The following is a 228,879-nucleotide window of genomic DNA, read 5'->3' on the forward strand; positions in this document are numbered from 1 at the left end:
CATTTGTTGCGGTCGATGACCAGTTGACTAATCATTCCCGAGCGGTGAATTGGTCGCGCAGCGCATCAGATTTGGCCCGGCGTCGCCCCGGGCATATAGGTATTCCTCAGGAGAAACGTATGTCCGTGACGCCCATGAAGGCTGGAGAAAATCTTCTCGCCGCCGGTCCCGTCAAGCTTATTGAGCGGAGCGGCGAAGCCGTGGCGTCTGCGGACAAGATCCTGCAGGCCGCCAAAGCCGGTGTCAGGATAAAAATTCAGGAAGAGGGCGGCGTTGATCAGGCGCAACATGCCGCGCACGGTCTGGCGTGGCTGGCGACGACGGTCGAAGGTCTGCGCCAGATGCACGACTGGGCGGCCCGCCTCCAGGACGAGGGCCGGTTCGGCGAGTTCGAGCAACTGTTGCTGATCGCGGCTTTCGGCGAATACGCGGCGCAGATCGCAAACGGCATCCCGATGAGCCAGCTCGAAATCGCCCGCGCTGACGCGCTGGGCGTGCCGAAGGCAGAGCTTCGCCGTTATGAGGATTCGGTTGAGGATCTCGTCGCGGAAGGTGGCGCAGAAAGCGTGAAAGCTCGCCTTGCCGAGCTGATCGCGGCGCAGCCCGAAGCGATGACCTTCGGCGATACGGGTCTCGATGAGACGCACGCGCAGATCCAAGATCTGATGCGCAAGTTCAGTCTTGAGGAAGTCATTCCGCACGCACACGAGTGGCACCTCAAGAACGAATACATTCCGCTCGAAGTGATCGCGAAGCTGGCGGAGCTTGGCGTTTTCGGTCTGGCGCTGCCGGAAGAATTTGGCGGCATGGCACTCGGCAAGGAATCGATGTGCGTTGCCTCGGAAGAGCTGTCGCGCGGCTACATCGGCGTCGGTTCACTCGGTACGCGCGCAGAAATCGCCGGCGAGCTTATCCTGCACAACGGAACGCCGGAGCAGAAAGAGAAGTATCTGCCGAAGATCGCGTCCGGCGAAATGCTGCCGACGGCCGTTTTCACCGAACCGAACACCGGCTCGGACCTCGCGTCGCTCAAGACGCGCGCGGTGAAGGACGGCGACGTCTACAAGATTACAGGCCAGAAGACGTGGATCACGCATCCGGTCCGCGCCGACATCATGACCGTGTTGACGCGCACCAATCCGAACGAGCCGGGCTACAAGGGCCTTTCGATGTTCCTCGCCGAGAAGCCGCGCGGCTCGGATGACGAGCCGTTCCCGGCCAAGGGCATGACGGGTGGCGAGATCGAAGTCCTCGGCTATCGCGGCATGAAGGAATATGACATCTCCTTCGACAGCTTCGAAGTTCCGGCGGAAAATCTGCTTGGTGGCGTCGAGGGGCAGGGTTTCAAGCAGCTCATGAACACGTTCGAGGGTGCGCGTATCCAGACGGCGGCGCGTGCGGTCGGCGTGGCGCAGTGCGCGATGGATCTCGGCCTCAAGTATGCGCTCGAACGCGTGCAGTTCGGCAAACCGATCTATTCGTTTCCGCGCGTGCGCAACAAGGTCGTGATGATGGCGGTCGAGACGATGATCGCGCGGCAGCTCACCTATTTCTCGGCGCGCCAGAAAGATGCCGGCCGGCGCTGCGATCTTGAAGCGGGCATGGCGAAACTGCTCGGCGCTCGTGTCGCCTGGGCTAACGCCGACAACGCGCTGCAGATTCACGGCGGCAACGGTTTCGCGCTCGAATATCCGATCAGCCGCGTGCTTTGTGATGCGCGCATCCTGAACATCTTCGAAGGTGCGGCCGAAATTCAGGCGCAGGTCATCGCACGGCGTCTGCTCGAAGGCGCGAACTGAGCGGGGCAACGAGGGAAGACGTCGGGATGCGGTACGTCATAACGATCCTCGCTGGTGTGCTGTCTCTCGCGGTGGCCGCAGCGGCCATCGCGCAAGAGGACGGTGATGGACCGCTTACCGCGAGCTGGGTTGCGACTGAACTCAACGGCAAACCAGTCGATGGCCCGACGCTTGCCTATACGACGGACCGGGTGTCGGGCACGGGCGGCTGCAATCGCTTCAATGGTCCGATCAGCATCGAGGACGACGCCATTCAGATCGGACCACTGGCCGCGACGAAGATGATGTGCGAAGGCAAATCGGAAATCGAGGCGCAGTATTTTTCGGCGCTCGAAGCCGCTCGATCGTTCACCGTGCACGGCGACACCCTCACGCTCAAATCGGATGATGGCCGCGACCTCGTGAAGTTCAAGAGGTGATTCGCGGTTCCGGAGCTCTCGCGTTCTGGCAACCCTCAAAACATATGCGGCATAACTCGCGTCTCGGGGAAAGACGCGGCGCTTCGGCTCGTGCTAAGGCAAACCTCCAGATGGCCGCAATCACTGGAGCCCAATGACACGGTCTATTCTCATCACCGGATGCTCTTCGGGCATCGGCCTTGATGCGGCCAGAACCATGCGCGAGCGCGGATGGCGCGTTATAGCGACGGCGCGAAAGCCTGACGATCTTGCGCGCTTGAAAAACTTCCTGAACGTCGAAGTGCTGCCGCTCGAACTTGCCGACTCGCAGTCGATCGCGACGTGCGCCATTCGTGCATTGGAGATGACGCGCGGCAAGATCGATGCGCTGTTCAACAATGCCGCCTTCGGTCAGCCCGGTGCGGTGGAGGATCTGACGCCGAAGCTTCTACGTGAGCAGTTCGAGGTGAACGTCGTCGGTACGCATGATTTGACGCGGCGTCTCATTCCGGCGATGCGCAAGAACGGCGCGGGGCGCATCGTCAATTGCTCGTCGGTGCTCGGCATGATCGTCGCGCCTTATCGTGGCGCCTATTGCGCGTCGAAGTTTGCGCTCGAAGCGCTGACGACGTCCTTGCGGCTTGAACTCGAGGGTTCAGGCATTCATGTGTCGCTGATCGAGCCGGGGCCGATCCGGACGCGCTTTGTCGAGCATTCGGTGGACCGATTGCTGGCGACGGTTGATATCGACAATTCTCCCCATCGCGACGTTTATCGTGCGCGGCTCGAAGCCATGCAGGCAGGCGGACAGCAAACGTTCAAGCTCGAACCGGAAGCAGTGACGAAGAAGCTGATTCATGCGGTCGAAAGTTCCAGGCCGCGGCGGCATTACTATGTGACTACACCAACTTACTTGGCGGCGGCGATGCGCCGGTTTCTACCGCAGTTTGCGATTGATTATTTCGCGCGGCGGTTTTGATTTTGGGCCGGTAGGAAAGCTTCGAGCCTAGCCTGCCAGAGCTTCAGCTTTTCTTCGAAGGGAATGGTGTAGAGCGGGCTCGATGACGGCAATTCGATTGCGGTGAAGCGGTCTTGCCGAACGAGGCCCGGCTTTACGACGTAGCGACGAAAAAGATCGCGGGCTTTCTGGCCGTTGAACGCAACCGTGGTTATTGCTGGATACACGGCAAAGAAATCGCCGAAGGCATTCACCGTCGGGTTGCGAATGGCCGCATCCGAGCTGCCGATGCGTTCAGCGCCTTCGAGCACATCCCAGAGCGCCCATTTATTAACGTGAAGCAGCGCCGTTTTTTCAGGATAAGTCGTGGGCAGCGGTTGACCTGAGAGCGCTGCGATCAGCGCCCAGAAATGGTTGCGCGAGAAGCCGTAGTATTGCTGCAGGCGAAGGGATTCTTCGCCAGGCAGCGTGCCGAGGATGAGAAGGCGTGCGCCGTCGGGGACGATGGGTGGAAAGCTGTATTTGGTCGGGGACGGCGTTGCGTCGGCCATTGTCGTCATGCGCGATGATAAGGATGACCCGCGAGGATCGTGGCGGCACGATAAAGCTGCTCAGCCAATACAACACGCGCAAGGCCGTGGGGAAGCGTCAACGCGCCGAGGGAGAGTTTCAGGGTGGCTGCACTTAAGACAGCTTCGCCGTGGCCGTCGGGACCGCCAATGAGGTAGACGCAGGACTTCGCACCGCCGTCGCGCGTCTCACGCAGGAAGGCAGCGAAGGCTTCGCTGGTAAGCGATTTGCCGATCGGCTCAAGGGCGACCGCAATATCGCCCGGTCCGACGTCACGCAACAATCTCGCAGCCTCGTCACGCTTGCGCTCGGCGACGTCGGCGGCGCGGCTTTCGGGATATTCGCGAATGTCGATTGGGCCGAGGCCAAGCGGCTTACCGGCGCCGTTCAGCCGTTTGGCATAGCGCTCGACGATGGCGCGCTCTTCGGCGTCTTTCAATTTGCCGACCGCGGAAATGGCGATGCGCATCAAGGGAGGCTCCGCGGCCGAAGGGTTCAGCCGCGTTTCAACAAAATGCTTCTCGGGTCTCGCGCCTAGTGCTGCGAGCTATCGCCACGCGATGCGTCCGGCGGGATCTCCGCCTGCCACATCTTTTCGAGGTTGTAGAATTCGCGGACCTCGGGGCGGAAGACGTGGACGATGATATCGCCCGTGTCGATCAGCACCCAATCGCAGGCGTTCAGGCCTTCGACGCGAACCCGGGCTTCGCCGCGCGCCTTCAGCTTCTCGCGCAGCTGCTCGGCAATGGCGCCGACGTGCCGGTCGTTACGGCCGGACGCGACGACCATGAAGTCGCCGAGCGCTGACTTGCCTTCGAGGGGGATGGAAACGATTTCTTCTGCCTTAGCCTCGTCAAGCCAATTGACGATGTCATCAAGCAGGGCTGCCGTGTCCGGCGCCTTGGCGGCGGACGGGGCAATTGAGGAGCTCTTGCGAGCGGCCTCGGTTGTGGGTCGGATCAAGCGGCGAGCGTCCTTTGCTGGTTGGTCCCGCATGTCACTACGGCCCGGACAATCCGGACAGCACCGATATTAAAGGGCGTCGGCCTGAGCCGCAATTGGAAATGCGCTCTAGGCCGTCTTAAAAGTGTCATAAAAGTCATAGGCTTAGGCGTTCTCACGCGCAGAGTGGGGCGCTGCTCTGCGCAGGGCGGTGGAGGAAAGCCCGGAAAGCCGGATGGTCAGCAGCATCCAGGCGGGGGGCTGGCGGTCGGCCAGAGAGGCGGCTTCGGACTCCGGAAGCCGGTAGCGTTTCAGCCACTGGGCGGCGGGGGAGGCGAGGCCGGCGTGTCGCCATCCGGGCCGGTCGACGACGGCAATCGGCATGGTCTGGGCGATCTCGCGCCAATGCTGCCATCGGTGGAACGAGGCGAGGTTATCGGCGCCCATGACCCAGACGAAGCGAACGGCCGGGAAGCGGTGACGGAGGAACGACAGGGTGCCCGCCGTGTAGCGGGTGCCGAGTTCGCGCTCGAAACCGGTGATCTTCATGCGCGGGCCCTGAGCGAAGACCTCGACGAGTTCCATGCGGCTGTCGAGTCCCGACAGGCCGTCGTCGGATTTGAGCGGATTGCCGGGTGTGATCAGCCACCACAACTGGTCGAGGCCAAGCCGTTTCACGGCGGCCTCCGCAGCGATGCGGTGACCGTCGTGGGGAGGATTGAACGTCCCTCCCATGATCCCGATGCGCTGCCCGGGAAGGCAGAGAGGGGTGTGGACGCGAAGGGAGCCAAAGCTTTGCGGCGGAATCTTTCGCGTCAACTCAGACGTGCCTCATTCCACATACGTCACTTCGGCCGGATCTGGCCGGTGCCGCGCACCTTGTACTTGAAGCTCGTCAGCTGTTCGACGCCGACCGGGCCGCGCGCGTGCATCTTGCCGGTCGCGATGCCGATCTCGCCGCCAAAGCCGAACTCGCCGCCATCAGCGAACTGGGTCGAGGCATTGACCAGAACTATTGCTGAGTCGACCTCGTTGAGGAACCGTTCGGCGGCGGCAGCATCTTCGGTGATGATGGCGTCGGTATGCTGCGAGCTATAGCGTGCGATATGGTCGATGGCGCCTTCGACCCCGTCGACCAGCTTCACGGCGATGATCGCATCCAGAAACTCTTTGCCGAAGTCGTCAGGCGCAACGGGCTTTACGCGCGCGTCGGTTTTCTGGATTGCAGCGTCGCCGCGGACTTCGCAGCCCGCTTCCAGCAACGCCTTCACCAGCGGCGTGACGATATCGGACGTCGCGTTCTTGTCGATCAGCAGACACTCGGTCGCGCCGCAGACGCCGGTGCGGCGCATCTTGGCGTTGACGACGAGCGGCACCGCAATGTCCATGTTCGCGGCCTTGTCGACGTAGGTGTGGCAGATGCCTTCGAGATGCGCGAAGACCGGTACCCGCGCTTCCGTCTGCACGCGCTCGACGAGGCTTTTGCCGCCGCGGGGTACGATGACGTCAACGGCGCCGTCGAGGCCGCGCAGCATCATGCCGACGGCTTCGCGGTCGGTCGTCGGCACGAGCTGAATCGCAGCTTCGGGCAGTCCGGCCGCGCGCAGGCCTTCGACGAGGCACGCGTGAATGGCGATACTCGAATGGTGGCTGTCTGAACCGCCGCGCAGAATAGACGCATTGCCCGCCTTGAGCGAAAGCGCACCGGCGTCAGCCGTTACATTGGGGCGGCTCTCGTAAATGATGCCGATGGTGCCCAGCGGCACACGCACGCGCTGGAACTTGAGGCCATTCGGCCGGGTCCATTCCGCCAGAACGGTGCCGACGGGATCGGGCAACTCCGCGATCTCTTCCATACCCTTGGCGACGCCTTCGATGCGCTTCTCGTTGAGTTCGAGGCGGTCGATGTAGGATGCGAGGCGGTTGGCGGCTTTCGCGGCTTCGACATCCTTGGCATTGGCCTCAAGGATTTTCGGAACGGCAGCGCGCAGCGCCTTGGCTGCGGCCTTCAGCGCCGTGTTCTTTTCTTCTGGCGTGGCGATGGCGAGGCGGCGGCTCGCAGCTTTCGCAGCTTCGCCGATGCCGCGCATGATCGTCGCGGTTTCGTTCTCGATGCGCTCCGGTTTGTTCATCGCTCAAGTCCTCGTCAGCGCCATGTCATCCCGATGGATGAGAGTGGTGCGCCCTTCGTAACCCAGGATCGTGGCAATCTCGCTCGAATGCTTGCCCATGATACGCCGGGCATCGGCCGCCGCATAGGCGATCAGGCCGCGCCCAAGCTCACGGCCATCGGCAGACCGTATAATAACGGCATCGCCTCTGTCGAACGAGCCGTCGATGCGCGTTACGCCAGCAGGTAAGAGGCTTTTGCCTGTCAGCAAGGCTTTCTCGGCGCCGAGATCCAGGAAAATCTGGCCGTTGGGCACGAGCTGGCCGGAAATCCAGCGCTTGCGGGCGGTTACGGGATCGGATTTGGCGATGAACCACGTCACGCGCGCGCCTTCGGAAATGGCGCGCAGCGGATGGTGAATCTTGCCTGTCGTGATGACCATATTGGTGCCGGCGGCGAGCGCGATCTTGCCGGCCGTGATCTTGGTCTTCATGCCGCCTTTCGACAGCTCGGTCCCGGCGTCGCCCGCCATCGCTTCGATCTCGGGCGTAATCTCGGTGACGAGCGGAATGTGCTTGGCGTCTGAATCTTCATTCGGCGGCGCGGTGTAGAGGCCGTCGATATCCGACAGCAGCACCAAGCAATCAGCGGACACCATCGATGCGACGCGGGCCGACAGACGGTCATTGTCGCCGTAGCGGATTTCCGTGGTGGCGACGGTGTCGTTCTCGTTGACGACGGGAATGGCCTTGAGGTTCAGCAGGACTTCAATGGTGTTGCGGGCATTCAAATAGCGTCGGCGCTCTTCGGTGTCGCCGAGCGTCAGCAGCACTTGCGCGGCGGTCAGGCCGCGGGCTCCGGCAAGCTCGCGATAGGCGTGGGCGAGGCTGATCTGGCCGACGGCGGCAGCCGCCTGGCTCTGTTCGAGCGCCAACGGGCCTTTCGGCAGACCCAATGCATGGCGGCCGAGTGCGATCGAGCCCGACGAGACTAGGATGACTTCCTTGCCTGCGCGCGAAAGGGCGGCGACGTCATCCATCAACGAATTGAGCCATTCGGCTTTCAGGCCGCCGGTTGTCCGGTCCGTCAACAGCGCCGAGCCGATCTTGACGACAATGCGCTGCGCCTCGGCCCATTCGGGCCGTGCGGTCGGCGTCGTAGCGTTGGAAGCGGTCATGCCGGCCATTGTCATCTCGGAAGCGGTGTCAAAGTAGGTAAGCTTGGGCGTGCCTTATCTGCAAATGTCGTCATTCCGGCAAGGGGAAGGGCTCGCATATCGGCAATGCCGGGCGGAATTTTACCAAATATGCCGCGAAAACGTCGCTAAACGCCTCTTTACGGCACGAAGGAGAGAAACAGGAACGTCCCAAAGATCACAAGGTGAAGAAAACCGAACAGGACGTTGGTGCGGCCGGTTCCAAACGTCAGGATGCTGGCCGCCAGCGTCATGACGATGAGCGCCAAATCCCCCGGTTCGAGACCGAGGACCAGGGGCGTGTGCAGAAAGAGGTTGGCGGCCGCAATAGCCGGTATGGTCAGGCCGATGGTCGCCAGCGACGAACCGAGCGCCAGGTTCAGGCTTTTCTGAAGCTGATTATTTCGGGCGGACTTCACAGCTGCAATCGATTCCGGCATGAGCACAATCAGTGCGATGATGACGCCGCTGATGCTCGATGGTGCGTCGAGCTTCGAGACGCCGACGTTGATGATGATCGCTACGAGCTTTGCCAAGAGAACGACGGCTGCCAATGCAACACAGAGAAAGAACGCCGAGAGCGCGAGCTTGCCCTCCGCCGGCCCCGGCGACTCCGTTGCGGTATGGGGGTGCTCGCCGACGAAATAGCCACGATGCAGAACGGTCTGCGTATATAGGAACACCAGATAGAGCGCGATCGTCACGATGCTGATGTAGCTAAGTTGGCTTTCCGAATAGAGCCCTCCTGGAACCGTCGTCGTGTAGTTCGGCAGGATGAGCGTGAGCGTCGCCAGAACGATCAGCATGGCGAGGTAGATCTTCGCCGACGTCACGTCGAAGGTCTGTTCTCGGAAGCGAAGACCTCCAACGACGATGCAAAGCCCGACGAGACCGGTCGTGACGATCATGATGACGGCGAAGACGGTTTCTCGCACGAGCGTCGGCGTCGCCTTGCCGGTGAGCATCAAGGAGATGATCAGCGCCAGCTCGATGATCGTGACGGCGACGGTCAGGACGAGTGTGCCGACTGGCTCACCCATAATGTGGGCGACTTCCTCCGCGTGGTAGACGGCCGCAAACACAACGCCGATGAGCATCGGGACGAGGAGGATTGTGTTGACGATACCGAGAGTGTGCGTCGAGAAATCCTCGCCATAGCTCGTAGCAGTGGCTTCGATGAAAAGTAGAAGCCCAAGCACGGGCACGACCCATGTCCAGACCGGTGTGCGCGCGGAGTGGGTCATTTCGAGACTTCCTGATGTTGGGAATTGCTGGGTGCGAGGCAGCTATTGTGAGCGAGTTGGCAGCGGGCGGCAAGGCGATCGTTTTGTCTCAAGGGCTGCGTTGTAGCCTCTGCGATGCCTGAGAACGCCGCAGAATGTCATTCTCCGAACAGTCTGAGGATCTACTCATCAGCGAGTGATCTGCGCGATGGATCCTCGGCCTGAAGCCGAGGATGACAACATGGCGACTAGGGTTGCCAGGGACCGGCCTCGTCGCCGTCAGCTTCATCGTCTGTCTCATTTGCGCGCGTGATCTCGCGGACGAGCGCATAGAGAGCATCTTTGACACCTTGGCCGGAGACCGCCGACAGCATCAACGGCGTCTTGCGGGCGGCCTTCTTCAAAATCTCGCGGCGTTCTGCGAGTGTGGCTTCGTCAAGCGCATCGCACTTCGACAGCGCGACGATCTCTTTCTTTTTCTCGATGCCCTCGCCGTAGGCCTTAAGCTCGCGGCGGACGGTTTTGTAGTCGGCCGCAACGTCTTCGGAGGTCGCATCGACCAAATGGAGAAGCACGCGGCAACGCTCGATGTGTCCAAGGAAGCGATCGCCCAATCCGGCGCCATCGTGGGCGCCTTCGATCAAGCCTGGAATGTCGGCGAGCACGAAATCGGTATCGCCCGCACGGACGACGCCGAGGTTGGGATGCAGCGTCGTGAACGGATAGTCGGCGATCTTCGGCTTGGCCGCCGAGACGGCCGCGAGAAATGTCGATTTGCCAGCATTCGGCAGGCCCACGAGACCGGCGTCGGCGATGAGCTTCAGCTTGAGCCAGATCGTCAGCTCTTCGCCCGGCTGGCCGGGATTGGCGTGGCGCGGCGCCTGGTTCGTCGCGCTTTTGAAGTGCGCGTTCCCGAAGCCGCCGTTGCCACCCTTCGCCAGGCGTACGCGCTCGCCCGGATGGGTGAGATCGGCAAGGAGCGTTTCGCCGTCCTCAGCGAAAACCTGCGTGCCGGGGGGCACCTTGACGATCATGTCCTTGCCGTTTGGTCCGGCGCGGTTCTGACCCATGCCGGGCGTGCCGTTCTGGGCGAAAAAATGCTGCTGATAGCGGTAGTCGATCAGCGTGTTGAGGTTCTGCACGCATTCGACCCAGACGTCGCCGCCCTTGCCGCCGTCACCGCCGTTCGGCCCACCGAACTCGATGAATTTCTCGCGACGGAAGGCGATGCAGCCGTTTCCGCCTGCGCCCGATCGAATGTAGATTTTTGCCTGATCCAGAAATTTCATGATGCGCGCGCTCGAATGGCCATGGTCCACGGACGACGGCGTTCATACGTCAGCGCCGGAAGTTCACATTGGCGCGCCTCGCACCAGCCCGTGGAGGTACCGGTGTGGCGGAAGCCGAGTTTGCGAATGACGCGCGCCGACGCATCGTTGCCCGTCAGATGTTTGCAGATGAAGCGGCGAACGCCGGATTTCGCGAAGCCATGCGCCATCACGGCGCGTGCAGCTTCGGTGGCGTATCCTTGGCCCCAGTAGGGCTTGCCGATCCAGTAGCCGAGCTCAGCGTCGCCGTTGTCGTCGAGCGTGAAGCCGCAGATGCCGATCAGCTCACCGTTGAGGTCGATGCCGAACACTTCTTCATGCTCGGCGACGCCATCGACCCAGTGATTGGCGGCTTCCTCGGAATAGGGAAACGGAATGCGCCCTGTCATGCTTGCGACGTCCCAGTCACCGGCCAGCACGGCGATGCGGGCGGCATCACCATGGACAACAGTCCGGAGAGTGAGACGGGCGGTTTTCATGACGTCCGATCAAAGGCAAAGGGGCCTTGGGCTTGTGGGCAATCCGTCGACGATATGAGGGGAGCTCTGAAAAGGCAAAAGGGGATGGCAGAGCCATCCCCGTAGTCCGTACAACCGAGCTTTTCGATCGAAAGCGGATTACTCCGCGGCGATCGCTTTGACCGGCTTCACCGAAATATAGGTGCGGCCGTTGCGCTTGGTGGCGAATTCGACGGTGCCTTCCTCGACGGCAAAGATCGTGTGATCGGTGCCCATGCCGACACCCGAACCCGGATGCCACTGCGTGCCACGCTGGCGGCAGAGGATGTTACCCGGAATCACGTATTCGCCGCCGTAGCGTTTGATGCCAAGGCGTTTGCTTTCTGAATCGCGGCCGTTACGTGTCGAACCGCCTGCTTTCTTTTGTGCCATTTCAAAATCCTCGAATGGAGCGGCGGTTCGTTACGCGCCTGCGATGTCGGTGATGCGCACGACAGAAAGGTCCTGACGGTGGCCCTTCTTGCGGCGAGAGTTCTTGCGGCGGCGCTTCTTGAAGGCGATCAGCTTTGGCCCGCGCGACTGCTTCACGAGTTCGGCGACCACTTTGGCGCCCGATACGAACGGCGCGCCGATGGTGACATCGGCACCCGAGCCGACCATCAAAACTTCACCGAATTCAACGGTAGCGCCGGCATCGCCAGCTACACGCTCGATCGTGACGACGTCGTCTTTGGAAACGCGGTATTGCTTGCCGCCTGTCTTGATGACAGCGTACATGGCTCTTGTCCTTTCGGCCTTTCAGGCCTGTTGCCGCGCCCTATGGCGTCACCGAAAACGGTGAACTTTCAACATGTTGCTAGCTAGAGCCAGCAAGGAGCCTCGGGCAGCGCGTTCAACGCGGGCAGTTTTCCTGGCCCACGGGTGGCGGGCTTTATTGTCGATGTGAGGGCTATTGTCAACGGCCGTGCGGCGTTTCAGCCGGCCAATTTCTTTTTGATAACGCATCGTAAATGCCGCTGGGGTCGCCCATTTTAGGGAGCTCCTGGGATTGTCACCAGAGGCGAATGATGGCCGTTCCTGCTTCCTCGGCGCACCCGCGATCGCAGAGCGATATCCTGCCGGCGATACCTGTGATCGAAACCGGGCCGGATTTTCCGCTGGTAACGCTGCGTGCCTCTGTAGAAAAGACGCATGCGCTGCTCGATGTGGCGACGCGGCGTTATCCGAAGCGATTATTGGCGGGCCTTGACGGTGTGTCGCGGGCGTGGCTCGTTCGCACGAACAATGTGCATTTGTCCGAGATCGACGCCATTGCCGAAGCGCTGGGCCGACCAGGCGCCTATTTCTTTTCGATCAACTATGAGTGGGGCTGCACCTGCCGAGCGGCGTCGTCGGCGGATGGCCATTCGGCGCGTTTGATCCGGGTGCTCGATTGGCAGACGCCGGGGCTTGGCGCGAACCTCGTTTGCGCAAAAGTCGTGGGTTCGTCCGCTGGGCCGTTCGCCGTTCTCACCTGGCCGGGATACACGGGCGTGCTGCAGGTGATGGCGCCGGGCCGGTTCTCGGCGGCGCTGAACCAGGCGCCGATGCATGATCCGACGGGGCTTTTTTACGTCGATTGGGCCGTCAATCGACGTCGCGTGTGGAAAATGCCCTTTCCAACGCCTGCGCACCTGCTGCGCCGGGTTGCGGAAGAGGCACGAGATTTCGCCGAGGCGCGCCGGATGCTGACGGATGCGCTGATTTCTACGCCCGGCATCTTCACGCTTGCGGGGCTGGCGCCCGACGAGACCGTCGTCATCGAACGGACGGAGCATGAGGCGCGTGTGCGTAAAGGTGTCGATGCGGTCGCTGCCAACCATTGGAGCGAGGCGGGCTGGAGGGGACGGCCGCGCGGGGACAGCAGCTTTGAGCGGTGCCGGGCCATTAGGAGCGTTCCGCCGACATTCGATGACGGCTTCGCGTGGCTTGCCTCGCCGGTGCTCAACGCTAAGACGCGGTTGGCGATGGTTGCTGATGCCAAGACCGGCCGCCTCCTGGCGCGTGGCTACGAGGCGGATGGCCCTGCGACGCAATCCCTCGACCTTGAATGGCATGCGGCGGTCTGAGCCGCTTGCGTCCGGAAGCGAGCGCCGCTAAAAGCCCCACTTCGCCGTCAGGCGCCACGGCTTCCGGAGAGGTGGCAGAGTGGTCGATCGCGCCGCACTCGAAATGCGGAGTACTCGCAAGGGTACCGGGGGTTCGAATCCCTCCCTCTCCGCCATAAGTTATTGATTTTGCAGAGAAAATTCGTTTTCCGAGGCGAGTTTGAACTTCGTCCGTAGTTCCGCGGGGTTATGTGCGGGGCTGCAAGCGTCTCGTGTCAGAGACCGCTTTGGTGCGGGCTCTTTGGTCCTTCATTGCCGGAAGTCTCTAACGGCACTTTGGGTGGTCCGAAAGTCCGCGGAGCATTCGCGTGTGTATGGCAGCGACGTGAGAGAAGAAGTGCGCCACTTGCTGGAGCATCGGTCGCGACGATGACGTTGGGCTCAGCCCTTGGGAGAGACCCAGCGACGTTTCTGATCGTCCCACGATGTAGGCGGAGGTTCCTGTGTCACCAGCATCTTGGCTGTCAGCTCCGGAGGCTGACGTCCCTGCAGGATCATTTTTGTGATCTCTGGTGCGAGGAAGCTCAGGCGCACGACGCGCGTGAAGTAGGTCGCGCCGACACCTACTTCTGCAGCAAGCACGATCATAGTCTGATCATGGCTGGCGCGATCCAGTATCCGGCGACAGCGGTGTGCCTGCGCTATGAGCCGGATGAGACTGCGATCAGCATTGCGGCGAATGGGCCCAGTTGGGCCTTGGATGAGCAGCTTGGTCTCCATGCCGGTGCGCTTGAGACGCGCTGGGAGTGACAAGATTCTCGTCGGTCCATCGAGACTCTGCGGCAGACGGCGGATGTCGAGATCCGGAGCGGTGATGTGTCGGACGGCTTCGAGCCGAACAGTCAGTGCAACCTCCTTCGGAGCAATGACGATGCGCTCAATTAAGGCATGCGCGATGGCACGTCGATGCGATGGCGATCGGCTTGGCCAGCGATTAGCAAATGCCGTGGCCTGCGTGATCAGGGCTTTCCGCTGCGCGACGGATGAAGGCCCGGCGATCTCGTGAATGAGTTCTTCGTCTCGCATCAATCGTATGATCTCGTCATCGACGATCGTTTCGAGATCGGATGCCGGAACGCGGCAGGCTTCATCGGATGCCTGCGGCCGACCGCGTTTGATCAGCGATTGGCTGATGTAATAGCGATAGCGTGTGCCTTTCTTGTTGGCGTGTGTTGGTGACATGCGCTCGCCGCCTGCATCATAGACGAGGCCAGCAAGCAAGCTCGGATTGGTTGCTGTTGATCGCGTTACGCGCTCGACGCGGTTCTCGGCGAGCGCGGCTTGGACCATATCCCACAGAGCTTCGTCGACGATTGCGTCGTGCAGACCGGGATAGGCCTTGTCTTTGTGGACAATCTCGCCGCGGTAGATGCGGTTTTTGAGCATCAGGTAGAGTGCGCCGCGGGCCAGCTGCTTTCCGCCCCGAGGCTTGCCAAAGCGATCGACGCTGCTCTTGCTGAGGATGCCGGCTGCGTCGAGATCTTCCTTGAGGGCGTGTACGGACTTCAAGGCGGCGTAGCGGCGAAAGATGTCGCGGACACGCTCGGCTTCCGGCTCGTTGATGACGAGCTTCCTGTCAAGGACGTCGTAGCCGAGGGGTGGATTGCCTCCCATCCACATGCCCTTCTGCTTCGACGCCGCGATCTTGTCGCGGATGCGCTCGCTTGTGACCTCACGCTCAAACTGGGCGAATGAGAGTAGCATGTTGAGCGTCAAGCGGCCCATCGAGGTGGTCGTGTTGAACTGTTGCGTCACGGAGACGAATGACACGCCCTTGGCATCGAAGGCATCAACGATCTTGGCGAAGTCGTGCAGCGAGCGTGTCAGCCGGTCGACTTTGTAGACGACGACTGTGTCGATGCGGCCAGCCGCAATATCGGCGAGCAGGCGCTGGAGCGCCGGTCTCTCCATGGTGCCGCCCGATATGCCGCCGTCATCGTACATCGCCGGTAGCGCGATCCAGCCAGTGGCCTTCTGGCTCCGGATATAGGCGTCGCACGCCTCACGCTGAGCATCGAGCGAGTTGAACTCTTGCTCGAGGCCTTCCTCGGAGGATTTGCGGGTGTAAATGGCGCAGCGGATCACCGCTGCGCTATTCGATCGGTTGGACCCGAGCTTCCTACTCATCCATCACGCCTCCGGTGAGTCTTCCGGATGTGATTTCTTGACCGGGCCTGCTAAGCCGAAGAAGCGCGGTCCCGACCAATGGGTCCCGGTGATCTCCTTTGCAATGAGTGAAAGCGAGCGCCAATTCTGTCCGCGCCACTGAAAGCCGTCCTCGGTGACGACCACCTCGTGGGTTTCCCCATGCCAGTCTCGGACCAGTCGAGCCCCGGTCCTCAGCTCCAATTGCTTCGGTCTGCTGATATCGGATTTGGTATCCAGTTCGTCGGCAAGCGCATCGAGTTGGCGCTTGGTCGTTGCACCAAGTCCTCCGAAGGCTCGCTCCTGGATCTTCCAGGCAACACCGAGTTCGATCACGGTGCGGTTCACGAACTTCGGCGGGTACGTCTTATAGTATTGCCGCCATGCAAGGCGAAGCTCTCGATGGCTGAGCGAGGCAAGTGCGGCAACCTCCGCCGCGATCGCAGCGCTGGTTTGATCTGATGTGGTCGCCATAATTTCAACCTTTCTGCAGCCGATAGGCTCGGCGGCCGGAGATTGTGTCGAGATTGAAAGCGAAGCCGCGCGCCTTGAGCCGGCTCAGCGCTCCGAGCACCGAGTGTCGTTGCCATCCGGTTGCTTCAACGAGTTCATCGGCCGTTGCGCCGCGCTTGGTGGCGAGACGCTCGACGATCACTCCAAGCTTGCCGCCGGGATGCAGCATGGGCGCAGCCGGTGCAGTCTCTGGCGCCAGTGCGACCGCCGGTTTCCGTGCTGCATTCGAGTTTGCATTGGCAGTTTTGGCCATCGGGTGATCCTCACGTGCGGCCACGCCCAATGCGTGGCCTTGCACCACCCGAAGCCCCGGAGTTTCTCTCCGAGGCGGCCGCCTTGCCGCTCGCGACGACGAGGTACGACGACAGTACCGCTCCAATCAGCGGGGAAGTCCAGTCGAGAAGAGGCGTGTGCAGACAATATCTCTGGCCCCAAACACCTTGAGAATAGTGCGATATTTCAGGAGATTTCCCTGGCGATACCGAAGGTTCGAATCCTGCTCGCTCCGCCATAAATTCTTGAATATAAATAGGAAAATTCGTATCTCCGCCGTGGTCGCGTATTCCTGCGCACTGTCCGGGACTTAACGCGTGCTGACCGCCGACTCGTGACCGAGAGACGGATTTCGGACCGCAATTACGAGGCCGTCGTGCCGAAAGTCTCCTATCGGCTTTCAGGTGGTACCACTGTGTCGGGTGGAATTGGTTCGACACCAGAGAGGTGAAGTCGCTTGCTCACGAGACGGTGGGCGAGTTCAAGCCGAATTCGAAGGCGAAGGACCGCGGTCGGTAAAGGTCAGTGCACCGTTCCGCCCACGGCGACGCCCCGCCCATCCTCGCGTCGGATCGCCTGTGTCGCTCGGGCGTTTCCACAGCCTAGCGTAGTCGCGCTCCACGCGCAGCGGCCATCCGGCCTCGCGGGCGAACCACTCCCTGAGGTATGCGGAGTGACGTCGTACGAGACGGAGAGCCTCTCTTGCTTCGGCGGTTGTGGGCGTCAGTAACGGGCGCATCAGGAGCGCGCGAACGGCCTCCCTGCGCTCGGCGTATTCCTGCGTCTCCTGCTGGCGCAGAATCTCGGGTCCACCAGGGCGGCCGGTCTGTACGGGCACTTCATTCCGCGTGGAGGAGGCGGCGCTCATGCGGTATCCGTCGGCGTGATGGTGATGCGGTGGTCGCGGCCGCAAAACAGGCCGTCTTCGGTGACGATTTCGGCTTCCGTGTCCGCGTCGAGCGGCTCAAGCCGGATGAGATAGAGGCCGTCGTTGGATTGGATCTCGGTGACGCCATCGTCGCCGGCGGCCTTGGTCGCGATGGCCTCCCCCAAGAGATCGAGGAAAAATCGGAACTCGTGCGAGTTTAAACGCCAGAGCTCCGAGAGGAGCAGCGGGCACCCGGTTGCGAATTTTTGTCTGGCTGCCTCGATCTGCGCATGCTCTTCACCGACCTGCGCTTCGAGCTTCTTGCGTCCGGCGCTTCGATCATGGACGTGCGGTAGCCGTCCGCGGGGCATGCTGTAGCCAGTCTCGCGGAGCCGGAGAGGAACGACGATGGACGGTGCCCTATGCCACGGAATGACACCGGTAACGTTAGCAGCGGCGGTATTTTCGGCGTAATGACGCGCCGGGTTGAGCGCAAACGCGGCTCGTGCAAGTCGGTGGGCGTCTTCGTCGCCGTCGCAGTCGAGGAACCAATGAGCGAGGCTTTTGAAGTCGGCCGAGCGGTCGCTGCGGCCACTTCGGCGTTCGTTGATCGCGATGATCGCTGCTAGCAGTTGCGGAATCGCGGCCCGGGCCCGACTTCTGAGCTGTTCGCTCTGGGACCGCTCGCCGTTCGACCCGCCGACGAACCACATGCGCAGGCCCTGCCACCGCTCGTACCACATCTTCAGTTCAGCTTCGTAGGCCACCTGCTCTTCGCCCGGAGGGGCGTTGCGTGCCTGACGACGGGCCACGGACTGGAGCATCGCGTCGATACGTAGTTGAAGGGCATTTATGTCCTCCGAAATCGCACCGCTTCGGCTGACCAAGTCGCCAACGAACTGGCGGATGTACTCGATGAGACGCTGCTTGTAGTTCAGGACGGCGTCCACGTCGCCGTCCTGCAAATCGACGCCGCGGAGGACGCCGGCCATGAAGGCTCGCGCGGTCTCGGCCATGTTGTTGAACACCGTCATCAGACCGTTGAGGGTCTCGTAAATCTTGGCGACGTCAGGGTCGTTGCTTCGGCCGAGGTGGATCAGCGTAAGGAGGCTCTTGCCGATGTCTTCAAGCGCGACCGTCTGCAGTTCGCCGCGGCGCTGCATTTCCTTGGCGAAGGCGCTCAGCGCCATCTCGACGGAGACGCCGCCCTTCGAAAGCCGGTAGAGCATGCGGCGGCGATAGAACCCGCTCAACGAGGTGACGCGCGAGTTGTCGGCCTGGCAGTCGAGATTTCCCCATTCGGTTAGCCTGTCGAGGATGGCGTCCAGTTCGGAGGCGGTCGGCGGCTCACCCGGCCACTTTGCCTGTGCGAGGATTTCGGAAGGTCGCACGTAAAGCAGCAGTTGACGTTCAGCTGCGGCACACACATCCAGGACGCACCGGTACAGCGCCGCATTATCGGCGGTGACATGACGGAAGAGGTCCTGATGCGTGGCGACCTCGAATTGACCGCTCATCCATGCCCCGAAACCACATGAAATATCCCGCAATCGTGGCCCGGGACTCAGCGTCCGTCAAAGCAAATCAGGTGCGACGACTGCAAACGCGGTCGGCAGTATGCCTCACTTAGCTGATTCGATGGGGCGTTTGGCGTCCGTCGCATCACCGGACACCTCGACGGATGGACCGGTATTGATCGATCGTCGGCCCCTCATCAAGGCAGCGCGCTCTTCCTTTGCAGCGCAGATCCCATCGAGCGGGTGCGGGCGCTGACAGTTTAGCGCACGCTATAGGCGGCGGCCTTGATGTTGACTTCTCTGCCGAGGGTCCGTGTCGACGCGCAGGCCTTCCCGACATTGCGACGCGCACCTACAATCACAATTTTCAGCTCAATCTGATCAGGTGCAGCGCCCCCAACACTTCTTTGGCATACAGCTCAATTTGCTCGGCCATCATTGGCATGTCGGAACCGGGCCCGTTTTTCTCTGAAGCGTGGCCGCAGATATTGTCGATCTCAGTTATGGAACCGTCATTTTGGTAGCTTCGCCTTTCTATTCCCACCTACGACGGATATCCGTGCGATTGCATTCGGGGCACTGAACCGACGCCGTCGGCCGGCGTTCCATCGCCGCTCTGCGTTTCTCTTCATACGTAAGAACTTCAATTTCAAAACGTTTGCCGCAATTATTGTAACGGAAGCGAATGATTTCACCCATTGGAAATGCCCGCCTGCTCCAAGAACTCCTCCCACAGATTTGCCGCTGCCTCGGTTGGCGACAATTTTGCATTGTCGTCGTGGCGCATCATGCCATTTTGTTTGAGATAAAGTTCGTACTCGTCTGCTTCAATTTGGAACCAACCATTTGACGTGTTTGGGTCGGCCCGCTCTTGGAACGAGTAGGAAATGTCGCCAAAGGAATGTCGTCCGCTTCTGGCGTGGATGGTGATGTGGGCAACGCCACGAGTGCGTGCGCGATTGACCACTGTGCAAGTGAAAGACGCATCGCCAAGCAGCGAGAACTTCGACTTGATGTCTTCCACTTCGCCTATTTCGGCTGCTGCCTGCTGGAAATAATCACGGATCGCCTGATAGGCCTTCTCTCGGAATTCAAGCTTGTCGACCTCATCGAAGTCTCGCTTCACGCGGTACTTTGACGTGGGTGTAGACTTGTTACCGCTAACGTCTTGAGATTGATCGGGACGTGTCGACGGGCCCTCAGCGATGACCCGGCGGATTTGGCCAACGACATCGAGCCAAGCGTTATTTTCATTTGTCCAATCGGCAACCGGCTTGCCGTCCTTGGGCAGCGCTTTTAGCCGTCCAAGAGGCGATGCCTTCCAGTCACAGGGTTGCACGATGATCGGGAGAACCCTCATCGATCCCTGTTCGTGGCGCTCAAGGGCTCGCTTGAGTTCTCGTTCGTAACAATAATGGGAGCTTAGAAAATCGGCACTCACGATGGCAATAAACACCTGGCATTCTTCCAGATGTTCCGAAATTTCCCTATCAATATCCCCGCCGTGCAGGATCTTCTGATCGAACCATTCCCTGACAGATCCCTCGCGCTTCAAAACGGAAAGATGTTTGGTGAAGCGTTCCAGCGCGTGTTCATCCATATGGGAATACGAAATGAAAACTTTCAGCCCTTTTGCCACTTCACGCCCCCTCATTACTCTAACCAGTTACCAATCGCCGGCTTGCGTGATCCGTACCGATTTCCACGTGCTGCCTGGTTGTGTCGTTGACGGCAGGGGATGAAGGCTTACGGCCACTTCGGAGCGACGACGCTGGATAACCGCGATCTAGAACAGCTTGTTGAAATCGATGTTGTAACCGGCGTGCTTCAGTTCTTTCGCCAAATCGACTTTCCATTGGCTGCCGTAATCGAGCCAAACGACGCCATGAATATCGGACGGCTTCTCAATGTTGTCTTTTACGATAACGCAGACACGCTTTCGTCCAAGCTTACCGATGAAGTACCCAAGCTCTAGAACGACGTTTTGACGAGCGCGCTGCAAAACATTGGAGTCATCTCGAGATCCGCCAAAGTCATCCGGCGTGAAGAGGATAACTGCGTAGCCAACGTCACTTTCGCGCTCGAACTTTTCAATGATCGTACCACCGCCGTTCGGCTGCTCGTGCAAAATGATTGGTTGAAGACCGAGGCTGATGATGATCCGTGCGACCTCCTGCTTTAGCTCGCCGTCATGGCCGTGTACGATAAAAACCCTGTCGTTAGTCGCCGGATCAAATGCTGAGCCTTCGGATTTCGCTTCAGGGATGGGCCCAGCGTCTGTAATGCGCTCTTTTAGTGTCTCCACTGCTCCTTTTAATGTCGCAAGGGACTCAATGCGCCCCTCAATAATATATCCCCTTCTGTCGCGTCGGCCACTGCGATCTCCGAACGCAATCGATACCGGACCATGATCGAAGGTGGCTGCCGAAGCGTACCGCCAGCGATCATCTCCATTTTCGCCGAACACTCGCGTAAGAGACTCCTCGATTTTACATTCAAGCGATCGTATCTCGCCTTCGGAAGCTTTGAGTGGGTCCAGCGCTTCAATATCGGCGATGCGTCGCGCGAGGATCTCCACGCCTTTATTCATTTCCGCGACCGTCATTGGCAGACGGGGAGGGAGCGTCGATTGCGATTTGCGAGTTACCATTCGAAAAGCCAATTGATCCAAAATAGAACCCGTTGGTCTATAACGTCGGCATTCTCCAAAAACAACGCAAGGCAGGTATCCGTCCCCAGGCTGTTCAACGTTCGCGCTTGGCGGATACGCAGCATCTCGGCGAGTGCTTGTGTATGTGGTGAGACGGATATTAAATTCACGCGATTCTGATTCGGGGATATTTAATGGTTGAAGTTGTCCAGGCCGATACTGCTACCGCCATCGGTGATACGGCGGCTTTTGAGAGATTGTTGGAACTCTATCGTAACGGCAAACCCCTGCGCGGCGTGCTCTCAGAGGTTCTTGATTCTTGCGCGACAGATTTGGAACGCTTTAGGATTGCGAGCGCCGGTGAGCCAGATTTCGATGACAGGGTTGTCGAAAGCATCGGCGCGCTGCTGCCCAGCCGCAATCGTCTCATCGAGCTTTTTGGCGCCGTTGCCCGCTACGACGACACGCCGGAAGCGCGAGAACTGGTGCAGCGTTTCTTGGAGAAGCTGCTGCCTTACATGAATGCGTCCCCCAGAGCGACGTCATATAACGAGTTAGACTTCGATAATTTTCGCTTCTTCGCGCACGAAACTTTTTTGTCGCTAATCGCGGTGCTTCTGCAAAAGGAGAAGTTCGACTTTGCCGCGTATCTTCTGAACGCCCGCTACTATTCAGAGACACGCGGAGGGATTATCGCTGAGAGCTTTTCGGCTGCTTTCTGCGATCCGGCAAGGGCATTATTGGTCCGCGATAGCCGTCTCAAGTTAGGCAGGGCTTCCTTACAGGCGGACATCCTGATTGAGCGCGCAAAGGGCTCGTTAGAACCGAAGCATCTCATTCAAGCTGATCTGACTTTGTTTATACGCGGTTGTTTTGATCGTCTGCGATCGGGGCAGCAGTGGATGGCACTTTTAAGTCCATTCATGTCGCGATACCAAACGTCGTGCGAAATCTACGCCCGGTCGGAGTCCAAAAATTATTTCGAGCGAGTGAAAAGCCTCTTCGCGATCAAGGATAAAAGCGAGTTCCAAGCAGTGTTTGATGGTATTACCGAGAGAAGATTGGCAGGACTTGGCAATGGCTATTACTTCGCATCTTCGCGAGAATTGATCGGCTTCGATAAGATCTGTACTCGACCATAAGGCGAGTTATCGAGCTGAGCGAAGCGCCTTCCTGCCTGGGACATAAATGGCCAACCCTCAAAGTAAATCAGGAAAATTCGATATTGGCTTGGGTTTAGGGATTCGAGCCTCGACCGGCAGAGTTCATGAGCGGTCCAGCGACCCCGCCTGGTTAAAGTCAGCAAGGGACCGGACGCAGACATCTATAAGATGTCACCAGGGAATGCATTTTGAGCGCAGCGCTTCCCGTTTATTCTTTCGCCGAACCGTTCAGCATTGCGTAATGGTCAGTGTGCGCCCGCTTATTGCGAAAGGGGGAAGCCATTGAACACGATCGAGCTGGAGAAGCTGGCTGCTGTCTTGGAGGAAAGCAAAGACTATCGTGTTCTTAGGAGGCTCAAGAGCGTCGATTCATACAACGAGGTCGATGGCACTCCAACAAAGGTAGGACTCGTCATCGACGTCGAGACAACCGGCTTGAATGCTGCAGTCGACGAGATCATCGAGCTCGGCATGGTCAAGTTTGAATTTTCTGCGGATGGTCGCGTGTTTCGTATCATTGACCGCTTCAGCCAGCTTCGCGAGCCAAGGATTCCGATACCGCCGGAGGTCGTCACTTTAACCGGGATAACTTCTGATACAGTCGCAGGACATGCCATAAGCGAGGACACGATTGCGGCGTTCACGGCCGATGCCGTACTGGTCATCGCGCACAACGCTGCCTTCGATCGACAGTTCTGCGAGCAAGCATGGTCAAGCTTTGCCTCCAAGCATTGGGCCTGCTCAAGCTCCGAGATCGGATGGCGCAGCCATGGACGCCACGGTACAAGATTGGCTTATCTGCTCGGTGAACTTGGATATTTTAGCGACTCTCACCGCGCGCTGAATGATTGTGAGGCGCTTCTTGCCGTTCTTAACGGGAGCTCTCCTGTCGGCGGCACGTATCTCGCCGAGCTTCTTGCAAATGCCCGACGCTCGACTATACGCATAGCCGCGGAAGGGGCGCCCTTTGAATATAAAGATGCTTTGAAGGCCCGCGGCTATCGTTGGTTTGAGGCGAACGAGGAGCGGGTAAAATCCTGGCGGAAAGACGTCTACGAAGAAGATTTGACTGCTGAGCTGGATTTCCTGAGGAGCAACGTATTCGGCGGGAAGCAAGTCGAGCTTCCATTGCAAAAGTTTACGGCAATCGATCGATATAGCCTTCGCGCGCAATAGGCGCGGGCGGCGCTCCAGGGAGGATCACATGGTCATGAAAGCGCATGGCTATGTCGTAGGCGCCAGTGCTCAGTGGTGGGACAAGTTTCCGCCTGATGGCGACGAACTGCAGAAGATAATCGGCGAATCCCGCAAGGTGATCGAGCCGTGGCTGTCTGCTGTGTTCCAAGCCGAACATTTCAATCTCCTTGTAGGAAGCGGACTTACAACAGCCGTCAGCTTCGCCGCTGGCTCCACCGCAACAAACATGGGTAAGATCAAGTTCGGCACGAAGCACGATGTCGCAATCGACAAACATGCCGAGGCCTCGGCAAAGTCGATGCATCGCGGTGCAGCCAACATCGAGGACCAGCTTCGGAGCGCGCTCGCGGTTCTCGAAGGTCTCGAGGTGCTCGATCCTAATGAGGCTGCCGAGGTCCGGAAAGCCATCGACGCCAAGCTCTCCGAGTTCCTTGAATCGCTGCTGATCACGGAACAGGGCATTGCGCACGGCAAGGACAAGGAGAAGACAAATGTCGCGGCCTCTTTGCTCGTCTCCTTCCTGCTCAGCTTTGCGAGTCGCGCTGCATCCAGAGAGCGCCTTCACGTTTTCACGACCAATTACGACCGGCTTTTGGAGCACGGCTGCGATCTTGCAGGGCTTCGCACCATCGATCGCTTCGTGGGTAGTCTCAACCCCGTCTTCAGAGCATCACGCGTCGAAGTCGATGTGCACTACAATCCACCAGGAATACGCGGGGAACCCCGATACCTTGAAGGCGTGATCAGATTCTCAAAGATACATGGCTCGCTAGACTGGCATTTTAACGACGAGAGCCATCAGATTGTCCGCAAAGGCATTCCGTTCGGGGCAGGGGCGAAGCATTCGGAGGTGCCTAAGAACCCCCTCCAAACGGTGATGATCTATCCCAACCCAGCAAAGGATGTCGAGACAACTGAATTCCCGTATGCCGATCTCTTTCGGGATTTCGCGGCGGCCATCTGCCGCCCGAACTCAGTGGTGGTCAGCTACGGCTACGGATTTGGCGACGATCACGTCAACCGCGTTCTCGCGGACATGCTCACGATACCTTCGACGCATTTGGTGATCATCTCCTACGGCATCGACGAGCGCCTGGAAGCCTTCCTCGGCAAGGCCGGGCGAGCCGCTCAGACAACGCTACTCGTTGGCCCGCATTTCGCCGACCTTGCAAATCTTGTTGAGCATTATCTACCGAAGCCGTCGATGGACTACATAACGGGCCGCATGACGGAGCTTCTGAAGAGCCGGCCAGACGCCAAGCAGCCCTCCGAATAGCATTCGTGCCGCACAGCGTTGTCTGAGAGATTGCAATGACCACGCCGATTGAACGCCTTGCCGGACTTGTCATTGGAAGCGTCGAGTCGGTAGCACCGGATGAAATCCGTGTGCTCATCGACCTCGACGCGCCTCACGCCACGGCTTTGAACACGGGTGTGCCTTCGGCATTCCCAAGGCTGAATGGCTACGTCCTCATCCCGAACGAGACTGGAGCCACCGTTGGATACATCTCTTGGATTGGCATCGAGAGATCACCCTATCCGAAGAGGTCGGGACTTAAAGACTTCGGCCTTATCGACTTGCCCTTCCCATTGCGGAAGATGACTATCAATCCGCTTGGGACACTGACGACACGAAGGACGGACAAGTCTTCGGCTCCTCTGTTTGAGCTCCATCGAGGCGTTGCCGCCTTCCCGTCTGTCGGCGATCAGGTTCTCATCCCATCGCACGAACAGGTTCAGGCGATCGTGGGCGCCAACGAGCCCGACCGCAGGGTTCAGCTCGGAACATCTCCGATGGCCGGCCACGCGCCCGTGCTCGTTGATCCCGACAAGATATTTGGGCGACACCTCGCCGTTCTCGGTAACACCGGGAGTGGCAAATCCTGCACTGTGGCCGGCCTCATTCGCTGGTCTCTCGGCGCTGCCGATCGCGAACTCAAGGATAACCAACGGCCCAATGCTCGGTTCATCGTCCTCGATCCGAACGGCGAGTACGCCCGCGCATTTGAGGATCTGGGCGATCGCGCACGCGTCTACCGACCGGGTGATACTGACAATCCCTTCGTGCTTCCGGCTTGGCTTTGGAATAGTCACGAATGGGCAGCCGTCACGAACGCGCAGCCAGGGACACAAAGGCCGCTGCTCACGCAAGCTCTCCGAAATCTCAGGGCGGGGAGGGTGGTGCGAGAGCCAGCGCACACAAAGATTGTTCGCCAGGTTCGACTCTATCGCTCCAAGCTGAACGCATATCGCGCCGATGGTAGCGGTGCCAGCTTCACAGGCTTCCCAGGGGCCAAGAACGCGGGGCAAACCCTGCAAAACCTCTCCTCCGTCCTGCAGTCTTATATTGGTCTCGTCCCAGCGGGCCCCCAACAGCAGGGACTCCAAGCACTCGTCAACGCCGCCAACCAGACGGTCACGAGACGCATTTGGGCCAATGGAAACGGCTTTAACGACTTCGCAGTGATCGACTTCGAACCGATTGTTCTGTTATGCGACGACGCAGAGCAACGATTTCCCGCAGTCGCAGAAGAGAGTACGTCCGGCGAAGACCTCCCTTTGCCTTTCGACATCACTCAGCTCGCGGACACCATCGACGATCTTTCCGCTGACAACACCGGCAACGCAAGCATCGCGAACTTCGTATCATTTCTAACGCTCCGCATTCGCTCGCTGCTCGCCGACCAGAACCTAAGGAGCGTGGTCGCACCCGAGGAAGAGGTGGACCTGGAGAGTTGGCTGGACGACTACATCGGAGCGGATGATGCCTCTAACGGCCAGATCGCCGTGATCGACTTGTCTCTCGTTCCTTCGTCGGTGACGCACATAGTCATCGCTGTATTGGGCCGCCTCATCTTCGAAGCGCTGCAGCGCTATCGCGGCCAGCATGAGGACGGAAAGGCGCTTCCCACCGTGCTCGTTCTCGAGGAAGCTCATACCTTCGTTCGCCGCGGCAGTCGCGACGATCAAGACAATATGTCTGCATCCGTTCTGTGTCGCGAAGCATTTGAGAGAATTGCGCGTGAGGGACGCAAGTTCGGATTGGGCCTGGTTTTGTCCTCTCAGCGCCCGTCGGAGCTTTCGCCTACTATTCTTGCGCAATGCAACACCTTCTTGCTGCACCGGATCGTGAACGATAGCGATCAGGATCTTGTAAGGCGACTTGTGCCGGACAACGTTGGCGGCCTGCTGCGTGAGCTGCCGAGCCTGCCTTCCCGACAAGCCATCCTACTTGGATGGGCGACACCTATTCCAGTCCTTGTCGAGATTTCAGAGCTGCCGGCGACTCAGCGTCCACTTTCCGATGATCCCGATTTTTGGGATGTTTGGTCTCGAAAGGCCGTGCGCTCAATCGATTGGGAAGAGATGACGTCAGACTGGATCGGCGATGGCGACGGTGACTAAGCGTTTGCGCAAGACATGGGCATTTCAAGATGGAGAGCGCAGTGGGTACCTCGGCATCGAAGGGCCGGTTGACCTCCACAAGCGGATCTCGTCGGCGATTGTCGAGGCGGCGCTACGGATAGGTCCACTTCCGTTTTTGGGATGTAGCAGAACAAATATCTTCGAGTGGGCCCGCGGGGGTTCGAGGTTTTCTCACCTGCGAAACAGCACCATCATCGCTTTGGATTCCAGCTCTCGATCACCGTGCGCGATACTATCGATGCTGGCATTCTCGCTTGGTAGTGCAATCCCCGCTTTCCGCAATTCATCTATGATCTCAGCTGCCGGGCGGCCGGTGAGGGCGGCAACATTTGCGATGGGCGCCTGAGTGATGGCCTTCATCGCGAGCACCGGCGGCGGTCCGCCTTCGCTGCGCGAACCGGACAGCGAGAAGAATGAACCGGCCAAGACGACCACGAATGCCCCAATGATCGCGCGGGCGATCCCGCTCGAAAGAAAGTAGCGGGTAAAAGGCTTCCAGTTGACAAAGACGTGCAGGGCAACGCCCGTAATGAAGGCCCATCCAAGCCATTCATGCCCGAGCTTATTGAGGCCGCTGTCGAGATGGAAGAACATCAACACGCCCGTGATGCTCATAAAGGCGAAGGCGCCGATGGTGAGTGGCGTCGCCCATTCGCGTAACGTTTTCATTCAAGCCCCGTGCTTAGGAGATTTTGACCGCGAGTTCCGTGCCCCGCTTGATTGGCAGGGTCATTGATATGAATCCATTTGCCGGGTCGCGAATGAACTCGAGGAAATCCGGCTCGGCGTTGTCGTTGAGAACATAGCCGCCAACCCTGATCTGCGGTGCCAGGATTTCGATCACCTCGCGAGCGAGCGATGGGCCTGTTGGTGCGGGCCAGCCGTCAATCAAGGCAAAGTCTACCGGACCACCGATGTCGCGAAGTGTCTGCCGCGCGTCTCCAACACGGATATCGACGAACTCCTTCAGGCCGGCCGCATCCAGATTGCGGTAGGCGGTCTCGGCTTTGGCTGGAACGAGCTCGGAGCCGATCACCTTGCCGCCGCCGTTGTCACGGATAGCAGCGGCGAAATAGATCGCCGACATGCCGACCGATGTCGCAAAGTCCACGACACGGCGCGCGCCCATCTGTCGGCAGAGCAAGTAGATAAGATCACCCTGGTCGGGGTGAATGGAGAAACCGTAGTCGGCGAAGTCTTCCGCTTTATGTCCTTGCTGTCCCCTTGGTCCTCCGCGCTGAGGAAAACGTCGGTTGCTATTCATCGTCTCGATGACGGAGCGGACTTTCGGATCGCGGATTGGCCCGAAGGGATTGATGACGGGGACGGGCGGACGGCCTTGCGCACTTGTTTCCTCCTTCTTCGCGCCGATCGCGCGCCACTCGATGGTCAGGGGTTCGCGGAAGGCGAAGCGAACAAGGTGCCGTTCGATGACATCCCGAAGTTCGGACATCCGACTCGCATCCGGTGCCGAGAGCAAAATCCGTAAGACGACCTCATCCGAAGCATTGAGCGCGCATCTGCCCATTGGGAAATCGATCTCTCCTGCGCGCGCATCGAACTTGACGGGGAGCTTGTGGGCGAAATGCTTGCAGAGCTGCTGCAGATAGCGTGAGGCGTTCGGCGTTGCGATCTCCGCAACGCTCTGGTTGTTCAATGGGGCTTGGTCATTCATCAGGTGCGCTCCACAGCTTGCGCTGCTGCATCGAGCGCGGCGGCAATGGCATCGGCTGCAGTTTGATCGATGGCTCCGCGCCTCATCCGAAGCCGCATCGCAAGCTTCAGGTTCTCCATCGCGCGAATGACCGGAGCTGGAGCCGAGAACGGACCCTCTGAAGCCGCCTCGCCCGCGCGAGCGCCCAGCTCGTCGATCGCAGCGCGATTTGCTTTGAGAAACGCTTCGCCTTCCGGGGTGATGCGGTAGCGCTTACGGCCGCCATCTTCTGCTTCCACATGGGCGTAACCCATGTCGTCGAGCCACGACAGCGTCGGGTAAACCACACCCGGGCTCGGGCTATAGCTGCCGCCGAACTGCTCTTCGACGGCTTTGATGAGTTCGTAACCGTGGCTGGGCTGCTTCGCGATGCTCGCGAGGAGCAAGAGCCGAAGCTCTCCGTAGTCCAGCATCCGGCCGCCGTGTCGACCACCGCGATGGCGAGGATGTCTGCCGTGGTGCTCACGATGATGGTGTGGATGATCGCTCGATGGATTGTCGAAGGATCCGAAATGACGGCCTCTGCCGTCTCTGTGTTTGTCTTTCATGCGAGTTGATATAAATCTCGATATATCTAATTTCAAGACCTATCGAGATGTGTATCTCAGCTGCAAGTTAAGTGGCTGAAATTGAATATTATTTATTACCGTAAGCGGGAGAGACGGGCGCCTCCAGAAAGCCCAGCTGACTAAGTTGATCGGACCAAAGTTGATTGAGGGTGCCCATTTGCTTCAGCTTGTTGGCGGTCAATTCCGGCGGCTGGGAGCCTTCAAGAATAGCTGTGGTGATAAGCGGCGCGAGAAAGCTCAAACGGAAAACTCTAGTGAAGTAGGACCGCGTGATGCCGGCAACTTCGGCCAGTTCCGCGAGAGACATGTCTGTATTTTGCGCGACCATATCGTGAAAGTTCTGAGCCTGTCCTAAGAGCCGCACGAGACTGCGATCCGGATCGCGACGCTCCTCGGCTCCTTCAATCAATAGCCGCGTCTCCATACCGGTTCGTCGCACGCGCGCGGGAGAGAACGGTGACCGGACTTGCCGACGCCTCGAGTGGTCGCGAGAGGTCGAGATCCGGGGCCGTGATTTGCAGTAGCATAGAGGATCGGATCGCGACTTCTACGCTATCCGGCATCACGTCGATCCGTGCGACTAGGGCGTGGATCACAACGCGCTTCTGCGCGAAAGGCAGGGTCGTCCAACGCCGATCGAGGTCGGCCGCATGCTCGATCAATGCTTTCCGTGCCGCGACGGTTGAAGACCCGGCGGCATCAACGAGTACTGCCTGATCCCTCAGAAGGCTTTGAATCCGCTTTTCAACCAGAGCTTCAAGATCGGCCGCCGGGACGCGAGCGCCCGTGTTGGTTGCCTTGGGCGTCCGCGTTTGATGAGTGACTGGCGGATATAGTAGCGATAGCGAACGCCCTTCTTGTTGGCATGCGTCGGTACCATCCGCTCGCCATCGCTGTCATAGGCGAGGCCAGCGAGCAGGCTCGGCGCTGTCGCCGTTGACTGTGTCGCCCTCTCGATGCGGTTGTTGGCCAGCGCATCTTGCACTTCGTTCCAGAGATCTTCTTCGATGATGGCTTCATGCAGGCCAGGATGTACGGCTCCTTTGTGAACGATCTGGCCCCGGTAGATCCAGTTCTGCAGCATCAGATAGAGGGCGCCGCGCGCCATTTGCAGGCCGCCGCGTCGGGTGCCGTTGGCGCAGATACGGGTTTTGCTGACGATACCTGAGGCGTCGAGGTCGTCTTTGAGGACACGCACCGACCTCAGGGCCGCATAGCGCCGGAAGATATGGCGCACTGTTTCGGCCTCTTCCGAATTGATGACAAGCTTGCGATCTTTCGCGTCGTAGCCGAGCGGTGTCATGCCACCCATCCACATGCCTTTGGCCTTGGATGCAGCGATCTTGTCGCGGATACGTTCTCCCGTCACCTCGCGCTCGAACTGCGCAAACGAGAGCAGCATGTTTAGGGTCAATCGACCCATCGATGTGCTCGTATTGAACTGCTGAGTTACTGATACGAACGATACGTTCTTGGCGTCGAAGGCGTCGACAATCTTGGCAAAGTCAGCAAGCGAGCGTGTCACGATCGACTTTATAGACGACGACTGTATCGACCCGACCAGCTTCGATATCTAACAACAGGCGGCGCAGTGCCGGCCGTTCCATGTTACCGGGTGAAGGTACCCTTATTTTATTGGCGGCCTTCCTGCTTGAGATAGACTGCGACTTAGACTCGGTTCCGATAGCAAGCGATGACATTATTAAGGACTCCGCGGTTTACGGCGCTAGAATTGGCGCTCGCACCACCTAAAACCCCGCAGATTGCGAGGTTGACCTCCGCACCTCCACGGCGGGTATCAATACGCGACAGCAATGCGTGCTTTCGGAACGAAATCCAGTCGTTCTAGACCGAGAAATTGAAATGTCGTGGCCGGTCCGTCTTATCGTATTTAATACGGTTAAACTGATAAAAGACGTTTCAACTGGATTTAGATGCCAGCAATTCAATCAGGTTGCCGTGCATGTACGTTCGCCTCATCTTGGTGGGCGCAGAGCCTGCACGGATGTTGGACTTCTGTCGGGTTTGTCCGCAACACGGAAGTTTCGTCCGCTCCTTCTGGGTTAAGGGCGATCCTTCAAATATTGCTATGCCGATGCTGACTCCGAAAGCGATATACACCAGTGATCTGCGAGCTTCACCGCTGACCTTCAACGATATCTTTGACCTTGAAGGTAACGACTTGGGGCGCATCCATATCGCCGTTTGAAGGCCCTATTGAATGTCGATAAATCGGAAAATCCCCACCTCTGTGCCAATTCTCCAATAGATTCGCTGAGCCCAGTCGGAGACGACAACTCCTTAGCGATGTGATTCAAACGTTCCGCCATGACGTAGGAACTGAATGTCGAACCGGATCGGGAGAACAGTTTGTGCACGTAACGATCAGAAACACCGTACTCGTTGGCAACGTAACGCGCCGAAAGCCCTGGATTCGAGAGGTTCCGATCAATGAAGGTCAGAAGAGCTTGATACTTGTAATATCGTCGTGATTTGGCTTCCTCTTCGTCAGAGGAAGGTACCAAGCCGCCGGTCACCACAGGCAACAGGCTGACACATGCCTCATACATGGCCCTTAATTCAGCGGCCGAAGAACCCGCCATATGCTGCGAGAGATAGGTCAGGCAGCTTGGGAGGGGACCACGCAATCGCGCTCCTCCCAAAACGAGGGCATCCGTGATGCTGGCAATATGTGAAATTCCGGCCAAATCGCCATTGGGCACAAAAAACGCGATACTATCATGCTCTTTGTCCTGAGCGGACCCGACAGACATCTTCGCAGGCTGAGCAGTATCGAAAATGACCAGATCGCCGCTTCCGGCAACATGGCGCTGATCGCCCTGCTCAACATAAAGACTTCCCGCCAGCATGTAGACGATCATTAGCCCCTGTGATGACGAACGGGATATGTCTTGGCGAGATCGAACGGCGACATGTTGCGTCGCCTTGACACGTTTGATCCACGCGCTTCCCAAATCCATGCGCTCGACCCGCGCCGCAAACTCTGCTTCGCGATTTGTCTCCAACTCCCACGGAACGTGTGCGCTGGCGATGGCTTGGCGGAACACGCCAAATGCACCATCGACCATCGGGTGTTCTTCGGTATCGAACACTCGTACTCGAGCATCGAGGTGGTCAGAAAACTTCGAGTCCGTTAGTGCCATTACATCTCTCGTATTGGCTCCGTTCGGTCTACGCACGAACCGTTCGTTGAGCGCCCAGTTTAAAGAAAATCAGCGCAGATCAAATAAGTTCTTCTTCTTTTTAATCCAGTCGGCGCTCTGGCAAAAGGTCACTGCAATCTCTTGTCAGCGCATTGGTGAGAACCCCAGTGGTGACCTGAAGGAGTTGCCCACATTTTCGGGCATCGATGGGGACGTATCGAATGACTAAGTATCGCTTTGGCAGATTTGCGCTCGTAGGCGCGCTGTTTTGCGTGATTATCGCAGCGGACACGTCGAGTGCACGTGCGGTTGAGGGTGGCCAGTACGGTGCGCCGCTCGGCGGAACAGATATCCGTCAGGCTTATTTACCTCCCACACCCGGGCTGTACGGCGGTATCGTTGGCATCGATATAGCGGCGCCGACCTACGCTGGTGATCATGGCGAGTCTACGAGACGGCCTGCCTTTTTATATTCCGAGATTGGCGGGATTGGCCTTATGTATGTCTATCCCATAAAGCCATTCGATTTTACGATCGCATCATCAATTCAAATTCAGTACGCGGGTTCGGTTCAGGAACTGACCATTAATGGCCGCCACCTGAAGGGATTCGCAGCGGATTTTGGCGATAGCTACTCGGATTTGATTTACGCAAGCCGATATCTCGGTCTTTTTGGAGCGACCCCGGGAAACAATCCGAAGTATCGCTATGGCCTCACTGCCGCCTTCGGCGTCGGTGCTGAGTTACCTATCGGGGCCTATACGAAGTCGGACTTCGTCAACATTGGCAAGAACACATTCATTATAGCGCCGAACGCCGCGCTCACTTACCTGACGGGTCCGAATTTATCGTTCTTCGATGGTACGGAGATCAGCGCTCGCTTTTTCTATGATACGAGCTGGGAGAATTCGGCAACGCACTATTCTGGCGGAAACCTGATCGATCTCGATTATTCAATTTCACAGCGGTGGGGTAATTTCCAATTCGGCGTTGCTGGCGTCTTCGCCCAGCAATTGACAGCCGACTATACTACCGCGGGTTTGGTTTCACCGAACGGAAATAAGTATACGAAAATCGATCTTGGACCGGTTTTCGCTTGGGACTCTCCTGAACTCGGAACGACCTTCAAATTGAAGGCGCTGTTTCCCATCGAGCATGCAAACAGCTACGACGTGAACACCGTAGTTCTGTCCGCATCGAAAAAGTTGTGGTGACTTTCGGCAGGTTCTCTCCGTGTTTGTCATGGGTGAGATATCGCCGGCTAGCTATTCGCTAGATCAGATCTCTCGTCCTGGGCGCAGCTACTGCTGGCCCAGGCACATGTTTTAACCAGCACTATCGAGGAGAGCCGATGGCTTCAGCCATAGAGGCAATGGCCAGTGTTCGCGAAAGCGGAAGTGACTGTGCGATCAGTTTTCGAGGGGTCAAAAAGACCTTTCTAGCGAGCTCCGGGAGTCGGGTCGAAGCGCTGGCACCAACGGACATCGATATCGCGAAGGGCTCATTTGTTGCGATTGTTGGGCGATCTGGCTGTGGCAAGTCCACGCTACTGCGCCTAGTCGCGGGTCTTGACCACTCGACGTCAGGGATCGTGAGAATTTACGGGGAGGTTCTTTCCGCACCGGCACGGAATGCCCGTTATGTCTTTCAGAACTATAGAGAGTCCCTTTTTCCATGGCTCACGGTGGGCGAGAACGTACGTTTCGGTTTGCGGCACTCCTATCGTCCCCTGACGGGGCGCAGGGTGGGAGAAGAGCGCGAACTAGATCGCTATGTTGAAGAACTACTCGCCGAAGTATCACTCAACGGAATTTCAAGCCGCTATCCTTCCGAGCTCTCCGGAGGCATGCAGCAGCGCGTCGCCATTGCGCGCGCATTAGCGTCGCGGCCCGATATTCTTCTGCTCGACGAGCCGTTCAGTGCCGTCGATGCGTTGAGTCGTGCGACGCTTCAGGATCTTGTCTTGAAGGTCTGGCGTGATCACGCGCTCACCGTCGTATTGGTTACTCACGATATCGACGAAGCCCTCTATCTCGCAGACCGGGTCATCGTCCTGGGGGAACATGGCGCGGGTATTCAGAAGGACATCCAGGTGCCGCTTGTACGTCCTCGCGGCCAGGCATTTACGAAAGAAGATCCGATATTCCTAGCGCTTCGTCGCGAGGTGCTGGCGCTCGTCATGGAGAAAGCCGCGTGACAGTTGTTGCTCCATCGACACACGAATATTCGTCGAAGTCGCGAGCCTTTGAGCGCGCCAATTCTGCCGATATATCCGACGAAATGTCTCATGCACCCGCATCTGTGGCGAGTGCGCAACCGCCTCCGAGCAATCGAGCCATTAACGCTCTCCGATTTTTCCTGCACAGCCGTGCTCTCGGTGGACGGTCCTGCTGCTCTTGATCTGCGCCTGGCAGTTAGCGTCCTTGGTCAAGTACAATCCAACCGTCTCGTCCCCGTTGATGGTTATGTCGACGCTTGTAGAGCAACTGGCGGGCGGAGCGCTGCTTTGGGCGTTACTAGATACGCTTCGTCTTCTGGCGATCGGCTTCGCCATCGCCGCACCGCTCGGGATTGGCCTGGGATTCTTGATGGGCCGGGTGCGGGTAGCCTGGGCGTTACTTGAGCCTATCGTGGAGATTGCCCGTCTGCATCCCACGACCGCAATCATTCCCGTGATCATCTTGTTCCTCGGAATTGGCGACGCAATGAAGATTACCGTCTTCATTCTGACCGCGATCTTTCCGATGGTCACATCCGCATATGCGGGAGCTCAGAGCCTATCGCCGACGCTCAGGGAGACAGCGGAAACATTTCAGCTCAATTGGTGGCGGACCCAGTGGGAAGTGGCCTTGCCGGCCGCTACGCCTTATCTCCTACTCGGTATGCGTCAAGCGCTTGGTGCGTCCCTGGTGATGGCGGTCGTCGTCGGCATGCTCGCGGGCAATAACGGCATTGGCTTCTACATCCTGGAATCCCAGCAATCCTTCAACATCAATGAGCTCCTTGCCGGAGTCGTGACGGTCGCGGCCGTTGGCTACGCGATCAACTTTGTCTTTCTGATCCTCGAACATCGCCTCACCCGCTGGCGTCGGACAGACGCGGCACAGCCTCGATAAGGAGTCACTCAAGGTGGAAATCGGTCTCTATAGTTTCGGCGACACATATCCAAATCCGCATACGGGTTTGCGCCAGTCTGCCTTGGACAATCTCAGAGAGCTTCTCGAACGCATTCGTCTTGCCGACCGTCTGGGTCTGGACTACTTCGGCCTCGGAGAACATCACAGGCCAGACTTCTCGGTGAGCGCCTGTTCCACGGTGCTTGCCGCAGCCGCGGCGACAACAACGTCCATCAAGCTGGGAAGCGCAGTTATTGTCCTGCCAACGGACGATCCTGTGCGCCTTTATGAGCAGTTTGCCACCTTGGATCTGCTCTCATCGGGACGTACCGAACTCGGCGTCGGCTCCGGTGGGTTCCTTGAGTCTTACAAACTCCACGGATTGAATTTCGAGGACCGATACGCGATTTTTGACGAGAAAATCGAGCTTCTCGCAGCTATCGACGCATCTGAAACCGTTAGCTTCTCCGGCGAGACACGCTCACCACTTATTGACGCGGTGGTATGGCCACGCCCCTACAAGGGGCACTTGAGCATCTGGCAGGCAACGGCGGTGGATGAGCCTGCGCTTGCACGCGCGGCTCGGCTGGGCCTCTCTGTTCAGATCATGGCGCAGTCTGCCCAGCTCGGCGAACTGGGGCGCCTTGTCGATGTCTATCGCGCTTCTAGCGCACGAGCAGGATGGAGCGCAGAGCGACGGCGAGTCACGCTCGGAGCCTATGCCTATATTGACGATAGCGAGAGGAAAGCCATCGATACGTTCTTTCCGCACTATCAGGCTTACGTCGCAAACATGCGGGTTAACCGGGACAAGCCGGCGCCAACGAGAGAGCAATACGAAGAGACGGTCGCAGATCTGAACTCAAATATCATTGTCGGAGATGCCGAAAGCGTCGCGCGAAAGCTTGCGCACCAACACAGGGTTGTTGGTCATGATCGGCATATCTTTCAGATCGATTGGCGCGCAGTCCCGCACGTCGACCAAATCCGCGCCATTGAAATTCTTGCCCATGAAATCGCACCGGCTGTCCGTGCGCGGCAGTCCGATCTGGTTGCTGCCCCGCATTGACTCTGACCTCAACCCCAACCCAACACAGAAAGCAGTACGAAATGTTCTCCAGTAATCGACCCGTTTTGTGGTTTTTCGCATCTGCGCTTGCCGCTCTTTTATGGGGTCCGGGCGCCTCCGCCGCCTTTGAAGCAGCTGCTGCGGCGACGCCGGCCAAGGTGCGCGTCGCGCTGACCCCGGGGATTTCGTGCATCGCCATCGCAAAACAGGAGGGCTTCTTTTCCCGTCAGGGACTCGACGTCGAATTCATCGGACTCGCCACGGGAAGTGAGACTATTGCCGCCGTCCAAGGCGGAAGCGCCGATCTAGCCTATGCGGACACCTTCGCAGGAGTGAACGCTATCCATAACGGCTTCAAAATCGTCTTGACCGCTGGTGCCAACGTTACGAGCCCGGCAGTCAATTATCTCGTGCGGTCCGATAGCGATATCCATGGGCCGGGCGACCTTACCGGGCGGACGCTGGGCATCGGGGGGGTGCCTTTTTTTCGCGTGTTCGCTCATGAGTTTCTCAAGAGCTACAAGGTCAATCCAGCCGACGTGAAATTCACTATCGTCAAACAGTGGACGGCACTTCCTGAAGCTCTTGCTAATGGCTCGATCGATGCAATCCAATCGTTTGGGTACGAGGTTAGCTATCTCAACAGCGGCCAGGGCAACGGTTACAATTTCCGAACCATCGCTGATCCCAGCACATCCAAATACCAGAATGCGCACGCGGTTCAGGCTGGGTGGTGGACCTCGGCCGCCTGGGCGGCAGACAATAAGGATGCCCTGCATCGTTTTGCTGATGCGTTCCGTCAGTTTGCCGGCTGGTTCAACCGGCTCGATGCCAACAGACGAAGCGTGTTGGCACTCAAGTTCAATCACATCGATTACGTGGCGCTTGCTGGCGGCGATGCAGTGAAGTTGACGAACTTGGCACTTCTCTCGATGCCTATTTATGTCGAAGGTCCCATCGACGTTTCGGCCACGCAACAGTGGATCGATACCGGGGTCTCGGTCGCGCCGGGGCAAGTTTCGGCGGGCGTCAACATTTCCGAACATCTTTGGCCCACGGCGAATTGAGGCCGTCGTGTCTACTGTGCGCCAATACCCATCCTGCAAGGCACGCCTCTCCAGCGTGACGCCGGTGACCTTTGCGGCATCTGCTGCTTCTTCATCAGATCTAGAGGTCCCCGTCGCGAGCTTCGTAACCTAAAGAGAGTGATCATCATGTCATCTTCAAAGAGACAGCTAAAAATTGGCTATTCGATCTGGCCCACCGGTCATCACCGTACCGCGTGGCGTCTTCCGGAGGCCGTAAATACTGGCACCGCTGATCCCGATTTTTTTGCCGAGACGATTCTGACTGCCGAACGCGGTCTGTTCGATTATTTCTTCATTGGAAACTCGGTCAAGAGTGATCCCGAATCTTCTCGAGCGAGCGGGAACGAGGTCTTTAAAATAGAGGGTTACACGCTCGGCGGCTACGCTGCAGCGATAACGCGCAAAATCGGCATCGTTGTCACGATCAACGTAACCTATTCCGATCCTTACAATACCGCTCGGGCAATGGCTTCGCTCGATCATTTAAGCCGCGGTCGGGCCGGTCTCAACGTGGTGACGGGAATATCAGGTTCGAACGCCTCGGGCAATTTCTCCCGGGAAACGCACCCAGACACAGCTGACAAATACGCTTGGGCCGACGAGTTCCTCGACGTGTTTAATGCGCTCGTCGGTAGCTGGGAAGACGACTGGCTGGTCGACGATCGACGGAATGGCGTGTTCCTCGATCCATCCAAAGGACACCGGATCAATCATACGGGCCGTTTCTTCAAGATCGCCGGACCACTCAACGTTCCGCGGCCGCCGCAGGGCCGGATTCCGATTATTCATGCAGGGACAAGCGAGCAGTCGTTTGAGCTCGGAGCAAAATATGCGGACATCAGATTTAGTCCTTACCGGAGCTGCGAATGGAACCGCGCTTATTACGATAACATCAAGGGCCGCTTGGCCACTTACGGCCGTAACAGAGACGACCAATTCATTCTGCCTGGTTTCACGTTTTTTGTAGGCGAGACCACACGTGAGGCACGTGAGAAATATCGTCAGGTGCAGAATTTCACGCTCAACGAATATGCGCCGCGTGCGGTCTCGGATTTCCTTGGAATCCATGTTGGAAACGTGCGCGACAGTGACAAAGTGCTCGACGTCATAGACCTTGAAAAGCTCCGGCAGGACGCGGTTGCGGCACGCGAGCGGGCAGGGGGCAGCATCGAGTCTCAGGGCGCCAGCCAAGCCATCGAGCGGTTCACAGGTAACAAACTTTGGGCCCTGGAATTGGCGCTCGATGCCTTTGGCGATCCCGAAGCCGTCACCTTCCGTGACCTCCACAACTACGTCGCGAACTTTCCGGGCAATCAAGCCCCCGTCGTTGGGTGCGGGAAGGACGTTGCCAACTGGATCGAGGAGCGTTTTGAGAACCGAGAATTTGACGGCGTAAAAGTCTTCCCTCCATATTCGCGCCGCCCCCTTGAGGCGTTTGTTGATCTGGTTGTGCCGGAACTCCAAAGGCGCGGGATCTTCCGGACGGAATATGCAACCTCAACCTTGCTCGGTCATCTGGGCCTCGGCGGCGTGAAGCGTCAGAAGGTGGCTGCGTGATGGCGCACGCCTCGGATAGGGCCGTATCCTCGAGGATAATATCGGCTGCTGTTCTTCTTTCGCTTCTCGACGGTCCACGCCACATCGTCCTGCTCGATGTCCGGGCGCTTAAAGGAGAACCGAGCCTACGGCCGGACTACGAGAGCGCTCATATCCCCGGCGCGCACTTTGTCGAGCTGTCTGAACAATTGCAGGCGCCAGGGGGAGGAATGCGAGGTGCGCGGCCGCTGCCAGATCTCGTCAAGCTCCAATCCGACATCCAGCGTTGGGGAATTCGACGTGACTCGGTCGTGGTTGTTTACGGCAGCGGTACGGCAGGGGCGGCCGCCCGCGCTTGGTTTGTCTTGACATGGGCTGGCGTGCCCGACGTGCGCTATCTCGACGGTGGACTCGCCGCCTGGATCGCTGCCGGCGGGAAGACCACCAGTAACCTCCCGGCTGATGGCGGTGGCACGTTCCACATCCGCGAAGCGTGGCAGCTCCCGACGGCAAGTGCTGACGAGATCGCGATCTTGCTGGACAGCGGGGTCCCAGTTTTTGATGCGCGGGGCTCTGCAATGTTTGCAGGAGACGGCTCTCCCCGGAGCGGCCATATCCCTGGGGCGGTGAATGTTCCTTCGTCCGAGCTTCTCGATAAAGAGGGATTTCTGCGCCCGAAGGATGAACTTCGCGCTCTGTTCGCAGCGCACGGCGCGCGCGTCGGTGACAAAGTCGGTGTCTATTGCGGCGGTGGAGTGGCTGGCGCGCTCGAAACTCTTGTCCTTCGCGAGATCGGCGTCGATGCTTGGCTTTTCGTTGGGTCTTTTTCAGCATGGGCTGCTGATCCTCTCCGAATAGTCGCGAGCCGTATCGCCGATCGCATAGAGAAGTGAATTCAACCGACCAGACGCACTGCGGGCGACTGCTCGCGAATCGGGATGGGCCTCCTAGGCGATCACACGCCGGTGGGATTAGGGACAACACTATGGATAAACTCAGCAACGTCGCAGACGATCATTTACTCATTCCGCGCCGAGATCAGCTCGAGGCAAAAAAGTGCTCGGAGCACCGACCACGCATTCTGCTTCTTTACGGATCGTTGCGTGAGAAATCATATAGCAGGTCGCTGACTTCCGAAGCCGCTCGCCTGCTCAACAGGCTCGGCGCGGAGGCGAGAATATATGATCCTACCGGATTGCCGCTTCCAGGAGCGGTAGCCGATGAGCATCTGAAAGTACAGGAACTGCGCCATCTGACTTGGTGGTCGGAGGGTCAGGTATGGTGCTCGCCCGAGAACCACGGCGCTATGAGCGGCGTCCTCAAATCCCAGATCGACTGGATACCATTATCGATCGATGGCATGTACCCGACGCAAGGAAAGACCCTGGCGGTGATGCAGGTCAATGGCGGCGGCCAATCTTATAATGCCGTCAACCAGATGCGGGTGCTGGGTCGTTGGATGCGGATGATCGCTATCCCGAACCAGGCGTCTGTCCCGAAGGCCGCCGACGAATTCGATGATAGTGGTCGCATGAAGCCGTCGGCTTGCTACGACCGCTTGGTCGATGTCATGGAAGAGCTTGTCAAATTCACATTGTTGCTCCGGGATAGCACCGTCCACCTTGCTGACCGCTACAGCGAGCGGCTGGAAAGCGCAGAAAAGCTGTTCAAAGCCCGAGGTTGATGCCTGCTTCGCACCGTGTTCGGTGTTTGGCTACGGGAACCCCTTCCTGCGAGTGTCCATTGGCACTTACTAACCTCGCGCGCTCTGTAAATGTCGCGAAGGAATTGTCTGACATTCTCAAATGACTGGACTGGAACCTGACGATGATCATTGCACACTATGCCCACCGGTTGCCCGCCGATTACGACGTCAGTATTTTGCGCAAAAGAGCTCGGGACCGGGGTCCTTTTTGGAATGACTTCCAGCAGCTTTACTTCAAAGCTTTTCTGCTGCGTGAAAGAGGGCATTTCGGGGCGCGGGCGAATTGCTACTCGACGCTCTATCTCTGGCAACACGACGAAGCGCTTCGCGACTTTCTGGCGGCCGGTCACTATCAGACGGTCACCGACAGTTTTGGCCGCGCCGAAATCCATACTCCTCTCGTCCTCGACGCTCGCAAGGGTCGCGCCGAGTCGGCGCAATTTGCCTCAATGAAAGAGTTCGATATTCCTCTCGATGGTGAACTGACAGATGCCCTTGCCGCCGAGATCAGGCGAAACAGCGAGGCCGCAGCGGAGCCAGGTGCAGTGGCGGCTGTGATTGCTGTGGACACGAAGAACTGGAAGTTTACTCGCATTCTGCTGTCGGTTGATGAGCCGACGACCAAAGAGTGCGGAATAGTGCACCAAGTACTGCACTTGGCCCAGCCGTTGTTGAAAACTTTGAAACCAGGCGTGCGCGACCAGGGGTCATAATACGCGTGTAATCTTTCCTGCACCCGCATGGACCTTCAATCAAATGCGACGTCCAGCGTAGTTCACAGTGATCAAATGGCGTGGCCGTTTGTTCAGACGAAATCCGTACCGGCTGCGACGTAGGCTGCATGCCGGAACAGCTCGTTCGGCGGTGCAAAGCCGGATCCAACTTAGTCGCTTAAAAACCCCTCAAGGGGATGAGCGGTTTACCGGGGATGTAAGGCTCGATCCCGCTAAACGAGAAGCGATCCAAAAATGACTTCGGTGAACGCCTTCAGCGGCGCGTCACTCTTTTCCACCCGCATCCGCAACATCGCGCCTTCCCAGCTGTTCAGAATAAACTCCGCAAGCAACGGCGCGGGCATACGATTACAGATGGCACCTGTAGTTTGCGCCTCGGCGATGCACGTTTCGATAAGATCGCTCCATGTCTTGAAATGAACCGCCAAGCGGTCGCGAATTGGGACGCTTTGATCTGCGACCTCAAGACTGAGGTTTCCCATCAAGCAGCCGCGCACATAGCCGGCAGCTTGGAAACCGCGGGTTCTTTCATCAAAATAGGTGCGCAATCGCTCCAGTGGCGGGAGGCTGGGATTGCCAAGAAGAGCGCGGAGCCCGGCGAGGCCGCTCCCGAAGTAGTAATCGACAACCTCTTTTCCGAAGACTTCCTTGCTCTCGAAGTGATTGTAGAACGAGCCCTTGGGCACTTCTGCGGCGTCAACGACGTCCTTGATTCCGGTTGCCGTGTACCCGGCCGCGTGAAACATCTTAACCCCGACGCGGATTAAGTTGTCCCGCGTCTCTAGCTTTGGTTTTGGTCCGCGGCGAGTAGCCGCCGGTTGCGATCCTGTCTTCATGGCGGAACGACCCAATATACCTCAATCAAGTGGAGGACGCGTTCGAAACGTGTAGTGCGCCCTCAAGGTTGGACACGATTTCTGCGACCATCGATAGGGTAATCGTCCATGACGCCCTTCCCGATGAAGCTTCACACGCGACATCTGCGATTTTCATGAGTTACCGAGACACAAGCTATTTCGCCCTACAAAGATGCAACCCATAGCAGCGCCATATTTTCGCAGGCTATCAAAGGTGAGGGACGATCCGACGCTTCCAGAATCACGCCTTAGAACATGGTGTTTGAATGGGGTATGGTCTCAGGGATTGCCTGCAACACGTCCCAGTGCTCAACGAGCTTGCCATTCTCTAAGCGAAAGATATCCATGACGGCTTCGCCGCGGGTAGCGGGCTCTCTCACCATGTGCACGTGCAGGATGACGTAGTCGCCCTCGGCGAACACACGAACAATCGTGCTGTGCGAGTTCGGAAATTTCTGTTTGAACCCCGTGAAGAACTGACGAAATCCCTCTTTGCCGTCAGGAATGCGGGCGTTGTGCTGTGTATATGTTGGTCCCATCAACGCGATGGCTGCGTCGATGTCCTTGTCGTTTAGCGCCTTGTTATAGAAGTCGACCACGATCGCTTTGTTTTTCTCGAGCTGCGTGAGTTCTCCAGCCTGCACGCCTGTGGCAGCCAGTAGCAACACTACGCCGACAACAAGGCTTTTGATCGGAGACATGAGCTTCCTCCAGTTGATATTTGCAAAACTTTGACCGGTCGTATTTAATTCCACTTGCGAGAGCGTGGTTGTCAAGATGCAGCTAGCGCGATCTGATGCTATAACTAATAATGTTGTTATTTTTCATAAACTTAATATACGTCCATAGATTATGACGAGTTAGCATAAAGCTATCCTTGACTAATTAAAACAGACCGGTCATCTTTTATTATTATGGGTCGGCCTTGGGCCGCTCCAGTTGCCGTTCGTTCGGCCTCGCTTCGGCGCAATGGGCGTCGTCATCGCTGCAAAGGGTTATTTCGATGTCCCTCTCTCGACTCTTCTCACCGCTTCGTCTTGGTCGCTACGACTTAGCCCATCGCGTGATCATGGCGCCGTTGACGCGCATGCGTGCCGGGGGCGGTAATGTCCCTAACGATCTTGCCCGTGAATACTACGGCCAGCGTGCATCTTCCGGTGGGTTGATCATCGCCGAGGCGACGCAGATCTCGTCCTCAGCCCAGGGCTATCCGGCGACGCCTGGCATCCATTCCGCTGCGCAGGTGGAAGGCTGGAAGAAGGTCACGGACGCCGTCCACGCCAAGGGGGGATTCATCTTCCTACAGCTCTGGCATACGGGGCGCTCGTCCCATTCGAGCTTTCAGCCCAATGGCGCACTCCCGGTCGCGCCTTCGCCGATCGCGATCAAAAGTGGGACCGCGCTGACCGCTGATTGGAAGCCAGTGCCCTACGAGACGCCGCGCGCGTTAGAACTCGATGAGATTCCTATCATCATCGAAAGCTATCGTCAGGGCGCGCGCAATGCACTTGTCGCCGGGTTCGACGGCGTGGAACTGCACGGCGCCAACGGATACTTGATCGAGCAGTTCCTGCACACCCGTTCGAACCAGCGCACCGACATCTACGGTGGATCGATCGAAAATCGCGCCCGGCTTCTCCTTGAGGTGACGGCGGCACTGGTCGACGTGTGGGGCGCTGATCGTGTCGGTGTTCGCATGTCGCCGTTCGGAACCTATAATGACGTGGGTGATGCCGATCCGATTGCGCTCTACCGTCATGTCCTTACCCGTCTCGCGGAACTCGACGTCGCATATGCGCACCTGATCGAAGCGCGTGACGGCACTTCGATGGAGATCGAGGCCCCCCAGGATGTCGACCAGCTCCGCCCTTTTTGGCCGAAGACATTGATCCTTGCAGGCGGCTTTACCGGAGAATCCGCAGAGGCCGCCATTCGTTCGGGCCGCGCCGACGCCGTCGCGTTCGGAAGGTGGTTCATCGCCAATCCAGATCTGCCGCTGCGGCTCAGGCTTGGAGCACCTCTCAATCCCTATGACCGCTCGACTTTCTACGGCGGCGCCGCGGCCGGCTACGTCGATTATCCGGCAATGAAGAACACGCAGTTTGCGGTTTGACACCGCTCGGAAACGAACGAATCTCGCTATTGGAGCCTCTCCTATGAACATCGCGCTTTTGGCCGCAACAGGCCGAGCTGGCAGAACCATTCTCAACGAGCTCGTCGGCCGCGGGCATCAGGTCACTGCAGTCGTCCGCAACCTCGATAAACTGCCCAAGCCACTACCTAGGGGCGTCACGCCCGTTGTTGACGATTTAACCCGTGTCGATCGCATCGCGGAGATCATCGCTGGTGCGGATGCTGTTGTCAGCGCCTATGGCCCGCCGAGCGGTGATCCCCGCTACACCTCAGATGAAAGCTACACTGACGAGTTGGTCAGCGTTACGAAGCGGCTGATTGCAGCAGTCCATAAAGCGGGCGTTGCCCGCCTGATTGTAGTGGGCGGCGCCGGTTCGCTCACGTTCTCGCCTGGCGTGACGGTGGTCGATTCCGGCTACTGGCCGCCGCCTTACGTCCCGATCGCCCGTTCGCACATGAAGGCTCTCGCGGCGTTGAGGGCCTCTGACATCAACTGGACCTACTTCAGCCCCCCGATGTTGATTGAGCCCGGGGAGCGGACCGGAAAGTTCCGACTCGGCGAGGACGACCTCATCAAGGATGAGCAAGGGACAAGCCGAGTGTCCTTCGAGGATTACGCCGTTGCACTCGTCAACGAACTCGAAAAGCCCGTGCATGAGCGGGCGCGCTTCACCATCGGCTACTAAGAAACACGGTGCAAGGCGCCGTGCCCATCGACGGCATGAGCGAAGCCACGTTCCGCAGGGAATGCCAGGGTCGGCGCCGCAAAAGCCACCGTCATGATACGGTAATGCAACCTAGCCAGCAGATTTCTGACTCTTACATATAGGCTTCGCAGGCTTCCCGTTGAGCGTCGAGCGAGTTGAAGTCTTGCTCGAAACCCTCTTCGGAGGATTTAAGTCGCAAACAATTGTGCGTAGATGGTTGCGAACCAAGCGGCCGCCATGAACGAACATCCCTTTTTCAGCTTGCTGGCCAGGTTACTGCAGGGTTGCGCCGGTGCATGATCGATCCATATCGTTCTTCCCGTGCGTGGCCGCCGCTCTCAATCGTTCGTCACTCCGAAATGAGATGAGATTTCTTGAGCAGCTCTCCGACTTCGGTGGAATCGATCTTCTTCAAGAGCCACCTGCGCAGAAAGCCTGGGACGGGGACGTCAATACCCTTGCCGTCCCGCAGCGGCCCGATTGCAGCAAGTAGCGTGCGAACGTCATAGGTGGAGTTGAAAACTTCCGGCACACCACGCTCAACGTTAAGCAGCGTGTAGACCGCCTCCATCGGCGTCCGCACCGAATACTCGGTCGTGAAGATGCAGTCTCGCTGCTTCGACTCGGCGAACTGGCCGATGAAAGCAAAATTGATCGCGCCTTCCGGAACGACGTCCGGCCGATCCCCGGCTTTGCGTGGCATGAAGAAGGCTGTGATGTAGGGCATCATCACCGGCACTGTCTTTGCGCCGGTCGCGGCGAGTTCCGGAATATCCTCTGTGGGTACGCCGAGGTGATAGAGCCACTCTTGAGTGATTTCCTCACCCGTGCAGTCCTGCATGGGTTTCTTCACATAGTCGCCCGGCTTATCGACGAACAGGGCGTAGAACCAGGCCACGATCTGATCTTTTGGCTGCTGCTTGAAATGCGGTTGACGGCTTACCGTCCAACTCAAGAGCCAGCTCGAATCCTTAACGGTGACGATGCCGGCCGTTACGACCTTGCCGCTGAAAGGATCGCGCTTGGCGATCTTTTGGATGTAGCGTGGTATCCGTTCATCGAGCGTGGTGATAGTCGCCGATTCCCATTTCGTCTGAGGAATGTGGGCCCCAAACACGTCCGGGCGGCCGAAGGCTGGATCCTTTGCCGCAATGCGCCGCCACAGATCCCATGCGGGCGCCGGACCGTCCTTGATTTTAGCAGGCGTGTGGTGGTCGCCGTTGTCGGAATTCTCCGTCAGCGATCCGATGGTGATGAATACAAGATCGTCGGATCCGAGATCGACGCCCCCGACGACGCCGCTTTCGATCCAATGGATTCGGGTGGCCTGCTTACGTCCCGGTTGGATATCGAAATCGACGTCGGTCACCTCGATACCGTACCGAAAGCGGACGCCATGGTCTTGCAGCCATTTTACAAGCGGCAGAACCATCGATTCATATTGATTGTAGCGATTGAACTTAAGCGATGAGAAGTCCGCGAGGTGGGCGACGTGATGAATGAAGCGATGGAGATAGAGCTTCATTTCCAGCGCAGAATGCCATTCCTCGAAGGCGAACATTGTGCGCCAATAAAGCCAGAAGTTGCTCTCGAGGAAATCCTCGCCGAAAACCTCGTTGATGCGCTTGTTTTCCATCTCCTCGCGTGTCGCCAGGAAAATGGAGATCAAGTCTTTGCGGGCCTGCCTGTTGAGCGTCAGGAGAGCCTTGTCGGGCACATCCTGTCCCTGGTGCTGCGTGACACGCTGCAGCGAGTAGTTCGGATCGTCGTTGTTGAGGCGGTAGAACTCGTCAAGAACGCTCGCGTCTTCGATTTCCAGGGAGGGGATCGAGCGGTAGAGGTCCCATAGACATTCGAAGTGCTCCTCCATTTCACGCCCGCCGCGGATCACAAAACCCTTTTCAGGAACTTTCAGACCGTCGAGCGCACCACCTGGGATTTCCAATTCTTCCAGGATGGTGATCCTGTCGCCCGGTATTCCGCCATCACGAATGAGGAAGGCTGCACCCGCAAGCCCGGCGAGACCTGAACCAACAAACCACGCCGTCTTTTTATCGGCTCCCTCGGGCTTCCGGGGGCGAACAAAGGCTTCATAGTTTCCGCTGCTGTAGTGCATGGCGACTCCTTACTATGTTGCCGGGTTCAGCTGGCGGACGGCTACCACAAAAGTTGCAAAGATACCTTGACCAGTATTGCATATCTTCGTAGCGTTTTTGTACTTTACAGTACAGTCTAATTTGTTGCACCTTTAGTGGACATGCGAATGACGCAAAGGATGTCAAGAAAAGCGATGGCATACACGGGCAAGCGCTCCGCGGTAGTCGCAGCAGCGGGAGAGCTATTCGTTGTTCGCGGTTACGACGGAACCAGCATGGAAATGATCGCCGATGTGGCGAATGTGTCGCGCCAGACCGTCTACAATCAATTCGAAAGCAAAGAAGCCCTGTTTCGCGCCATTATCGATGATGTCGTGGACGAATTCATGGCGCCATTGGTGAGCGCAAGTCCGCGTGCGGGGGTTCGCGAGACACTTGTTTCATTCGCTGAACATACACTCGGTTTATTGGTTCGACCCAAGTTCATAGGTTTATATAGATTGGCGGTTGCCGAAACAAATCGCTTTCCCGATTTGGGTCGTACCATCTTTGAAGCCGGCGCACTGCGCGCGCAAGAAACAATCTCGCGTTACCTCCAGGAGCAAGCGCGAACCGGCAAGCTAAAACTTGCAGATCCCTTTGCAGCAGCCGGTCAGTTCATGGCGCTCACCGGCCGCGACACCGAGATCAGAGCGCTTTTCGGCGTTGAATCTAAACTCTCCGTCCAAGAGATCCGACGGCGCGCGAAGGCAGGCGTCGATGCATTTTTGAAAGCCTATGAGGCACGCGATGAAGTCACGTCCCTTGTGAGCTCAAAGACGCAAAGGAAGACGTTGCGGCGGGCCTAGACGAACCGAACAACGTCAGAGAACGTATTCACCGCGCGGTGACAATCAGTCCGATCAGCCAGAATTCAACTGTGACTTCCCCCAAGGACGACCAATGATCTTTGATGCCTCTCAGCTTTACCGCGTCCTATTCCGGCTAGCACCTGCGGCCGTTGCGCTCGCTTTGGCAACGCCTATCTCCGCCCAAATGCCCGGTGGTCCGCCGGTCGTCGGTTACGTAGTCGCCGAAAAAAGGCCGGTCACGCAAATCCAGGAGTTCATCGGACGCGTTGAGGCCGTCAACAAGGTGAGTGTCATTGCACGCGTCTCGGCGGAGCTTGAAGAAGCGCCGTTTAAAGAGGGCGCAGAAGTCAAGAAGGGCGACATTCTCTACGAACTCGAAAAACCTCCCTATGAGGCAGCTGTCGAAAGCGCAAAGGCATCGGTCGATCAATTCAGCGCGCTGCTTCGCAACGCAACACTGACGACGGAGCGCTACAAAAAACTTCTATCAGGTCCCGCAGGTCAACAATCGAGCGTCGATAGCGCACTCGCACAACAGCAGGCCTATGAAGCACAGATGCTCGGCGCCCAAGCGCAACAAAAAACGGCGGAGATCAATCTCGGCTATACAACCATTAGATCGCCGATCGACGGCAAGGTGGGGCGCATTGCCATTACGGTCGGAAATATCGTGGGCCCGACTTCCGGCACACTGACAACCATCGTCAGCCAAGATCCCATGTACGTCACATTTCCTGTCCCATCGCCGACCTTGCTCGAACTCGGACGAATGTATGCGCCCAAAGGAGGCTTCAACGCAGTCGTCCTTCGCGTACGACTGCCCGACGGCACTCTCTATTCAGAAAAAGGGAAGCTGGATTACGTCGATCCTTCTGTCGCGGCCAATACCGACACGGTCACGGTGCGAGGTGCTATCCCCAATCCACTTCGCAAGACCGGAGAGGAATCACTTCGCCCACTGATTGACGGAGAATTTGTCACCGCCCTCGTCGAAGGTGTAGAGCCGGTAGTTGCCTTGGCGATTCCCAGGTCGGCAGTGCTATCCGATCAGCAGGGTGACTACGTCTATGTTATCAACTCCGATGATGTCGTCAGTCAGCGACGAATTCAACTCGGTCAGTCGACGGCAGCCGTCGCGATGGTCTCTACTGGACTGAGCGAAGGTGAAAAGATCGTGACCGAGGGCATTCAGCGCGTTCGACCGAACCTCAAAGTCGCTCCGCAGCCTGCCGGTCCCGACCCCATCAAAGCGAACGGTCAATAAGCCATGTTTTCAGCAATATTCGTCGACCGGCCGCGGCTGGCGATTGTCATCGCAATTGTCATAACGATCGCGGGTGCTCTTGCCATATCGCGTATACCCGTCGCTCAGTTTCCAAACCTCGTGCCACCTCAGGTGCAGGTATCAACGACCTACCCCGGTGCGTCTGCGAGCGTTGTCGAAACAGCTGTCGCCCAGCCGCTCGAATCCCAGATCGTCGGCGTCGATAAGATGCTGTATATGAAGTCCAACAGCGGCAACGATGGCAGCTATAACCTGACGGTATCGTTTGCGCTCGGGACCGATCCAGACATCGATACAGTGAACGTCAACAATCGCGTTCAGGCTGCTCTCTCCCGCTTGCCACAAGAGGTCCAAAAGCAGGGGATCACCGCTCAAAAGCAATCATCTGCCATTCTTCAATTCATTTTTCTCTACTCCGAGAGCGGCAAACAAGATCCGCTCTTCATCACCAACTACGCGACCATCAATGTTCTAGATCGACTGAAGCGTGTTGAAGGCGTCGGGCAAGCAAACCTCTTCAGCGCCCAGAACTACTCCATGCGCATTTGGTTCGACACACAACGCCTCACGAACCTTGGACTACAGCCATCTGACATTGTCGCAGCGATTGACGCCCAGAATGTCCAGGCGCCAGTCGGACGTATCGGCGCCCAACCTGCATCAAACGACCAGCAGTTCCAGATGAACGTGCAGACCCAGGGGCGCCTCGAGACGCCGGAGCAATTCGGCAACATTGTCGTGCGCGCAAATCCGGACGGTTCTGTTTTGCGCGTTCGAGATGTTGCCCGAACGGAATTAGGCGCGCAGAACCTCGACGTAGGCTCGCGCTTGAATGGCAAGCCTGCCGTGGCGATCGCGATTTATCTGTCTCCCGGCGCCAACGCCGTTCAAACCGCCGCTCGTGTCACGGCGGCGCTCGACGATATGTCGAAACGCTTTCCTGAAGGTCTGAAGACCCGAGTGGTCTACGACACGTCCGAGTTCGTAAGCGACACGATCGGCGAAGTCATCCGTACGATCGGTGAAGCCTTCGTCTTGGTCATTCTCGTCGTTTATCTTTTCCTCGGGAGCGCACGCGCGACCGTCATCCCGGCGATTGCCGTGCCTGTCAGTCTGATAGGCGCATTCGCCGTGATGCTGGCGCTCGGTTATTCCGCCAACACCGTTTCGCTTCTCGCGATGGTGCTCGCTATTGGCATTGTTGTCGATGACGCGATCGTTGTCGTTGAGAACGTCGAGCGCGTCATGGAGGAGGAGCCAGATCTTTCTCCCGCGGACGCAACCAAGAAAGCAATGAGCCAGATCACAGCGCCGGTGATTGCCATCACGCTCGTTCTGCTTTCGGTGTTTGTTCCTATCGCCTTCATCCCAGGCTTGACAGGAGAGCTCTTCAGGCAGTTCGCCGTTACGATCTCCGCGGCCATGATCATATCGGCGCTGAACGCATTGACCCTTTCGCCGGCACTTTGTGCCGTCGTTTTGCGTCGCTCCGAGAAGCGTGGGCCTATGGGTTACGTGATGCGCGGAATCGACCATGTGCGCGATGGCTATACGGCTATCGTTCGCCGCCTCGTGCGCGTGTCGGTTTTGAGTATCGCGGCTGTCGCCGCTGCTGCGGTCGCGGTATTTTTCATAGCGAAGGTGACGCCGACGGGGTTCGTCCCTGAAGAGGATCAGGGTGCGTTCTTCATCATGATTCAGCTGCCGGATGGCGCCTCAGTCAATCGGACTACGCAAGTCGTCGAGCAGACGGAAAACATCCTGAAGCGGTATCCTCAGATTCAAGATAGTCTCGCGATTGTCGGCTTCTCCCTGCTCGACAGCGGAGCGCAGCCGAACTCCGCATTTATGGTCGCCCGCTTGAAACCCTTCGCTGACCGCAAGACGGCAAAGGATTCTGCGCAGGCATTGATCGGTGAAGTGACGATGGCCGCGCAGCAAATCAGCAGCGCTCAAATCTTTGCTTTCAACGTACCGCCCATCATCGGTTTGTCAACCAGCGGCGGTTTTGAATATCAACTTGAAAATCTCGAAGGCGCCGATCCCGCGACTATGGGCAGCGTCATGCAAGGCCTGATCTCGGCGGCGAACCAAGATCCGCGATTGCAGCGCGTATTCTCGACATTCACCGCTTCCAATCCTTCGATCTATTTAAACATCGATCGCGACAAGGCGCAGGCTCTCGGCCTAGAGATAAGTGATATATTCTCGGCCCTGCAATCGACACTGGGGGGCACCTATATCAACGACTTCAATCTCTTCGGACGTGTGTGGCAGGTCAATCTACAAGGAGAGACTGTGGACCGCGGCAACATCGGTTCGATCTGGAAGATCTTCGTTCGCAACAAGACCGGTCAGATGGTTCCGCTGCGCTCAGTCGCGAACGTTTCTACGATCCTCGGACCACAGACGATCGGGCGCTATAACAACTATCGGTCAACCACGATTAACGGTTCTCCAGCGACGGGCATAGCTTCGGGTACCGCGCTTGAGGCGATGACGGAGGTCTCTGCCAACGCCCTTCCGCCGGGTTATAGTTTCGAATGGACCGGAACCGCGTATCAGGAACATGAAGCTCAGGGACAAACGGCGATCGTTTTGGCACTCGCTGTGCTCTTCGCCTTTCTCTTCCTGGTTGCGCTCTATGAAAGTTGGATGATTCCGGTGCCTGTCCTGCTATCGGTCACCGTAGGTGTGCTCGGCGCCTTTCTGGGCATCAAGATTGCGGGTCTGTCCCTCGACGTCTACGCGCAGATTGGCCTCGTCGTTCTCATAGCGCTTGCCGCGAAAAACGGAATTCTCATCGTCGAGTTCGCAAAAGAGCGCCGGGAGCATGGCGATTCAATTCCGGACGCCGCAGTGCTAGGCGCTCAGATGCGGTTTCGCGCCGTGATGATGACGTCAATCGCCTTCATCCTAGGCCTCTATCCCCTCGTTATCGCGACGGGCGCGGCCATGATCAGCCGGCGCGACGTCGGAACGCCTGTATTCGCGGGGATGCTTGGAGCGAGCGTTGTCGGCATCTTTCTCATTCCGATGCTCTACGTATTCTTCCAGTCAATCCGCGAGCGCGTCAAACAAAGGAAGACCGCGGAGCCGGAGAAAGAAGCGAAGTCCTTACAGAAGTGATGGGATCGATTTGTAGCCGTGGATGCAATCAGTATGATACCCGACGTCTGCGTCCTCCGCTCCAACCCATAAGTTGAGAGGATTCATGAGTTGGGATGCGGCGTTGCCTGAACGAAATCCGAAATTCGCTCAGCAACGGGACCTCCGACTGTCGCCGGTTTTTCACGTTCTCGATTCAGAGGTTGAATGGCATCCACTCTGCTCCAGGGCCATGGCCTAATTTTCATTAGCCGCTGTGCTGAACACTGGTGGGAAAATAGAAATCGGAGTGCGAGGTGCAGCCTCGCTTGCTCTCGGCCCCATGGCGCTCGTCGATCGCTACGAATGCGTACTTTGCGGCAGGGCCGTCAGCGAGTTAGCGTGGGTTCCGCTTATTGGAGGTCGCTTGAAATGTCATTCAGTCTCGATATGTCCACGTCGCAACCTGCGAGATGGATTCAAAGATTGCGTCTGCTCCATGATTAAGAGGATCTGCGCGCAAGAGACGCTGCTCCACCCATGAGATCCAGTCCGCGATGCTATGGCCAGCGATTTCATGCTGTTGATCAATATCCAAGGATTTGAGCGCGTTCAAGAACTGACGAGCGGTTTCGGCTTCGCGACGCTGCATCGCCAGTTCAACGAATCGCCGCCAACGATTGTCGTCTAGTTTTTTTTGTTGCTGCTCTTCGTAACGCTTCTGCTCGGCGATCCGTCTTTGACGCTCTTCCTCTTCTCTCTGCTTGCGTCGTTCAACAAGGAGGGGTCCGGCCGCCACCAAGGTCGCGATGACATCGGGCAGCAAAGACTCCATAGTTTTCTTATCGGTCTCGAGCCATTCCCGTCTTAGATTTCCTGGCAGATAAGTCTTAATCGAAAAGGCTAGCTTGCCTGTCGGTTGTAGTTCGCGTCTCCAGTCGCTGTCGCCAGGGATTCGCCAGCGTTGCTCGCTCTCATTGAGGGGACGGCGGGTCTGCTTTTGCTTTTCTCGAATCTGAAACTCGATCTTTTCGTCGTTCACCTCGAAGAAGAGCTGGCGCCTGTCATCTTGTTGCACGCGGGCGCCTTGCTTCTCCATGCCTTTGAACAGAGCATCGAGAATGCGATGGCGTCGGCGGTCTGACTCACTCCAATCGGTAGGTTTCAATAAATTTTTTCGCCAAGGATCGCGCTCCAGCCGTGCCTCGCGCCTTTTGCGATCGTGCTCAGCTAACCATCGCGCGATTATAGGATGTGGCCGGAGCAAGCGATCGGATACCGCAATGGCCGTGGCCTCGGCGCGAGCCGTTTCGGATTTGATTTGAACTTCGTCTGGAAGTTTCTGTGGCTGTGAAGGCTGCGGAGTTGGAGTGATCGTGACGCTCTGGGGCGTATCTTTGTCACCGGGCGGCAAGCGAAATGCGATGACCTTCTGGCCGGCAGCCTTCCTTGCCCAGTACCCTCTCTTCGGGTACGGCACCTTCAGTCGATTGCAAATTTTGGCCAGGCCGTTCCCGCTAATTCCATACTCCAGCGCCAGGCGGCTCATCGGTGTTTGCCAAACTTGGCGATAGAGTTCTTCGCGACTTACTTCGCGTGGGTCTTTCCGAGCGTGGTTCTCAGTCATGGGTGCGCAACTCGTCGACGCTAGAGTCTGTTGGCATTTGTTGTCGTGACTTACTGGTCGCCGCTTCCAGCCTATTGATCCCTCATTCTCTGTCGGCATACGATAATTGCCCCGCCGATTCATCCTCACATCGCAACTGTTTCGGCGGCAGCGACGGACATCTTATCCGCTCATGAGCTGTATCGGAGCGCAACGGCGAGCAAAGAATAGACGACAGAGGCCAAATCACTTAAGGAAGTCGGTGGGGACGGCATATTTGGTTGCGATTGACACGAGGTAACCTATGCCCTGCTTTAACAGCGAGTTCCTCAACATTCTCCAAGAGGCTTACAATCGGGCCGTTGCGGCACTTTCGCCCGCTGATGAAATTATTGGAGAGCACGTTTGCGAAGTCATCGCCCAGGCAGTGATGTCATCTGCAAAAGAAGGCAATACCGACGTGGATCAGCTCATTGGATGCGCGACGGATGCCGGACGTAGACTGCTGCAGGTAGAACGCTTCCTACCGACGGCGGCCTGACGTTAGTCTGAGTGCACAGCCAAATAGTAGAACGTGATCCCTCGGTGGCAGCGCGAGACGTCTCCTATGGGCCAAACTCGTTTGTCGGCGGCCCTTGAAAAAGCAGACGGAGAGCGGAACGAGTGCCGCGTTGCGTATTACAGCGGAACACTGCATGGCAAAGCATCCATATCGCGGTCGAGCCAAGCATGGCATGGCCGGAGAAGCACACGGTTTGCCGCGGCGAAGTCGAGGAAGGTAGTATGCTACGCGCGCCTAGAGTGTCGCTTCTGGCTAGCTTGGTTGCTGCAGTCGCAATAATCGCAACGCCGGCCGATCGAGCGTTTGCCGAGGAGACGACTGTCGCCGTTGGTCCGCAGTATGGCACGACCCATGTTTATGTCAGCCCGGAGGATGTCGATCGCTTAGCCAAGAGTTTCGTTGCGACCTTCGGCGGAAGTAGCACCAGGCCGATCGTGGCCACCGTTACGCCAACCCCAAGCGGCACGATTTCCGTCATTTTACGAACGCCGGTTGGACTCATCTCGTTGTTTGGGTTCAAGACGCCGATACCCTTTCCGTTCGGAGCGGAGCGAACAGGCTATCTCGTGACGGATATTGACCGGGCCGTCGAGGCGGCGCGCAAGGCTGGAGCAGCGGTTCTTGTCGCGCCGTTCTCCGATGCCATCGGACGCGATACCATCATTCAATGGCCCGGTGGTGTGAACATGCAACTCTATTGGCATACAATAAAGCCTTCTTCGCCTCCGCTAGAGAAGGTCCCCGAGAACAGGGTCTACATTTCGCCGGACCAAGTTGATGCTTTCATCAAGGGCTTTACGGAGTTCTCTGGTGGGAAAGTGATCTCGGACGACGTTCGGGCACCTGGCGCAGAGATCGGGCGACCCAACGACACCTACCGACGCGTTCGTATTGAATCACTCTTTGGAAACGCGATGATCTTCGTCACCGACGGGCATTTGCCGTTTCCTTATGGCCGTGAACTTACAGGGTATGAAGTGGCCGATCTTGCTGCGACACTCGATAAGGTCAAGGCGGCCGGAGTAACCGTGTTGGTTGAGCCCCAAGTATTTCCTGATCGCACCTCGGCGATGGTCGAGTTCCCAGGTGGATACGTCGCGGAAGTCCATTCGATGGCGAAACAGTAGAGTACGTCCCGTCATCGAGAAGCGGGCTGTAGGTCATTGATCAGCAGGCGAGGTAACTATGCGTCTTGAACCCGTCTTTCTCTTTGATCTCGATGGCACGCTGGTCGATAGTGTCTATCAACATGTGCTCGCATGGAAAGAAGCCCTCGATGCCGAAGGCATCGAGCTTTCGGTTTGGCGCATTCACCGCAAGATCGGCATGAGTGGAGGTCTCTTCACCAATCAGCTACTGCGTGAAACTGGCCTAGAAATCAGCGAAGAGCGCGTAGATCGTTTGCGCCGAGCCCACGCCGCCGCTTATCGGCGCTATAGCGACAGTGTCCGGCCACTACCCGGTGCGCGTGAATTGCTGGCTTGGCTTACTGACGCCAGTATTCCCTGGGCGATTGCTACGAGCGGACGCATGGAAACTGCCGCCCACAATCTCGCTGTTCTTGGCGTCGACCCAGAGCACACTCCGGTCGTCACCCGCGATTTGGTCAAATACGCCAAACCCGACCCGGATCTTTTCGTGGCGGCAGCCGAGCGTCTGGGCGCACCGATCGAGACGGCGATCGTTGTCGGTGACAGCATCTGGGATATGTTAGCTGCTGCACGCTGCAAAGCGCTGGGGGTTGGGCTTTTGAGTGGCGGATATGGACCTGACGAACTTCGCGACGCCGGGGCCATCCGAGTCTACGAAGATCCTGCCGATCTTCTCCGTCATGTTGATGAAGTTGGAGGTCGTCGGTAAGCACTCTTCGTCGCTGAAGGCTCGGGCGGCTGATCCGCTTGGCACTTAAATTCTTTGTGCGAGAAGGAAGCATTCGGGATGACGGGCAAGAATTGGGACAGAGTTCCGATCGACGCACAGAGCATCGACGCACCTCTGTCGCGCGCGGCCGTCTTTCTTGTCGTCACGGTTGCCAGCGAGCCGACCGCGCTTGCTTGGGTCTGTTCCGCGCTCGATGGGCTTGACGATCTCGTCAACACTGTGGGCTTCCGCGATCTGTCTGCCCGCCTGTCGTGCATCGTCGGAATCGGGAGCGATCTCTGGGATCGTCTCCACGTCGAGAAGCGACCGCAAGAGCTCAAGGTCTTTGCACCGATCAAGGGCCCGGTCCATACGGCGCCGTCTACACCGGGCGATCTTCTCTTCCATATCCGCGCTGAGCGTCCCGATTTCTGCTTCGAGTTTGAGCGCCTTTTGCTCGACAGTCTTGGCGACGGCGTCACGGTGGTCGATGAGGTTGCAGGCTTTCGCTATTTCGATGCGCGAGATCTTCTCGGATTTGTTGACGGCACGGCGAATCCGACCGGCCTCGATTTGCCGACTTCGGCGCTCGTTGGTGATGAGGATGGAGACTTCGCAGGAGGCAGCTATGTCGTCATTCAGAAATATCTGCATGACCTTGGCGCGTGGACGAAGGTGCCAACGCCTCTCCAAGAGGAGATCATCGGTCGCACGAAGATCGACAATATCGAAATCAATGATGACGACGCGCTCCGTAAATCGCACAAGTCACTCGCGACCATCGTCGATGCCAGCGGCCACGAGTATGACATCCTGCGGGACAACATGCCTTTTGGCCGCCCGGGACAACGGGAGTTCGGCACCTATTTCATTGGCTATTCCCGGTATCTTTGGGTCATCGAGAAGATGCTGCAACGCATGTTTGTTGGCGATACGCCCGGCGCTTACGATCGGCTGCTGGATTTCTCGACCCCACTCACGGGTGCGACGTTCTTCGCTCCAGCTCGACCGGCGTTGGAAGCTCTCGTCCAAGCGGCCCAGAAAAAGCTTGCGACAGCTCAAACGTCGTAACAACCGATCGAAGGGAAGCAATCTCATCCCAACTTTTCTTTATGGCGGGTTGCCGTTGTTGGGCCGATGACCGCCCCGGAACCGGGGCGGGTGCCCCAACGTGCTACTCCTCTTTCCATTTGCCATCGCACTGATGACCGCTTTTCCTGGACAGCGACATGGTCGCAAAATCTCGATTGCAAATATTCTCCATGCCTCGGCCCGCGGCAACAATGCATCGCGGGAGAAGTCCGCTTATCAATGCTGACCTGACACCTAAGGGTAATACTAGGGAAACCCCTAATTCTCCGAGGACTCTGATGGGTGCGGCCGGGCGGTTCAATGTGACGATTAAGTTCCGCGCTGAGCAAATCAGTTGGATCTTCATCACTCCCCAAAAACCCGGATGATTTGCCGGGCAATGTCTCCGTGCTCCTCCTCGAGCGCGAAGTGGCCGGCATGGTAATGGCGAACTTCGGCGTGGAGCACGAGGTCGTCGATCGCGTCGGCGCCGCGCGGAACGAAAATGGGGTCGCCGTCGCCCCAGACGACCAGCGTCTTCGGCTGGTGCGTTCGCAGATAGTCTTGCCATTTCGGATAGAGCGCCAAGTTGGACGAGATATCGAGCTGCAGGTCCGTCATGATCCTCCGGCTTTCCGCATTGTTCAACGCGAACGCGTCGTTCGTCCAGGCATCGGGATTGAGCGTGGCCGGATCGTGTGCACCGTGTTTGTGGAGGAACAGGTCCGTCGCGAAGACGACGCGGCTTTCGGCGGCAGCCCGTTTCTCTGGCGTTTCGGGGCCGGTGCTGTCTTGAATTGCTTTCAATCGAGACGGCTCCCAGCCGTCCAGCGAAATCGGACTATTCTGGATGACGATGCCGCGCACCCATTCGGGATGCCTGGTCGCGAGACGAAGTCCGACCGGGCCGCCGAAGTCCTGCATGTAGAGGATCGCGCTCGATACGTTCATTTCTTGCACGAATTGCTCGATGACGTCGGCGACGGAATCGAACGAGGCCTTGAATTTCTCCGCAGGGGGCGCCTCGCTGTTGCCCATCCCAGGATAGTCCGGGGCAAGCACGTGAAAATGCTCATCGAGCTCGGGGATCAGATCGCGAAACATTTGCGATGATGAAGGAAATCCGTGCAGCAAAAGGATCGTCGGCTTCTGCGGGTCACCGGCCTCCCGGTAGAATATTTTGATGCTGTGAACGTCGATGAACTTATAGTTCACCTCCACGGCGGTGGCGTTGCTGGAGAGGCCGGCGCCGAGCGCCAGCGCCAACCCGAATGCTCTCGATTTCACCCATTGATCCAGCATGACGGTAAGCTTTCAGAATGATACGCAGTGTCAGGTGCGAAGAAACGCCAGCAGATCGGCGTTCAGACGGTCCTTGTCGACATGCAGCAGGCCATGCGAGCCACCATCGTAGACGACGAGCTTCGCTTGCGGGATGAGCGCGGCGGTCAGCTTCGCCGAGATTTCCAGCGGCACGATTTGATCGTCGCTGCCGTGCACGACCAGCGTAGGGACAGTGATCTTTTTCAGGTCTTCGCGGAAGTCGGTCTCCGAGAAGGCGCCGAGTGCATGATAGGCCGCGAGCACGCCGGTCGCCTGTCCCTGCCGCCAGTAGTCGCGCCGCAAGCCCTCCGAGACTTTCGCTCCTGGACGATTGAAGCTGTAGTACGGCACGGTGACATCGAGATTCCATTGCGACCTGTCTGCCTGGACGGACGCGCGAAAGCCGTCGAACACCTCCTTCGGCGCACCGTTCGGATTGGTCGCGGTCTTGAGCAAGAACGGCGTTACCGAGGAGACGAAGGCGACCTTGGCAACGCGGCTCTGGCCGTGGCGGCCGACGTAACGCGCGACTTCGCCGCCGCCCATCGAATGACCAACGAACGTCGCATCGCGGAGATCGAGCGCGTCGACTAGTTGCGCCAGATCGTCGGCAAACGTGTCGTAGTCGTAGCCCTTGGCTGGCTGGCTCGAGCGTCCGAAGCCGCGGCGATCGTGGGCGATGACGCGATAGCCGTTCTCGAGCAGGAAGAACATCTGGTCCTCCCAGGCGTCGGACGAGAGCGGGTAGCCGTGGCTGAAGACGATGGCCGGGCCCGAGCCCCAGTCTTTGAAGTAAAGACTGGTGCCATCCTTCGTAATCAAGCGGTCCCCTGTCGGCGTATCGGCCTTTACCGGTGCGGATGGTGTTGGGTTCTCTGCGCCGGCGTCGGCAACGGCGAAACCGAAGCTGGCGGCGGCTACTCTCCTCAAGAGGTTGGGTCGGGAAGTGCCATCGGGTGTTGCGATCGTGGACATTATGAACTCCTATAAGGAAGCCGCTGGCGGCGGTGGGTGAATGGATCGTCGGGCGAAGAGCACGTCGGCCCGGCAGTCAGAACAGGTCCCGCGACCCAGATCGCGGAAGGCCCATGCAGTTCAAATTTCAGCTGATGGGACGCCGGTCGCCGAGGCCGCCGCGGCGTTCGAGCATTGCACCGAGACGCAGGATGGTCGCCTCGTCGAGCCATTTGGCCACGAGCTGGATGCCGATGGGGAGGTTCTCGGAGCTGAAGCCGTAGGGAACAGAGAGCGCCGGCAGTCCGGTCAGATTGAACGGCGCGGTCGCCGCCATGACGTGGGTCCAGGGCACCGTGACGCCATTGACGGCGACTTCCTTTGCGCCGTGCGGCGTGGCGGTCATCGGATTCACCGGCGTCAGCAGCACATCGTACTTTTGGAAGAAGCCGGCGAAGGCGGACCTCAGCGTCTCGGCCTCAGCGTGGGCCGCTGCGAAATCGACGAAACTGGGATCCGATAGTGCAATAGCGCCAGCACCGACCGCATGCAGTTCGCTCTCGCGGCCTGCAGCAAGGACTTTGATGGACGGCACGATCTCACCGTAGACAAGCGTGGCGAGCGCGCCAAAGGCGTTGCCGATGTATGGCAATGTCACCTCTTCGACCTCGCATCCTAGGTTGGCAAGTTGCGCAGCAGCTGCGATGACGGCGGCGGTGATCTCGGGATCGACAGGGCCGAAAGCTGTATCCGAGACCCAGCCGACGCGAATGGGCTGACCGGCGAGCCTGCCGCTGTCGGGCTCGGCATCTCGAGCATGAATGGCATAGCCATCTATGCCGTCCGGACCTTTGAGGATCGCGTGGCCGACCGCGACATCACCGACCGTCCGGGCCATGGCACCGACATGCCACCAGTGCGAAAGGACGCGCGGATAGTGCCCCGTATAAGGAACACGACCGTGTGTGGCCTTCAGCGCAGCGATGCCGGTGAAGGCGGCGGGGCCGCGCAGCGAAATCATGACGTCGCTGCCGATTCCGATCGGTGACATGCCGGCTGCGAGCGCCGCCGACTCGCCACCGGACGATCCGCCGGGCGTGCGCTCGAGATTCCACGGATTGTTGGTGCGGCCGGTCACGAGATTGTCGCTTTCGGTCCAAAAGGAGAATTCTGGCAGGTTGGACTTCATGAGCGGAATGCCCCCGGCGGCTTTGAAGCGTGCAACCGCGGTTGCGTCCGTGTCCGGGATATTGCCCGCGAACAGTTTAGAGCCTCGCTGGGTAAGAACGCCGGCGGTGTCCAGCGAGTCCTTGATCGAGTAGGGAACGCCGTGCAGAGGACCCAAGGCGGCGCCATCCGCGACGGCCTTGTCGGCAATATCCGCGCCTTTGAGCGCGTCTTCTGCCATCAGCGTAACGACGGCGTTGATCGGCGGGTTTACCGCCGCGATGCGGTCGAGATGCGCCTGGACGACCTCGCGCGACGATAGCTGCCTGGTTCGGATGAGCGCCGCGAGTGTCCCGGCGTCCTGATAGTAGACGGGGCTCGTATCGCTAATGTTCGCGTCCTTCATGGCCGTTCTCCCTCCAGCAATCGCCTACCTGACGTCAGGTAGATAACTGGCCCGCCTCAACTGGGCCTTTTCATTCGGCCTGTCAAGGCCTATCTGTCGTCAGGTAGATTTGGAGACATCACGATGACGTCAGGCGACACGAGAGAACGGATCATGACGGCGGCACGCCTGACGGTGCAGGATCGCGGCTATAGCGGGCTGAGCTTCCGCGAGTTGGCGAAGGATGTCGGTATCAAGAGCGCGAGCATCCATCATTACTTTCCGACCAAGGGCGAGCTTGGGGGCGCGTTGGCTGAGCGTTATCGCGTGGACTTCAAAGAGTACCTGGACGGACTGCTGGCAGAAGGTCTCGATCAAACGACCTGCTTCCGAAAATACACCGATGTCTTCGGTGCGACCGTGCGTAATGAAAATCGCATGTGCTTGGCAGGCATCATGGCCGCGGAGCACAAGGAATTGCCGGAGGAAGTCCAGGCGGCGGTCGTCAAGTTCGGCGAGATGAACGTCGATTGGATCGCCAAGGTGCTGTCGCTCGGCTCGAAAGACGAAGATGGATCTATTCCGCGGCGCGCGCTCGCAATATTCGCCGCCGTTCAGGGCGCGCAGCTCATCGCCCGAAGTCGCGGTGACGCGGCCGTTTACGATGCCGTGATCACGACCTATCGCGAGAGCGGCCTTTTGCCTTGAAACCGCTTCTGTCTCGTTGTTCTGCCGCAAGATCCCTAAAGCGGATTCTCGGCGGGGGCGAACAGCGCTCCGTCGTGTCAATCTCACGACAGCTTTCGATTGATGTGCGGACCTTTTTCGTAGTCAGTTCTCCGGCGCATTTGAGATGGCGAGATGGAGGAGGTGCTCGTGAGCGCAGATGAAGCCGTCCGCGCAGTCTAACTCATAAAATTTTCGGGATGACAACGACGACGGCGCCCCAGCAAAATGCGCGATAGGAAAAGGACTTCTGTTCAGAACCTAAGAGCGAGCGGTGCTCTGGTGCCGTCATTTCAATTTAGGACGACCCTGTTGAGCTTGGCGTGCTATGGGAGGCGATGCGCTATTCCATACGCCGCTCGACGAAAGACAACTCCGTACATCTCGTTTTCGAGGAGGGCAGCTTCGATGATTTGCCGGAGCATGTTCGGAAACAAGGGCCCTGGCAGCACCTCAAGAGTGGTGAGTTTCAAGACCTGCGCCCAGACTATTTAAAAGCAATTACAGCGCACAGGTACGTCATCGTCGAGCAATCCACGTCAGTGTTTTCCGCCGAGACTTAGCAGCCGATCTGCTTCTTTGCTTGCCCTTCCAGGGGGAAGACAGCTGTTGATAAGGCGTGGAAGGAGCGACAGGTGCAAGCGCAGTAAGCACCTTTTCGTGAGTGCATTCCAAAGATCAGAATTCGCAATTGCTGTCAAACGGGCTAGACAAATGCGCATCTACTGCGAATATAATTTTTTGTTCTGTGAATATTTAAAAGTATAGTTGCGATACCTCTATGAATTTATATTTTGATATTATTCGGAAAAACTTAATTTGAACACTATCATGGCCCATGTTTCTCTTTGAATGGTTGAGAGTTATTTCGCTTTTATCATTCTTATTCTGTGAATTTGTTTAGGAGATTTGATATGTCTGAGAACACCGCCAGTGCAAAGGCTCCCATCGGAATGCGCTCCGAGATCGCGGCGAAGTGGTCGAAGTTCAGTGCGTCCGATGTGACAGCCCTCAAAACCAAGGACGACCTCGTGGCTCAGGTGCAGTCCAAGTACCAACTGGACAAAGCCCAGGCCCAAAAGGACGTCGATGCGTTTGCCAACGGCCGACAGCTTTAGTTTCTGCGTAGCTGTCTACACGTCGCTCCTAGCAACATCGCTAGGGGCGGCGAAGCTATTTGGATCGATACCCCAATGAGGTCGGCATGCACGAGCGAACCACACGTAAGTCCGTGACGTTTTCCAATCCTTTTGAACTCGCTGGTGTCGATGAAAAATTCGATGCCGGAACTTACCTTGTCGAAACGCACGAAGAGATGATCGAAGGGCTATCATTCGTAGCGTACAGGCGTGTCGCAACAACCATCGAGGCACCATTCAAGGGATTTGGTCAGGCCGCGCGACAGGTGACAACGATCGATCCCAAAGACCTTGAAGCGGCGATGAATCGGGACGCGATAGAAAACCTTGCCGCGCCTCTAGCATTTGAGACGACGCAATCGGGTGTGCGCGAACCGACATGATAAGCGGAAAGATATCGATCGTGATGTCCGCGTCTACTCTGCCGTGTAATCGCGCAACCGTAGACGGGACTACGATGAAATTTCCTATCGGCAGCTACGACAATGCAAACATAGACATCTTGCAAGCGGCTTTGAATTCCGCGTGTGAAGAGCTTGGTGTCAGCGGCGATACCAAGAAATGCGAAGCCGTTGCGTTGCTCATTTTAGGGTACGCCAGGACCGGCCAAACCGATGTAAACAAGCTAACGGCATACGCGATCGAGCGATTTGAATGCGCGCTGTGAAAATGCATCACAAGGCGAGGCGATGAGCGGCACGTACATACGCACCTCCCGCGCCTGCCAGCCTAACATCCATTCTTGCGACGCGATCTTTTCTAATGGGGAAATAGAATGTCGAATAACGTTGACTTGATGCCAAACCAGTTCCGACTCCTAATGGAGTTGGCGTTGTTCGGCGGTATGCAAATCGTCAGGCATGGTCGCGGCCGCGCGCAGTATGACGCGCTTGAGGCGATGAGCTATCTCAAATGCACTGAGCTCAGCACAATCGAGACGAGATATGACATCACATCGTCTGGACGAGACATTCTCACAGAACATGAAAGTCACGCAATCGGCCCACGAAACACGCTGTAGCTGCGGAGGCGCACCGGTGGGATCGGGCGGCACTCTCTAAACCGGTTGGGACTAGGAAAGCTGGATCCAGGCTTGATACGTGTGCCGCGAGCGTCGAATGACGTGGAGATCCAGTGATAACCAATCTTCGTGCATCCATTTGTTAATAGCTTAGGAACATCGTCGCAATTCCTGTGTGACCGCCCAATTCGATGCGCGTTCATATCCACGTTAGCGTCTGCGGGCCGAGGTTTTTTCATGGGCTTTATGTTGGCTTTTTGGCAATCGCCGTGGGTCTTATCCTTGTGAAAGTTTTTCGGGATCGGACAGAACACGAAGCAAATTTGCTCAAGCGTACATCACAGCGATCATCGCCAAGAATTGTGCGCGTGCCTGCCTTAACTGCGGAAGAAGCTGGGCGGGCGAAAATAAAGCGCACAGGATTCGGCCGGCGGTAATCTCTCCGGTCCGTGTTTACGGTTTCATTCGCCGCGGATCACGGATCAGCTTTCGACCGGACAATTCTACACGCGCTCGCGTGTGAGGTAGCTCGCAAGTCGCGTAGATTCTATGTCGCCTCGCTCTAAAGCGTCGCGCACAGCGCAGCCGGGCTCACGGTCATGCCTGCAATTGCGAAATCGACACCCACTCGCCAGGGCTTCGATATCGTCGAAGTCCTCTTTCACGTTGTCTTCTTTTTTCCAGAGCTCCAGTCCTCGCATTCCGGGCATGTCGACGATGGCGCCACCTTGGGAACGCACGAATAACTGGCGATGCGTGGTCGTGTGCCGGCCTCGGCTATCGTGAGCACGAACCTCCTGCGTCTCCTGTTCGGCATATTCGGTCAGCCTGTTTGTCAGCGTCGACTTGTCGACGCCGGACGAGCCAATGAGGGCGACGGTCCGGTTGCCATCGAAGTAGCGCCCGATATCGAGCATCCCACCGCCGGAGCGGGCATTGATTGCATGAACAGGAACACCAGGAGCGAATGCCGTGAGCTGATCGATCACATTGGGCAGATCGTCGGCGAGATCTGTCTTGTTGAGAATGATTACGGGAACCGCATCGCTATCGCGTACCAACGCTAGCAGGCGTCCGATGCGCGGCAGATTGAAATCGCCGTCCGGAGCGGTGACGATGAACACGACGTCGACGTTCGCGACCAAAAGCTGCGGACGTTGTTCGCCCGATGCTTTGCGAACCAAAGCGCTGGTACGATGAAGAACTTCCTCGATCGTGGCGGCGCCGTTGCCGGGTGTTGGTTGCAGCGCTACGAAGTCACCTACACCTGCGAGATCGGAGCGCTGAGCTGCGGCGTTGCGCAGACGACCGGTCATTGTGGCAGACAGCTCTACAGAGTTCGTCGCGACCCTGAAATGACTGCGATGTTCGCTGACGACGCGCCCTGGTATCAGCCCATTTGCGTCGTGTGCGGCGAATTCCGCCTGCCGCTGGCCGCTCCACCCGAATGCGTCCAGTGACATGCCTTGTTCCTTGGCTAGCGAAGGCTAACTGACCAAAACATCATTAGCACCCAAGCGAATAGAGTGCTAAGGATTGATCCCGTGCATTTGAGGGGCGCCCAATGAACGCTCCAAGACCGCACATCACCCAAAAATCAGAGATTTGAGGAATTTATGAAATTCCGGCCCTTGCACGACCGCGTCGTTGTTAAACGGCTCGAAGAGGACAGCAAGAGCGCAGGTGGCATCATCATTCCCGATACCGCCAAGGAAAAGCCAGCGCGCGGCGAGGTCTTAGCCGTCGGCCCCGGTATTCGCGACGAGGGCGGAAAAATCAACGCGCCAGACGTCAAGTCCGGCGACATCGTGCTGTTCGGCAAGTGGTCGGGTGCCGAAGTTAAGATCGACGGCGCCGACCTCCTTATCATGAAAGAGAGCGACATCCTCGGCGTGATCGAGAGCAGCACCAAGGTCAAGGCTGCAGCTTAGACCTACCGACGCCCATTCCCAATTTCAGGAGTTGCTCACCATGGCCTCTAAAGACATCAAATTCGGTCAAGACGCGCGCGATCGCATGCTGCGCGGCGTCGATATTCTTGCCAATGCAGTGAAGGTTACGCTCGGACCTAAGGGCCGTAACGTCGTGCTCGACAAGTCCTACGGCGCGCCGCGTATCACCAAGGATGGTGTGACGGTTGCCAAGGAAATCGAGCTCACCGACAAGTTCGAGAATATGGGCGCACAGATGCTCAAGGAGGTTGCCTCGAAGACCTCCGATATCGCGGGCGACGGCACGACAACCGCAACTGTGCTTGCTCAGGCGATCATCAGAGAGGGTGCCAAGTCGGTTGCGGCTGGAGCCAATCCGATGGACCTGCGGCGCGGCATCGATCAGGCGGTTGCTGCCGTCGTCGAAGAGCTGAAGTCAAAGGCAAAGAAAGTCACGTCGAATGAAGAGATTGCCCAGGTCGGCACGATCTCGTCAAACGGCGATAAGGAAATCGGCGCTAAGCTTGCGGAAGCGATGAAACGCGTCGGCAACGAAGGCGTCATCACGGTTGAAGAGAGCAAGAGCTTCGAAACTGAACTCGACGTGGTCGAAGGCATGCAGTTCGATCGCGGTTATCTCTCGCCGTACTTCGTTACCAACGCTGAGAAGATGACGGTTGAACTTGAAGACCTCTACATCCTCATCCATGAGAAGAAGCTCGGTGGCCTTCAGGCCCTGCTGCCGCTGCTTGAGGGCGTCGTGCGGGCCAGCAAACCGCTTCTCATTATTGCCGAGGACGTGGAAGGCGAAGCGCTGGCGACCCTTGTCGTCAACAAGCTGCGCGGCGGCCTCAAAGTTGCTGCCGTCAAGGCTCCGGGCTTCGGCGACCGACGCAAAGCCATGCTTGAAGACATCGCCGTTGTTACCGGCGGTAGCGTGGTGGCAGAGGATCTTGGCATCAAGCTCGAGAACGTAACGCTCGACATGCTTGGCCGCGCCAAGAAGGTCACGATTGACAAGGAAGACACCACGATCATCGATGGCGCCGGAAAGAAGCCGGATATTGAGACACGCGTAAATCAGATCAAGGCACAGATCGAAGATACGACATCAGACTACGACAAGGAAAAGCTGCAGGAGCGCTTGGCGAAACTTGCCGGCGGCGTCGCAGTGCTCAAAGTCGGCGGCGGTAGTGAGGTTGAGGTCAAAGAGCGCAAGGATCGCGTTGACGACGCGCTTCACGCGACCCGAGCGGCGGTCGAAGAAGGCATCGTTCCGGGCGGTGGTGTCGCGTTGCTCAGGGCTATCCAGGCACTCGAGGGGCTCAAGTCTTCTAACCAGGATCAGAAGGCCGGGATCTCCATTGTACGCAGGGCCCTGCAGGCTCCGGCACGTCAGATCTTCACCAATGCGGGCGAAGACGGCTCGGTGATCGTCGGCAAGATTCTCGACAATGCTTCGTATGCGTTCGGGTTCAATGCTCAGTCTGGCGCTTATGGCGATCTTGTCGCTCAAGGCGTGATTGATCCCGCGAAGGTCGTGCGCTGCGCGCTGCAGGATGCGGCTTCCGTCGCTGGTCTTCTCATCACGACCGAAGCGATGATCGCCGATTTGCCGGACAAGGACGCCGATCATGCTTCCGCTCCGACGGGCGGCGGCGCGATGGGATTCTAATCCCCACTGAGGGTCACAGCTGCTGAGTTCGATCGTCGAGATCGACGACATAGGCGAGACGAAAGATAAAAAATGATCCACTGGAAGCCGATCGGAGAATACGTCGAGCCCAATTGGGTGAAACTGGGGACCGCATTGCCGCCCATGCTATTCTGGCGTCCGAAGCACGGGCCGACACTTGGGTTCATTCGCGACGGTGAACTCTTCGACGCGAAGTGGATCTACGTCTGTAACTCAGACAAGGTCTCGGATTTCTCCGCGGTCAATGCACCGGGCGATAACGTTATCGACTTGGATTCTCATCGACCGGAGGCATAGCTGCCGCGCCATTCAAGATGAAATGAAGAAAGAAGTAGCTATGTAAGCCGCAATCGCGCAAAGTGACCGCATCGTCGGCATGCATTCATTGGCCGCCGATGGCTGAGAGAGGATCGCGCTCCCGCCCCTTGGAGGTAGCATGATCCCTCGGCCCCCATTCCGTTCCGATGAATTCGCGCTGTGCTATCGCGCCTATACCGCGGCATTAGTCGACATTCAAAAGCAGACCGTCGGTTTCAGCAGAGTTGGACCGGCCGATAGCACCTGCCTCATGGTCGCTCTTCGCATTATCGAGGCCTCGGCAAATGGAGTGCGCGATCTCCCCGGTCTCAAACGGCGTGCGCTGTTCGATATGATCGTGCCGAATTGAGCAGTGTAACATCAGAGAATTACCGTAAGTCTTCTTCCGGCATCGGGAAAAGCTTGAAGCTTCGGATCGGTTACGAGCTGCAATACCTTTTTCCCCAACCGACTCCGGCCATTCTGATTCTCAACACCCACTTCACGCGCGTCTCTGACCTTTCCACGCCGGACCACATCACAATCAGTCCGTCCGTACCGATCTCCGGCTACCGCGACGGCTTTGGCAATTGGTGCAGCAGGATCGTCGCCCCCGCAGGACGCGTGCGGATCGCGACGGACGCGGTCGTGAGCGATTCAGGCTTGCCCGATGTGGTGGTTTTGGATGCACGGCAGGTACCGGTCGAAGAGCTTCCGGAAGAGACGCTCGTTTTTCTTCTCGCCAGCCGTTTCTGCGACAGCGATAGGCTGTTGGATTTGGCCTGGACTCTGTTTGGGCACGCGAGACCAGGATGGGGACGCGTCCAGGCGATTTGTGATTTCGTGCATCAGCGCATCGCCTTCGGTTATCAGCATGCGCGCGTGACGCGGACCGCGTCCGAAGCCTACGACGAAGGCCGCGGGGTCTGTCGCGACTATGCCCACCTCGCCGTTGCTTTCTGCCGGGCATTGAACATTCCGGCCCGCTATTGCACCGGCTACCTCGGCGATGTCGGCACGGAGCCCCCTTATCCGCCTGGAGATTTCGCGGCTTGGTTCGAGGCCTTTATCGGCAATCAATGGTACACCTTCGATCCACGGAACAATACTCCGCGGATCGGTAGGGTCTTGGTCGCGCGTGGACGGGACGCGGCGGACGTCGCGATGACGACGACGTTCGGTCCCAATACGCTCGAAGGCTTCCGTGTGTGGACAGATGAAATTACCGACAGCTAGCTGCTATCGGGATCAGTGGACGACATCACCAGCTCGCCGCCAAAAGCCGCGCGTTGATCGTAGCTTCCCAGTAGAAATTAAACCTGCCGATCTCAAACGGGTCCGGCGCCAAAATTCGGAGACTGACAGTGACAAACCCCAGAGTGCCGATCTCTAAATTCAAAGTAGGACAGACAGTCGACTTCTCGCCTTCATTGCGAGGATTGGCCGCCTCGGCAAGGCTCTACAAAGTCGTGCGCGTGTTGCCCACGGAGGGTCGCGAACGTCTCTACCGCATCAAGACGATCGCCGAGGCTTTCGAACGTGTCGCCCGCGAGAGCGAATTGGCGGCGGCGTCTGCCGTGTGAACCCCGCGTGATGATCAGTTGCAGCGTGCAGAGCAGAACGAAGCGATCTTCAAGTTTTCTTCTGAAATCATTGTGCAGAAGAATAGAGACAATCGAGTCATTCTAAGCTGATGCTTGAAACCGCCTCGTTGCCCTTCAGTGCGTGTCGTTACCATTCTTGCCCCGTTGGGCCGTTTGGGCCATATCGCAAAGGGCATCAAAGTCGTTTTTTGTAGCGAGCTGCTCGACGCGTACGCTGTATTCGATCATGATCAACGCGTCACCGTCACTGACGACTTCTACGTTGGTGTTTCCATAGAATACGCCATCGTTGTTGGTAAAGATCTCGCCGGGGTAGACTTCGTGTTGGATCGCGTAAAAATCCTCGTACCGCCCAACGACCAAAATCGGGAGGTATTCGGGTTTGAGAAACGCACCTTCACCAGGTTCGAAAGAGGGCATGGCAACCTCCTGTTTGATGTAAGATAAGGTCGCGCTCACGCTATCAACAGATCGTCTTTGTCTTGCATGCCGCTATCGTCATCACAAAGTCGGCATGCAAACCTCCTTCTCGTTAAGTGGACACGATTCGACTTAAGCTCGACTTTACGTTACAAGTGACTACCGGCGGCCACTGTAAGGGCGTCATCGGCTGAGAGTGCATATTCGAATTGCTCCCGCCCCAAGCGAACGGGAGCAAATTATGTCTTCGCCACTTTTTCCAAGCGTTTATGACCTACCCGACGCGGCGCATACGCAGCTTGCAGAGGCTTACGAAATTGCGTGCGATGAACTCGTTGATGACTACGAGTTCACCTCTATCAAGCTTTCTCTGGCGATGGACGCGATCACCGACGCTCTTCTCTCTGCCTTTCGATCCGGAATGCGGGATAATCGTCTGCTAGGCGGCTATGCGGCGTTCGCTGCACTGAGGTTTCCTCAACCTCTCCCAACGGCCTGAGCCGATCGATCCGCCGTAAGATAAAAAGGCGATGAAACGTACCAGCGTTCAAAATTCGAAGGCAACTTGTGCAGTATCGGGGTGTTGATTTCGATGTGAAGCCCATGGGACCAACGCAATCACATTGGCGCTGGATAGTCTATCGGCGCCTTCCGCTCGGTCGAATGGCGTTGGGTTTGGTCATTGGAACCAGCGAAGATGCCACTGCCGCTTGCAAGAATGAAATTGACGAAGGGTTCGATAGGAAAGCACGGCGCATTTAGGGCCTACGCCTAGGAGATCGCTTAAGCGCTAGCATCCTGGGTTCGCGGATCGATGCGACTACGACCTGGTTGGACCATCCGGGCTGTTAGAAGAAAAACCCAAAGAGGGTCTAGGGAGCCAACGATGAGGAAGCTGTGGATTCACGCATTCGCTGCGCAGGTGGGAAGATATCTTCGAGACTGCCCGCCGCCCCCCAATCCTAAATTTTCAGAACGTCTGGTCCGTTTGCTTTGGGCACTTGAGCGCATTGAGCAGAGACGGTGGCGACGAGAGGCGTCGGCACATGTACGTAACGGTCACCGCGCGCTTCACTAAGTGGTAGTCTTGTCACATTGGGGAAGTCAAAATCAGTTCCGCGAGGAATGTCGTCGCTGCAGTATGTTCACGGAGCCCATCCTTGTTGATGGCAAAAACACGAATGGGACCGGTCCCTTCGATGGAGCGCTTTGATCGACAGCGCGGTTTCTCAAAAGGTTCACGCGCCATTGTTTGAACAAAAGGGAGACCAATGCATTGGCGACAATATCGCTAGTGCTTTGCTGCGGCATGGGCAACGTCCATGAGCTAGAAGCCCGGGATTGGTCGCTTGGCGATGTCTCACCTACCGAAAAAAGCATAATCCAGGAGGCACGGAAGAAGATGTGAATTGGATTGTGAGCTTACGATAGGCACGTCACAGTACGCATATATCGACGTGCATGGTTGCATCCCTCGTTTAGAATCGAGCCCTCATCTTGAAGTCCACAGCATACGGTCGTGAAGAGCGCGTTGCAGACGGCGTAGTGCACCTCCTCGGCGTCTCTGTTGGCATCATCGCCGTTATCGTGATGATGGTATCGGCTGTGATGCTTAGCCGGCCGCCGATTGCGGTAAGCCTTGGCATCTACGGCGCCGGCATGCTGGCCATGCTCGGTTGCTCGGCGGCGTATAATATGAACCAACTGCCGAAATGGGATGGGATACTGCGGCGGCTCGATCACGCAATCATTTTTCTGAAGATCGCTGGCACCTATACGCCCTTCGCGGTGATTATGGGCGGCATCGCTGGTTATCTTCTGCTCGGATTCGTATGGACGACTGCCATTATAGCTGCGGTAGGAAAGCTCTTCCGGGTGCACTGGAAGGGGCTCGATATCGCCATCTATCTAGCCTTGGGCTGGGTCGGAGTACTCGCTTACCTCCCTCTCTCCAGAGTCGTGCCGGTGCCGGCGATCGCGCTTCTCGCAATCGGTGGCGTTCTCTATTCCGTTGGCGTGGTCTTTCACCTTTGGCGGGGCCTCAAGTACCAAAACGCCATTTGGCACGCCTTCGTGCTCGCCGCGACGGGCTGCCATTTTGGAGCTGTAACGACTGCGGCCTTCGCGTGAGCGTTTCGCGGGAGCTTCACCAGTTGCAAGACTGTGTCGGGCGAAGAAGCATTTTTTGCTATTTAGCGCGGCCCCCCGGGGAACAGTCGTCATGTTTTTGTACCTGGGTGGCTTGAGACCTAAAGGGCGGACATGCTTCGATATCGATTGATCAGTGCGGCTACCGGGCGATCGATAGCAACTCTCCCTGTAAGTCCCCGTTATAGTAGAACTTCGGACGTGGTCATCTGACGAAGGGCTTTTCGGCTAAGTAATCCCTTAAACGTCGGCTTTCTCTGCAGAGCGTAGAATCAATGGCCGCGTCGAGACTTCGTTTCCGCACTGAAGCTTCGAAGTCGATGTGTTGAACCAGAGCCGAGATATAGTTCGAGTAGGATAGGGAACCTCACTCGACGACTATTAGTTGGCTCGACGGTTGGCTGCGTCGCCAAACCCGTTCTTCATCTAGCCTTGCAAATTGGAGTGGGCTGCTGAGGTGGCGGCGGATGATCCTTCTCAAATTGCGTGAGGATCGGTTCGAGGGTTTCTTTTGCCCAGAATTTTGGGACGCCTATGTCGTTGAGGCAGGAAGTATTCCAGTAAAGTCGGGCACGCGATAGCGATTGGCCGGCTGCAACCGCCTCAGCCACAGCATCGATGTCGGCGGCCTCCGGGTAGATGTACAACGTTGTCGGGTCGTCGCTGACCATCGAAATGATTTTTTGGGCATCCGCTGGCGACCAGCTGGTGCAGCCATCACTGCGGCCGGCCGTGTAATCTGTCAGCTTGCCGAACGGAACATAGCCATCGCGATCCGCGTGGGGGCTCTGGGCCTCCTTCCGGAGGCAAACCTTCTTCAACGAAACGGCCGCATGTCCTCCAATCTCGCGCTCTTTGGCATTTGCAGTTTCCCCGTCGCCTTCGAATAGTATAAACGAGCGATTGAGAACTTCATCTCGCTGTGACGAGATTTGATAATACCCTTTGAACGACGTCTTCGTCCGGTCCGTGATATAGTTGCCGCCGGCCGTCAGCTTGGAATCCATGGCATTGCCGAAATTCTTCGCGCATTGTCGGCCATTCTCAAAATCTGCAATGCCTTCTAGATTGCGACCGCCGCCGTGCCCTGCTGAAATCGCCTGATAGGAATGGCTGGCCTCGCAAATAATGTAAAATCGGCGTCCGACCTGGCCGCCGCCGAGATCGTGGGGACGCGTTGCATCCATGGCGAAGTAGCAAGGATTTTTGATCCTGCCTTCGCTTAGCTTTCGGAAGTAAAGCGCACGTGCTCGCTCGAGGACAACTTCTGCGATCTGGCCTTCACCGTCGCCGATATGCGACCTTAGCCATTTCGGGAGACTTGGTTGTTCCTCGGACGCAAAGGCGCGTTGCGGCATCGGCGCGGTGAAGACGATAAGAAAGAGACCGACGCTTTGAACGAGAACGGCTGCGAGCAAACTTAAGCGCAATGAGCTATTTCTCCGATCTCACGTCTCGGAGCGTGTGAGATTGACGCTTTTTCGTCGCAGAACTTCAACCGAGAGATGCGCTTCGATGTCATTGTCAAGGACGTTCAGCAAGTGGACGAGCCTATCAACGGTGAACCTTCCAAGTTTACCATTCCGAATGCGCGAAAACTCAGTCTGAGAGACGCCCGTCGCGTGCTCGGCGGCAACGGCCGTGCCCCACTTCTCATCGATCGCTTTGACAATCCATGCAGCAAGGAGAGCGCGGGCCGATTCAATGTCGGTCTGCCATCCATTGCAGGCTCTGGCGCTATCCCGCTGCCGCACAAGCAAATGTTTTCGCCTTGATGCCGTGCGTTCGCCCCGGATGATCATCTTTAACCCCACTACATCATCTGGATATTATAACATTGTTTAATATGGCTTGTGAACTCCATCGTCGCTTGGCGGAGCAGACGATCGCCCTTTGTGGCGGCATGTCGGTCATGGTTGTGCGGGCAGCTCTTCCGGTGATGGTCCAGAAGGATCGGTACTGACGTCCGGCAGTGCGTTCGCCGGTGGAGGCGTCATGAGTTTTTCATCATGAAGCGACGGCAGCATCGGGCGCACGGCAAAAGCAGCGCCGCCATAAAGGAGGCCGATGGCCAGAAACCAGCTGCCGACGATCCGCGCGCCAATCGGAAACCAGTCCTGGTAGAACGATCGCACGCAAAGTGACGTTGTCACGATCACCCAGAGGCCAAGGCCGACGCCAGCCAAAGAGACGTTCCAGTTATCGATCGTCGGATCCGTCAAACTGATCATCTGGGCGAGCATGGCGCCGACGATCAATGCGGCAACCGGGGCAAACCAATGTCTGATGAAACTTGGTACGATGAGGAGAAGACCTGCCGCTATGAGCGAAATCGGCCCAGCCAAAAACAAATGATCCGCAGCGTTTGGAACGAACGCCATCGCTGTCGTGAAGAGAGAATGGCAGCGAAATCCGAGGAGTGCTCCAGCAAGAAAAAGACCAATGTTGATAGCTAACTGAGTACGGCTGAGCAGCGCAATCGCGGCGCCGAAGCCTATGAGCGGCAAAGCCTTCTCAACGGAAAGAGCGCGTTCCAAGACCCACCAGGATAGGAGCGTGCGCGACCCAGGAGACTGGAGTTCTAAAAGCGCGAGGGCTAGGGCTCCCAGAAGAGCAAGCTTCGGGCCTGCCCATTTGGTGAGAAAAAGTTTCATCACGCGATGAGGAAGTAGACGCCGCCCAACGCGATCAGCGCCCCGAGGGCGCGAGCGATGCGACCCTGATAGGGCTTATGCAAAGCGAGTCCTACACCAATGCCGAAAAGATGGATGAGGCCGGTCGCAATAACAAAGCCAATTGCGAAGTCGGCCGGATCTTCAGCCTTGGGCAACTCGGAGCCATGTGCGTAGCCGTGACATATGGCAAAGATCGCGATGAGGAGGAGCGCGATCCACTCGGGCGGCTTCCAGGCAAGGGCAATCGCGACGCCTAGTGCGATGATCGATGCGGCAATACCTGTCTCGATACCTATAAGCGGCACACCGGCAATGCCCATGATGCCACCAAGAACCATGATGAGGGGAAACGCAACGGGGAGAGACCAGATTGATCGTCCGCCCATTTGCGCACCCCAGAGGCCGACGGCAAACATTGCGAGAAAATGGTCGGGCCCAGTCAGCGGATGCGTGAAACCACTTTGAAAGCCGACCGCGCCACCTTGAATAATGTGAGCCTCGGCAGTGCATGAAAGGGCTAGTAGAGCGAGTGCTGAGACGAACAATCGGGCTGCTTTGGACCCCGCAATATTATTTGCCATCACTGCTTCTGAACCCTCTCATCCGTCGTGGTGCGCTTCACGGCAGAATGAAATAATATAACTTATTAAAAATCAAGCTGACAGGCTTTGATGGCGCTTTTGACGATGTCACAGCAAAGTGTAAGGTATTGCGGGTCTAAGCTTGGCCTTGCTCCCCAGCCAAAGGCTCGGCTCAATCATGACGGCATGGACTTTGCGCTTTATACTTTCGGCGAAGAGCGGGGTCTCGCGCCGATTGTGATAGCCGCCCGCCTGCGTCCGCGCCTTGAACCTCGAACGAGATGTTGTGTTTCTGCATAAGCGCCATAAATGAACTCTTCTGTCGGATGCGCAATTACGCTGTTAGCGACCTCACAGCTATTGGCATTTATCGACTTGATGGTCAGGTCCCGGATGACCTGAACGTTGGTTCGGCTGTTGCGAGAAAATGCGTCCGAGATCGACGCCACGTGGCAATGAGCGGGCTCCCTGATCTCGCCGACGTATTGTTGGACCGTCAGCGTCTCGCCGATCTGCTTGACATTGGCCGACGTTTCTCGTCCGCATGAGCTGCGGCGCCTGATAGTTTCACCCTGAGGCCGGGAGATCCCCCCGGCCTCACCATTTCAAGCTCTTTCTAGCAACCGTGACGCCAGAGGCAGCGGCCAAAGCCCGGACCTCCCCAGCCCCAGCGACCGGCGCAGATGTCTCGCCACCGGTAGCAATAGCCACCGCCGTAAACGGCAAAGACTGGGCCACCATAGTAGAGCCGCGGAGGGCCGTACCAACGACGCCAGCCGTGATGCCAGCCATGATAATAGGCTTTCTGCACGATGGGCTGGTGCGCTGGCGGAGGTGGTAGCGCTGGCGCGGCCACGGCCAAGCTCGAAGTCAAAAGGATCGCAAGTGCAGCGAATGAGAGAACGATCTTTTTCATGGCTCTTCTCCTGAGATTGATCCACTTACAGACATCGCTTCAACACGCCCCATGGGACGCCCGACATGCCCCGCAATGCGGCCTCATGCCTGTGACGACCGGATTGCAGCACATTAGAAGCGTGCCGTATCGATGACGCCCATCGAGGCCATGCCTTTGACCGCCGGATACCTCGCCGCTGCGGCGCCTCGCTCGGATTGCTCGTGGGCGCGCGCCCGCAGATGCAAGCGGTCAGCGAGTTCCACCGCAAGGTTGCAAGCCGCGGCCATTTGTGCGGCCGGTCTTTGCATTTCATGCGGGGCGTCGGCCAAGATGTAGGGAATGTCAAAGGACTTCAGTTCGGCGCAAAGATCGAATGCCTCGTTGTGCAGCCCCTTGTCGATCACCGCGGCATCGAACCTTTCATGTTCGATGAGGGAGAACGCCGAAATGATATTGGTCGCCGTGATGGCTTTGGCGCCGCGTTCGGCGAGCGCCATCTCAAGCGCAAATGGCACCAAGAGCGAGCCTTTGACGATGAGAACTTTTTTGCCAGAAAGTCTGTTGTGCATGGTTTCCTCTCGTTCTGATTAGGACGATGAAGATCTCATGAAAGCTGGCGACGCCGTTCACGGTGCTTAGTGCGGTCCGCGAAACGTCGTCGATCCGCCACGAAAAAGGCCGTGGGACGGATGATGCGATAGTCGAACCCGTGGGCTTCCGCGAAGCCGACGGCAGCCACGAGCGATTTGAAGAAGCGAAACTCCCCGGGCAGATCGAAGCCGACGAGCCAAGCGCTCGATCGCTCGAGCTCGAGTCCCCAACCTTTACCCAGCGGATAAATACGACAGGACGGGCGGCCGGAGAGGCCGTCGTGTCGCCCAGAGATGAGAGCGCCGCTTCCGTTCGCCGCCGGACGCGCGCCGTACTCAGCCGCACCCGGACGGCCTAAAAAGGAGACCACGTGCATTGTTGCCTCCGAAGCTCATACTTGCAACTACGCGGCCCTCTGAAGACGCGACACCGCGCCGGGTGCATCGTCCTTTCCCGCAATCGGGATGGACCGCGGCTTCATGGCTTCGGGGAGTTCGCGCTTCAGCGAGATGATGAGAAGACCGTTCTCGAGCGCGGCGCCGGTGACCTCGACATAGGTCGCAAGGTCAAACTCACGAACGAACGGCCGCGCGGCAAGTCCCCGGTAGAGGAAGGTCTTTGCTTCCTCCTTTTTGGCTTGGCCCTTGATGATCAGACGGCTCTCGGCCTGAACAATCTCCAGATCGTCACGCGCAAATCCCGCTACCGCCATCACGATGCGGAAGTCATCAGGACCACTCTTTTCGATGTTATAGGGGGGATACCCGTTGGCCTCGCGCTCGGCCGCGTGAGCCAAGAGATCGGGGAGCTGATCAAAACCAATGCTCGAACGGAACATCGGGGTAAAGTCGAATGTCGCCATAGCTATCCTCCTTTGCGAAGCGACAACCAAAGCAAGGGAACGTGCTCAAAGGCCCTGTTCCAATGGGCGATCTAATTTAGGACCGGCGGCGTTCAAGATCACCGAAACATTTTTTTTGATCCTGTTTATAGTCCGAGTCATCGGCGCGCCCGGTTAACTTTCAGTGCGAGTCGATCGAGGCCGGATCGCCTCCTAGCAACAGATCGTCAATGTCTTTGTGCCGGGGTATGACTTCGACCAACCGATTTAGCGCATTCTCGACGTCTCGCGCTTGCGATGCGAATTTTTGCAAGCGATGAGGACCCGTGACGCTGATATAGGGGACGTAGAGCGCCTGAAACTCGGTGCAGAGATCGAAGGCTTCATTCTGTAGTTCCCCATCGATAATGGCGCCATCAAAGTGCAGATGATTGAGAACCGAGAACGCAAACTCGACGTCCGCGACGACCACGTTGGCACCACGGCTTTCCAATTCCGATTGGAGTTCGCCCGTAGCGAGCCGCGGCCCTTTGACAATAAGAATGGCCTTGCTCAAGAACGTATTCGCCATCACACCCCGCCACGTCAGGCCCGTATTCAAAATCAAGTTCAAAAAGGGGGTTTGCCGACGCACAGCAAACCCCTTTGCTAGTGCTTAGGTGAAGATGACGGTCGCCAAAAATACCATCGTCGCGAACAGCGCGCTTAAGATAGCCGCTCGCTCAGCCATATTCGGAAACATCCCTGACCTCCAAAGCAAGTGCCTTAAGCGGCTTTGACTTCGATGCGCTTTACCGCGCTCTGCGCCTCGGCTGGCTTCGGCACCCGAATCGTCAGCACGCCTTTTTGGTAAGTCGCATTGACATCTTCGTCCTTCACCTCGAAGGGAAGCCGCAGCGAGCGCGAGAAGGAACCGAAGCGGCGCTCGGCGTAATAAGAGCCGCCGTTGCGTTGCTCTTGCTCGGTCTTTTTCTCGCCTTTGATGGTCAGAAGATCACCGGTCAGCGTCACCTCGAAGTCTTTCTCATCAAGGCCGGGCAATTCGGCAGTGATGACGACCTCCTTCTCGGTCTCCGTCGCATCGACTGTCGGGGTGATCGATCCGCTCCACGACCGCAGGGCAGATGGACCGAAGCCCGTAAAGAAGTCGTCGAACATCCTGTCCACGTCGCGACGAAACGCTGTGAACGGATCATAAGCATCATCCCTGACTGCGGGTTCGGATCTTTCGCGCCAGGGCACCAGAGATCCAAGTTTCATCTTAGGAACCTCCTTCCAGCGATTGGCATGAACTGCAGCGCTTTATAAGTTTTCGAACTCGGCGATGCGACGCGTAACTGCGGTCACCTCGCCCGTCATGCGAATTAGAATGGCGCTTGCGTTCGTCAAGATATGCCCCCCGCGGCTCGACAAATTTTTTGCAGTCGGCCCTTGACAGTGCCAATCGACTTCATAGAATTTTTCGCGCGCGGGTGCTCCCGAAGGAGGCCTGTCGCGTCAAAAATTCTTCATGGTTAGGGCAAAAAAGGAGGTTAGACTCATGTCGTTTCGCCCCCTGCATGACCGTGTCGTGGTCCGCCGCATCGATGCCGACGAGAAGACGGCAGGCGGCATCATCATCCCGGATACGGCCAAGGAAAAGCCGCAGCAAGGCGAGGTTGTCGCCGTCGGTCCTGGTGCGCGTGATGAGACCGGCAAGATCAACCCGCTCGATGTCAAGGCTGGCGATCGCGTGCTGTTCGGCAAATGGTCGGGCAGCGAAGTCAAGATCGACGGCGAAGAGCTGTTGATCATGAAAGAAAGCGACATCCTCGGCATTCTCGACGGGTCGACAAAGAACCTGCGCGCCGCGGCTTAGGTCGTTTCGTAAAAGCCTTCTTCAACTTCAATTCGGCTGGTGCCTGAGGTGCCCGGCACAGTGCCGTGTTGCGCTCTTCCCAGCCTATGTCATGGAGACTGAGATGTCCGCCAAGGAAGTTAAATTCTCAAGCGACGCGCGCGAGCGGATGCTCCGCGGCGTCGATATCCTTGCCGATGCCGTCAAGGTGACGCTCGGACCCAAAGGCCGCAACGTTGTCATCGAGAAAAGTTTCGGCGCCCCGCGTGTCACCAAGGACGGTGTGACTGTCGCCAAAGAAATCGAGCTCAGCGACAAGTTCGAGAACATGGGTGCGCAGATGCTGCGCGAGGTCGCGTCGAAGACAGCAGATCTCGCCGGTGATGGCACAACAACGGCGACCGTGCTCGCGCAAGCGATCGTGCGTGAAGGGGCGAAGTCTGTCGCCGCCGGCGCCAATCCAATGGACCTGAAACGGGGTATTGATCTCGCCGTTGACGCCGTCGTGCGGGAACTCAAAGCGAATTCGAAAAAGGTGACGGCGAACGAGGAGATTGCCCAGGTTGGCACCATCTCGGCCAACGGCGATCGGGAAGTCGGTCGCATGATTGCGGAAGCCATGAAGAAAGTCGGCAACGAGGGTGTCATCACGGTAGAGGAAGCCAAAGGCCTCGAGACCGAGCTTGAGGTCGTCGAAGGCATGCAGTTCGATCGCGGCTACACGTCTCCCTACTTCGTTACCAATTCCGAGAAGATGACGGTGGAGCTCGAAGACCCCTATGTCCTGATTCACGAAAAGAAACTTTCGGGGCTTCAGCCATTGCTTCCTGTGCTCGAAGGCGTTGTGCAATCCGGCAAGCCGCTCCTCATCATCGCTGAGGATGTCGAGGGCGAGGCTCTCGCGACGCTTGTGGTCAATAAATTGCGCGGTGGCCTCAAGGTTGCTGCCGTCAAGGCTCCGGGCTTTGGCGATCGCCGCAAAGCGATGCTGGAAGACATCGCTGTTCTCACGGGCGGCACCGTGATCTCGGAAGATCTCGGCATCAAGCTCGAGAACGTCACGCTCAACATGCTCGGCCGTGCCAAGAAGGTTGCGATCGACAAGGACAACACGACGATCGTCGATGGCGCCGGCAGTAAGTCCGAGATCGATGCGCGCGTGAAGCAGATCAAGCAGCAGATCGAGGAGACGACCTCCGACTATGACCGCGAGAAACTGCAGGAGCGGTTGGCCAAACTCGCGGGCGGCGTCGCTGTCATCAAGGTCGGCGGCGCGACGGAAGTCGAAGTCAAGGAGCGTAAGGACCGTGTCGATGATGCGCTGCATGCGACACGTGCTGCTGTTGAGGAAGGGGTTCTTCCGGGCGGGGGCGTCGCCCTTCTGCGCGCCATAAAAACGCTCGACACCCTGACCGTCGACAACGAAGATCAACGCGTTGGCGTCAATATCGTGCGCCGCGCATTGCAGGCGCCGGTACGCCAGATCGCAGCCAATGCCGGCGAGGATGGCTCGGTCATCGCGGGGAAGATCGTCGACAACTCGACCTACGCCTGGGGCTACGATGCTCAGGCCGGCGAATACGGCGATCTTCTCGCCAAGGGTGTGATTGATCCGACGAAAGTCGTTCGGACTGCGTTGCAGGATGCAGCCTCAGTGGCGAGCCTGCTGATCACCACCGAAGCCATGATCGCCGAAAAGCCTAAGGCACCCGCAGCTGCAGCGCCTGCGGCGGCCGGGATGGACTTCTAGGGAGGAATGGGAGACCGACGCCACGGCGCGGTCTCCTTCTAAGTTCAGTCTTTGCCGTCGCGATTTCAAGGGTGGCCGGTGCTACTCAGTCAGGGTATCCCAAGTTGGGCGTGCGAATTTTCAAATGCTGGATGAGACGCGAAAAAATTGGAGCCATCTCGGACTTTACCAGCGCTTTGAGCAGGTCGTTGTCACCGCATTAGGCGTACTCATATCCATCGTTATCCTGGCCGCGATGGTCAACCTGCTGCGTTCGGTATGGGTGCTTATTGCGGAGGGCGTTATCGACCCGGCGCGACCGGAGGTGTTCCAATCGCTCTTCGGTATGATCATGATTGTGCTCATAGCGTTGGAGTTCAATCATACGGTCCTCGGCATTCTCGAACGCGGTCTGAGCGTTGTGCAGGTTCGAGCCGTGGTCCTCATCGCGCTGATGGCTGTGTTGCGGAAGTTTATCGTCATCGAGGTGGCGGAAGCGGACGCGTTTCTGCTGCTTGCGCTGTCTGCTGCGGTTGTCGCGCTCGGCGGAGTATATTGGGCCGTGCGGGAACAGGATCAGCGCTCGGCGGATCGAAACCCGCCGTAGTAGAGCTTTCAGGTGGCTGTGATTCCGCCCTCGTAAACCTAGCGTATCAGAACTTGCGGGTGCAATATCAAGGGTCTTGTTTGCTCTGTCCGAGGAGGCGGCTGATTTCAGCATCCAGGTTGCCGGTCAACCAGAGCCGATACACCCGTAAGTCGGCTCCAAGGGACCAAATAGGATTTTCGAAAGCGGCTGGCGTGTTCTTCTCGAAGGTGAGTTACCAATCCAAGCGCTACCATAGGAGCCTACGACTCCAGCGGCGAGGTACTTTATACCTAACGTCGAGGTCTGGTTCACGACTTCCTTACTCGATTGCCACGCACGCTTGTCACTCCGCGGGTTCTTCCTTCTGCATTCGACGTTCTGCTAACTCTCGGAGCGTCTCCCCGGTGTCGCGCAGAATTCCTTGCTCGCCTGTGACTTCATGATAGCGGCGAAGGATGACGTCTACATAGCTCGGATCGAGCTCGAGACCCCGGCAGCAGCGCCCAGTCTTTTCAGCGGCGATGAGCGTCGAACCGGAGCCTTGGAACGGGTCCAGAACAATGTCGTCACGGTTAGTCATGTCGAGCAGTGCGTCTTCGAGCATGGCGACCGGCTTGACTGTCGGATGCTCCTGCAAGCCGCGACGGGCGTCGGAGCCCATGCTGGATGCTCCGGGATAGGTCCAAGTGTTCGAGCGCCAGCGTCCGTGCTTGCCAAGCTCGATGTTGTTGACGTGCGGTGCAGCGCCGATCTTGAACAGCGGCAGAAGCTCGTGCTGCGAACGGTACTGGCTGCCCATACCGGCATTAGTCTTGACCCAGACGATGAGGTTGACTGCAGTCAAGCCGAGCGCTGTCGCCGCTGCGTGCACTGTCGGATAGCCGCGCCAGTCGATGAAGGTGCCGAACAGTGCTCCATCGTGGAGATGCGACCGGCAAGCCGCCATCCAGGCGTCATTGAACACGTGGAACTCTCGGTCCGACATCTCGCCGCTCGCCATGACGAACTCGCGGTGCGCGCCCCGTGTGACGTTGCCCGCGATTTTAACGTTGTAGGGCTCGTCGGTCAGCAGGAGCTGGGCTTGGTCTTCGTGCATCAGGCGTTCGAGGACGCGGGGATCGGTAGCATCGCCGCAGATGATCTCGTGCCGACCGAGGATGAAGTGATCACCGATACGCGCGACCGGCAAAACGTCAGGCTCCGGTGCCAGCGGCCCTTGTTCCACCGCGGCGACCTCATCATCAAGGAGGATCTGATCAATCTCCGGCAGCGAGAAGCCGGTGATCTCGATCGGCGCGTCTTCAAGGACGAGCTCCTGGAGCTCGATCCGGAGGCTGTCGAAGTTCCAGTCTCCTTTCTCCTGCAGGCGGTTCATCGCGATCCGCAGGAGCCGGCGCTCGGACGCAGAAAGATGACCGACGACAATGCAGGGCACACGCGGCAGGCCGAGCAGCTTGGCGGCTTCGAGGCGCACAGCACCGTCGACAAGGTTGTCCTCGTGGTCGATCAGGACCGGTACGCTGAAGCCGAGGTGCGACACGGCGGCAGCCGTCTCGCGAATGTGAGCAGGGTCCAGATCACGCACGTTGCGTGCGGGAACGAAGACCTCGGCCGGTGCGCGATCGACGAGCTGTAGCTTCGGTAGCAAGTCGTTGCGAACAGCGCCCGCCTGAGCGCCGGGGGCGCTCAGGCGGGCGAGTTGTTCGCGGCGTTGACGGCTCTTGGCCTTGAGGGGCTCGAGAACTCCGGAGCGGTTTCGAGTTGAATTTGAACGCATGACAAAGCCTTTGAGGGTTGAAGCAGAAGAGGTTTCCGAGGTGGATGGTCAGTTAGCTGAGCCAGCGCTTGCTATAGTGCATGCCGTAGCGGAGCGAGGTCTGCTGCGGCGGCGGGTCCGGCGGAAACCGACGGCGTCGGTGCTGGCCGGCGCACATGCACACTGTCTGCAGCTTGAGCAGGAGCTGCGAGAGGGCGTCCGGCCAGTCATCGCTGGGGCCATACGGGAACGATCCGATGAGCCTCAGGAACTGACGTGCCCATTCGGTGTGAGCCGGTAAAAAGACCCGTCCGCCTTCGATCATCGGCGAGACGATCTCCATGCGCCGGAGCTTCGGGAGGCCGTTGTGAGTCTCGATCGTGCCGACGTGATGGATGCCCCGCTCGCGCAGAAGACCCCAGATGCCTTTGCCGGCGCCGATCGCCTCGATCAAGAACAGGTCAGGTTTCCAGGTCTTATCGAGTTCCTCGATCCAGCGAAGAAGCTTCGGGTAGTCGTATTGAACCTGCTCGCCGTGGACGAGATAGATGTCGTCTCCCACGACGTCGCAGATTAAGGCCGCACTGAAGTCGCCGCCGTTCTCGGTGAACGCCGGGTCGATGCTAATGATGCGGTAGTCGTACTTCGGGAGTTCCGTGTAGGTCCGGAACCAGAGCGGGTCGATCGGGCAGCCGCCGGTCTTGACGGGAGCCTGCATGTACTGCGCCTGGAAATGCACCTCGCCTTGTCCGCTTCGCAGTTCATCGAGGACCTCCTCGGAGAGCCGTTCGGGCTCAAGGAGCTCGCCTTCCCGGAATCGGTAGACCTCGTCGTCGTCGAGATGAAAGGTCATATCGGCCGGGGCTACGGCAGGAATGTTCAGATGAACCGTATCCTTCCGGAGCCTCAGCAGGAACGCCGTAAAATCATCGACGTGGAGCCGCTGCATGACGACGATAAGGATGCCCTTGGCGGGGTTGCGCCAGCGGTTGGCGATCGCACTGGCGTAGAGTTCCTCAAGGTTCCGCCGTTCGGTTTCAGAGTGGGCGAGGCTGGCCTTCTGCGGGTCGTCGATAATAATGACGTCGAAGCCGTGCCCGGTGATCCCGCCCTGGACGGAGAGTGCTCTGACCTCGCCGCCTGCCGTCGTCTCAAACAGCGTCTCGGTGTCTTTGTCCTTGCGAATGCGCGTCGTCGGAGCCAAAGCCACATACCAGTTGCTCCGAAGAAGCTGGCGGATCTTGCGCAGCTGCGTCGAGGCGAGGGCTTCGTCGTAGCAAATGATGGCGATCCTGAGCGACGGATCGTGCATCAGCAGCCACGCGACATACGAGATGCTGACGAGGTGCGTCTTCAAGGTTTTCGGCGGCTGATTGATGATCAGCCGCCGACACAAGCCACGAAAGCACTGCATCAGTTGATGTGCGATCGCCTTCTGATGCCAGTTCCTGGAGAGGTTCGTCTGCGGCTCCAGGATCGTCATGGCCCGCACGGCGAAATAGAAGAGCGACGTGCGGTAGATAGCTGCGAGGGTGAGTACGTTATTCATCGTTCGTCTCCTTGTATTGTCGGATGATGTCTGCCCGGAAGAGGCCGAGGATTTCCGCGTCCGCGGCGGCGCCAATTGGGTCCTCGGCGTCCTCTGTTGCAGGGTTGGCCTCGGCCTTATTCGCCAGCTGAATGAGCTGGGCGCGTGCCTTGGCGTCGCCGTTCAGGGCGTCGGCAGCGATCTTCTTGATCAGCGCCGTTTGCCTTGAAACGTGTCGGCGCCGGCCGCCTTCGGTCACGGCGATGTGCCGACTGAGCTCTTCGATCAGTTCGGCTCCCAATGACTTTGGGCGCTGCTTCTTGCTGCGTTTTTTCTTCGAGCCCGCAGGGTTGCCGCTCTGGCCTTTGCGAAACCGATGCGCGGCCGGTGGCTTGCGGTAGCCCACCTCGTACGGCGCATCGTCGTCTTCTTCCGGGCGTCGAGGTCGTTCATCTCGATCGCCGGCGCTCGTTCTTCGAGTCACTTCCATGGTCTCCACAATGAAGGCACGGCTTTCCCCCTCGGAGCGACGCGCAGCGCCGCCCCGCCAGAACCCGGCCGGGTTAACGATCATTCGAAGATGAGCGCGGAACGAGTTAGCTGCTCCGCGCCGCGGATGGATTGCGGCGCTCATCTGCAGCTAAGGTTCGGTTCTAAGGGGCCGAAAGGCAATACAGATTGTCGAAGCTGGTCTCTCTGGGAGTCCAGTAATTTAAATTTATACTATGACAATTCAGATGCCTTGGCGCCGAACCGCCCTTTCAACCCTTCTATCAAGACGTCGGCGAAGCGGAGCACGCTTTTAGGAGCCGATGTCGAGCTCTCAAGCTGCTCGGCGCGCTCCTTGGCGGCTTTGATGAGTAGTACCTTGCGGGCTTTGATCTGAGGATATTCAGCAGAAGGAAGGTTATCGATCAGGTTCGATTGGTCCTTCAACCACTCCGCTGTTTCACTTTCGCCCAGGCTCGTCCGTTGGACGGCCATGAAGCCAATTAGATTGGCTATCACGAGGTCAAGCGCCTTCGCCTTGTCGTTCTCCGGCACGCCAGCAAGCTCCAGCGCATGCAATATGCGCTCCGGAAGATGGGGGTTCAGAAAGTAATTTTCAGAGAGTTCGCTCCCGAGGGCGAGCGCGAGGCGTCCGCGTCCCTTGAAAGCGTCGAATGTGCCGGTGAACAGAGCTCGGAGATAGGACTCCCAGGTTTCGTTGGGATGGAGCGGGCGAGCAACGTCTGCGAGGACCAACCGGAACATTTCGGTGGCGATCTCACCCCCGCCACGGAACTTTACATAGATTGCCGCTGTTGCGACACCAAGCTCCTTAGCAAGTGGCTGGATCTTCAATGGGCGGCCTTGCTCTACGAACTTAAGCGCCTCTTCGATAATCTTAGCGCGAGTCAGATTCGCTCTTTGACCTCGGGTCCGCTTGGGCGGAAGAGGTGGGGCCGAAGTCGGCTTCTTCAGTCTTAGCTTTTTTCCCATGACCATCGAATTTTCGATTGAACAAAATTATTATTTGATACGTTTATATATATTGTCATAGTGACAATTATCAATCGGCTTGTCTGCGACTGAGGAAGGCGTGTGAAACCAGCGTTTTAAGTTCGCTGCTGACGCGGCTGTTTTCCCTGCAGCAGGTGAGACGAAATCGCTGCGCTCCCGATGCCTAACAGGCAGCTCAAGCCGCTGAAAATAAATAATTTTCTCTATGTGGATCGCAGAAAAGGGGTGAAATTCGCTGCGTTATATCGATATGCAGGGAATTTTCCCGTCGGAGACGGGTTCGGGGATGACTTCATCCACCGCCATAAATTATTGAATACAAATAGGAAAATTCGTCTCCCCGCCGTGGTCGCGTATTGCTGCGCACTATCCGGGACTTAGCGCGTGCTGACCGCCGACTCGTGACCGAGAGACAGATTTCGGACCGGAATTGCGAGGCCGTCGTGCCGAAAGTAGCATCGAAGGCATCGACAATCTTGGCGAAGTCGGCAAGCGAGCGCGTCAGACGATCGACCTTATAGACGACGACTGTATCGACCCGACCAGCTTCAAGGGAATGCATAATTGGGGGCTCCGGGTTTTGCGGCGCCAGAATTGGCGCTTGCACCACCCAAAGCCCCGTCGATTGCGGGAGGTGCCTGTCTCTCGCCGAGTCCGCGGCCAGGTCATCTATACGCGACAGCAATGCGTGCTTTCGGGGAGAAGTCCAGTCGCTGTTGAATCGACGAGAAAGGGCGAATTCTTGGTTAAAGGGAGTGGGTAGCTCAGTGCTAAATCTGAGAACAGATTTCTGAAAGTGGCGAGCGAGCGATAGTTACGTTGTTTTCCTTCAGCCGGCGATTTCTCGCTCAGTCTGAATATCCTTCAGAGCGCCGACTAACACGTTGATTTCATCGCATGTATTATAGAAAGCAAACGACGGACGAACGGTTGTTTCTTGTCCGAAGCGCCGCAGAATGGGCTGCGCGCAATGATGTCCGGAGCGCACAGCTATTCCGTATTTATTGAGCCGCGCGCCAATCTCTTCGCTCGGGACACCTTTCAGCGTCAGCGAAATCACGCTCGCCTTTTCCGGCGCCGTGCCGATGATGCGCAGGCCTGGAATCTCTTTTAAGCGATCGGTCGCGTAAACGAGCAACTGGTGTTCGTATTCGGCAATGTTGTGAAGACCGATCCTTTCAACATAATCAATCGCCGCTCCGAGCCCGACAGCATCGGCAATATTGCCCGTTCCGGCTTCGAACCTTTGCGGCGATTTGTGAAACTCAGTCCGCTCGAATGTGACGTCGCGGATCATGTTGCCGCCACTCTGGTAAGGCGGCAGCGCATCCATCAGTTCTTTCTTGCCGTAGACGGCGCCGATACCCGTAGGCGCAAACAATTTATGACCCGAGAAGACGAAGAAATCCGCGTCGAGATCCTGGACGTCGACCTTCATATGCGACACGGATTGTGCTCCGTCGATGAGCACGCGCGCACCAACGCGATGAGCCATGTCGACGATCGTCTTTGCCGGCGTGATAGTTCCGAGCGCGTTCGATACTTGAGTGAATGCGACGAGTTTGGTGCGGGCGTTTAGCAGCTTGCCGAATTCGTCCAAAAGCAGTGCGCCACAATCGTCAACGGGAGCAACGCGAAGCTTCGCTCCCTTCTCCAGGCAGAGCTGCTGCCAGGGGACGATGTTGGCATGATGTTCGAGATGGGTGACGACGATTTCGTCGCCGGGTCCGACGTTTTGACGCCCAAACGTTGCCGCCACGAGGTTGATGGCTTCCGTTGCGCCGCGCGTGAAAATGATGTCTTCCGCCGAGCCTGCATTGAGGAAGCGAGCGACTTTGTTGCGGGCACCTTCATAGGCGTCCGTGGCGCGCGCTGCTAGCTCGTGCGCGGCGCGATGGATGTTCGAGTTCTCGTGCTCGTAGAAATATTTGAGACGCTCGATAACGGAGCGCGGCTTCTGCGTCGTTGCGGCGTTGTCGAACCAGATCAACGGTCGGCCGTTGACCGTTTCATTGAGGATGGGGAAGTCCCGGCGGACGCCTTGGACGTCGAAACCACGACCGCTGCTAAGCGCCGTCGGCTGCGAGGCGGCGCCGCGATTTACGGTCTCGCCTGGAACTGCGCCGGAATTGAGAAAATATAAGTTCGAACCGGCAGCCCCCAACAACGCGCTTATTGGGTCGGCTGCGAGAGGCGCAAGCAACGTCTTAAGTTCGGCTTCGAACGGAATGGTGACGCTGCCGTAATCGAACGTTTGGCCGCCGGAGTTCGGTGCTTGGACGCCCGTATGATCATTCAAAATCTGCGGCGGTGGAGTTGCTGCAGGCGGCTGAGGAGGCGACGCGCGGTCAACACCGGGAAGAGCTTCAGCTGAGCGCGTGTTTTCTGATCGTGCTGGAATACCCTTCGAGGCGCCATATCCGGAAATAGACGGTCCTGCATCGATGCTTGCGGGCAGAGATCCCTCTGGTGTGCCGAGCAAAGCGTCACCGCTCTTGAGGGTGAGAGTTGAAATGTCCCGATCCGGCGAACCAAATGGAGTGTCCAAGGTTGGAGCGGCGATTCCGGGAGAGTCTGAGCCGGTCGGCAGCGAAATCTCAGATACCTGGCCGCCGTGAATGTATGGCGATGCGCCAACGCCGGGAAGCGAAGGGCCAGACGGGCTGCTCGCCAGTGATGGGACGCCGCCGTCGATCAGTCCGATCAACACGCCCTGATCAAGTGACGGGCCTTGGCCTGAGGAAAATCCTGAAGCGGAATTGAGCGAGAGTTCGGGAGTAGGCGTCCGCGGAAGTCCCGCCGCTATATGTGGTGCAGCGCTTCCGCCGATGTCAGTCGGCGACCCACCGAACCCGCCTTGCGACGGACCTGCTGGATAGGGGACAGCCTGTCCAGGCAGCGCTGCAAACAGTTCATTTGCTAGTTTTGTGAGCGTACCGACGTCCGGCAAGCCCGCCGGCGTCTGAACGCCCGAACCTCGCCCGAGCGCTTCAGCCGCAAGGCCATCGAGGGTCGTGCTACGTCCAAGATCAGCTATAGGCATGATACTTCGTCACATCCACATTCTCGAGCACACCGACGGCGTCATCCGTGAGGATCGCGAGCGAGCAATAGAGTGAGACGAGATACGATGCGATGGCTTGGTCGTTGATGCCCATGAAGCGGACCGAAAGTCCCTTCGACAGCTCGCCAGGAAGGCCGGGTTGGAATAATCCGACGACACCCTGCTTTGCTTCGCCTGTGCGAATAAGAAGAATATTTGTCTTGCCCGCTTTCACTTCGAGCTTGTCGGAGGGAACGAGCGGAATTCCACGCCAAGTCAGGAACGGCGACCCAAACAGCGTGATAGTGGGCGGGGGAACGCCGCGGCGTGTGCACTCGCGTCCGAACGCAGCGATGGCCTGTGGGTGCGCTAGGAAGAACGCCGGTTCCTTCCAGACCTTGGCAATGAGTTCATCGAGATCATCAGGTGTTGGTGCGCCGGTGCGGGTTTTGATTTTCTGAGAGGGAGCCGCATTCGGAATGATGCCGTATTCTTTGTTGTTGAGCAGCTCGCTTTCCTGCCGCTCTTTTACGGTCTCAATCGTGAGACGAAGCTGCTCTTTGATCTGATTGTGCGGAATGCTGTAGAGGTCTGAGACGCGCGTATGAATGTCGAGAACGGTCTGCACCGCGCTCAAAAGATATTCCCGCGGATTATCGATGTAGTCGACGAAGGTTTGCGGCAAGATGCGTTCGTCGCGTAGCGAGCACGCGACTTCGACGCTGTCAGCATCTTTGACCTTGTTGACACGATAGATGCCGGCCTCGACGGGAACCCAGCTCAGGAAATGCACGAGCCACCGCGGTGTGATGCTCGACATTTGCGGAACGGTTTTCGTCGCGTTGGCCAATTGCCTAGCGGCGATATCGCCCAGAGCCGTTTGAACTTCATCTGCCATAGCGTACCTGCTGTCTGCCAAATTGGAGAACACAAATTCTAGATACATGCTTATTCGTCGAACAAATAAGCAGTCAACGACGTTATATTGGAATTATATACCGGCGCCTTGATCGAAGGTCTCGCTGCGAACGTGCGCTTGCACGACTGCACTTAATGGCGGGACACTTCGCGTGAGCCAAACATTGCCGCCGATCGATGATCCTCGCCCAATGGTGATGCGGCCGAGAATTGTCGCCCCGGCGTAAATCACAACATCGTCTTCAACGATCGGATGGCGCGGCTCTCCTTTGACAAGCGCGCCTTGCTCGTCAACGGAGAACCGCTTTGCCCCCAGCGTCACCGCCTGATAGATCCGCACACGTTCGCCGATAATGACTGTCTCTCCAATCACAACACCTGTCCCGTGATCGATGAAAAAGCTTCCGCCGATCTCAGCGCCCGGATGAATGTCAATTCCAGTCTGCGAATGCGCGAGCTCAGCGATGATGCGCGCGACGACAGGCGCGCCCAAAGAATGCAACGTGTGCGCGATGCGGTGATAGATGATCGCTTTTACACCGGGAAAGCTCAGAAGCACTTCCTCTGTACTTCGTGCGGAGGGATCACCATCGTACGCAGCGCGGATATCGGTCTCTAAAAGCGTATATATGTCCGGCAGTTCGCTGGCGAAGTCCGCAACTATCCCATCAGCCGACCGGGGACTTTTTCCGTCCGAACGTCGTGAAGGATCGACGAACCCGTGCTCGCGCCTGATCTGCTCCACCAAAAGAAGCAGGGCCTCGTTGAGCGTGCTGCCGACGAAGAATGCCAAACCCTCTTCGCTATGGTCGACGGCTCCGGCGTGTCTCGGAAAGAGCGATGCGTAAAGCCTATCGACAACTTTTTGGAGCAGCTCAGGCGACGGAATCGGTGTGCGCCGATTGGCTGCGGATGCGACCCGTAGGCTTCTGCGCCGGGCCTCTCGCAGCCCGGCAACAATCGCCTCGATATCCCATGGCAGAACACTTGGTCCGTCGAGAGCGCTGTGGCCCGCAACATCGATCGTGGAATTATTCGTCACGTTCACATTCATTGCGTTTATATGGACACTTGCCGACTAGTTCTGCTTGGCCGTGATCTGGTCGTAGATGCCGCCGTCCGAAAAGTGGACTTTCTGAACTTCCGCCCATGGCCCGATCTTGTCTTCGACTTTGAACGTTCGGATTTCGGGAAAGTGCGCTGTTTTTAAAACTTCCGCGTTTTGCGGCCGAAAGTGATGCTTGGCGATGATCTGCTGCGCTTCATCGGAATAGAGAAAATCAAGGTATGCTTTGGCGACTTTCTCGGTTTTGCGCTTATCGACGACCTGCTGCACGATGGCGACAGGCGGAGCTGCTTCGATGCTTAGCGAGGGATAAACGACTTCAAAATCGCTTCCGTCGACTTCCGCTTTGATGAGTGCGGCCTCATTCTCAAACGATACGAGCACATCACCGATGCCGCGTTGCGTGAACGTTGTCGTTGCGCCGCGACCGCCGCCGTCAAAGACGGGGACGTTGGCAAAGAGCTTGGCGACGAAGTCGCGAGCCTTTTCGTCAGAGCCGAATTTCTCTTTCGCGTACCCCCAGGCGGCCAAGTAGGTATAGCGACCGTTACCCGACGTCTTAGGATTGGGCATAACGACGGACACTCCGGATTTGATCAAATCATCCCAGTCTTTGATGGCTTTGGGATTGCCTTTTCTCACAAGAAAGACGCTTGTCGTGGTGTAAGGAGCGGCATCATGCGGGAACTGCCTACGCCAGTCCGTACTGATGACGCCTTTCTTCGCAAGGAAGTCCAGATCGGTTGGCTGATTGAGCGTGACGACGTCGGCTTCAAGACCTTCGGCAACGGCTCGAGCCTGCTTGGTTGAGCCGCCGTGTGATTGCTTGACCGACACATCCTCTTCGGTCTTCTGCTTCCACTCCGCGGCAAACGCCGGGTCAATGTCTTTATAAAGCTCGCGGGAAACGTCATAAGAAGCGTTCAATATCGTTGTTTCGGCCGACGAGGAAGCTGAAGCGGCCGAAAGGAGAGCAAATGCGAGGCTGAGGCCGGTGACGATACGTCGGCTGATCATAAGAGTTTTCCCGATTTTAGAAGCGCGTCTGTGTTTGTTGTTCCAAAGCCGACAGCGCAAGCAAACGAATAAAAAATCACAAGCTTAGATTGCCGAAATGCAAAACGGCGCGGCGGAGTTTGGAACGCTTAAGCAGGAACGTTCATAAGCAAAGAAGAATTTGTTTATTCCCGACTCTGCAAACGCGGATAGCTTGCAAGGATCTCAGACGTTCACCAGTCGCGACGCCAGAGGTCACTCAGAAAATGAATTTCCAACAACTTAGAATTATCCGTGAGACGGTGCGGCACAGATTCAACCTGACCGAGGCGGCAAACGTCCTGTTCACCTCACAGTCCGGCGTCAGCAAGCACATACGTGATCTCGAACAGGAACTTGGCGTCGAGATTTTTGTGCGCCACGGAAAGCGACTTCTTGGCTTGACAGATCCCGGAAAGGAGGTCGTCAAAATTGTTGAGCGCATTCTCGTCGACGCCGAGAACCTGTCGCGCGTGGTCGCTGATTTCTCGGATGGCGACGAAGGAATTCTGCGCGTGGCGACAACGCATACGCAAGCCCGCTATACGTTGCCGGCCGTCATTGCGAGATTCAAAGAGACGTTTCCGGACGTTCGGCTTAACCTGCAACAGGCAAACCCAAAGGATCTGCCGACCATTCTGCATGAAGGCGATGCCGATATAGCAATCGCGACGGATACTCTTGATGATCACCCCGGTATCATCGCCTTCCCATATCACACATGGGACCATGCTGTTGTGGTTCCGCGCGGACATGCGTTGACTAAAGAAAGAGCTCTGACATTGGCTGCAATCGCCGCATGGCCCATCATTACGTACGACGACGGGCTGACGGGGCGGAGGCGGATCGATCAGGCCTTCGAAGCGGCCGGTTTAACCCCCGACATTTCGATAACGGCTCTCGACGCTGACGTGATCAAGGCCTATGCAGAACTTGGAATGGGCGTTGGTATCATCGCGTCCGTCGCTTATGATCGCGAACACGATCGCAAGCTGGTGAGGATAGACGCACCGAACTTGTTTCTACCAAGCACGTCAAGCATCGCTGTGCGTCGTGGGCGGCTTCTCCGGCGTTATGCCTATCGATTTATCGAGCATTGCAATCCAAGGCTCACCGAGCAGGCCATACGAATAGCCGACAGCGATCAGCCACAAGACTTGTAATTGGATGAGTTCAGCCCGACCTCGCGCGAGTGCCCTGATCGACTGCACGCGTATCCAAGGGGTCGGTCAGTCTTGCCGCGAGTTGCGCACATTGCTCGCGAATATCCGGGATGCCGGTGATTTCCCAGAAGGCTCCGCGCGTCAGGGGGCCGAGGGCGAATATGTCAGAAGCGGCATCGCCACGAAGGTCAATCAGCGCTGCGGCGCCGTCGACGTCGAATCCGAGGCCGAGACGATCGGGGCGCGCGAGGCCCTGATCGAGAAGGCTGCGAATAAGCGGATTTTTTATTCTCGAGACATCAACGCTGAAGCCCGTGCAGTCTGTGATGCCTTCGACTTCAATGGCCTCAACGGCATGCGTTCCGCGTCGGCGAAAGAAAACTTTGAAAGAGCCGTTTTCGTTATCCTGCGGCGTGACCGAAATGATCTTGGCCGGAATAATGATAAGTCTTCCGCGCGCTATGAGATCATCAATGGCCGCTGCGACCTTAGGCGCCATACGATGCCGCCGCACATCCCACCAGGGCCGCGCATGTCTCACAAACCGCGCCTTATCCTCTAAGGATAAGCTCTGCCATATTTTCTGTACGTACGGGCGAAGACCATCGAGAACGGCGCGCCAATCGGAGCCAGTTTTCGCCGCTTGTTCTGAGCGCGTTCGAAACCAGTGAAATATTTTCGAGAGGCGCCGCCCGTACGGGACGTCCGCGTCGGCAATTGCGGCCGGTTCAACCGGCCGATGGGCATGGGGAAGCAGGCCTCGTCGCGAGATCGCGTAAATCTTGCCCTGGTATCCCGCTGCGATCAGTGACTGCACTTGATCGACGGTCGAAAGCCCCGTCCCAAGAAGGAGGATGCTTTCAACTTTCTTTAGGGATGCACCATCGACGCTTAGCCACGGAATGAGATCGCCCGGCAACCCGGATATCGTCGGCGCCTCGTAACCGGTTGCGATGACCGCCACGTCCCCCTTGACGCGCCGATAATTATCAAGCGTTACGACGATGCCGCTCGCGGATCTGGATAGCGCAACGGCTTCGCCTTGGATGTTCGTACATCGCTGTGCGGTCGCACTGAGCCGCTGCAATTCGCTGCTCAAGTAGTTGCCGAATGCCAGACGCGACGCAAACCGAAAGTTTTCGCCGCCTATGGCGCGGGCGTCCTGGCTGTTTTTGTCCAGCCAGTGAACGAAGTGATCCGGCATGTCGGGATAGGCGCTCATATTCGAGGCGCGGACATTGAGGAGATGAATGGGATCTACGGACCCGTAGGCTATCCCTTTGCCCGGTGACGCCGTCCGTTCTATCAACGTGATTGTCGTATTTGTGTTGGTGCGCAGAATTTGAATTGCTAGTAGCGTCCCGCTTGCGCCGCCGCCAAGGATCAGGACATTCCGCGCTTTCGCCAAGCTCATTGCTCCACTTCGCAGCGCTAAACTTCTCGCAATATTCGCTCTTGCAGCGCCACAAGCTCTACATCTGTTCGCTGTCGCGGCCGTTCGGCCTTTACATCGACATCGAACGTCACGCGGCCTTCGCGCATGACGACGACCCTATCTGCCAGCGCGACAGCTTCGGCGACGTCATGTGTGATCAACACAGTTGTGAAGCGGTCGCGAAGCCAAAGTTTTTCAAGAAGCGTATGCATGTCGGCGCGGGTCAATGCGTCAAGCGCACCGAACGGCTCGTCCAGCAATAAGACATTGGGCTCGCCGACGAGCACGCGCGCAAGGGCAACTCTCTGGCGCTGGCCGCCTGAAAGAACTGCCGGCCATTCATTGTTGCGCTCAGCGAGGCCTACGTCGCGGAGAGCGTTCATCGCAGCATCGCGCCAACCCGGCGCCCGAGCGATTCCGACATTGCTGAGAACCGTCTGCCACGGCAGCAAGCGCGCATCTTGAAACAGCAGCTTTACCGATTTCTGCAATCCTTGAACGACGGATCCATCAATCGAAATGTTGCCGTTCGTCGGCTTATCAAGGCCAACGATCAGACGCATGAGACTCGATTTTCCGACGCCCGATCTGCCGACCACTGCTAGGAATTGCCCAGCGGGAATAGCGAGATTTAAGCCCCTTAGAACGTGGCGGTCACCGTATGAGAGGTGCAGATCGTTGAGATCAACGCGCTTCCCCCGATGCCTTCCGGCATCGAAGGCTGCCGGTTCTCGCGCACCGTTTTGCGCTTTGGACATCGGTGAGGAAAACACGCCATCGGCGTTATTCAATCGCTTCAGCATCATCAAGGAACCTGTTTCAACACCACGTTTGGCTAATTGGAAGAGGCGCCATAGTGGTAGGCCGGATGCCACGCGAGTACACGTCGCTCGATGAGTTTCGTTGCGGTATCGGCGGCTTTGCCGAGTAGCGCATAGACGAGAATGCCGAGTACGACGACGTCGGTTTGCAGAAACTCGCGGGCGTTCATTGTCATGTATCCTATGCCGGACGATGCAGAGATCGTTTCGGCCACGATAAGGGTTAGCCACATGATGCCGAGAGCGTAGCGAAGTCCGACGAGCACAGACGGCATCGCGCCGGGAAGCAGAACGCGCCAGAATATTGCAAACGATCCCAGCCCGTTCACCTCTGCCATCTCGATCAAGCCGCGATCCGCCGTGCGAATGCCGTGATAAGTATTGAGGTAGATGGGGAAGAGCGTGCCGATTGCGACCAGGAAGATCTTGGCCGTCTCGTCAATTCCGAACCAGAGAATGACCATAGGAATGATGGCGAGGTGCGGAACATTCCGAAGCATCTGAAGTCCGGAATCGAGAAGGAGTTCCGCTCGTCGGGATACTCCGGTAAGGACGCCGAGTGCGAACCCGAGGCTGCCGCCGATAGCTAGCCCTATAATTGCGCGCTCGAAGCTGATCAGGGCATTGCTGCCGAGTTCGCCGCTTTTCGCGCTTTCCCAGAAGGCAATCGCGACATTGCTTGGAGCGGGCAATGTTCGGGCTTCGATGAAGCCGGTTCGCGCGCCCACCTCCCACAAGATCAGCAGGGCGACCGGAAGCAGCCAGGGCACGAGGCGCTCTGTCGTTGCGCGCCAGTGGCCAGACCTTGTCACGATTGGCCCCGTTGACGTTCTGCTGGAGCAAAGTCGTTGGCAATCGTTTCTCCGATTGGGCCACGCCGTGTGCGAATGCCCGGCGTCGTTTCCGCGAGCGGCAGGAGCGGGAACACCAACTCGGCGAACCGGTACGCTTCTTCCAGGTGCGGATAGCCGGAGAAGATGAATGTATCGATCCCGATGCGCATGTATTCCTTGATGCGCTCTGCAACTGTTTGCGGGTCGCCAACGAGAGCCGTTCCTGCGCCGCCACGTACGAGCCCGACACCGGCCCAAAGATTGGGGCTGACTTCCAGTTTCTCCCGGCTTCCGCCATGCAGCGCGAGCATGCGCTTCTGGCCGACGGAATCCATCCGTTCGAATGTCTTTTGCGCGGATGCCAGCGTCTGATCGTCAAGATATTTCAAAAGATCATTAGCGGCACGCCATGCTTCATCGTTTGTTTCGCGGACGATGACGTGCAGGCGAATACCGAAGGAAAAGCTGCGGCCTTTGGCATTGGCCACTTTCTGTGCCGCAACGATCTTCTTCGCAACCTCGGACGGAGGCTCGCCCCAAGTCAGATATTTATCTATTGTCTCGGCCGCTACCGCGATCCCGGCATCAGACGAGCCACCGAAGTAAAGCGGCGGGTGCGGCTTCTGCAGTGGCGGAAACAGAAGTCTTCCGTCTTCGATTTTGATATGTCGGCCTTCGTAGTCGACGCGACCGCCAGAGAGAAGCGCTTTGTAGGTATCAAGAAATTCCTTGGTGACCGCATAGCGTTCGTCGTGGTCAAGGAATATGCCGTCGCCTTTGTTCTCGACGGGATCACCGCCAGTGACGACGTTGATCAGAAGCCGGCCATCGGAGATTCTGTCGAGCGTTGCCGTCATTCGTGCGGCGACGGCGGGCGACAAAAGCCCCGGCCGCACAGCGACGAGAAAGCGAAGATCACGTGTCTGAGGAAGAAGCGCCGAGGCAATGACCCATGAATCTTCGCAGCTTCGACCCGTCGGCAAAAGCACACCGTAATACCCCAGCTTGTCGGAAGCTTCAGCGATCTGGCGAAGATAGCTGAGATCGACGTCACGGCCGCCGACAGACGATCCTAGGTATCGGCCGTCGCCATGCGTCGGAAGGAACCAAAGTATATTTGCGTTGTCGGCAGGTGCGATCGTCACAAGTAAGAAACCCTGAAGACATTTCCAAAACCAACCGCGGCGATCAATGCTGAAGGCGCCGGAAAGCTTTCGCTTTGCCTTGCGCACCGAGCGTTGATCGCCGCTATCTGGCATATTGGATGGACGGCTGCTCGAAACCAAACAAGAAAATGCGATTAGCTTTTCTGTTTTTCGTATTGGTCCTCGGTCGGGAGGGCATGACTACTATTGCAAGATTCAATGCGCAGTGGTGCACGCACACATTTTCGAGGAATCGCTATATGGATCGTCGTCGGCTTTTGCAGGTTGCATTCGCGCTTGGCATAACGTCGAGCTTTTACGCTCTTAACGCGACAGCGGCGGACAGACCGACGACCGTGCGCATCGGCTATCAGAAATCCTCAACACTGATCACAGTGCTAAGGGCGAACGGGGAGCTCGAAAAAAGCCTCGCTAGACTAGGTGTCAAGGTGAAGTGGTCGGAATTCTCCAGCGGTCTTCCACTATTAGAAGCTCTCAATGTCGGGGCCATAGATCTTTCGGGAGACGTTGCCGATACTGTGCCGATCTTTGCACAGGCAGCCGGTGCGAAGTTGACGTACTATGCCAGTGAAGGACCATCGCCGGCGGCGCAGGCGCTCATCGTAGCGGCCAACTCACCAATCCATTCAGTAGCCGATCTGAGGGGAAAGAAAGTCGCCGTCACGAAAGCTTCGGGAAGTCATTATTTTTTGATTGCGGCGCTCGCAAAGGCCGGACTGAAGCTCAAGGACATCCAACCTGCCTATCTCACGCCCGCCGACGGCCGGGCGGCCTTTGAGAAAGGTGCGGTCGACGCCTGGGTCACCTGGGACCCTTACGTCGCGGCAGTTGAGAAGCAGGCCGATGCTCGAGTACTTGCCAACGGCGAGGGTATCGCAAGCTATCAACGCTATTATCTCGCGTCGTCAAGCTTCGCGGCGGCAAGGTCCGACGTTCTCAAGCTTGTCTACTCAAAACTCAAAGAAACAGGCGAATGGGTAAAGCAGAATCCTGAAGCTGCCGCCCAAATTCTTGCGCCGGCATGGGGGCTCGATTCAGCTGTCATTTCGGTAGCAAATAGCCGCCGGAGCTACGAGATTCGTTCTGTCTCGTCCGACAATCTTACCGAAGAACAGAAAATAGCTGACACATTCTTTGCAGAACGGGCTCTTCCAAAGCGGATTAATTCCAGCGAAGCGCAGGTCTGGTCGCTCGATAAGCAGGCATCCGCTCAATAATTAGAAATTCAGCAAAAGAAGCCCGGCAAAAGGCTGGGCTCTTTTGTTCCGCGGCTCGCTCTTTGACGTCACGATTGATGGTCTCCGCCGTGCCAATGCGCATCATGGTGTACGTGTGTGGGGAGATAAGCGCCAGGTTTGAAGAGCGCATCGTAGTATTCAGTATCGATGTGATGGGCCTGCAGATACATCAGGGTATAGACCGATGGTATCGTGGCCGGAAACTTTCCAAACGTATCGTACATATACTGTGCCTGTAAGGCGATGAGACGCTTGAAGCGTTCGTCGTGAAGTTGTGCGCTTGCGCGTACGGTCGGGCTATCCTTCCAAGGTCCCGGCGTTTCGGGATTGAAGGGACCGCCAGGGCCAAATTTGCGCAGGACGAGCGCGTCGACCGCTTCGCTTAGATCTTTGTAGTGCGGTGGTGCGAATGCGGTAAAGACGCCTTCGAGACCCGTGGGATTAGGCTGCGGCCATCGCGGATCGGTATCGTAGCGAAAGCCAAGACCTGGAACTTGAGGATCGCCGCTGGCACCAAGCACGGTGAGGCGGTCGATCCCATCGTAGATCCATCCGCCAAGACCAAGCGCCTGCAATAATAGCTGGCCTGCAAAAGGACCGATCGCGAGTTCAGCTGAGAGCTCCGCCAACGAATATTGGTCGAGGAATGAAAGGGGATAGGGATTATCGACATCGACGATATCTCTGAACTTCTCGATCCCTGGGATCTTTCGTTTGTTGATGTCATCGTAGATCGTGAAACCGTTCTGCGCATAAAACGCGATGTTTAGCAGAACATGCTGTGCGAGATCTCCAACGGGAAAGATCAGCAGTGAGCCCGGCGCATTGCCGACCCACGTGTTATGCCCTTCCATATACGGCTCGCGGTTCGGGATATAAATCCGTTTGTCTGATAGCTGGCGGATTTGAGACTTGTGCGCTGCAAGCAGACGTTCAAGCTCGACGCTGCCATCAGCGTCGCGCTCGACCGGCACCGGCGTATCTCGCGTTTCGAAAATGTAGGTGCCGCTGTCGTCGGTGAAGAAAACTTCGGTGGTGTGAAACCCAGCAGCCGAAGGGAACGTTCTTCCGCCGGCAGCGCCGGGATAATTCGACAGATGCGGTGCGTAACGATCGTGTCTCGTGACGCTCTCATGCCAGCCGGTTTTTCCTGCAACTGTCGTAACGAGCAATAGTCGTTCAAGCTCCGATAACGGCTCGGGCTTGAAGCGAGACTTAAATTTGAGCGTCCCATCGGGAATTTCCGCGCCACGAAAAAATCGACGTGAGCGGCGCTGAAAGATGGCGGCCGTCAAGGGATAGCGGACGAGTTCTTTTAGCGCCTCGTGTTCGCCTGGAGTTAGTGAAAGGTGACCGCTGCCAGCGCTGCTTTCCGCTTGTTCGATGCTTGAGTCAGACATGCGACGAAATCCTGATACTGGGTAACGGTAGCTGCCGCGCTATTGATTACACGAGAAAAACGATCTCGCTACGCATTTCCGAATGCGCATGGTCATTTCAGCGAGGCCGTTTTTTCCGCGTCGGACGGCGTCGGTTTCCAAATCGGGAAAGTCAGTCGCGCCCAAACGTGGGTGTCATTTTTTGAATAATTTGTTGCTCCGCCTTGGTCGACCGCACGTGTCGCCTCCAACAAAAGTTTGGCTCCGCCAAAATCATAGCCGACCATTCCGCCGATGCCGACGATGTGCCCTTGGCCGACGGCGGCATTTGTAACGGTCTCTTCCAAATCCCACGCGCCGTAGCCGACGGCGCCGAACTGCCACTTGCCAAACGCGTGTGCCACTGTCCAATCGACGTTGAAGTAATTGGGTTGTCTGCGGTTGACCTCGTCGGGCGTGGTAACGCCATAGATCGTATTCGCCGAAATGATCCAGCCGTCTTTAAGGTAGCTGAAGGCAACACGGGTTTCGGCGGCCCATCCGCTCGTTTTATTTGGGGTCGTGAAAGCGACGTCACTATCGAAGGGAAAATAGATGCCTTCACCTAGTGAAACAAAATAGCCTTGTCCTAAATTCCACGACAGACTTATGGGAATGAGTAGTGGACTGAACAGGCCGGTCTTGGTCGACGACGTCACTTTATTTTGTACCTGCAGAGCCTCGGGGATCACTATCGCAGAGTACGAGGCGCCGAGAAAATTCCAGCCCGAAGACCAAGTGAATGCTGGAACATCCGCTGTTATGCTTTTGTCGGGGCCGTCGCCATAGTGTGTGAGATTCGAAACGTAGATCCCGGGAGAGAACGAAGCTCCCAGCGGCAGGCCCATCGTGACACCGGGCGGTGTCCAGGAAACTGCAGCGGCTGGTGCAACCGAGCCGGAAAGAACCGCGAGGCCAAGTATCCCCGATAATAGTCTGTTGTTCGTCATCGTTGTCCCCTTGAAAAGTTTTTCAAATGCCCCCCACGGGCGGATTGCGGTGCGTTATTGTTCGATTGGATGATGGTGCGCGTGTAGTTCATGGCTGATAGTCGGAGTGCGCGTAGAAGTAGGTGAGCGCCGCTTCGGCTACGTCCTGGTCTTGAATGGCAGTGCCTGAGCTGACGCCAATTCCGCCGACGATCTCGCCGCTCACAAAAACTGGCAGGCCGCCGCCGATGATGGAGAAGTGGCCGCCATTAGTGATGTGAATGCCGAATGTAGGTTGGCCAGGGACACAAAGTTGGTTGTAGACGTGCGTTCCCTTGCGGGCGACGGCAGCCGTGAAAGCTTTGTCAACTGCGATCGATATGCTGCTGATTTTGCCGCCATCCATCCGCTTGAAATCGATGAGGTGGCCGGAATCATCTGCGACCGCGATACACATCGGGACCTTGATGTCATTAGAAGCCGCTATCGCGCCATGGATAAGAATAGCGGCGTCGGCAAGCGAAAGCCGTCGAACTTCAAGCATGCGCATAACCCTTGAGAGAAGCGATATGAGACGAAAGGAACGCGTGAAGTTCCTCTAAATGCACGCCGTCGATGGCGTCGTAGGGCGGAAATGGTCGCCCAATCCGAACGCCGAGATAGTTCTCCGACGCTTTCATGACAGCAGCGAGCCCGTAGGACATCCATCTTGAAGGATACGTCGCGAAGACCTGCTGCAATTCTGTTGCGCGAGAGAGATCGCCACGGTGGTAAGCATTGATGAGAAGATGCGCGATCTCGGAGGCAGGCGGAGGTAACGTGACGCCCGCTCCGCCGAGCTGAAGTGTGATCAGCAGCATCTGCATCGTTGTGAAATAGTGGGCGAGGCCTGCGTGCTCGATTTCGGCAATCAGCCGAGAGACGCGTGCAAGATCGCGGGAGCTTTCCTTGATGAGTTTGATATGCTCGAGTTTAGCGAGTTCAACGGTCGCCGGAATCGAGACGTCCGCGCCTGGCCCAGCATTCAGGTAGAGAATGAAGGGGAGGGAAGTCTCGCGACCTACCGACTCAAAATAGCGCACGAGTTCCGATGTCGCCGCCGCGCCGCCTGTTGGTTTTTGTGGCGCAAGCAATTGCACAGCTTTCGCCCCGTGTTTCTCTGCGAAATGCGCAAGCTCGACCGCAATTTTAAAAGATGGATGCGAAATGCCGACGGCGACTGGAACACGATCGTCGACAGCGTCGATCGTGGCTCGAATAAGGTCGAGACGCTCATCAAAAGGCAAGAATTGATACTCTTGCGCTTCGACGCCCGCCGCAATGATCAGTGCTGGCTGACTGTGTTCGACAACGGCATCGACGCCGTTTTTTAGGGCGGCGTAGTCAACTTTCCAATCGGCAGTAAACGGCGTCAGCGGAGGAACGAGTATTCCTGGACGGCGAATATCCAATTTCTGCATTTCGATATGTGTTCCCAAACTTCTCGCTGCGCATGAATTTCTGCAGCTCCCAAGATCGCGATTAACATCGTGCTATCTTTTATTCAATAGACTCTACAGATTTAGTAGACTAATGAGATGCGACGCTTTCGTTGAGTTCTGATGAAGTAGTCGGCTCGTCCGTTAAGTTGCGCAAATGTGATGCCGCGAGCTCATACGGTCGCTTTGCCGAGATCAGATTCAACGGCTGCAAAAAAAGAAACGAAACGCGTCGCTTCCGGGGATGCTTCGCGCCAATGCATCAAGCGGTGAAACTCCGCAAAGCAAATCTCGAGAGGAAAACCATCGTCACATGGCTATCAGTGATTCACCCGTCCTTTATCAGCGTAGGATTCAGCGCAACGGCTTCGCAGGTGCGTCGCTTGGCTGGATGTTCGACGGCTACGAGACGTTCGCGACGGTTCTAGTTGCGCCGGCAATCGTCAATCAGTTGATCGGACCTGGCACAGCGCAAGCACACCCAATATATGTCGGGGGTATCCTGGCGACCACGCTGGTTGCGTGGGGTTTTGGTGGTTTGTTGTCAGGAATATTGGCTGACTACATCGGCAGACGGCGCGTGCTGATGTATTCGATTCTTTGGTATTCGATTTTTGCTGGCGCTGCCGCGTTTTCACAGAATTACGCCGTGTTTCTTGTCCTTCGTTTTCTCACCGGCGTAGGAATGGGCGCCGAATGGGGGGCGGGTAGCTCGCTCGTCTCCGAGATCTGGGACGATAAACATCGCGGCAAGGGCATCGCTTTGCTGCAAGGAAGCTTCGGCGTTGGCTTTCTTGTCGCCGCCGGCGCGTGGCAAGCGGTGAATCAGGGATCGCCGGATGATTGGCGGTGGATGTATATTCTCGGCGCCGCGCCCGCCCTCGTGTCTTTGTTTGTCAGACGGCGCGTTAAGGATCCCGACATTTGGGTCGCGGCCGACAGAAAACGACGTGATGTTCGAACGCGTATTCGAAATGGCGAGCTGGTTGGCGCTGGCGATCGTCAACTTACGAAATCCACGCTTGCCCAACTGTTTCAATCGCCCGAGTTACGTCGTCGCCTCATTTTACTTTTCTTGGCGGCGCTAAGCACGACAATGGGCTGGTGGGCCGTTTCAAGCTGGATTCCGCTTTTCTCCGCTCAGCAGCTCGCTGGCAAAGTTCCAAACGTTTCGACCGCGATCACCACCGTTGTCGTCGCTTACAATGTCGTTGGCCTTGCAGGTTACTTCTTGATGGGTGTGCTGGCCGATTGGCTCGGTCGCAAACCGGCGATGATGATATATTTTGCCGGCTCACTCGTTGTGGTGCCACTGCTCTTCCTCACTCCGGCTTCTCCGCAACTTTTCGTTGTTTTAGCGGCAATCAACGGCTTTTTCACGATGGGCCAGTGGACTTGGGTGGCTCTATACCCGGCCGAACTCTTCCCCACGCAGGTACGGGCCACGGCAATCACGTTCGTATTCAACACGACGCGCTTTGTCGTTGCCGCGGGCACGTTGCTCAGCGCCGCTGCGATCCATTTCTTCGGAAGTATAAGCGTCGCGGCGACCGTCTTAGGTTCCGGCTACATCGTCGGATTGCTGGTCACGCCGTGGATCGGACCTGAGACCAAAGGCCTTCCTCTCCCTGGCTCCGAAGTTCCCGACGACAAGACATGGATTCCACTCGAAACCGCAGCAGCAGGTCACAAATGACGTCGCATACGTTGGAAAAAATCCGGTTGCATCAGGCCAAGTCGCCTTTGTCCTTTCCCGACAGTCCGCTGTCGCGGATAGCCAAGCAACCGATGATGATCGGTCTTTTTCTACCCACTCAGACCGGAGGGTTTTCGCAATCGAAGCTGCCGCGCGGAACGGACTGGAATTTTGAATACAACAAGCATCTGACATTGACCGCGGAGAGTTACGGCTTCGATTTTGTCTTCGGTCTTCAACAGTGGGTGCAGAAAGGCGGCTTCGGCGGAGAAATAAAGTATCGAGAGAATTTTCTCGATCCTTTCATCTCCACGGTTGCAATTGGCGCGTTGACGAAAAGCATTGTGACGATTTCAACCGTCCACATTCTTTATGGCAGCCTACACCCGCTCTATCTCGCGAGGTTCGCCGCCACTGCCGATCACATCACTGGAGGCAGATTCGGCCTCAACATTGTCACAGGCTACGACGCCAAAGAGCCGCTCATGTTCGGCATGACGCGGGTTGAGCACGACAAACGCTATCAGCAGGCCGACGAGTTCACCTCGATCATGGAAGACTTATGGGTGGGAGGCGAAAATCTCACCTTTGATGGCGACTACTATCACCTCGAGGGGGCATACATCTCGCCGCGGCCGCGCTTTGGACGCCCCATACTTGTTTCCGCAAGCGCGTCTCAGGCCGGATTTGATTATGCGGCTCGCCATGCAGATATCGTCTTCACGTCAAGCCCCGCTGGGGCCGTGTTTGAGAATGCCATCGTCGCGCTTCCGGAGCATGTGGCGCAAATCAAGCGGGCGTATGAAAAAACCGGCCGCACAGCCAAGGTTATCATCTTCCCGCTCATCGTCTGCAAGAAGACGCGTGACGAGGCATATGCATACCGCGATGCGATCGTCGCCGGCGCAGATCTTGAGTCGATTGCCGCCTACACCAATCGTCATACGAAGGGTGATGCACACGGCTGGCCCAAGCACGTACCTGCCGATCGCGTACTCGGCGGACATATTCAGATCGTCGGTGATCCAACCGACGTTGCCGACGCCATCGGCGAACTTCATGAAGCAGGATTAGACGGCGTCCAGATTGGTTTCTACGACTACGGTCCGGACCTGGACTTCTTCGCCAAAGCTGTTCTTCCGCTTCTCGAGGAGCGCGGTTTGAGAAAGCCACGAGCATGAGTTCTGATATCATTCTAAATGCGACGATCATGGGTGTCGGTATGCACCTGGGAGCGTGGCGACATCGATCCGAAAACCCGTCAGACTATCTCAATATCGACTACTATCGTCAGGTCGCACAGCTTGCCGAGTACGGCAAGATCCACGCGCTTTTCCTGGCGGATACGCTCGCGGTCAGCGAAGAGAACTTCGAGCGGCCTAATCTCGGGGCGATGGATCCCACGGCGGTCCTCGGCGCTCTTGCCGCAGTGACAAGCCGAATTGGCCTCGTCGCTACCGCTTCGACGTCGTTCAATGAACCATTCAATCTCGCACGTCGCATCGCATCTCTCGATCATCTCAGTCGGGGGCGTGCGGCGTGGAACATTGTCACAACGTTCATACCCGACGTCGCAGCGAACTTCGGTAAAGGGCCACTGCCGTCGCACGCGGAACGCTACGCGAAGGCAGAGGAATTTGTAGATGTCGTCAATGCGCTATGGGATTCGTGGGATGATAGTGCACTCATCGGCAACAAAGATTCCGGCCTATTCGCCGATCGAAATCGGGTGCACGCGTTGAACCACATTGGGCGGTTTTTCTCGGTGCGAGGCCCGAGCACGTTGCCGCGGTCACCTCAAGGCCGACCCGTCCTTTATCAGGCGGGTTCATCTGACGAGGGGCGAGCTTTGGCCGCCCGCGTCGCCGATGTTGTTTTCGCCGTACAGAATACATTGCCGGACGCGATTGCGTTTCGAAAAGATCTTCGCCAACGAGCTGCTCTGCTAGGGCGCGATCCCAACGGCATAAAAATTTTGCCGGGGCTGGTAGCGATCATCGGCGGTACCGAGCGCGAGGCACAACAACGCAAAAGAGAGCTTGATGAACTCGCTGGCGACGCAGAGCTCAGGAAACTTGCGTCGCGCGTCGGCTTGCCGGTGTCGGAGCTTGAGTTGGACAAGCCGCTACCCGTCGAACGGATAAAGGCCAATGATAAATTCAATGCATCGCGAGGATTCCAAGCCGCCGCCATTCAGCTCGGTGCGTCCGAAAACCTTACTGTGCGCGACATCCTATATCGCAACGGGGGCGGTCATCCGCAGGTTGTCGGGACGCCAGAGCAGGTCACCGATTTTATTGAAAATTGGCATCGCGTCGGCGCCGCGGACGGCTTCAACCTGATGATCGACGAATTGCCTTCTGGGCTTCGCGCTTTCGTCGATGAGGTCGTTCCGTTGCTGCAACGACGCAACGTTTTTCAACTTGACTATCGCAGCGATACGCTTCGCTCAAACCTTGGGCTAAGGGATTTCCATGATACGTTACAAGACCGCCAACTGCGTCGCTCGTATTACGCTTGATACACCAGAGACGGGGAATAAGTTCACCTATCAGCTAATGCTCGATTTCATCGCGGCTTTGACATCTGCCGAGAACAGCGGCGCCGCGATTTTACTTCTCGATGCGACCGGACCCGACTTTACGCTCGGGCGCGATCAAAGCGAAAAGCTTGAAAATGTGAGCCGCCGAGATAGCCTGAAGCTTATCCTTCAAGCCAACAGCCGGTTACAGTCATTTCCAGGGGTGAGCATTGCGCTTATTCAGGGCCGTGCGATGGGGTTCGGTAGCGGGTTGGCACTTCATGCGGATATATCCGTGGGCTCGGATGATGCGGTGCTTGGATTTAACGAGATCAAGCATGGTCTCGCGCCGCTGGTGGTATTGACCTATTTGTCCGAATACGTCGGCCCGAAGGTCGCGAAGGAGCTGATTTACACAGGACGTGATGTTTCTGCAGACGAGGCGGTTCGGCTTGGACTTCTCAACCGGGTCGTCCCAGCAGCCGATCTCAAAGCTGCAGGCGAGCGTCTCATCGCGGAGCTAGGACAGTTCCACGCCGGTGCTATCCGGTTGATCCATGACTTCACCGAGGACCTTCCGGATATCACGACTGAGAATCCGGCAGTCGTCGGCATTGATCGTCTTGTCGCGTGGATAGAAGCTGGCAAACCCTAGCGGGTTGTTCGTTTCGCTTTGCGTTGCTGCCGCGGCAGGTCGCGAAGTTCCGCCAGCGTTTGGTTGTCGAGAACGCTGGCGATAGCGTTTCGGACATTTAGCATGGTGAGACGAATGGCGCAGGTATCGTCATCAACGCAGTCTTCACACTTCTGGAAAAAATTGTGCGAGGCGCAGGCTATGGGCGCCAATGGGCCATCGAGAACGCGGATCACCTGCCCAATATGAATTTCCTCTGGCAGGCGAGCTAAAAAATAGCCGCCACCCTTTCCCTTCTTGCTGTGGACCACAGCCGCCTTCTTGAGATCGCTCAAAATCGCCTCAAGGAACTTTTTGGGAATCTGGTTGGTCTCGGCGATGGTGGTGATCAATGCGACTTCCCCCGGCTTGAGACGCGCCAAATAGACCAAGGCCTTGAGCCCGTATTTTCCTTTTTTTGTCAGCATGAGTTGGATGATGTCTGCGTCGGATATGAGCAGCTCAAGAGCACAAATTTGATGAATAGCATAGAAGAAAAAAAGATAAGCGTTCCGCGCCTTCGGTCATCTTATCGCGGGTTAAGAACGGCCTGCTTTTGAAAAGTCGGATAATTCACGGAAGAGATAAGCGCGCATGACTATTCGCGAACAGGAATTTCACTCAGCAGCCTCGGAAATATCTAAGGTCGTCACCGTCACCGTCACCGTAAGTTGGAATAGCCCATCGAAAACACGAGTTCTAACAGATGCCATTGTCGCATCTCTGCAGTCTCGCCCAAAGTGGCGTCAAAGTCGAACGTTAGTGCGCAGTTCAGCGACATCTCGTATCCTATAACTGCAGCGGGCCTATGATGGACGCCAGGTGGAGTATTTCGGATCGGTCGTGATGTGCTCTTTGAGAATGATCCAGCGGCCGTCGCGACGTTCCATCGGGAATGTGCAAAATTGCCTAAGCTTCGCCTGGGAACCGTCGGTAAGAAAGCCGCCGCCGCGCAGAATGAAAGAAGCAACAGCGATATCGCCATCAGTCCATATCTGGATGCTGTCTTCCTCGGCTTTGATTGCCCATGACGCATCGTAGCGTTGACAAGACTGCCCCATACGGAGCGGTAATCCTTATGCCCATGGAGCAGGGATAGCTCGCCGCCGTAGTCGTCAATAACCATGGCATCCTCATCGAGAAGGTTCTCGAACTTTTCGATGCTCCACGGATACTCGCCGAACGTCCATGCATCTATGGTGGCGCGAACCCCAGCCACATCCTTGTTCGACATGGACTTCCTTCTCGTTTGCTCAATGTCAGTGCGAGCTCGGTCTGAAAGATTGTTCGCGTCTATAGCAAAGACGCGCGGAATACCCCGGTATGGGTAGCCGACAAGCTCTTTTACCGCGTGCTAGTTGGCTGATTTGAACGGCCTAGCTTCCTCCGACCAGGCGCTCAAAGGCATTGGTTGAAGGCGAGAGAAAATCGGCGAAATCCACTTCGTGAGCGTCAAATTTGGCTGTTGCTAGCCCACGACCTCGATCGTGACAAACTAGCTACGATCACCCGGACGATCTCACTTGACCAAGTGATACCTGCTGCGAGCGCCATCATCGAAGGCACGGTGCGAACGCGGGTGGTCGTCGAGATCAGATGAAATGGCGCCCGCCCCCTGGCGACAAGAACTGTACTGGGCGGATGGAACTGACCCTTCTCGCCGGTTAACGATTTCGACGATCCCTCTCCTAATCCAAGGCGGTTCACCCCTTCTGCTGCCCCGGTGCAAAGCTCCGGGTAGGCGGTCCCGCCGTGGAATGGATGGCGGAGCCGCATAGGATGGTACTTTCGAACTCTCGATCAAGAAACGCGCATGATCTAGCATTCATCGTACAGACTAAGTCGCCTACTTCTCTCCTAGAAAAGGAGACTTGTATGCTCACACCCCAGCAGCCCATTGGCTCAGGATTTAGTCGCGCCTCCACGACCGTCGACATCATCAAGGGAGTCGATCTGGTCGGAAAGGTAGGAATCATCACGGGCGGCTACTCAGGCCTTGGCCTTGAAGCCGCGCGCACCCTTGTCTCAGCCGGTGCGCGGATCATCGTGCCGGCGCGTGATGCCGAACGCGCACGCAAAGTCACCGCGGAAGCGGGCGGCGGCATGGAGGTTCAATCGATGGACCTCACCGATCCCGGCTCGATCGATAACTTCGCGCGTGACTTCGTTGAAACCGGCCTGCCGCTTCACTTCCTGATCAACAACGCCGGCATCATGGCGCTGCCCGAACTGAAGCGCGATGCGCAAGGCAACGAGCTACAGTTTGCCACCAATCATCTCGGTCATTTTCGGCTTACCCTCCGGCTCTGGCCAGCGCTCAAGCGAGCCGGTGGTGCGCGGGTTGTGTCGGTATCGTCGGCGGGACACCGCTTCTCGCCGGTCATTTTCGACGACATTAACTTCGAGCGCCGCAGCTATGACCCTTTCAAAGCGTATGGTCAGTCGAAGACAGCAAACATCCTCTTCGCGGTCGGCCTTGACCGACGGGGCAAGAACGCGGGCATTCGCGCGTTTGCGCTGCATCCCGGCGGGATCGCAGGAACGAATCTCGGCGCGCACATCGGGTTGGAAATGCTGAAAAAGACCGGGTTCATCGACAAGAATGATCGACCGGTCGTCGATCTGTCCCGTGACCTTAAATCGGTGCCGCAGGGAGCGGCCACGCACGTCTGGTGCGCGGTCAGTCAGCAGCTCGACGGCAAAGGCGGGGTATTCTGCGCCGATTCCGATATCACGCCCATATTGCCGGAAGGCGGTTCGTCTGATCTGACTGAAGATCGTGCCAATCGCGGCACCGGCGTCCAAGCCTATGCGGTCAACCCGGATGCGGCCGAGGAGCTTTGGCGCAAAAGTGAGGAGATCACCAAGATTTCCATCCAAAGCTAACCGCCGGGATTGCGGCTGAGCTGGCTTGGTGTGTTGGAAGCAGCGCGAGCTGAGCTGCTTCCAACAAGTGATAGAGCTAGTGAGCAATCCAAGCGCGTATATTTAGACAAATCGGCTAAGCTTATTTGGATGCCAATCCTATTCGGGTTCGAATACCCGCCGTTTCACGGCACGGCGACGCTCCGAATAGGTTTGCATAGCTTCCTTCCGGAAGCGGCCCGGAGAAAGGCCGGTCGCCCTGCTGAAAGCGTTGCTGAACGCGCTCTCGGAACCATAACCGAGAGACCATGCGATGGTGGCAACCGAATGGTCGGTTTCACTTAGCTCTCTTTCCGCCAACCGCATGCGCCAGTTGAGCACATAGGTCAAAGGGGGCACTCCGACGACCTCCCGAAACCTGACCGCGAACGATGTTCGAGACATTCCAGACAGTTTCGCCAATTCCTCCAGATTCCACGAGTGTGAAGGTTCGGCATGGATAGCACGTAGCGCAATCGAGATGCGCTTGTCCTCGAGGGCGGTCAGCCAGTCGGCACCCCCGAATTTCGCGGTTCCGATATGGAGCCGCAGTGCTTCAACGAACAGCAGTTTTGCGAGGTGCGTGATCGCAGTCGTCGAACCGGCGCGCTTGCACAGGGTCTCCTCGGCCAATTCCGTCAGAAGCCAGCGCAGTTTGGCAGCCTCCGCGTCTTGACCGGTTACATGGATCACAGGAGGGAGGCTTTCGCGAAGAAAGCCACATCGTTGCTCATCGACCTCCAGTAGGCCTCCGATCATCATGAAATCGGAGCCTTCGCCGGCTCGCAAGTTCCCGTCGGCATCATGGTCGAGAGGAGCATCGCTGGCATGTCCAAGCCCCTCTGAGGTGCTGGCCAGGATAATCGATGGCGCCCCATTGGTGATCACGACATCACCTGCCTCGAAGCGAGCCGGCTCCGCAGCATTGGCTTCCGTCGCAAGCCAGCAATGTCCTCTCACCACGGCAAGGAATTTCACCGCCTCGGAGCGTCGGAACTTTCGTGACCAGTCTCCGCCTGCAAGGAGCGTCCCCGTAAGGACGCATCGAGCATCAGCGAGATCAAGGACATCCGAGAGGGGATCTAAGTGCATTTTCGCACTATCGCGCAGAAATACCGCACTATCAATCATTCATCATTCGAAGAGGGTGGTCTAGGTCTGCGAAAATCTTATTATGGATGGAGTCCTCACATGCCATTGGACCACTTTATTACCCTTGGGCGCTCGGGCTTACGCGTAAGCCCGCTATGCCTGGGCACCATGACTTTTGGCGAAGACTTCGGCTGGGGAGCCAGCGAGGAGGAGTCACATGCGATGCTCTCCGAGTACCGCAACCGTGGCGGCAACTTCATCGATACTGCCAATATCTACACTGCCGGACACTCCGAGGAGATCGTCGGAAATCATCTGAGGCAGAACTGCCTTCGCCGTGACGGGATCGTGCTCAGCACCAAGTTCTACTGCAACCTGTTTCCTGGCGATCCCAACGGTGGCGGAGCAGGGCGAAAGGCATTGATCCAGCAATGCGAAGCTTCGTTGAAGCGGCTCCAGACCGACTACATCGACATCTATTGGCTGCACAATTGGGATCAGACGGCGCCGATCGAGGAGACGCTGCGAGGCCTCGACGATCTCGTCGCGGCCGGCAAAATCCGCTACGTCGGCTTCTCCGATATCCCCGCCTGGAAGACGGCCCAAGCCCAGACGATCGCCCATTTTCGAGGATGGACACCGATCATCGCGCTGCAGCTCGAATATTCGCTACTGGAACGGACCAGCGAAGGCGAACTGTTCCCGATGGCGCAGGGGATGGGAATGGGCGTCATGCCCTGGTCCCCGCTCAAGAGCGGTTTCCTGAGTGGAAAGTTCAGGCGCGGCGGTCAAGGCAATGTCGACACCAAGCGCACAGGCATGGTGGGCATTCCGAGCGAGGCAGACTACGACATCATCGAAGCGGTCGCCGACGTCGCCTCGGAGCTTGGCGTCAGCTCCGCATCGGTAGCACTGTCCTGGGTCAGGTCACGCGCGGGCGTCAGTTCTACTCTTATCGGCGCCAGACGCGTGGACCAGCTCAAAGCCAATCTCGATTCCCTGGATGTGGAGCTGTCGGCCGAATATTGCGCCAAACTCGACGCGGTCTCCAAGCCAAGGCTGAACTTCCCAGCCGACAACAATGCGACCTATGCCCCCGTACTCGGGTTCCCGGGAACCACGATCGACGGACGAACGGTGCGCTCGCCGTCAAGTCTGCACGAGTAATCTACTCGATAATTGTTAGCCAGAGACAGGTCGATACCCACGGCGCGCAGAGGCGCCTGACTACGGAAAAAAATAAGATCCTGGCGCTCGATCCAAATTGTTGGCGCTTACCACGAAGTAAAAAACGGAGTGCGCTTGAATGCGGCAGCTCACAAATGAGCTGAAGCTTTAGTCGCACGAAGTTGAAAAAATATAATCATCACGGAGAAGAAATGTTGAGGAGCGAGTTTATCTCGAACGCCCGGCGCAAGTCAGTGCACACTCTTCTTATTTGCTCGCTATTAGCTGCTGGTGGCGCCGTAAGCCCTTCGCATGCGCATAATTCCGACAGTGGAGGTCCGGTCGTCAATACTGTCCCTTGGGGATAGAAGACAAAAAGATTCTCTATTCCTGATTGCGTCGGAAGCGGTCGAGGATGACGGCGAGAATGATAACGATTCCAACTGTGAGCGTCTGATAGAAATCCGAGATGCCGATCATGTTCATGGCGTTCGACAGCATGCCGAGAATTAAAACGCCGTAGAATACCTGCAGTATGCTGCCGCTGCCGCCTGTCAAAGCAACGCCGCCGAGCACGACTGCCGCGAGTGATTGAAGCGTCAGCGTTGGGGCTGCGACGGGCTGTGCCGCGCCGACCCATGCGGTCATCACCAGGGCGCCGATGCCCGATGTCAGACCGGTGATGGTGTAGACGAGCATCGTATAGAAGGGAACATCGATCCCGGATTTTTCCGTCGCGGATCGGCTTGAGCCGATGGCATAGACATACCGTCCGAAAATTGTGCGACGAAGCAGGAAACCGCCGGCGATCATCGTCACACTGCTGATGATGACTGTAGACGGGATGCCAAGCACTCGCCCAAAGCCAATAGTATCCGTCAATGCATCAGGCACATTGTAGATGGGAACGCCATTCGAAAGGATGAGCGCGATCGCCTGCGCGATCGACATCATTCCGAGCGTGACAATCAGCGGTGTCGTTTTGAAATAAGCGATGATAAAACCGCTGGTCAGGCCGGCAAGTCCGCCGGTCAGAAGCATCACCGCAATGCAGCCGCCAATCCCGACGTGCGGTAATGCCGTGATGCCAGCCACGCCGGCCAGCGACATGACTGCGGCGATGGAAAGGTCGAGACCTCCGCTGATAATGGCGAAGGCTTGGCCGGTCGATGCGATCGCCAACGGAGCGACCTGGCGCGCGAGATTTTCGAAATTGCTCCAACTAAAGAAGCGCGGTTCGATGAGGCCGGCCGTAACGGCAAGCAGGACGATAAAGATAGGAAGCGCCAGATCTCTTATCTTGATGGCAGACAGTCCTGGAATTTGGTTGAGGCGCGCCGTCATCATCGATGCATTCGGTTGCGCGATTTTCATGGCTCATCCGGTCCTATCTCAAATGGTGTACGGCTACGTCGGATCGCGCGTCTCCAAGCACGTCGCCTATAATGGCTGCTTCGTCCGCCGAGGTGGGTGCAACGTATTCGTGAACGACCAAACCGTCGAACATCGTGAAAATAACGTCGCAAAGTCTGATGGTTTCGCCGAGGTCACTTGATGCAACCAGAATTGACAGGCCTTCGCGCACACGTTGGCGAAGAAGTTCATGAATGTCGCTCTTCGCGGAGACGTCGATGCCCGCCGTCGGATCTTCAAGAATGAGAAGCTTTTTCGCGTGGTTCAGACACCGGCCGAGCAGCACCTTTTGCTGGTTCCCGCCGCTCAAGCTGGTGATTGCAGCGTCGTCGTCGCCGAAACGTACGCCAAGTTTTCTGAGCTGATGTTGAGCCGCGGCGCGCTCTGCCTTTATCGAAATAACTCCGGCCCTGCTGAAGCTGCGCAGTTGGGTAAGTGTGAGATTCTCGCGCATGGCGCGCGTGGACAGCACGCCATTGCTAGCGCGCCCCGAAGGTAAATATCCGACACCGGCTGCAGCTGCTTCGGCGGCCGAGCGTGGCGCATATTCGCGGCCTTCCAGGCTTGCTTTCGGACCGGAAAACTTCTGAAGACCTGCGAGGCTTGCAACGATTGTTTCGCGTCCGCAGCCGACAACGCCATAGAGCCCTACGATCTCCCCGCGGGCGATGCGGATTTCGGGAGCGCAGCCCTGACGATTGGGCAAGTCGCGCAGAAGCAGCAATTCATCCTTGGGGCGTTTGTGTCGCGTCGGAGTGCTGAGCGGACGGTCCTGCTTTCCCGAAAGCTTCTGCAACACGTAAGCGGCATCGACGCGGTCATCGACTGCAAAAGAGTCGACTAAGGCGCCATCTTTCATAACGCTTACCCGGTCTCCGGCCTCGATAACCTCATCGATATGGTGCGTGACGAGCACGATTGTCATGCCGGATGTCTTTGCCCGTTCCAAGATTTCGAAGAGCTTTCGCTTCTCGACAGCCCCGAGCATTGCTGTCGGCTCATCCAAGATGAGAACGCGTGGGCGCAGCGCGAGCGCCTTGGCGATCTCGATCAACTGTTGCATGGCAATCGGGAGATGCTTGGTTGGTATATCTAGGTCAATGCTCAATCCGAGACCAGTAAGAAGCTCCCGGCAGCGGTGGCTTTCCTTCGCCGTTCTTAGAAGCGAGAATGGATGAGAGCCGCGCTCGTTGCCCAAACATATGTTCTCTCGAACGGTCAGATCCGGCGCGAGCGAGAGTTCTTGGAAGACAAGCACCACTCCACTTTTTCGGGCGTCGGCAATGGATCGAAAGCGTGTTGCCGTGCCATCGAGAAGGATGAAGCCGTCATCGGCGCGATAGAGGCCACCTACGATCTTTCCGACGGTTGATTTTCCTGCTCCGTTTTCACCGAGCAGGCAGTGAATCTCGCCCGGAAGAAACCTCAATGATACGTCGCGTAGTGCTTGCGTCGCACCAAATCGCTTCGAGACATTGCGAATTTCAACGGCCGGTGCGAGAGCGTTTGGCGCGCTTTCTAGCACTCTGTCGCAATCGGATGCTGATTGGTTTGGCATCGAGGCTACTTCACTGCATAGCCTGGACCGACCACGCTTTGGGCGGAAGTTCGTACATATCGAAAGGATAGCTATCTGCGTTCTCTTGCGTGATCATCGTAATGGGGACCATCAATGCAGGATAAGGCGTTCCGGCTTTTGTCAGGTTGGGCGTCGGGAGACCTTCGTTCTCGCGGATCGCATATTGAACGATGAGGCGCCCCATGATGATTCCGGCCTCCGAGCATATGGCGAGAAGGCGTCCGTCCTTCAGCATTGGAATGGCTTCACGTACGACCGAACTCGAAACGACCTTCGTGGTTTTGCCGAGCTGCCTGGCGGCCTGGACGGCACCCATGCCCAAAGAAATTTCCGGCGTGTAGATGAAGTTTGCGTCCGGATTCTTCAAAAGAAGGTCGGCCGCCTGCGAGAGGCCCTGCTCGATTCCGAGACCGCCGCCTACGGCGCCATCAATGACTTTAAGGCCGGTGCATTTCTTGGCTTCCTCTTCGAAGCCGACGTGCCTGAGATGCGCCCATTCGGCGCCAGCCGGACCTGGGATCGCGATGACGGATGCGTCGGCCGCTCCTTTTGTTTTGCAAATGACATCTTCGAGTGCAGACCCAATCGCTTTGTCGTCTTGGCCTACTCCGAAGGCCACCGCAGAGCTGTTCACGGGAATGCCTGCGGCAACGACTTTGACGCCGGAAGACTTCAGATTCCGAAGGATTGCATTGTAGCCATCGAAGGCGGCGGCGCCGATCACGACGACGTCGGCGCCGAGAGACTTCAAGGTTTCAAGCTGAGCGAACTGTTCTTTGACGTTTCCATAGCCTCCGGCGACCGAGACTTGCAGCACCTTGACGTTCGAGCGTTTGGCTTCGTCGACGATGCCGTAGGCGATGCCTTTCCAGAAGTCGTCGTGCAGATGGACCAAGGTAACGCCGATTTTTAGCGGCTTCTTAGCGACGATGGGAGCAACGATGTTGCGGAGGCGGTCTGGTTCGCCGGCATGCGATCCCGTTGCCGCGACGAGCGATAGCCCGAGGGCCATAGTTGAGATCAGTATTTGCCGAGCCGTGAGTGGGATGAGACCGCGAACAGGCAAAGCGCTTCTCCTGATGAGATGACCCAAAACTGCGTTTCATTTCTCCGGTAATGCTAATCGGCTCGATGTCCTCAACATCACAAGACGAAGCCGCGCAGCTTAGCTTCGCTCACGAGTTCCGAGACCACGCTGACTGCGAGGCTAAGGCGGCTTTTCGTTGCGGGAATGAGGCCAATTGGCGCGCGAATGCGCGCCAGGCTCTCGGGGCTCACGCCAGCATTATGAAGCTCTGCAATCCGTTTTGCGGCGACTGCATTGCTTCCAAGCACGCCGACGTAAAAGCAGGCGGAGTGCAGGAGCGTTTGGATGACTGGGATTTCCCAGTGGTGATCGTGGAATATCAATATCGCGGCTGACCAGGCGTCGACATTCGTGTCGATGGCATGGGAGGGATCAGACATTTGGCGTGCCGGAAGGCCAAAGCTCTGGATATCGCGGTAGGTGGACTGATCGGGCGTCGCGATGTCGAGAATGAAGCCGATGGAGGAGAGCAGATGCGCAATCGCCGCCATGCTCGGCCCGGCGCCGATCAGATGCACCTTGACGGTCGGGATAACAGTGCGGCGAAAGAACGGGCCATCCCTTTGGCTTGCTATTTCCAGAGCGCCGGGAAGCCGATCGACTTGGCTTTCGCCTGTTTCCAGATTGGTTACATGGGACACGAACTCGCGATTTCGATTGGCTTCCATCAGGCGTTCGATAATCCGATCGTCGGGTGCCTGATCTATGAATACATCGATGCCGCTTCCGCACGGAAGCTGCACGTCGAAATACGGAGAGCCTCTTCCATATCTTACGAGCTTGTTTTGGCCGTCGCGGATGCATAGCTGCGCTTCCATCGCGACGGCGCTTTCGAGGCAACCGCCGGAGAGATAGCCGACATAATGGCCCTCTGACGAGACCGCCATCATGGAGCCCAGAGCACGTGGTGAACCGCCCTCGATGTTGACCAGTGTAACGAGCGCGCACTTGAGGCCCATACGCCGCCAAGCAAGAAAGCTTGGCAGTACATCTTCGCCCGTGACGAGATTGCGCTCAATCGCCTGCGTCTGAAACTGCGGATTCATGGGTTTCACGAAAGCAGACACCGCGTGCCTCGGAGCGAAGATCAAAATGACGAAAACTGGCGGAGGACTCGCAAAGAGCTGTCCTGACCTAAGAAACCCCCGGTACTACGCGGCCTGAGCAAGAGGCGGATCGTAGGCGATGTAACCCATGCCGCAGATCCACTCCATCACAGGTTCGTAACCGACGATGTGTGCCGGTGCGCCGCCCATGGCGCCCATGACTGCAACCCAATTGAGGATCTCGTGGCCGCCGTGGCCGCCGCCTTCCTCCACTTCCTCGTAGGTCATGCCCCGAAGCTTCTCGGCGTCGCCCTTTGCGAATGCTTCGATGATCTCACGATCCCAATGCGCATTGACCAGAGGGTGCTGAATGCGCAGCGGCCACTGCATTTTTGAAGCCATTTCGATTTCATAGCTTGCAAGATCTGAATAAAGGCTTGGATCTTCGAGCGCGACCTGGCGGCCCTCCGTCTGGTAGCGCTTCATGCGCATCAGGAACTCGTCGTCTTCTGGGGCGCCCTCTGTCCATACGGGCGGCCAATGTGACAGTCCGCCTGTCGCCAGAAACGCGACACGTAAATCGCTTGGCAAGCCATCGACGATTTTACGGACTGCGACGCCGAAATCGTAGGCTCGATTCATCGTCGGCAACGGCGGCGAGAAGACGTTGATGTAAAGCGGCAGCACAGGGACGTCGAAGTTCGGTGTCAAGAATTTGAGGGGGACGAGAAGGTTGTTGCCATACTCGATCTCACCCATGCGCGCGACGTCGAAGCCCAGACCGACAAGACCGCGCAGCATGGCTTCACCGAGTTCCGGCTGCCCATCGATGACGGCCTTCTTATCGAACTTCAGTGCTTCCATCATGTAGTCGGCAGGGCCGCTATGTGTCTGCGCGATCCCGACTGCGAACGTCGGCATCAGGTTACGGAAGTGGTTCTCGAAATGATCGTCCAGGAAGGCGATGATGACGTCGGGCTTGGCCTCCTGGAGTCGGCGCGCGCATTCGGCATGTGCCGCGGCGACGCTATCTTTCATTTCTTGGCTTGGCGCATCAGGCCACCCAAGTACGCCTGGGGCATGCGACATGCTCAGCGCTGTTACGACTTTTGCCATAGGAGACTCCTATCTTTCGTCCTTCAATAAAGCCACGTTCGTCGGGCGGCCCCAGCCGTTGGGTTTAGAGGTAGCTCCTGCCACTTCGAGGCGGAGGGATTTATCGGATGGTGGAATTCTTCACCTCCCGGCCACGTCGGTGCCCAAAATTTTCACCCATCAAGTTGATCAAGCTCGACAATTCTGCAGCCGAGCTGCCGGCAACGAAATCGTCGATCATCGGCAGCGCCGCCTGCATGCCCTTGGTAAGCGGCTCGAATCCGGGCGTAGATTTGTGCGGGTTTGCCCATATGACCCGGTGGCTCAGCGCCTGCAGCCGTAGCATTTGCTCGCGAAGCAGATCGGCGCCGCCACGTTCCCATCCGTCTGAAGCGATTACGACGATCGCGCCGCGCGCCATGCCGCGCTGACCCCAGATGTCGAGAAACGCGCGTAGCTGATCGCCGAGCCGCGTTCCTCCTGACCAGTCAGGAACGGCACGGGAAGCCGCAAGCATCGCGGCCTCGGAATCTTTCGTATCAAGGTGTTTCGTGATGCGTGTGAGCCGTGTCCCTACCGTGAAAACTTCCGTTCTCCGTCGTGCGCACGAATAGGCTGCATAGCCGAAGCGCAGCAGACCGGGCGCAAACGGCGTCATGGAGCCGCTGACATCGAGGAGAAGGATGCGCTTGCGCGGACGAGAGCGCGGCAGGCTCATGAACAGGCGATCGGGCTCGCCGGCACGGGCGTACGCCGCCTTCACCGTTCGTCGGATATCGATAGGTCCACGGTTCGAACTTTTTCGCCGTCGTCCCCGTTGCATCGCCACGTTTGAACGCAATTGGGCAATGAGTTGGAAGATCAATTCCCGTTCTTCTGCCGAGAGCGCCGAAAGTTTCCGCGTGCGCAGAACTTCGACGGCGCTAGCAGCGCCCATCTCGATCTCGCGATCATCATCTTCTTCTTCATCCAAGGTTTTCTTCATGAACCCGGCCGAGCCTGGGATCATCGGCGCGGCATCAGGATCAGGCAGGATCTCTGTTGCGAGCGTATCGTGGCCAAAAAAGTAGCGGGCGAAACACGCGTCGTATCGTGCCACATCTCCCGGCGAACCGCAGAGCGTCGTGCGACCGCATAGGAACAATGCGTAAAGACCGCCATCCTTGATGGCCGTGGTTGCTTCGAACAGCATTTCGATGCGGCTCGCATTGATGTAAAGGCCGGCGTCCCGCAGCGTGTTGATGAAACCGAGAACCGATTCCTGCGCAGCGTGCATCTGGTCAGGCCCCTTGCGGCACCAATAGACTGTATTTGCCTGCGATCACGCGCGCCTGGTCCTCATGGTATTTGAGAACCGTGCCGAGCGTCAGTGCAGCTTCTCGGGGCGTCATTTCGGTCGCGCCGAGCGCAAGAAGCGACCGCGCCCAGTCGAGACTTTCGGCGATACCGGGAGCCTTGAGCATGCCGGCTCCTCTGAGACGCGCGACCGCCGCCAGAATCTGATCCGCGAGGCGAGTTGGGATCGCTGGAAAGCACCGTTCGATAATGGCGCGTTCGCGGGCTATGTTCGGATGCTCGATCCACTGATAAAGGCAGCGGCGCTTCAATGCGTCGTGAACATCGCGCGTTCGGTTCGAGGTGACAATCACGAACGGGGGGATAGCGGCCTTGATCGTCCCGAGTTGGGGAACGGTGATCGCGTATTCCGACAGTGCTTCGAGAAGGAACGCTTCGAACTCATCGTCGGCGCGGTCGACCTCGTCAATGAGAAGTACGCTCGGCGTCGTCTCGAAAGCCTTGAGGATAGCCCGCGGCTGCAGGAATTTCCGGTCGTAAAGCTCGCTTTCGAGGCCGTCCGCATCCTGTCGTCCGACGGTCTCTGCAACCCGCATGTGCAGGAGCTGACGTGAGAAATCCCAGGCGTAGAGCGCGTCGGATTCGTCGAGACCTTCGTAACATTGCAGCCGGAAGAGCGGCCAACCGAAAGCTTCCGAAACGGCGTGCGCAAGCGCGGTCTTGCCAACGCCCGGCTCGCCTTCGCAGAAGAGCGGGCGATGGAGTTGCAGCGCAAGGAAGACGGACGCACTGACGGTTTCCTCGGCGAAATATCCGACCGCTTCAAGTTCGGAACCGAGAGCTTCGTAGTCGGCCGGGATTTGACGTGACGTCATGACCATCACGCCGTCTCGAGCGCGGACGTCGTCTCTGCTTCACCTCTCATAACGCGGGCGGCCTCCATCGCCGCGTCGACGATGTGCTGATAGCCAGTGCAGCGGCAGAGATTTCCGGAAATCGCAACACGAACCTCGGTGCGGGTCGGATTCGGATTTTCTTCCAAGAAATTTTTCAGAACCATCAGCATGCCAGGCGTGCAAAAACCGCACTGCAGCGCGTGGCATCTATGGAAAGCAGCCTGCAGAGGATGGAGGTCGACGGCATGCGAGCTCATTGCATCGAGCGGCTTATACACGCTCGCGAGCGTTTGCGTCGTGATGTGGGTTACGGGCGCGACGCGCTGCTGTGACAGAGATTCCACCGTATAGACGGTCGCTCCCTCGGCCTGCAGTGCCAACAGGTTGCAGGATTTGACCGTTGAGCCGTTGAGATCCACCGCGCAGCAGCCACAACGCGCTTCGTAGCACCCCGCATGTGTGCCGGTCAGGTGTCCGACATCGCGGATGAAATCGATCAGGAGCGTTCGTTCGTCGACATCACCCATTACAGGCTTTCCGTTGATGGTCATGGTTATCTTGGTCATGCTGGAAGGGCTCCCGTAGACAGGCGGGTCAATACTCTTGTCGCGAGCGAAATAGTCAGTTCGGCTTGATACTTTTGAGCACGTGTAACGGCTTTATCCGGTGGCAGCACTTCCGCCGAGACGCGCTGGGCAATTTCGGCCAGCGACAGGGCTGCGAGGTTCTGACCTTTCAGCGTTTCGGTAACGCCAGTGGCGATGCTCGGAGCCTTTGCAACGCCACCGACGACCAGGCGCAGACGCTCGATTGTACCGTCGGCTGCGAGCGCAATGGCACCCGCGACCGTTACGATCGCCGCGTCAAATGTCCGGAACCGGAATTTCTCGAACGCGACTGCGCTCCAATAAGGGAGTGGAGGAACCGTAATTCCGGTCAGGATCTCATCCGGCGCGATGTTGGTCCCGCCCGATGCGTTGAAGAAGGCATCGGCGCTAAGCATGCGGACGCCTTGCACCGAAGTGAGCTTAAACATTGCTTCGATGCCGCTCAGCAATGTCGGGACGTCGAAGCGAATTCCAGCTTCGCAGACAGCGCCGCCGATCGTCCCCATGTTGCGGACGGATCGATCCGCAAGATTCCCGGCGACAGAAGAAATTTCACTTTGCCAGCCTGGGAGCGTCATTTTTGCGAGCTTAGCGTAAGTCGTGCACGGACCGATGTCGCGCGAGCCGTCTTCCAGTTCGGTAGCGCCAGACAGTCCGGGGACGTCAGCTATGGAGATGACGCTGCTCGGCCGCTTCTGACGCTCTTTGAGAGCCAGGAGGAGGCTTTGTCCGCCAGCGATGATCTTTGCATCCGATCCTGCCTGCGCGAGAACGCCAATGGCATCGTCGAGCGTGGCAGGCCGATAAAAATTGAATGGGGTCAAAAGAAGAGCTCCAATTCGCCTTTGGGTTTCGGCCACGACATCGCATCGCGCGGACCTTCGTAGTCCGGCATGTCGTCGGGGTAGCGGAAGTCTGTTTTGCCGCTCCGTTCCTTCTCGCGAAGGGCAAGAAGCACGCGATCCGGTGTAATCGGAAGTTCCGTGAAGCGGACGCCGATTGCGTTGGCGATGGCATTGCCGATAACGGCAGGGACGGGGCCTGTGCCGGATTCGCCTGCACCTTTTTGGCCGCCAGGAATCGTTTTCGATGGCGCCGGTATTTCGAAAAGCTTCGTCAGTTCCGGCATATCGGCAGCTTGCGGCGCCTGATATTCGGCGAACGTTGCGTTCACCATGTGGCCCATCTGATCGTAGACGTAGTCTTCGCCAAGAGCCATGCCGATGCCCATCAGGAAGCCGCCCTGATGCTGGCCTTCGACGATGAGGGGATTGATCACCGTCCCAGTGTCGTGCGCCATGACGTAGTCGAGAACATCGATGTGTCCAGTCTCCGGACATACGCGGATGTGCGCGGCATGCGCTGCGCCTGCGTATGTCACGGAGAAATTGCCGGAACCGTCTGGAGCCTCACGATCGGTCGGCGTGTCGTAAGTCGCGACGGCTTCAAGCGTCGGTTCGAAGCCTGGCGGCAACTGGTGCGTACGATAGGCCGAGAAGCTCGCTAGGTTTTCGAGATAAAGGCCGCTCTCGCTCAAGCCGCGGACATAAACGCGATCCTGTCCGGTTTCGAGATCCTGCGGATCGGCTTCCAAGACGTGCGCAGCGATGGCGACGATCTTTTCGCGCAGCCGCTCGGCCGCTGTGCGGCATGCCGTACCGAGAACGGCCGCGGCGCGACTTGCGTATGTGCCCAAGCCGAACGGTGCGTTGGCGGTGTCCGGCGGCGCAAGGAAGATTTTCTCGAAGCCGACGCCGAGGACGTCGCTGACGATCTGTCCGAGAAACGTCGCGTGGCCTTGGCCGTGCGTGACGTCGCTCGAAAAGATCGTGACCGTACCGTCGGTTTCGAGACGGAGGCGAATGGCAGACAGGTCCGTGTCGAAGGAGGGGTGGCGGCAGCTCGTGTATTTCATCGAGATCGCCATGCCGACGCCTTCGTATGGCTTCGGGTTAGCGCGCTTTTCCTTCCATCCAATCTCGGCCGCAGCAAGCTGCAAGCATTCGTCGATCGACGTCGTATCCACTTCTTGGCCGATGGGCGTGCGCACAGGGCATTGCTCGCCCCTGATCGTGTTGATTGCGCGGACATCGAGCGGATCGAGACCCAGAGCATTGGCGGCCATATCGACGAGCTGTTCTTTGGCCCAGATGATCTGCGGAATTCCAAAGCCGCGCAACGCGCCACCAGGAGCTGTATTGGTGTGGACGATTTCTCCGTCGATATGAAGGTTGGGGATCGGATAGGGCAGCAGACCAACATTTGTGCCGATATGCACGACCTGATTGCCCCAGAACGACAGCGCGCCGGAATTCTGGATGATGTAGTCGCGATAGCCGATGATTTCTCCCGTCTTCCTGAAGAACATCTCGGCGTGCCTGATCTGGGAATTGCGCGCCGTTCCAACGCGAAAGACATCGGCGCGCGACAGCACGAGATGGACCGGGCGCCCGAGCCGCATCGAGAAGATGCACGCAATGACCTCATGCGGAAACATCTGCACTTTGGAGCCGAAGCCCGCTCCGACTTCGGGCGCAACAACACGCACTTTGTTGCGCGGAAGCTGTAAGACGTCGGCGATGCTGTCGCGGAGCATGAAGATCGACTGCGTCGAAGAATAGAGCGTCAACATTCCGGTGAAGGAATCGAAGCTCGCGACGCAGCCGTGTGGATCAAGCGCAGCACCTGCCTGTCTATTTGACGAGAAGCGTTGACGGACGACAAGATCGGCTTCGTCCTCAGCTGCTGAAATATCGCCAATGCGGACACGGTAGCGATCGAAAATGTTGCCTTCGCCGAACTCGTAGTTGATGCCCTCCTGAATGAGCGGAGCGTCATCGGCGAGCGCGCTCTCGGCGTCGACCATGACCGGAAGGTCGTCGTACTCGACGCTGATCTTTTCGAGCGCATCGAGCGCCTGATATTTCGTATCTGCGACGACTGCCGCGATTTCCTGACCTTCGAACAGGACCTTGTCGGTCGCGAACGGAAAATGATCGCCGACGAGCAGGTCCTGCATCAGGTCGCCCCAGGGCTTGACCTTTCCGACAAGCTCCGGTCCGGCCAAGACGCCGTGAACGCCGGGCATCGTTGCCGCGGCAGATGAATTGACCTTGATCCGGGCGTGCGCATGCGTGCTGCGAAGGATCTTAGCGTAAAGCATTCCAGGAAAGCGCAGATCGTCAATGAAACGTGCTGTACCTGTTAGCAGCGCTAAGTCTTCAGTCCGGGGCACGGATGTACCGACGAGCCGGTCCGATTTGTCCAATAGAGTCGCTTCGACTTTTTTGTCCATGAGCGTCACCACGTCAGGTAGGATATTGCGGCGAGCATGCGCCGACGCTCCGTTTCGTTACCGCGCACTTTAATGCGTCCGGCGATCAGCTCGATCGCGGCGGTCGATTCGTCGTAGTAGATGCGCTGCATAGTCTCGGAGAGCATGATGGTGAGGATCCGGGGATTTTCCGCTAGGCCCGGTGTAACGCTCAGAACGCGGCCTTCGTCAATCATCACCGTGAAATCCTTTTGTAGATCCGGCATGCGGACGATCATGGGCCAGTCCCGCCAAGACTTGACCGAAATGACGGTGTCCTTGTTCGGGTTCCATTTCCGCATGTAGTACTGGTCCATCACCTCGCGCATGTAGTCCGCCGTCACATCGGTCGGCTTCGGCAGGTATTCGTAGGCGGCGGATGCTTCCATGGGCGTATCCTCGAGTTGGATCAGAAGGACGGGTGGCAGGGCCACCCGTCGGATATTCGTTAGAGACGTGCGGCACTTGTCCGTTGTCTAAGGACCTGATCGCGATAGAAGCCGCCGCGTTTCGTCCTCGGGACGATGAAGTGATCGTAAGCCATGAAGGCGAGCACCGTTCCGTACCAAGCCAAGCCTGCCTTCCAGTTCGTCATAAAGATCGCGAAGGCGATGATTCCCGAAAGCACGAGAAGGAAGATTGCAACTGGCATGCCGAACGGCACTTTCAGCGGACGATCCATATTTTTGCGCTGGCGCATGCAGATGAAGAACAGCGCGATGATGAAATAGAGGCTCGCTGACCAATTCGAGAGCATCTCGATGATGAAAAGCGTGTCAGTGATATAGGCGCCGACGAGTGCAAGAACCGCGAGGATAAGGATCGCAACCCACGGCACTGCCTTGGAGGAGTATTGTCCGACCGGACGGGGCAGGGCGCCCTGCTGCGAATAGAGCGCCAGCACCTTGCCTTCTGCCATGAAGTAGACGCTCAGGGTCGTATATGTCGCGATGAGCATACTGGCGAGGGCGAGATAGAAGACCGGTCCGTCGCCGAGCTTTTCATGGATGAGGCCGACGGTTGGAACCGGCATTGCAACTAGTGCCGCCACCGGTGCGGCTGCCAGAATGCCGAGTGCTAAAGGAATTTGGCGAACCCAAAGCTGCCAGGCTGCAGACAGAAGCCCCACGTCACGCGAGACGGTGAAGTCGCTCCATTCATCGACGAGCACCTGCTGCACTTCGAGAACAGCAGCCATGATGCCGATCCAGAAGCCGGCAACCGTGAAGGGCGTCAGCCAGTCGACCGTTGTGCCTGCGGGAAGGCCCCAGTTGGCGGCGAAATCGACTTTATTCGCGAGCAGGTACCAGACGCAGACTGCAGCGATGCCGTCACCGATCAAGGTGAGAACGACGAGAAGCGACTGGACTTTACCGGTTACCTGATTGCCCAAGAGGTTCAGGCCAACGACGGGTCCGATGACGACAAATGGCCAGATCCACGTCGCAACGGTTGGAAAAAGACCTTGGAATAGGCCCGAGGCCACTTGCAGCTCAAGCCACATGAAGACGCCGTAAACAGGGGCGTATCCGACGAAGTAGGTCGTTCCGAGAGAGAAGAGACCGGCTTCGCGTCCATACGATTGGATCGAACCCGGTTCTGGAACAGCCGTGATCATCTCACGGTAGAGCCACCAGGCGCAGTGGATCACCACGACGCCAATTGCAAAGCCGATAATACTCCATTTCAGTCCGTAGAGGCTTGCGATGTAAACGATCCATGCAAAGCCTGCAGTGAAAAGCATCTCGCCCGTACCGATGGCCGAGACGTCGAACCAGTTTAGAGCTTTCTCATTCACAAGTTTTATGTCGTCGCTGGATTCATCGAATTCCGAGCGGGTCGTGTCAGCGGCCATCGTGACCTCCTGGCAAATGGAAATTCGCGTCGTGTGTCGCGGTGTCTTTCACGCTTGCGGTCACATTACGAGGCATTCGCGGACTGCTGGCCGAGTTTCCGGATAGCGGAATTCGCCGTGTGCGGCGGTTGCTCGCCGCGGTATGCCACAGCGAAATGAGGATGCGGTGGCGTCACTATTGGCGAGCAAGCGATGGGCGTTTGCGAAGGGCCGCATCCAAGGAGATGGCCGCAAATGGCAAAGACAGTTGAAATCGCCGGCGCCGGGTTAGCTGGTCTATGCGCCGCCGCCCGGTTCTCTCAGCTCGGATGGAAGGTGACACTTCACGAGCGCGCCAAAGACCTTCGCATGTTCGGTGCCGGGATCTGGTTATGGGAAAGCGGCCTCAAAACGCTCTCGATTCTGGGCGCATATGATCAAGCCGTGGCAAGGGCGCGCCGCATCTACGAATGGCGCATCGTCGATTCGCGAGGCCGTACGCTGATGTCCCGCCCGATGCCGGATCATGACCGTATGTTGCTTCCTCCGCGCGCCGATCTCTATCAAGCTCTCATTGATCGTTGCGTGGCTAATGGTGTTGAAATCATAACTTCTTCGATCGTCACGGAAGTTCGTCCGGAAGGTGCTCTGGTGACGGAAGCCGGCGAGCGGCAGGCCGATCTCGTCTTAATCGCAAACGGCGCGTATTCCGTGCTCAGAGAGCAAATTCTCGGCACTGCATGGATGGATTTTGGTGTCGAAGCCGGAATACGTATGATGATTGGCAACCGTCCGGATGATCCGACGGATGTCATCACCGAATATTGGAACGGCCCGTGGCGGCTTCTCTATAACCCTTGCACCGAGGGCGAGAACTATATCTTCCTGAGCGCACCCGTGGACGATGAGCGCGCCCGCGTTCTGCCGGTCGATCGTGCGCTTTGGGCCGAGAAATTTCCCGCCGCGGCCGGCCTCGTTGAGCGTTTTTCAGAAGCCAGCCGCTGGGATCGCCTCGTCAATGTGCGTTGCCGGCGGTGGTCGCAAGGAAAGGTCGCGATTATCGGCGACGCCGCTCATGCTATGCCTCCCAATCTCGGACAGGCTGCGAATACGGCCTTCACGAACGTCATGGCATTGGCGCTCGCGGCCGATAAGGCGAACGATATGCCGTCAGCGCTTGTCGCCTGGGAGCGACATCAGCGCGCACTAACCAATCATGTTCAATGGTGGTCCTATCTCTACGGTTATGTGCTTAACCGATGGCCGAGGAGCTTCGAATCGTTGCGATCGGACGTTCTGAGCGCGATGTCGAAAACGGAATGGTTTGACGAAGCCTTGAACCGCGGTGCGCGCCACATGCCGTTGGCTTGAGGCGCGTCGCCAGCACGTGAAGAGAAGAAAAATCAGGAAGCGCGCCGGTAACAACCGGCGCGTTTTACTGTATTGCGGATCTTTCCGATGCCGGAGATTTCGCATTCCACGACATCGCCATCGCGCAGGAAGCGTGGCGGCGTGAAGCCGATGCCGACGCCCTCGGGCGTGCCCGTCGCGATAATGTCACCTGGCGAAAGTGTCATGACTTTCGAGATCGTTTCAATCAACACCGGAATATCGAAGATCAGATCCCGCGTACTCGCGTTCTGGCGAACCTCACCATTCACACGGCAAATGACGCGCATGTCGCGATAATCAACTTCATCGGCGGTGATGATCCAGGGTCCCATTGGACAGAACCCGTCGGGGCTTTTTCCGAGAAACCATTGCTTGTGGCGCTGTTGAAGATCGCGGGCCGTGACGTCATTGACGATCGTGTAGCCAAATACGTGCGCCATGGCTTCATCGCGAGGTATCGCGCGGCCGCCTTTGCCAATAACGACTGCAAGTTCGCATTCATAGTCGACGGCTTGATCTAGCCCTGGAACTAAAGGGATGTCGCTCGCCGGCCCGCTGATGGTCGTCGATGGCTTCGTGAAGATGATCGGAAATTCCGGCACTGCGTCGGCCGATGAGGTGCTGCTCGAGTCAAAGCCGCTCTTGGCAAACTCGTTGGCATGAGCGCGATAGTTCTTACCCACGCACATGATATTATGCGGAGGGTTCAAGATCGGGGCCACGAGGTCGCCAAAATCAAGCGGTCTGCCCGGAGGCAAATTCGCTATTGGCTCCGCTTCCATAAGAAGCGGAATGGCCGCCGCAAAATCGCTCATAGCGCCCGCAGGCATCCCTTTGAGCACCTCGCCGAGTGGATAGTACGTCTCGGCGGTGGCATCCAAAAGAACTATGACGTCATTCGATTGGCGTTTGATCGTCGCAAATTTCATTTTTCTCTGAAGACCTTATCGCGTCTGATTGAGGCGGGCGGCTCTTGTTGGTTCAAAGCGCGGCAATCGCCGAGACTTCGATCCTGAACTCGGCGTGGACGAGCCGATTGATCATCAGCAGTGTGTTTGGCGGGTAGGCGCCGTTTGCGAAAAACTTCGGAAATTCGCGAAGGCGATAGGCCATGAATTTCGGAATTTCGTTTGGATCGACCATGTAGGTCGTGAACTGCACGACGTTGGACCAATCCGCATCGCAGCTTTGCAGGGCGGCAAAAAGGTTCGCAAAGATCTGTACGCACTGACCATCGAAATCTTCAGGTGGCACCGCTATGCCATCGGTGGAAATGCCAACTTGGCCGGCGATAAAGATGTACTCCGATGCCTTCACCCGCGTGATCTGCGAGTACTGTCCGAGGGGTTTTCCGAGCGTCGGAGGAGTGAAGATTTTGATGTCAGCCATAACGTGTCCTGTGCGCGTGAAGCTATGAACCGCCAACTTAAGTGGCAGCACGGGCATCGATTTGCCTACTGCACAGGCATGCACTGATCTCACCTCGCGGTGGGAACGCTTTCTGCATCCCGGAAATTACCAATGTGCGACTTGATCGCCCCGTCGTTCAATTGACATCATTCCAAATCCACGACATCCTTTTCAAAAATTCAAAGCAGACTGTACGCAGCTAGGTGAGAGGAAGTCGTCGGTATTAGTCCTGGTAGGCAAAGATATGGGGCCTGACGAACTCGAAGACACAGAGCAGCCATTGAGCGCTCGCCCGACTAAGGCGAGGCGCGCTGACGGCGATCTTGTTCAATCGTTGAACCGAGCCATAGCCATTCTCGAAATTTTGTCGGAAGGAGGCTGTCGGCTGAAGGATGTTTCGGCGCGCGCCAACCTCCCACCCTCGACCACTCATCGTTTGCTCACAACGCTTGAGCAGAAACGTCTCGTTCGTTTCGATCGAGAGGAAAACCTTTGGGACATCGGCAGCAATTGTTTCGCCATTGGAGCGGGCTTTTTGCGCCGAAAGCACTTCATGTCCATTGCTGTTCCGAGGATTGAATGCCTGGCGCTGCAAACAGGCGCTACGGTCAGTCTCGGGGTTCTTGAAAGCGGCAGCATTCTTCTTGTGAAGCAGGCGAAGCGCCTGCAGACCACGCCGGCGGTTCCTCCAGGAAGCAGCTTACCTGTCCACGCAACGGCGATGGGAAAGGTTCTGCTCGCAAGTTCATCGGACCTGCGTCCGTCGGCGAGCTTCGGTTTCGGCAATCTGGCGCGATTGACCGACCGTACGATTTGCGATCCGTCCGTTCTCGCAAAAGAGCTTCACACCGTTCGGGCAGGCGGCATCGCGATCGACGATGAAGAGAGCATGATGGGGCGGCGCTGCATCGCCGCCCCAATCCACAATGAACTGGGCGACTGCGTCGCGGCTGTATCGGTCACAGACACAAGCTCGCAGCTGACCGACGAGGCTGTTCGGAATCTGAGTGCGCAGGTTGCGGCTGCTGCTGCGGAAATTACGCGCAGTTCCGGCGGGTATCTCCGTCGAAAGAACAGCTTCTAATATCGCCGAAAATTTGGATGCGAAAAAGCTATCGTACTGCATTCGTGCGCGTGCGACGCTCTTTCACTGAATTTTCCGCAATCTGGGAAAGATGCCACTCCCTAGCGACACGAGGATTTAATGGAAGCTCCAGAGGAATGCGGAGCTGATGTCTCGTGCTATTTTGCCAAGGAATTAAATTCGAGTTCGAAGGTGTTCCCGTTCACGTTGTCACCGGTGGTAGTGGTTTCCCGTTACTACTGATCCATGGCTCAGGCCCAGGAGCTTCGACCTATGCGAATTGGCGTCTCGTACTCGAGCCGCTGATGCGGCGATATCAAATATTTGGAATGGACCTCATCGGATTCGGTGCCTCCGGGCGACGGGCTGCTCCTCCTTATTTCGATATCGATTTCTGGATTCGACAATGCAGAGCGATGATTGATCGCATGCCGGGGGAAAAGATCGGCGTCGTAGGGCATTCGTTATCTGGCGCACTCGCATTGAAGCTCGCTGCCGAGGAACCTCGCATTTCGAAAGTCCTCACAACCGGATCGATGGGAGCCGCATTTGCGATCAACGAAGGCACGATCCGCTGTTGGAGCTTCCCAAATGATCGCGCCGAACTCGTCGCTTTAGCAGAAACGCTAATCTATGACCGGAAGCACATCACTGAAGCCTATATAGATAATAGGATTGAGACGCTGTGGAAGGACAAAGCTTATCGGGACTATTTTATGGCTATGTTTGCAGGCGATCGACAGCGCTTTGTCAACGAGACGCTGCTGTCGTCGAATGAGCTTCGACGGATCAAAATTCCGGTTTCTATGCTGCATGGGAGAAATGACATAGCATTTCCACCTGACGTTACGATGCGGATCGCGGACGCTTTGCCGCAAGCGGATGTGGCATTGCTTGCTCATTGCTCGCACTCCATTGCATTAGAGTTCCCTGAGAAGCTCCTCTCTGCCTGTCACACACTATTCGGAGAATAGGCGCAGAGCGTCGGATTGTTGCAAGATGAGTTCCGTCCGCGTGCTGGGGTGATTCAAATGGCGGCCTGATCGCAATTCTACAGTCTTTCAAACGCTAAACGGTCTCAAAGCATTCGACGGACAGGCCTCACGCCTGAGCACGTTGGCAGGTGGCCAAGGAGGCCACCCTCGGTCGAGCGCACATCTTTCTTGATGCGCTAGGGCGCGGCATGACGTTTCATCAGGCCCTTCTATTTGCTGCGCAAGTAGGGTCCGTCATGTGCCGGCGGATTGAGGCACTGCAAACTCAAGCTTGCGAATTGAGTAATCCAAGCAGCAGGATGTTCATTCTAAGCCAGGGTACCGATAGGCGTGCATCCAAGGCGGCTTCGTAGAGGAAGCGGCCGAGGAGGAGCGAAGGGATAGCGCGCCGCACATGGCCGAAATGTCCCAATAGCTGCCGTCGCGTTCTGCTCGATCGACGCGGGGAACGCCGCCGACCATGTCCGGTGTCGGAGGTAGAGCGTCAGTCGCTCAAGTATCGATATAGTAGCTTCGGATGTCATTCAATAATTGCGTGATCTTTGGCCGCGCTGACGAGCTCGGCAACAACGCTCACGGCAAAGCTAAGCTTGCTCTTCGCACCCTTTATCAAGCCGACCGGCGCACGCAGTCTTGCTAGCTGATACGGAGCTATTCCCCTTTGGCTGAGTTCTGCAACGCGCCTTTCTGCGACTGCCTTGCTGCCCAGAACGCCTATGTAGAAGCAGTCAGAATCAAGCAATCTCTCAAGGAGAGGAATCTCCCAATCGTGCTCGTGGAAAGCGAGAATGGCTGCCGACCAACGATCGCCCTGCAGGCGTTCGATGGCTTTATCGGTGAGGGCATGGCAGTTGAGGCCGATTGAATGGATATCTTCGCGCGTTGCTGCATCGGGGCACGCGATCTCCGTGCCGAAACCTATCGCCGCCAGGAGGTGTGCAACGGCTGCAAGGGATGGGCCTGATCCTACGAGGTGAACTCTCAGCGCGGGTCTGACCACGCGGCGAAAGATATCGCAGTCGAGACGAGTTCGTTCGTCGCAGTCTTCCGTGACTTGGACGTCGTTAGAGCCCGTCACCAAGTTGGTTGTGTGAATAACAGCTTGGCGTTGATGTGAGAGCATGTGAAGGCGGGTCAGAAGGCCGATATCGATCCCCTGATCTATGAACACGTCAATCCCGCTTCCGCATGGAATTTCGATATCGAAATATGGAGAATCCTTGCTGTAGCGGATCAGGCGATTAGTTCCGCGCGCGATGCACATCCGAGCTTCTTCGACGACAGCTTTCTCCAGGCATCCGCCGGAGAGGTAGCCTGCCGAATGCCCGTCGGAAGAGACCGCCATGACGGAGCCGACGGCTCTAGGTGAGCTGCCGACGATATTCACGAGCGTGATGACGGCAAATTTAAGCCCTGTTCGATGCCAAGCCATAATGCTTGGCAAAATATCCTCTGCCGCGGCTAGGTTGCGGATCGTCGGAGCGAACAAATGGGGTTCGAATTTGTTCAACGCGACAACTCGTTATCAGTCCTCACTGTCTCGCAACTTCTGCGGACGCTCGTTGTCCATTGATGGATGCAAGAACTTTTACGATCTCGGTCATGCTGACCGTGCCGATCGGCTGGTTGGCTTCATCTATGACAACGGCATCCTGGTTCGCCGCAAGCACGACGCCTGCGGCGTTTGCCGCGAGCATTGTTCCGGGAATGCTCGGACCCCCGGCGGCGAACGACTGCGACGGCGACATGATCGATTTGACGGTGATGACGCGCCCGCGATTTACGTTGCGCGTAAAGTTCGCCACGTATTCGTTGCTCGGATTGAGAACGATTTCCTCCGGCGTTCCGATCTGCATAACCTTTCCGTCACGCATGATCGCGACGCGGGTCGCAAGTCGAATGGCTTCGTCAAAATCGTGGGTAATAAAGACCACGGTCTTCTGCATGATCTTTTGAAGTCTCAGAACTTCGTCCTGAAGCTCATGACGGATCAGCGGATCCAGAGCGGAGAATGGTTCGTCGAGAAGCCATAACTCAGGATCGACTGCAAGACTGCGCGCAATGCCGACGCGTTGTTGTTGGCCGCCCGATAACTCGTCGGGATAGGCCTTTTCTTTGCCGCTAAGGCCGACAAGCTTAACGAGTTCCCGTGCGCGCTTGGCTGTAAACGCTTGCGGCGCACCTTGGATCTCAAGCGGGAAGGCGACGTTTTCCAAAACTGTCTTGTGCGGAAGAAGCGCATAGTTCTGGAACACCATGCCCATCTGATGCCGGCGCATTTCGCTCAAGCGGTCCTCGGATGCCGTCACAAGATTTTCGCCACGGAATTCGACGCTGCCGTACGTCGGTGGCGCCAGCTGGCAAATCGCGCGGAGCAGAGTGGACTTTCCCGATCCCGACAGCCCCATGATCACGAACGTCTCGCCGACTTCGATATCGAAGCTGACGTCGCGCACGGCTGCGAACAGACCCATCTGCGTCATCGTATCGACGGACGGGGGAGAGGGATATTTGCCAAGAAGGCCCGGCAGGTTCGCGCCGAAGATTTTCCAAACGTTGCGCATGCTGAGTGCCGGCACGCGCTTGGGCTTTTCGACAGTTACAGATTTCGACTGCATCACAGGGGGTCCTTCATTCCGCGATGTCTTTGCGCAAATCCTCTGAGCAGGCGATCGGCGACAACGCCGATGGCTGCGATGCCGAAGCCAGCTGTCAGCGCTTGGCCGGGATTGGCATGTGAAATGGCGAGGATGGTTTCGTGTCCGAGATCGGTCGTGCCAATCAAGGCGGTGACAACGACTGTCGCGAGAGCCATCAGCATCGATTGGCTGACGCCCAGAAGGAATTGCGGGAGGGCCGCTGGCAGTTCGATCGTCCAAAGCAGCTGCCACGGACTACAACCAACCTGACGTCCGACTTCGCGCAACTCCGAGGGGACGCTGCGGAAAGCCGCTTCGGTGTACCGTATGATCGGACAGATCGCGAAGCAGACGATCGCAAAGATCGACGGCACATCACCCGATCCGAACAGCATGACCGCCGGGATCAGATAGATGAAGGGCGGCATTGTCTGCATCGTGTCGACGATGGGCAGGACGGCTTTTGCGGCACGCGCCGAGCGTCCCGCTATGACGCCGAGAGGCGCGCCGATCAGAATCGACAACAGGACTCCGGCTGCGCACAGATAGAAGGTCTGAATCGCTCGGTCCCAAAGGCCGCTGACCGCTAGGAAAGCCGTTAACGATCCAAGAAATGCTGCTTGCCGCCACCCTCCGGTGCGCCATGCTCCTGCGATGACAAGAAGAACAACGAAGCTCCACGGCAGCGACAGCAGCGCCGCACGTACAGGCATTAGGATATCGAGAAGCAGAAACGTCTTGAGTGCGTCGAGCGGGCCGTAAATCAATCCGACGACGTTATCGACGATATTATCGACGTAGCGCGCCGTCGAGATCGTCCAGCTTTCGGGATAGTGCGCGAGCGGCGGGTAGACGAATGATATTAGTGTCGGAACAAGCAGGCACAGACCGATAACGATCCAGAATGATCGCCGCGATGTTTCCTCGCGCCGATGCTTGCGATTGCTGATGGCTTGGAGATAGCGATCGATGAGGATGGCCATGAGTGTGATGCCGGTACCCGCAACGAGACCGGCACCGAGCGCTAGGCGTTGAAGCGCGAGAAGGACATCGTTACCGATACCGCCTGCTCCGATCAGTGCAGCAAGAATGACCGTCGAGAACGATAGCATGACGACCTGATTGACGCCGAGTTGCAACCTCGGCCACGCTGTCGGCACCAGGACTTTCCATAGAAACTGCGAGCGGCTGCAGCCGAGCGAACGGCCGAGTTCGCCAACGCGCGCTTCCGCTTCCTCTAAGCCGAGCGCGGTGCTACGCACCATCGGAGGCGCCCCAAAGATGACGATCGCGATGATCGCCGGTGCACCACCGAGGCCGAAGAAAATGATGAGCGGCACGAGATAGGAGAAAATCGGGATCGTCTGCGCCTGATCGAGCAGGAACAGGATGGTCGCACGGCGCGACGGATGTCGATAAAGATAAAGGCCGCCGAGAAATCCGAGGGCGATGCCAAGCGGGACAGCGACGATCATCTGGCTGAGCGTCACCATCATGCTGTCCCACAGCCCGAATAGAAGCAGGAACGCGCACGTGATCGCGGCGAGGGCAGCAAGTCCGAACCCGCGAGCGTGATAACAAACGACAGTCGCGGCGAATGTTACGCCAAGCCAGGAAAGCGGTGGCAGGATTTGGACGGCTTGATCGCCGTATCCACGGCTCACGCCGGTCTGCAGCACTGCCTGAAGCAGAGAAATCGGGGCATTGAGAAGCGGAACCGACCATCTGAAGATGGATTGAACGGAAATTCCGAGCGCAATCGGAGCAGAGAGTGCGTTGAAGACCGCATTGATCATCCGGTCGAACGGAATGATCCACGCTTCAGGCCAGGAAGCGAGCGCTGTAAAAGCCCAAGACAAGGGAATAGCCGCAAACGCAGCGACAATAACGATCTTGGACACGAGTGAGAGATACGCGCGCAATTTTGCGCGCGTATCCGTGCCCATTCCTACCCCCGTCAGAATGGTCACTGCGTCCACTTCGACCACCGGTCCTTGTTCGCGGCGATCCAGCCATCGACGACAGTATCAAGAGGTTTGCCTTCGTTGGCGATCTCGCCGGTCAGGTGACCGTATTCATCGTTGGTCATCGTGAACGACTTCATCAGAGCATAGGCTTTTGGCCATTTCTTCTCAGCATCTGCGTTTGCAAACTTGACGATAGGAGCGGCTTTCTTCTCGCAGCCAAACCCCTTCTTGGGGCAATCATCGGTGTAGGGCGGCAGATCGACAAACTCGCCCTTGTACGCAAGCGGCGCCCAATGCGGCGTGTAGAGCCAAGCGAGAATTGGTTGCTTGCGCTGGTATGCGGCTTTCACTTGCGCGAGCAGAGCTGCCTCGGAACCGGCGTGAACGATCTGAAAATTCAGGCCGAGTGTTTTGATCCGTTCATCATCGTTTCCGCCCCAATCTTCCGGGTTGAGAAGCAGGCGGCCTTTGTCACCGGTCTCAGGCGTTGCGAAAAGCTTGGCGCACGCGTTGAGCGCCTTCCAGTCTGGTAGGCCAGGGCATTTGGCTTTGACATATTCGGGGTACCAATAGCGATCCCAGCCAACGAGTCCCGTCGGGCCGATTTCGACTGTTTTCCCGGTTTTAAGGGATGCTTCGGCCATGTCGGCCTCGGACGACATCCAGATTTCGGTGACGAACGTAACGTCGCCCGTTTGCAGTCCGGTGAAAACCGCAGTCGCGTCTACCGGAACGACCTTAACGTTGTAGCCCATCTTTTCGAGCAGCTTCTTCACGATGTTGCTCGTGATCGTGCTCCCGGTCCAATCCTGCTGACCAATGACGATCGGGTCGGTGGATTCGGGACCGGCGTTGGCGATTGAACTTCCGGCGAAGCAGCTTGCCACCATGGCGATGGCCGCCACGCCCCCGCGCATGCGGCGAACGACATCTAAGAACGACATTTTCCGTGTGTCTCCTGTTTAGTTGCGAAGATCTCAGGCGTGCCCCATCGTTCCCGCTCAGGTCATATTCCTGAGCGGGCGGTTTTCGTTTCTCAGCTGTGCGTGCGTTTTAGAGCACGGCGCAGACGGACTTCACTTCAGTGAATGTGCGGATGGCTTCGGAGCCTTCTTCGCGGCCCCAACCGGACTGCTTGAAGCCGCCGAAAGGAAGCGCCGGGTCGTAGAAATTGTGCGCATTGATCCACACGCTACCGGCCTTGATCCGTTTCGCCATCTTGTGCGCGACAGAGATGTCTCGCGTCCAAACGCTGGCGGCGAGGCCATAGATCGTGTTGTTCGCCTTAGCCGCAATCGCGTCGAGCTCATCATCGCTGAACGACTGAGCGCACAGCACCGGCCCGAAAATTTCCTCGCGCACGACCGACATGCTGTCCGTCGTGTTGGCGAGGATTGTCGGCTGCATGAAGAAGCCGGCGCTGCCGATGCGTTCTCCGCCTGTTACGACCTCGGCGCCTTCCTGCTTGCCTTGATCGAGGAAGCCCATGACCTTCTGAAGCTGCGCCGAAGAGATCATCGGGCCCATCGTCGTGTCGGGCTCAAGCCCGTGGCCGATCTTCAGTTTTTTGCTTTCCTCGGCGATGCCTTCGAGCACGCGATCGTGGATCGACTTGTGCACATAAAGCCTAGTGCCCGCCGTACAGACCTGGCCCTGATGGAAGAAGATCGCGCTGGCCAGACCCGGAATGGCCTTATCGAGATCGGCATCCGGAAAGACGACCATAGGCGACTTGCCGCCGAGTTCTAGCGTTACACGTTTGAGGTTGCCCGTTGCGGCTTGCGCGATTTTTCTGCCCGTCGCGACGGAGCCAGTGAAGGCGACCTTGTCGACACCTTCATGTTCGACAAGCGCGGAGCCTGCAGGCGAACCATATCCGGTCACAACGTTGATGACGCCGGGCGGGAAGCCGACCTCTTCCGCGATCTCGGCGAACCGCAGTGTGCTCAGAGGCGTCAGCTCAGATGGCTTGACGACGCACGTGCAGCCGACAGCAAGAAGCGGCGCGAGCTTATAGGCGGTCAGAACCAGCGGGAAGTTCCACGGCGTGATCGCAGCAACTACACCGACTGGCTCACGCTGCGTGAAGGCGTGATACTCGCCTGGAGCCGAGAGCGAAACAGTCTCGCCTGAGGCCTTTCCTGCCCACCCTGCCATATAGTGATAGATATTGGCGGTCAGGCCGACGTCGACATATTTCGCATAGGCGAGCGGCTTGCCGCAGTCGATGGCTTCGATTTCCGCCAATTCATCGCCAAGCTCTTCAAGCCTGCGCGCGAGCTTGCTGATCAGCTTACCGCGTTCGAGACCGGGCATATTGGCCCACACGCCGCTTTCGAAAGCCTTCCGAGCGGCTGCGACGGCCTTATCAATATCGGCGGCAACCGCGGCCGTCGCGCTGCTGATAACGTTTCCCGTTCCGGGATCGACGACGTCGATCCTTTCGCCCGAAACGCCTTCCGTCCACGCGCCGTCGATATAGAGTTTGTGCTTGCGCGCGAAGAACTCTTGGGTCTTGGCCGACGGAGTGGGTATCGTGACATTGATATTCATGGCGGCGTTCCTTTGAGTGCCTCTCAGGCTGCGGCGGCGGATTTTGAGCTGGAGAAATTGTATGCGGCAGCGATGATCTCGGCTGCGCGTTCGCCGATGATGACCGTCGGCGCCATGGTGTTTCCTGTCGAGATTGCCGGCATGATCGACGCATCGGCAATGCGCAGACCTTCGATGCCGTAGACTTTGAGATTGCCGTCAACGACCGACATCGCATCCCGTCCCATCTTTGCCGTGCAGCTCTCGTGGAAGTAGGTGCCGGCGGCATTGCGGACGAAGTTCTCCATGTCTGCGCCCTTGAGATCGCCCGGCATGCATTCGCGCTTGCGGTACGGCGCGCAGAATTCCGAATTGCCGATATCGCGGCACATCTCAACGCAGCGAACCATCGCCTTCATATCGGTATCTGTGCTGAGGAAGTTCGCGAAGATGAGAGGTGCGTCGAACGGATTGGAACTTGCGAGCTTGATCTCGCCGCGGCTGTCGGGACGCGCCAGGCCAGGAGCAAGCGTCCATGCCGATGCCGGTCCGATGGGCAAGTCGAAATCCTTCGCCGTCACTTCGCTGCCGAACGGCGTCTCTTCCAGAACCGGCATGAGGTCCGGTGTCTTGAGACCCGAATGCGATTTCGCATAAAAGACGAATTCAGCAGCGTTGTTCCGCGGCGGCTCGGGCACGATGTATTCCCAGCAGCAACCTGCAAGCAGGATGTGATCCTGGAAATTCTTGCCGACGCCCGGTAGGTGCTGACGAACGTCGATGTTGTGCCGTTTCAGTTCGGCTTCATCACCGATGCCGGAGAGCATCAGTATTTTAGGCGTGTTGATCGCGCCAAGCGACAGCACGACTTCTTTGTCTGCCGAAACCGTGAAGCTCTGTCCGCGACGGACGAAATTCACGCCCGTAACGCGTTTTCCGATGAACGTCAGGCCCGTGATTTCCGCGCACATCAGGATGTGAAGATTGGGGCGATCCATATACGGGTGAAGGTAGGTCGCCGACATCGAAACACGCTGATTGCCGTTTTGAACAAGGACGTTCGGCAGGCCGCAACCGCCGTCACCTTCCATCGCTTCGCCGTTGATGTCTTCGACGAAGGGAATACCGATTGCCTCGGCGCCTTTGATAAGACCTGCAACCAACGGAATGGGATCTTCAGGTTGGAGAATGTTGAGCAGGCCATCGGTACCGCGGCGCTTCGCGTCAGCGGGGCCATTCCATTTTTCAATACGGCGGTAGATCGCCAGGATGGATTCATAATTCCAGTCTTGGTCGCCCGCTTCTTCCGCCCAGAATTCAAAGTCGTGCTTGTGCCCGCGCGCCCAGACCGATCCATTGATCGACGAGCCGCCGCCCAACAGCTTGCCCATCGGAAGCAACGGGGTGCGCCCGTTGACAGTCGGCGAGGGTTGCGCCTTGAAGCCCCAATCGCGTTCGGTGCCGATGTTCCACATCCATTGCGTAGAATCGATGACCGACGGCACCCGATCGCTGCCGCCCGCTTCAAGCAGCAGGACATTGACGTTCGGATTTTCAGCGAGACGCCGTGCGACAACGCACCCAGCCGATCCGCCGCCGCAGACGATAAAGTCGTAAGACGATCTGATCGTCTCCGTCATGATCTCGCGGTCGGGAGAAAGTGCGGAAAGGGGTGAGGATGTCATGACAGGAGTTCCCGTTGGTGAGTTGGTCAGATTTTCGATATCGTTTCGGCGTCGCATGCGGGCGCCGTAATTTTCTTGTGGGCTGGGCGCTGTTTGAGCGCGTGGGAAGAGGTGATGCCGATGTCACATCGCTTCCGGACATATCCGGCGAAGTGAGCGATACGCAGCCCGTTTCGGCGATCAGACAAGCTTTCGTCTCTCTTTCTCAAGACCAGGAATTTAGAGAGTGTACGCTATTTCTCTTGTTCTATATCTGACGCTAAAACTTCGTGCAATATAGGGCCCTGCTCAAATAAAATGCATTTGTGCAAGTAAATATTGCAAATGGTAGGGTAAATGACGGATTCGTAAGATGCCGTGGGTCACAACATATCCGTAAACAGAACAAGCGTAGGCACTATACTGGCGCGATCTGCTGCGACGGAATGGGAAGACGCTACGTTATGAACGGAACTCTAATGCGTCGAAACTGCTCGGGCGGCGCCGATGGCTTCGGGCAAATCGCTCCATGCGGCTTTCGATGGCGCAAAACGGGCACGCAAATATGCCAATAGCTCGGCAAGCTGCTCATCGTCGAGCACGGTTTTGAAGGAGGGCATGGACATGATCTCCGTGCCCTTGCGTCCGACTTTTTGAGCGAGAATCTCGGGCGCATCGACGCCATTCAATATCGCCTGCAGGACGTTGTTCGGCTTGTCGGTGTGCAGGTTGCTATTGAGAAACAACGGCGCGAGGATCTCATCCTGCGTGTGGCAGGAGGCGCAGGCGCCCTTGAAAAGACGCTCGCCGCGTGGAGCGATAAGCGCGGCCTGAGCTTCGGCAGCAGAGCTAGCCGACGCTGCCGCTGCGATCTGGGCAGAGGCATCGGCATTTCCAGCCTCGGGCTTTTGCATGCTTGCGAGATAATGCGCCATCGCTCGTATGTCCTGGTCGGGAAGGGGGACAAGCGATGCGACGACGGGAGCCATCGGTCCGGCAGCGCTGCCATGGTGGGGCGTGTGGCCGGAGCGCAGATAGTCGTAGAACGCTGCTTCCGTCCAGCGAACGGGTGAGCGCGCCTCGCCATTGAGCGCGGGTGCTTCCCAGCCATCGGCAAAGCCGCCTGATAAATGCGCTTTGCCGCCTGTTTCGGCCCCAAGAATATTTCGGGGCGAGTGGCACGCTGAGCAATGGCCGAGCGTTTCGACAAGATACGCGCCGCGATTCCACTCTGTCGTTTCTGTGGAATCATAGGGGAAGGGCTTCGCATTTAGGAACAGCGCGTTCCATCCCGCCATTAGCCCTCGCACATTAAATGGAAAGCGGAGCTTTGTTTCGGGAGCTTTCGTTGAAACCGGGGCTTGCGTCATCAAGTAGGCGTAGAGCGCCTGCAGATCCGCCTCGCTGGTGCCTGCGAAGGACGTGTACGGGTGCGCCGGATAGAGATGATGGCCGTCGCGGCTGATGCCATCGCGCATCGCCCGTTCGAATGCCGGATAGGACCAGCTTCCGACGCCGTTTTTCTCATCCGGTGTGATGTTGGTCGCATAGATTGCGCCGAATGGCGTGTCGAGCCGGCGGCCGCCCGCGAATGCTTCGCCGTTGGGCCCGACATGACAAACGTTGCAAGCGCCTGCGGCTGCGGCGAGCCGCCCGCGCTCGATCGTTGCGGCGCTGTACGTTGTCAAATCGGGGCGAGGAATAGGGTCGATTGCCGGACGCCAGGGCGAGCCAATAGTAAGCAGACCCGCCGCGGCTGCTACGAAACTCGACAGTCCGATGTTTCGCAGCCACTTGAGCTTCTTTTTCGGTTGCGGCTCGGCGCGGAGCGGGGTTCCGCCGAGTGCCGCCAAGACCCGTTCCGGAGTAAGCGGCAGCTCGCGAAAGCGAACCCCTGTTGCATCGAAGACGGCATTGCAGATCGCCGCCGCGCTAGGGACGGACGCAGATTCTCCGACGCCAAGCGGCGGTTCCTCTGGCCGCGGGATCATCAGGACATCGATTTCCGGCACTTCAGGGAACGTGATGAGTGGATACCCACCCCACTCCTGGCTTTTGACGGCGGTCGATGAAAATTCGACCTGCTCCTTCAGCACACGACTGGTCGACTGAATGATGTTGCCGTGAATTTGGTGGCGTACACCGGCGGGATTGATCATCATCCCGGAGTCTTGACCGCATATCACGCGTGTTACGGCGATCTCGCCGGTCTTGCGGTTGACGGCGACGTCGGCGACCCAGGCCGCCCATGCGGCTGCAGTGCCCGGAAATTTGCCATGGACGTAGACGGCATAAGCAAAGCCGCGGCCGTAAAGTAAATCGCCTTCTCCACCGAGCGTCTGCGGCTTCGTGTGCGGAACCCATTTCGCGCGTTCCGCTACGGCACGAACGAGGTCGATTGCACGAGGGTCCGTGAGATAGCGCAAACGATATTCGATCGGATCGACAGCCGCCGAAGTCGCAAGCTCGTCGATGAAGGACTCGTGCGCAAACGAATTCGGTAGCGCAGAAACGCCGCGAAACCATGACGCGCGCGCGATGGGCGGCATGTCGTGAACGGTGACGCGCAGGTTGCTGTAAGCGTAGGGCGGGATCGCCGTTCGATCGCCCATCTGCACCGTATCGGCGACCGCCGCGACCTTGCCCGTCAACAGCAGCGATAGCGTCGGGGAAAGATTGGAGGGATAGCGCGTTTCGAAGTCGTAGGCGGCCGGACCGCCTTCGAGATCAAGGCCGCCCCTGACGTCGATGACCTGCGCGGCGCCTTTCGGCTCCCATGCGTGTTCTTGCTCGCGTGTCAGCTGTACGCGAACCGGTTTGCCAACCGCACGCGATAACAGGGCCGCATCGGCCGTGACGTCGTCGGCGCAATTGCGGCCGTAGCAACCGGCGGCCTCTAGGCGCTCGACCGTGATGCGATCTTCGGGCATGTCGAGCAGAAGGCTCAGATCCCGCCGCATTGGAAAAGGGTTCTGCGTCCCAGACCAGACGGTCAACGCATCATCGCGATAATCGGCGACGGCGCAGGAAGGGCCGATAGAACCGTGCATCTGATAGGGCCAGACGTAGGTCCGATTCATCGGTTCCGTCGCGCCTTCGAGGGCTTGATCGACATTGCCGCGATCCGCCAATTTGCGCGGCGTTGCGGGATTTGCGCGAAGCGCATTCTCGGGAAAGTTTAAATCCGGCTGGCCGGGCGGCGAATGCCACACGGTTTTGAGCTGAGCGGCAGCCAACGCCGCGTTCTCTTCGCGTGTCGCGACGATGCCGACGAAATCTCCGATGATGATGACCGAGACGATGCCCGGAATATGAGCGATCGAATTTCTATCGACGGAAATCAGGCTTCGCCCGACATGCTCTCCATGGTCAAACCCGCCGTAAGGCGGACGCACGACGCGGCCGTGGAGCATGCCGGCGACGCGGACGTCGTGGACGTAGGTCCATCGACCCGTTGCCTTGGCTGGGATATCGACGCGCGCTTGCGATGCGCCGACAATGCGATATTGCGAGACGGGTTTCAGAGGTGCATCGGGATCGATATTTAATCGGATGCGCTGACCGGCGATGAGTTCACCGAACGTCGCGCTCTCATTGCTGCCTGTCGTGCTTCGTATCACGCCTTCTTCGACAACGAGGTCGCTGGGTTCGGCGCGAAGATGGCGAGCGGCGGCCTGCAGAAGGTGATGTTTTGCAGTCGCTGCTGCCCGACGGAGCGGATTAGCTGCAACCTGGATTGTCTCGCTGGCTATTGTCGCACCCTGGTCGGGGGTGACGGACGTGGTGCCGAGCACCATCGAGACGTGCTCGAACCGAACGTCGAGTTCTTCCGCAATGATCTGTGCGAGCGATGTTCTTATGCCCGTACCGAGATCGACGTGACCGTTAAACCCGGTAACGCGGCCCATCGCATCGATGGCGATAAAAAGCTCGAGCGGTCCATCCGGCTGCTTGGTGGCAACGACCGTCAACATGTCGCCCTGATCGAGATAGGCCACCGACGTGCTTTCAATGTTGCCCGGCATTGCCACTCTCGTTTTTGTCGTTATCAGCGGTTTGGTGGATGTCGTGCTGTTCGCTTGGCGATCTTGGCTGCTGTTTGCGCTTGGCGGCTGCGTGCCGGACCGCTGCCAGAATTTCGACGTGCGTACCGCAACGGCACAGATTGTGTTTCAGGGCCGTGCGGATATCCTGATCACTGGGATCGTCGTTTCTCTGCAGAAGAGCGACGGACGAGATGATCATCCCGTTAAGGCAATACCCGCACTGCGCTGCCGACTGCTCAATAAAAGCCTGTTGCACGGGGTGAAGTGCATCATTCTCGCCGAGACCTTCCAGCGTAACGATTCGTCGCGCGCCAACCGATCCTAGCGCGATCGTGCACGATCGCACGGCGCGTCCTTCGATCAATACGCTGCACGCGCCGCATTCACCCAGCCCGCACCCGTACTTGGGGCCGTTGAGCTCGAGGTCGTTCCTTAGGATGTAGAGCAGCGGCGTTTGAGGGTCCGCGCAGACGGTGACCTGCTTGTTATTGACGTGAAGCTCGACGGCGCCAGCCTTAGTCGTGCACAAATTCGTGCATCTCCGTTGCGCTCAGACGACCATGCTTCGATGCGCAAGGTCTCAACCTCTTTGATGCCTCGGATAGCATCGAATATCCAAGCGACGCAATAACAAGCGTATACGCTTTTAATGCCGAGATGCCATTAATGGCGCCCGTCGGCAAAAGTGTCTATAAAAGGCTATTTTGCTAAGTTTATGTGCACTAATGCTAATAGTTAGTCACACAAAGCGCTTGCCAACAATAGTGTGTACGCTTAAATGGCGTCATCGAGACGCCCTGTAGGCGCTTGCACATCCTCTTACTCTGCAATGATTGATATGCCAAAGCACAAGAAGACGATCGCGATTATCGGTGCCGGACTCGGAGGTGCTGCAGCTGCCGCGCTGCTTCAGCATGCCGGTTTCGAGGTGCAGCTCTATGAGCAGGCGTTCGGCTTTTCCCGCCTCGGTGCGGGTATCCACATGGGACCGAACGTTCTCAAGATTTTCCGGCGCATCGGCATCGACCAAAAACTCGCCGAGATCAGCAGCAAGCCGAAATTCTGGTTCAGCCGCGACGGTATAACCGGCAAATACCTATCGCGCATTCCGCTTGAGGGTTACGGCGCGACCTATTGCACTGTTCATCGCGGCGATCTTCATAAGTTGCAGATTGCAGCACTTCAGCCTGGAACGTTGCATTTCGATAAGCGCCTCAAGCAGATCGATGATGGCGGGAACGACGTTTATCTCGAGTTCGAGGATGGCACCTCCGCGCGTGCGGATATCGTCATTGGCGCCGACGGGATTAACTCGCGTGTCCGCGAAATTCTACTTGGCGTCGAAAAACCGAATTATAGCGGCTGGGTCGGTCACCGGGCTGTTATCCCCGCGGACAAACTGAAAAAGTACAATCTCGATTTCGAGGAATGCGTGAAGTGGTGGGGCCCGGACCGTCACATGATGGTCTATTTCACGACCGGCGATCGCAGCGAATACTACTACGTGACGGGCGTTCCGCACGACGCCTGGGATTTTAAAGACCCGTTTGTCCAAAGCAGCCGGGAAGAGATGGCGGATGCCTTCAAAGGCTATCATCCCGTTATCGAGGCACTCATCGACGCGACGGACGAAGTTACGAAGTGGCCGCTTTTTAATCGCAATCCGCTACCGCTCTGGAGCAAGGGAAGGCTGGTTCTGCTCGGCGATGCGTGCCACCCGATGAAGCCGCACATGGCGCAAGGTGCCGCCATGGCGATCGAAGACGGAGCGATGCTTGCACGTTGTCTCGGCGAGACGGGCATCGAGAACTATTCGAGCGCATTCAAGCTTTATGAATCCAATCGTCGAGACCGCGCAACGCGTGTCCAGACAGTATCGAACGCCAACACGTTCCTGCTTACGCAGGAAGACCCGGCCTGGGTCTATGGCTACGATCTTTATGCCGAGCCCTTGAAGAGCGAGGCAATTGCGTGATGGCCGGTCCGCTCCACGGCGCGAACGTCTTCGCAAACGGCATTCGTCAGCATTACTTGCGTTACGGCGGCAAGGGGCGCGCGGTCATTCTCATTCCCGGCATTACGAGCCCGGCGATTACATGGGGGTTCGTTGCCGAACGCTTGGCGAAAGATCATGACGTCTACGTTATAGATGCGCGCGGCCGCGGGCTGTCGTCGACCGGGCCGGATCTCGACTACGGCCTTGATGCGATGGCCGCAGACGTTGTCGAACTCGCAAAGGTCTTGAAGCTAGAGAAGCCGGCACTCCTCGGTCATTCCATGGGTGCCCGTGTTGCGGTTCGTGCGGTTGCCGGTGATAAATCCGCCTTTTCACGCGCCGTTTTGGTCGATCCGCCGGTGTCGGGTCCAGGCCGACGGCCCTATCCGAGCAAGCTTGAGTGGTACGTCGATTCCATTCGTCTCGCCGTGAAGGGCATCGACGCCGAGGGCATGCGTGCTTTCTGCCCGACGTGGACGGACGAACAGCGCGCGCTCCGCGCCGAGTGGCTTCATACCTGCTTCGAGCCTGCGATTGTTACGGCATTCGAGGACTTCCACAAAGACGACATCTTTCCCAGCGTTCCGAGTCTTTCGCTGCCCGCAATGCTCATGGTCGCCGGTCGCGGCGGAGTGATTACCCAGCAGGATGTCGATGAGTTCAGGGCGCTGAAACCGGATATCGAAGTCGTCCGCGTGGAGAACGCCGGTCACATGATTCCATGGGATGACTTCGACGGTTTCTTCGACGCGCTTGGAAATTTCCTCGTTCGATAACTCGACAGCCGAAGAACGAGAAGAAGCTAAAAAATTGGAATAAAGGAACGCAAGCCTTGAATTATCGCATCGGTCAGATCGTGCCGAGTTCGAATACGACGATGGAGACGGAAATTCCGGCGATGCTCCTGGCGCGGCAGGCCATTCGTCCTGAGCGCTTTACCTTCCATTCCAGCCGTATGCGCATGCGCACGGTGAAGAAGGAAGAGCTGAAGGCCATGGATTCCGAGTCGGATCGTTGTGCTGTCGAGCTTTCCGATGCTCGTGTCGATGTCCTGGGTTACGCCTGCCTCGTCGCGATCATGGCGCAGGGCTCAGGATACCATCGTGTTTCCGAGCTGAGGCTGCGCAGTCGTGCCTCTGAGAACGGTGCTGATGTTTCTGTCGTGACCAGTGCCGGTGCGCTTATCACAGGCCTGAAGGCGATGAGGGCAAAGCGCCTCGCGATCGTCGCGCCGTATGTGAAATCCCTCACCGAACTTGTCGTCAATTACATTCGCGACGAGGGCTTCGATGTTCAGGATTGGCGCGCTCTCGAAATTCCGGACAACCTCGAAGTCGGTCGTCATAACCCCGATAAATTGCCGGATATCGTTCGCACGCTCGATCTTGGCGGCGTGGATGCCATCGTGCTGTCGGCGTGTGTGCAGATGCCGTCTCTTTCCGCCATCGCCAAGGTGGAAGCGATCACCGGCAAGCCAGTCATCACCGCGGCGGTTGCTACAACTTATTGCATGCTGAAGGCGCTCAAGATCGAGCCTGTCGTACCAGGTGCCGGCGCATTGCTGTCTGGAGCATACTGATGGGTGGGGCTCCGCAAACCGCAGCAGCAAACTATCAAGGCGTCTGGGGTGAACGTATCGGTTTTGGTGATCGTCCGGCGCTGCTCGTCGTCGATTTTCTCAAGGCCTATACGCGGAAAGAGTCGCCGCTTTTCGCGCCGGGCGTGGTCGATGCCGTCGCGAATACGCCGGAGCTTCTCGCCGCTGCGCGGCAGGCCGGGATTCTTGTCGTCCACACCCGCATTCTGTATTCCGCGCCGGACTGCGCCGACGGCGGCATCTGGGTGAAAAAGGCCCCGGTGATGAAGGCGATGGTTGAAGGCAATGTCCTGGCGGAATTCTGCGAGGGTGTTGAGCCGGAAAAAGATGAGCCGGTCATCGTCAAGCAATACGCGAGCTCTTTCTTCGGCACGAGCCTCGCATCACTTCTTCATACGCAAAAGGTCGACACCGTCGTCATTGCGGGCTGCTCGACGAGCGGCTGTGTTCGCGCCACGGCCGTCGATGCAGTTCAATACGGTTTCCGCACGATAGTCGTCCGCGATTGCGTGGGCGATCGTCATCCTGAACCGCATGCTGCCAATCTCTTCGATATCGACAGCAAGTACGGGGACGTCGTCAGCAAGGCTGACGCGATCGCGGCGATCAAGGCCGCGCAGACAACTCGCTAATATCGATCACAAGTAACCGCAGAGCGCTGAAGGGAGATAAGTCGATGGACCGGAATGTCTTGACGGAAATGTGCCTCGAGCAGCTGACGCTCAGCGGCGTGCATGAAGGTGAGAAAGTCATCGTTTTGTCCCAAGGCGAGGAACGCCTGGATTACGCCGATGCGTTTCTGGCTGCGGGTCAGCGGCTCGGTTGCCAGATGTATCATATGCGTCTCCCCGCTCCGATGCCTGAGACCGGGGCTTGGGCCGTCGGTAAGACTGGGCTTGCCGCCATGCCCGACGCGGTCGAGGCATTGAAGCAGGCCGACATGGTCGTCGATCTGATTTTCTTGTTGTTCAGCGATGAACAGATGGCGATTCAGGCCTCGGGCACGCGCGTGTTGACGGCTGTCGAACCCGCCCCGTTGCTCGCGCGCCTAATGCCGACGAAGCAACTGCGCGAACGCGTCGAAGTCGGAGCCGAACTCCTGGCCAAAGCCAAGACGATGCGGATTACGAGCAAGCACGGCACCGACGTCGTCTATAAGCTCGGCGTATATCCGACGATGAGCGAATATGGCTACACCGATCAACCCGGCCGGTGGGATCACTGGCCGGCGGCTTTCGTCTTTACCGGTGGCGCGGACGATGGCGTTGACGGCACGATCGTTTTGGCGCCGGGCGACGTCCTTCTTCCTTTTAACACGTATGTTCGTGAGCCCGTGACCTACACGATCGAAAAGGGCTTTATTCAGGATATTCGCGGTGGTCTCGACGCTGAGCTGATCAAATCCTATATGGCGACATTCAACGACCCGCGCGGATTCGGTATGTCTCATGTCGGCTGGGGCTTGGATCATCGCGCGCACTGGCATGGATTGACGCAATTCCCTGGCGGTATGGGTATGGAGCTGCGGTCGTTCTACGGAAACGTTATGTTCTCGACCGGCCCGAATAACGAACTCGGCGGCCCGAACAATACCGCGTGCCACCTCGACATCCCGATGCGGAACTGCAGCCTCTTCCTTGACGACCAGCCGATGGTCCTCGACGGCCAGATTGCCGTGAAAGAGATGCTGCACGTTTTCGGCTAGACAGTGAGCGGTGCATGCAGCGCCGCGGCCATCGCCGTCATCGTGGATGTGCCATCAGCTCCTTGTTTGCATCGCTTCAGTTGCGACGTTCTGCAAAGAGCGCTATCGCAAAGGAGAAAACGAGCGGGAGGCTGTGAGTGACGAAAGAGAAGCCTGGCACGCAACGGCGAATGCCGGGAACGTATAAGGTCACCGAGCAGGTGGGGCACCTGATGCGCAAAGCGTATCAGCGTCACCTTGCGATTTTTCAGGAGAACGCCAGCGATCCCGATTTGACGGCCGTGCAATTCACGACGCTCTGTGCGCTTCGGGACAACGGCCCAAGTTCTCAAGCCGAACTCGTTAAAGTGACAGCCATTGATCAGGCAACCATCCGCGGCATCATCGAACGGCTAAAAACACGCGGCCTCATAAAGGTGACGAAAGATGCACAGGACGGCCGCAAGGTCATAATGTCGTTGCTGCCCGCGGGGGAGACCGTTTTGGATGACATGTATCCAAGGGCGTTTCACATCAGCGAATTGACAGTGGCGAACCTTAATCCGGCGGAGCGCATGGCGTTCACATATCTTCTTCAAAAAATCATCGATGGATGAGCCTTACCCGGGATGCTTGCGACTAAACTTCGGCTGCCGGCGCTGAGGGCAAGCTTTGCTGGCCGTAAAGGTCGCGACCGAAAACGGACATCTTTCCGTTCAGACGGCGTCGTCGATCTATGCTAACTGCTAATGTCTGGAATAAGCTCAATCGACATTCGCGATGCTGAACTGCTCGATTTAATGCGCCGACTGCTAATGGCCTGAAGCGTCATTTAGCCGTCGTCCGCTTTCTCGGGAGGCTGTGTGAGAACGAAGATGCGGCCCCCCGCTGGCCCGGCCGCGGCCTGCGGGCAGAGCCTCAGATGGCTCTGAGCAGCTTCGGTACTCCAAGGATCGCCATCACGCGCTTCAGATTGTAGGCCAGGACGTGCAGCGCCATCTCGGTGGCGACATGCTTGAGTGTCTTCATCTTGAAGTGAGTGGCGCCCATCCACGCCTTGATCGTCCCGAACGGGTGCTCGACGGTCTGGCATCGTAACGACATCTTATTGGGATCATCGTCGAGGCGCTCCTGGACGCGTTCAAGGATGCCCTCGTGCTCCCAGCGACGGACGCGGCGTTGCTTACTGGTGGTGCACCGGCCTTTGATGGCGCAGCTTCCGCAAGCATCCGTCCAGTAAGAATGCAGCGTCTTGCCGGCCTCTGCATTCGTGAAGCGGTATGTCAGTCGCCCGCCGGCCGGACAGACGTAGGCATTATCGTCCGCGATGTAAGTGAAGTCGGCGCGATCGAAGCGGCCATGGGCTGCAGCGTTTGACGTATGTGGCTTGGGCAACGTGACCGGGATACCGGCTTCCTCGCACGCGACGATTTCCTCGCCCTTATAATAGCCCTTGTCGGCAATCGCCTCGATGTCGGGGCGGGACATCTTTTCACGCGCTGCACGCGCCATCATCGCCAGAGCGTCGCGATCGTAGCCGAGGTTCGTCACTTCATGCGCGACGATAAGGTGATGCTTCGTCTCGACGGCAGTTTGTACATTGTAGCCAATCACGCGGGGCTTTCTGCTCGTCGTCGCCATCGCACGCGCATCGGGATCGGTCAGCGAGACCTGCGTCTCGCCGCTGATGTCCATGCGCTGTTCGATCGCCTTCAAGGCATTGGCCTCTCGCCGGCAGTAGGCCAACTTCTTGACTGCGCGAGCGAGGCGCGCCTCGGGAACCGACATTCCGGTCTTGCTCGCCACTTCGTCAGCACGGTCAAGCTCGACGAGATATTTTTCAATGGCCGCATCGATCTCGCCAAGGCGCCGCTTGAGTTTCTCACGCGTGAAGCTTTTAGTCTTCGCATTGACGGCTTTGAACTTACTGCCATCGATCGCGACGATGCTGGCGTCCAGAAGATCGAGGCCGCGACAAAGAGCGACGAACTGTTGGCATACCTTGCGGATGGCCGGACCGTTCTCACGGCGGAAGTCGGCGATGGTCTTGAAGTCGGGAGCCAGGCGACCCGTGAGCCAGATCAGTTCTAGGTTCCTCCGACACTCGCGCTCAAGACCACGCGAGGACTGCACTTGGTTGAGATAGCCGTAGATGTAGATCTTGAGGATCGTTGCCGGATGGTAGCTCGGACGGCCCGTCTCTTGAGGAACCACCCCGTCGAAGCCAAGCGTACCGAGCTTAAGCGCATCGACGAAGGCGTCGACTACGCGCACAGGGTTATCTTCGTCGATGTAATCATCAATCGTGTCGGGAAGAAGCGTCGCCTGCGTCCGATCCGCGCCCTCGATGAACCGCCTCATTTGATCCCTCCTCAAGCTCGCGGGAGTCGTACATCTGTTCGTCTGAATGGGCGCGTTTTCACACAGCCTCTCGGCAAAGCCGCTGTCCGTCACCGGAGCATGCTGCATTCGCTCAGGTCAGCTTCTGGGGTAAAGCCGATATCGCGTCAGTGCCCAATGGCGGCATTAGTGCTTCTTCATCCTCGAACTACCCCTCGCGCTCCTCGGGACAGGTGTGGTTTGAAGTCGTTGACGATTTAAGCGTCAAGCATCTCGGTTCTGGTAAGGATAACTCGCCATTGATATTGGCGACTATAGGGTTGGGTTATTTTCCTTCGAGGCAGAAGTCGAGGTCCGTTTTTTGCCTAACGTCGAGGTTTAGTTTACGTCGCCCTGACCGGACGATAGCGTGCGCTTATCACTCTGCAGGCCTTGTTTCCTGCATCCGCCGTTCCGCCAGCTCCAAGGCCGTCTCCCCGGTCTCGCGCAGAATTCTTTGCTCACCGGTGACTTCGTGGTAACGACGCAGGATGACATCGACGTAGAGCGGATCGAGCTCGAGGCCATAGCAACAGCGACCGGTCTTTTCGGCGGCGATCAGCGTCGAACCTGAGCCCAGGAACGGGTCAAGCACGATATCATCGCGGTTGGTCATGTCGAGCAATGCGTCTTCGAGCATCGCAACTGGCTTAACGGTCGGATGGTCCTGCAGTCCGCGGCGCGCATCGGAGCCCATGCTGGATGCGCCGGGATAGGTCCAGGTATTCGAGCGCCAGCGGCCGTGCTTACGGAGTTCGATGTTATAGATGTGTGGCGCGGTGCCGATTTAGGAATTCCGTTCGGAAGCGATCACCCATTCACCTACCATGAGGGCAAGAGAATTCTGAGTTTGGCTATGAGTGAGTTGCGACAACGGGGTGATCTCCAGGGGGAACTCGGCATGAACCCGTCAACGCCCGGACGACCATCATGGGAAGGAGCGAAAACTGGGTATGGGATTTTCTTACTCTCGGCACCGCGAATGAAAATGATGCCTTTACGAATAATCCTCATCTCACACTGGGCATCTTGCCAGATACTATTGACGCGATGGTCACTGTTCCGAATGCGGTGAACCGCGCTATGAGAAGTAGGTTGATCGATTTGGGAGAGTCAGGTTTTCGACAGCTCACGAGCCAGATCGTTGCAAACCTGAAGCCTTTGCTCAATGAGCATCCCGGAGCGACCCCGCGCTTCCGCGGCGTTCAGCGACGGCATCCTTCGCAAAGGTCCACGCCCTTCATCGATGCTTTGATAGAGTTTGATCTGCGAACTGCAGTTGATAGCGATGATGCCCCCAAAAGCCAGCCGCGCTGGCTGGCCGCCGGCTACAATTCCTTTGTCAACAAGGAAGGTTCAAATTACCAGATCCAGATGGGTGTACTTTTCCCCTATGAGTATTGTCCCGAGCTAAGCGAACCTGGGGCGATCGAAATGATCGCTAAGGCGTGGCTCTACTGCAAGCCATTGGTCGATTTGGCCCGATAGAGCAGTCAGCAAGCTTGTGCGTTTCACAACTGTCGCGCTTTGACAAGGATAAGCGCGTGCCTGCGTGAATAGCAATGTCATCGGGATACCGATAATGGCGGGCGAACAACATGCAACGGCGACCGCTAACCTATCGAGAATTGGGCTTTGAGACCGGCGATCAAGCTGTCGGCGAAGCGCTGTGCCTTAGCCGGTGTCGGCTTATGAACGGATAGCACATTGACCGCACCACCAAGCTTGATCTTCAAGGCCTTGATCTGAGGAAACTCGGCCGCGGGCAGCGCATCGATGGTACTCGACAGGCTCAAGGACCATTCTGCGGGCGACAGGGACGTTGGGTACGCGCACTCGATCGCGATCATACCGACCAAGCTGCCCATGACTAGATTGAGCGCTATGACCTTTTCGTTCTCGGGGAGACCGGCGAGGCTGAGGGCATAGAGGACACGCTCGACGAGGAGGGGATTCAGATAGTAGTTTGCCGCTATCTCGCGCCCGAACAGCAGAGCGACTTTCCGGTGCTTATAGAAGGCGGAGAACACGGCATCGAATAGGTCCCGAAGGTACCCCTCGCAGGTCTCGTTCGGTTTGGGGGGCGTGCCACATCCGCGAGTACGGTCCGGATCGCTTCGGTATGGATCTCGGCGAGCCTACCCGGAAAATGCGCATATATGGCGGACGGGGCGACGCCGAGTCCCTTGGCAATCCCGGCTATGCCAAGGTCAGGATTGTCATCAAGGAGTGAAAGAGCTTTAGCCGCGCGCTGCGCTCGGGGTGATCTCTGGCGAAAACGCTCTTGGCGATCCCTTCAGGCTGTGCAAGGACCCGGCCGGCGCTGCAACGCGATGCGAGGTTGCGGCTCAGCCCGGCGTGATCGCCGTGGCGCCGAAGGCGTTTACGAGGATGTTGAAGACGAAGATCGAGAGTGCGGCTTTGGCTTTCACCACCTGAGGCCCCCTGGTTAGGACGCCGAGGATGTCCGCTTGCAGGCACTTGTCCACTGCAAGCGTCGCCGGCGACCTGCGGCGCGTCAGTCGCGCGATACGGATAGTCCCGCCAAAAGCGGCGCGTACGCGGCGAGCCTGCGGGATACGAACTCGGTGAAGAGCCGCACGCGCTTCGTCTTGCGTGTCTCCCCTTGCGTGAGAAGCCAGAGCGTTCCGTACATGTGCAGGTCGGTACCCGGCACCCTCACCAGTAGAGGGTCAACGTCTCCGACGAAGCAAGGCAGTGTCGTGATCCCGAGCCCTTGCCGTGCCGCCATGAGCTGCGCCTCGGCGTCGGTGACCCTGAACGGAACCCCCGTGGTGCGAACCTCGCCCTCGCCGGCCCAGTCCGGAATTCCATGAACGCTTATGACGATCCACCGCATGGGATCGGGCGCGCCCGCACGCCACGCGGCTAGGCGACCGCGGGACATGTAGACGGCGCCGAACACCTCCGGTCCCTTCAGACCGTGAAGATTGAGCGGCAGGGTTTTGCGGTCGTAGACGACCCTGATCGCGACGTCGGCCTCTCGGTTGGTCAGATTCGCCAGCTCGCCGGACGACAAGATTTCCATTTCGATGTCCGGATGCAGACGCGCGAAATCGGCGAAGTCCGGCATGAGCAGGTGTGTCGCGAGGGGTGGCGCCAGCGTCACCCGCAGAAGGCCGCGCACGCTCTGGTCGCGCCCGAAGATACGCGTTTCTAGTTGGTGCGATGATTCTTCCATCTGTTTTGCGAGCTCGAGGACCTCCTCGCCCGCGGTCGTTGGGCGGTATCCCGAAGGCAGCTTTTCGAACATGTGCGCCCCAAGACGTTCCTCGAGCTGGGCGATGCGTCGTAGCACGGTCGAGTGATTCACTCCGAGGCGCTCGGCGGCAGCCCGCACCGAGCCTTCGCGCGCGACGGCAAGAAAGTAGCGAACATCGTCCCAGTCGATCATGGTGCATTCTGGCACCGGATGGCGCCCCTTCCAAGCTTATAGCAAACCGTTCGACCGGCTGGTGGGATATGGCCGCTACGGATGATTGTCATAGCCTATGCCGCGAAATGCGGCCCGATTTTCCACCGCGGAGACGTGTGGTCCCCGTCGGCGCCCGCCGTCAACCCGGATCGATTCTGCACCACCGATGTGCGTGCTTCCGCACTCCATGCCCGACGCCAGACAACGTATGTCGAGGTCCTCCGGGGCCTCCCCGGACACGCGAAAAACACAGCTTCGAAGGAGACGTCGTGGGAAAGCTTGAGGGTAAGGTTGCAGTTATTACGGGTGGCAACAGCGGGATTGGCTTCGCTACGGCGAAGCGCTTCGTCGAAGAAGGCGCGCACGTCGTCATCACTGGCCGACGGGACAAAGAGTTAAAAGAGGCCGCATCCTTTATCGGGGGAAACGTCACGACGGTCGCGGGCGACGTAACGCGCCTGGAGGATTTGGACCGGCTCTATGCCGTTGTGAAAGAGAAACACGGTCATATCGACGTGCTATTCGTAAATGCAGGCTGGGGCGAAGTCGCTCCGCTCGCGGCGGCTACCGAAGCTCATTTTGACAAAATCTTCGACTTAAACGCGAAGGGACAGTTCTTCACAGTGCAGAAAGCCCTTCCCCTCTTCAAAGATGGTGGCTCGATTATCCTGAACTCTTCAGTCGCGAACGTGCTGGGAGTGCCAGCGTTTACCGTCTATGCCGCGGCCAAGGCAGCTGTGCGTAGCTTCGCACGTGGCTGGACCATGGAGCTGAAAGACCGCAAAATTCGTGTGAATGCTGTAAGCCCAGGGCCAATCGAGACTCCAGCACTTGAGAAAGCTGGCCTCACTCCTGAACAAGCCCAGCAAGCTGCCGAGCAATTCGTCTCGCAGGTTCCACTCGGTCGCAGAGGTAAGCCTGAGGAAATCGCGGCCGCCGTAGTGTTCCTCGCCTCCGATGAAAGTTCTTACATTGCCGGCGTGGATCTAGCCGTCGATGGGGGCATGGCGCAGGTCTAATCACGGTGTGGTCCTGCGATTGGCCTTCCAGCCCGCCAGTCGTGGGACCACCTTTAATTTTAACATAAGATCAGAGAAGCATTATGAGTTACGCAATTATCGGCTTCGGCAAGATTGGTCACGCTCTTGCCAAGGCATTTGCCCGTAACGGCATTGAAGTGTCTGTTGCAACCACGCGAGACCCGGCAAGCTTTGCGTCCGATGCGGCCATGATCGGACCCACAATCATTCCCCAGAAATTGGCGGATGCTGTCAAGGCGGACGTTATCTTTTTAGCTGTCCGTTTCGAGTCACACCCAGAGGTCGCGAAGGTGCTGTCCAACTGGAGAGGAAAGACTATCGTTGATACGATGAACTCGCAGCTACCCCTCGAAGAAATGGACGGCCTCCTGTCTTCCGCTTTCGTCGCAAAGTCGTTCACCGGGGCCAAGCTCGTGAAAGGGTTCAATCACCTCATTGCAAGCACGCTGGCTACCGATCCGACCATCGAAGGTGGCCACCGGGTCGTCTTTCTGTCGAGCGACGACGAGGACGCGATCGCTCCCGTGGCGGATTTGGCCAAACAACTCGGGTTCGCACCCGTTAAACTGGGCAAGCTCAACGAGGGTGGCGCGCTGGTGCACGCACGCGGCCGCACTTGGGGCCAGCTGATCTTCCAGGACCTGTTCAAGAAGGAACCGTGACCGATTTCGACCATGTGATCTGGCCCGGGCGGGATGATCCGAAGACCTCGGGCATCTCTCGTCGGCCGCAATGAAATGTCCGCCTCCCACCCCGAACCGAATTTCGGAAGGTCGGCTTAACGGACAGCGGCCGTGGCGGCACCATCTCCCTAATCAGGGTTTTTGCACGGCCTGCCTCGAAACGCCCCGCCATTTCCCTGCTGGTGCAGTCGTTGTCCCTGCGGCAGCAGATACGAATTCGCCGCGCGCCGACATCTTGTGATGTCCGCTAACCTGCAGTGAATATTGAGATTTCTCGCGCTTCGCGTCCGTGCAAGGGCGGCGAAATACGCGAAATTCGCTGCTTTTGTTGTGTGAGCAGGGAATGAGTGGTTATGGAGACGGGTTCGCGTCAGACTGCAAGCACCGCCATAAATCACTGAATGCAAATAGAAAAATTCGTATCTCTACGGTCGTCGCAAATTCCTGGGCGCCGTCCGAGACTTAGCGCATGCGGGCCGTCAACGTGTGACCGCGAGACGGGTTTCGGGCCGGAATTGTGAGGCCGTCGTGCCGAAAGTCTCTTGTCGGCTGTCAGGTGGTACCGCTGAGTGTCGAAAAGGAGTGGGTCTTAGATGCCAGAATCCACAGGCTCAGCGTAGCCGATTTCCCCACTCTGAGGGTGGGACGTCTCCGTTTTGGAGCAGATCATTTTCTCGTTCGCCCGGCGCACCGGTCCGACAAGCCGGTCAAGAAACACGCAGTGTGCATATCGAATCATATCGAGACCACTGCTTAACTCGGGATAATTTGAATTCGACATTCTCCTTTTCTCGATCGAACGGTTGCGTCCTTACAACCTCCATCAGGAAAAAGATGCAATTTCTGCCAGATCATTTGACCGCTTTCAGGAAGGAAGATTTCCTCCGACGAGGGGTGAATCGGTGGGGAAAAGCCGACTCTAAGAGATCGCACCGGGGGAAATTGGAATGCTGCCGATCTATCGTCTGGCCGCGCTCGCAGCTGCTGTTCTGTTGACGGGGGGCGTCGACAGTGTCTTCGCGCAGCAGACCGGCGGCAGCACGGATATTGCCCCAACCACACCCCCCGCCACGACGACGCAAGCGCCCACCACGCAGCCCCCACCCGCCGCGAGCGGGGCCACGACCACGCCTCCGGCCGCGAATACGCAGCTGCTTCCGGAAGTGGAGGTCATCCAGCAGCAGGCAAAAGCTCCCCCACCGCGAAAGGTCCGGCAGACTGCGAAGCTGAAGAAAGCTCCCGTTGCCCTGGCCCCGGTGACGCCGCCGACGGCACCGGTTGAAAAGGACTTCTCGGTCGCCGAGCCCACGCAGGTGAAGATGTCGCCCGTGGGCGGCAGCGAACTTCCGATCGCGAAGGTTCCGGGGTCGGTCGGTACGGTTTCATCCTCCGACGTGACGCGCAGCGGCGCGATGGCAGTGCAGGACGTGCTCCAATCGCGCATCCCCGGCGTCATCGTGAATGACTTGCAGGGCAATGAGTTCCAGACGAATGTCCAATTCCACGGCTTCGATGCGTCGCCTCTTGACGGCGTTCCCCAGGGCTTAGCCGTCTACGAGAACGGCGTCCGCATCAACGAAGCCTTTGGCGACGTCGTCAACTGGGACTTCCTGCCCTCGATAGCCATCTCTGATATCGCCGTGATGAGCAACAATCCGGCGTTCGGCCTCAATGCGCTCGGTGGCTCGATCAGCATATCGATGAAGGATGGATTTAATTTCCAGGGCGTCGAGACCGACATCCGCGGCGGTTCGTTCGGACGCATACAAGGGTCGGTACAGGCAGGGCAGCAAGTCGGCAATTACGCAGCCTATATCGCGGTCGAAGATATTCACGACGGCGGTTGGCGGCAGTTCTCGCCATCCGATATTCGCCGCACGTTCGCCGATATCGGGTTCAAGAACCATGACGCCGAGTTCCATGCCAACTTCACTGGCGCCGATAACTTCGTCGGGGCCGTTACGGCCTCTCCGGTCCAGCTGCTGGATGAAAGCTACAGCGCCGTCTACACAAATCCGCAAACGACCCAGAACGACATGGCAATGGGATCCGTCAATGGCTCTGTCAATGTCACGGATACATTTAAGGTCTCGGGCGTCAGCTACTATCGCCGGTTTAATCAACATCACGTCGATGCCAACGGCTCCGAAGCGGCGCCCTGCGCGGGCGATACAAGTGTGCTCTGCTTTGACAATCTCGACGGCACGACCGTTCAGCTCGTCGATCAAAATGGCAACTCGGTATTAACGCCGCCTGGCGGCGACAATTACGTCGGCGAAATCGATCGTACCTCGCAGCAGGCCGAAAGTTACGGGGCGTCATTGCAGGGCGTGCAGAAGGCGAAGATCTTCGGCCATACGAACCAATTCTTGTTAGGCGGCAGCATCGATCATGGCCGCGTCGGCTATCAGACCAACGCCGAGATCGGAAGCATCGGTCCCAATTTCACGATAACCGGCGACGGTCAGATCGTCGCCAACTCGGATATCGCTCCGGTCGATATCACGACGACCAACACCTATTACGGCGTCTTCTTTTCCGACACCTTTGATGTAACTGACCGGCTCTCGCTGACGGCCGGCGGCCGTTTCAATTACGCCGATATCCGTCTCAAGGACAACACGGGGCTAGCTCCCGATCTCAATGGCAACAATGTCTATCAGCGTTTCAATCCGATGGCTGGAGGCACCTATCAACTTCTTCCGGGGCTCTCGCTCTACAGCGGATATTCAGAAGCCAACCGCGCGCCGGTCGCGGCTGAGCTTGCCTGCGCAGATCCCAACAATCCCTGTCTCATTTCGAGCTTCCTGACCTCAGACCCTCCATTGAAGCAGGTCGTCTCTCGCACCGCAGAGGCGGGCCTCCGCGGTGAGATCACCAGCTTCGGCGATCATCAAAAGGTCACTTGGACACTTGGCTTCTTTCACGCCATGAATAGCGACGACATTATAAATGTGGCGTCGTCGATCGCCGGCCGAAGCTACTTTCAGAACGCGGGCAACACGCTTCGAGAAGGGCTCGATGCCAGCATCGATTACCGCAACGATCGTCTGTATCTCTTCGCCAATTATAACTTCACCGATGCACGCTTCGAGAGCACATTCGACGTTAATTCGCCGAATAACCCTCAAAACCCATCGAACGGCAATGATTTTATCACCACCGTGCATCCGGGTGATCGCATGCCGGGTATTCCGCAGCACAGGTTCAAGGCGGGTTTCGACTACTGGCTGACGCACCAATGGAAGTTCGGCGGCGATTTGACCGCCGCTTCCGATCAGATTTTCTTCGGCGACGAGGCGAACCTGAATAAGCCGTTAGCCGGATATGGCGTCGTCAATCTTCATACATCCTACGACGTCACTCAAAACGTGCAGCTCTACGCGATCGTGAATAACATTTTCGATCATCAATACGGAACGTATGGCAACTACTTCACGCTTGACGACGCAACCGCAGCATCGCTCGGAACCATAGATTTCACGGATCCGCGCACGATCGTCCCGGCGACACCGCTTGCGGCTTACGGTGGAATGAAGGTCAGATTCTAAGTAATCGTACTCGGGTCACTGGCTTTCGGGTATGTTCCTGTTCCATGATTTGTCTCATTTCTCGATAGACAAACGAACATGGTCCGCGGCAACACCTACGCCTTACTCGACGGCCGGATTCGGGCTAAAACTTCCGTAGCTTGGTTAGTGGTCAACGCTTTTGACCCAAATCGGACACGCATGGATGGTCATGGCGTGTGTGTGGAGAGTCGCATTGCGGAAAATATCTGTGACAGCAACAGTCCTTTACTTGGCAACTGCCAAGCACTCGACTAGCGTTAAACGTGATTTGTCCGCACCGGGGGGTTGCAATGCAGGTTTTCAAGTCAGGCTTCGTGGCCGCGATTATGGTGTGCGCGCTTTCGGCGACGGCTCATGCGGCCGAATGTACGAGGGTCGCCGCCATTGGCGATAACTTCACCCACGATTTGGCGGTGCTGTTCTCCCACAACGCACTTAAGAATACGATCGCCGGGAAAGGGCTTATACCGAAGGGGCCAGTGAAAACCACCTGCAAATCAGGGGCGATGATTGAGTGTTACTCCTCGCAGATGGCCTGTAAGGGCGGGACGCCTGCGGCCTGCTTAGGCCCCTGGCTTTGCTTCTGAACCAGGCACTAGACGTACCCTCAGTTTGATCTGTTCTTGCGGCTCGAACCTCGCAGTTATGCCGAGCACTATCCGAAAAGATGCATCGGGCGCTTTTTGCCCGTAACGGCGCCGCCCGAGTGAAGCTAACGGGATCGCTTCACCTCCGGGAAAGCAGAGCCAGGAGGCGTCGGCGTCTCGGCGGAGCCGACGGTCGGTCCCAATAGCTGTCGCGTGGAGTAGCAGCGATCGGCGATGCGGGAGCCCCGCCGATCATGTCCGCTGTGAGACGAGATAGGTCGAATCTTCGGATGCTCGATCACGTGTTCAAGCCCTGAGTGGACTTGTTCACGTTCGGAAATCGCTATGAGGTCGGGCGATGCTTCTTCTGCTGCTTCTTCCCATGAGCGTATTTTGACACAGGCTTATATTCGCCGCTTGATTTTGATGAACCTGGGCGAGGCCCGGTGCCCTTGGGATGAGTTTTCTGCGCGTCACGCTTTCGATGAGGATGCGCGCCGGCTTTTTCTTTGCTTCGATCCCGCCATGGCGTCTTCGCGTGCCGACCCGTTTGGAGATCAGACAAGGTTGCGGCTTTGGCCTCGTCGTCTTTCTGCTGCCGGGCAGCGAGGGTCGGATTGCCGTGCGTACCAGCGTCGTCACCCATGGAGGCGCCAATGCGCGAAATCCGCCCCTCGTTAGGCTTCATGGAGCGCGCGGTATCCGCGAACGTGTCTGCGGATTCGGCGGCGATCTGGAAGCGCGTGTCGCGGTCGAAGATCTTGATGGAACCGATTTCGGCTTTCGTCACATTGCCGGCGCGGCAGAGAAGCGGCAGCAGCCAGCGGGGCTCGGCGTTACGCTCGCGGCCGATATCGATGCGGAACCAGACCATCTCACGGCCCTGATCACGAACGGCGTGCGTGGAGCGGCCGTCTCTCGGGCGCGCGCTCGCACGCTCGTCTCGGCCTTGCGGCCCTTGGCTGCGTACTTGTCTATGCTCGACCCGCTCCCGAGGTGCTCGCGCATGATCATCGCGCCGCCGCGGCGAGCCCGTATCCTCAGTAAGATCTTCCGGCGCGGGCAGCTGGGCTCGGTGGATCCGGACCAACGCGAGAGCAATCTCTTCTGCCGTGCGGCTGGACTGAAGGGATTGCGCAAGCTTCAGGTCCTCGTCCGTCGCGGGAGCGGTGAAGATAGAGCTGGCCAGAAAGCGCTCCTGATCGCGTGCGCGGATCTCGTCAGCGGTCGGTGCCGGGCCCCACGTGACCTTAAGCTTCGCACCGGCCAGCAACGCATCGGCCTTACGCCGGCGGTTGAAGGGGACAATCAACACACACAGGCCCTTGTTGCCGGCCCGCCCCGTGCGACCCGAGCGGTGAAGGAGTGTCTCTGCATCATTGGGCAGATCGGCGTGAATGACGAGCGAGAGAGCCGGCAAGTCGAGTCCGCGCGCCGCCACATCCGTCGCGACGAGAACGCGCGCGCGGCCATCACGAAGTGCTTGAAGTGCATGCGTGCGCTCGTTCTGCGTCAACTCTCCGGAGAGGGCCACCGCAGAGAAGCCTCGTTCCAAGAGACGCGCGTGCGTCCGCTTTACGGCTTCGCGCGTCGAACAGAACACAATCGCGGCGCCGGCCTCGTGAAACCGAAGCACGTTGACGATGGCGTTTTCAGTATCGCTCGGAACGACGCGAATGGCGCGATAGTCGATGTCGGCATGCTGCTCGTTGCGCTTCACCGTTTCGATGCGAACAGCGTCGCGCTGGTAGCGGCGCGCCAGTGCTTCGATCTCGCGCGGCATGGTGGCCGAGAACAGGAGCGTCTGGCGGCCTTCAGGGGTCGCGTCGAGAATGAATTCCAGATCCTCGCGAAATCCGAGATCGAGCATCTCATCGGCCTCGTCGAGCACAACGGCTGCGAGTTTTGTCAGGTCAAGCCGCCGTCGTTCCAAATGGTCCCGCAGACGTCCGGGCGTGCCGACAACGATATGAGCGCCGAAGCCGAGTTGGCGGGCCTCCGCGCGTGCGTCCATGCCCCCGACGCAGGTCACAACACGCGCCCCGGTGTCTGCATAGAGCCAGTCGAGTTCGCGCTGCACTTGCATCGCAAGCTCACGCGTGGGTGCGATGATCAGCGCCAGCGGTTCAGCGGCTTGCGAGAAACGTTCCGCTTCTCCAAGAAGCGTCGATGCCATCGCAAGTCCGAAGGCGACCGTTTTCCCGGAGCCGGTTTGAGCCGAGACCAGCAAATCACGCCCTACCGTGTTGGCTTCGAGAACCGCTAATTGCACGGCAGTAGGCGCAGAGTAGCCGCGCGCAGAAAGAGCGCGCCCGAGTGCGGGATGAACCGACGGGAAGGTCATGATTGTGAAGACTTTTCGAATGGAGAAGGCCCACCCGGCTCTATTCGAGTGGCAGGCGCACTTCGTCAAGATTATCGTTATTTAGCGTGCGTAGCTGGTATTCGGCGTAAACGCCAGCGGGCAGGTTGGCGCGCTTCGAATGTTGGTTAGCCTGCCGCAAACCCTGCCACGTAAGACTTTCGGCCGGAAGGTCTCAATAGCTGACATTTGGTTGATGCTTGACGAGGTGGCATACACACGATGACGGATGTCTGCTTTAGAGAGCAAAACGGAAGTACTTCAGGCCGCGCCGACGCTCGCTCGTGACCCTAAGCAGAAATCGCTTTGGGTTAAATTCGAAGGATTTTCTTCCCTTTTATTGCAGTTTCTGACGTTCGTGCCGGCGATCGCGCTTTGCCGCCATTTGACTTGGAGGAAGCGCCTGACAAAGCCTCTATGATACGGCAGTCTTTAACGCGCGCGGCGTGGCATGTAGAAATTACAGTTCTAAGTTCGCGACGCACAGCTTGCAGGCGCTTTATCTTGCCGTCGATATGCGCGACCTGACGACGAGCAATCGCATCAACGCGTTGGCAGGGAGCATCCGGACGATCTGCTAGCGTGAGGAGTTCGCGCACTTCATCCATGTCAAAACCGAGATCGCGGGCATGACGGATGAAAGCCAGCCGCGCGACCGCACGGTCATCGTATCGCCGTTGCCCTCCGCTCGTGCGGTCCGGCGTTACCAATAGCCCGATTTGCTCATAAAAGCGGATGGTCGGTACTTTAACGCCGGTCAGTTCCGCGAGCCCGCCAATTCCGATTTCGCCCATGCCCACATACCTCTTGAACCTCTAGCCACTAGAGATCCTATACTACATCCTGGATGTTGCAAATTGCGGCATGAGAAGATGACCGATTGCGTTAAGAGCGGGTGTGGCTGCTCCCAAAATCTGGCCTTCAACGGTCTAGCTCCCGGCTATCAGCGCCGCCTTTGGGCGGTGATCGCAATCAACGCGGTCATGTTTGCCGTCGAGATGGGAGCCGGAGCGATGTCGGGTTCCCAGGCGTTGAAAACAGACGCTCTCGATTTCTTCGGCGACACGCTGACCTACGGTCTCAGTCTCGCCGTCATCGGCCTGCCATTGCGCGTGCGGGCCACAACCGCAGTGGTTAAAGGGATTACTCTCGGGCTCATGGGGCTTTGGATTTTCGGCTCGACAGTTTGGCACGCCTTTGCGCCGGGCGTTCCTGTCGCCGAGATCATGGGATCAATCGGCTTTCTCGCACTCGCAGCCAACTTGGCGAGCGTCTTGATTCTCCTCAAGTACAAGGACGGTGACGCCAACGTACGCTCTGTGTGGCTGTGCTCACGAAACGACGCCGTCGGCAACGTGGCCGTCATCTTGTCAGCATACGTCGTATGGGGCACAGCGAGCGGCTGGCCGGATATACTCGTGGCGGCAATCCTTGCGTCCATATTCTTGCATTCGGCGACCAAGATATTGGGACAGGCGCTCGATGAATGGCGAAGGCAGTCCGATGGCCCCGCTGAAATGATCGCTGTGGTTGGCCGAACCTGAGGAGGAGTATTTAAAATGAGTTTCCGCAAACATCTTATCGCAGGAGCGCTGCTGGCGATGCTGGCGGCACCTTCAATCGCATTCGCGCAAAGTTCGAGCCAGCAGCCCCCTACGACGGGCTACGGAATGATGGGTCACGGGATGATGGGCTACGGCAACGGGATGATGGGGCCAGGAATGATGGGACAGGGCTACGGCATGATGGGTCCAGGCATGATGGGCTATGGCGGCATGGGTCCGGGAATGATGGGTTATGGTATGATGGGCCCCGGCATGATGATGGGCTATGGTCCAATGATGCAAGGGCAGCTCGCCTACCTTAAAGCCGAGCTCGGCATAACGGACGCTCAGAAGGCTGCTTGGCAGGATTATGTTGACGCGGTGCAAGCACGAGTCGCCGCCATGCAGGGAATGCACGCAACGATGATGCAGGCTTGGCAGTCCGGTACCGCGACGGATCGCCTGGACGCACATATCCAGGCGATGCAGAGCATGCTGGACAGCATGAAGGCGATGAAGCCGGCGACCGAAGCCCTCTACAAGACATTAGCCGACGATCAGAAAAAGAAGGCCGACCTGCTGCTTGGTAATGGCTGTTGCATGATGTGAGGTCGCGTGTCGTGCAGACTTTTGGTGCATTCGTAGCGCCATCCGTGTTGGCGCAAATCGGTCCTGTGCAAGGTCCCATGCATGGGTGGTCATTTGGCTGGTGGCCGATGGGCGGTATCTTTTGGATTGCGTTTCTGGTGATTGCCTTTTTTGGCGTCGCCGCGATCATTCGGATGCTGTCCGGCGACGGAAGTCCCCGGCGACACTCGTCATCGGCTCTGGCAATTCTTGAGGAGCGGTATGCGCGAGGAGAGATCGACCGCGAGGAGTACGAACAACGCCGCCGCCATCATGGTGGCTAGGGGTAGTCGTGCTGCTCTTCTGAGCATCCTTGCGGCAGCGAGTTACTACGTCGCTTGGCCCGTTCAGGCCTTCGACACCACGCTTCATGATATTGTCACGGCCTTGCACAACGCGGATCCGTCGCATCCGCTTAACCTTTCGGGCAGAAATCTCCGCTTTTTTGATCTGAGCGGACTTGACTTCAAGCACGCCGATCTCGCCGGGGCAAATCTGCTTGGTGCTGACCTCACGGACGCAAATCTGTCCCATGTCAACTTGAGCGGCGCGAGCCTCGATCGGGCAATCATTGTTCGCACCAATTTCATGGATGCAGATCTATCAGGTGCCAGTCTTTTCACGCCCGTCGCTTACTTGTCGCTCGAAAAGGCCAGGGCGGAAGCCCCGAACTTCACGGGCGCAAACTTCTCCGGAGCGCGGATAGTCGCGCACTTCAGTCAAACAAGCTTTCGGGGGGCGAACTTTACCAACGCGCAGATGCAATGGAAACGAAGGGACCAGCTCAAGACACCTGAGCGCACGCAAATATCGTGGTCCGACCTTAGCGGGGCGACGTTCACCGCAGCGAACCTCGAAAATATCATGATCACGTCGTGCAACCTCAGCAATGCCGACTTTTCAAGGGCCAGCTTGGCGCATGCTGACTTGTCGGATTCGAACATGACTAGAGCCAAATTGGATCGAGCCGATATTGACGGCACCTTGTTTAACGGAGTGGAAGGGCTGGCGAGTGTTCACCGCTAAGTGTCGAGCTGCGGTGCGGGACTTCCGGATTTGGCCCTTAGCCGACAAAGTCATGACGTCTGCATTTAGGGTAAGCAGCAGACGTTCGCGGATGACTGGCAAACGACCAGGTCGGACGTTCTGCCGATATCCGCTATCTCGGGAGGCTGTGTGAAAACGCGCCCATTCAGACGAACAGATGTACGACTCCCGCGAGCTTGAGGAGGGATCAAATGAGGCGGTTCATCGAGGGCGCGGATCGGACGCAGGCGACGCTTCTTCCCGACACGATTGATGATTACATCGACGAAGATAACCCTGTGCGCGTAGTCGACGCCTTCGTCGATGCGCTTAAGCTCGGTACGCTTGGCTTCGACGGGGTGGTTCCTCAAGAGACGGGCCGTCCGAGCTACCATCCGGCAACGATCCTCAAGATCTACATCTACGGCTATCTCAACCAAGTGCAGTCCTCGCGTGGTCTTGAGCGCGAGTGTCGGAGGAACCTAGAACTGATCTGGCTCACGGGTCGCCTGGCTCCCGACTTCAAGACCATCGCCGACTTCCGCCGTGAGAACGGTCCGGCCATCCGCAAGGTATGCCAACAGTTCGTCGCTCTTTGTCGCGGCCTCGATCTTCTGGACGCCAGCATCGTCGCGATCGATGGCAGTAAGTTCAAAGCCGTCAATGCGAAGACTAAAAGCTTCACGCGTGAGAAACTCAAGCGGCGCCTTGGCGAGATCGATGCGGCCATTGAAAAATATCTCGTCGAGCTTGACCGTGCTGACGAAGTGGCGAGCAAGACCGGAATGTCGGTTCCCGAGGCGCGCCTCGCTCGCGCAGTCAAGAAGTTGGCCTACTGCCGGCGAGAGGCCAATGCCTTGAAGGCGATCGAACAGCGCATGGACATCAGCGGCGAGACGCAGGTCTCGCTGACCGATCCCGATGCGCGTGCGATGGCGACGACGAGCAGAAAGCCCCGCGTGATTGGCTACAATGTACAAACTGCCGTCGAGACGAAGCATCACCTTATCGTCGCGCATGAAGTGACGAACCTCGGCTACGATCGCGACGCTCTGGCGATGATGGCGCGTGCAGCGCGTGAAAAGATGTCCCGCCCCGACATCGAGGCGATTGCCGACAAGGGCTATTATAAGGGCGAGGAAATCGTCGCGTGCGAGGAAGCCGGTATCCCGGTCACGTTGCCCAAGCCACATACGTCAAACGCTGCAGCCCATGGCCGCTTCGATCGCGCCGACTTCACTTACATCGCGGACGATAATGCCTACGTCTGTCCGGCCGGCGGGCGACTGACATACCGCTTCACGAATGCAGAGGCCGGCAAGACGCTGCATTCTTACTGGACGGATGCTTGCGGAAGCTGCGCCATCAAAGGCCGGTGCACCACCAGTAAGCAACGCCGCGTCCGTCGCTGGGAGCACGAGGGCATCCTTGAACGCGTCCAGGAGCGCCTCGACGATGATCCCAATAAGATGTCGTTACGATGCCAGACCGTCGAGCACCCGTTCGGGACGATCAAGGCGTGGATGGGCGCCACTCACTTCAAGATGAAGACACTCAAGCATGTCGCCACCGAGATGGCGCTGCACGTCCTGGCCTACAATCTGAAGCGCGTGATGGCGATCCTTGGAGTACCGAAGCTGCTCAGAGCCATCTGAGGCTCTGCCCGCAGGCCGCGGCCGGGCCAGCGGGGGGCCGCATCTTCGTTCTCACACAGCCTCTCGGCAAAGCTGACTTACGAGGCGCCCCCGAGGTTTCGTACAAATTTCACATGAGCCGTTTTGCAGCTATCTTCGAGCCGAGTGCGGCTTCGCAGAGAAAGCGGACTTGAGTGTTTAACGGCTGGCTCTCGTGCTCTCCTGTCCGCTCCACTCACCGAAGGAGACGTGAGTTACTGAAAAAGCGTCTCCGGCCGATTATCATCCTTTGACTTGAGGAAGCCCCGGAGAATCGGCGCTTATCTATGGTCACTTCGGAGTGATCGGTGCGCCGCCCGGTCCAGGCGTCCCAAACACGCTCACACTGTCGATGGCCTTGCGCTGCAGCCGCGTCCAATCAGCGAGTTGTCCGCAAAGCGAGGGGCGCGGGGATGGCGCGTCCTTTGCACAGCGGAGCGAGACGAAATTCTGCAAGCCCATTGCAAGCTGCAGGGAATAATCGCTCGAATAGAGCTGAGTATCACTGAAGACCGCGCCGCCCGGGACGTTGCCGAAGTACATCATGCGAAGGCCCTGCGCCGTTTCGGGATGCTTTTCCGCGTCGAGCCCGAGGACAGCTCCATTAGGCGCAAATTCCGCGAGGATAGGCACCATCGGAAAGCCGGCTGTCTGATGGCAGCCCATGCACGAACTTTTCGGATTATCTACGGGGCCGGCGAGGCGGCCGCCGAAGCCCAGATGATTGAAGCTCAGTGGTGGAGTGGCCAGGTCCTTGACGGCTTGACGATTGATCCACTGTTCGGTGAGTGGTTTATAATCGCACGGCCCGTTCCGACCTTTGCAAGTTTCGGCGTAGGTCACCTTAGGGTTGTTTCCCCACTGTAGGCCGAGCGGCGTCATGCGTGCCCAAGGTGTTTCGCCTTTGGCGTTCCCGTCATAGCCATAAGTCCCCAGCAACCAGCCCGTAGGGCTGCGCTCGTCGCGCACTTGCAGATCGATCTGAATGAGGCGCACCTTGCCAATACGACGCTCGTACCGTGACAACGGCCCCTCGTTGCGAAAGCGCGGGCTCTTGTTGACGAAGATATCGGCATCCCACTCCAGTGCGCCTTTCACCGTCGGCAATTCCGCTTCGGTCACCGTCGAAAACAGAAGTTTGATGACAAACGCGCCGTCCGGCATGCTGTTCAAACCTGTTGGATCAGGATTGAGCGCGCCAGGCTTCGGGTCATCGGGATCGCAGTAGACTTGGCCTAACGCGAAGGCGTATCGATCGTTGACGTAAGCCTGAGCCCAGGTGTCGACGAACTCAAGCTGCCGCTCACCGAACGTGTTGCCGGCAGAGTCGAATTCATGGGTCAAACCGTGCACGAATTCGCGGCCGTCGGTCCCCGGCCAGTCGGAAGCGACTTCGGTATTCCAGTCCATCCAAGGCGAGCCGTACCATTTACGGATTTTATTGTCTTCGACGTAGAAGTCGACCGCGACGTTGCCTTCCAGCCCGTAGTCCAGGAGCGCGCGCAGATAAGCCTCTGGATCTACCGGACCGCCGTCTCTAAATGGAATTTTTAGCCACGGATATTCTTCCTTCACCGGAAGCTCCGAGGGATAATCTTGGCTGAGCTTGTAAACGCGACCCTTGTAGCTCGACGGAGGATCGCCGCCGTTGCCCTGAAGGTAATAGTCCTTGAACGTGCCCCGACGACAATTCTTCTGCGCGAGCGAATTGCGCAGCGAGTCGCTGGTCGCAGAAGCAGGCGTGGACAACACTCCCTCGCTCGCGCACGTCAATGCGAGCATGGCGCTTATTGCCGACAATCGAGCGAGCATTTGCATTACCAAAACAATCCTTATGCGATTCAAGGCGTACGCTGATCATCAGGCGGCGCGACTGCGAACCGTAATGGATGTTTTTCTAAAATATACTCCAAGCCGTCAGGTAGCTTGGGAACGGGGTTAGAAAAGTGTAAAGGCTATACCTGCCGCACGAATCCCAACTGCAACGGTTCCCCGCCACATCGATCCGGCATTTTTCTAGGGGTGATGATAGGTCGTAGCAGGTGAAGAGACGACAGCATCTCGCTCTTTCAGAAGGTGATAGATATCTTCAACCCGAACGGACCAGCGATTTTGGTAGCCAGAATTAGCGCAAAGGACTCTGGCGTCCGGACGCGAACAGTAACACTGACAGGATTTTCCGTCCGCTTCTGTAGTCAGCGCTACAAGAGCGTAGTCGGTTTTTATTTTACTTTCTCCGCCGCGCTATGGACCAGCGCGTGGTCTGTCGGCAGAGACGAATGATGAACAAAACATGTGCGGCTGGCTCTTGTAAGTGTATGGAACTCGCCGGGCCCGGTGCAGGCCTACATCCGCGTTGTTTCGAACAAATCTGGCTGTTCGATGGAGCGCCACAGGAAACGCTTTGTACTGTGGCCGACGAGCTCGTCCGAAGGAAACTCGATGCCGGTGAGGATCTCTTCCATCAAGGCGAAAGCGCCGACAGCATTCACCTCATCAAAATGGGCTCGGTGAAACTCACGAAGATAAGCGCGGATGGACGTATTATTACCTTAGACATTCGCAAAGCGGGTGCTTTGATTGGTGAAAGCGCACTGCTGGAGGAGGGCGTTTATCCGGTTGGTGCTACTTGCCTCGAAACCACGGTGACCTGCGGGATAGACAAGAAGACATTTGAAGGATTGGTAACAAATCATCCCGATATTGGCCTCGTCGTCATCCGCAATCTATCACGGCGAATTCAACAACTTTCGAGCCGGGTTGGCGCGTTGTCCGAACCCAATCTCGAGGACCGGCTTTACGAGGTGTTGGTCAACGTCGCCCTGGAAGTTGGCGCGCGTGGTGCTGGTGGCTGGACAATCGCATTTCCCTTAACGCATGAAGAAATCAGTTTTCTGGTGGGAGCACACCGTGTCAGCGTCACTCGTGCGTTGTCTCGGCTAAGGGACACCGGAAGAGTTCGCATGTCGGGCAAACAGCTGTTCATCAGCGATAAGGTGATTTAAGCGGGCCGACATCAAACGTTGCAGTAATTTATAAATCGCCCTGCAACCACTCGGCAGATTAGTGCTCATTGAAGAACGCCCGAGGCGACATTCGCATTTCAAAAGATAAATTCCGGTCCTCGTAGCGCCTGCTACGACATTATCCGCGTACTCCTTGCAGAGTGACTGCCATCAGCACGGATCAGCCGTCGATGGTCATTTCCCCAATTGCGGCGGGTGATTGAAAAAAGTTACTGAGCGAGGATGAGATGACGGATAAGACGCTTTATGAACGACTTGGGGGAGCATATGCCATTGCAACGGCGGCCGATTACCTGATCGATCGCTTGCACACCAACGCTACGATCAACAACCTCAATCCGAAGGTCAAAGACTTCCACAGCGCGCAATACAAAGCTGGCTATAAGTTCATGGTCACCGCGTGGTGTATTGAGGCGACCGGCGGACCCAAGTGCTATCCGGGAAGGGACATGTTCGAGTCTCACAAGCATCTGAGCTTGACGGACTATGAGTTCGACGTCACTGCGCACGAAATCCGTAACACGCTCTACCAGCTTGGCGTTCCGCCGCAGGAGATCAGTGAGTTTATGGATATCATTGAGAGGTATCGCGGTAAGGTCCTCTCTCGAGTCTGACAGGGGACGATAACACCATCGGTTTCGCCATGTTGGATCGGTGTGATTAGGAAATCAAACTTCGCGGCCCCGTTTGTGCAACCTAGCGGTCTCTTATTTGCAGGCTTCTGAAACGCGAACAGGGCCACATAGGTATGGAGCAGCAGCCCCGTTTCTTCTTAAGTTTAATACCATTTAAGTGAGGAGAGACTTCGCAATCGAGGCCCCCAGCGTATATTTGGGATCGACCATGTTGCCAACGCGAAGCTTGCCCACCTGCGTCAGAAGCATGTATGCCTCAATGGCATCGAAGCCGTAATCCTCCGCCATCCAGTACACGAGCTCTCGATAAGCGATGCGAGCAGCATCCTCCATTGGTTTCGCCGATCCGATCGTCATAATGCGCTCAGCCGTTTCGAGACGTGGCCAGCGGAATTTCCAATTTTTGATGAGATCGATTTGAATCGTGGTGGTCGTTGGATGTTCCAATGCGAAACCGCAAAGTTCTCCATCGCCCTGAATGGCATGGCAGTCCCCGAGGTAAAGCAAAGCCCCATCTTTCTGAACGGGCAGATAAATGATGGAGCCCGGAGCGACGTCCGGCAGATCCATGTTGCCACCATAGTAATCGGGAACAAGCGATGAAATGGCTTCAATTTCGGGCGATGTGCCGATCGTCCCGATAAAGGGCTGATAAGGTAGTGTCAGCTTATCGCTCCATCGCACTCCTTTAATTGGGTCGACCTCGATCTTTTTCACGATCTCCGGCAGATAGGGCTGCAAATTTGCCGTATCGCCCGTGCCCACGAGCGCACCAAACTCCGGCATGATGCAGGTTGTGCCTACTGGCTGGGGTCCGCGAGGTACGATTTCTTCGATGTATACGGCGAGGCAGTCCCCTTTCTCAGCACCGTTTACATAGATCGGACCATTCTGCGGATTGAGAAACGGGAAATTGAGAATTTGGCTTGGCTTGTCGTCGGTGGACTTAATCTGTCCTTCCATCGCGTCGTGCGTTTCCGCAGAAACGACCGCGCCCGGATCAACTTTCAAAACGGGAGACGCATAGGGACCGTAGACATAGTGATACGTCCCTTGAGAATCTTCTGTAATGGCATGGCTGGCGCCGCGCATTCCCTTTGCGACACCGCGCTTCGCCATGATGGAATTTTTTAGCCAAGTCATCGTATTTTTACTCCCCAGTGTCTTTGCGCCGTCGCATCAGTCCGTGTGGAATTATCCAAATAGAAAGCTGAAGACCGCGGCGACGATCGTGTCCGCCGATCAAAAGCTCAGGGTTCCTGAATAAGCAGCCACGGCTGAGGAACGCTTTGGATTGACGATCAAATCCGAAGCCCCCCGTGTTTGCCTTCTGCACACATTGCGGTAGAATACAGACCGTTCTGCACACCAATACATAACGGTCTGCATGCAAAGTCTAGGGGGAGCTTTTCGGCCCTTTCAGTCAACATTGACGCAGTCGGGTGCCATCACTTACCGCCGAACCACTCAATGGTTTGAGGGCAGAGTCGGCGTAGGAATGCTGTACATGTTGCCGGCATAATTGCGCCGGCTTGGGCAGCGGTCTCGCCCCTAAGCGGCAGAGCGGGATAGGCACGATCGAGATAGAGCATAAGCGACTATGATCTCGTATGTCTGAATTTGGTCCAACGGCGTTATCTCAATGGTCTCATTAGGACAGGCGGTGAATTTCCTCATAAGTTCACACCTTCTGATGCTCCTGTCGTCGCGATGCAGAGCAGGGGGATATCATGTCATCGGACGGTTGCGTTGGCTCAAGGCGCCTCGTCCCTGTCTCGAAAGCATACGCCACCTGAATGACTCGACATATTGCCGACGAGGGTCTCACTGCGATTGGAAACCTTAGCCCGCGCCGCAAATCGCAATTGCTTCATCTCTGTCGAGGATCGTCTCAGCGCAGCACCGAGGCTGCATCCAAACGGCGCTTGCATCTCCACCATCGAAGGCCGTGACTCCAGAAAGCCACGGGGTGACGGTATCGGGATTTTTCTTGAGCCACGCGCGCGCCGTAGCTTTCGGATCGGCGCCGCTTTTGAAGACGGGTTCCATCATCGCGCCTTTCATGGCGAGCGAGAACTTCAGGTTCGTGAGAAGCTTACCCAAGTTCGGGCACGCATTGACATAACCAGAGCGAACGACCGTGTTGACCACGGCTGCACCGAAACCCGAGTCGCCCATGCCATCGAGGTAGTGAATTGAAGCGCAAGTCTGGCCGCCCGATAAGCAGGCGTCCGCTCAATAGTTAGAAATTCGGCAAAAGAAGCTCGATAAAAGGCCGGGCTCTTTTGCTCCGCGGTTCGATCTTTTTAGACGTCACACCTGCGGATCTCCGCCGTGCCAATGCGCATCATGGCGTGCGTGCGTAGGGAAGGGCATCGCGTCAACATCACATAGAGATCGCGGTAGCTCAGAACGCCGGCAAGATCATTCCCTGGCGCCGGCAGGACGAATGGCGATGAGCCCGTCGCAATGACAAGTTTATCATAGGACTCGATAATGCCGTGATCCGAGGTAACGGTCTTCGTCACGGCATAACGATCCTGCGCGGCTTCGAGCAAATGCTCGAGCATCCGCCCCGGCGCCATGCCGTTGCCGATGATGATGAGTTTTTCGATCGTCGGATCTTTCTCACAAACTCAGCCGCCTACGCCGCCGCCTTGTAAGGCTCGGCGCTGAGCGTGCGCATGAGATTCGAAAGGATCGCTACGTTTTCGTCCGAAAGAGGCTTCAACGGGCTCCTCGGCTTGCCTGCATCGAGACCTTTGATCTTGAGGCCCGCTTTGATCGTCGGCGGCAACCCTCCGTTGCCGACAATAAACTCAAGCAACGGCAACTGGTCGTAAAACACCTTGCGCGCGCCCAGGAGATCGCCCGCCTCTATCGCACTGAAAAGTTCGATATTGAGCTTTGGAATGAGATTGGGTGCCGCGGTACACCAACCGGTAGCTCCGGCAACGAAAGCTTCGAACGCAAGCGGATTACTACCATTGTAAAATGGGATCTGACCGTCGGAGAGCTTGTAGAGCTGATGCATCCGTTGGATGTCGCCGGTGCTTTCTTTGACCATCGTGATATTGTCGATCTCCTTCACCATTTTCGCGATAAAGTGCGGCCGCATATCGATGCCGCTGGTCGCTGGATTGTTGTAAAGCATGATCGGTATGTTGATGCTCTGCGCAATCGCGGCGTAATGCGCGAAGATCTCTTGCTCGTTGAGCTTCCAATAGGAAATCGGAAGCACCATCACCGCGTCGGCGCCCGCTTGCTCGGCAAATTTCGCCCGGCGGACGGCGTTGCGCGTCGTAAGATCGGAAATGCCGACAACAACCGGAACTCTCTTTCCCACCTGATTGATCGCCGTCTCAGCCGTCTCGTCCCATTCACCGTCGTTGAGATAGGCACTTTCGCCGGTGCTCCCCAATGGCGCAATCGCGTGCACGCCATCGGCGATCATCATGTCGATCGATGCCTTGAGCGCCGCAACGTCGATGCCTTCATTGCTCGTGAAAGGCGTAATCGGATAAGCGATGATGCCCTTAAATTTCGGTGTCATGATGAACCTCTTTTTGACGGTGATTTAGGCTGCGTCTCGGATGGCGTCCGCGTGACTCTTGAGGGCGCGGCGGACGTAATAGTTGAAAGCGACGGAATAGCGCTTGGGCGTCGAAATCCAGTCATGCGCCTCGCGGGCCAAAAGCTCGGGGACAGGCTTGATGTCCGAGACGGGCATTGCAGTCAGCTGAAGCTTTGCTGCTCGCTCCATCAGCAACGCGAGCACACAAGCTTCCTCGGCCGTGGAGCCGGTAACGAGCATTCCGTGGTGAGAAAGCAAGATGGCGCGCTTTTCCCCCAACGCTCCCGATATGATGATCCCTTCTTCATTGCCGACAGGGATGCCCGGCCACTTCTCGAGGAACGCGCAGTCCTCATAGAGTGGACACGTATCCATGTGCGAAATAACCAGAGGAATTTCGAGCATGGAAAGCGCGGAGCAATAGAACGGGTGCGTGTGGATGATGCAGTTGACGCGCGGATGCTCGCGATAAATCCAGGTATGGAACCGATTGGCTGGATTTGGCATCCCTCGACCGTCGACGGTCTCGAGATTCTCATTGACCCGAAGAAGATTGTCTTCGGTGATCTCGTCGAAACCGTGCCCGAAGGGCTGTGTGTAATAGGTGCCGGGCTCCTCGGCTCGCGCAGTGATCTGGCCAGCAAGGCCTGAATCGTGGCCGCCGTCAAAAAGAATGCGGCAGGTAAGCGCGAGCTTCTGCCTCGTCGAGTAATCGCCGTCGGCCAGTTCGGTGCCCATTCTTTGGTGGGCTATCGAGACCAACTCGCTTTTTGAAAGTGTAAGTGTATCGGACATTTATTTCTCTCCTTCGATCGCGCGGTAAAGTGAGAGAGGCCGGCTGCTCGGCCTCTCCCGTTGGCGTCAGGGAGCATTGAGGGCCGGGCCGCTGCCAGGAATGAAGCGGTCGTGACTGCTCTTGAGGTCGCTGATGATATCTGCAGCGGCCGAGGGTTTGCGGCGGTGGAAGGCTAGGATCCAGACGAGGCCGATCGCGAGATAGGCGAGGAAGAGATAGGGGAAGCTGTCTACGGGCGCGGCCGGCACAGGATAGACACTTCCGACAGTCGGGATCGCGAGCAGCAGCAACGCGACTATGCAAACCGCCACATCTTTCGTTTGAAGTTGGCCGATGGCTTTCAGATAGACGGGTGCAGCGATCGTTATCAGCGCGTACGGGACGAGGAAACCAAACGCTGCGCAGGTGCCCGCATAGTTAAAGAGATCAAGCATCGCGATTCCGCCGGCCGTCGCCGCGACGGGGATGAGGAAGGCTATCGCAGCGAGCACGGTTACGGCCACATGCGGTGTTTCATTCGTTTTGTGCGACGTCGCGGTAACGGGCGGAAGGATGCCGTGACGGCCCATTGTGTAGAGGATGCGTGACCCGGCATTGAGGCAGGATAGTGCGAGCGCGAAGAAGCTGATCATCGCGCCCAGAGAAAGCGGAACTTGTAGAATGCCGACGTGTGCGAGATTGGCGAGAACGTTCAGGGGCGCATCGAGTTTATCAAGAGGCGTCGAGTATCCACGCGTTCCAAGCACCATGACATAGGTCACGAAGACAAAGAAGGCGCCGGAAATCAGCAAGCTCATGACGACCGCGCGCGGGATCGTTTTCAGCGGATCTTTGGCTTCATCGCCAAAAGCCGTTGCACACTCGAAGCCGACAAGGCTGAAGATCGCCACTACCACGCCGAGGCCCATGCTAGATGCTGGGAAGGTCGACGTCGCGAACTGAGCGCTGTCGATTGCAAAGTGATGCTGGAAGAGGACAATGAAGCAGAGCAAGCCGATCAGGGCCATCGAGGCGCCTTCGCAGACAAGCATCATGATCGCCGAAAGCTGCACGTTCTTCCATGCCAGGAACCAGGCGGTGGCGACGCAAACGGCGGAAAGCAGCAGTGGTGGCGCACTGATTCCAGCCATCGCCAGAAGTTTGCCCGAGAAGATCGTGAAGCCTGTCACACCTGCGGTGGTGATGCCCATGTACGCCCAGAGCAGCGACCATCCCCCGACGGCGCCAGCATTAAGGCCAAGGCCGCGGCAGATGTAAGCGTACATCGAACCAGAGCCTGTCGATCGGCGCGCGAACTGATTGAGATTGAAGGCGACGAACAGCAGCATGACCGTGCCAAGAGCATAGGACAGCCAACTCCAGTCGCCGGTGTTCGAGTACATGACGGGAATGATTAGCGCTGCCGTCATGGTGGGTGAAATCAAGGCCACAGCTTGGGCCAATAGTTCCGTGAAGCTGAGGCAGTTCGACTTCAGCTGGTTGGTGGTTTGCATCCCATATCTCCTGTTGAGCGCGAGGGGCATCGTTCGGTGCCGCGCGTTTTCTCGCGGCCCGTAATTCGGCTCTTTCCTGCTGCATCTGCGAAAAGGATATGCTAGCAACTGGCCCTATCAACACAGCCAGATCTTAAAAAGCGAGTGGACCAGAATGTTGCGCCCCTGGCACCTCTCTCTAGCTCTCACGCGGGGAAAGAAATCCGTCTCTCAACAGATTGTTCACGCAGTCATCGAGGACGTGAGACGCGGAAGGCTCGCGCCGGGGTTCCCATTGCCAGGAAGCCGTGAACTCGGTGAGACGCTGGGTATCAATCGAAAAACTGTGATGGACGCCTACGCCGAGCTAGAGGCGCAAGGCTGGGTTTCGACGCAAACGCGTCGTGGAACATTCGTCGCGGAAAATCTTCCGCAACTGGAAAATGTCAGCGTTGACAAGCGGTCGCGCTCCAGAACCATTCCGCTGGAGCCATCTTTCAAGCTCTCGCGGCCTGAGGTCACGCTTGCTGCCGATCTGCCGCCATCGAAATGGCTAAGCTTCAATGACGGCGCACCCGAAATACGTCACGTGCCAATCGAGGCCGTAGCGCGCGCCTACAGAAACGGCTTGCGCTCGACACTGCAACTCCGCCGGTTGGGCTATGGCGATCCGCGCGGATCGGAGGGCCTTAGATCTGCGCTCGCGGCGATGTTGACGGCGGACCGGGGCTTGGCTGCCGGCGCCGACAACATCTGTCTGACGCGAGGAAGTCAGATGGGCATTTTTCTCGCAGCGCAGACGCTCATTAACCCTGGAGATACGGTCGTCGTTGAGACGTTGAGCTATCCGCCCGCTCGAGAAGCGTTTCGGCGCGTGGGCGCGGAAATCGCGACGGTTCATGTTGATGACGATGGCATCAATGTCGAGGATCTTGAGCGGGTGTGCCGCAGGAAGCGTGTGCGCGCGGTCTACGTGACGCCGCACCACCACTTTCCAACGACCGTTTGCATGACGCCCGAGCGGCGGATGCGGCTTATTCTGTTGGCGGCTCAGTTCGGCTTCGCGATCATCGAAGATGACTATGAGCATGAATTTCATTTCAGCCATCAACCGATGCTGCCGCTGGCAAGCTTCGATACCGCCGGGCATGTCATTTATGTCGGCTCGCTTTCGAAGCTCCTGAGCCCAAGTTTGCGGCTCGGATACGTTTGTGCGCCGAAGTCACTTATCGATCGGATGGCAGGAGAAGTCATGATGATCGACCGGCAGGGCGATCCGGCGATGGAGGCAGCAATCACGGAGCTGATCGAAGCGGGCGAAATCCATCGCCACACGCGCAAAATGCTTCGCCATTATATCGAGCGGCGGGCGAAGTTTGCTGACGGGCTGAATGCGGTACTTCGAGGGCGAGCAAGATTTAACGTGCCTGACGGTGGTCTCGCCTTTTGGGTTCGCTTTGATGGCATTGACTTGAAGCGTCTGGTCGCGAGGTGCCGGGAGAAGCAGCTCCATATTCAAATGCCGGATGCATTCTCGTCCTCCGGACAAGCGGTCGGCGCGCTTCGGTTGGGTTTTGCGAGCCTCGACGTCAAGGAACTGGCCGCCGCGACAGCGCGATTGGGTGCGGCACTCGCCGAAACGAAACGTTAATTGGGAAATTGTGATGGCGCGCCGCACGAGCATAGAGGTCAGCATAGGTTTCTCCAGCCACTGCGGTGCCCGCCTCGATAATCAGGATTTTGCCGCTGCCGATCTCGGTTCTGAGGAGGAGCGTGCACTTCAGGGCGTGCTCGTGGCTCTCGCCGATGGCGTCGGCGGCAGCAAAGGCGGCCGTATCGCAGCCGAACTTGCAGTCCAAAATTTCTTCGATGGGTATCGTTCGCAAAATCCTCTGGGCAGTGTGGCTTCGGCGGCGACAAAGACCATGGATGGCTTCAATCGATGGCTGAACGCTCAGGCTCGAACACCCACTATGAAGGGCGCCGCAACGACCTTCACGGGCGTCGTCCTTCGCGGTCGAGAGGCACTTGTTTTGCATATCGGCGATAGTCGGGCTTGGCATTTGCGTGGTGCTGCGTTGGCGCTCTTGACCGAAGATCATGTTTCGATCAGTAGCGATGATAGGGCAGTTCTGTTGCGCGCGCTGGGGCTTGAACCGGTGTTGCGGCTAGACTTCATTCGGCAGTCACTTGACGATCATGATCGGCTCCTCCTCACGAGCGACGGCGTACACGGGGTCCTCACGCAGCAAGAGATCTCTCGATTGCTTTGCGCTCGAAAAAGTTCCCAGGCTGACGCGGACGCGATCACAGCCGCAGCGCTCGCTGCCGGATCGCAGGACAATGTGACCGCATTGGTCGTCGATTTCATTGCGCTGCCATCGGTTGATTTTGATGCATTGGCGGCGGAAATGGATAGCCTCGCGATTCTGCCGCCTCCGGAAGAAGGAGAAACAATCGACGGCTACCGTCTCGAACATCTCCTCTCCGACGCGGCATACGCTCGTATCTTCGTCGCTAGAGATCGGGAAAATCGGATCGTCCTGAAATTTCCAAAAACGATGTTACTGTCGGAGGATGGTGCAAGGCTTGCCTTCCTGCGCGAGGGCTTTCTTGGGCGGCAAGTCGAAAGTCCCTATGTGGGACGGACTCTAGCTTTGCCCGAAGGCAGTCAAAGCCGGCTCTATATTGCGATGCCCTTCTATGCGGGCGAAAGCCTCGAGACTAAAATTTCCGAAGAACAGGTGCCCCTCCGCGATGCGGTTGCGATCGCACTAAAATTATCCCGCGGCGTTGCCTCGCTTCACCGCCGTGGCATCGCACATCGCGATATCAAGCCTGGAAACGTCATTTTGACGAGTGACGGAGGGCTCAAACTCATCGACCTCGGCATCGCACGCGTACCAAATTTTAAAGAGCTTCCCGAGAAGGAAGTGCCCGGAACCGCAAGTTATATGGCTCCCGAACTCTTCAAAGGAGAGCTTGGCGATGCCATCTCCGACCAATTTTCTTTGGGCGTCACGATCTATCGCCTCTTCACGGGGCATTATCCGTATGGAGAGACTGCACCATTTACTACGCCTCTTTTTGGTCCACCCATTCCCGCTTCCCAGTACCGTCCTGAGATGCCGGCGCGATTGGAGGCCGCAATCATGAAAGCCATTTCCCTGCGCCGAGACGACCGCTTTGCAGACGTGGAAGAGTTGATCTACCAGCTTGAAACAGGGATGCTGAATGTATTGCCGCCACGAAATGCGGTGCCGCTGTTGAGGCGCAATCCGGTTCTTTTTTGGAAGTGCATTTCCGCATTGCTTATCGCTGTCGTGATCGTCGAGTTCCTCCTTATGAGATAAGGTGAGGTGCGCTTGGCCCCACCATGGGGATGTCTGATCGACCCCGGATGATTTTCCTCGGGACGAATGACCATCGACGATGGACGCTCAAAAAGCTTCCCTATCTGACGCTAAGCCGATCTAGCGACCTCGGACGAGCGCTATATTGGTCCCGTTCAAGTTCGTATGGTTCAGTATCCCTTCGATGACCAGTGCGCGAACGGTTTGAATGTGGGTCACTGTAATCTGCCTTGCTAGAGCCTTATCGTTTTTGACCAGGGCATCGATGAGGCTTTTGTGCTCGCTTCGCATCTCCTTCGGTCGCTCCCGCATGACGAAGCCGAGGTGAAGCAGGCGCGTCATTTCCTCCATCGTTTGCGACAGCGCCGCGGTCATACGAGAATTGCCGCAGCAGCGCGCAATCTCCATGTGAAAATTGTAGTTCGCAGTCATGAAAGCGCTTTCGCTCGCTCTATCGCCGGGAGTGTAGCCGCGAGTGCATTCCGCATTTAGCTTACGCAGTCGTTGCGCATCGACGTTGCCGCAAGCCCTTTCCATGATTTCAGGCTCGAGAAGAAGGCGAAAATCAAAGATCTCCTTGACCGACTGCAAGGTGACCGGCGCGATGACATGTCCGCTTCGCGGGACGGCAATGACGTAGCCGTCTTGGGTAAGTTTCGAGAGCGCATGACGGATCGGCGCTTTGCCGAGATTATAAATCGCAGAAAGTTTAGCTTCGCTGATTTCTTCGCCGGGCGCGAGTTCGCACCAGACAATATCTCTCTTGATCTGATCGAAGGCCCGCTCGCTGAGGCTCCGACGGCGTGGGTCCGTTTTCATTGATCGGTTCTGAACGTTTCCAGGATTTCTTCTCGCGGATTGATTCCCGTGCTTACTGAATAATTAAGCTGACATAACAGATCAGGTCCATTGAAATATCGTGCTGGCTCCGGCGCGTGTCCGCGATTGACATGTCAGAATGACGAAGATAACATTGCATATTCAGATTGCTTTGAGGTCTTGATGCCCCATCTTGAATCCGACGTTCTCGTCATAGGTGCAGGTGCTGCGGGCATGACCGCGGCGATGGCGGCAGCGCGAGGCGGCGCATCCGTACTTCTCGTCGACAAAAGTTTAATCGGGCGAGGCGGCGCGACGATCATGGCTCAAATGACCGTGGCCGCAGCATTGGGCGAACAAGAGCCGGACGACTGGAAGAAGCATCTCGAAGATACGTTGAAAGCCGGGCGTGGTGTGTGCAACGAGGTGCTTTCGGAGATCTTGTGCCGCGAGGCGCCAGATCGGATCCGTGAGCTCGACGGCTGGAATGTTGGTTGGGCGCGCGATGCCGACGGTCGCATCGCCGGTGTCATGGCGCCGGGACACAGCGTACGTCGCTGCGTTTACGTCGACTTTCTCAATACCGGCCCTGCGATAGCCCAGACGCTTCGCACCCAAGTCTCGCGAGTGAAGGCGGTCAAGCGCGTTAGTGGACTGTCAATTCGAGATCTCGTTGTGAGCGACGGACGCGTCATCGGTGCAGTCGGTGTGCATGCCGACGATGGGGCGATCGTTACGATCGCGGCGAAGGCAACTGTCATGGCAGCGGGAGGCCTGACAAAGCTTTTCCAGCGCAACAGCGCCTCAGCAAATATGGGCGGCGACGCATACGCGATCGCGCTAAGGGCAGGCGCAGAGCTGATCGATATGGAGTTCCCGCAATTTTTCCCGATAGGCCACCTGGCGCCAAGGCTCGTCGGAATGGACCCGATCATGTGGGATCCCTTCCGCTACAAGCTCGGAGGACGACTGCTCAACGGTCGAATGGAGGAGTTCCTGGAGACCTACGGAGTAGTCGATCGTGGCAACTATACGTCGCCGCGTGATATCACCGCCTACGCCATCGTGAAAGAAAACGAGGCGGGACGAGGCTCTCCTGCGGGCGGCGCCTACCTCAGTTTCATGCACGTTCCAGAAGAAAAATTGCGCGCGGCGTTCGGTCCAGCGATCGAATTGCTTGCAAAGAACGGCATTGATCTCACAAAGCAGCCTATCGAAGTAGCTCCTATCGCTCATTATCACATGGGCGGCATTCGAGTGAATGAGAAGATGGAGACAGGCTGTCTCGGACTTTACGGCGCCGGCGAAGCCGTTGGTGGACCGAATGGCGCAAATAGGCTGTCCGGCAATGCCCTGCCGGAGGCACTGGTTTTCGGCGAAAGAGCCGGACGGTTTGCAGCCCAGTTCGTCGAAGGCGCGAGCGTCGTTTGGTCAGAAGAAGCCGCGCAGCCGATCATTTCCTTGATCGAGTCCGTGAACGAGCGCGCCAACAACACGGCGAAGACAATAAAGGCAGGTACTTCCGCGCTGTGGAGCGAACTCCAGGAGTTGATGTGGAAGAAGGTCGGCCTCATGCGCACCGAAGCCTCGCTCTCCGAGGCATTGCAGCGGCTGTCCGAAATGCGCGCCGGTCTTGGTGACATCACCCTCAGCTCGGGGATGGTGTTCAACACCACCGTCGAAGAATGGTTCGAGCTGCGTAATTCTCTCCAGATCGCCGAGGCAATCACGCTTGCTGCGCTCAACCGCAAGGAAAGTCGCGGTGCGCATCAGCGTCTCGATTATCCCGAGACGAAAGATGACTACAAGCGCAATCAGGTTTTGCGCATCGAGGAGGGGGTCGTCAGCTCTCGCTGGGTTCCTTTAACGCAGCAGGTTCTCGCGACCACATTGTGAGCAAGTCAGTCTGATGACAACCAACGTCACCATATCGATCACGCGCGGCACTGAAGAAAACGGCCAATATCAGCAGGATTTTACTGTCCCCTTCATCGAAGGAATGTCGGTGCTCGATGCGCTTCTCTGGATTCGAGCGAATGAGGATCCGACGCTCGCGGTGCGTTACAGCTGCATCAACGCAAACGCCTGCAAGGAATGCTCGGTGATGATCAACGGTCAGGTCGAATACGCATGCACCGCGAAGCTTCCGATAAAGGGCGTCAAGGTCGAGCCGCTGGAAAACAAAACGGTGATCCGAGATCTCGTAACAGACATCCTGCCGTCGAAAGAACATCTGTCGACCTTGATGAAGCAGCGCTGAACAATGCGCCAATATCACGTCGGGATTATCTCATGACTTTCGTCGTTACGGAATCGTGCATCAGATGCAAGTTTCAGGATTGCCTGCAATCGTGTCCGGCCACTTGCTTTTACGAAGGCAAGAACATGCTCGTGATCAATCCTGCGGAATGCATAGATTGCGGAGCCTGTGAGCCGGAGTGTCCCGCTGAAGCAATCGTGCGCGATACCGCTCCGGGTGCGGAAAAATGGGTCGAATTCAATCGGAAGTACGCTGCTCTTTGGCCGAACATACGTAAGCCGACTGTTGTGCCCGACGACGCTGAGGATTGGATCGAGGTCGAGAACAAGTTGGAGACGGAATTCGATCCGGATCCCGCGGCCCCTTAAACACGCGATGCAACTTCTATCCAGGATTGAGACATGAAAAGCGTATGGCTACACGAGCTGCGATGGCCGGACATAGAGGCTTATCTTGAAGATCAGGATGTAGCGTTGGTTCCGATTGGCGCCACGGAGCAGCACGGTAGGCATACGCCGCTCTTGGTCGACACCGCTTGGGCCAGCGATGTGTCCGAAGCTGTTGCGAAGAAGGAAGGTGTCCTCGTTGCGCCGCCGATGCATTTTGGCTGGTCTCCGCATCATCTCGCATATCCCGGTGGAATCACGCTGCGTCCTGAAACGCTGATGCAGGTTGCAATAGACATCGCTGAAAGCCTGATCTCTCACGGCTTCCGAAAGATCATTTTCGTCAACGGCAACCGCGTTGCGAATCTCCCACCGCTTCAGGTCGCGATGGCCAAGTTACGCTTCAAGACTGGCGCTTTCGTCGCGATCATCGATACGCATCTCATAGCCCGTAAGGAAGTATGTGAGGCGGCGGGGAACGCGCGCGATGCTTCGCATCACGCGGGAAATGTCGAAACCTCATTCATGATGCATGCCCATCCCGATCTGGTGAAGACCGATGAGATTATAGCGCTGCCAGATCATCCTCTCGCGGCCTTCGCCAGCAATACGCCGATGGATCCGCCGCTCGATCAAAATGTGGCGTTTGTCCAGCCGACCGCCGAGGAATTCTACAATCGGACTGGCGGGCAAGGGACATATTCAAATCCAGCCTCGGCGACAGCCGCAATCGGAAAGGCCGTGCTTGACGTGACCATCGCTAGGGCAGCGGAATTTGTTGCGCACGTCAAGACGCTGGACGTCCGCTGTGAGCGCTGTCCCATCCCGATCTAACTTCCAGACCCATATTAGTTTGCGGATTCGCGAGAGAGATTTGATGCTCCAACAGAATGCGGCTTCTGGATTGAAGATTGCCATTGTCGGCGCGGGGCCTGCAGGATTTTACGCGGCGGAGGCGCTTGCCGCGGCATGTCCCGATTGCGAGATCACTTTGATCGAGCGGCTGCCGACGCCCTATGGGCTAATCCGGTCCGGTGTCGCACCAGACCATCAGACGACAAAGTCCATTCAAAACACGTTCGAGCGAATTGCGCGGCTGGATAACATACGTTTCGTCGGAAATGTCGAGATTGGCGGTGACGTTTCGCTCGACGAGTTGCGTCGTTTCTACGACGGAGTGGTCCTTGCGTGCGGCGCGCCCCTCGATGCACCGCTCGGCATTCCTGGCGACAATCTTCCGGAGGTGTACGGTGCCGCGCAATTCGTGGGTTGGTATAATGGCCATCCGGATTTCGCCGAACTCAATCCCCGTCTCGACGGCGGTGGCGTGGTTGTCATCGGTAACGGCAACGTTGCGATCGATATTGCTCGCGTTCTGTCGAAGTCGCCCGACGAACTGGCAAACAGTGACATCGCACATCATGCCCTTCAGCGACTCTCTGTAGCAGACTTGTCTGACGTTCACATTGTTGGGCGAAGAGGCCCTGTCGAGGCCAAGTTCACAACAGCCGAGCTGCAAGAACTGGGAGAACTTCAAACGACTGTAGCGCTCGCGGACGCCGCTGAACTTCCGGAAACGATCGGCGAAGAGTTTTCGCTGCGGGATCGCAGGTTAAAGAACAAGAACCTCGAATGCTTCAAGGCTTTCGCGCAGGCCGATCCAATGTCGCGCGCGCGCAGATTACGATTTCAGTTCAACGCCCGCCCAGTTCAAGTGCTCGGCGACGACCGTGTCGAGGCAGTGCGTTTCGAGCGCACGCGCGTTGTCGGCGAAGCAGTCGAAGGCACCGGCGAGATCTTCGAGATACCCTGCAGCCTTGTCGTCTATGCAATTGGATACAGGCCGTCCCCGATGCTCGGTGTGAATCTCCGTGGGACAGACAATCGCCTGCAGAGTGATGCCGGAAGAGTTGCGCCGGGGCTCTATGTCGTTGGCTGGCTAAAGCGCGGTCCTTCCGGAAAGATAGGTACCAATCGTATCGATGGCGAAGAGATCGCAAAAAAGATCATCGCTGAAGTCGATGCTTCCGGCCGGACGGGGTTTTCGGGACTCGAAAAGCTATTCCAAGAGAGAAGCTTGCGATGGACCGACTTCGATGACTGGAAGGCCATCGAAGCCGCCGAGGTAGCTGCGGCACTGATGGGCGCACCGCGACGTAAGTTCGTCCGGGTGGATCACATGCTCGAAGTTTGTCGCAAGATACCGGCGACGCCCGCCTAGAAACGCAGCAATGCGAACTACCGAATTGGCTCTCTCGTTGCGCAGTTCAGTTGGTTGCCGAGAGCCGTCCGAGGGAACCACATGAGACACACAGCGGGCATTCCTAATTCTACAGATGATTTTTTTTCGTCCTTCAAAAAAGATCTGGCCCGCCCGGATAGGCTAAATTTCCTTGCGTCAGAATTGATCGGCAGGGATGCGGAAATTCTGGGTCCATTCGGAGCAAAACCGCTCATCTATGCTGACTACGTTGCATCTGGTCGGGCCCTCGCATTGGTTGAGCGTTTCGTAATTGATAAGATACTTCCCTTTTACGCCAACAGTCACACTGAGGCCTCGTTCTGTGGAGGGTTGATGACTCGATTTCGCAGAGCGGCGCGAGCGGCGATCGCTGAATGCTGTAATGCTGACAGCCGTTACGCCGTCATTTTTGCTGGTTCAGGCGCCACAGCTGGATTGAACCGTCTCGTGAGTTTGTTTGGGATACGTGAGCACGTGACGCATGGTGTCGTGCCGCGCGTGATTATTGGCCCTTACGAGCACCATTCGAATATTCTGCCTTGGCGAGAAAGCGGCGCTGAGATTGTCGAGATCGCGGAGGCAGCGACGGGTGGGCCAGATTGGGATCAACTCCATGCAGCGCTGATTGTCGCGGACGATCGCCCAGTCCTTTGTGCGTTTTCCGCGGCGTCCAACGTCACCGGGATCGTGTCCGACGTAGCCGGAATTACGCGAATGGCAAAAGCCAAGAATGCAAAAATTGTGTGGGACTACGCTGGTGCAGGACCATATTTGCCGATCAACATGCAGCCAGCCAATGACGCTGCAATCGATGCCGTCGTCATCTCTCCTCATAAATTCATCGGGGGACCAGCGGCATCAGGCATCCTGATTGTCCGCAAGGACGGGGTGGTGACCGAGAAGCCTACGTGGCCGGGCGGTGGCACGGTCAAGTTCGTGACGCCGACTGCTCAGGACTACAGCGATAGTCTCGAAGTGCGCGAGGAAAGCGGAACGCCGAACGTTGTGGGGGATATTCGTGCGGCCCTGGCTTTTCTCGTAAAGGAAGCTATCGGCATCGACACAATGACCAAGCGGAACGCGGATTTGCGTGCGCGGGCCTTAGCAGCCTGGGGCGTAAGCGAGCGCATCGAGCTTCTCGGCCATCGACAAGCTGAAAGTCTGCCAATTTTCTCGTTCCGGATCAGAGACGGCAAAGGCGGCTACATCCATCAACAACTGATCACGCGCATGCTGAGCGACCGGTTCGGCATCCAGGCGCGAGGTGGATGCGCATGCGCTGGACCATATGTTCACCGATTGCTGAGGATTGACGAGGACGAGTCCGCAGATCTGCGGCGCGCAATTGCTGAAGGAGATGAAATTCGCAAGCCGGGCTTTGTCCGTCTTAACTTTAGCGTCCTGCTTTCCGACGATAAGGCGGACTACATCCTGAACTCCGTCACCCAACTAGCGCAAGACGCTACAGCTTATGCCCAACACTACGACGTAGATCCTCGCCGCGCGATTTTTCATCCCAAGTCTGAACTCTCTCAATCTGATCACGCTCTCTCAAAAACGATTTGAGTTCGCGGATGATAAGATGACCGTAAGTCGACGATAAACACGAGCGCTCAGTAACCGAAGTTTTCTGCAATCAAACTCTTAGGAAGAAAGATCATGGAATTAAATGGCACTCGCGCCATTCCCGCAAATCGGGATCTTGTCTGGGTATGTCTCAACGATCCTGAAGTTTTGCGCGTCTGTATTCCTGGATGTGAAGAACTCTCGGGAAACGCCGAGGAAGGGTTTGAAGCGATCGTAAAGCAGAAAATCGGACCGGTGCAGGCTACCTTTCGCGCGAATGTTCGCTTGTCCGACGTCAACCCGCCGGAAGGCTATGTCATCAGCGGCGAAGGCAAGGGTGGCATGGCCGGTTTCGCGAATGGCAACGCCAGAGTGTCGCTTGTTGACGTCGGCGAAACGACGGAACTCAGTTTCACCGTGAATGCGCAGGTCGGCGGAAAGATTGCGCAGCTCGGAAGTCGTCTGATCGATGGATTTGCTCGCAAGCTGTCTGATCAGTTCTTCGACAGTTTTCAGGTTCAGGTCGAAAATCGGGTTCATGCCTGATGCCGGTTCGTGGTTTTGTCACGCCAGCCGCTGGTCCTCTCCCCGTCCTGAGGGAGTTGCTTTTGATTACGTGTTAAGCTTCGCATGCCCAGCACTTGTTCATTCGGCCCACTCCCTTTGCAAATTTTGCGTATAAAGACAGAATTTTATCGATGCCTGGCATTTGTTTTTGACATGTTAGAATTGGCTTCTTAGCATGACAGTTATCCGGTGAGCTGCGCGACAAGGAGCCGTTTCATGTTTGACATTCCGCCAAGCGGCAACTTGAAAACAATCCCGGTTGGTAACGCCGCATCGCGTGGTTCTCATATCATTTCCTTCAGGCGGGCGGGATGACGGTAGTCTCCGCAAGCGCCAGCCAGTCCGATGGACTCGGCAGCTCCGCCGCCCGTCTGGAGCACGGACCTCTTATTCGAGGGAAGGGGCGCTTCATCGATGACATCTCAATCGAAGGCCAGACCTACGCGGCGTTCCTGCGCAGTCCAATAGCGCACGGTCGGATCGTCGGGATTGATGTAAGCACGGCGAAAGCTTTGCCTGGCGTTCGCAGTGTTTTGCTTTACTCCGATCTTCGTGCAGTTATGACCTGCGATCGAATACCTGTTTCCATGCCGTCCGGCGCTATCCGCTTCGACGTCGACCCTTACGTCTTGAGCAAGGACGAAGTCTGTCATGTTGGAGAGCCGATTGCGCTCGTACTCGCTGAGAGCCGTCATATCGCCGAAGACGCACTCGCGCTCATTGATGTCGACCTTGAACCTCTCGACGTAATCGTTGATCCGCGCGAGGGGCTTGCAGAAGATGCGCCCAAGGCTCGACAAGACTGCCCGGACAATCTGGTGGCGCAGATGCAGGCGGAATATGGAGACATCGAGACTGCCTTCGCCGGTGCTGTGCACGTGGTCAAAGATAAATTCCACCTACATAAAGGCGGTGGCCATTCGATCGAGCCTCGCGGTGTGATTGCCCAGTGGGACCCCGCCGCTCGGCACCTGACGGTGTGGGACAGCACCCAGATGCCGCATCGCGCTAAGCGCATCTTGATCTCGGTTCTGGGCCTCGGCGAATCCGATGTGCGTGTCATCGCGCCCGACGTGGGAGGTGGCTTCGGTCCAAAATTCGTTTTCCATCCCGAAGAACTGGCCGTAGCGGCCGCTTCATTGCTGACGGGAATGCCGGTCAAGTGGATCGAGGATCGCTTCGAGAATTTCGTTGCTACGGTTCAGGAGCGGGATCAGTTCTGGACCGTCGAGATGGCGGCGGACGCGGACGGAAAGCTGCGTGGGATTCGCGGGACCTTGATCCACGATCACGGTGCTTACTCGCCATATGGGGCTTCTCTGCCTCAAAACTCAGCGACCAACTTGCTCGGTCCATACGTTCTTCCGGCCTATAAACTCGATATCTCGCTGTGCTTGACCAACCTCATTCCTTCCACTCCCACGCGCGGAGCCGGCCGCCCTCAGGGAACGTTCGTGATGGAGCGTCTTCTTGACCGGCTCGCGGAGCGTACGGGGCTCGCTCGGGAAGAGGTGCGCCGAAGAAATCTCATCCGTCCCGAACAGCTACCCTATCCGACAGGTCTGTTCACGCGCGACGGCGGCGAGATGACCTATGACAGCGGCGATTATGTTGAATCGCAACGTCTCGCATTGGAACTGTCCGATTGGGAAGGCTTCGAAGCTCGCCGTCAGAAAGCACGATGTGATGGACGTTTCCTTGGCATCGGCCTCGCCAATTATGTTGAAGGATCCGGCCGCGGTCCCTTTGAGAGCGCTTCGGTCAGTATCGGCCCATCAGGTACCGTGCTCGTAACGACAGGCGCATGCGCGCAGGGGCAAGGCACAGTTACTATGCTCGCGCAACTTGCGGCCGCGGAACTTGGTACCCAACCCGAACTTATCCGCGTCATTGCAGGCGACACCGCGGCCAGTCCGCTTGGTCTCGGCGCCTTTGCAAGCCGTCAAGCAGTCACGGCTGGGAATGCCGTGTTCCTTGCCGCCGGACAAGTCAGAGCAAAAATTTTTCGTGTTGCGTCCGCTTGGCTCAATGCGTCGTCTGATGAATTGACGTTGCAGGACGGGGTGGTGTTCGTCACTGCTGATCCTGATCGTTCATGTCGAGTAGCGCAAATAGCTGGAGCACTCGCGGGAAGTCCGGGCTATTCACTTCCGGCTGGACTCGAGCCGGGGCTGTCGGCCGCTGTGGATTTCAAACCGCCCGCTCTGACCTATTGCAACGGCACACACGTCGCCGAAGTTGAAGTCGATCCGGAAACCGGCATCGTTACAATACAGCGTTATCTCGTCGTGCATGATTGCGGCCGGCTCATTCATCCGCGCATGGTTGAAGGGCAGATTTGTGGTGGCGTCGTTCATGGCATTAGCAGCGCATTGTATGAGTGGATGCGTTATGATTGCGACGGACAGCCTCTGACCTGCACCTATGCTGACTATCTGTTGTGTACCGCCGACGTTGCGCCACGTATCGAAATTCATCATATGGAATCGCCGACTTCTCTGAACCCGCTCGGCATAAAGGGGGCAGGAGAAAGTGGTACGATTGCTGCTCCCGCTGTGATCGCATCGGCGATCGAAGACGCGTTACGGCCGTTCTGCGTTACCATACGTGACCTGCCCATCACGACGACACGGCTGCACGACCTTTTGCATGGTGGGGCAGCATGAAGGCGTCGCAATTTGTATATCACGCGCCGCGTGAGCGCGTGGAACTTTTGAAGCTGCTCAACGAACTTGAGGATGCTCGAGTTATCGCCGGCGGCCAGTCGTTGATGCCGATGATGAACCTGCGTCTTGCTGCGCCAAGCAATCTGATTGACTTGAACAGCGTCGCCGATCTCAGCGGAATCTCGATCGAAGGAGACAGGCTCGTTATCGGCGCGATGACACGCCAGCGCAGTGCAGAACGGTCCCCTCTCGTCTCGCAATACTGTCCGTTGCTGGTGGAGGCGCTCAAGCATGTTGGCTTTCAACAAACGCGCAATCGCGGCACTGTGGGCGGAAGTGTCGCGCACATGGATCCAACGGCCGAGATCGTTGTCGCATGTTATGCACTTGGGGCCGATGTCGTGCTGGAAAGCGTCCGGGGGGAGCGCCGCTGCGCGATAGCGGATTTCCCTACGGGGTATCTGACAACTCAGATCGAACCTGATGAAGTTCTCGTGCGGATCGAGATACCTCTCTGGGCGCCGGGACATGGTGCCGCTTTCCAAGAAGTGACAAGACGCGGTGAGAGCTTTTCCGTGGTTTCTGTTGCGGCGCTGGTGGATGTCACTCCCGACGGATTCATTACACGCACGGCTCTTGCAGTTGGCGGTTTAGGGGCAACCCCTATTTGTCTGGATGAGATGCATGCCCTTGTCGGCCAGCATGCCAGCGTCGCTTCGATAGAGAGTTTATCGATGATTGCTGCAGCGCTGCCGGCTGAAGGCGATATGGTCGTCTCTTCCAAATACAAGCAGTATCTCGCAGGCGTGCTTACGAGACGCGTGATACGGAGCGCGATATCCAGGGCTTGGGGGCGCGATCTCCATGGTTGACCATCTCGATGTCGTTGTCACCGTCAACGGCAAAGTCCACCGGACCAAGGTTGAGCCACGGCTCAATTTGGCAGATTTTCTGCGTCATAAGCTGAATCTCACGGGAACACATGTCGGCTGCGAGCACGGAGTGTGCGGGGCTTGCACCGTTTTGGTCGATGGAGCCTCCGTACGTTCGTGCTTGATGCTGGCAGTGCAGGCATCGGGTTCGGAGATACGCACGATTGAGGGGCTGGCCTCTGCCGACGGCACGCTTGATCCGCTTCAGGCTGCATTGTCCGAGCATTTTGGGTTGCAGTGCGGCTATTGCACGCCGGGCATTTTGATGACCCTGGTCGAACTGCGCCAGGAGCTCGCAGGGCAAACGATCAGCGAAGAAGAAGTGCGCCACAAGCTTTCTGGAAACCTGTGCCGCTGCACGGGCTATCAGGGAATAGTAGACGCTGCGCTTGCCGGGTTGAACGGCCCTGACGCCCTTAAGAGCGAACAATGAAGATTGCAGTACCAGACTTGGTATCTAATTCCTACTTTCCGGTTCTTGCAGCTGTGGAGTTGGGTTGCTTTCGCGCCGAAGGAATCGATGCTGAAATCGAGGTAATCTTTCCGCCGAACCGTACCTATCGGGCACTTCGCGAAGGCGCTGTCGATCTCGTAGCGGGGTCTGCCCACGCCGCCGTTAGCGCGTTTCCAGATTGGGAAGGTGTGCGCCTCCTCTGTGCGCAATCAAGTTCGATGTACTGGTTCCTCGTGATGCATAACGATTTCGCCGCTAAACGCGGTGACTTATCCGTCATCAAGGGCCGTCGGATCGGCGCTGCGCCATGGGTTGAGATGGGATTGCGCGGCATCCTTGAAGTGGCAGGATACGATGCGGAACGGGATGGCATAACGGTCGGGCCGGTTCCGAAATCGTCCGAAGCAGGATTGAATTTCGGGCTGTCGGCTTTTCGTGCGCTTGAAAGCCGTCAGGTTGATGGCTTCTGGGCGAACGGATTGGCAGCCGAGCTGTCAGAGCAGCACGGTGTCGGGACTATCGTGCTTGACGCGCGACGCGGCGATGGCCCGGCGGGAAGTACGGAGTTCACCTTCGCGGGCGTAGCAGCGACGAGCCGCACGATCGGTGCCAATCCAGATCTCGGCGGGGCCGTTACGCGTGCGATCCGGCGCGCGCACGCGTTGCTTAAAGAGGATGTCAGTCGCGCGGCTGCAGTGGGCTCGAAGCTCTTTCCGGCCGAAGAAGCTGCCCTGATCGGCACTTTGGTTGCGCGCGATCTGCCCTGGTACGACACGACGATCACCCCCCACCAATTTGCTGCCATGAATGAGTTTCTCCGCAGGCAGGCGGCGATTGCAAATATCGCACGCTTTGAAGACGTCGTCATTGTCGAAGACCGACGGGGAGACGTTCAGTGACGGATAACACGAGAGCCTACACGTCAGGTGAGAACCCTGCATCCGGGAGGGCGAAACTTCGGCTCTGGACCGACCGCGCGACGCTCTTCATCTTGGGAATATTGGCCTGGCAGGCGCTGTCTTCGTTTTTTCTGAATCCGTTTTGGGTATCAAGTCCCGAGCTAGTGGCCATACGTCTGAAGGATATCACGCTCAGCGGCGAGATCTTTCGGCATGCCAGCGCTACCGTCCTTCAGGCCGTCCTCGGTCTTCTTCTCGGCGCGGTCGTTGGTTCGCTGCTCGGCCTGTTTCTTTATCTTCGCCCACGGCTCGCGGCGGCGGCTGATCCCTACATCATGGGCTTCTACAGTATGCCGCGCATCGCGCTCGGACCGCTGTTCGTCCTCTACTTCGGAATCGGAATGACATCGAAAGTCATGATGGCTTTCTCATTCGTTGTTTTCATTTTTCTGCTGAATGTCATGCAAGGTCTGCAGGCTGTCGACAAGGACCACATCGACATGCTCCGTTCCATGCGTGCGACTCCGCTTTATATCGCTCGCCGTGTCCAGATTCCTTCGATGCTTCCCTGGCTGTTCAGCGCCGCGCGAATAAGCGTCGGCCTGGCCCTCATCGGCTCTGTGTTGGGAGAGTTGCTCGGAGCCAATCGCGGTCTCGGCTGGTACGTCGAGAACGCCGCGGGCCGTCTCGATACGACCGGACTTTTTGCCGGACTGGCAGCGCTGATGATCGTCGCAGTCATTCTCAACTACATCGTCAACCTGCTCGAACGCGTTATGGTCCGGGCTCGATGACGAGCTCATTCCTTTTATTCGAAGCAAGAAGGGGAAGTCACGGAATGATGAAGTATCTGATGGCTGCTTTAGGGATGCTCATGGCATTCTCGCCTGCACCAAGTTATGCGGAAAAGGTCAAGATTGTCGCCGGTCTGGCTGCGATCGATCAGGCTCTTGCGCCACTCTATGCTGCGCAATCGAAGGGCTATTTCGATCAGGCGAACCTCTCGGTGGACATTGTCGATTTCAAGGGTGGAGCCCCGGCTGTGAATGCCTTGGTCGGAGGAAGCATTCAGCTGTGCATTTGCGCTGCGGATCACGTCATTCGCCTGACCAATAAAGGCATGCCGACAACGATCCTTGCCGGACTCGATGGATTTCATTCGTACGCGCTAATGGCCCTGGCTTCATCGCCTTACAAAGACCTCGCCAGTCTGAAAGGGAAGCGCATCGCCATCACGTCGCCGGGCAGTCTGACAGACAACACCCTTCGTTACATGATTAAGAAACTCGGGATGAATCCCGACACCGACTACGAGATCATTGCCACGGGTGGCGGAGCTGCCATGCAGGCTGCCATCGATACCAAACAGGTCGAGGCGGGAATGTTGATCAATACCGACGTTCTCCGAATGATGAACGACACGCCAGGTAAATATAAAGCCGTCCATGATTTCCGTAAGATGCCCTATGCCTCGTTCGACGTTCTCGCGCTGAAATCTTGGGTCGCGAGCAATCCGGCGGAAGCGAAAGCCCTGGCGATGAGCATTTCCAAGGCGATTCACGATCTTCGTACCGATCCGGAGTTCGCCAAACAGACCATCGCGAAAATCTTTCCGAACTTCAGCCCGGCCCTTGTGGCTATCGTTGCCAAAAGCATGACCGAACGTTTGCCTGAGGGTGGCGTAGTCAGCAAGGACTCGTTCGAAAATATGAGCAACATCTCGCTGTCGGAAAGCAAATCGATGAAGCCGGTGCCCTTTTCTGAAGGCTTTGATCCGTCTTTGCTGAAACCATGACCATAATCGATATTCACAGAACGAGAGCTAGGGCAGTCTCCGTGAACTCCAATACGTCTTCGGTTCGAGCGCGTATTCAGATGAAGGGCGCGTCCAAAGCGTACCCACGTCCGGGAGGCGCGCCCAATCTCGTTCTCGACAATATCAACTTCACGGTGGACGATGGCGAGTTTCTCGCCATCGTCGGGCCGAGCGGCTGCGGAAAATCCACTGTCTTGCGGCTGATTTCAGGCTTGTCGCCAGCGACGGGTGGGCGCGTTCTCGTCAGCGGCGAGGAAGTGACGGAGCCACCCGCTGATATTGGCTTCATGTTTCAACGCGACACCCTTTTGCCCTGGGCGACCGTATCGCAAAACATTCGGATAGCGCTGGAGTTGAATGGCACCCCAACTTCCGCGCAAGATGCTCGCATCCAGGAATTGCTCGCACTTCTTGGACTCAAAAAACACGGCGATTATTTGCCGAGTGCGATTTCCGGCGGGATGCGCCAGCGCGCGGCACTTGGTCGACTGCTGGCTTATGCGCCAAAGATTTATCTGATGGACGAACCTTTTGGCGCGCTCGACGCAATGACCAAGATGATGCTGGGACGCGAGCTGTTGCGGGTATGGAGTCAAGACCAGAAATCAGTGGTCTTCGTCACGCACGACATTGAAGAGGCGGTTGGCTTGTCTGATCGCGTGATCGTCATGGAAGGGCCTCCAGGCCGGATCAAAAGCGAATACAAGGTGCACCTGCCGCGTCCGCGCGATTTTAGAGAAGTGCGTTTGCTGCCCGAGTTTCGCGATTTGTGCGAGCGCATCTGGTGGGACATCGGACATCACGACGGCTGACGTTTCCCGCTTTTAGAATCTTCGCCTTAAGGCTCCATAAGATTTCTGGCGGGTTGGGCACTGGCCCGATTTTGGTTGACAGGAGCTTCTTGGACTTCGCCTGACTGTTGAGAGACCAAAGTCTTTGGTCTACCAAATCCGACTTCCGTATTTCGTTCAGGTAAGATTGAAATCAACCGATGATGGCCTTCACTTCCAAAAATGCTTCCAGACCGAAAACACCCGCTTCTCGTCCATTGCCTGATTGTTTGTAGCCTCCAAAAGGTGCAGTCGCGTTGCTCGGCGCGCCGTTCACAAAAATACGGCCGGCTTTGAGTTTTTCTCCGACGCGCTTGGCATTCTCAACACTGCTAGAAAAGACATATCCGGCAAGTCCGAAAGACGTATTGTTCGCAATTTGGATCGCATCTTCTTCATCGTGATAGGACAGGATGCTTAGCACAGGTCCGAAGATTTCTTCGGCGGCGATTTTCATCTTCGGCGTTACATTCTTGAAGATGGTCGGCTGCACGAAATAGCCTCTGTCTATTCCGCTGCTGAATCCTGGTCCCCCGCAGACGAGCCTCGCCCCTTCTGCGAGTCCGGCTCCGATCATCGAGTTGACCTTCAGAAATTGGGCACGATTTGCAAGGGGTCCAAGCGTGGTGGTCGGATCAAAAGGATCTCCGATTTTGAACGCCTCCGCGGTTCTCTTCGCAATCTCCGCGGCGCGTTCGACTTGGTCAGCATGGATTAGGAGCCGGGTGGGCGCGATGCAGCTTTGGCCGCAATTAATGAAAGCCCGTCTGACCGCATCCGGAATCGCAGTTTTTAAGTCGGCATCGGGCAGTATGATATTTGCGGATTTTCCGCCGAGCTCCTGGTGTACTGCCTTAACGGTCTCCGCTGCATCTCGCGCAATCGCGATACCAGTTTGGACAGATCCGGTAAACGAAACGAGGGCGATGTCGGGATGTGTTGCGATGGAGCGGCCAACTGTCGGGCCATCGCCATAGATCATATTGAAGACGCCAGGCGGCAGTCTGGCCGCATCGATGATCTCAGCAAATATGCGCGCTGCAACGGGCGAATATTCGCTTGGCTTTAATACGATCGTGCACCCGGCCGCCAACGCCCCGCAAACTTTCGATGCGATCAGTGCGACAGGCCAATTCCAGGCGGTTATCAGACCCACGACGCCGAACGGCTCTCTACGAACCACGTCATTGGCGATCTTGAATTCAAAAGGATATGATTTGAGAACTTCGCGAGTCGCGAGAAAATGGTTGAGAGCCATTTCGACCTGCACGTTCATCGAGAATGAAATGGGTGATCCTATCTCGAGCGTAATCGCTTCTGCGAGATCCTTTTTGCGCGCTTCGTATGCCGAGATAATCTTGTCGAAATAGGTGAGGCGTAGTTCTCGTGATGATGTCTCATAAGCGGCCAACGCGCGTTTTGCCGCCGCCACAGCCGCATCCACGTCCTGCTGGCAACCGAGTACGACGCGTCCGAATTTTTCCGTCGTCGCGGGATTGATCAAATCCATGAAGCTGCGGGTCGCCGGCTTGATCCATTGACCATCTATATAGAAGCGAGAGCAGTCGATCATTTTGGTAGGGTCCTAGATACGGAATAAAGCTATGTTATATAGATTTGTGTTGTATGTTTTTACGTAAGCATGCTCGCTGCGGCGTTTGCGGTACCAATGCGAGGCGATGGAAGTCCTAAGTCTTCTTGAGTGCTTTCTTGGGCTTCGGCCGAGGCGACTTGCTCTCTTCGCCGAAGAACGCCGCTTTTGCCGCGAGAGCGGCATTCACCACATGCCTAACGGCGGCTTGCCGTGCTTTATGTGGGCTACCATGCTCGATCTCCTCAAGGATGGCAGTCATTTCAGCGAGAGAGTGCCGTGACCGACCCGGCTGGGACATCGACCGCGCGCGCAGAAAATTAATACGAGCGTTCAGCCCAGCGAGGACTTCTCCTATGACTGGGTTGCCGCAAGATCGAATAATCGTTGCATAGAATTCTTTGGTGGACTCCAGCAGTTGTGTGATGTCTTTCTTCGGAATAGCACGCTGGAAGTTTTGCAGTGATCGCCGCATCGCGTTGATGTTTTCAACTGTCGCCCGCGATGTAAAATTCGAGATAGCTTCAGCTTCAATGAGCGCTCGCAACTCATAGATGTTTTGAGCCTCACTCCAGCCGATTGCCGCGACCGCAGGTCCGCGATTCGGTGTTATCGTGACCAACTTTTCAGCGGCCAGTTGAGTCAAAGCTTCGCGCAGGGATGGGCGACTGACGCCCATCCGCTTTGCGAGAGTGGCTTCCACCAAGCGTTCTCCTGGTTTCAGGATCCCTTTGAGGATTGCATTGCGAATAGTGTCAGCCGCCAATTGCCGAACCAGTGTCGGCGACTGAACGAGTTGCAAGCTGTCCGCCTCGACGTCGCTCATGCTTTGCCCTGAAACCTGTTTCCCAGTCGATCAAAAACCAGATAGTGACCTTTGAACCATGGCTCGGCTGCAAGCTTTGCCCGCCAAGGCGTCGCACGCGCCCGTGCCCTGGCATCCGATTCCAGCACGGCTCGATCTGATAAGTAGTGCAGTGCAAGCCTCGTGAAGCTGTTGGGTTCGCCATCGTAGATATCAAATCTGCGTACGCCGAGCCAACGCGGATCTTCCATCAGAATGGGAAGGTGATCTTCCTCGTTCCAAGCATCAAATTCGTCTTGACGATCCTTCGGAACCTCAAAAAAAACCGGATAGATCACCGGCGCGTCGATGAAATTATTCTGATTTGCGCGTTCAGATATCTGTGTGCCGAGATAACGCGTGAAGCCGCTTACGCTACCCAGCATCTCTTTCGTTAAAGGGGATGGATTGCCCTTGATGGCTTGGTAGGCGTCGCTTCGCAATACATCGGCATCCACCATTTCATAGATCGCGAGATAGTTCCGCTCGCTCCTCATCTGATACCGCTGCGCACTGACAAAACCTGCCGTCTCCATCCGGATAGGAATGTGATGCTCATTATACCAAGCGTTGAAACGATCCTCCATGTCAGCGGGCGGTGTCATTTCAGAAAAGAGGATCGTCGGCAATTTGGCGGACATAGCGCACTCCTAATAGTTCTTGACAGGCGGATGCCTTGACTGGAAATTCCGCCGAACCGACAAGATTGTCAAACAATCTTTCAATCAGACGATCCAGAAGGAATCCAGAGAGATGCAGATGAACGTGCGCCGTATCAGCACGATCGTGGAGGACAAGTTCGAGGAAGCAGGGTATGTGGCGGATCCCCTCCTCCGGCGTGCCGCTATCGTGGCGGTCGTGCAGAATCCTTACGTGCATGGCTATGTCGAAGACTTGAAGCCGCTCGTAGACGCCAGCCCCAATGTCGGCGCGCAAATGGCACAGCGCCTCAGGGCGATCTTCGGAGACCTTGAGATCCAAGCCTATGGCAAGGGCGGGGTGGTTGGCCTCGCGGGCGAGCAGGAGCATGCCAACGCGCTTCTAACCACGGCCTTCGCCACGCCGTTCCGTGACGAAATCCCTGGGTCCGCCGCCTGGATATCGTCATTTACGAAAGTCGGCGCGCCGGGTTCTTCAATCGACATCCCGATGAATGCGGTCACGGACGTTTATGTACGTTCCCATTACAATGGGTTCACCGTTGTTCTGCCGGATTCGCCGATGCCTGACGAGATCGCGCTCATTTTCTGCGTTGCAAATCGTGGCAGACTCAACGCGCGCGTCGGGGGTATGAGTTTCGATGAGAGTCGGATTTCAGTCACAAGCGCGCAGCCTGCCTGATAGCTAGGCAAAAGCGTGATGCAATTTAAGCCCGCCGGCAGATTTCGGCGGGCTTTTTTCTTTTTCCATGCGGCGTTATCGCCTCCGGTCTGGGTGCGACGGATCGGCGATGCAGGGAATGCATCCTCGCGATTGACATCGAACTTTTTGCGTACAATAAAAAGCTACAGATTGTAGCTATAGGCAGTCGCCTTTTCGCGTATGCCATGCAGGGAGCTCATGAATATGTCCATCGAAATCGCAGCGCGATCGGCGAGCGGCGAAATGTCGGAAACAGCCAGCTGCTCGCCTTCGTTGCGGACCGGTGCCGACTACCTTCGGTCTCTGGACGACGGACGGGCGGTCTACGTCGACGGAGAGAAAGTCAAGGATGTTACGAAGCATCCGGCTTTTGCGGAAGCTGCCAAGTCGTGTGCCCGCCTTTACGACATTGCCGCCGATCCGGCGATGCGCGACCGCATGACATATACTTCGCCTTCGTCGGGAAAACCTGTGTTGCGGGCATTTCAAATTCCGAGATCGCATGAAGATCTGCGTTTGAAGCGACTAGCTTCCGAGACATGGTCTGAAGCGACATTCGGAATGATCGGAAGAACGCCTGACCATGTTGCTGGTTTCTTCTGCGGTTATGCTGCGGTACCTGAGGTGTTCGCGGCAGGTGGGCAGCAATATGCAGACAATGTCGTTCGATTTTACGAGCATATTCGCGAGAACCATCTTTGGACTACCTACGCAATCGTGCCTCCACAGATTGATCGCTCGAAGCCCGCGCACAAACAAAGCGATCCGACTCTCTACGCCGGGGTCGTGAAGGAAACCGACGGTGGGATTGTCGTCTCGGGCGCTCAGCAGCTGGCGACCGCCGGCGTCTTCTCCGACTATCTTTATCTGAGCTGCATTCATCCGTTGCAGCCGGGCGATGAGAATTATGCAATTGGCGTCGCTATTCCGATGAATGCGCCGGGCTTGAAACTTTATCCGCGACGGCCGTTCGCCATGCAGGCGGGCAACTCGTTCGATTACCCTTTGACGTCGCGTTTCGATGAAAGCGACTGTTTTGTCGTTCTCGACAACGTCACTGTCCCTTGGGAGGACGTCTTCATCTATCGCAATCCCGCTGTTTGCAGGGACCAATGGTGGAAGACGCCGTCGCATTCCTACGGCAACCTGCAGGCGCAAGCCCGATATGCGACGAAGCTCCGGTTCATGATGGGGCTCGCGAAGCGTATGAACGAGATGACCGGCAACGATGCCGTGCCGCCCGTTCAGGTTCAAATGGGTGAACTTGCGGCACTCGTGCAGATCGTCGAAACCGCGCTCGAAGCGCAAGAAACGTCAGCCACCATCGATGCCAACGGCGTGGTGTGGCCTTCCAAACCAGCACTCTATTCGGTGATGGCGCTTCAGTCGGAAATCAATCCTCGGATGATCGACATCGTTCGCGAGTTGACAGGCGCTGCGATGATCAGCTTGCCGTCGTCGGTCAAGGATATCGAAAGCGCGGTAACTGGGCCTGATGTTGAGCGATACATGCAGTCCGGAGTTTCCAACGCAAAGGAGCGCATCGCGCTTATGCGACTGGCTTGGGATTTTATTGGGTCGGAATTTGGGAACCGTCACCAGCAATATGAAAAATTTTACGGCGGTGCTTCGTTCCTGGTGAAGCAGAATATGTATCGCTCCTACGATTTTGCCCGTGCTGCGAGCCTCGTTGATAAGGCTCTCGCACTACCGGAGTGATGGCCACGCTGCCGGGGCCGATGCGATCGGCTCGGCGCGGCCGTGTAGGGGGGAGGCTTCGGATCGAGGATTGCGCGTTCGGCGTATTCTCGATCCGAAGTCTGATAAGACTTCAACGGCTCAGTATGAAGGTACGCGATGGACAGCTGGTCTGCCCCCTTTTCGCCGCGCGATCTGAGAGATGCGTTCGGCTTATTTCCGACTGGGGTTGCGGTTATCACCGCAAATTCGGCCAATAGCGAGCGGCTCGGGCTGACGGTCAGCTCATTCAATTCTGTTTCGGTCGATCCACCGCTCGTTCAATTCAGCATTGCGAAAACCGCCAAGTCGCTTCCTGCCTGGGAGGCCGTGTCCGATTTTGCGGTGAATATTCTCGCAGAACACCAGAGCGAAATCTCGACGCGCTTCGCAAAGGCGCTGTCGGACAAGTGGGAAGGCGTTCATTCCGTTGCTGCAACTATGATCGACGCGCACCTTATCCACGACGTGTTGGCTGCGATGGAATGCAAGGTGTGGGCGCGGTACGACGGCGGCGATCACATCATCCTGCTCGGCGAGGTCGTGCATTTTCTGAAAACGAAGAAAGAGCGCCCACGACCGTTGGTTTTCGCCAACGGGCGGTACCGCAAGCTCGATTCCGGCGAGGTGATCGAGACACCGTACGACGTCTCGCATCTGCTTCACGGCTGGTAGCCGACAGTCATCTTACGTCGCTTCCATTTCCAACGTATATATTCGCCCTCCAGTAGCAGCGAGCGATTAGACTGCGCCTGGGATACCGCTTGGTGTTTTTCGGCGGTTCTGAATGATGAGTAACGAAAAGCCAAATTTGCATGAAAAAACGCGGTCGAAGACGACCGCGTTTTTTGTTTACATCAATGCAGTTTTCATTCGAACGGATTGCTTTTTTTCAACCTTTCCGCAGCTTCCTTCACGATCGAAAGATCGAACAGATCTTCCTTCGAGACTTTATTCTTCAGCAGGCTAAACGGCTTTTCCGCCCAGAAGTCCTGCATAGCCATGATCGAGTCCACGTTAGGAAGGCCATCTTCGTTGATGTAGGTCCAATGCGGCGCGATGGCCGTGACCATTTCCGGCTTGTTGAGGACGGTGTTCTTGGCGAGGATTTCGATAATATCCCGGTGTGCGGAAGGCGCCTTCGCAGCGGCGTCGAATTCCTTGATCCCTTCCAGATAGGCCATGGCGAAGCGGATCATGACGTCGCGGTTCTTAGCGATGAAATCCTTCCGCGCCGCATAGGTCGCAATCTGGACACCTGGCTCGATATCGTATCCCGTCGCGACGATCGGACCCCAACCGGATTTCTTCGCGAAGAGGCTGAACTGATAAGAAATGGCTGCAACGTCGATATTCTTCTGGCCCAGCATTTTCATCAAGTCGGGCTGACCGATATTGACGACCCAGGAGACGTCCGAGACGGGGTTGAGACCGGCCTTCTGAAGGGCCTTCGCCATCAAATACTGGTTGATGCTGCCGACGGAATTGACGCCGACCCGGGCACCCTTCAGCAGACGGAAATCAGCGATCGACTTTACTCCTTTCGCGGCCATGTCATTCGTGATGCTGATCGTCGTGTAGGCTTGGTCCTTGCTGTCGTTGCCACGGTCGAGAATTATGACGAGCGGCGCGCCTTTTGAAACGGCGTTGAAAAGACCTGCCGAGGCGGGCATCGTGCTGACGTCGATTTCGCCAGCGATCATTGCCGGGATGGCAAGCGCACCATCTGCAAATTTGCGGGTCTCGATATCGATGCCGACCTTCTTGAAATACCCTTTGTCGCGCGCAATGAAGAATGCCCCTCCTGAGACGAACGGGCCCTCCGCGACTCGAACCACGTCACCGGCAAAAGAGGGAGCGCCCGGTGTCACGAGTAGAGACAGGGCAAGCGCCCATGCTTTGGCTTTCATCTAATTCTGTCCTTCAATCACTGTAGCTGCCCGGACACTGTTTCTTACGAAAGCATCTCACTCTCGCTTCCGCATTTCCGAGAGAATTCAACTCCGTCGAGGGAGCATTTGGTAAATTGCAAATTACATACATTTTGTACGTTTGTTTTGGATGTAATACAAGAATAGAAACTAGGCGGCGAAGTTCGAATTACAGGCAGAATTTGCTGAATATTTGTGCGTGGATGTGGTCGTCTGCACGAGTGGACGAGGGAAGCGCTCCTTGACCTTATATATTATATATGTACATTTGTTATGTACGTATTATTTTGGGAAGCGCTTTGGCGCGGGGAACTTCGATGTACGCCGACCTTCGTGAATTCATTGGCCTCGTCGAGGCTGTCGGCGCTTTGCGTCACGTTAATGGGGCAAATGCGAAATTCGAACTGGGCGCAATCACTGAGGTTGCCGCAGGCTCACCCGAATGCCCCGCGCTTTTGTTTGATAATATCTCAGGATTTCGCCCAGGATTTCGTGTTTTTTCAAATGCGACAACAAGTCCGCAGCGGGCTGCTATCGCGTTAGGATTGGATTCGGATCATTCGCCAATCGAACTTTTGAAACTGTGGAAGGACAGGCGCACAAAACTCGCGGCGATCCAACCAGCGCTCGTCGATAACGCTCAATTCTTCGAGAACGAGTTTCATGGCGACGACGTGGATCTTTATCGTTTCCCGGTTCCCACATGGCATGAGTACGATGGCGGACCGTATATCGGATCTGGAAGTCTTGTCGTGACCGGCGATCCCGACAGTGATTGGGTCAACGCTTCGATTTATCGCGTGCAGGTTCATGAGAAGAACTTGGTTACAGTCCAGTTCGATCATCAGGGGCGGCATGGGGCGATCATCGCAAGGAAATATTGGAACGCTGGCAAGCCTTGCCCTATCGTCATCGTCAACGGCCAGGATCCGGCTCTCTTTGTCGCGGGATTTGAATATTTGCCCGAAGGGCATTCCGAGTATGCTTTCGCCGGTGCAATCAAAGGGCGCCCCATCGACATCGTCAAGGGTCCGACGACTGGGTTGCCTATTCCGTCGCGTGCGGAAATCATCATGGAAGGCGTTCTTCTTCCGCCAAGTGAAATGACTTTGCCGGAAGGGCCGTTCGGGGAGTTTACCGGCTACTACGCGGCCGATACACGGCCTGCCGCGGTGATGCGGGTGGATTCGCTGTATCACCGTAACGATCCCATCCTCTTCGGGTCGCCGCCGCTGAAGCCACCGCGCTTTCACTTTGGCCTGCCGTTTCGAGCTGTTGGAATCTGGAGCAATCTCGAAGCGTGTGGCGTGACCGATGTTGTCGGAACGTGGCAGCACGTCTCGCAGCTGATGACGGTGATCGCTTTGAAGCAGCGCTATGCGGGACACGCCAAGCGCGCGGGACTGATAGCAGCCGGCAACAGCTATATGGGACGCATCGTCGTTACGGTCGATGAAGATATCGATCCTTCGAATTTGGCCGACGTGATGTGGGCGGTGACGACGCGATGCGAACCATCTGAGGCGGTCGATATTGTTCGCGACGCATGGAGTTCGTCGCTCGATCCGAGAATTCCTCCATCGGCGCGACAAGCCGGAATGACATCGCATTCGAAAATGATCATCGATGCTTGCAAGCCGTTCGGTTGGCGGGATGCATTTCCAAAATCATCAGCGCTTTCACCCGAACGGGCCGCCGAAGTCGCAGCAAAATGGAGGGACGCGCTTTCGAAGAAAGCGTGACGGGGAAGACGTATGAACATTTACGCGCAAGACGTTCGGAAGGCTTTCTCGGCTCGGGACGGATCCACTTTCATCGCTCTTGAGAACTTTTCTCATTGCTTCAAGTCTGGGCAGTTCACCTGCATTCTCGGACCGAGCGGGTGCGGTAAGAGCACCATGGCCCAGATCGTCGGAGGTATCGAACCAGCGGATGGAGGTACCGTCCAGATTGAACGCTCGGACGGCGCGCCTGCCGGTATGAAGCTCGGTTCGGCTTCCGTTATGGTTTGGCAGAACCAGAATCTTTTTCCATGGCGGACAATTCTCGAGAATGTCGCGTTCGGCCCTGAGATGGCCGGCGTGCCGCGAGCCGAACGAGAAGGTAAGGCGTTGGGGCTGATCAATTCGGTGGGGCTGCGCGGCTTCGAAAGGCATTATCCGCGGCAGCTTTCTGGCGGCATGCGCCAGCGTGCGGCTCTTGCCCGGGCATTGATGATGGATCGCCCGATTCTTCTTATGGACGAGCCATTCGGGGCTTTGGACGCTCAAACAAAAATCGTGATGCAAGAAGAGCTTCTCAGGATTTTCGAAGAGACGCGCAAGACCGTAATTTTCGTCACGCACTCGATCGACGAAGCAATTCTGCTTGGCGACGAAGTTATCGTCATGACCGCGCGCCCAGGTAAAATCAAAGAAGTCATTCCAATCGATCTTCCACGACCGCGATCGTTCGATCTGGTCAACACGCAGGAATTCGGACGGCTATTCGACCGGGCGTTTCATCTGATCCGCGACGAGGTTACCAAAGCTATGGCCGAAATGAACCAAGTGAGCCGCTCATGACACGAACTATGACACGCACCTGGTTAGAGCGGATCTTGCCTGCGCTTAGCGTAATCGGATTTTTGGTTGCTTGGCAGATTTTTGTCGATGTAAGGCACATTCCCTCGATTTACTTGCCGTCGCCCCTCGCGGTCGCCAAAGCGCTGGTAGTGATGGCTAAGGACGGCTCGCTCGTCGCCAATCTCAGCATGACGCTTCTCAGAATTTTTTCGGGCTTTTTGATCGCCGCCTTGTCGGGCATCGTCGTCGGGCTTCTGATGGGAATGTCGCGCCTGTTCGAGCGCGTGGTCGATCCTTGGATCGCAGCGCTCTATCCGCTGCCAAAGATTTCACTCTTCCCGCTTCTGGTGATTTGGCTCGGCACGGGAGAATCCTATAAAATTATTATCAGCGCGATCACGGCGTTCTTTCCGATTGCGATGAGCACGTACGCCGGTGTGCGGCAGGTTGATTCCGGGCTGATAAAGGCTGCCAAGGATCTAGGCGCAAGCTGGAGCCAGGTTCAGCTCCATGTCGTTTTGCCGGCGTCCATTCCCAGCATTTTTTCCGGGCTTCAACTCGGCATGGGAGTTGCGATCATCCTCGTGGTCGCGGCCGAAATGATCGGAAGCTCTGGAGAGGGAGGAATGGGTTATCTTCTCATTAATGCGGGGCAGGTTTTGGATACCGAACGCGTCTTCGCGTCTCTTGTTGTTTTGACGATCATGGGCGCGTGCATCATCAAAGGCCAGCAATGGCTCGAACGTAAGCTCGCGCCGTGGGCGACTTTGTGAGAAATATCGGGGCTGTGCGCAGCTCCATTTGGCTGGCGTAAATGTCGAAGAAAAAGCTTATCGTAGGGATCAGTGGCGCGTCAGGTGCCATCTACGGGGTCCGTCTACTCGATGCGTTGGGCGCTCTTGGAATCGAGACGCATCTGGTGATGTCCAAGTCGGCTAAGATGACCTTGGCTTCCGAAACCGATCTTAAGGTTTCGGATGTTAATGCAAAGGCGAGCGTTGTCTACCAGATCGACGACGTCGGTGCGGCGATTGCCAGCGGCTCTTTCATCACCGCCGGAATGATCGTGGCGCCATGCTCGATCCGGACGTTGAGCGAGATCGCGTGGGGGACCACGTCGAATTTGCTGACCCGAGCTGCCGACGTCACGCTTAAAGACAGGCGGCGCTTGGTCTTAATGGTGCGCGAAACGCCGCTGCATCTCGGGCATATTCGATCAATGGCACAGGCGACAGAGGCCGGAGCTATTATCGCGCCGCCGGTTCCGGCCTTCTACGCCAGGCCGCAATCTATCGATGACATGATTGATCATTCGATTGGGCGCATGCTCGATTTATTCGAGATCGAAAATCATCTTGCACTGCGCTGGCCTGAACCGGGAGAGGACAGATAGGTCGGCGGCCTTTTCATGGAAGAAATGGCGTCCGGAAAAACTGCGAGACACGCCAGAGCCTTTTGTCTGATCTCTTCTTCTACGGAATATTTGTGGAAGTAAAAATCGCAAACAAGTTTGAGTGTGTCGTTAATTGTCGTCTCTTCGGAGTTTTGCGTCTTCTGGAAGAGACAACGACTTAAGAGCACCATCTGTTCACGTTCAGCCAGAAGCTCTGCTTCCAAAATTTTCTCTCTCAATGCTTTCAGCTGAGAGCCTCCGAACTGAGAGATGGCAGCTTTAAGCTCGGTCCGCATGGCGCGCAGCGGAAGGACGTATTCTTTCCGAAGTGGCTCGACCAAGTGGTCCATTTCTCCAATGGTCTGCAGGTCGAGCGCGGTATTTTGCGTGATCGTGGCGTATAGGGCGGCAAGAAGAACCGGGATGTCTACGCGGCCATCATTCTGCAAAGCTAAGCAGCTATCTCGAACCCCAGGCTTTGCATACAGAGCAACAACAAAATCCCATTGCGCGGCTTCCAGCTCATCAGCCTCACCACCAGCGGGCATCGAATGTGCTTCCTAACTCTGCTTTTGACGACGTGAGGTGCTGGCGGACGAGGTCTTCTTCGCCGCCTCAGCGATGCGAATTTCGACCAGAGCATATTCGGAATTTCTGAGCAGATTTTCGGCGAAGGTCTTAACTGTTTCGATCTCCGACCTCTCGATCCCGGCAAACAGGAAGTCGTTAATGTGGCGGACGAACGGAGCAATCTCCTGGATGGCGCGCTCCCCTTCAGGAGAAAGAGTGATCAACACGCTACGTCCATCGCGCCCATTCGGACGTTTCGTGAGAAAACCTTTACGGGTCAGCCGGCCGACCTCGGTCGTTACGTGTGTTGCAGCCAGACCAATATAACCCGCCAAATTTGCGATCGGTATGCCTTCGTCGCCCTGCCGGTAGGCGACGCCCATCAGGACCGTAAATTGGCTGCTTGTCAGATCAAGCTGCTTGCCGAAGGCTTCGCGACACGTCGTGAGGCGGCCTAAAGCCTGCACCAGACGATAGATGACATCGCGGAGCCAATCGTCGGAACCGGCTTTGAGGAGGTCCTTCCGGGATATCGTCAGCGGCGAAACGAATCTGCTTCGGGTTACGATTTGAGACTGTGAAATTCTCGGTTTGGATGCCATCGATTATGGGTTCAACGCTGAATGAAATTCGGCTGCGATACCTCCTGATGGAGGTCGCCCCAGGAAGGAAGCACGAATCTTTGTCCCGATAGATACTACAGCATGAACATACCACATAGTGATATTAAGGACATAGCTCGACAATCCCCAAGGGTTTGCGTTCGCTAGGGCAATGCGACCTCGCGAATGCCGAAGGGAGATGCAGACCCGTGCCCGGGCAATCAATGGTCAGAGCTGAAATCCTGGACGACGCGTGAGCGCGCTATCTTAGCTGTCCGAACAGTCTCGGGCGTATTGCGGCTACGTCCAACAAACCGGGGAATGCCGTTCGTGATGACGGCGCCGATGCCCGGAATATCGCCGTTCCTCAGTGCGGCCAACGCGTCATCCTGCGATCCGCCACGACACGCATCGATGAGGACGATGTCGGCGTCGCGACCCGTTTGGAGAGTGCCTGCATTCAGTCGGTACACACGTGCATTGTTTCCCGTTGCCATTGCGATGGCGATCTCGGGGGCAACACCGCCGAGAGATGCGAGATGGCTCATCGTATAGAGAATACCCAGGGGCATGATGCCGCTACCCGTAGGGGTGTCGGTTGCTATCAAAAGGCGTTTGTCTTGGTCAGCATCTCGCAGAAGCTTAGCCACCAGTAGGGTCGTTCGCAGGTTGCCTGCCGTGCAAACCTGCAAAGCGATATCGGTTTCATTCACTAGCCGTTCGAAGTCGGCATCGGGTATCGCGATCGGGCCGCCATTGACGTGGTATGATACGTGCGGATTGATCTTGATGACGTGATCTCCCCAAATCCCACTCGAACCCGGGATAGATGATCCGCCAGTGTGAACCATTGTAATCATACCGTGACGCTTCGCCATTTCGACGAACGGTGCGTACTCATAGGGTGAGGAAAATGCGCCAAAACCTGCCTTCGCAAGCCATACCCCATTGGCGGCGAGGTCAGCGAAGTCGTCGTCGGTCAAACCTGGTTCGATGATGACGGATCCGGCGTGGACGTGCATGCCGCCGGGTCGATAGCTTTGGAACGATTTGCGAGCGGCGATAGCAAGGGCTTTGACGCCAGCTGGATCCTTTGGACGCCCCGGCACGTGAACTTCGGACGCGCTGATCGAAGTCGTGATCCCGCCGTGAATGTAGCTCTCCAGAAAGCCGACGGTTTTCTGGCGGGGCGTATAATCGCCGAAAGTTATGTGGACGTGAGAATCGATCAGGCCCGGCATGGCCATCATTCCCGCAGCGTCGATGCAGACGTCGAAGTCATCCTCCGAGAAGTCGCCGCCGACCGCAACGATCTTGCCGTTATCCGTCAGCACGGTATTTCCCTCAGCAATGGGTGAGGCGAGGTCGCCGCTCAGAATTTTCGAAATATTGAAGATTGCAACGCGCATGTTGGGTCTTTCTGTCGTTCCGGTTGCGCTTCGCGCTTTCGCTGTCGAGGAACACCGGATTGTTTTCATCGTGGAAGACGTTTCGGGTGGAAGTGTCAGAGGAGCCGAGACGCCTACGCCGACGCATGAAAGCGCCGGCGTCGACTGAGGTCTAAGGGTGTCTAAAGGGTCTTTGGGCGACCTACCCGCGATATTCCGCTGCGGCTATTTCAGAGAAGCGGTCGCCGCGGGTTCAGGCTGCCAGATCGGAAACGAAATACGTCCGAAAACGTGGTTATCGTTCTTTTGGTAGTTGGTGAAGCCAGCCTGATCAACTGCATGCGTCGCTTCGATGAGCAGCTTCGGACCGCCGAAGTCGTAGCCAATAAGACCGCCGACGCCGATGGACCGGCCGGCGCCCAAGAACGCGTTGGCTTCCGTCTTCTCGATGTCCCATGCGCCGTAACCGACAACACCAACCTGCCATTTGCCGATCTTGCGGGCGACGCTCCAGTCGATATTGAAGTAATTCGGTTGTTTAGAGCCGGCAGAATCTTCCGTCACGGTCCCGAGGATCGTATTTGCCGACATGATCCAATCTTTGCTGAGATAGCTCAGCGCGAAGCGCGTCTCGACGCCGGTGCCGCTGGTCTTGCCATCAGTCGAAAAGGCGACATCGCTTTCGATGGGCAGATAGACGCCCTCGCTCCAAGAAAAGAAGAAACCCTGGCCGAGGTTCCATGACAACTGGGCCGGAATGAGTAATACGTTGAACAATCCGTTTTTGTGCATCGACTTCGGGATCGTAAAATCCAGTTCCAATGCTTCGAGGACGAGCGAGGCAGAATACTTAGCGCCGAAGATTTCTTTTCCGGACGACCACGTGATCGACGGGACGTCGGCGGTGATGGATTTGCCGTCTCCCTGACCGTAGTGGGTAAGGTTGGAGACATAAATTCCCGGCGGCAGCGCGGCGCCGAGCGGCATACCCATGGTAACACCGGGAGGTGTCCAGGAGGCGGCAAAGGTAGGGGCTACAGAAGCCGAGAGGGCGGCGAGGGCCAGAATGCCGGATTTAAGTTTGTTACTCGTGCTGGTCATCGTGATCTCCATTGAAATCGAGCGCCAAGAATTTCGACATGCGCCATCTGGCGCGGAGGCGATCCGTCGCGGCGGGCATGTGCCCGGTGAGGTGAGAGGAGGAAGCGGCGGCGCGTTTCTAAGAGCCTGCCGTGGCGAGTGTGCCAGGAACGCTGGCGGACCTGATCTCAGCTTTTCATATTTCTATCTCCCGTCGCCTCCACACCTTGGCGGTCCGGGGGAAAAACCGCCGAATATAATCTGGGCTGCTCGTGTGTGTGCCTTCGCGGTAGTCAACGTCGGCAGACGACCGTCGCGAAATGCTTTGATGCAAACGGGGGGTGAGCATCGCTGCGATCGACGGATCGTCGGTGGTGTTTGAGGTCGCGGTAACCACTGCAAGGATGTTCTCAAGCACTAGGAAGACTCCCTTCGAGCGAGTCGACAGTGCCAGCGCGGCTATTCTTGAACATGAGGGGCAGCATCGAGACGGAGCCGAGTATGGCTGCGCCGACAATCACGAGCAGCCCCGCGTCGTAGTCGCCCGTTTTTGCGATGATGAGGCCCATCGCGAGGGGGGCGAATGCCCCGATAAGGTTGCCAACGCCATTGTAGACACCGACGCCCGCTCCGACGGCACGTGCGGGTAGAATTTCCAGTCCCAAGGCGAACAGCGATGGCAGAGCGCTACCCCAGAAGAAGGCGCTTACTGCGATCATGAAGGCGGCCGTGTAGTTGTCCTCGATCGTTGAGACGAGATACATCGAAATGCCAGCGCCAAATAGCGATAGGAAGCAGACGGTAGCGCGGCGGCCGATGCGATCGGAGAGAATGGCGGACAGAACTTCGCCTGCGAACATGAAGATGAATGGCAACGAAGAGTAGATACCGGCTTGCTTCAAATCAAAGTGCCGGACTTTGATCAGATAACTCGGTAGCCAGCCATTGAGGCCCCAGAGATAGACGAGCGCCGAGGAGTTGAAGATGACGAGCATCCAAAAGCGCCAATCGTAGAAGAAGAGGCGAACCTGATCGAGATAGCTCGTCGTCTCTGCGATCTTTACAACCGGTGCTACGGGCGTGTCCGGTCTGTCGCGGACAAGCAGCAACACGAGCGGCAAGACGATAAGAAGGTTGAGGGCCGCGAGGACGTAGAATGATGTGCGCCAGCCATAGTTTGCCGCGAGATAGATCGTGATTGGAAAGCCGATGGCGGAACCTAGCGGGCTCCCCATCATCCATATCGAATTCGCACGCGCCTGCTCTCGCGCCGGAAACCAACGCTTGATGAGTGTGTTGATCAGAGCGAATTGGGGGCCTTCGGTAATGCCTAAGATGATGCGATAGACGAGCATCGAAGCGAAGCTTCCCGCGGAGCCCATCAAGAGCATCGAGACGCCCCAAAGCGCGCTACCCCAGGCCAGTCCACGCCGAGGACCGTAGAGGTCTCCCACGAAGCTGAGGAAGAGGCCGGAAAGTCCGTATGCGAATACGAAGGATGTCATCAGCAATCCGAGGAGCGCGGGATTGTAGCCAATGCCCATATCGTTCTGGAAGCTAACGTTGGTAAATAAGACCGCGATGCTAATCCGGTCGAAGAATGCCGAGATCACGGCAAGGAAGAGCACGAAGGAAATTGCCCACCGTATGCGTTGAGGCTTCGAAACGGAGGTAGATTCCGTGTTCCCCGTTGTCGACGCCATCCTCGATTTCCCTTCGTTAACCTGCCGAAAACTTCGCGTTCTCGCCGATTTGCCAGCGCAATATAGCTACATAATGTATGAAACTAATTAATCTTCAAGATTAAAATATATTCGCTCCGTGGTCGTTTTTCTTGCATGGGAGGTTTTTGAAGAGTTCGCTTATTTCTGCGGTTTTCAGGCCATAAGTCCTGCTAACCGACATGGTCAGGCGTCGCGAAAACAGCGTTTTGGCTTGATCGACGAACTTTTAATCAGTGGCTTCCGAATTTAATCTCGACCTAGAAGTGGTCAAAGCTCGCGTTTGACGCCGCTCCGCCCGAGTCGCTCCGCACCGCGAGTGCTGTAAACTTCGGTGACGTCTGTGGGCATGTTTCCGGCGGTCTGTAAGTTTTGAAGAAATCGATGGGACAACGAAGCGATAGTTGCCCTTTCCGTTTTGCCGACAGACCTTAGTAGCTATCACGACAGATAGTCGGGAGCTGTCCGCTTCTTCCTCTCCCGAAGATTTTAGGAAGTGCCACTCCGAGGATTCGGAGACCTCCGCTGCGGTGCCAGGAGCGCCGTCTGGCACGGTGGCTGTCTGCTCATCGGATGAACCAGGAGCTAATCCGGATGGCGCTGCCGTCGGGCGCACCCCGGATCAGTCGACAGAAAGTGGTTCGCCGACTAGGCCTCGGGGCATCCCTGTTATTCTGTGTTACGAGGTATAGGTATTACGATCGCCTATCGGTCAAAAATACCCGCGAATTTAGGGTCAAAGCCGCGACAGCAGATTGCTTAGCCAACCTATTTCCACCAATCTCCCTGATATTTTACTGTTTGCAGGGATTTCTCTGTCAGAGACGAGTTCGCGTCAGACCGTCCGCACCGCCAGTTTTGACTACCCTTGCGAACGACTGATGCTTGTGCCGCAGATTTCCCTCTTTAATCGATTGGGTATGGGCTGGGGCCGGTGGAAATTGCTTTCCGCTGCATCTGGAATCTTGAGATCACGTTTCCGCCGCGCCTCGAATTTGTCGAAGTCTGCTTTCGCGATTTGCAATGCCTATCCATTAGCGTGTTATGCGGTATGCGCCGTGATCGTGTAGCCAAATGGATCGCGGAACGCGAAATACCTTCCGAATGGGCCGTCCTTCGGCGAGAAGATGATGGGTGTTCCTGCTGCCTCTAATTCTTCGTGCAGCGCGTCGGCATCATCGCAGGCGAACCATAGCGCAATGCCCCAGCCCAATTTTCCTTGAGCGGCTTCCAGATCCATCAGCGGCTTTCGGACCGCAAACGGAACAGGCTTGCTGTTGAAGACGACCGCTTCGGGCGTCTCTTGCAACAGGGGCAGGCCCAACTTGTCGCCATAGAAGGCTCGGGCAGCTTGAAGGTCTTCGGTTTGGATGGCGATAAAATCGGGTCCAGTCAGTCTGCTCATCGTTGCCTCCTTGGCGTGCGGTGATAATATCAGTCACCTGATATAATATAAGGCGGCTGATATTGCAATGAACAAGGACATGACCCCGCTGCTGGGTTACCGGCTGAAGCTTGCTCAGCATGCGCTGCATCGCCGTTTGGAGGAGGCTTTAAAGCCCCTTGGGCTCAATCCTGCGCAATATGCGGTGCTCGCCCAATTGAATGCGAGGCCGGACCAGACCAACGCTGATCTTGCAGAGCGCGCATTCATAACGCCGCAATCGATGCAGGGCGTTTTGGCGAAGCTGGAAGGATGGAAGCTCGTGGAGCGCCGACAGGACGCTCATCATGGTCGCCGGCAGCTTGCGCGTTTAACGCCCAAAGGGCGTCTGAAGGCCGAGGCGGCAAATGCTGAGGTGATGCGGATTGAGGAGGTTCTTGAGGCTGCAGTCTCTCCAGATACCGTGACGGATGCCGTAGATCTGATGAACCGGCTTCACAATGCCATGTGCAAATAGGACTGTTGGAGGTATGGCGCTTCAGGGCTTATCCACTATTGCTGCTGATAACTTTGGCGTTTGCTGTAGCTCATCATTTAGCGCATCATCTTAGATTGACATCATGACCGTCACCGACATTGCGACGCGTACCTACAATCACAATTTTCGGCTCGATTCGATCATCCGCAGTTTGCTCGATACCGATTTCTACAAATTGCTGATGCTGCAAATGATCCGCAAGGTCCACCCGGACGTGCGGGTGACTTTCTCGCTCATAAACCGCTCGAAGGATGTGCGTCTTGCCGACATCATCGATGAGGGCGAGTTGCGTGCTCAGCTCGATCATGCGCGTGCTCTACGTTTTACCAAGAAGGAGCTGATCTGGCTCGCCGGTAACAGCTTTTACGGCGAAACGCAGATGTTCGGTGCCGACTTTATCGCATGGCTCGCCGATTTTCAGTTGCCGGATTATGAGCTTCGCAAAGTCGATGGTCAGTATGAACTCGATTTCGCGGGGCCTTGGACCCATACGACCATGTGGGAAATTCCGGCGTTGGCGATCGTCAACGAACTCAGGTCGCGCGCCGCGATGCGCGCCAAGGGTCGCTTTGCGCTCGACGTGCTCTACGCGCGCGCCAAGGCGAAGCTCTGGCAGAAGGTGGAGCGGCTGCGCGCTCTGCCGGACGTTGTCGTTTCCGACTTCGGCACGCGGCGTCGGCACGGATTTCTATGGCAACGTTGGTGCGTCGAAGCACTGAAAGAAGGGCTGGACGGACACTTTATCGGAACGTCGAATGTGCTGCTCGCAATGGACGCCGATTTAGAAGCTATCGGCACCAACGCTCACGAATTGCCGATGGTGGAAGCCGCTCTTGCCGATAGTGACGAGGATTTGGCGAAGGCGCCCTATCGTGTCTTGGAGCAATGGCGGCAGGAATACCGCGGAAATCTGCTGATCGCGTTGCCCGATACTTTCGGGACCAAAGCCTTTCTGGCGCGCGCGCCCGATTGGCTTGCAGGATGGACTGGCTTTCGCCCGGACAGCGCGCCTCCGATCGAGGGTGGAGAACAGATTATCGCTTGGTGGAAGGCGCACGGTGTCGATCCGCGCGGAAAACTACTAATCTTCTCCGACGGTATGGATATCGACAGTATCGAAGACACGTATCGTCATTTTCACGGGCGGGTGCGAACCAGCTTTGGCTGGGGCACCAATCTCACCAATGATTTTCGCGGCTGCGATCCGGACGGCGCTCCTGGTCTTGATGCGATCTCGCTTGTCTGCAAGGTCACGCGCGTCAATGGCAAACCGGCGGTCAAGCTGTCTGACAATTCCGCGAAAGCCACAGGGGAGTCTGCGGAAATGAAACGCTACGAGCGTGTCTTTGGAGTGGAGGGTCGTGCCCGTCATGCGGTGCGCGTGTGACGTCTGACGTTGCGGTTAAGGGGAAGCGTTCGCGTGCGGAGGAACGCACGTCATGGCATATCGGAGCGGCCCCGTTGAGCGGGAGTGTTAATTAGGCATCGTCGCTTGCGACCTTTAAGTCCGGGCCGAGCTAAGCCCAATTGACAGCCCGGCGAACTTATTTCTTTAATGTTGGCGTGACGGTTGGCCCTCGGCGAAAGCTGAGTGGTCATGAAAAGGGAACGCGGTGCGGCGCTTCTTGCGCCAATGCCGAGACTGCCCTCGCAACTGTAAGCGGCGAGTCGGCTCCGACTAAAAGCCACTGAAGATCTCGCAATAGAGATATTCGGGAAGGCCGGAGAAGACGCCTGAGCCGCAAGTCAGGAGACCTGCCGGCACAAGCTGCCCATCTCCCGTGCGCAGGGCGCGGTAGAGCGGAAACCCGTAGCGGCGGCTGTATGTCAACCGGTGGGCAACCACTTCGGTCGTGCAGGTCGTTATGCTGAGCGGATAAGAACTTTCAAGTGTGCAGATATTCATGGGACGCAGCTTTCAAGAGCCGCGTCGCAGCGTCTGCGCGCTCGTATCCCGCACATCTGCAGATCGAATTGGAAACTCACCCCGATTCAGCGCCTCGGGGGTCTCATGCTGCGCGTGTCAAGACGGCGAAAAATGCGGATAGCATTAGCCTTTGCAACAGTTGGAATTTCAGCTCAGGAAGCGAGCGCGCAAGTTCCAGCTTCGCCGAATACCAAGTTGCCGGCGGTCAACGTCATGGCAGACGACGACAGCGATGCGCCGTCCAAAAAGGTCAAGGCGCCGGCAGCGGCCCAACAGATTTCAACGCCGGCCGCTTCGAATTCCAGCGATTCTTCGGCGACCGTCGATTCCTCTGACATCGCGGTGTCTCCAACGGGTACGCCCGAGTCCGTCGATCAGATCGGAAGTTCTGTCACCGTTATCACCGCAAAAGAAATCGCGGCTCAACAGCGCCGCACGCTGCCTGACGTTTTGAAGATGGTTCCCGGCCTCAACATTGTGCAGACCGGCGGTCCTGGCGGTCAGACGTCGGTATTCATGCGCGGAACGAACTCCAATCACACGAAGATTCTGATCGACGGCATCGACGTCAGCGATCCGACCACACCCAATCGTACGTTCGATCTGGGCCAGATGCTCGCCATGGATATCGAACGCGTCGAAGTTTTGCGTGGTCCGCAGAGTGGTCTTTACGGCGCCGATGCGCTCGGTGGCGTGATCCTGATTTACACGAAGAGGGGCTATGGTCCGCCGAAGGCGACTGCCATGGTCGAGGGTGGCTCATTTGGAACGTTCAATCAGGCTGCGAGCATCAGCGGCGGCACGAACAAGTACAACTACTACTTCAATGTCTCGCATTTTCGCGCCGACGACATCCCCGTGACACCCGAGAATTTACTTCTTCCGGGAGAGCAGCGTCATTCGAACCGATACGATAACCGGACCTACTCATCGAAAGTCGGTGTCGATATCACCAAGGATGTGACGGTCAATCTCGTCGCCCGATACACCGACGGCACGCTGCATTACACGGGTGACGCTTACGATCCGTTCACAAACACATCTTATCCGGCGCCATATCAATCGGGTTCCGACGTCGATGATTTTTACTCGCGCAGCGAAGTAGTCTGGCGCACGTTCAGCAATCTGACGAACTATTTCGGCATCAATTATTCCAACTCTCAGACCGATAATATCGACCACGTCAACCTCACTGGCAACAGCTACTATCAAGGCGACCGGGTTAAGTACGATTGGCGCAATGTTTGGAACCTCGCGCCGGGCTATACGCTGGTTACAGGCGCCGAACATCAGATCGAGCAATTTGATGGCCGCCAGATCAATGAGGTCTTTTCCGGTGGCGGTTCTTTCTATGAGGGCCAGCACACATTCGCAGAGGAGTGGAACAACGGTGTCTATACGGAGCTTCAGGCTGAGGTCATTCGCAATCTCTTCGTCGCGGCGAACGTGCGCTACGATGATAACGAGAACTTCGGCGGTCATACGACTTGGCGCGTTGCGCCCGCGTATGTAATCGAGAGCACGGGAACCAAGATCAAAGGCAGCATTGGCACGGGCTTCAAAGCCCCAAGCCTCAGCCAGCGGTTTCAGGATTATCCCGCTTACTTTTTCTATGGAAACCCTGATCTCAAACCGGAGGAAAATACCGGTTACGATGTCGGCTTCGAGCAAGCAATTTTCGGTGGCCGTGCACAGTTTGGCGCCACCTACTTCCGGAACGATATTACCGATCTGATCGAGAGCACTTACGATCCAACGACCTTCGTTTCAACGTATGCCAATGTCGGTAAGGCGAAAACGGATGGCGTCGAAGCGTTTATTTCAGCGGATTTGACGAAGGATCTTCGTATCCGTGCGGATTATACCTACACGCAGGCAACCAACGAAGATACGGGCGGATGGCTTCTGCGCCGCCCGCACAACAAGGCGAGCGTCACTCTCGGGTGGACGCCGACGGAGAAGCTGCTCCTGACGGGTGCGGTGCTCTACTACGGTGACTCGCTCGACATCAATCGCGCGACATTCGAGAACGAGTTCTTGCCGAGCTTCACGGTGGTCAACGTCGCGGCCGACTACAAGCTGACCGACAATATGAGCATCTACGGCCGCATCGATAACCTTTTCGACGAGCACTACGAGATTCCTGACGGCTTCCTGGCGACCGGCATCGGCGCCTATGGCGGCATCAGGTTTACGAACTAAGGGCTTCTCTGGCGGGCGACGGCTATGGTATTTACGGATAGCCTCCCGTCCCGGCGCTTTCGTCCGCCAGGGAACGATTTCAGAAGGACATGACAATGAAATTTGGTTCCCGATTTGACGATCAAACGTTTTCCTCCTCGCTTGCCATGAGTGCCATTTGGGTGGCCCTCATCGCAGCTTTGAGCGTTGGCGGCAGCTTCGTGTTCGCCTGCGCAGCGCCGCTCGCCGCTATTGCAGCGCTGGCGGCGACACGAATGGATGCTCGCACGGGATTGGCGCTCGTCGTCACGGCGTGGCTCACCAACCAGATCGTCGGTTATGCGTTCCTGAGCTATCCGCACACGTTCGAGTCGTATGCCTGGGGCGCGGCGATCGGCGTCGCAACGATCGCTGCATTCGCTGCTGCTCGGCTTGCAACTGGGATGACCCGCGCTTGGCCGGTGCTTCTGACCGTCTCGTTCTTGCTGGCTTTCGCGGCCTATGAGCTGGCGCTCTACGTCGCAGGCATCCCGCTTGGAAGTTCGGATGATGCCTTCTCGGTCGCAACCGTCGCCAGAGTGTTTGAAGTCAACGCCGTTTCGTTTGCTGGGTTGTTGATTCTGTCCGTCATCGCGAGCCGTTTCGCTCGCCCGTTGGTTTCTGCGCAGGAAGCTCCGCGCACGGCGTGAACCATCTCGACTTCTGTTGACCGCGGGACGACGATGCCGTCATCCCGCGGTCAGCTTATAGGGCGAATTCGCCGGCGTGGCCGGTAACGGGGCTCACGCGCGGCGAAGTGCAGGAGTGTCAGAGGCCCCGGGGTCTCCGCATTCTTGTCACGTCAAGGGGTGACGAAAACGATCGGGCAATTGACGTTTGCGACCCCTGGGCCGAGCAACTTGGCGTTCTGCGCGGTATCCAGATTGCTGACTTTCGACCAATCGGCATTGTCGTAGACGTTGACCGACCACAGCGGCGAATAACCTTCTTCGCCCGGAAGCGTGGCTGGGACGTTGTGGGTTTGCGGGGAGTTGGGTTCGCTGCGGAAACCCGAACCTGGACCGCCCTTCGGCTCATTGGGATTGACATTGAAAGTTACGTAGATCGGCGAAATGGGGACGTCCGCCCCAGCCACAGAAAGCGGCGCTTCGTTGAAAGCGAAATACTTCGCAACTTTGCCCTTGTACCAGGCGCGCTGCAGTTCGGCGCTCTCACTGTTCAGACGTTGTCGCGCAACCGATTTGTCGGGAACCACAGGCATGTTGAGCAGGGTGTCGGTTTTCTCGATCGCGTAACCGGACTGGCGCAATTGAGTTTTATCGGTGATTGAGTTCACCACATAATCGGATGGAACCGAGACTTTGTAGACTTGGCGGAAATCGTTATAGCCCTTTTCTCCCGGCAGATTGTCGATGATGTCGAGCTGACCTGAGATCGGGCTTTTCTCACCCTTGCGATAGAAGACATAAACGGGAGCAGGGGTCAGATTCTGGACATCGAAATTGTAATAGCGCACCGGCTTGCCCGTGGTCGGTGACAGCCCGGTGGTAATGAAAGGGCCTTTGTCGAAATCGACGGGCTTATTGGGGCCTGGGATGCCATTGGTTGAGGTGCGCAATTGTAAATGCGCCGCCTTGGCGCTGAAGCGATCTACGGCGACGATCTGTGCCTTATCGGGATTCTTGGCGTGAGGCTTTGCCTGCGCGACGCTGCTTCCTGCGGCGATCAAGACGCCGGTTAATATGATTGCGATGCGGGGGGTCATCGGATGCTCCGGGTTGAATTTTTGGAAAGTTGAGCGAACATGAGAGATCGCGGCAAGCATGACTGCGTTGCTATCGAGCACTACGTGTGTTGCGATCGGTTCGTTACTTTCCGCCCGGAGGGTGCCGCCGCTTCTTAGGGCGCGGCCCGGTCGACATGTTTCGCCAGGAATTGGAGTATCAGACGAGCGATGTCGTCATTTTTCTCGTCCAGCGCGAAGTGTCCTGCATCAAGCAAATGTATTTCGGCATCGGGTAGGTCGCGCTTGAATGCTTCGGCACCCGGCGCAATGAACGAGGGATCATTCCGTCCCCACACCACCAGCGTCGGCGGCTTGTGCGCCCGCAGCCACGCTTGCCATTCCGGATAGGATGCGACGTTCGTGCGATAATCGTAGAGAAGCGCGGATTGTATGGCGTGCTGTCCGGGTTTTGAGAGATGAGCGTACTCGTCCGTCCACGTATCCGGATTGTAACGCTCCGAATGCGATGTACCCAAGGTGTGGCGTTGCTCGGTCGCTGTCCGCGAAACAAATGCTTCAAATACTTCGGGGTGGGCCTTCGGATCGGACCAGTACTTCGCGATAGCCGCCCACTTCGTTCCCAGACCTTCCTTGTAGACGTTCGCGTTCTGGATGATGAGCGACTGAACGCGCTCCGGATGCGCGAGCATGATGCGGAATCCGACAGGTCCACCGTAATCGTGCAGATAGAACGAGCACGTCTTGATATCGAGTTGGTCGAGAAGAACGTTCATCGTCTTCGCGAGATGATCGAATGTGTAAGCATAGGATGATGGCGAGGGCGCATCGCTCTGGCCGAATCCTGGAAAGTCCGGTGCGATCACATGATAGCGCGTCGCGAGCAGAGGAATGAGCGTGTCGAACTCGCGAGAGGAGGACGGAAATCCATGCAGCAGAACAATCGCCGGTGCGTTCTTCGGGCCGGCCTCGCGATAAAAAATGCCGACGCCGTCGACCGCAACGCGGTGATAAGTCGTCGAAGCGGACGTCGATTCCAAGGGAGCCCCCTGCGCGGCATGGGCCGCCAAGAAAGAGCCTGCGAGAGCGAGGATAATAGAAGCTTTCACGGTTCGTGTCCTCGTTTCATGAAGGAGGCGGATTGGCTGGACCGGTAGCTTGGCGGGCACATGCGAAGGGTTGGGATCACTGGGAACATACAGAAGCGTTACGTTGCCGCTTCGATTCGCGTTACGCACATCGCACGCAACTCCGCGATCGCAAGGTTTTGGCTGCTGATAGGTCGATGTCGACGACGTTTCCGCTGTTGCGTCGTCAGCCGGTTTCCTCGCTATCGCCATAGAATTCGGCGCGCATTTTTTCGAACGTGCGGCGCGTCTGCGGTTTGATGAAGAGCGATATGACCTCCGGGTGCTTGGCGCGAATTCGCTCTTCGAGACGGACGACAGCGGCTTCGATTTGCGGCGTGCGAAGTTCATCGGAGAATTCTAGGCTCAGTGCGACCAGAATCTGATCGGGCGCCAAATGCAGCGCGAAGACGTTATTGGCGCCGTCAACGCTCTGTTCACTGATCGCGAGGGAGAGGATCGAACTGATCACTTCATCGCTGGCGCGTTCGCCGATTAGGAGCGCCTTGTTCTCGCGTGCAAGGACGGTGGCGGCGATGGCGAGAACGATGCCGATGAGAATCGACGCTGCGCCATCGACCCAGGAAATATCCCAATGCTGTGCGGCGAAGTTTCCGGCCGCCGCAATTGCAATACCGATGAGCGCTGCAGTGTCTTCGAACAGCACCATGAACGAGGGCGGATCTTTGCTGTCGCGCACCGTTTCCCAGTATCCGCGCCGGCCCTTCAGCTTACCGAAGCGCTTCAGCGCAATCCACCAAGACGTACCCTCGAAGACCGCAGACATCGCCAATACGATATAGTTGACGCCTGGATTGGTGATGGGATTCGGCTCGATGATATGATCGATGCCTTCGTAGATGGACACGCCGGCGCCGATCGCGAACAGCAGTAACGAGACGATGAAGCTCCAGAAATACAGCTCGCGGCCATACCCCAGAGGATGTGTGTCGTCGGGGCGGCGGCTGGAGCGGAAATAGCCATAAAGCAGCAGAGCTTCGTTGCCGGTGTCGACCAGCGAATGCACCGCCTCGCTCAGCATCGACGAGCTTCCGGTCACCGCCGCGGCGACAAATTTAGTGGCGGCGACGAGCAGATTGCCGATGAGGGCGGCGTAGACGACTCTTTTGGAAAGTGCGGTTTCGCTCATCTGCCGTATGATTGCCGGGGCTTTGCCGCGATTGCAATTCCATATCGCACGGCGAGCGCGAGATCACGTCTCCACTTTCTCGGCAGGCGCACTTTCGAGGGCGGCCGCGACGGCATCATCGACGCGTTCGAGCCAGACAAACTCCAGGCGGTTGCGTGCATCCTCGGGGATGTCGTCGTAGTCGCGGCGGTTACGGGCGGGCAGCATCACGCGGGTTATGCCGGCCGCGGCTGCTGCAACAACTTTCTCCTTGATGCCGCCGACCGGCAACACGAGGCCGCGCAGCGAGATTTCGCCGGTCATTGCGGTGTCGCTGCGGATGGTGCGGTTCGTCAGCAGCGAGACGAGCGCCATAAACATCGCGACGCCCGCGCTCGGGCCGTCCTTTGGCGTAGCACCGGCGGGGACGTGCACGTGGATATCGTTTCGTTCGAAAATGGCGGGATCGATACCGAGCGAGGTCGCGCGGCTCTTGACGAGAGTCATCGCCGCCTGGGCGCTTTCACGCATGACGTCTCCGAGCTGGCCGGTCAGGATCAGGCCGCCTTTGCCGGGTGCGCGGGTCGCTTCGATGAAGAGGATGTCGCCGCCGACGGGTGTCCAGGCTAGGCCTGTCGCGACGCCCGGAACGCTGGTGCGCATGGCGACTTCGTTCTCGAAGCGTGGCTGTCCAAGCGTCGCGCTGACGTCCGCGACGCCGATATGGACATGCTGGGTGCTGCCTTCCGCGATCTGCACGGCGGCGTGGCGGAAGACCTGACCGATGTCGCGTTCGAGATTGCGGACGCCGGCCTCACGGGTGTAACCCCGAATGATCGCGGCGATTGCTTCGTCGTCAATATCGGCTTGCTCCGGCTTCAGGCCGTTGGCCTCGAGCTGGCGTTTGACGAGATAGCGGCGCGCGATCTGCAACTTTTCCGTTTCCGTATAGCCCGCAAGGCTGATGATCTCCATGCGGTCGCGCAGCGGGCCAGGAATTGTGTCCAGCATGTTCGCTGTCGCGATAAAAACGACGCGACTCAAGTCGAACGGCACGCCGAGATAGTTGTCGCGGAAGGTGCTGTTCTGTTCAGGATCGAGAACTTCCAGCATCGCGGCCGACGGATCGCCCTGGATGCCGCGGCCCATCTTGTCGATTTCATCGAGCATCATGACGCAATTGCGCGCCCCGGCTTTCTTGATGCCTTGAATGATGTTGCCCGGCAGCGCGCCGACATACGTGCGGCGATGGCCGCGGATTTCGGCTTCATCGTGAACGCCGCCGAGGCTTACGCGTACGAACGGACGGCCCATAGCGCGCGCGATCGACTGGCCGAGCGACGTCTTGCCGACGCCTGGAGGACCAACGAAGCACAGGATCGGAGCCTTGCCCTGAGGGGCCAGCTTGCGCACCGCGAGGTATTCGATGATGCGCGTCTTGATCTTTTCGAGGCCGAAGTGATCCTGATCGAGGATGCGCCGGGCTTCGGCGATGTCGATCGGCTTTGCTTCCGGCAAGCTCCACGGCAATTCGATCAGCCAGTCGAGATAGGTGCGGATCATGCCTGCTTCGCCTGCCGCTTCCGGCATGCGCTGATAACGGGCGAGTTCCTTCTTGGCCTGGCTCTCGACTTCGGGAGGCATTTTCGCTTTGGCGATGGCCTCCGTCAGCTCGGCGACCTCCTGCGATTTGCCGTCGCCTTCGCCAAGCTGGCGCTGAATGGCGGCCATCTGTTCGCGCAGCACGGCTTCGCGCTGACGCTCGTCGAAGGCGGCCTTGGTCTGTCGGCCGATTTCCTGGGTGAGACGCATGACTTCGATGCGCTCGGCAAGGAGCGCCGACACGCGGTCTATGCGCGTCGAGAGGTCGACGGTTTCGAGGATCGACTGCTTCTGCTCGGACGGGATATCCATGTAGCCTGCCGCGAGATCGGCGAGGGTGGCTGGAGATGTCGCGTTCTGGATCGTCGTGATCAGTTCCGGCGGAGCTTGCGGCAGAAGCTGAACGGCTTCGAGCGCCTGGGCCTGCAGATTGCGGAAGCGCGCTTCAATTTCCGTCGAGCGCGTTTCGGGCTCGGGAATATTGACGACGCGAGCCACTGGGAACGGGGTGCCGGGAAGGAAATCCAGAATGCGAATGCGCTGCACGCCCTGGACGACGATGTGATGCGTTCCGTCGGGTGCCGCGATGTAGCGGATGATGTTGGCAAGTGTGCCGACGCGGTGCAGATCGTCGGGGCCGGGATCGTCATTTTCCGGATCGCGTTGCAGGACGATGCCGATCTGGCGTTCCTCACGCACGGCCTGCTGAACTGCGGAAATGGATTTCGCGCGGCCGACGGTGATCGGCAGAATGAGGCCGGGAAAAAGCACAAGCTTGCGAACCGGCACGAGGATCAGTGCGTCCGACGGCAGTGCAATGTTCGGCGTAGCGCCCTGACTCGAAGGCGCAGAGCCTTCCGACGTTGGTGGGTTCGTCTCACCGAGTGTCTTCATCTGGAATTCCTCAACCGGCCTTTGTCAGCGAAAAGACAAGGCAGCCATTTTGTACGAACTGCCGCACGGCGTAGCGGCCCGCCGGCAATTGAAGGCGGCGCTCGAAGCGGCCCTGCGGCAGCTCGAGGCGGTGGATGATTGCGTCGCGAAGCTCGCGCGGCAGGACACGGCGCCCCGAGACGACAAGAACGCCGTTGTCAATGGCGGCTGTGACGTTGTCGGGATCGACGCCCGGCAACGCCACGAACACCAGGATTTCGGTTTCGGTCTCCAGAACGTCAATAGGCGGTTCCCACGAAGGTTCGTTCGCTGGCCCCGAAGGCTGCAGCCGGAAAAACTGGCGATGCATGCGTTCGGCGCGGGCGAGGGATTCGACGGCCTCGGACAACATCCAGCTCATCGGGTCTTTGTTCGACATAGATACTTTTTCCCTTGGGGATCGGTCCGTCGACGTTTTCGCTCGTTGGAGGGGAATCTAGCGTGCTATCCGCGATCTGTCGCTATCCGCGCCGCCGTTAATCGGGCGTTTTAGCAATGCCGCGAAGCAAGCCGCTATAGGAGGCTCGACCCATCGTGGTTAGCTGACGCGGGGCGGTTCCTGGTGGTCTTCCCAGAAGAATTTGCGTGCCAACGCCAGCACCTCACCGTCCGTCGGATGGCCGAGCGTTTCGACGCCTTGGATCTTTGCCTTCAGCGCAGGTGCGTGCTGTGCGATATGGTTTACAAGGACGTTCTTTTCGTTGGCCGGGCCGGTGACGAGAATGGCTCCGGCATCTGCGAGCGCATTCGTGACATTTTGCAGAAATTCCTGATCTTCGCTCGCGTGGCCGCTGCCGATGGAATTCGCCTTGTGATGGATGTGGCGGACAGGATCCTTGGGATGGACAACGATGGTATCGGCCTCTGAAGCGCTGAAGTGGAAAACGCGGGCTTCGTGGTGATCGATCCAAACGACAGCGTGGAAATGGCCTGACATGAATTCTCCCATTGGGCTGGCCTGAAGGGCGGAGTGCCTGACTACGATCGCCTGTCCTGCGCGGCGGTCGTTTGCGCTTTGTCAAAATCCTTAAGGCGCCGTCGCGTCAACAGGTTTTGTTGCGTGTTTGGCCGTGCTCTTTTTCTTTGAGGTTTTCTTGGCTTTAACGGCTGTCCCGGCGCTGCTCGCCGTCTTTGCGGACTTGGTTTTGGCATGAGCGGTCTTGGCGGTCTTTTTGGAGTGCGAAGCCTTTTTGGCGGCGGTCGTCGCGGCAGTTTTCGCCTTCGCGGTTGCGGTGGGCTTTGCAGGTTTAGCCGAGGTGGCCTTCGCCTTTTTGCCAGAGATCGGTTTTTTAGCGGTCGTCTTGGCTGCCTTCGTCGATTTCGCCGATTTGGTTTTCTTCCCGGAGTGGTGGGTTTTGACCGACGTCACGGCTGGCTCAGTTGCGCTCTTTGGTTTCGCGGCGCTCTCTGCGTCCGTCTTCTTGGCAAGTTTTTTCTCGCCGGTCGTCTTATGCGATTTCACGGTCTGAGGGGCTGTCGCCTTGGCCGCCGCGGCCTTGGGGTCTTCCATC

At 57.4% G+C, this 228,879-nt stretch carries 214 protein-coding genes, 1 tRNA gene, 2 pseudogenes and 1 riboswitch (1 of these 218 cut by a window edge); of the genes and pseudogenes, 100 read left to right on the forward strand and 117 right to left on the reverse strand.

What is annotated here, in order from left to right; all coding sequences use genetic code 11:
* Positions 1-119 precede the first annotated feature (119 nt).
* The 3 genes from HYP802_RS0103455 to HYP802_RS0103465 all read left to right on the forward strand — a co-directional run bounded on the left by HYP802_RS0103455 (position 120) and on the right by HYP802_RS0103465 (position 3,176).
* On the forward strand, positions 120-1,799 hold the full coding sequence (locus HYP802_RS0103455; protein ID WP_013945754.1) for an acyl-CoA dehydrogenase family protein: 1,680 nt from the start codon (positions 120-122) through the stop codon (positions 1,797-1,799).
* Positions 1,800-1,825: 26 nt separating this feature from the next.
* Positions 1,826-2,218, forward strand: coding sequence for an META domain-containing protein (locus tag HYP802_RS0103460; RefSeq protein WP_013945755.1), 393 nt, complete (start codon positions 1,826-1,828; stop codon positions 2,216-2,218).
* Between the two features lie 133 nt (positions 2,219-2,351).
* Entirely contained in the window at positions 2,352-3,176 is an 825-nt protein-coding gene (locus tag HYP802_RS0103465) for an SDR family NAD(P)-dependent oxidoreductase (RefSeq protein WP_013945756.1), read from the forward strand.
* Here the strand turns inward: HYP802_RS0103465 and HYP802_RS0103470 are convergent.
* The 11 genes from HYP802_RS0103470 to rplU all read right to left on the reverse strand — a co-directional run bounded on the left by HYP802_RS0103470 (position 3,155) and on the right by rplU (position 11,758).
* On the reverse strand, positions 3,155-3,706 hold the full coding sequence (locus HYP802_RS0103470; protein WP_035575928.1) for a DNA-deoxyinosine glycosylase: 552 nt from the start codon (positions 3,704-3,706) through the stop codon (positions 3,155-3,157). The two genes, HYP802_RS0103465 and HYP802_RS0103470, sit on opposite strands and share 22 nt — an antisense overlap.
* Positions 3,707-3,711: 5 nt before the next feature.
* Positions 3,712-4,194, reverse strand: a complete 483-nt coding sequence (gene rlmH, locus HYP802_RS0103475; protein WP_013945758.1) for a 23S rRNA (pseudouridine(1915)-N(3))-methyltransferase RlmH — start codon at positions 4,192-4,194, stop codon at positions 3,712-3,714.
* Positions 4,195-4,259: 65 nt separating this feature from the next.
* Positions 4,260-4,688: a ribosome silencing factor gene (gene rsfS, locus HYP802_RS0103480; RefSeq protein WP_029670742.1), complete on the reverse strand. Its 429-nt coding sequence runs from the start codon at positions 4,686-4,688 to the stop codon at positions 4,260-4,262.
* A 144-nt stretch (positions 4,689-4,832) separates the two neighbouring features.
* On the reverse strand, positions 4,833-5,486 hold the full coding sequence (locus tag HYP802_RS0103485; protein WP_013945760.1) for a nicotinate-nucleotide adenylyltransferase: 654 nt from the start codon (positions 5,484-5,486) through the stop codon (positions 4,833-4,835).
* Positions 5,487-5,512: 26 nt separating this feature from the next.
* Complete coding sequence (locus HYP802_RS0103490) at positions 5,513-6,799, reverse strand: glutamate-5-semialdehyde dehydrogenase (protein ID WP_013945761.1); 1,287 nt, start codon at positions 6,797-6,799, stop codon at positions 5,513-5,515.
* Positions 6,800-6,802: 3 nt separating this feature from the next.
* Positions 6,803-7,969, reverse strand: a complete 1,167-nt coding sequence (proB, locus tag HYP802_RS0103495) for a glutamate 5-kinase (protein WP_029670744.1) — start codon at positions 7,967-7,969, stop codon at positions 6,803-6,805.
* A gap of 143 nt (positions 7,970-8,112) precedes the next feature.
* Positions 8,113-9,216, reverse strand: coding sequence for an ionic transporter y4hA (locus HYP802_RS0103500; protein WP_013945763.1), 1,104 nt, complete (start codon positions 9,214-9,216; stop codon positions 8,113-8,115).
* A gap of 227 nt (positions 9,217-9,443) precedes the next feature.
* Positions 9,444-10,484: a GTPase ObgE gene (gene obgE, locus HYP802_RS0103505; protein WP_013945764.1), complete on the reverse strand. Its 1,041-nt coding sequence runs from the start codon at positions 10,482-10,484 to the stop codon at positions 9,444-9,446.
* On the reverse strand, positions 10,481-11,002 hold the full coding sequence (locus HYP802_RS0103510; protein WP_013945765.1) for a GNAT family N-acetyltransferase: 522 nt from the start codon (positions 11,000-11,002) through the stop codon (positions 10,481-10,483). Before HYP802_RS0103510 ends, obgE begins: the two co-directional genes overlap by 4 nt.
* A 138-nt stretch (positions 11,003-11,140) precedes the next feature.
* Entirely contained in the window at positions 11,141-11,413 is a 273-nt protein-coding gene (rpmA, locus tag HYP802_RS0103515; RefSeq protein ID WP_013945766.1) for a 50S ribosomal protein L27, read from the reverse strand.
* A 30-nt stretch (positions 11,414-11,443) separates the two neighbouring features.
* On the reverse strand, positions 11,444-11,758 hold the full coding sequence (gene rplU / locus HYP802_RS0103520) for a 50S ribosomal protein L21 (protein ID WP_013945767.1): 315 nt from the start codon (positions 11,756-11,758) through the stop codon (positions 11,444-11,446).
* Between the two features lie 287 nt (positions 11,759-12,045).
* Here rplU and HYP802_RS0103525 point away from each other — a divergent pair, with 287 nt between their 5' ends.
* Entirely contained in the window at positions 12,046-13,089 is a 1,044-nt protein-coding gene (locus HYP802_RS0103525) for a hypothetical protein (protein WP_029670745.1), read from the forward strand.
* Positions 13,090-13,154: 65 nt separating this feature from the next.
* Positions 13,155-13,244: transfer RNA gene (locus tag HYP802_RS0103530), tRNA-Ser, on the forward strand.
* A 265-nt stretch (positions 13,245-13,509) separates the two neighbouring features.
* On the opposite strand, the gene HYP802_RS0103535 is transcribed toward HYP802_RS0103530, so the two are convergent.
* The 7 genes from HYP802_RS0103535 to HYP802_RS22040 all read right to left on the reverse strand — a co-directional run bounded on the left by HYP802_RS0103535 (position 13,510) and on the right by HYP802_RS22040 (position 21,049).
* The gene (locus tag HYP802_RS0103535) at positions 13,510-15,255 is read right to left on the reverse strand and encodes a recombinase family protein (protein WP_024275130.1); all 1,746 of its coding nucleotides are present in this window, start codon (positions 15,253-15,255) and stop codon (positions 13,510-13,512) included.
* 3 nt (positions 15,256-15,258) lie between these two features.
* Entirely contained in the window at positions 15,259-15,747 is a 489-nt protein-coding gene (locus tag HYP802_RS0103540; protein ID WP_024275131.1) for a DUF2924 domain-containing protein, read from the reverse strand.
* 4 nt (positions 15,748-15,751) lie between these two features.
* A complete protein-coding gene (locus HYP802_RS22035) occupies positions 15,752-16,039 on the reverse strand; it encodes a DUF3489 domain-containing protein (protein WP_024275132.1) in 288 nt (95 codons plus the stop codon).
* 501 nt (positions 16,040-16,540) lie between these two features.
* Positions 16,541-16,927, reverse strand: coding sequence for a DUF2398 family protein (locus tag HYP802_RS23145; RefSeq protein WP_081740929.1), 387 nt, complete (start codon positions 16,925-16,927; stop codon positions 16,541-16,543).
* The gene (locus HYP802_RS0103550) at positions 16,924-18,444 is read right to left on the reverse strand and encodes a TIGR02677 family protein (protein ID WP_024275133.1); all 1,521 of its coding nucleotides are present in this window, start codon (positions 18,442-18,444) and stop codon (positions 16,924-16,926) included. The genes HYP802_RS23145 and HYP802_RS0103550 overlap by 4 nt, the downstream gene beginning before the upstream one ends.
* A gap of 691 nt (positions 18,445-19,135) precedes the next feature.
* A complete protein-coding gene (locus HYP802_RS0103565; RefSeq protein ID WP_197022709.1) occupies positions 19,136-20,083 on the reverse strand; it encodes a toll/interleukin-1 receptor domain-containing protein in 948 nt (315 codons plus the stop codon).
* Positions 20,084-20,230: 147 nt separating this feature from the next.
* Positions 20,231-21,049 (reverse strand): nucleotide-binding protein, encoded by an 819-nt coding sequence (locus HYP802_RS22040; protein ID WP_024275135.1) that lies wholly within the window; start codon positions 21,047-21,049, stop codon positions 20,231-20,233.
* 239 nt (positions 21,050-21,288) lie between these two features.
* Between HYP802_RS22040 and HYP802_RS0103575 the strand changes: the two genes are divergently transcribed.
* The 4 genes from HYP802_RS0103575 (at position 21,289) to HYP802_RS0103590 (ending at position 26,859) form a co-directional block, all read left to right on the forward strand.
* Positions 21,289-22,236 (forward strand): hypothetical protein, encoded by a 948-nt coding sequence (locus HYP802_RS0103575; protein WP_024275136.1) that lies wholly within the window; start codon positions 21,289-21,291, stop codon positions 22,234-22,236.
* 303 nt (positions 22,237-22,539) lie between these two features.
* Positions 22,540-23,433 carry a 3'-5' exonuclease gene (locus HYP802_RS0103580; RefSeq protein WP_024275137.1) on the forward strand — a complete coding sequence of 298 codons (894 nt, stop codon included), beginning with the start codon at positions 22,540-22,542 and terminating at the stop codon, positions 23,431-23,433.
* Between the two features lie 28 nt (positions 23,434-23,461).
* A complete protein-coding gene (locus HYP802_RS0103585) occupies positions 23,462-24,730 on the forward strand; it encodes an SIR2 family protein (RefSeq protein ID WP_024275138.1) in 1,269 nt (422 codons plus the stop codon).
* Positions 24,731-24,765: 35 nt separating this feature from the next.
* A complete protein-coding gene (locus HYP802_RS0103590; RefSeq protein ID WP_024275139.1) occupies positions 24,766-26,859 on the forward strand; it encodes an ATP-binding protein in 2,094 nt (697 codons plus the stop codon).
* Positions 26,860-27,051: 192 nt separating this feature from the next.
* Here HYP802_RS0103590 and HYP802_RS0103595 read toward each other — a convergent pair whose 3' ends face one another.
* The 7 genes from HYP802_RS0103595 to HYP802_RS0103615 all read right to left on the reverse strand — a co-directional run bounded on the left by HYP802_RS0103595 (position 27,052) and on the right by HYP802_RS0103615 (position 32,327).
* Positions 27,052-27,549: a DUF4405 domain-containing protein gene (locus HYP802_RS0103595; protein ID WP_024275140.1), complete on the reverse strand. Its 498-nt coding sequence runs from the start codon at positions 27,547-27,549 to the stop codon at positions 27,052-27,054.
* A gap of 13 nt (positions 27,550-27,562) precedes the next feature.
* Complete coding sequence (locus HYP802_RS0103600; protein WP_245261440.1) at positions 27,563-28,555, reverse strand: DUF2218 domain-containing protein; 993 nt, start codon at positions 28,553-28,555, stop codon at positions 27,563-27,565.
* A complete protein-coding gene (locus HYP802_RS0103605; protein ID WP_051463104.1) occupies positions 28,555-29,007 on the reverse strand; it encodes a PadR family transcriptional regulator in 453 nt (150 codons plus the stop codon). Before HYP802_RS0103605 ends, HYP802_RS0103600 begins: the two co-directional genes overlap by 1 nt.
* 223 nt (positions 29,008-29,230) lie before the next feature.
* On the reverse strand, positions 29,231-29,572 hold the full coding sequence (locus HYP802_RS23920; protein WP_245261441.1) for a helix-turn-helix transcriptional regulator: 342 nt from the start codon (positions 29,570-29,572) through the stop codon (positions 29,231-29,233).
* Between the two features lie 312 nt (positions 29,573-29,884).
* Positions 29,885-30,688 carry a recombinase family protein gene (locus tag HYP802_RS23925; RefSeq protein WP_051463107.1) on the reverse strand — a complete coding sequence of 268 codons (804 nt, stop codon included), beginning with the start codon at positions 30,686-30,688 and terminating at the stop codon, positions 29,885-29,887.
* Positions 30,669-30,863: a recombinase family protein gene (locus HYP802_RS24155; RefSeq protein ID WP_348622897.1), complete on the reverse strand. Its 195-nt coding sequence runs from the start codon at positions 30,861-30,863 to the stop codon at positions 30,669-30,671. The genes HYP802_RS23925 and HYP802_RS24155 overlap by 20 nt, the downstream gene beginning before the upstream one ends.
* 450 nt (positions 30,864-31,313) lie before the next feature.
* Entirely contained in the window at positions 31,314-32,327 is a 1,014-nt protein-coding gene (locus tag HYP802_RS0103615) for a helix-turn-helix domain-containing protein (RefSeq protein WP_035575661.1), read from the reverse strand.
* A gap of 272 nt (positions 32,328-32,599) precedes the next feature.
* On the opposite strand from HYP802_RS0103615, the gene HYP802_RS0103625 reads away from it, so the two are divergent.
* The 9 genes from HYP802_RS0103625 to HYP802_RS0103665 all read left to right on the forward strand — a co-directional run bounded on the left by HYP802_RS0103625 (position 32,600) and on the right by HYP802_RS0103665 (position 41,554).
* Positions 32,600-33,541 (forward strand): transporter, encoded by a 942-nt coding sequence (locus HYP802_RS0103625; protein ID WP_197022710.1) that lies wholly within the window; start codon positions 32,600-32,602, stop codon positions 33,539-33,541.
* Between the two features lie 137 nt (positions 33,542-33,678).
* A complete protein-coding gene (locus tag HYP802_RS0103630) occupies positions 33,679-34,524 on the forward strand; it encodes an ABC transporter ATP-binding protein (protein ID WP_245261443.1) in 846 nt (281 codons plus the stop codon).
* 268 nt (positions 34,525-34,792) lie between these two features.
* Positions 34,793-35,443: an ABC transporter permease gene (locus HYP802_RS0103635; protein ID WP_035575664.1), complete on the forward strand. Its 651-nt coding sequence runs from the start codon at positions 34,793-34,795 to the stop codon at positions 35,441-35,443.
* A 13-nt stretch (positions 35,444-35,456) separates the two neighbouring features.
* Positions 35,457-36,512 (forward strand): LLM class flavin-dependent oxidoreductase, encoded by a 1,056-nt coding sequence (locus tag HYP802_RS0103640; RefSeq protein WP_024275148.1) that lies wholly within the window; start codon positions 35,457-35,459, stop codon positions 36,510-36,512.
* Positions 36,513-36,553: 41 nt separating this feature from the next.
* Positions 36,554-37,579: an ABC transporter substrate-binding protein gene (locus HYP802_RS0103645; protein ID WP_081740933.1), complete on the forward strand. Its 1,026-nt coding sequence runs from the start codon at positions 36,554-36,556 to the stop codon at positions 37,577-37,579.
* A 147-nt stretch (positions 37,580-37,726) separates the two neighbouring features.
* Positions 37,727-39,157: an NtaA/DmoA family FMN-dependent monooxygenase gene (locus HYP802_RS0103650; RefSeq protein ID WP_024275150.1), complete on the forward strand. Its 1,431-nt coding sequence runs from the start codon at positions 37,727-37,729 to the stop codon at positions 39,155-39,157.
* The gene (locus HYP802_RS0103655; RefSeq protein WP_029670749.1) at positions 39,157-40,029 is read left to right on the forward strand and encodes a sulfurtransferase; all 873 of its coding nucleotides are present in this window, start codon (positions 39,157-39,159) and stop codon (positions 40,027-40,029) included. The genes HYP802_RS0103650 and HYP802_RS0103655 overlap by 1 nt, the downstream gene beginning before the upstream one ends.
* A 92-nt stretch (positions 40,030-40,121) precedes the next feature.
* Positions 40,122-40,820 carry an arsenical resistance protein ArsH gene (gene arsH, locus HYP802_RS0103660; protein WP_024275152.1) on the forward strand — a complete coding sequence of 233 codons (699 nt, stop codon included), beginning with the start codon at positions 40,122-40,124 and terminating at the stop codon, positions 40,818-40,820.
* A gap of 143 nt (positions 40,821-40,963) precedes the next feature.
* Complete coding sequence (locus HYP802_RS0103665; RefSeq protein WP_024275153.1) at positions 40,964-41,554, forward strand: DUF4865 family protein; 591 nt, start codon at positions 40,964-40,966, stop codon at positions 41,552-41,554.
* A gap of 233 nt (positions 41,555-41,787) precedes the next feature.
* Here HYP802_RS0103665 and HYP802_RS0103670 read toward each other — a convergent pair whose 3' ends face one another.
* Both HYP802_RS0103670 and HYP802_RS0103675 read right to left on the reverse strand, forming a co-directional pair.
* A complete protein-coding gene (locus tag HYP802_RS0103670; RefSeq protein ID WP_024275154.1) occupies positions 41,788-42,411 on the reverse strand; it encodes a TetR family transcriptional regulator C-terminal domain-containing protein in 624 nt (207 codons plus the stop codon).
* 269 nt (positions 42,412-42,680) lie between these two features.
* A complete protein-coding gene (locus HYP802_RS0103675; RefSeq protein ID WP_024275155.1) occupies positions 42,681-43,133 on the reverse strand; it encodes a nuclear transport factor 2 family protein in 453 nt (150 codons plus the stop codon).
* Between the two features lie 302 nt (positions 43,134-43,435).
* Here HYP802_RS0103675 and HYP802_RS0103680 point away from each other — a divergent pair, with 302 nt between their 5' ends.
* A complete protein-coding gene (locus HYP802_RS0103680; protein WP_024275156.1) occupies positions 43,436-44,545 on the forward strand; it encodes an alkene reductase in 1,110 nt (369 codons plus the stop codon).
* A gap of 43 nt (positions 44,546-44,588) precedes the next feature.
* Positions 44,589-45,251, forward strand: coding sequence for an NAD(P)-dependent oxidoreductase (locus HYP802_RS0103685; RefSeq protein ID WP_024275157.1), 663 nt, complete (start codon positions 44,589-44,591; stop codon positions 45,249-45,251).
* Positions 45,252-45,621: 370 nt separating this feature from the next.
* Here the strand turns inward: HYP802_RS0103685 and HYP802_RS0103690 are convergent, their stop codons facing one another.
* The gene (locus tag HYP802_RS0103690; protein ID WP_024275158.1) at positions 45,622-47,388 is read right to left on the reverse strand and encodes an oleate hydratase; all 1,767 of its coding nucleotides are present in this window, start codon (positions 47,386-47,388) and stop codon (positions 45,622-45,624) included.
* Between the two features lie 174 nt (positions 47,389-47,562).
* Here HYP802_RS0103690 and HYP802_RS0103695 point away from each other — a divergent pair, with 174 nt between their 5' ends.
* The 3 genes from HYP802_RS0103695 (at position 47,563) to HYP802_RS0103705 (ending at position 52,633) form a co-directional block, all read left to right on the forward strand.
* On the forward strand, positions 47,563-48,216 hold the full coding sequence (locus tag HYP802_RS0103695; RefSeq protein WP_280949186.1) for a TetR/AcrR family transcriptional regulator: 654 nt from the start codon (positions 47,563-47,565) through the stop codon (positions 48,214-48,216).
* A 94-nt stretch (positions 48,217-48,310) separates the two neighbouring features.
* The gene (locus HYP802_RS0103700) at positions 48,311-49,483 is read left to right on the forward strand and encodes an efflux RND transporter periplasmic adaptor subunit (RefSeq protein ID WP_024275160.1); all 1,173 of its coding nucleotides are present in this window, start codon (positions 48,311-48,313) and stop codon (positions 49,481-49,483) included.
* A 3-nt stretch (positions 49,484-49,486) separates the two neighbouring features.
* Entirely contained in the window at positions 49,487-52,633 is a 3,147-nt protein-coding gene (locus tag HYP802_RS0103705; RefSeq protein ID WP_024275161.1) for a multidrug efflux RND transporter permease subunit, read from the forward strand.
* 397 nt (positions 52,634-53,030) lie between these two features.
* Here HYP802_RS0103705 and HYP802_RS23465 read toward each other — a convergent pair whose 3' ends face one another.
* Complete coding sequence (locus tag HYP802_RS23465) at positions 53,031-54,218, reverse strand: hypothetical protein (RefSeq protein WP_155831122.1); 1,188 nt, start codon at positions 54,216-54,218, stop codon at positions 53,031-53,033.
* Positions 54,219-54,501: 283 nt separating this feature from the next.
* On the opposite strand from HYP802_RS23465, the gene HYP802_RS0103730 reads away from it, so the two are divergent.
* From HYP802_RS0103730 to HYP802_RS0103745, 4 genes are all read left to right on the forward strand, one after another.
* Positions 54,502-54,738, forward strand: coding sequence for a hypothetical protein (locus HYP802_RS0103730; RefSeq protein ID WP_024275163.1), 237 nt, complete (start codon positions 54,502-54,504; stop codon positions 54,736-54,738).
* 188 nt (positions 54,739-54,926) lie between these two features.
* Positions 54,927-55,886 (forward strand): glyoxalase, encoded by a 960-nt coding sequence (locus HYP802_RS0103735; RefSeq protein WP_245261449.1) that lies wholly within the window; start codon positions 54,927-54,929, stop codon positions 55,884-55,886.
* A 58-nt stretch (positions 55,887-55,944) separates the two neighbouring features.
* Positions 55,945-56,619, forward strand: coding sequence for an HAD family hydrolase (locus tag HYP802_RS0103740; RefSeq protein WP_024275165.1), 675 nt, complete (start codon positions 55,945-55,947; stop codon positions 56,617-56,619).
* A 78-nt stretch (positions 56,620-56,697) separates the two neighbouring features.
* Positions 56,698-57,690 (forward strand): Dyp-type peroxidase, encoded by a 993-nt coding sequence (locus HYP802_RS0103745; protein WP_024275166.1) that lies wholly within the window; start codon positions 56,698-56,700, stop codon positions 57,688-57,690.
* Positions 57,691-58,056: 366 nt separating this feature from the next.
* Here HYP802_RS0103745 and HYP802_RS0103750 read toward each other — a convergent pair whose 3' ends face one another.
* The 3 genes from HYP802_RS0103750 to HYP802_RS0103760 all read right to left on the reverse strand — a co-directional run bounded on the left by HYP802_RS0103750 (position 58,057) and on the right by HYP802_RS0103760 (position 61,540).
* Positions 58,057-58,992 carry an alpha/beta hydrolase gene (locus HYP802_RS0103750; protein ID WP_024275167.1) on the reverse strand — a complete coding sequence of 312 codons (936 nt, stop codon included), beginning with the start codon at positions 58,990-58,992 and terminating at the stop codon, positions 58,057-58,059.
* A 30-nt stretch (positions 58,993-59,022) separates the two neighbouring features.
* Positions 59,023-59,988: an alpha/beta hydrolase gene (locus tag HYP802_RS0103755; RefSeq protein ID WP_024275168.1), complete on the reverse strand. Its 966-nt coding sequence runs from the start codon at positions 59,986-59,988 to the stop codon at positions 59,023-59,025.
* Positions 59,989-60,115: 127 nt separating this feature from the next.
* Entirely contained in the window at positions 60,116-61,540 is a 1,425-nt protein-coding gene (locus HYP802_RS0103760; RefSeq protein WP_024275169.1) for an amidase, read from the reverse strand.
* 123 nt (positions 61,541-61,663) lie between these two features.
* On the opposite strand from HYP802_RS0103760, the gene HYP802_RS0103765 reads away from it, so the two are divergent.
* The 4 genes from HYP802_RS0103765 (at position 61,664) to HYP802_RS0103785 (ending at position 64,051) form a co-directional block, all read left to right on the forward strand.
* Entirely contained in the window at positions 61,664-62,227 is a 564-nt protein-coding gene (locus tag HYP802_RS0103765) for a TetR/AcrR family transcriptional regulator (protein ID WP_024275170.1), read from the forward strand.
* A gap of 932 nt (positions 62,228-63,159) precedes the next feature.
* Positions 63,160-63,363, forward strand: coding sequence for a hypothetical protein (locus HYP802_RS0103775; RefSeq protein WP_024275172.1), 204 nt, complete (start codon positions 63,160-63,162; stop codon positions 63,361-63,363).
* A gap of 86 nt (positions 63,364-63,449) precedes the next feature.
* A complete protein-coding gene (locus tag HYP802_RS0103780) occupies positions 63,450-63,767 on the forward strand; it encodes a hypothetical protein (protein WP_024275173.1) in 318 nt (105 codons plus the stop codon).
* 74 nt (positions 63,768-63,841) lie between these two features.
* Positions 63,842-64,051: a hypothetical protein gene (locus HYP802_RS0103785; protein WP_155831124.1), complete on the forward strand. Its 210-nt coding sequence runs from the start codon at positions 63,842-63,844 to the stop codon at positions 64,049-64,051.
* An 857-nt stretch (positions 64,052-64,908) separates the two neighbouring features.
* On the opposite strand, the gene rsgA is transcribed toward HYP802_RS0103785, so the two are convergent.
* Positions 64,909-65,868, reverse strand: a complete 960-nt coding sequence (gene rsgA, locus HYP802_RS0103795; RefSeq protein ID WP_024275176.1) for a ribosome small subunit-dependent GTPase A — start codon at positions 65,866-65,868, stop codon at positions 64,909-64,911.
* Between the two features lie 153 nt (positions 65,869-66,021).
* Between rsgA and HYP802_RS0103800 the strand changes: the two genes are divergently transcribed.
* From HYP802_RS0103800 to HYP802_RS0103825, 6 genes are all read left to right on the forward strand, one after another.
* On the forward strand, positions 66,022-66,336 hold the full coding sequence (locus tag HYP802_RS0103800) for a co-chaperone GroES (protein ID WP_024275177.1): 315 nt from the start codon (positions 66,022-66,024) through the stop codon (positions 66,334-66,336).
* A gap of 40 nt (positions 66,337-66,376) precedes the next feature.
* Entirely contained in the window at positions 66,377-68,011 is a 1,635-nt protein-coding gene (groL, locus tag HYP802_RS0103805) for a chaperonin GroEL (RefSeq protein ID WP_024275178.1), read from the forward strand.
* A gap of 72 nt (positions 68,012-68,083) precedes the next feature.
* Positions 68,084-68,329 carry a hypothetical protein gene (locus HYP802_RS0103810; protein ID WP_024275179.1) on the forward strand — a complete coding sequence of 82 codons (246 nt, stop codon included), beginning with the start codon at positions 68,084-68,086 and terminating at the stop codon, positions 68,327-68,329.
* Between the two features lie 139 nt (positions 68,330-68,468).
* Complete coding sequence (locus tag HYP802_RS0103815; RefSeq protein ID WP_024275180.1) at positions 68,469-68,699, forward strand: hypothetical protein; 231 nt, start codon at positions 68,469-68,471, stop codon at positions 68,697-68,699.
* 53 nt (positions 68,700-68,752) lie between these two features.
* The gene (locus HYP802_RS0103820) at positions 68,753-69,565 is read left to right on the forward strand and encodes a transglutaminase family protein (protein ID WP_024275181.1); all 813 of its coding nucleotides are present in this window, start codon (positions 68,753-68,755) and stop codon (positions 69,563-69,565) included.
* Between the two features lie 128 nt (positions 69,566-69,693).
* The gene (locus HYP802_RS0103825; RefSeq protein WP_245261450.1) at positions 69,694-69,912 is read left to right on the forward strand and encodes a hypothetical protein; all 219 of its coding nucleotides are present in this window, start codon (positions 69,694-69,696) and stop codon (positions 69,910-69,912) included.
* A 135-nt stretch (positions 69,913-70,047) separates the two neighbouring features.
* Here the strand turns inward: HYP802_RS0103825 and HYP802_RS0103830 are convergent, their stop codons facing one another.
* Positions 70,048-70,353, reverse strand: a complete 306-nt coding sequence (locus HYP802_RS0103830) for a hypothetical protein (protein ID WP_155831127.1) — start codon at positions 70,351-70,353, stop codon at positions 70,048-70,050.
* A 241-nt stretch (positions 70,354-70,594) separates the two neighbouring features.
* On the opposite strand from HYP802_RS0103830, the gene HYP802_RS0103835 reads away from it, so the two are divergent.
* Both HYP802_RS0103835 and HYP802_RS0103845 read left to right on the forward strand, forming a co-directional pair.
* The gene (locus HYP802_RS0103835; RefSeq protein WP_024275184.1) at positions 70,595-70,852 is read left to right on the forward strand and encodes a hypothetical protein; all 258 of its coding nucleotides are present in this window, start codon (positions 70,595-70,597) and stop codon (positions 70,850-70,852) included.
* Between the two features lie 998 nt (positions 70,853-71,850).
* Positions 71,851-72,483, forward strand: coding sequence for a hemolysin III family protein (locus tag HYP802_RS0103845; protein ID WP_024275185.1), 633 nt, complete (start codon positions 71,851-71,853; stop codon positions 72,481-72,483).
* 440 nt (positions 72,484-72,923) lie between these two features.
* Here the strand turns inward: HYP802_RS0103845 and HYP802_RS0103850 are convergent, their stop codons facing one another.
* From HYP802_RS0103850 to HYP802_RS0103900, 9 genes are all read right to left on the reverse strand, one after another.
* The gene (locus tag HYP802_RS0103850; protein ID WP_245261523.1) at positions 72,924-73,859 is read right to left on the reverse strand and encodes a hypothetical protein; all 936 of its coding nucleotides are present in this window, start codon (positions 73,857-73,859) and stop codon (positions 72,924-72,926) included.
* 552 nt (positions 73,860-74,411) lie between these two features.
* On the reverse strand, positions 74,412-75,008 hold the full coding sequence (locus HYP802_RS0103860; RefSeq protein ID WP_210164809.1) for a hypothetical protein: 597 nt from the start codon (positions 75,006-75,008) through the stop codon (positions 74,412-74,414).
* Between the two features lie 146 nt (positions 75,009-75,154).
* Positions 75,155-75,757, reverse strand: a complete 603-nt coding sequence (locus HYP802_RS0103865) for a HupE/UreJ family protein (protein WP_024275189.1) — start codon at positions 75,755-75,757, stop codon at positions 75,155-75,157.
* A gap of 616 nt (positions 75,758-76,373) precedes the next feature.
* On the reverse strand, positions 76,374-76,673 hold the full coding sequence (locus tag HYP802_RS23935; RefSeq protein ID WP_024275190.1) for a hypothetical protein: 300 nt from the start codon (positions 76,671-76,673) through the stop codon (positions 76,374-76,376).
* A gap of 113 nt (positions 76,674-76,786) precedes the next feature.
* Positions 76,787-77,224 (reverse strand): hypothetical protein, encoded by a 438-nt coding sequence (locus HYP802_RS0103875; protein ID WP_024275191.1) that lies wholly within the window; start codon positions 77,222-77,224, stop codon positions 76,787-76,789.
* 35 nt (positions 77,225-77,259) lie between these two features.
* Entirely contained in the window at positions 77,260-77,622 is a 363-nt protein-coding gene (locus tag HYP802_RS0103880; RefSeq protein ID WP_024275192.1) for a hypothetical protein, read from the reverse strand.
* 27 nt (positions 77,623-77,649) lie between these two features.
* Complete coding sequence (locus HYP802_RS0103885) at positions 77,650-78,108, reverse strand: Hsp20 family protein (RefSeq protein WP_024275193.1); 459 nt, start codon at positions 78,106-78,108, stop codon at positions 77,650-77,652.
* Between the two features lie 160 nt (positions 78,109-78,268).
* Positions 78,269-78,658 carry a hypothetical protein gene (locus HYP802_RS0103890; RefSeq protein WP_024275194.1) on the reverse strand — a complete coding sequence of 130 codons (390 nt, stop codon included), beginning with the start codon at positions 78,656-78,658 and terminating at the stop codon, positions 78,269-78,271.
* Positions 78,659-78,852: 194 nt separating this feature from the next.
* The gene (locus tag HYP802_RS0103900) at positions 78,853-79,347 is read right to left on the reverse strand and encodes an Hsp20/alpha crystallin family protein (RefSeq protein ID WP_024275195.1); all 495 of its coding nucleotides are present in this window, start codon (positions 79,345-79,347) and stop codon (positions 78,853-78,855) included.
* A 280-nt stretch (positions 79,348-79,627) separates the two neighbouring features.
* Here HYP802_RS0103900 and groES point away from each other — a divergent pair, with 280 nt between their 5' ends.
* From groES to HYP802_RS0103920, 3 genes are all read left to right on the forward strand, one after another.
* Positions 79,628-79,945: a co-chaperone GroES gene (groES, locus tag HYP802_RS0103910; RefSeq protein ID WP_024275196.1), complete on the forward strand. Its 318-nt coding sequence runs from the start codon at positions 79,628-79,630 to the stop codon at positions 79,943-79,945.
* 103 nt (positions 79,946-80,048) lie between these two features.
* Entirely contained in the window at positions 80,049-81,674 is a 1,626-nt protein-coding gene (groL, locus tag HYP802_RS0103915) for a chaperonin GroEL (protein ID WP_024275197.1), read from the forward strand.
* A gap of 124 nt (positions 81,675-81,798) precedes the next feature.
* Positions 81,799-82,260 carry a phosphate-starvation-inducible PsiE family protein gene (locus HYP802_RS0103920; protein ID WP_024275198.1) on the forward strand — a complete coding sequence of 154 codons (462 nt, stop codon included), beginning with the start codon at positions 81,799-81,801 and terminating at the stop codon, positions 82,258-82,260.
* A gap of 325 nt (positions 82,261-82,585) precedes the next feature.
* On the opposite strand, the gene HYP802_RS0103925 is transcribed toward HYP802_RS0103920, so the two are convergent.
* From HYP802_RS0103925 to HYP802_RS0103965, 9 genes and pseudogenes are all read right to left on the reverse strand, one after another.
* Positions 82,586-84,019 carry a DNA modification methylase gene (locus tag HYP802_RS0103925; RefSeq protein ID WP_024275199.1) on the reverse strand — a complete coding sequence of 478 codons (1,434 nt, stop codon included), beginning with the start codon at positions 84,017-84,019 and terminating at the stop codon, positions 82,586-82,588.
* 52 nt (positions 84,020-84,071) lie between these two features.
* Positions 84,072-85,547 (reverse strand): hypothetical protein, encoded by a 1,476-nt coding sequence (locus tag HYP802_RS0103930; RefSeq protein ID WP_024275200.1) that lies wholly within the window; start codon positions 85,545-85,547, stop codon positions 84,072-84,074.
* Complete coding sequence (locus HYP802_RS22765; protein ID WP_024275201.1) at positions 85,540-86,160, reverse strand: DUF5681 domain-containing protein; 621 nt, start codon at positions 86,158-86,160, stop codon at positions 85,540-85,542. Before HYP802_RS22765 ends, HYP802_RS0103930 begins: the two co-directional genes overlap by 8 nt.
* A gap of 89 nt (positions 86,161-86,249) precedes the next feature.
* On the reverse strand, positions 86,250-86,870 hold the full coding sequence (locus HYP802_RS0103940; RefSeq protein ID WP_155831131.1) for a hypothetical protein: 621 nt from the start codon (positions 86,868-86,870) through the stop codon (positions 86,250-86,252).
* Positions 86,871-87,483: 613 nt separating this feature from the next.
* Positions 87,484-87,594, reverse strand: a pseudogene (locus tag HYP802_RS23940) (recombinase family protein); the annotation flags it as partial.
* Positions 87,595-87,858: 264 nt separating this feature from the next.
* Positions 87,859-90,072: a family 2A encapsulin nanocompartment cargo protein cysteine desulfurase gene (locus HYP802_RS0103950; protein WP_024275204.1), complete on the reverse strand. Its 2,214-nt coding sequence runs from the start codon at positions 90,070-90,072 to the stop codon at positions 87,859-87,861.
* The gene (locus HYP802_RS0103955) at positions 90,059-90,970 is read right to left on the reverse strand and encodes a family 2A encapsulin nanocompartment shell protein (protein WP_024275205.1); all 912 of its coding nucleotides are present in this window, start codon (positions 90,968-90,970) and stop codon (positions 90,059-90,061) included. The genes HYP802_RS0103950 and HYP802_RS0103955 overlap by 14 nt, the downstream gene beginning before the upstream one ends.
* Positions 90,971-91,063: 93 nt before the next feature.
* Positions 91,064-92,044, reverse strand: coding sequence for a serine O-acetyltransferase EpsC (epsC, locus tag HYP802_RS0103960; protein ID WP_081740936.1), 981 nt, complete (start codon positions 92,042-92,044; stop codon positions 91,064-91,066).
* A gap of 24 nt (positions 92,045-92,068) precedes the next feature.
* Entirely contained in the window at positions 92,069-93,073 is a 1,005-nt protein-coding gene (locus HYP802_RS0103965; RefSeq protein ID WP_024275207.1) for a sulfate ABC transporter substrate-binding protein, read from the reverse strand.
* A gap of 245 nt (positions 93,074-93,318) precedes the next feature.
* Between HYP802_RS0103965 and HYP802_RS0103970 the strand changes: the two genes are divergently transcribed.
* On the forward strand, positions 93,319-94,254 hold the full coding sequence (locus tag HYP802_RS0103970) for a CysB family HTH-type transcriptional regulator (protein WP_024275208.1): 936 nt from the start codon (positions 93,319-93,321) through the stop codon (positions 94,252-94,254).
* A 10-nt stretch (positions 94,255-94,264) separates the two neighbouring features.
* Here HYP802_RS0103970 and HYP802_RS0103975 read toward each other — a convergent pair whose 3' ends face one another.
* From HYP802_RS0103975 to ssuD, 4 genes are read right to left on the reverse strand one after another with little or no spacing between them, the layout of a single operon-like run.
* On the reverse strand, positions 94,265-95,668 hold the full coding sequence (locus HYP802_RS0103975) for an FAD/NAD(P)-binding protein (RefSeq protein ID WP_024275209.1): 1,404 nt from the start codon (positions 95,666-95,668) through the stop codon (positions 94,265-94,267).
* A gap of 17 nt (positions 95,669-95,685) precedes the next feature.
* Positions 95,686-96,495: an ABC transporter ATP-binding protein gene (locus HYP802_RS0103980; RefSeq protein ID WP_024275210.1), complete on the reverse strand. Its 810-nt coding sequence runs from the start codon at positions 96,493-96,495 to the stop codon at positions 95,686-95,688.
* A 29-nt stretch (positions 96,496-96,524) separates the two neighbouring features.
* Complete coding sequence (gene ssuC, locus HYP802_RS0103985; protein WP_024275211.1) at positions 96,525-97,322, reverse strand: aliphatic sulfonate ABC transporter permease SsuC; 798 nt, start codon at positions 97,320-97,322, stop codon at positions 96,525-96,527.
* A complete protein-coding gene (ssuD, locus tag HYP802_RS0103990) occupies positions 97,319-98,488 on the reverse strand; it encodes an FMNH2-dependent alkanesulfonate monooxygenase (protein ID WP_155831132.1) in 1,170 nt (389 codons plus the stop codon). The genes ssuC and ssuD overlap by 4 nt, the downstream gene beginning before the upstream one ends.
* Before the next feature lie 260 nt (positions 98,489-98,748).
* Here ssuD and HYP802_RS0103995 point away from each other — a divergent pair, with 260 nt between their 5' ends.
* The gene (locus HYP802_RS0103995; protein ID WP_013945810.1) at positions 98,749-99,726 is read left to right on the forward strand and encodes an aliphatic sulfonate ABC transporter substrate-binding protein; all 978 of its coding nucleotides are present in this window, start codon (positions 98,749-98,751) and stop codon (positions 99,724-99,726) included.
* 68 nt (positions 99,727-99,794) lie between these two features.
* Here the strand turns inward: HYP802_RS0103995 and HYP802_RS0104000 are convergent, their stop codons facing one another.
* The 4 genes from HYP802_RS0104000 to HYP802_RS0104015 all read right to left on the reverse strand — a co-directional run bounded on the left by HYP802_RS0104000 (position 99,795) and on the right by HYP802_RS0104015 (position 103,554).
* Complete coding sequence (locus HYP802_RS0104000; RefSeq protein WP_013945811.1) at positions 99,795-101,147, reverse strand: hypothetical protein; 1,353 nt, start codon at positions 101,145-101,147, stop codon at positions 99,795-99,797.
* Between the two features lie 92 nt (positions 101,148-101,239).
* Positions 101,240-102,013 carry a transporter gene (locus tag HYP802_RS0104005; protein WP_024275213.1) on the reverse strand — a complete coding sequence of 258 codons (774 nt, stop codon included), beginning with the start codon at positions 102,011-102,013 and terminating at the stop codon, positions 101,240-101,242.
* A gap of 190 nt (positions 102,014-102,203) precedes the next feature.
* A complete protein-coding gene (locus HYP802_RS0104010; RefSeq protein WP_013945813.1) occupies positions 102,204-102,638 on the reverse strand; it encodes a heme-binding protein in 435 nt (144 codons plus the stop codon).
* Positions 102,631-103,554, reverse strand: coding sequence for a dihydrodipicolinate synthase family protein (locus HYP802_RS0104015; protein WP_013945814.1), 924 nt, complete (start codon positions 103,552-103,554; stop codon positions 102,631-102,633). The genes HYP802_RS0104010 and HYP802_RS0104015 overlap by 8 nt, the downstream gene beginning before the upstream one ends.
* Before the next feature lie 331 nt (positions 103,555-103,885).
* Here HYP802_RS0104015 and HYP802_RS0104025 point away from each other — a divergent pair, with 331 nt between their 5' ends.
* From HYP802_RS0104025 to HYP802_RS0104040, 4 genes are all read left to right on the forward strand, one after another.
* A complete protein-coding gene (locus HYP802_RS0104025; RefSeq protein WP_013945816.1) occupies positions 103,886-105,268 on the forward strand; it encodes an MFS transporter in 1,383 nt (460 codons plus the stop codon).
* A 95-nt stretch (positions 105,269-105,363) separates the two neighbouring features.
* Entirely contained in the window at positions 105,364-106,449 is a 1,086-nt protein-coding gene (locus HYP802_RS0104030; protein WP_245261524.1) for an LLM class flavin-dependent oxidoreductase, read from the forward strand.
* Entirely contained in the window at positions 106,446-107,789 is a 1,344-nt protein-coding gene (locus HYP802_RS0104035) for an LLM class flavin-dependent oxidoreductase (RefSeq protein ID WP_013945818.1), read from the forward strand. Before HYP802_RS0104030 ends, HYP802_RS0104035 begins: the two co-directional genes overlap by 4 nt.
* The gene (locus tag HYP802_RS0104040; RefSeq protein WP_013945819.1) at positions 107,743-108,444 is read left to right on the forward strand and encodes an enoyl-CoA hydratase/isomerase family protein; all 702 of its coding nucleotides are present in this window, start codon (positions 107,743-107,745) and stop codon (positions 108,442-108,444) included. Before HYP802_RS0104035 ends, HYP802_RS0104040 begins: the two co-directional genes overlap by 47 nt.
* Here the strand turns inward: HYP802_RS0104040 and HYP802_RS0104045 are convergent.
* Both HYP802_RS0104045 and HYP802_RS23475 read right to left on the reverse strand, forming a co-directional pair.
* Entirely contained in the window at positions 108,441-108,890 is a 450-nt protein-coding gene (locus tag HYP802_RS0104045; protein WP_013945820.1) for an Rrf2 family transcriptional regulator, read from the reverse strand. The genes HYP802_RS0104040 and HYP802_RS0104045 overlap by 4 nt on opposite strands.
* Before the next feature lie 233 nt (positions 108,891-109,123).
* Positions 109,124-109,696 carry a hypothetical protein gene (locus tag HYP802_RS23475; protein ID WP_013945821.1) on the reverse strand — a complete coding sequence of 191 codons (573 nt, stop codon included), beginning with the start codon at positions 109,694-109,696 and terminating at the stop codon, positions 109,124-109,126.
* Positions 109,697-110,337: 641 nt separating this feature from the next.
* On the opposite strand from HYP802_RS23475, the gene HYP802_RS0104060 reads away from it, so the two are divergent.
* A complete protein-coding gene (locus HYP802_RS0104060) occupies positions 110,338-111,348 on the forward strand; it encodes an SDR family NAD(P)-dependent oxidoreductase (RefSeq protein ID WP_013945823.1) in 1,011 nt (336 codons plus the stop codon).
* A gap of 138 nt (positions 111,349-111,486) precedes the next feature.
* Here HYP802_RS0104060 and HYP802_RS0104065 read toward each other — a convergent pair whose 3' ends face one another.
* On the reverse strand, positions 111,487-112,458 hold the full coding sequence (locus HYP802_RS0104065) for an AraC family transcriptional regulator (protein ID WP_155831134.1): 972 nt from the start codon (positions 112,456-112,458) through the stop codon (positions 111,487-111,489).
* A 99-nt stretch (positions 112,459-112,557) separates the two neighbouring features.
* Here HYP802_RS0104065 and HYP802_RS0104070 point away from each other — a divergent pair, with 99 nt between their 5' ends.
* Positions 112,558-113,625: an aldo/keto reductase gene (locus tag HYP802_RS0104070; protein WP_013945825.1), complete on the forward strand. Its 1,068-nt coding sequence runs from the start codon at positions 112,558-112,560 to the stop codon at positions 113,623-113,625.
* Positions 113,626-114,009: 384 nt separating this feature from the next.
* On the opposite strand, the gene HYP802_RS0104075 is transcribed toward HYP802_RS0104070, so the two are convergent.
* The 12 genes from HYP802_RS0104075 to HYP802_RS0104135 all read right to left on the reverse strand — a co-directional run bounded on the left by HYP802_RS0104075 (position 114,010) and on the right by HYP802_RS0104135 (position 127,813).
* The gene (locus tag HYP802_RS0104075; RefSeq protein ID WP_013945826.1) at positions 114,010-114,999 is read right to left on the reverse strand and encodes an ABC transporter permease; all 990 of its coding nucleotides are present in this window, start codon (positions 114,997-114,999) and stop codon (positions 114,010-114,012) included.
* 13 nt (positions 115,000-115,012) lie between these two features.
* Positions 115,013-116,596 carry a sugar ABC transporter ATP-binding protein gene (locus tag HYP802_RS0104080; protein ID WP_081740937.1) on the reverse strand — a complete coding sequence of 528 codons (1,584 nt, stop codon included), beginning with the start codon at positions 116,594-116,596 and terminating at the stop codon, positions 115,013-115,015.
* Positions 116,597-116,606: 10 nt separating this feature from the next.
* The gene (locus HYP802_RS0104085) at positions 116,607-117,629 is read right to left on the reverse strand and encodes a substrate-binding domain-containing protein (protein ID WP_155831135.1); all 1,023 of its coding nucleotides are present in this window, start codon (positions 117,627-117,629) and stop codon (positions 116,607-116,609) included.
* Between the two features lie 131 nt (positions 117,630-117,760).
* Positions 117,761-118,750: an XdhC family protein gene (locus tag HYP802_RS22770; protein ID WP_024275216.1), complete on the reverse strand. Its 990-nt coding sequence runs from the start codon at positions 118,748-118,750 to the stop codon at positions 117,761-117,763.
* A 105-nt stretch (positions 118,751-118,855) separates the two neighbouring features.
* On the reverse strand, positions 118,856-119,866 hold the full coding sequence (locus HYP802_RS0104100; RefSeq protein WP_013945830.1) for an extradiol dioxygenase: 1,011 nt from the start codon (positions 119,864-119,866) through the stop codon (positions 118,856-118,858).
* A gap of 100 nt (positions 119,867-119,966) precedes the next feature.
* A complete protein-coding gene (locus HYP802_RS0104105) occupies positions 119,967-121,121 on the reverse strand; it encodes a VWA domain-containing protein (protein WP_013945831.1) in 1,155 nt (384 codons plus the stop codon).
* Between the two features lie 4 nt (positions 121,122-121,125).
* Positions 121,126-122,016 (reverse strand): MoxR family ATPase, encoded by an 891-nt coding sequence (locus tag HYP802_RS0104110; RefSeq protein ID WP_197022713.1) that lies wholly within the window; start codon positions 122,014-122,016, stop codon positions 121,126-121,128.
* A 5-nt stretch (positions 122,017-122,021) separates the two neighbouring features.
* Positions 122,022-122,603 (reverse strand): (2Fe-2S)-binding protein, encoded by a 582-nt coding sequence (locus HYP802_RS0104115; RefSeq protein ID WP_013945833.1) that lies wholly within the window; start codon positions 122,601-122,603, stop codon positions 122,022-122,024.
* The gene (locus HYP802_RS0104120) at positions 122,600-123,469 is read right to left on the reverse strand and encodes an FAD binding domain-containing protein (RefSeq protein WP_013945834.1); all 870 of its coding nucleotides are present in this window, start codon (positions 123,467-123,469) and stop codon (positions 122,600-122,602) included. The genes HYP802_RS0104115 and HYP802_RS0104120 overlap by 4 nt, the downstream gene beginning before the upstream one ends.
* Positions 123,466-125,940: a xanthine dehydrogenase family protein molybdopterin-binding subunit gene (locus HYP802_RS0104125; protein ID WP_013945835.1), complete on the reverse strand. Its 2,475-nt coding sequence runs from the start codon at positions 125,938-125,940 to the stop codon at positions 123,466-123,468. Before HYP802_RS0104125 ends, HYP802_RS0104120 begins: the two co-directional genes overlap by 4 nt.
* A 5-nt stretch (positions 125,941-125,945) precedes the next feature.
* A complete protein-coding gene (locus tag HYP802_RS0104130; RefSeq protein ID WP_013945836.1) occupies positions 125,946-126,347 on the reverse strand; it encodes a hypothetical protein in 402 nt (133 codons plus the stop codon).
* A 59-nt stretch (positions 126,348-126,406) separates the two neighbouring features.
* Positions 126,407-127,813, reverse strand: a complete 1,407-nt coding sequence (locus HYP802_RS0104135) for an APC family permease (RefSeq protein WP_013945837.1) — start codon at positions 127,811-127,813, stop codon at positions 126,407-126,409.
* A gap of 234 nt (positions 127,814-128,047) precedes the next feature.
* Here HYP802_RS0104135 and HYP802_RS0104140 point away from each other — a divergent pair, with 234 nt between their 5' ends.
* The gene (locus HYP802_RS0104140) at positions 128,048-129,163 is read left to right on the forward strand and encodes an NAD(P)/FAD-dependent oxidoreductase (protein WP_013945838.1); all 1,116 of its coding nucleotides are present in this window, start codon (positions 128,048-128,050) and stop codon (positions 129,161-129,163) included.
* Positions 129,164-129,195: 32 nt separating this feature from the next.
* Here the strand turns inward: HYP802_RS0104140 and HYP802_RS0104145 are convergent, their stop codons facing one another.
* On the reverse strand, positions 129,196-130,113 hold the full coding sequence (locus tag HYP802_RS0104145; RefSeq protein WP_013945839.1) for a fumarylacetoacetate hydrolase family protein: 918 nt from the start codon (positions 130,111-130,113) through the stop codon (positions 129,196-129,198).
* A gap of 52 nt (positions 130,114-130,165) precedes the next feature.
* Positions 130,166-130,573 (reverse strand): RidA family protein, encoded by a 408-nt coding sequence (locus HYP802_RS0104150; RefSeq protein WP_024275217.1) that lies wholly within the window; start codon positions 130,571-130,573, stop codon positions 130,166-130,168.
* A gap of 574 nt (positions 130,574-131,147) precedes the next feature.
* Between HYP802_RS0104150 and HYP802_RS0104155 the strand changes: the two genes are divergently transcribed.
* Together HYP802_RS0104155 and HYP802_RS0104160 are read left to right on the forward strand one after the other, a co-directional pair.
* Positions 131,148-131,678 (forward strand): IclR family transcriptional regulator C-terminal domain-containing protein, encoded by a 531-nt coding sequence (locus tag HYP802_RS0104155; RefSeq protein WP_244420956.1) that lies wholly within the window; start codon positions 131,148-131,150, stop codon positions 131,676-131,678.
* Positions 131,679-131,833: 155 nt separating this feature from the next.
* Positions 131,834-132,652: an alpha/beta hydrolase gene (locus tag HYP802_RS0104160; RefSeq protein ID WP_013945842.1), complete on the forward strand. Its 819-nt coding sequence runs from the start codon at positions 131,834-131,836 to the stop codon at positions 132,650-132,652.
* A gap of 541 nt (positions 132,653-133,193) precedes the next feature.
* Here the strand turns inward: HYP802_RS0104160 and HYP802_RS0104170 are convergent.
* From HYP802_RS0104170 to HYP802_RS0104195, 6 genes are all read right to left on the reverse strand, one after another.
* Complete coding sequence (locus HYP802_RS0104170; RefSeq protein WP_155831137.1) at positions 133,194-134,105, reverse strand: XdhC family protein; 912 nt, start codon at positions 134,103-134,105, stop codon at positions 133,194-133,196.
* 100 nt (positions 134,106-134,205) lie between these two features.
* Positions 134,206-135,291, reverse strand: coding sequence for an ATP-binding cassette domain-containing protein (locus HYP802_RS0104175; RefSeq protein WP_013945844.1), 1,086 nt, complete (start codon positions 135,289-135,291; stop codon positions 134,206-134,208).
* On the reverse strand, positions 135,291-137,258 hold the full coding sequence (locus HYP802_RS0104180) for an ABC transporter permease subunit (RefSeq protein ID WP_024275219.1): 1,968 nt from the start codon (positions 137,256-137,258) through the stop codon (positions 135,291-135,293). Before HYP802_RS0104180 ends, HYP802_RS0104175 begins: the two co-directional genes overlap by 1 nt.
* Before the next feature lie 20 nt (positions 137,259-137,278).
* Positions 137,279-138,223, reverse strand: coding sequence for an ABC transporter substrate-binding protein (locus HYP802_RS0104185; RefSeq protein ID WP_013945846.1), 945 nt, complete (start codon positions 138,221-138,223; stop codon positions 137,279-137,281).
* 109 nt (positions 138,224-138,332) lie between these two features.
* A complete protein-coding gene (locus HYP802_RS0104190; protein ID WP_013945847.1) occupies positions 138,333-139,832 on the reverse strand; it encodes an aldehyde dehydrogenase family protein in 1,500 nt (499 codons plus the stop codon).
* Positions 139,833-139,855: 23 nt separating this feature from the next.
* Positions 139,856-141,496, reverse strand: coding sequence for a GMC family oxidoreductase N-terminal domain-containing protein (locus HYP802_RS0104195; RefSeq protein WP_013945848.1), 1,641 nt, complete (start codon positions 141,494-141,496; stop codon positions 139,856-139,858).
* Positions 141,497-141,513: 17 nt separating this feature from the next.
* On the opposite strand from HYP802_RS0104195, the gene HYP802_RS23480 reads away from it, so the two are divergent.
* Complete coding sequence (locus HYP802_RS23480) at positions 141,514-141,753, forward strand: hypothetical protein (RefSeq protein ID WP_155831139.1); 240 nt, start codon at positions 141,514-141,516, stop codon at positions 141,751-141,753.
* A 198-nt stretch (positions 141,754-141,951) separates the two neighbouring features.
* Here the strand turns inward: HYP802_RS23480 and HYP802_RS0104200 are convergent, their stop codons facing one another.
* Both HYP802_RS0104200 and HYP802_RS23160 read right to left on the reverse strand, forming a co-directional pair.
* Positions 141,952-145,449 carry a molybdopterin cofactor-binding domain-containing protein gene (locus HYP802_RS0104200; protein ID WP_245261525.1) on the reverse strand — a complete coding sequence of 1,166 codons (3,498 nt, stop codon included), beginning with the start codon at positions 145,447-145,449 and terminating at the stop codon, positions 141,952-141,954.
* 34 nt (positions 145,450-145,483) lie between these two features.
* Complete coding sequence (locus HYP802_RS23160) at positions 145,484-146,050, reverse strand: (2Fe-2S)-binding protein (protein WP_081740939.1); 567 nt, start codon at positions 146,048-146,050, stop codon at positions 145,484-145,486.
* A gap of 309 nt (positions 146,051-146,359) precedes the next feature.
* Between HYP802_RS23160 and HYP802_RS0104210 the strand changes: the two genes are divergently transcribed.
* The 6 genes from HYP802_RS0104210 to HYP802_RS0104235 all read left to right on the forward strand — a co-directional run bounded on the left by HYP802_RS0104210 (position 146,360) and on the right by HYP802_RS0104235 (position 151,415).
* Complete coding sequence (locus tag HYP802_RS0104210; RefSeq protein WP_024275222.1) at positions 146,360-147,496, forward strand: FAD-dependent monooxygenase; 1,137 nt, start codon at positions 146,360-146,362, stop codon at positions 147,494-147,496.
* Entirely contained in the window at positions 147,493-148,293 is an 801-nt protein-coding gene (locus HYP802_RS0104215) for an alpha/beta hydrolase (RefSeq protein WP_085941676.1), read from the forward strand. The genes HYP802_RS0104210 and HYP802_RS0104215 overlap by 4 nt, the downstream gene beginning before the upstream one ends.
* A gap of 101 nt (positions 148,294-148,394) precedes the next feature.
* Positions 148,395-149,096, forward strand: a complete 702-nt coding sequence (locus HYP802_RS0104220; protein WP_050976845.1) for an Asp/Glu racemase — start codon at positions 148,395-148,397, stop codon at positions 149,094-149,096.
* A complete protein-coding gene (locus tag HYP802_RS0104225; protein WP_013945854.1) occupies positions 149,096-149,746 on the forward strand; it encodes an N-carbamoylsarcosine amidohydrolase in 651 nt (216 codons plus the stop codon). Before HYP802_RS0104220 ends, HYP802_RS0104225 begins: the two co-directional genes overlap by 1 nt.
* Positions 149,747-149,790: 44 nt before the next feature.
* Positions 149,791-150,819, forward strand: coding sequence for a hypothetical protein (locus tag HYP802_RS0104230; RefSeq protein WP_013945855.1), 1,029 nt, complete (start codon positions 149,791-149,793; stop codon positions 150,817-150,819).
* A gap of 170 nt (positions 150,820-150,989) precedes the next feature.
* Positions 150,990-151,415 (forward strand): MarR family winged helix-turn-helix transcriptional regulator, encoded by a 426-nt coding sequence (locus tag HYP802_RS0104235; protein WP_050976846.1) that lies wholly within the window; start codon positions 150,990-150,992, stop codon positions 151,413-151,415.
* Positions 151,416-151,716: 301 nt separating this feature from the next.
* Here the strand turns inward: HYP802_RS0104235 and HYP802_RS0104240 are convergent, their stop codons facing one another.
* Both HYP802_RS0104240 and HYP802_RS0104245 read right to left on the reverse strand, forming a co-directional pair.
* On the reverse strand, positions 151,717-153,159 hold the full coding sequence (locus HYP802_RS0104240; protein WP_013947914.1) for an IS1182 family transposase: 1,443 nt from the start codon (positions 153,157-153,159) through the stop codon (positions 151,717-151,719).
* A 397-nt stretch (positions 153,160-153,556) separates the two neighbouring features.
* A complete protein-coding gene (locus tag HYP802_RS0104245) occupies positions 153,557-153,964 on the reverse strand; it encodes a site-specific DNA-methyltransferase (RefSeq protein ID WP_081740940.1) in 408 nt (135 codons plus the stop codon).
* A 143-nt stretch (positions 153,965-154,107) separates the two neighbouring features.
* Here HYP802_RS0104245 and HYP802_RS0104250 point away from each other — a divergent pair, with 143 nt between their 5' ends.
* A complete protein-coding gene (locus tag HYP802_RS0104250; RefSeq protein WP_013945860.1) occupies positions 154,108-154,665 on the forward strand; it encodes a hypothetical protein in 558 nt (185 codons plus the stop codon).
* A gap of 125 nt (positions 154,666-154,790) precedes the next feature.
* Here HYP802_RS0104250 and HYP802_RS0104255 read toward each other — a convergent pair whose 3' ends face one another.
* The 3 genes from HYP802_RS0104255 to HYP802_RS0104270 all read right to left on the reverse strand — a co-directional run bounded on the left by HYP802_RS0104255 (position 154,791) and on the right by HYP802_RS0104270 (position 156,592).
* Positions 154,791-155,207 carry a hypothetical protein gene (locus HYP802_RS0104255; protein ID WP_013945861.1) on the reverse strand — a complete coding sequence of 139 codons (417 nt, stop codon included), beginning with the start codon at positions 155,205-155,207 and terminating at the stop codon, positions 154,791-154,793.
* 318 nt (positions 155,208-155,525) lie between these two features.
* Entirely contained in the window at positions 155,526-155,666 is a 141-nt protein-coding gene (locus HYP802_RS23485; protein WP_155831141.1) for a hypothetical protein, read from the reverse strand.
* Between the two features lie 29 nt (positions 155,667-155,695).
* Positions 155,696-156,592: a LysR family transcriptional regulator gene (locus HYP802_RS0104270; RefSeq protein WP_013945863.1), complete on the reverse strand. Its 897-nt coding sequence runs from the start codon at positions 156,590-156,592 to the stop codon at positions 155,696-155,698.
* 290 nt (positions 156,593-156,882) lie between these two features.
* On the opposite strand from HYP802_RS0104270, the gene HYP802_RS0104275 reads away from it, so the two are divergent.
* The 4 genes from HYP802_RS0104275 (at position 156,883) to HYP802_RS0104290 (ending at position 162,495) form a co-directional block, all read left to right on the forward strand.
* Positions 156,883-157,632, forward strand: a complete 750-nt coding sequence (locus HYP802_RS0104275; RefSeq protein ID WP_013945864.1) for a glucose 1-dehydrogenase — start codon at positions 156,883-156,885, stop codon at positions 157,630-157,632.
* 83 nt (positions 157,633-157,715) lie between these two features.
* A complete protein-coding gene (locus tag HYP802_RS0104280; RefSeq protein ID WP_013945865.1) occupies positions 157,716-158,315 on the forward strand; it encodes an NADPH-dependent F420 reductase in 600 nt (199 codons plus the stop codon).
* A 968-nt stretch (positions 158,316-159,283) separates the two neighbouring features.
* Complete coding sequence (locus HYP802_RS0104285) at positions 159,284-161,887, forward strand: TonB-dependent receptor (protein WP_013945866.1); 2,604 nt, start codon at positions 159,284-159,286, stop codon at positions 161,885-161,887.
* Between the two features lie 311 nt (positions 161,888-162,198).
* Positions 162,199-162,495: a hypothetical protein gene (locus HYP802_RS0104290; protein WP_013945867.1), complete on the forward strand. Its 297-nt coding sequence runs from the start codon at positions 162,199-162,201 to the stop codon at positions 162,493-162,495.
* Positions 162,496-162,838: 343 nt separating this feature from the next.
* On the opposite strand, the gene HYP802_RS0104295 is transcribed toward HYP802_RS0104290, so the two are convergent.
* Positions 162,839-164,839 carry a DEAD/DEAH box helicase gene (locus tag HYP802_RS0104295; protein ID WP_013945868.1) on the reverse strand — a complete coding sequence of 667 codons (2,001 nt, stop codon included), beginning with the start codon at positions 164,837-164,839 and terminating at the stop codon, positions 162,839-162,841.
* Between the two features lie 329 nt (positions 164,840-165,168).
* Complete coding sequence (locus HYP802_RS22065; protein ID WP_013945869.1) at positions 165,169-165,651, reverse strand: helix-turn-helix domain-containing protein; 483 nt, start codon at positions 165,649-165,651, stop codon at positions 165,169-165,171.
* Between the two features lie 78 nt (positions 165,652-165,729).
* Between HYP802_RS22065 and HYP802_RS0104305 the strand changes: the two genes are divergently transcribed.
* The 5 genes from HYP802_RS0104305 (at position 165,730) to HYP802_RS0104325 (ending at position 169,709) form a co-directional block, all read left to right on the forward strand.
* Entirely contained in the window at positions 165,730-166,401 is a 672-nt protein-coding gene (locus HYP802_RS0104305; protein ID WP_013945870.1) for a cation transporter, read from the forward strand.
* Positions 166,402-166,416: 15 nt separating this feature from the next.
* Positions 166,417-167,010 (forward strand): Spy/CpxP family protein refolding chaperone, encoded by a 594-nt coding sequence (locus tag HYP802_RS0104310; RefSeq protein WP_013945871.1) that lies wholly within the window; start codon positions 166,417-166,419, stop codon positions 167,008-167,010.
* Positions 167,011-167,183: 173 nt separating this feature from the next.
* A complete protein-coding gene (locus HYP802_RS23950) occupies positions 167,184-167,312 on the forward strand; it encodes an SHOCT domain-containing protein (RefSeq protein WP_244421080.1) in 129 nt (42 codons plus the stop codon).
* A complete protein-coding gene (locus tag HYP802_RS0104320; protein WP_013945873.1) occupies positions 167,251-168,054 on the forward strand; it encodes a pentapeptide repeat-containing protein in 804 nt (267 codons plus the stop codon). Before HYP802_RS23950 ends, HYP802_RS0104320 begins: the two co-directional genes overlap by 62 nt.
* A gap of 212 nt (positions 168,055-168,266) precedes the next feature.
* Positions 168,267-169,709 carry an IS1182 family transposase gene (locus tag HYP802_RS0104325; protein ID WP_013947914.1) on the forward strand — a complete coding sequence of 481 codons (1,443 nt, stop codon included), beginning with the start codon at positions 168,267-168,269 and terminating at the stop codon, positions 169,707-169,709.
* A gap of 309 nt (positions 169,710-170,018) precedes the next feature.
* Here the strand turns inward: HYP802_RS0104325 and HYP802_RS0104330 are convergent, their stop codons facing one another.
* Entirely contained in the window at positions 170,019-171,545 is a 1,527-nt protein-coding gene (locus tag HYP802_RS0104330; RefSeq protein ID WP_013945874.1) for a hypothetical protein, read from the reverse strand.
* 593 nt (positions 171,546-172,138) lie between these two features.
* Here HYP802_RS0104330 and HYP802_RS0104335 point away from each other — a divergent pair.
* Both HYP802_RS0104335 and HYP802_RS0104340 read left to right on the forward strand, forming a co-directional pair.
* Entirely contained in the window at positions 172,139-172,732 is a 594-nt protein-coding gene (locus tag HYP802_RS0104335) for a Crp/Fnr family transcriptional regulator (protein ID WP_245261454.1), read from the forward strand.
* Positions 172,733-172,980: 248 nt separating this feature from the next.
* Positions 172,981-173,367 carry a group 1 truncated hemoglobin gene (locus HYP802_RS0104340; RefSeq protein ID WP_013945877.1) on the forward strand — a complete coding sequence of 129 codons (387 nt, stop codon included), beginning with the start codon at positions 172,981-172,983 and terminating at the stop codon, positions 173,365-173,367.
* 174 nt (positions 173,368-173,541) lie between these two features.
* On the opposite strand, the gene HYP802_RS0104345 is transcribed toward HYP802_RS0104340, so the two are convergent.
* From HYP802_RS0104345 to HYP802_RS0104375, 6 genes and pseudogenes are all read right to left on the reverse strand, one after another.
* Complete coding sequence (locus HYP802_RS0104345) at positions 173,542-174,531, reverse strand: acetamidase/formamidase family protein (RefSeq protein ID WP_024275227.1); 990 nt, start codon at positions 174,529-174,531, stop codon at positions 173,542-173,544.
* Positions 174,532-175,230: 699 nt separating this feature from the next.
* Entirely contained in the window at positions 175,231-175,566 is a 336-nt protein-coding gene (locus HYP802_RS0104350) for a glycine betaine ABC transporter substrate-binding protein (RefSeq protein WP_024275228.1), read from the reverse strand.
* 215 nt (positions 175,567-175,781) lie between these two features.
* A pseudogene (locus HYP802_RS0104355) lies at positions 175,782-175,973 on the reverse strand (hypothetical protein); the annotation flags it as partial.
* Between the two features lie 59 nt (positions 175,974-176,032).
* A complete protein-coding gene (locus HYP802_RS0104365) occupies positions 176,033-176,941 on the reverse strand; it encodes a dihydrodipicolinate synthase family protein (protein WP_013945882.1) in 909 nt (302 codons plus the stop codon).
* A gap of 24 nt (positions 176,942-176,965) precedes the next feature.
* Positions 176,966-177,757 (reverse strand): aldolase, encoded by a 792-nt coding sequence (locus tag HYP802_RS0104370; RefSeq protein ID WP_024275230.1) that lies wholly within the window; start codon positions 177,755-177,757, stop codon positions 176,966-176,968.
* Between the two features lie 66 nt (positions 177,758-177,823).
* Positions 177,824-179,251: an APC family permease gene (locus tag HYP802_RS0104375; RefSeq protein WP_029670769.1), complete on the reverse strand. Its 1,428-nt coding sequence runs from the start codon at positions 179,249-179,251 to the stop codon at positions 177,824-177,826.
* 154 nt (positions 179,252-179,405) lie between these two features.
* Between HYP802_RS0104375 and HYP802_RS0104380 the strand changes: the two genes are divergently transcribed.
* A complete protein-coding gene (locus HYP802_RS0104380) occupies positions 179,406-180,881 on the forward strand; it encodes a PLP-dependent aminotransferase family protein (RefSeq protein ID WP_013945885.1) in 1,476 nt (491 codons plus the stop codon).
* A 13-nt stretch (positions 180,882-180,894) separates the two neighbouring features.
* Positions 180,895-182,583: a bifunctional protein-serine/threonine kinase/phosphatase gene (locus tag HYP802_RS0104385; protein WP_024275232.1), complete on the forward strand. Its 1,689-nt coding sequence runs from the start codon at positions 180,895-180,897 to the stop codon at positions 182,581-182,583.
* 120 nt (positions 182,584-182,703) lie between these two features.
* On the opposite strand, the gene HYP802_RS0104390 is transcribed toward HYP802_RS0104385, so the two are convergent.
* Positions 182,704-183,402, reverse strand: coding sequence for a GntR family transcriptional regulator (locus HYP802_RS0104390; protein WP_013945887.1), 699 nt, complete (start codon positions 183,400-183,402; stop codon positions 182,704-182,706).
* Positions 183,403-183,585: 183 nt separating this feature from the next.
* On the opposite strand from HYP802_RS0104390, the gene HYP802_RS0104395 reads away from it, so the two are divergent.
* The 14 genes from HYP802_RS0104395 to HYP802_RS0104460 all read left to right on the forward strand — a co-directional run bounded on the left by HYP802_RS0104395 (position 183,586) and on the right by HYP802_RS0104460 (position 198,002).
* Positions 183,586-185,298, forward strand: a complete 1,713-nt coding sequence (locus tag HYP802_RS0104395; protein WP_024275233.1) for an FAD-binding protein — start codon at positions 183,586-183,588, stop codon at positions 185,296-185,298.
* A gap of 13 nt (positions 185,299-185,311) precedes the next feature.
* Positions 185,312-185,662 (forward strand): 2Fe-2S iron-sulfur cluster-binding protein, encoded by a 351-nt coding sequence (locus HYP802_RS0104400; RefSeq protein WP_024275234.1) that lies wholly within the window; start codon positions 185,312-185,314, stop codon positions 185,660-185,662.
* Positions 185,663-185,694: 32 nt separating this feature from the next.
* Entirely contained in the window at positions 185,695-186,030 is a 336-nt protein-coding gene (fdxA, locus tag HYP802_RS0104405; protein WP_013945890.1) for a ferredoxin FdxA, read from the forward strand.
* Between the two features lie 33 nt (positions 186,031-186,063).
* Entirely contained in the window at positions 186,064-186,882 is an 819-nt protein-coding gene (locus HYP802_RS0104410) for a creatininase family protein (RefSeq protein ID WP_024275235.1), read from the forward strand.
* 43 nt (positions 186,883-186,925) lie between these two features.
* Positions 186,926-188,269, forward strand: a complete 1,344-nt coding sequence (locus HYP802_RS0104415) for an FAD-dependent oxidoreductase (protein ID WP_035575687.1) — start codon at positions 186,926-186,928, stop codon at positions 188,267-188,269.
* 81 nt (positions 188,270-188,350) lie between these two features.
* The gene (locus tag HYP802_RS0104420) at positions 188,351-189,856 is read left to right on the forward strand and encodes an aminotransferase class V-fold PLP-dependent enzyme (protein WP_024275237.1); all 1,506 of its coding nucleotides are present in this window, start codon (positions 188,351-188,353) and stop codon (positions 189,854-189,856) included.
* Between the two features lie 93 nt (positions 189,857-189,949).
* A complete protein-coding gene (locus HYP802_RS0104425) occupies positions 189,950-190,402 on the forward strand; it encodes a carbon monoxide dehydrogenase subunit G (protein WP_013945894.1) in 453 nt (150 codons plus the stop codon).
* Positions 190,403-190,734: 332 nt separating this feature from the next.
* Positions 190,735-193,089 (forward strand): xanthine dehydrogenase family protein molybdopterin-binding subunit, encoded by a 2,355-nt coding sequence (locus HYP802_RS0104430; RefSeq protein ID WP_024275238.1) that lies wholly within the window; start codon positions 190,735-190,737, stop codon positions 193,087-193,089.
* The gene (locus HYP802_RS0104435; RefSeq protein WP_013945896.1) at positions 193,086-193,961 is read left to right on the forward strand and encodes an FAD binding domain-containing protein; all 876 of its coding nucleotides are present in this window, start codon (positions 193,086-193,088) and stop codon (positions 193,959-193,961) included. The genes HYP802_RS0104430 and HYP802_RS0104435 overlap by 4 nt, the downstream gene beginning before the upstream one ends.
* Positions 193,954-194,454 carry a (2Fe-2S)-binding protein gene (locus HYP802_RS0104440; RefSeq protein ID WP_013945898.1) on the forward strand — a complete coding sequence of 167 codons (501 nt, stop codon included), beginning with the start codon at positions 193,954-193,956 and terminating at the stop codon, positions 194,452-194,454. Before HYP802_RS0104435 ends, HYP802_RS0104440 begins: the two co-directional genes overlap by 8 nt.
* Positions 194,451-195,374 carry an ABC transporter substrate-binding protein gene (locus HYP802_RS0104445; protein ID WP_024275239.1) on the forward strand — a complete coding sequence of 308 codons (924 nt, stop codon included), beginning with the start codon at positions 194,451-194,453 and terminating at the stop codon, positions 195,372-195,374. The genes HYP802_RS0104440 and HYP802_RS0104445 overlap by 4 nt, the downstream gene beginning before the upstream one ends.
* Positions 195,371-196,168: an ABC transporter permease gene (locus HYP802_RS0104450; RefSeq protein WP_013945900.1), complete on the forward strand. Its 798-nt coding sequence runs from the start codon at positions 195,371-195,373 to the stop codon at positions 196,166-196,168. The genes HYP802_RS0104445 and HYP802_RS0104450 overlap by 4 nt, the downstream gene beginning before the upstream one ends.
* 44 nt (positions 196,169-196,212) lie before the next feature.
* A complete protein-coding gene (locus tag HYP802_RS22775) occupies positions 196,213-197,169 on the forward strand; it encodes an ABC transporter substrate-binding protein (RefSeq protein ID WP_013945901.1) in 957 nt (318 codons plus the stop codon).
* A gap of 80 nt (positions 197,170-197,249) precedes the next feature.
* A complete protein-coding gene (locus HYP802_RS0104460; RefSeq protein WP_024275240.1) occupies positions 197,250-198,002 on the forward strand; it encodes an ABC transporter ATP-binding protein in 753 nt (250 codons plus the stop codon).
* A gap of 172 nt (positions 198,003-198,174) precedes the next feature.
* On the opposite strand, the gene HYP802_RS0104465 is transcribed toward HYP802_RS0104460, so the two are convergent.
* The 3 genes from HYP802_RS0104465 to HYP802_RS0104475 all read right to left on the reverse strand — a co-directional run bounded on the left by HYP802_RS0104465 (position 198,175) and on the right by HYP802_RS0104475 (position 201,096).
* Positions 198,175-199,593 carry an aldehyde dehydrogenase family protein gene (locus tag HYP802_RS0104465; protein ID WP_013945903.1) on the reverse strand — a complete coding sequence of 473 codons (1,419 nt, stop codon included), beginning with the start codon at positions 199,591-199,593 and terminating at the stop codon, positions 198,175-198,177.
* A 115-nt stretch (positions 199,594-199,708) separates the two neighbouring features.
* On the reverse strand, positions 199,709-200,437 hold the full coding sequence (locus HYP802_RS0104470) for a GntR family transcriptional regulator (RefSeq protein ID WP_013945904.1): 729 nt from the start codon (positions 200,435-200,437) through the stop codon (positions 199,709-199,711).
* Entirely contained in the window at positions 200,434-201,096 is a 663-nt protein-coding gene (locus tag HYP802_RS0104475) for a DUF4286 family protein (RefSeq protein WP_013945905.1), read from the reverse strand. Before HYP802_RS0104475 ends, HYP802_RS0104470 begins: the two co-directional genes overlap by 4 nt.
* Before the next feature lie 118 nt (positions 201,097-201,214).
* On the opposite strand from HYP802_RS0104475, the gene HYP802_RS0104480 reads away from it, so the two are divergent.
* The 3 genes from HYP802_RS0104480 (at position 201,215) to HYP802_RS0104490 (ending at position 204,229) form a co-directional block, all read left to right on the forward strand.
* Positions 201,215-201,796, forward strand: a complete 582-nt coding sequence (locus HYP802_RS0104480; protein WP_157135379.1) for an amino acid synthesis family protein — start codon at positions 201,215-201,217, stop codon at positions 201,794-201,796.
* Positions 201,797-202,021: 225 nt separating this feature from the next.
* On the forward strand, positions 202,022-203,536 hold the full coding sequence (locus HYP802_RS0104485) for a 4-hydroxyphenylacetate 3-hydroxylase N-terminal domain-containing protein (protein WP_013945908.1): 1,515 nt from the start codon (positions 202,022-202,024) through the stop codon (positions 203,534-203,536).
* 138 nt (positions 203,537-203,674) lie between these two features.
* Positions 203,675-204,229, forward strand: coding sequence for a flavin reductase family protein (locus tag HYP802_RS0104490; protein ID WP_013945909.1), 555 nt, complete (start codon positions 203,675-203,677; stop codon positions 204,227-204,229).
* A 194-nt stretch (positions 204,230-204,423) separates the two neighbouring features.
* On the opposite strand, the gene HYP802_RS0104495 is transcribed toward HYP802_RS0104490, so the two are convergent.
* Positions 204,424-205,464 carry an ABC transporter substrate-binding protein gene (locus tag HYP802_RS0104495; RefSeq protein WP_013945910.1) on the reverse strand — a complete coding sequence of 347 codons (1,041 nt, stop codon included), beginning with the start codon at positions 205,462-205,464 and terminating at the stop codon, positions 204,424-204,426.
* A 338-nt stretch (positions 205,465-205,802) separates the two neighbouring features.
* Here HYP802_RS0104495 and HYP802_RS0104500 point away from each other — a divergent pair, with 338 nt between their 5' ends.
* Genes HYP802_RS0104500 through HYP802_RS0104515 form a run of 4 tightly spaced genes read left to right on the forward strand, consistent with a single transcriptional unit; the run spans position 205,803 to position 209,442 of the window.
* Complete coding sequence (locus HYP802_RS0104500) at positions 205,803-207,227, forward strand: UbiD family decarboxylase (RefSeq protein WP_013945911.1); 1,425 nt, start codon at positions 205,803-205,805, stop codon at positions 207,225-207,227.
* Positions 207,228-207,239: 12 nt separating this feature from the next.
* Positions 207,240-208,049 (forward strand): ABC transporter ATP-binding protein, encoded by an 810-nt coding sequence (locus HYP802_RS0104505; protein WP_013945912.1) that lies wholly within the window; start codon positions 207,240-207,242, stop codon positions 208,047-208,049.
* Between the two features lie 8 nt (positions 208,050-208,057).
* Positions 208,058-208,822, forward strand: coding sequence for an ABC transporter permease (locus HYP802_RS0104510; RefSeq protein ID WP_029670779.1), 765 nt, complete (start codon positions 208,058-208,060; stop codon positions 208,820-208,822).
* A 41-nt stretch (positions 208,823-208,863) separates the two neighbouring features.
* Positions 208,864-209,442, forward strand: a complete 579-nt coding sequence (locus HYP802_RS0104515; protein ID WP_013945914.1) for a UbiX family flavin prenyltransferase — start codon at positions 208,864-208,866, stop codon at positions 209,440-209,442.
* Here HYP802_RS0104515 and HYP802_RS22780 read toward each other — a convergent pair.
* From HYP802_RS22780 to HYP802_RS0104530, 3 genes are all read right to left on the reverse strand, one after another.
* Positions 209,400-209,990, reverse strand: a complete 591-nt coding sequence (locus HYP802_RS22780; RefSeq protein WP_013945915.1) for a TIGR02444 family protein — start codon at positions 209,988-209,990, stop codon at positions 209,400-209,402. The genes HYP802_RS0104515 and HYP802_RS22780 overlap by 43 nt on opposite strands.
* Positions 209,991-210,002: 12 nt before the next feature.
* Positions 210,003-210,614: a MarR family transcriptional regulator gene (locus tag HYP802_RS0104525; RefSeq protein WP_013945916.1), complete on the reverse strand. Its 612-nt coding sequence runs from the start codon at positions 210,612-210,614 to the stop codon at positions 210,003-210,005.
* A 221-nt stretch (positions 210,615-210,835) separates the two neighbouring features.
* Positions 210,836-212,023 carry an amidohydrolase family protein gene (locus HYP802_RS0104530; RefSeq protein WP_013945918.1) on the reverse strand — a complete coding sequence of 396 codons (1,188 nt, stop codon included), beginning with the start codon at positions 212,021-212,023 and terminating at the stop codon, positions 210,836-210,838.
* Between HYP802_RS0104530 and HYP802_RS23490 the strand changes: the two genes are divergently transcribed.
* Complete coding sequence (locus HYP802_RS23490; RefSeq protein ID WP_155831143.1) at positions 212,022-212,171, forward strand: hypothetical protein; 150 nt, start codon at positions 212,022-212,024, stop codon at positions 212,169-212,171. The two genes, HYP802_RS0104530 and HYP802_RS23490, sit on opposite strands and share 2 nt — an antisense overlap.
* 56 nt (positions 212,172-212,227) lie before the next feature.
* On the opposite strand, the gene HYP802_RS22785 is transcribed toward HYP802_RS23490, so the two are convergent.
* The 3 genes from HYP802_RS22785 to HYP802_RS0104560 all read right to left on the reverse strand — a co-directional run bounded on the left by HYP802_RS22785 (position 212,228) and on the right by HYP802_RS0104560 (position 216,208).
* The gene (locus tag HYP802_RS22785) at positions 212,228-213,103 is read right to left on the reverse strand and encodes a transporter (RefSeq protein ID WP_013945919.1); all 876 of its coding nucleotides are present in this window, start codon (positions 213,101-213,103) and stop codon (positions 212,228-212,230) included.
* Between the two features lie 389 nt (positions 213,104-213,492).
* Positions 213,493-214,710 carry an MFS transporter gene (locus tag HYP802_RS0104555; RefSeq protein ID WP_050976736.1) on the reverse strand — a complete coding sequence of 406 codons (1,218 nt, stop codon included), beginning with the start codon at positions 214,708-214,710 and terminating at the stop codon, positions 213,493-213,495.
* A 1,135-nt stretch (positions 214,711-215,845) separates the two neighbouring features.
* Complete coding sequence (locus HYP802_RS0104560) at positions 215,846-216,208, reverse strand: VOC family protein (RefSeq protein WP_013945924.1); 363 nt, start codon at positions 216,206-216,208, stop codon at positions 215,846-215,848.
* A gap of 67 nt (positions 216,209-216,275) precedes the next feature.
* Here HYP802_RS0104560 and HYP802_RS0104565 point away from each other — a divergent pair, with 67 nt between their 5' ends.
* The 4 genes from HYP802_RS0104565 to HYP802_RS0104585 all read left to right on the forward strand — a co-directional run bounded on the left by HYP802_RS0104565 (position 216,276) and on the right by HYP802_RS0104585 (position 221,522).
* The gene (locus tag HYP802_RS0104565; protein WP_013945925.1) at positions 216,276-216,704 is read left to right on the forward strand and encodes a MarR family transcriptional regulator; all 429 of its coding nucleotides are present in this window, start codon (positions 216,276-216,278) and stop codon (positions 216,702-216,704) included.
* A 103-nt stretch (positions 216,705-216,807) separates the two neighbouring features.
* Entirely contained in the window at positions 216,808-218,112 is a 1,305-nt protein-coding gene (pncB, locus tag HYP802_RS0104570; protein ID WP_024275247.1) for a nicotinate phosphoribosyltransferase, read from the forward strand.
* 163 nt (positions 218,113-218,275) lie between these two features.
* Positions 218,276-218,503, forward strand: a riboswitch (cobalamin riboswitch).
* A gap of 260 nt (positions 218,504-218,763) precedes the next feature.
* Positions 218,764-220,854, forward strand: a complete 2,091-nt coding sequence (locus HYP802_RS0104580; protein WP_244420957.1) for a TonB-dependent receptor — start codon at positions 218,764-218,766, stop codon at positions 220,852-220,854.
* A 95-nt stretch (positions 220,855-220,949) separates the two neighbouring features.
* On the forward strand, positions 220,950-221,522 hold the full coding sequence (locus HYP802_RS0104585) for a hypothetical protein (protein WP_024275248.1): 573 nt from the start codon (positions 220,950-220,952) through the stop codon (positions 221,520-221,522).
* A 152-nt stretch (positions 221,523-221,674) separates the two neighbouring features.
* Here HYP802_RS0104585 and HYP802_RS0104590 read toward each other — a convergent pair whose 3' ends face one another.
* From HYP802_RS0104590 to HYP802_RS23780, 7 genes are all read right to left on the reverse strand, one after another.
* Complete coding sequence (locus HYP802_RS0104590) at positions 221,675-222,658, reverse strand: hypothetical protein (protein ID WP_245261456.1); 984 nt, start codon at positions 222,656-222,658, stop codon at positions 221,675-221,677.
* A 74-nt stretch (positions 222,659-222,732) separates the two neighbouring features.
* Positions 222,733-223,617, reverse strand: coding sequence for an alpha/beta hydrolase (locus HYP802_RS0104595; protein ID WP_245261458.1), 885 nt, complete (start codon positions 223,615-223,617; stop codon positions 222,733-222,735).
* 274 nt (positions 223,618-223,891) lie between these two features.
* Entirely contained in the window at positions 223,892-224,854 is a 963-nt protein-coding gene (locus HYP802_RS0104600) for a cation diffusion facilitator family transporter (protein ID WP_024275251.1), read from the reverse strand.
* 63 nt (positions 224,855-224,917) lie between these two features.
* Positions 224,918-227,329: an endopeptidase La gene (gene lon, locus HYP802_RS0104605; protein WP_013945932.1), complete on the reverse strand. Its 2,412-nt coding sequence runs from the start codon at positions 227,327-227,329 to the stop codon at positions 224,918-224,920.
* A gap of 10 nt (positions 227,330-227,339) precedes the next feature.
* Entirely contained in the window at positions 227,340-227,747 is a 408-nt protein-coding gene (locus HYP802_RS0104610; protein WP_013945933.1) for an Hsp20/alpha crystallin family protein, read from the reverse strand.
* 159 nt (positions 227,748-227,906) lie between these two features.
* On the reverse strand, positions 227,907-228,305 hold the full coding sequence (locus HYP802_RS0104615) for a hypothetical protein (RefSeq protein WP_013945934.1): 399 nt from the start codon (positions 228,303-228,305) through the stop codon (positions 227,907-227,909).
* 90 nt (positions 228,306-228,395) lie between these two features.
* Positions 228,396-228,879, reverse strand: the 3' portion of a protein-coding gene (locus HYP802_RS23780) for a hypothetical protein (protein WP_051463111.1). The gene runs 377 nt beyond the window's last position; the window shows 484 of its 861 coding nt (coding positions 378-861); its start codon lies off the right edge, out of view; the stop codon is at positions 228,396-228,398.

Origin of the sequence: Hyphomicrobium sp. 802, assembly GCF_000526135.1 — a bacterium.
In the GTDB taxonomy this organism is placed as follows: Bacteria; Pseudomonadota; Alphaproteobacteria; order Rhizobiales; family Hyphomicrobiaceae; genus Hyphomicrobium_B.

Excerpts from the sequence above, each read along its gene's own strand:
- HYP802_RS0103500 (WP_013945763.1), bottom strand. The coding sequence starts at position 9,216 with ATGACCCACTCCGCGCGCACACCGGTCTGGACATGGGTCGTGCCCGTG.
- HYP802_RS0104010 (WP_013945813.1), bottom strand. The coding sequence starts at position 102,638 with ATGCTTGAAGTTCGACGGCTTTCGCTTGCCGACGCCGCTATTCTTATC.
- HYP802_RS0104180 (WP_024275219.1), bottom strand. The coding sequence starts at position 137,258 with ATGGGCACGGATACGCGCGCAAAATTGCGCGCGTATCTCTCACTCGTG.
- HYP802_RS0103680 (WP_024275156.1), top strand. The coding sequence starts at position 43,436 with ATGTCCCTCTCTCGACTCTTCTCACCGCTTCGTCTTGGTCGCTACGAC.
- HYP802_RS0104415 (WP_035575687.1), top strand. The coding sequence starts at position 186,926 with ATGCTCCAACAGAATGCGGCTTCTGGATTGAAGATTGCCATTGTCGGC.
- HYP802_RS0103880 (WP_024275192.1), bottom strand. The coding sequence starts at position 77,622 with ATGCACGTGGTCTCCTTTTTAGGCCGTCCGGGTGCGGCTGAGTACGGC.
- HYP802_RS0104125 (WP_013945835.1), bottom strand. The coding sequence starts at position 125,940 with ATGGACAAAAAAGTCGAAGCGACTCTATTGGACAAATCGGACCGGCTC.
- HYP802_RS0103525 (WP_029670745.1), top strand. The coding sequence starts at position 12,046 with ATGATGGCCGTTCCTGCTTCCTCGGCGCACCCGCGATCGCAGAGCGAT.
- HYP802_RS0103690 (WP_024275158.1), bottom strand. The coding sequence starts at position 47,388 with ATGCACTACAGCAGCGGAAACTATGAAGCCTTTGTTCGCCCCCGGAAG.
- HYP802_RS0104465 (WP_013945903.1), bottom strand. The coding sequence starts at position 199,593 with ATGATCGACTGCTCTCGCTTCTATATAGATGGTCAATGGATCAAGCCG.
- HYP802_RS0104385 (WP_024275232.1), top strand. The coding sequence starts at position 180,895 with ATGGCGCGCCGCACGAGCATAGAGGTCAGCATAGGTTTCTCCAGCCAC.
- HYP802_RS0104445 (WP_024275239.1), top strand. The coding sequence starts at position 194,451 with ATGAAGATTGCAGTACCAGACTTGGTATCTAATTCCTACTTTCCGGTT.
- HYP802_RS0103815 (WP_024275180.1), top strand. The coding sequence starts at position 68,469 with ATGATCCCTCGGCCCCCATTCCGTTCCGATGAATTCGCGCTGTGCTAT.
- HYP802_RS0103865 (WP_024275189.1), bottom strand. The coding sequence starts at position 75,757 with ATGGCAAATAATATTGCGGGGTCCAAAGCAGCCCGATTGTTCGTCTCA.
- HYP802_RS0104525 (WP_013945916.1), bottom strand. The coding sequence starts at position 210,614 with ATGGCATCCAAACCGAGAATTTCACAGTCTCAAATCGTAACCCGAAGC.
- HYP802_RS0104210 (WP_024275222.1), top strand. The coding sequence starts at position 146,360 with ATGCCAAAGCACAAGAAGACGATCGCGATTATCGGTGCCGGACTCGGA.
- HYP802_RS0103965 (WP_024275207.1), bottom strand. The coding sequence starts at position 93,073 with ATGATCAGCCGACGTATCGTCACCGGCCTCAGCCTCGCATTTGCTCTC.
- HYP802_RS0103970 (WP_024275208.1), top strand. The coding sequence starts at position 93,319 with ATGAATTTCCAACAACTTAGAATTATCCGTGAGACGGTGCGGCACAGA.
- HYP802_RS0104505 (WP_013945912.1), top strand. The coding sequence starts at position 207,240 with ATGAACATTTACGCGCAAGACGTTCGGAAGGCTTTCTCGGCTCGGGAC.
- HYP802_RS0103650 (WP_024275150.1), top strand. The coding sequence starts at position 37,727 with ATGTCATCTTCAAAGAGACAGCTAAAAATTGGCTATTCGATCTGGCCC.
- HYP802_RS23490 (WP_155831143.1), top strand. The coding sequence starts at position 212,022 with ATGTTGGGTCTTTCTGTCGTTCCGGTTGCGCTTCGCGCTTTCGCTGTC.
- HYP802_RS0103745 (WP_024275166.1), top strand. The coding sequence starts at position 56,698 with ATGACGGGCAAGAATTGGGACAGAGTTCCGATCGACGCACAGAGCATC.
- HYP802_RS0103780 (WP_024275173.1), top strand. The coding sequence starts at position 63,450 with ATGCACGAGCGAACCACACGTAAGTCCGTGACGTTTTCCAATCCTTTT.
- HYP802_RS0103800 (WP_024275177.1), top strand. The coding sequence starts at position 66,022 with ATGAAATTCCGGCCCTTGCACGACCGCGTCGTTGTTAAACGGCTCGAA.
- HYP802_RS0104480 (WP_157135379.1), top strand. The coding sequence starts at position 201,215 with ATGAACGTGCGCCGTATCAGCACGATCGTGGAGGACAAGTTCGAGGAA.
- HYP802_RS23475 (WP_013945821.1), bottom strand. The coding sequence starts at position 109,696 with ATGTCGAACAAGGATGTGGCTGGGGTTCGCGCCACCATAGATGCATGG.
- HYP802_RS0104470 (WP_013945904.1), bottom strand. The coding sequence starts at position 200,437 with ATGAGCGACGTCGAGGCGGACAGCTTGCAACTCGTTCAGTCGCCGACA.
- HYP802_RS0104600 (WP_024275251.1), bottom strand. The coding sequence starts at position 224,854 with ATGAGCGAAACCGCACTTTCCAAAAGAGTCGTCTACGCCGCCCTCATC.
- rpmA (WP_013945766.1), bottom strand. The coding sequence starts at position 11,413 with ATGGCACAAAAGAAAGCAGGCGGTTCGACACGTAACGGCCGCGATTCA.
- HYP802_RS0103925 (WP_024275199.1), bottom strand. The coding sequence starts at position 84,019 with ATGCGTTCAAATTCAACTCGAAACCGCTCCGGAGTTCTCGAGCCCCTC.
- HYP802_RS0104585 (WP_024275248.1), top strand. The coding sequence starts at position 220,950 with ATGAAATTTGGTTCCCGATTTGACGATCAAACGTTTTCCTCCTCGCTT.
- HYP802_RS0104390 (WP_013945887.1), bottom strand. The coding sequence starts at position 183,402 with ATGAAAACGGACCCACGCCGTCGGAGCCTCAGCGAGCGGGCCTTCGAT.
- HYP802_RS23465 (WP_155831122.1), bottom strand. The coding sequence starts at position 54,218 with ATGACTGAGAACCACGCTCGGAAAGACCCACGCGAAGTAAGTCGCGAA.
- arsH (WP_024275152.1), top strand. The coding sequence starts at position 40,122 with ATGGATAAACTCAGCAACGTCGCAGACGATCATTTACTCATTCCGCGC.
- HYP802_RS0104425 (WP_013945894.1), top strand. The coding sequence starts at position 189,950 with ATGGAATTAAATGGCACTCGCGCCATTCCCGCAAATCGGGATCTTGTC.
- HYP802_RS0103730 (WP_024275163.1), top strand. The coding sequence starts at position 54,502 with ATGCCCTGCTTTAACAGCGAGTTCCTCAACATTCTCCAAGAGGCTTAC.
- HYP802_RS23935 (WP_024275190.1), bottom strand. The coding sequence starts at position 76,673 with ATGAAAAAGATCGTTCTCTCATTCGCTGCACTTGCGATCCTTTTGACT.
- HYP802_RS0104240 (WP_013947914.1), bottom strand. The coding sequence starts at position 153,159 with ATGAGGCGGTTCATCGAGGGCGCGGATCGGACGCAGGCGACGCTTCTT.
- pncB (WP_024275247.1), top strand. The coding sequence starts at position 216,808 with ATGACCGTCACCGACATTGCGACGCGTACCTACAATCACAATTTTCGG.
- HYP802_RS0104280 (WP_013945865.1), top strand. The coding sequence starts at position 157,716 with ATGAGTTACGCAATTATCGGCTTCGGCAAGATTGGTCACGCTCTTGCC.
- HYP802_RS0104370 (WP_024275230.1), bottom strand. The coding sequence starts at position 177,757 with ATGTCCGATACACTTACACTTTCAAAAAGCGAGTTGGTCTCGATAGCC.
- HYP802_RS0104085 (WP_155831135.1), bottom strand. The coding sequence starts at position 117,629 with ATGGCCCTCGGGCTATCGCTCGTCGCGGCAACGGGATCGCATGCCGGC.
- HYP802_RS0103590 (WP_024275139.1), top strand. The coding sequence starts at position 24,766 with ATGACCACGCCGATTGAACGCCTTGCCGGACTTGTCATTGGAAGCGTC.
- HYP802_RS22765 (WP_024275201.1), bottom strand. The coding sequence starts at position 86,160 with ATGAGCGCCGCAATCCATCCGCGGCGCGGAGCAGCTAACTCGTTCCGC.
- HYP802_RS0104080 (WP_081740937.1), bottom strand. The coding sequence starts at position 116,596 with ATGCCAAACCAATCAGCATCCGATTGCGACAGAGTGCTAGAAAGCGCG.
- HYP802_RS0104500 (WP_013945911.1), top strand. The coding sequence starts at position 205,803 with ATGTACGCCGACCTTCGTGAATTCATTGGCCTCGTCGAGGCTGTCGGC.
- HYP802_RS23145 (WP_081740929.1), bottom strand. The coding sequence starts at position 16,927 with ATGAGCGCCGCCTCCTCCACGCGGAATGAAGTGCCCGTACAGACCGGC.
- HYP802_RS0103835 (WP_024275184.1), top strand. The coding sequence starts at position 70,595 with ATGTCTTCGCCACTTTTTCCAAGCGTTTATGACCTACCCGACGCGGCG.
- HYP802_RS0104040 (WP_013945819.1), top strand. The coding sequence starts at position 107,743 with ATGATACGTTACAAGACCGCCAACTGCGTCGCTCGTATTACGCTTGAT.
- HYP802_RS0104075 (WP_013945826.1), bottom strand. The coding sequence starts at position 114,999 with ATGAAAATCGCGCAACCGAATGCATCGATGATGACGGCGCGCCTCAAC.
- HYP802_RS0104250 (WP_013945860.1), top strand. The coding sequence starts at position 154,108 with ATGGGAAGGAGCGAAAACTGGGTATGGGATTTTCTTACTCTCGGCACC.
- HYP802_RS0104365 (WP_013945882.1), bottom strand. The coding sequence starts at position 176,941 with ATGACACCGAAATTTAAGGGCATCATCGCTTATCCGATTACGCCTTTC.
- HYP802_RS0104170 (WP_155831137.1), bottom strand. The coding sequence starts at position 134,105 with ATGGCTTGGCATCGAACAGGGCTTAAATTTGCCGTCATCACGCTCGTG.
- HYP802_RS0104485 (WP_013945908.1), top strand. The coding sequence starts at position 202,022 with ATGTCCATCGAAATCGCAGCGCGATCGGCGAGCGGCGAAATGTCGGAA.
- HYP802_RS0104150 (WP_024275217.1), bottom strand. The coding sequence starts at position 130,573 with ATGGCTGACATCAAAATCTTCACTCCTCCGACGCTCGGAAAACCCCTC.
- HYP802_RS0104340 (WP_013945877.1), top strand. The coding sequence starts at position 172,981 with ATGACGGATAAGACGCTTTATGAACGACTTGGGGGAGCATATGCCATT.
- HYP802_RS0103920 (WP_024275198.1), top strand. The coding sequence starts at position 81,799 with ATGCTGGATGAGACGCGAAAAAATTGGAGCCATCTCGGACTTTACCAG.
- HYP802_RS0103645 (WP_081740933.1), top strand. The coding sequence starts at position 36,554 with ATGTTCTCCAGTAATCGACCCGTTTTGTGGTTTTTCGCATCTGCGCTT.
- HYP802_RS0104185 (WP_013945846.1), bottom strand. The coding sequence starts at position 138,223 with ATGTCGTTCTTAGATGTCGTTCGCCGCATGCGCGGGGGCGTGGCGGCC.
- rlmH (WP_013945758.1), bottom strand. The coding sequence starts at position 4,194 with ATGCGCATCGCCATTTCCGCGGTCGGCAAATTGAAAGACGCCGAAGAG.
- HYP802_RS0103705 (WP_024275161.1), top strand. The coding sequence starts at position 49,487 with ATGTTTTCAGCAATATTCGTCGACCGGCCGCGGCTGGCGATTGTCATC.
- HYP802_RS0103600 (WP_245261440.1), bottom strand. The coding sequence starts at position 28,555 with ATGAATGACCAAGCCCCATTGAACAACCAGAGCGTTGCGGAGATCGCA.
- HYP802_RS23950 (WP_244421080.1), top strand. The coding sequence starts at position 167,184 with ATGCTGTCCGGCGACGGAAGTCCCCGGCGACACTCGTCATCGGCTCTG.
- HYP802_RS0104495 (WP_013945910.1), bottom strand. The coding sequence starts at position 205,464 with ATGAAAGCCAAAGCATGGGCGCTTGCCCTGTCTCTACTCGTGACACCG.
- HYP802_RS0104195 (WP_013945848.1), bottom strand. The coding sequence starts at position 141,496 with ATGACATCCTCACCCCTTTCCGCACTTTCTCCCGACCGCGAGATCATG.
- HYP802_RS0104430 (WP_024275238.1), top strand. The coding sequence starts at position 190,735 with ATGACGGTAGTCTCCGCAAGCGCCAGCCAGTCCGATGGACTCGGCAGC.
- HYP802_RS0104065 (WP_155831134.1), bottom strand. The coding sequence starts at position 112,458 with ATGCACTTAGATCCCCTCTCGGATGTCCTTGATCTCGCTGATGCTCGA.
- HYP802_RS0104200 (WP_245261525.1), bottom strand. The coding sequence starts at position 145,449 with ATGTTGACGGTCGTTGCCACCAAGCAGCCGGATGGACCGCTCGAGCTT.
- HYP802_RS0103595 (WP_024275140.1), bottom strand. The coding sequence starts at position 27,549 with ATGAAAACGTTACGCGAATGGGCGACGCCACTCACCATCGGCGCCTTC.
- HYP802_RS22785 (WP_013945919.1), bottom strand. The coding sequence starts at position 213,103 with ATGACCAGCACGAGTAACAAACTTAAATCCGGCATTCTGGCCCTCGCC.
- HYP802_RS0103675 (WP_024275155.1), bottom strand. The coding sequence starts at position 43,133 with ATGTCTCCGATCAAAAGCCTTGTTGTCGGCGTAGTGTTGCTACTGGCT.
- HYP802_RS0104130 (WP_013945836.1), bottom strand. The coding sequence starts at position 126,347 with ATGGAAGCATCCGCCGCCTACGAATACCTGCCGAAGCCGACCGATGTG.
- HYP802_RS0104025 (WP_013945816.1), top strand. The coding sequence starts at position 103,886 with ATGGCTATCAGTGATTCACCCGTCCTTTATCAGCGTAGGATTCAGCGC.
- HYP802_RS22780 (WP_013945915.1), bottom strand. The coding sequence starts at position 209,990 with ATGCCCGCTGGTGGTGAGGCTGATGAGCTGGAAGCCGCGCAATGGGAT.
- HYP802_RS0103930 (WP_024275200.1), bottom strand. The coding sequence starts at position 85,547 with ATGAATAACGTACTCACCCTCGCAGCTATCTACCGCACGTCGCTCTTC.
- HYP802_RS0103575 (WP_024275136.1), top strand. The coding sequence starts at position 21,289 with ATGGTTGAAGTTGTCCAGGCCGATACTGCTACCGCCATCGGTGATACG.
- HYP802_RS22775 (WP_013945901.1), top strand. The coding sequence starts at position 196,213 with ATGATGAAGTATCTGATGGCTGCTTTAGGGATGCTCATGGCATTCTCG.
- HYP802_RS0104190 (WP_013945847.1), bottom strand. The coding sequence starts at position 139,832 with ATGAATATCAATGTCACGATACCCACTCCGTCGGCCAAGACCCAAGAG.
- HYP802_RS0104070 (WP_013945825.1), top strand. The coding sequence starts at position 112,558 with ATGCCATTGGACCACTTTATTACCCTTGGGCGCTCGGGCTTACGCGTA.
- proB (WP_029670744.1), bottom strand. The coding sequence starts at position 7,969 with ATGACAATGGCCGGCATGACCGCTTCCAACGCTACGACGCCGACCGCA.
- HYP802_RS0103615 (WP_035575661.1), bottom strand. The coding sequence starts at position 32,327 with ATGGCACTAACGGACTCGAAGTTTTCTGACCACCTCGATGCTCGAGTA.
- HYP802_RS0104135 (WP_013945837.1), bottom strand. The coding sequence starts at position 127,813 with ATGGCCGCTGACACGACCCGCTCGGAATTCGATGAATCCAGCGACGAC.
- HYP802_RS0103700 (WP_024275160.1), top strand. The coding sequence starts at position 48,311 with ATGATCTTTGATGCCTCTCAGCTTTACCGCGTCCTATTCCGGCTAGCA.
- HYP802_RS0103785 (WP_155831124.1), top strand. The coding sequence starts at position 63,842 with ATGAAATTTCCTATCGGCAGCTACGACAATGCAAACATAGACATCTTG.
- HYP802_RS0104235 (WP_050976846.1), top strand. The coding sequence starts at position 150,990 with ATGCCGGGAACGTATAAGGTCACCGAGCAGGTGGGGCACCTGATGCGC.
- HYP802_RS0104420 (WP_024275237.1), top strand. The coding sequence starts at position 188,351 with ATGAGACACACAGCGGGCATTCCTAATTCTACAGATGATTTTTTTTCG.
- HYP802_RS0103735 (WP_245261449.1), top strand. The coding sequence starts at position 54,927 with ATGGCATGGCCGGAGAAGCACACGGTTTGCCGCGGCGAAGTCGAGGAA.
- HYP802_RS0103830 (WP_155831127.1), bottom strand. The coding sequence starts at position 70,353 with ATGCCCTCTTTCGAACCTGGTGAAGGTGCGTTTCTCAAACCCGAATAC.
- HYP802_RS0104000 (WP_013945811.1), bottom strand. The coding sequence starts at position 101,147 with ATGTCTGACTCAAGCATCGAACAAGCGGAAAGCAGCGCTGGCAGCGGT.
- HYP802_RS0104285 (WP_013945866.1), top strand. The coding sequence starts at position 159,284 with ATGCTGCCGATCTATCGTCTGGCCGCGCTCGCAGCTGCTGTTCTGTTG.
- HYP802_RS22035 (WP_024275132.1), bottom strand. The coding sequence starts at position 16,039 with ATGGCCAAAACTGCCAATGCAAACTCGAATGCAGCACGGAAACCGGCG.
- HYP802_RS0104410 (WP_024275235.1), top strand. The coding sequence starts at position 186,064 with ATGAAAAGCGTATGGCTACACGAGCTGCGATGGCCGGACATAGAGGCT.
- HYP802_RS0103890 (WP_024275194.1), bottom strand. The coding sequence starts at position 78,658 with ATGGCGAATACGTTCTTGAGCAAGGCCATTCTTATTGTCAAAGGGCCG.
- HYP802_RS0104175 (WP_013945844.1), bottom strand. The coding sequence starts at position 135,291 with ATGCAGTCGAAATCTGTAACTGTCGAAAAGCCCAAGCGCGTGCCGGCA.
- HYP802_RS0104375 (WP_029670769.1), bottom strand. The coding sequence starts at position 179,251 with ATGCAAACCACCAACCAGCTGAAGTCGAACTGCCTCAGCTTCACGGAA.
- HYP802_RS0104530 (WP_013945918.1), bottom strand. The coding sequence starts at position 212,023 with ATGCGCGTTGCAATCTTCAATATTTCGAAAATTCTGAGCGGCGACCTC.
- HYP802_RS0103470 (WP_035575928.1), bottom strand. The coding sequence starts at position 3,706 with ATGGCCGACGCAACGCCGTCCCCGACCAAATACAGCTTTCCACCCATC.
- HYP802_RS0103995 (WP_013945810.1), top strand. The coding sequence starts at position 98,749 with ATGGATCGTCGTCGGCTTTTGCAGGTTGCATTCGCGCTTGGCATAACG.
- HYP802_RS0103635 (WP_035575664.1), top strand. The coding sequence starts at position 34,793 with ATGTCGACGCTTGTAGAGCAACTGGCGGGCGGAGCGCTGCTTTGGGCG.
- HYP802_RS0104045 (WP_013945820.1), bottom strand. The coding sequence starts at position 108,890 with ATGCTGACAAAAAAAGGAAAATACGGGCTCAAGGCCTTGGTCTATTTG.
- HYP802_RS0103460 (WP_013945755.1), top strand. The coding sequence starts at position 1,826 with ATGCGGTACGTCATAACGATCCTCGCTGGTGTGCTGTCTCTCGCGGTG.
- HYP802_RS0104105 (WP_013945831.1), bottom strand. The coding sequence starts at position 121,121 with ATGCACGCTGCGCAGGAATCGGTTCTCGGTTTCATCAACACGCTGCGG.
- HYP802_RS0104380 (WP_013945885.1), top strand. The coding sequence starts at position 179,406 with ATGTTGCGCCCCTGGCACCTCTCTCTAGCTCTCACGCGGGGAAAGAAA.
- HYP802_RS0104400 (WP_024275234.1), top strand. The coding sequence starts at position 185,312 with ATGACAACCAACGTCACCATATCGATCACGCGCGGCACTGAAGAAAAC.
- HYP802_RS0104490 (WP_013945909.1), top strand. The coding sequence starts at position 203,675 with ATGGACAGCTGGTCTGCCCCCTTTTCGCCGCGCGATCTGAGAGATGCG.
- HYP802_RS0103655 (WP_029670749.1), top strand. The coding sequence starts at position 39,157 with ATGGCGCACGCCTCGGATAGGGCCGTATCCTCGAGGATAATATCGGCT.
- HYP802_RS0104155 (WP_244420956.1), top strand. The coding sequence starts at position 131,148 with ATGTCCATTGCTGTTCCGAGGATTGAATGCCTGGCGCTGCAAACAGGC.
- HYP802_RS0103760 (WP_024275169.1), bottom strand. The coding sequence starts at position 61,540 with ATGAAGGACGCGAACATTAGCGATACGAGCCCCGTCTACTATCAGGAC.
- HYP802_RS0103810 (WP_024275179.1), top strand. The coding sequence starts at position 68,084 with ATGATCCACTGGAAGCCGATCGGAGAATACGTCGAGCCCAATTGGGTG.
- HYP802_RS0103755 (WP_024275168.1), bottom strand. The coding sequence starts at position 59,988 with ATGTCCACGATCGCAACACCCGATGGCACTTCCCGACCCAACCTCTTG.
- epsC (WP_081740936.1), bottom strand. The coding sequence starts at position 92,044 with ATGAATGTGAACGTGACGAATAATTCCACGATCGATGTTGCGGGCCAC.
- HYP802_RS0104115 (WP_013945833.1), bottom strand. The coding sequence starts at position 122,603 with ATGACCAAGATAACCATGACCATCAACGGAAAGCCTGTAATGGGTGAT.
- HYP802_RS0103585 (WP_024275138.1), top strand. The coding sequence starts at position 23,462 with ATGGTCATGAAAGCGCATGGCTATGTCGTAGGCGCCAGTGCTCAGTGG.
- HYP802_RS0103950 (WP_024275204.1), bottom strand. The coding sequence starts at position 90,072 with ATGCCTATAGCTGATCTTGGACGTAGCACGACCCTCGATGGCCTTGCG.
- HYP802_RS0104305 (WP_013945870.1), top strand. The coding sequence starts at position 165,730 with ATGACCGATTGCGTTAAGAGCGGGTGTGGCTGCTCCCAAAATCTGGCC.
- HYP802_RS0103605 (WP_051463104.1), bottom strand. The coding sequence starts at position 29,007 with ATGCTGGACTACGGAGAGCTTCGGCTCTTGCTCCTCGCGAGCATCGCG.
- HYP802_RS0103750 (WP_024275167.1), bottom strand. The coding sequence starts at position 58,992 with ATGCTGGATCAATGGGTGAAATCGAGAGCATTCGGGTTGGCGCTGGCG.
- HYP802_RS0104560 (WP_013945924.1), bottom strand. The coding sequence starts at position 216,208 with ATGAGCAGACTGACTGGACCCGATTTTATCGCCATCCAAACCGAAGAC.
- HYP802_RS22040 (WP_024275135.1), bottom strand. The coding sequence starts at position 21,049 with ATGACGGTCGCGGAAATGAATAAAGGCGTGGAGATCCTCGCGCGACGC.
- HYP802_RS0104580 (WP_244420957.1), top strand. The coding sequence starts at position 218,764 with ATGCGGATAGCATTAGCCTTTGCAACAGTTGGAATTTCAGCTCAGGAA.
- HYP802_RS0104565 (WP_013945925.1), top strand. The coding sequence starts at position 216,276 with ATGAACAAGGACATGACCCCGCTGCTGGGTTACCGGCTGAAGCTTGCT.
- HYP802_RS0104220 (WP_050976845.1), top strand. The coding sequence starts at position 148,395 with ATGGAGACGGAAATTCCGGCGATGCTCCTGGCGCGGCAGGCCATTCGT.
- HYP802_RS0104145 (WP_013945839.1), bottom strand. The coding sequence starts at position 130,113 with ATGAAATTTGCGACGATCAAACGCCAATCGAATGACGTCATAGTTCTT.
- HYP802_RS0103630 (WP_245261443.1), top strand. The coding sequence starts at position 33,679 with ATGGCTTCAGCCATAGAGGCAATGGCCAGTGTTCGCGAAAGCGGAAGT.
- HYP802_RS0104005 (WP_024275213.1), bottom strand. The coding sequence starts at position 102,013 with ATGGGCCTGCCGCTGGGAGCTTCGTTCTCTCCCGGGATCTACGTTTCG.
- HYP802_RS0103850 (WP_245261523.1), bottom strand. The coding sequence starts at position 73,859 with ATGCCGCAACGCGCCTTTGCGTCCGAGGAACAACCAAGTCTCCCGAAA.
- HYP802_RS0103510 (WP_013945765.1), bottom strand. The coding sequence starts at position 11,002 with ATGAAAACCGCCCGTCTCACTCTCCGGACTGTTGTCCATGGTGATGCC.
- HYP802_RS0103490 (WP_013945761.1), bottom strand. The coding sequence starts at position 6,799 with ATGAACAAACCGGAGCGCATCGAGAACGAAACCGCGACGATCATGCGC.
- HYP802_RS0104590 (WP_245261456.1), bottom strand. The coding sequence starts at position 222,658 with ATGCTTGCCGCGATCTCTCATGTTCGCTCAACTTTCCAAAAATTCAAC.
- HYP802_RS0104030 (WP_245261524.1), top strand. The coding sequence starts at position 105,364 with ATGATCGGTCTTTTTCTACCCACTCAGACCGGAGGGTTTTCGCAATCG.
- fdxA (WP_013945890.1), top strand. The coding sequence starts at position 185,695 with ATGACTTTCGTCGTTACGGAATCGTGCATCAGATGCAAGTTTCAGGAT.
- HYP802_RS0103695 (WP_280949186.1), top strand. The coding sequence starts at position 47,563 with ATGGCATACACGGGCAAGCGCTCCGCGGTAGTCGCAGCAGCGGGAGAG.
- HYP802_RS0104310 (WP_013945871.1), top strand. The coding sequence starts at position 166,417 with ATGAGTTTCCGCAAACATCTTATCGCAGGAGCGCTGCTGGCGATGCTG.
- HYP802_RS0104295 (WP_013945868.1), bottom strand. The coding sequence starts at position 164,839 with ATGACCTTCCCGTCGGTTCATCCCGCACTCGGGCGCGCTCTTTCTGCG.
- HYP802_RS0104510 (WP_029670779.1), top strand. The coding sequence starts at position 208,058 with ATGACACGCACCTGGTTAGAGCGGATCTTGCCTGCGCTTAGCGTAATC.
- HYP802_RS0104015 (WP_013945814.1), bottom strand. The coding sequence starts at position 103,554 with ATGCAGAAATTGGATATTCGCCGTCCAGGAATACTCGTTCCTCCGCTG.
- HYP802_RS0104140 (WP_013945838.1), top strand. The coding sequence starts at position 128,048 with ATGGCAAAGACAGTTGAAATCGCCGGCGCCGGGTTAGCTGGTCTATGC.
- HYP802_RS0103740 (WP_024275165.1), top strand. The coding sequence starts at position 55,945 with ATGCGTCTTGAACCCGTCTTTCTCTTTGATCTCGATGGCACGCTGGTC.
- HYP802_RS22065 (WP_013945869.1), bottom strand. The coding sequence starts at position 165,651 with ATGGGCGAAATCGGAATTGGCGGGCTCGCGGAACTGACCGGCGTTAAA.
- HYP802_RS0103875 (WP_024275191.1), bottom strand. The coding sequence starts at position 77,224 with ATGCACAACAGACTTTCTGGCAAAAAAGTTCTCATCGTCAAAGGCTCG.
- HYP802_RS0103535 (WP_024275130.1), bottom strand. The coding sequence starts at position 15,255 with ATGAGTAGGAAGCTCGGGTCCAACCGATCGAATAGCGCAGCGGTGATC.
- lon (WP_013945932.1), bottom strand. The coding sequence starts at position 227,329 with ATGAAGACACTCGGTGAGACGAACCCACCAACGTCGGAAGGCTCTGCG.
- HYP802_RS0103540 (WP_024275131.1), bottom strand. The coding sequence starts at position 15,747 with ATGGCGACCACATCAGATCAAACCAGCGCTGCGATCGCGGCGGAGGTT.
- HYP802_RS0104100 (WP_013945830.1), bottom strand. The coding sequence starts at position 119,866 with ATGGCAAAAGTCGTAACAGCGCTGAGCATGTCGCATGCCCCAGGCGTA.
- HYP802_RS0103955 (WP_024275205.1), bottom strand. The coding sequence starts at position 90,970 with ATGGCAGATGAAGTTCAAACGGCTCTGGGCGATATCGCCGCTAGGCAA.
- HYP802_RS0103975 (WP_024275209.1), bottom strand. The coding sequence starts at position 95,668 with ATGAGCTTGGCGAAAGCGCGGAATGTCCTGATCCTTGGCGGCGGCGCA.
- HYP802_RS0104460 (WP_024275240.1), top strand. The coding sequence starts at position 197,250 with ATGAAGGGCGCGTCCAAAGCGTACCCACGTCCGGGAGGCGCGCCCAAT.
- HYP802_RS0103550 (WP_024275133.1), bottom strand. The coding sequence starts at position 18,444 with ATGAGCGGTCAATTCGAGGTCGCCACGCATCAGGACCTCTTCCGTCAT.
- HYP802_RS0104320 (WP_013945873.1), top strand. The coding sequence starts at position 167,251 with ATGCGCGAGGAGAGATCGACCGCGAGGAGTACGAACAACGCCGCCGCC.
- HYP802_RS0104345 (WP_024275227.1), bottom strand. The coding sequence starts at position 174,531 with ATGACTTGGCTAAAAAATTCCATCATGGCGAAGCGCGGTGTCGCAAAG.
- groL (WP_024275178.1), top strand. The coding sequence starts at position 66,377 with ATGGCCTCTAAAGACATCAAATTCGGTCAAGACGCGCGCGATCGCATG.
- HYP802_RS0104435 (WP_013945896.1), top strand. The coding sequence starts at position 193,086 with ATGAAGGCGTCGCAATTTGTATATCACGCGCCGCGTGAGCGCGTGGAA.
- HYP802_RS0103685 (WP_024275157.1), top strand. The coding sequence starts at position 44,589 with ATGAACATCGCGCTTTTGGCCGCAACAGGCCGAGCTGGCAGAACCATT.
- HYP802_RS0104440 (WP_013945898.1), top strand. The coding sequence starts at position 193,954 with ATGGTTGACCATCTCGATGTCGTTGTCACCGTCAACGGCAAAGTCCAC.
- HYP802_RS0103980 (WP_024275210.1), bottom strand. The coding sequence starts at position 96,495 with ATGATGCTGAAGCGATTGAATAACGCCGATGGCGTGTTTTCCTCACCG.
- rplU (WP_013945767.1), bottom strand. The coding sequence starts at position 11,758 with ATGTACGCTGTCATCAAGACAGGCGGCAAGCAATACCGCGTTTCCAAA.
- HYP802_RS0103670 (WP_024275154.1), bottom strand. The coding sequence starts at position 42,411 with ATGAAGACAGGATCGCAACCGGCGGCTACTCGCCGCGGACCAAAACCA.
- HYP802_RS0104230 (WP_013945855.1), top strand. The coding sequence starts at position 149,791 with ATGGACCGGAATGTCTTGACGGAAATGTGCCTCGAGCAGCTGACGCTC.
- rsgA (WP_024275176.1), bottom strand. The coding sequence starts at position 65,868 with ATGTCACTGGACGCATTCGGGTGGAGCGGCCAGCGGCAGGCGGAATTC.
- HYP802_RS0103455 (WP_013945754.1), top strand. The coding sequence starts at position 120 with ATGTCCGTGACGCCCATGAAGGCTGGAGAAAATCTTCTCGCCGCCGGT.
- HYP802_RS0104515 (WP_013945914.1), top strand. The coding sequence starts at position 208,864 with ATGTCGAAGAAAAAGCTTATCGTAGGGATCAGTGGCGCGTCAGGTGCC.
- HYP802_RS0104325 (WP_013947914.1), top strand. The coding sequence starts at position 168,267 with ATGAGGCGGTTCATCGAGGGCGCGGATCGGACGCAGGCGACGCTTCTT.
- HYP802_RS0104290 (WP_013945867.1), top strand. The coding sequence starts at position 162,199 with ATGCAGGTTTTCAAGTCAGGCTTCGTGGCCGCGATTATGGTGTGCGCG.
- HYP802_RS0104395 (WP_024275233.1), top strand. The coding sequence starts at position 183,586 with ATGCCCCATCTTGAATCCGACGTTCTCGTCATAGGTGCAGGTGCTGCG.
- HYP802_RS0104110 (WP_197022713.1), bottom strand. The coding sequence starts at position 122,016 with ATGACGTCACGTCAAATCCCGGCCGACTACGAAGCTCTCGGTTCCGAA.
- HYP802_RS0104615 (WP_013945934.1), bottom strand. The coding sequence starts at position 228,305 with ATGTCAGGCCATTTCCACGCTGTCGTTTGGATCGATCACCACGAAGCC.
- groL (WP_024275197.1), top strand. The coding sequence starts at position 80,049 with ATGTCCGCCAAGGAAGTTAAATTCTCAAGCGACGCGCGCGAGCGGATG.
- HYP802_RS0103665 (WP_024275153.1), top strand. The coding sequence starts at position 40,964 with ATGATCATTGCACACTATGCCCACCGGTTGCCCGCCGATTACGACGTC.
- HYP802_RS0103465 (WP_013945756.1), top strand. The coding sequence starts at position 2,352 with ATGACACGGTCTATTCTCATCACCGGATGCTCTTCGGGCATCGGCCTT.
- groES (WP_024275196.1), top strand. The coding sequence starts at position 79,628 with ATGTCGTTTCGCCCCCTGCATGACCGTGTCGTGGTCCGCCGCATCGAT.
- HYP802_RS0104350 (WP_024275228.1), bottom strand. The coding sequence starts at position 175,566 with ATGGGCGACTCGGGTTTCGGTGCAGCCGTGGTCAACACGGTCGTTCGC.
- HYP802_RS0104330 (WP_013945874.1), bottom strand. The coding sequence starts at position 171,545 with ATGCAAATGCTCGCTCGATTGTCGGCAATAAGCGCCATGCTCGCATTG.
- HYP802_RS0104270 (WP_013945863.1), bottom strand. The coding sequence starts at position 156,592 with ATGATCGACTGGGACGATGTTCGCTACTTTCTTGCCGTCGCGCGCGAA.
- HYP802_RS0103885 (WP_024275193.1), bottom strand. The coding sequence starts at position 78,108 with ATGGCGACATTCGACTTTACCCCGATGTTCCGTTCGAGCATTGGTTTT.
- HYP802_RS0104475 (WP_013945905.1), bottom strand. The coding sequence starts at position 201,096 with ATGTCCGCCAAATTGCCGACGATCCTCTTTTCTGAAATGACACCGCCC.
- HYP802_RS0103775 (WP_024275172.1), top strand. The coding sequence starts at position 63,160 with ATGTCTGAGAACACCGCCAGTGCAAAGGCTCCCATCGGAATGCGCTCC.
- HYP802_RS0103765 (WP_024275170.1), top strand. The coding sequence starts at position 61,664 with ATGACGTCAGGCGACACGAGAGAACGGATCATGACGGCGGCACGCCTG.
- HYP802_RS0104035 (WP_013945818.1), top strand. The coding sequence starts at position 106,446 with ATGAGTTCTGATATCATTCTAAATGCGACGATCATGGGTGTCGGTATG.
- obgE (WP_013945764.1), bottom strand. The coding sequence starts at position 10,484 with ATGAAATTTCTGGATCAGGCAAAAATCTACATTCGATCGGGCGCAGGC.
- HYP802_RS0104610 (WP_013945933.1), bottom strand. The coding sequence starts at position 227,747 with ATGTCGAACAAAGACCCGATGAGCTGGATGTTGTCCGAGGCCGTCGAA.
- HYP802_RS0104060 (WP_013945823.1), top strand. The coding sequence starts at position 110,338 with ATGCTCACACCCCAGCAGCCCATTGGCTCAGGATTTAGTCGCGCCTCC.
- HYP802_RS0103900 (WP_024275195.1), bottom strand. The coding sequence starts at position 79,347 with ATGAAACTTGGATCTCTGGTGCCCTGGCGCGAAAGATCCGAACCCGCA.
- HYP802_RS24155 (WP_348622897.1), bottom strand. The coding sequence starts at position 30,863 with ATGTCATCGCTTGCTATCGGAACCGAGTCTAAGTCGCAGTCTATCTCA.
- HYP802_RS0104225 (WP_013945854.1), top strand. The coding sequence starts at position 149,096 with ATGGGTGGGGCTCCGCAAACCGCAGCAGCAAACTATCAAGGCGTCTGG.
- HYP802_RS22770 (WP_024275216.1), bottom strand. The coding sequence starts at position 118,750 with ATGAATCCGCAGTTTCAGACGCAGGCGATTGAGCGCAATCTCGTCACG.